Below are 230,097 nucleotides of genomic sequence, written 5' to 3'. Positions count from 1 at the left end.
GCCGCGCACTTCGCGCTTGATGAAATGGTCGGGGACTTCGTAGCGCAGCCAGTCACGGGTGCGGCCGATGATCTTGACGTGCTCGGCGCGCAGGCCGATTTCTTCTTCCAGTTCCCGGAACATCGCCTGTTCGGGGGTCTCGCCGTGCTTGATGCCGCCTTGCGGGAATTGCCAGGAGTGCTCGCGTACGCGCTTGCCCCACCACACCTCGTTATTGGCGTTGAGCAGGATGATGCCGACGTTCGGGCGGAAGCCTTCTCGATCCAGCATGGTGATCCTCAAACTTTCTGCGGCTGGAAGTCCCTTTCAGGCAGGCTCATGCGACTGCGGGCGCACGCGGAAAAACCGGTACGCCAGGCGGGTCAGGAGCAATCACATCGATGCACGGATGTCATTGAAACTAGGAGCAAATCTGCAAAGAAAGGGCGCATCAGCCAGCTAATCCTTTAAAATTGGAATGATTATAACCCTCCTCTTTTTAAAAAGAACCGACCGTCATGCGCGCCTCACGTTTTTTTATTTCCACCCTGAAAGAAGCCCCTTCCGACGCTGAAATCGTGAGCCACAAGCTGATGATGCGTGCCGGCATGATCAAGCGTCTGGGGGCTGGCATCTACACTTACATGCCCATGGGTCTGCGCGTGATCCGCAAGGTCGAGGCCATCGTGCGCGAGGAAATGAACCGCGCCGGCGCCGTCGAGCTGTTGATGCCGGTGGTGCAGCCGGCCGAGCTGTGGCAGGAAACCGGCCGCTGGAACAAGATGGGCGCCGAGTTGATGCGCGTGAAGGATCGCCATGGCCGCGACTTCGCCATCCAGCCGACTTCGGAAGAAGTGGTCACCGACGTGGCCCGTTCCGAGCTGCGCAGCTACAAGCAGTTGCCGGTGAACTTCTATCACATCCAGACCAAGTTCCGCGACGAACGCCGTCCGCGTTTCGGCCTGATGCGCGGCCGTGAATTCACGATGAAGGATGCCTACTCCTTCGACCGCGATGTCGATGGGCTGAAGAAGTCCTACCAGGCCATGTATGACGCCTACGTGCGCATCTTCACCCGCTTCGGCCTGGAGTTCCGCGCCGTGGCGGCCGACAACGGCGCCATCGGCGGTTCCGGCTCGCACGAATTCCACGTGATTGCCGCCACCGGCGAAGATGCGCTGGTCTATTGCCCGACGTCGGATTACGCCGCCAACATGGAAGCGGCCGAAGCGCTGGCCGTGGACAGCACCCGTGGCGCCGCCACCCAGGCACTGGAAAAGACGGCCACGCCGGGCAAGTCCAAGTGCGAAGCCGTTGCCGAGCTGCTGGGCCTGCCGCTGGCACGCACCGTCAAGTCGATCGTGCTGGCCGTGGACAACGAAGATCCGTCCAAGAAAGAAATCTGGCTGCTGCTGCTGCGTGGCGACCATGAACTGAACGAAGTGAAGGCCAGCAAGATCTCCGGCCTGTCCACCTACCGCTTTGCCAACGAAGCCGAGATCGTCGAATGGTTCGGCACGCCCCCGGGCTACCTTGGTCCCATCGGCACCAGGAAGCCGGTCAAGGTCGTGGCCGACCGCACCGTGGCCAACATGGCCGATTTCGTCTGCGGCGCCAACGAAGCCGATTTCCACTACACCGGCGCCAACTGGGGCCGCGACCTGCCCGAGCCGCTGGTGGCCGATATCCGCAACGTCGTCGAAGGCGATGCCTCGCCGGACGGCAAGGGTGTGCTGGCGATCCAGCGCGGCATCGAAGTGGGCCACGTGTTCCAGTTGGGTACCACCTATTCCGAAGCCATGAAGGCGACCTACCTGGACGAATCCGGCAAGCCGCAGCCGCTGGTGATGGGTTGCTACGGCATCGGCGTGACCCGTATCCTGGGCGCGGCCATCGAGCAGAACTTCGATGACCGCGGCATCATCTGGCCGACCTCGATTGCGCCCTTCGAAGTGGTACTCTGCCCGATGGGTTACGACCGCAGCGAAGCCGTCAAGACCGAGATCGACAAGCTCTATGCGCAACTGACCGAAGCCGGTGTGGACGTGGTGCTGGACGACCGTGGCGAACGCCCGGGCGCGATGTTTGCAGACTGGGAGCTGATCGGCGTGCCGCATCGCATCGTGGTCGGTGACCGTGGCCTCAAGGAAGGCAACATCGAATACCAGGGCCGCCGCGATACCGAGGCCACCCAGGTGCCGCTGGCCGATGCGCTGGCCTTCATCCAGGGCAAGCTGGCCGCCTGATTTTTCCACAGGCTGCAATGACAAAGGCGGGCGCCATGGGCGTCCGCCTTTGTTTTTGGGGCAGGGGAACCCGATCGATTACTTGGCCGGCACGATGGTCACGGTCTCGCGCAGGATGCCGCCTTCGGCCACGCTGCCGTCGACCTTGCCCTGGCCGTTGACGCGCTTCTCGCAATCAACGCGATCCGATTGCGGCAGGCCTTCACAGCGACGCATTGCGTTTTCCTTCAGCTGGGCAGCGCCCGGATCGGTCAGGTTGCCGCGTGCGGCGGCTTGCTGGGCGGCGCCGGCTTCACGCAGGCAGGTGGCGCGGTCCTCGGTGGAGGCACCGCTCTTGCAGGCGGCGATCTGCTGCTGGTATTCCGAATTGCCCGCCTTGCCGGCGGCGAACACGTGCGAGGCGCCGCCCAGGGCAGCCAGGCCGATCACGAGGGCGCAGGCCGAGCGCAGCAGCTGGTGGCGCAGGGATGCGGTGGGCGCGGTTTGATTTGGCATGGTCATTTCCTTTCTCTTGGTCATGAGCGTCCAAGCTCATCTGTGAATGGCACAGGGTAGACCCGTTTTCTGGTTTTCGGTTCTTTTATTCAGTTCTGCCAACGGTAATGTGAGCGGAAGAGTTTGTTACAAGCCTTTGCGGCCATCGGCCCACCCTGCAAAGCCGCCATGGTAGGCGGTGACAGGGCCGCCTGCCATCAGCCAAGCGCTGCAAGAGACGTCAGACAAGAGGAAAAGCGGGCCGCAGCAGGGCCGTGCGCATGAGCGCTGAAACATCCGGAAACAAAAACGCCCGCATGGCTTCTGCGGGCGTTTTTGTTTGCAAGTCGCTTGCAAACCGCGGGCGTCGATCAGCTCAGGTGAGCCGAGATCAGCTTGGTCATTTCAAACATCGTGACTTGCTTCTTGCCGCCGAAGATTGCCTTGAGCTTGTCATCGGCATCGATGTTGCGCTTGTTTTCGGCGTTCTGCAGCTTGTGCTTCTTGATGTATTCCCACACCTTCTTGGTCACCTCGGTGCGCGGCAGCGGCTTGGCGCCGACCACTTCGCCCAGGGCAGCCGATGGGGTCAGCGGCTTCATGAAGGCGGCGTTGGGAGTGCGTTTTGCTGCGGGCTTGGCAGCGGGCTTTGCTGCGGCTTTCTTGGGGGCTGCTGCCTTGGGTGCGGCTTTCGGGGCTGCCTTGGCTGCAGGCTTGGCGGCGGCCTTGGGAGCTGCCTTCGCTGCTGCCTTGGGGGCGGCGGCTTTGGCCGCTGGTTTGGCGGCTGCCTTGGCTGCCGGTTTGGCGGCGGGTTTTGCTGCTGGCTTCTTTACTGCGGCTGCTGCTTTTTTTGCTGTGGCCATCGGAAAGACTCCTCATAAGAATGAGATGAATGCGTCATTTACGCACCGCTAATAGTGGTGCTCTTTGCACGGCCATGCAAGTATTTTTTAGTGGATTTTCCAGCGAAAGCGCCAGGAAACAACGAGCCGCCCCGATCCGGCGTCAAGCCGCGCCGGTAAAGGGATCGCGGCGGATCGCCGAAGTCCGGAAAAGGGTCGCTCCGGGCAGCTCAATGTCCACGCAAAAGCGATGAAGGAAGGGCATGTTTTTACGGGTTTGAAGCGGCCGAAAACGCATCGGCTGCGAGCATGTGGAAGGGGAGAACTGCGGAGGAGGAGGAGGGCGTCCGCGGCGGCAGAGGCGCCGCCGCAAGGAGGGGATGTTCGTCGCAAAGCCAGTTCCATAAAGGCTTTGCGGCCGATGATGTCAGCGCATGCCGCCCGGCAGCATGCCCTTCATGCTGCGCATCATCTTCATCATGCCGCCGCCCTTGAGCTTCTTCATCATCGATTGCATCTGCTCGAACTGGGACAGCATGCGGTTCACTTCCTGCACCTGCACCCCGGCACCGGCGGCGATGCGGCGCTTGCGGGTAGCCTTGATCAGCTCGGGCTTGGCGCGCTCCTGCGGGGTCATGGAGTTGATGATGCCTTCCATGCGGCGCACCTGCTTTTCGGCCTGGTCCATGTTGGCGTTGCCGGCAGCGGCCTGCATCTGGGCCGGCAGCTTGTCCAGGAGGCTGGTGAGGCCGCCCATCTTCTTCATCTGCGACAGCTGCGCCTTGAAGTCATTGAGGTCGAACTTGCCGCCGCCCTTGATCTTGTGCGCCAGGTCCTGCGCGGCTTCCATGTCCACGCCCTTGCGCGCTTCTTCCACCAGGGCCAGGATGTCGCCCATGCCGAGGATGCGGTTGGCCATGCGCGAGGGATCGAAGGCTTCCAGGCCGTCGAGCTTTTCGGCCACGCCGGCGAACTTGATGGGCTTGCCGGTGATGTGGCGCACCGACAGCGCAGCGCCGCCGCGCGAATCGCCATCCAGCTTGGTGAGTACCACGCCGGTCAGCGGCAGGGCGTCGCTGAAGGCCTTGGCGGTGTTGATGGCGTCCTGGCCCAGCATGGCATCGACCACGAACAGGGTTTCGATGGGCTTGATGGCGGCATGCACGGCGCGGATTTCATCCATCATGGCCTGGTCGATACCGAGACGGCCGGCGGTGTCGACGATCAGCACTTCGTGGTGGTGCTTCTTGGCGTAATCCAGCGCAGCCAGGGCGATGTCGACCGGCTTGTCGGTCGGCTGGCTGGGGAAGAAATCGGCGCCGGCCTGGCCGGTCACGGTCTGCAACTGGCCGATGGCGGCCGGGCGGTAGACGTCGGCGGAGACGGTCAGGACCTTTTTCTTCTTGTTCTCGCGCAGGTACTTGGCGAGCTTGCCGACGGTGGTGGTTTTACCGGCGCCCTGCAGGCCGGCCATCAGGATGATTGCCGGCGGCTGGGTCGCAAAGTTCAGTTGCGAGGCTTCGGCACCGAGGTCGGCACCCATCAGGCTGGCCAGCTCGCGCTGGACCACGCCCACCAGCGCCTGGCCGGGGGTGAGCGAACCGATGACCTCTTCGCCCATGGCTTTTTCCTTCACCTTGGCGATGAACTCGCGCACGGCGGGCAGGGCCACGTCGGCCTCCAGCAGGGCCAGGCGCACTTCGCGCAGCATCTCGGCGGTATTGGATTCGGTCAGTCGCGCCTCGCCGCGCATGGTTTTGACGACTTTGGCGAGGCGTTGGGTCAGGTTGTCTAGCATGGTGATATCTGCAAATGAGTGAAGGGCCGAAGGGCCGCTGGCCTGCACAAGGGCACAAGGGCGCACAGGCGTACGCAGGAAGGGCGGCGGGCAATCCTGCATTTTAACCGATCAGCCCTGCTGCGCCCCCGGTTGGCGCGTGCGGTCCAGATGGGGATGCTACGTAAAATTAACAGCTTGTACGGCTTGCACTCTTTGTGTATACATGGGCGCTGAATTTCCAAGCGCATAGAACAATCAAGGCCTCCGCCACGCAGCAGGGGCCAACGCCATCGAGACTGCCGGGCTGCACTGCGGATTCCGGCGCGCAGTATCAACAACGATACACACAAGAGGAGAGTGGAAATGCAAAAGCCAACACAATGGATCGCCCTGGCCCTGCTGGCAAGCGCCGGTTTCTCGGCCGCCAGCCATGCGGCGGACGACGTGATCCGCCTGGGCAACCTGAAGTTCGCCCACTATGGTGCGGTGTCCTACATCAAGGAGATCGCCCCCAAGTGTGGCATCAAGGTCGATGAAAAGGTCTTCGCCAAGGGGCCGGACGTGATGCAGGGCATCCTGGCCGGTGAGCTGGATGTGGGCACGACGGCCTCCGAAGCGGCCATTTCCGGTCGCGCCAACGGTGCTCCGATCTATGTGGTAGCCGGTTTCGCCAAGGGCGGCGCCCGCCTGGTGGCGGGCAAGGATTCGGGCATCAAGTCGGTCAAGGACCTGAAGGGCAAGAAGGTGGGCGTGACCCGTGGCGGCATCCATGAAGTGCTGCTGGACGCCGAACTGGGCCAGAACGGCCTGACGGCCAAGGACGTGACCATCGTCTACCTGGCCTTTGCCGACCTGAACCAGGCTTTGCTGGGCAAGAACATCGACGCCATGATGCAGAGCGAGCCACAATCCTCGCAGGCCATCAACAAGGGTTTCGGGGTGGAAGTGATGAAGCCCTACGATACGCCCATCGGCGAACCCTACCGCACCATGGTGATGACGGAAAAGTTCTATACCGAGAAGCGCCCGCTGGCCGAGAAGTTCATGCGCTGCTTCCTGGAGGCGACCAAGACCTTCATCGACAAGCCGGACGTGGCCGAGAAGTACGTGCGCGAAGTGATCTTCAAGAACCAGATCACCAAGGAAGACTTCTATGATGCCATCGGCAATTCGCCCTATGCCTACGACATCACCGCCGAGCACATCCAGGTCACCACCGATACCATGGCCAAGTACGGCACCGGCAAGATGGCCAAGCCGCCCGTGGCCAGGGATTGGGTGAAGACCGATCTGCTGGAGCAGGCCAAGAAGAGCATGAACCTGAAGTAAGCACAGGGGGAAATCGCGCATGGCAAAGAAGAACAAGGGTAGCTTCCTGCAGGGGCTGCTGGTGCCGATCATCGTGATCGCGCTGTGGGAGGGCGCCTCGCGGGCGGGCTGGATCAATCCGCAGATCCTGCCCTCGCCCTGGGCGGTCCTGAAGAAATGGGTGGAATACGCCACGCCCCTGAAACCCTACGACCCCGAGGCCGGCAGCTGGCTGGCCTGGGCCTTCTCGGGCGAACTGGTGATGGACGCCATCGGCAGTCTCTACCGGGTGGTGGCGGGCTTCCTGATCGGCGCCGGGCTGGCGTTGCCGCTGGGCTTGCTGATGGGGTCGAGCCAGCGCATCTACGCTCTGATGAACCTGACGGTGCAGGTGATCCGCCCGATCCCGCCGATTGCCTACATCCCGCTGGCCATCCTCTGGTTCGGGCTGGGCAATCCGCCGGCGCTGTTTTTGATCTCGCTGGGCGCCTTCTTCCCGGTGCTGATGAATACCATCGCCGGGGTGCGCCAGGTCGACAGCATCTACCTGCGCGCCGCCCGCAACCTGGGGGCCAGCCAGTCCACGCTGTTCTTGCGGGTGATGCTGCCGGCCTCGGTGCCCTACATCCTCTCGGGCGTGCGCATCGGCATCGGCACGGCCTTCATCGTGGTGATCGTGGCGGAAATGATTGCAGTCAGCAATGGATTGGGTTTCCGCATCATGGAGGCGCGCGAGTATTTCTGGTCGGACAAGATCATCGCCGGCATGATCACCATCGGCCTCCTGGGCCTGGCCATCGACCTGGGCATGAGCCGCCTCAACAATTACATGCTGCGCTGGCATCGCGGGCTGGAGAACTGACATGAACCCGACCCATTGCTCTCCCCGCATCTGTATACAGAGTGTGAACAAGGTCTTCAAGACCGATGACCGCGAGGTGGTGGCCCTCAAGGACATCAATCTCGACATCCCCGACGGCCAGTTCGTCTGCCTGCTCGGTCCTTCCGGCTGTGGCAAGTCCACGCTTCTGAACGCCATCGCCGGGTTTGCGCTGCCCTCGTCCGGCCAGATCCTGACCGGCGACAAGGTGGTCAGCGAGCCGGGCCCGGACCGTGGCATGGTGTTCCAGGAATATGCGCTGTTCCCCTGGATGACGGTGGAGCAGAACGTCGCCTTCGGCCTGGAGATCAAGGGCCGACCCAAGGCCGAGATCGCCCAGCGCGTGAGCCAGCTGCTGGACAAGCTGGGCCTGATCGACTTCCGCACCCGCTTCCCCAAGGACTTGTCGGGCGGCATGCGCCAGCGCGTGGCCATTGCCCGGGTACTGGCGCTGGATTCGCCCATCCTGCTGATGGACGAACCCTTCGGTGCCCTCGATGCGCTCACCCGGCGCAACCTGCAGGATGAGCTGCTACGCATCTGGGACGAGTTCAGGAAGACCATCGTCTTCGTCACCCACAGCATCGAGGAAGCCATCTACCTGGCCGACCGCATCGTGGTCATGACCTACCGGCCCGGCACGGTCAAGCGCGACATGCTGGTGAACCTGCCGCGCCTGCGCGACCCGGCCGCGCCCGAGTTCAATGCCTTGAAGCGCGAACTGGGCCAGCTGGTGATGGAAGAGCAGCAGCGCCATCACAACGCCGAGATGAAGGCGGCCGCCGTCGACTGAGGCAGTGCGTTGTCCCTGATGCAGCACCCGGACACGGCAGGCACCCCCTGCCGTGTCGCATTTGGCGGGCCCGATTTGCCCGCCGGCTGACCCGGCGCAAGCCGGGCCGGGGCCGAGATAGTGTAAACTCGGGTGATGCAAACTTATTTTTTCATCCTGGCTGCGCTGCTCTATCTGGGCTGCGCCTTCATGCCCTCGGAGCGGCGCGTGCCGATTTCGCTGGGCATCGTCGCGGGCTGGGTGCTGCACGGTGCGGCGCTGCTGTCGGACATGTTCGCGCCGGAGGCACTGCGGGTGGGTTTTGCGGTCATGCTCTCGTCCACGCTGTGGATTTCCGTTGCGGCCTACTGGCTGGAAAATCGCAATTTCTCGCTCGACAGCATGCGCGTGCTGGTGCTGCCGGTGGCGGCCGTGGCGGTGGTGCTGCCCAGCCTCTTCCCGGGCAACATGGTGGCGCTCACCGGCAAGTCCGACTGGTTCCTGGCGCACATCGCCATCTCCATTCTGGCCTATAGCACCCTGACCATCGCCGCCTTCCATGCGGTATTGATGGTGCTGCAGGAGTCGCGCCTGCATACCCGCCCCGGTCCGGCCGCCCAGTCCAGCTGGTTCGGGCTGGCGCTGGATCGCCTGCCGGCGCTGCTGACCATGGAAAAATTGCTGTTCCGCCTGATCGCCTTCGGCTTCACCTTGCTGACGCTGACGGTGCTATCGGGCGTGGTCTTTTCCGAGCAGTTGTTCGGGACACCATTGAAGTGGGACCACAAGACGGTCTTCACCATGCTGTCCTGGCTGCTGTTCGGCCTGCTCCTGGCCGGCCGTCGCTGGCAGGGATGGCGGGGGCGGACTGCGCTGAGCTTCACGCTGGCCGGTTTCGCCATTCTTCTATTAGCTTATGTGGGCAGCCGGTTCGTGCTTGAAGTCGTGCTGCATCGGGTTTTGACATGAAATATCTGATCTGGCTGGTCGTGCTGCTGGCCGTGGTGGTGTGGTTCCAGCGCGCCAAGAAATCCATGCTGGCCGGTAGCGACCCCGCCGCCGATGGCAATGCCGAGCCCGGCATGCCGCGTCCCAAGCCCTCGCGCTTTCGCCGCCGTGGCGACAGCAACGTCGAGACCATGGTGCAGTGCGCCCATTGCGGCATCCACTTCCCGTCTTCCGAGGCGGTGGTGCATGCCTCCGGTGCGCAGTACTGCTGCGAAGAGCATCGCCGCCTCGCCTCCTTCTGAACCATGGACACTGCCTTTTCTGAGCCCGGCGCCTGGATCATCGACGGCGACGGCTGGTGCAATCACGCCCGCCGCGAACCCTCGCCCAACTGCGATGACCGTCCCGAAGGCGTGGCCGCCGAGCTGCTGGTGATCCACAACATCAGCCTGCCGCCCGGTGAATTCGGCGGGCCCTACATCGCCGACCTGTTCTGCAACCGCCTCGACTTCGACGCTCATCCCTATTTCGACCAGTTGCGTGCGCTGCGGGTGTCGGCCCACTTCCTGATCCGCCGCGATGGCGAGGTGGTGCAGTTCGTGCCAGCCCATCGGCGCGCCTGGCATGCAGGCGTTTCCAGTTTCGAAGGGCGTGAGCGCTGCAATGATTTTTCCATCGGCATCGAGCTGGAGGGGACCGACTTCGAACCCTTCACCGAGGTCCAGTATGCGACCCTGGTGCTGCTCTCCCAGGCCCTGGTAACGCGCTATGGTCTGACCGCCGTGGCCGGTCACGAGCACATCGCGCCGGTGCGCAAGACCGATCCCGGTCCCTGCTTCGACTGGGCACGCTATCACAACAAAATGGCGGAAATTGTTAACGCGGCGCAATTGCGCTTCCCTCTTGGCCTTCACAAAAGTCAAGCTTGATGAGCAGAAAAATTCTCGAAATAGCGGTTGCATCTGCCTAGGCCCGCTACTAGAATTAGTCCCAATCGTTGTTTTGATACTAGATGTAGTGCTCAGTTGAACTTGTTGTTGTAGTCGGGTCTGTATCCTCAGCAGGCCCATTCCAGGCAGTGCTTCAGAAGGTGCCAGACCCGCGAGGCAGTAACCAAGTATGACAACGCCCCCGGTTCTCCTTCTTTAAATCCGTTCCACACATCAGTTTCAAGCAGTTTTGCGTCAGCATGAATGTCCGTGCAACGGGCAGTCATTGTGGGACGCTTCCGTCGTTCGCGGGCCCCGTGCAGTTCGGAGCCCGGATGAAGTTATTAGCAACGCAGGCGGCATACCCCGGCCGTCTGCCCCATGTACCTCAGGAGGCTAAGTGCGCTCAACCCAAGAAATTTCCGTCAAATCGCCCGCCCCGTTTGGCGTCTCCGCCGAGCTGGAAGGCTCCGCTGAAGGCCAGTCCATCGTGTCCCAGACCGCAGGCCTGGGCGAATACCGCATCATCCGCCGCAATGGCGCCGTGGTCGGTTTCGAGCCCTCCAAGATTTCCATCGCCGTGACCAAGGCCTTCCTGGCCGTCAACGGTGGCCAGGGTGCGGCCTCGGCGCGCGTACGCGAAATGGTCGAGCAACTGACCACCAACGTGGTGTCGGCGCTGGTGCGCCGCCAGCCCACCGGTGGCACCTTCCATATTGAAGACATCCAGGACCAGGTCGAACTGGCCCTGATGCGTTCGGGCGAGCATGACGTGGCCCGTGCCTACGTGCTGTACCGCGCCAAGCGCATGGAAGAGCGTGCCCAGCAAGGCGCCGCCACCAAGACCGAAGTGGCCGCACCGCAACTGCACGTGACCGAAGACGGCCAGAGCCGTCCGCTGGACATCAATGAAGTGCGCTCCCTGATCGCCGCTGCCTGCGTCGGCCTGGAATCGCACGTCGATGCCGAAGCCATCCTGGCCGAAACCGTCAAGAACCTGTACGACGGCGTGCCCGTCGAAGAGCTGTACAAGTCCGCCATCCTGGCTGCCCGCGCGCTGATGGAAAAGGACCCGGCCTACAGCCAGGTGACCTCGCGCCTGCTGATGCACACCATCCGCAAGGAAGTCTTCGGCAAGGAAGTGGCGCAGGCTGACGCTCCCGCCGAGTACCTGGAATACTTCCCGCAATACGTGAAGAAGGGTATCGACGCCGAGTTGCTCGACACCAAGCTGGCCCAGTTCGACCTGGCCAAGCTGGCCGCTGCCCTCAAGCCCGAGCGCGACCTGCAGTTCGGCTACATCGGCCTGCAGACCCTGTATGACCGTTACTTCCTGCACATCGGCGGCACCCGCATCGAGATGCCCCAGGCGTTCTACATGCGCGTGGCGATGGGCCTGGCACTGAACGAAATCGACCGCGAAGCGCGCGCCATCGAGTTCTACGACCTGCTGTCGTCCTTCGACTTCATGAGCTCGACCCCGACCCTGTTCAACTCGGGTACCCAGCGTTCGCAGCTGTCCTCCTGCTACCTGACCACGGTGGCCGACGACCTCGATGGCATCTACGAAGCCATCAAGGAAAACGCCCTGCTGGCCAAGTTCGCCGGCGGCCTGGGCAACGACTGGACCCCGGTGCGCGCCCTGGGCGCCCACATCAAGGGCACCAACGGCAAGTCGCAAGGCGTGGTCCCCTTCCTGAAGGTGGTCAACGATACTGCCGTGGCGGTCAACCAGGGCGGCAAGCGCAAGGGCGCTGTCTGCGCCTACCTGGAAACCTGGCACATGGACATCGAGGAATTCCTCGAACTGCGCAAGAACACCGGCGACGACCGCCGCCGCACCCACGACATGAACACCGCGAACTGGATTCCCGACCTGTTCATGAAGCGCGTGATGGAAAAGGGCGAGTGGACCCTGTTCTCGCCCTCCGATACCCCGGACCTGCACGACAAGTTCGGCCGTGCCTTCGAAGAAGCCTACACCGCCTATGAAGCCAAGGCCGCCCGTGGCGAGCTGAAGCTCTTCAAGAAGGTGCAAGCCAACGACCTGTGGCGCAAGATGCTGTCGATGCTCTTCGAAACCGGCCACCCGTGGATCACCTTCAAGGATCCTTGCAACATCCGCTCGCCCCAGCAACACGTGGGCGTGGTCCACAGCTCCAACCTGTGCACCGAGATCACCTTGAACACCAACGAGAGCGAGATCGCGGTCTGCAACCTGGGTTCGGTGAACCTGCCGGCGCACCTGGTCAATGGCGAGCTGGACCATGCCAAGCTGCAAAAGACCATCCGCACCGCCATGCGCATGCTGGACAACGTCATCGACATCAACTACTACGCCGTCAAGAAGGCTCGTGACTCCAACCTGCGCCACCGTCCGGTGGGCATGGGCATCATGGGCTTCCAGGACTGCCTGCACATCAAGCGCGTGCCGTACGCCTCGATGGATGCCGTCGAATTCGCCGACCGCTCCATGGAAGCCGTCTGCTACTACGCCTACATGGCCTCGACCGAACTGGCTGAAGAGCGCGGCCGTTACGCGTCCTACCGCGGTTCGCTGTGGGATCGCGGCATCCTGCCGCAGGATTCCCTGAAGCTGCTGGCGCAAGAGCGCGGCGGTTACCTGGAAACCGACACCACCGAGACCCTGGACTGGGCCGCCCTGCGTGCGCGCATCGCCGAACACGGCATGCGCAACTCGAACTGCGTGGCCATTGCGCCGACGGCGACCATCTCCAACATCATCGGCGTGTCCGCCTGCATCGAGCCGACCTACCAGAACCTGTACGTGAAGTCGAACCTGTCGGGCGAATTCACCGAGATCAACGAGTACCTGGTGCGCGACCTGAAGGCCCGTGGCCTGTGGGATGAAGTCATGGTCGCCGACCTCAAGTATTTCGACGGCAGCCTGGCCAAGATCGACCGCATCCCGCAAGACCTGCGCGACATCTACGCCACCGCTTTCGAAGTGGATCCGTCCTGGCTGGTGGAAGCCGCCTCGCGTCGCCAGAAGTGGATCGACCAGGCCCAGTCGCTGAACATCTACATGGCGGGTGCTTCCGGCAAGCGCCTGGATGAGACCTACAAGCTGGCCTGGCTGCGTGGCCTCAAGACCACCTACTACCTGCGCACCATCGGTGCCACCCACACCGAGAAGTCCACCTCCCGTGCGGGTGCACTGAACGCCGTGGCCGTTGATGGCGGTGCGGGTGCGATGGCATCGGCCTCCGGTACGGCCGTGCCGGCTGCACCGATCGCGTCGGCTGCCGCTGCATCGGCTGCCTATGTGATGCCGAACCCGGGTGCTTCGATCGAAGCCGATGGTCCGGTCTGCACCATGCGTCCGGGCGATGCGGGCTTCGAAGAGTGCGAGGCCTGCCAGTAAGCAAGCAATCCGGGTGGGGCCAGGCGGCCTGCTGATGAGGATGATCAAGGTCATCCGAGATGACGGCAGCACCACTGTCCCAGTCCCACCCACCCTAGCCGGCGCATCGCGGTGAACTTCACCGGATGCGCCGTTGTCACCTGATAGACACCCGCCGCGCCACGGTCATCCGACCCGCCGGCAGCCACCGATAAAGTAAAGAGGAACCACAGATGCTTTCTTGGGATGATGAAGTCAAGCAGCCGGCCCAGGCGCCGCGCACCCCGAACCTGCAGCCGCAACTGCAACCGGCCTTCGGCCAGTCCAACGCCGCGCTGAACCCGGCGCTGATGGCCGGCAACAGCGAGCAGGTCGACACCACCCGCCGCGTCAACGCCGCCGACAAGCGCATCATCAACGGCCACACCGACGTCAACCAGCTGGTGCCCTTCAAGTACAAGTGGGCCTGGGACAAGTACCTGGCCGGCTGTGCCAACCACTGGATGCCGCAAGAGATCAACATGCAGCGCGACATCGAGCTGTGGAAGAACCCCAACGGCCTGACCGAAGATGAACGCCGTCTGGTCAAGCGCAACCTGGGCTTCTTCGTCACCGCCGACTCGCTGGCGGCCAACAACATCGTGCTGGGCACCTATCGCCACATCACCGCACCGGAGTGCCGCCAGTACCTGCTGCGCCAGGCTTTTGAAGAAGCGATCCACACCCACGCCTACCAGTACATCGTCGAGTCGCTGGGCCTGGATGAAGCCGAGATCTTCAACGCCTATCACGAGGTCGCATCGATCCGCGACAAGGACGAGTTCCTGATTCCCTTCATCGATACGCTGACCGATCCTGAGTTCAAGACCGGCACGATGGAGAATGACCAGAAGCTGTTGAAGTCCTTGATCGTCTTCGCCTGCATCATGGAAGGCCTGTTCTTCTACGTCGGCTTCACGCAGATCCTGGCACTGGGTCGCCAGAACAAGATGATGGGTGCAGCCGAGCAGTATCAATACATCCTGCGCGACGAATCGATGCACTGCAACTTCGGTATCGACCTGATCAACACCGTGAAGATGGAGAACCCGCACCTGTGGACTCCTGAATTCCGCGAAGAGATCAAATCGTTGTTTTTACGCGCGGTGGAGTTGGAATATCGTTACGCAGAGGATACAATGCCGCGAGGCGTGCTCGGGTTGAACGCACCGATGTTCAAGAGCTACCTGCGATTCATCGCAAACCGCCGCGCACAGCAAATCGGATTGGACCCGCTGTTCGCACAAGAAGAAAATCCGTTCCCGTGGATGAGCGAGATGATCGACTTGAAGAAGGAGCGCAACTTCTTTGAGACCCGCGTCATCGAATACCAAACCGGGGGCGCACTGAGTTGGGAATGATGTGCAGTCTCGAAGCTCTCTTCATCGAGACGTGATGCACAACAGGAGCCGGGTAGCTTGCAAGATGCCCGGCTGCTGAAACGGAAAAGGCCTACGCCAAATTAATGAACAGTCAGAGACCGAATCAATCTTCTCTGTTATCGCCGCTTAACCCCCTCGTGTCGGGTCAGGCGGCTTTTCCTTTGAAAAACACTGAAGTTTTTCAGGAACGCGATTCCGACGCTAGCGTTTGAACACGCTGGCGTTTTTTTTGGTGTCGCGCCTGCTCCCGTAGTCGCATCTTCCTGCGCCATTGCGCGGGCACTACCGGAGGGGCGTCGCCAAGATAGCTGAAGCGCTGCATAGGTGAGGGGATGCAGCAGTTCAGCTGGTGCCGAATTCATTAGCGCAAGCCACAGGCGGCTTGTGCCGATGAATAGCTCGCCCGCGTCATCGCGATGTCGCGTGCGGGTTGCTTATATCAAGCTTGATTTTTTCCATTCACGTGAAGAAGGAGAAACAAAATGGCAACAGCAGCAAAGAAGACCGCGGCGAAGAAGCCGGCGGCAAAGAAGGAAAAGGCGGTCGCCGCCAAGGAAACCACCAAGAAGGTAGCAGCCCCCAAGGCCGCCGCCGCCAAGAAGACCGTGGCCAAGGCCGCCGCCAAGCCGGCAGCTGCCAAGAAGGCTGCAGCGCCGAAGAAGGCCGCTGCAACCAAGGCAGCCGCTCCGAAGGCAGCAGCGAAGAAGGTTGCAGCTCCGAAGGCAGCCGCCAAGAAGGCAGCCGCTCCGAAGGCAGCAGCGAAGAAGGTTGCAGCTCCGAAGGCAGCCGCCAAGAAGACCGCAGCACCGAAGGCAGCCGCAGCGAAGAAGGTTGCAGCTCCGAAGGCAGCCGCCAAGAAGGCCGCACCGAAAGCAGCCGCAGCGAAGAAGGTTGCAGCTCCGAAGGCCGCCGCCAAGAAGACTGCAGCACCGAAGGCAGCTGCAGCGAAGAAGGTTGCAGCTCCGAAGGCAGCCGCCAAGAAGACCGCAGCTCCGAAGGCAGCCGCAGCGAAGAAGGTTGCAGCTCCGAAGGCAGCCGCCAAGAAGACTGCAGCTCCGAAGGCAGCTGCAGCGAAGAAGGTTGCAGCTCCGAAGGCCGCCGCCAAGAAGACTGCAGCTCCGAAGGCAGCTGCAGCGAAGAAGGTTGCAGCTCCCAAGGCAGCCGCCAAGAAGGTAGCAGCGCCGAAGGCCGCAGCAGCCCCCAAGGCCGCCGCTCCGAAGAAGGCCGCCGCGCCCAAGAAGGCAGCCGCCAAGCCGGCAGCAACCGCTGCTGCAGCACCGGCCGCCAAGACCGTGCTGAACCCGGCCGCTGCATGGCCGTTCCCGACCGGCGCTGGCCGTCCGTAATCCGGGCGCGCGTCTAGTCTGATCCCCTCAGACTGAAAGCCGCTGTATGGCATTGCGCCATGCAGCGGTTTTTTTATGACTGTCCGTTCTTGTCTGGCCGAAGAGATGGCCGCTGCGATCAACATGATGCCGGAAGCTCTGCTCTGGCAATCCGGCGCAATGGCACAATATGGAAGAACCCGGACATGCTCGCATGCGTTGCGCGTGCATGCTGCATGATGATGTCGCCACTGCACCTGGCGATTGCGCCCCAGCCGCTGGCACACTAGTATGTGCCCTGCCTCTCACTGATGGAGATCCCTGTGCTGCTTAGTATTTTCACGATGATCGTCAACGCCGTCGCCAGCATCCTGGCCGGTGTCATGCTGCTGCGTTTCTGGATGCAGGTGGTCCGCGTGCGTCCGCCCCAATCGGTGGGGCAGTTCGTCTACCAGCTCTCGGACTGGCTGGTGCGTCCCCTGCGCCGGGTGATGCCGGGCAGCGGCTACGACTGGGCCAGCCTGGTGGGGGCCTTCCTCATCGTGCTCTTGTCCATCGTCGCCATCCTGGGATTGCAGACCGGCTTCAACTTCAAGATCATCTTGCTGGTGGCGCTGGAGCGCTTGCTGCAGTGGATCTGCTACGGCTTCATGGCCACGCTCATCATCGAAGCCGTCTTCAGCTGGGTCAATCCGCATGCGCCGCTGGCCCCCTTCGTGCGTGCCCTGAACGACCCGCTGCTGCGCCCGCTGCGCCGTGTCATCCCGCCGCTGGGTGGCGTCGACCTGTCGCCGCTGGTGCTGCTGATCCTGCTGCAGATTGCAGTGCGGGTGATCGACGCGCTGTTCTTCACGCTCTACTGAAGACGCTGCCGGGCTTGCCCCAACGCAAAAGAGCCGGACACGTCCGGCTCTTTTGCTGTCTGCTTGGGCTTCTTCGGTCAGCGCTTCTGCCTGGCCGACCATTGCTCCAGTGCCTGCATGGTGTTCTCCACATGCTTTTCCGGATTCATGTCGGTGTATTCGTAGAGGATGGCATGGTCCGGCGTGATGACGTAGGAGGTGCGGCTGGCATAGCCGGTCACCTTCATGAACTGGGCGTCATAGGCCTTCATGATCTTCTTGTCGACGTCGGCGGCCACGGCGAACTTGCTGCGGCATTCGCTGACGGAGAACTTGTTGAGCGTCTCGATGTTGTCGCCGGACACGCCGATGACAGTCGCCCCCAGCGCTTTATAGCGATCCACTGCTTCGGCGAAGAGGTGGGCTTCGATGGTGCAGCCAGAGGTGAAGGCGGCCGGGTAGAAGTACAGCACCACCGGGCCTTTCTTGAGCGCCTCCGAGAGCGAGAAGGTCGAAACCTGTCCGCCCAGTGAACTCGGAGCAGAGAACTCGGGCGCCTGGTCGCCGGGTTTGAGTGCAGCCAGCGCAGCTTGCGAACACAGCGCCGCACCCAGCAGGACGCACGCGCCGACCGCGCGACGCAGGTGCATCGAGAGCTTGGCTGGCATGACAGAAGACGAATGGCTCGGCATGGCGAATCTCCTTGGTGGGTCCTGCTGCCGGTGCTACGCACTGCGCGACACCGGCCTGGAATGACATCAGAAGCGATAACCGAAGGCCTTGTGGAAGCGCTCTTCGATCTCTGCCTTGGAGGGCGCATGGTTCTGTGGTCCTTGCGAGGCGATCTTGATGGAACCCATCAGGCTGGCCAGGCGGCCGGTGGTTTCCCAGTCATAGCCTTCGGTCAGGCCATAGAGCATGCCGGCGCGGAAGGCATCGCCGCAGCCGGTGGGATCGGCGATCTTGTCGGCCCGCACGCAGGGGATGGCGAGGTGCTTGCCGTTGACGAAGATGTCCGCCCCCAGCTCGCCGCGCGTGACCACCAGGGCCGTGACGCGCTCGGCGATCTGCGCCAGGGTCAGGCCGGTGCGGGCCGTCAGCATCTCGGCTTCGTAATCGTTGACGGCCACGTGGGTCGCCATGTCGATGAAGTTCTTGAGGTCATTGCCATCGAACATCGGCATGCCCTGGCCCGGGTCGAAGATCAGCGGGATGTTCAGTTCTGCTGCCTGCTGCGCGTGCTGCAGCATGCCATCGCGGCCATCGGGGGCGACGATGGCGAACTTGGCCGTGCCGGCATCGGCCACCTTGTTTTCATGCGACCAGCTCATGGCGCCGGGGTGGAAAGCCGTGATCTGGTTGTTGTCGGCATCGGTGGTGATGAAGCACTGGGCCGTGAAGGAGGTCTCGATCTGGCGCACGCATTGCGTGGAGATTCCCAGCGCGGCCAGGCGCTCCATGTAGGGCGCGCTATCGAGGCCGACAGTGGCCATCACGATGGGCTCACCGCCCAGCAGCTTGAGGTTGTAGGCGATGTTGCCGGCACAGCCGCCGAACTCGCGGCGCATGGTCGGCACCAGGAAGGAGACGTTGACCTTGTGCAACTGGTCGGCCAGCAGGGCTTCAGCGAAGCGGCCCTCGTATTGCATGATGTTGTCGTAAGCGAGGGAACCGCAGATCAGTGAGCTCATGGCGTGGTCGGTACAAGTGAGTGAACGATGCCGCATTGTAGAAGAAAAGCGGCGGGGAGGCTGGATTTGGCGCAAGCAGCGCCGCGTTGCGGGGGGCAGGGCTGCTCAGGGATAGAACAGATAGATGCGATAGCCCGAGACCAATGCTTCCTTGAGCTCGAAGTTGAGCTTGACCTGCTGTTCGCTCGCGGGCGCGATGCCGCTGTCGACCTGGGCCGGATCGGCCAGATAATCGCGCGGACGGAAGACCCGGCGCACCACGGCCTTCTCGTCATCATTGTTGAGCGTGAGTTCGATATGCGGCCAGGCCTGCGCCGTGTCGCCGCGATTGCGCATCACCAGCGAGAGCGCATAGACGTTCTGGTTGGGCGGCACCACCTGCAGTTCGTTGGATTCCAGCGAGAGCCGGTCGATCTCGGTAGGCAGGCCCACGGTGCAATGGAAGGCCACGCACATGCCATTGAGCAGGGGACGCAAGGGCGGCGCGGCGGCGGCCAGGGGATTACGCCAGTAATAGAGCGATTGCAGCAGCAGCACCGGCACCATCACCCCGGCCAGCACCATCATCACCATCTTCATCACCTGGCTGATGCGCGCGCGGCGCTCGGCACGCTTGACGAAGCCGGGCTCGTCGGCGGGCTCGCCCTCGTCCTGGATTTCCCGTTCTTCCTCCGCAGCCGGCAGCGGCTCGTCGTCGATGCGAAACACCGCAGCCACCTCGGGAGGGGCGGCGATCTCATCGGCATCGATGGAAGAGCGCTGCAGCAGGGCGCCGCTGTCGGGTTCGTCTTCCGACGGGGCAGGCAAGCCGCTGGACTGGTCGGCGACGTTGATCTTGTCCACAGGTGCGGCGGGCTTGAGCGCGGCACCCAGATCGGGAATGTAGCCCGGGCTGGCGGGCGAGCGGAATACCTTGGGCTCGGCGATCACCGGAATGGCAGCGGGCGCAGCAATGGTCGGCTCGGGAGCCTGAACGTTCACCTCCGGCAGCGGTGCTGGCGCGGGGGGAGCGGAGAAAACCGGTTGAGAGGCTGGCGGCGGGATATTTCGTTCATATGCGCCTGGAGCCGGGGAAATCGGGGATGTCTGCAATGCCGGCGTCGGTGCCATGGACGGGCTGGCCATGCCGGCCTGCGCCTTGCTGCCCGGTGCGGGCTGGTAGTGGCCGTCGGCCACGCTGGGCTCGACCAGGAATTCGTTACCGTTGAAGACTTCGCGGCAATTGCCGCAGCGGACCAGTCCGCCGCGCAGTTTGAGCTGATCGCTGGCGACCCTGAAGATGGTCAGGCAGTGCGGACACTGGGTCGCCAACGCCATGGATTACTCCGGCAGGCGGCCTGCCAGGGCCACCCAGCCTTCGTGTTCGGCCCACACGGTCAGGGCGATGTAGGGTGCGTAGCTGGCGATGACTTCCTGCGCCTGGCGCTCCAGCACGCCCGAGAGCACCAGCGAACCGCCCGCGCGCACGCGGCCGGCCAGCATCGGCGCCATCAGTTGCAGGGGACCCGCCAGGATGTTGGCCACCACCACGTCGAAGCGCTCGCCTTCCGGATGGGTCTGGGCGAAGGGTTCCGGCAGGTAGTAGGTAGCGCTGCAGCCGTTGCGTTCGGTATTGTGATGCGCGGCTTCCAGCGCCTGCGGATCAATGTCCACACCGATCACCTGCGGCACGCCGATCTTGGCGGCCACCAGGGCCAGGATGCCCGAGCCGCAGCCGTAGTCCAGCAGCGTGCTGGCCTGGGTGGCATTGGTTTCCAGCCATTCCATGCACAGCCGGGTGGTCGGATGGCTGCCGGTGCCGAAGGCCAGGCCCGGGTCCAGTTCCAGCACCAGGGCGTCCGGATCGGCCGGGGCTTCGTGCCAGCTCGGCACCACCCAGATGCGCTGGCCGATGTGGATGGGCTCGAACTGGGATTGCGTCAGGCGCACCCAGTCCTGCTCTTCCACGTTGCGGGTGGCAAAGGGCAGGGCATAGTCCAGGCCGATGGCCTTGGCGGCATCCGTGACGATGGTGGCGTGGTCGGCATCCTTGCCGGCCAGCGCCACCACGCGGCTGCGATCCCAGGCGGCTTCTTCGGGCTCCATGCCGGGCTCGCCGAAGAGCGGGCGTTCGGCCTCGGTGCCTTCATCGGCATCTTCCACCGACACCGACAGGGCGCCAGCATCCATCAGGGCGTCGGACAATGCCTCCGCCTCTTCCCGCGCCACTTCGATGACGATTTCTACCCAAGCCATGCCTGTCCTTGCCTTTGCTGTTGCGTTACCGTTGATGCTGATGTGCTGCGATTACTTCTTGGGGGCCTTGTCCGCTTCCGGCGCCGTCGGGCGTTCCGACAACTTATGTTCCAGATAATGGATATTGGTTCCGCCTTCGAAGAAACGCGCATCGACCATCAGTTCGCGGTGCAGCGGGATGTTGGTCGAAATGCCTTCCACCACCATTTCCGACAGCGCGATCTGCATGCGGCGGATGGCCTGCTCGCGGGTGGCGCCATAGGAAATGACCTTGCCCACCATGGAATCATAGTTGGGCGGCACGAAGTAACCCGAATAGGCATGCGAATCCACGCGGATGCCAGGACCGCCCGGCACGTGCCAGGCCGTAATGCGGCCCGGCGAAGGGATGAACTTGAACGGATCCTCGGCGTTGATGCGGCATTCGATGGCGTGACCCTTCAGTTCGATGTCGCGCTGGCGGTAGCGCAGCTTTTCGCCGGCGGCGATGCGGATCTGTTCCTGCACGATGTCCACACCGGTGATCATTTCGGTCACCGGGTGTTCCACCTGGACGCGGGTGTTCATCTCGATGAAGTAGAACTCTTCATTTTCATACAGGAACTCGAAGGTGCCGGCGCCACGATAGTTCATCTTGCGGCAGGCTTCGGCGCAGCGTTCGCCGATCTTTTCGATGATCTTTCGCGGGATGCCCGGTGCGGGCGCTTCCTCGATCACCTTCTGGTGGCGGCGCTGCATGGAGCAGTCGCGCTCGCCCAGCCAGATGGCTTGCTTGTGCTCGTCGGCCAGGACCTGGATTTCCACGTGACGCGGATTTTCCAGGTACTTCTCCATATAGACTTCCGGATTGCCGAAGGCGGCACCCGCTTCGGTCTTGGTCATGGTCACGGCATTGATCAGCGCGGCTTCGGTATGCACCACGCGCATGCCACGGCCACCGCCGCCGCCGGCGGCCTTGATGATGACCGGATAGCCGATCTTGCGGGCGATCTGGACGATTTCCTTGGGATTGTCCGGCAGCGCACCTTCCGAACCCGGCACGCAGGGCACGCCGGCACGGATCATGGCCTGCTTGGCCGACACCTTGTCGCCCATCATGCGGATGTTTTCCGCGCGCGGGCCGATGAAGACGAAGCCGGACTGCTCCACGCGCTCGGCGAAATCGGCGTTTTCCGACAGGAAGCCGTAGCCGGGGTGGATCGCCTGGGCGTCCGTCACTTCAGCGGCGCTGATGATGGCCGGCATGTTCAGGTAGGACAGCGCCGACGGGGCCGGGCCGATACAGACCGACTCATCGGCCAGCTTCACGTACTTGGCCTCACGGTCGGCCTCGGAGTGCACGACCACGGTCTTGATACCCAGTTCGCGGCAGGCGCGCTGGATACGCAGGGCAATTTCGCCACGGTTGGCGATGAGGATTTTTTCAAACATAACAGGAATGAGGCGTCGCCAGGTTCAAGCGTTATAGGTTCCAAAGCCAGGCTGCGGGCATCTGCCGCGCGGCGGCCGTTGCGGCCGGGCCAGGGACTGCGGCGGAGTTTAACCCAGCACGAACAGCGGTTGGCCGAACTCGACGGCCTGGCCGTTTTCCACCAGGATCTGCTTGACCACGCCACCCTTGTCGGCGTCGATTTCGTTGAGCAGCTTCATGGCTTCGATGATGCACAGGGTATCGCCTTCCTTGACTTCCTTGCCCACTTCGACGAACGCCGGTGCGCCAGGCGCGGAGGAACGGTAGAAAGTGCCGACCATCGGCGACTTGACGATATGGCCTTCCGGCACGGCCGGGGCTGCCGGGGCGGCTGCAGGAGCAGCAGCGGCGGGCGCGGCGGCCACCGGAGCGGCGGCGGGCGCGTAGGCTTGCTGTTGCGGCACCATCACCACCTGGTTCTGGGCATTCGGGGAAGACTTGACGATGCGGACCTTGCTTTCGCCTTCGGTGACTTCCAGCTCTTCGATGGCCGATTCAGCAACCAGGTCGATCAGCGTCTTGAGTTTTCGTAAATCCATTTGAATCCCTCGGAATGTAGATGAGTAGTGTTGTTAACGAAGCGCCGGCGCTCTGTCGCGGCCGGCGGGTCCAGTCTGGGTCTTGCAGTACGTGAAGCGATCCGTTCGAAGCGGCGGGTCCGCCCTCAGGATTGACGCAGCCAGAAATCGACGGCTAGCGAATAGCCATCCACCCCGAAGCCGCACAGGACTGCCCGGGCGATGCCGGACAGATAGGAAAAATGCCGGAACTCCTCGCGCTGGTGCACATTGGAGATATGCAGTTCCACGAAGGGAATGGCCACCCCGGCCAGCGCATCGCGCAGGGCCACGCTGGTATGCGTCAATCCGCCCGGATTGATGATGATGCCGTCCACCCCTTCATGGCGGGCCTGATGGATGCGGTCGATCAGGGCGCCTTCATGGTTGCTCTGGAAGGCCACCAGCGACGCCCCGGCGGCGCGGGCCTGTTCTTGTGCACGCTGTTCGATATCGGCCAGCGTGGTATATCCGTAGACTTCCGGCTCCCGGGTTCCGAGCAGATTCAGGTTCGGGCCATTGAGCAGGAGAAGCTGTTTTGCCATGGAGATTAGGCTCCGTTTGACGACGATGCGCGCATTTTGCCGTCAAATGCCTTCATTTGGCAAGAAAAACTTTCTTTTCACGGATTTACGTCGGTGCAGGGGGATGTCACAGCTGGGAGAGGTCGGCGCGCAGTTCGTCGAACTTGATGCGGCCCAGGTAGACCTTCTTGACGTTGCCGTCCTTGCCCACCAGAGCGGTGAACGGGAGACCGCCCGCCTGATTGCCGAATTGCCGCAGCAAATCGGTGGCGCCGGTTCCGGCAACGAAGAGAGGATAGCGGATTTGGTACTTTTGCGCAAACTTGGCGATATTTTCCTGGCTATCGACGCCAATTCCCAGGATTTGCACCGGCGCGATCTCATTCTGCAGGGCAGTCAGCTCCGGCATTTCCTCCACGCAGGGGCCGCACCAGGTGGCCCAGAAGTTGACCACCAGGGGCTTGCCTTTATATTGGGCCAGGGATTGGGTCTGGCCGCTGGCGTCGGGCAGCGATTGCGAGAGCAGCTGGTTCAGTGCCCGGGTCTCCGCAGAGACGGGCGGGTTGGCGCGATGGCTGGCGTAGAGGCCAACACCCACGCAAAGCACCGCAACGACGGCCAACAAGATCACATTTTTTAGTTTCTTCATGAATTCTCATCCTCGGAAGTGGCATCGATCAAGCCGGCCAGCGCCGCCGCATCGCCGCGCTCGGGACGTTTGCCGGGGGCGGCCCGCAGGCTGCCGCGCAGATCGTCTTCGTCATACAGGGCCAGATGGGCCAGTTCGGGATCGGCGCCGCGCTGGGGCAGCAGGAAGCTCAGGGTTTCCACCGCCTGGCCGGTGCGGAAGTGGCTGGTTTCCCCGACCTCGAAGTTCACATGCTTGTTGAGGAGGAAAATCTCCACCTCCTTGGCGCTGGGGGAAAAGAGCTGCAGGTGGATGTCCGAATGTTCACCTGCCGTGCCATTCCACACTGCGCCGGTAATATAAGGATTGAATTGCTGCAGATCCTGCATCAGTTGCAGGGCCACCTGGCGCAGGTGCAGCAGACGCGCCGGCTGGGTGTCGGCAAAGAAGAGTTCATTGTAGAGGCGCACTTCGTCTTCGATCTGCTCGTTATCGGGCATGATCTCGCCGCGTACCTTCTGGTTTCCCAGGATCTGCTTGGCCGCCTTGCGCTTGGCCGTACCGTAGTCGGCGCCATCCTCGGCGATCATGCGGGCGGCGGCCGCAGCGATTTCGGCGCGCACTTGCTCGGTGGGGGAAGTGAATTCGAATTCTGGCATGGGCCACATGATACCCGCTGCCGGGCGTGGCTGCGCCGGACCGGCCGGTCAGCTGTTGGTCCATTTGTGCGCACGCCTGGCCAGGGTAGCGTGCGGGCTCTCGCCGAACTGCTTCTTGTAGTAGCGCATGAAGAGATAGAGATGGGTGAACCCCCAGCTCAGTGCGATGTGCTGGATGTCGGCAGGAACGGCCGGGTCCAGCAGGTCTTCCCGCACGCGTCCCAGGCGCTGGGTACGCAGGAACTCCATCGGCGTCATTTCCTTGTAGCGGCGAAAGCCCGACTGCAGCGAGCGCACGCTGATGGCGGCATGTGCGGCGATGTCGGCCAGGGTGATGGGGGCTGACAGCCTGGCCATGATGAACTCCACGGCACGTTTGATCTGGCGTGGCGCAGGCGCGCTCGGTCGGCGCATCAGGGCATGAGAATGATTGTGCGGCAGGTTGTGCAGGATCAGGAAGCAGGCCGCGTGCAAGAGGTTGGCCATGGCCAGCGGTGCATTCTGCAGCGGGGCGATCCCGCTGAGGCCTTCGGCGATGAGTTCACCCAGGGACGCCAGGGCAGCGCGCACATGCGCATCGGGCAGCAGCGACGAATGAAAGCGCAATTGCCGGTGCACCGGCGCCTCCAGCAGCTGAGACAGGTTGTGGGTCATGCAATGCATCGAAAAAAAGAACCCCAGGCCGGAGGAATTGCCTGGGCTGGCGATCTGCTGTATCTGCGCCAGATTGAGCATGATGGCGCTGCCACTGTCGCAATGGATCAGCCCCTCGGCCGTGCGCCCCTGCAGCTCGCCGCTGCGCGCAATGTAAAGGCTGTATCCCTCGGCCTCGGGGGCGCTGGGCAGGGCCCAGCCCGACCGCGTGGTGGCGCGATAGAGTCCTCCCTCGGGCAGCAGGAAGTATTCGCCTTCATAGTGGACTGCGGCGTGGGACGCGTTCGGGTTTTCGACCTTGATGCCGGTCGTGCGCAAAAAGCTGTCGGCACATTGCGGGTTGGACAGATCAACCTCGGTTCTTGAACCCAGGGCAGAAAAAGAAGTTTGTCTTTTGATACCGCTTTCAATGAGAAAAGCGCTCAGCGGCATTTTCTGTTGCATCCAGGGCATATCAAGACAGCGAGCATGTCGATTTGTATCAGAAAATGTTTAATGAATATTTAAGTTTTTCCTGTGATTCTCGCTCAAGCTCCAGAGCTTCCTTTCACGGAAACGAAGTACTCCGAAAAAATGCGCAGGAATTTTCCCGCACGCCGGAACCTTGGTGAGGAAGCGGTTAAGTTCGGTCTATCGCGTACGCAACAGACTGGTGATGGCCGTCTGACCGGACGTACTTTTTTGCGCATCCGACCATGAAAAGGAAGAGTCATGAACTGGTTTTACAATCGCAGAATTGCCACCAAGCTATTGCTGGCCTTTGCCTGCATATTGCTGTTGACGGGCGTGCTGGGCATTTTTTCCATCGTCCAGCTGCACAAGGTCAACCAGTCAGCCACTGAACTGGCCACCAACTGGCTGCCCAGCATCCGCTCCATCAATGACATGAAGGTGGCGCTTTCGCGCGTGCGTGCCAATCAAGCCCAACTTGCGCTCTACGATGGCGAGGAAAAGCAGAGCAACGCCATCATCGGCGTCATGAACAAGAACCTGGCGGCCCTGGCGGAGGCACGCAAGCAGTATGTCGGCCAGATATCCGAGCCGGGCGAGAAGGCGCTGTTTCCCAGTGTCAACGAGCGCATCGACAAATTCATTGCCCTTCACGGTGACACGCTCGCTGCCGTCCAGTCCGGCAAGGTCGATGAGGCCAAGCGGCTGCTGCTGGGGCCCGCCTTCCAGAATTACCTGGCGCTGCTCGATGAGCTCGACAAGCTGGCCCAAGTCAATCTGGATGGCAGCGTCCAGTCCACCCACAACGCCGAGAGCACCTATGACCAAGCTCAGCTATGGGTCGTCGTCATCCTGACCGGTGCCCTGCTGGCAGGTCTGGCACTGGCCTTGTTCATCGCCCGGGTGATTTCCACGCCGCTGCGTAGCGCGGGTGAGTTTGCCCATCGCATTGCCGCCGGCGACCTCACCGCCGATATCACCGCCCGATCCACCGATGAAACCGGGCAACTGACGGCCGCCCTGGCGGCCATGAACACCAGCCTGCGCCGCATCGTCGGCAAGGTCAGGAGTGGCACCGACACCATCGCCACCGCATCGGGCCAGATCTCCAGCGGCAACCTGGACCTCTCCAGCCGCACTGAAGAGCAGGCCAGTTCGCTGGAAGAAACCGCCTCGGCCATGGAAGAACTGACTTCCACCGTGCGGCAGAATGCGGAAAACGCGCGCCAGGCCAACCAATTGGCCCTGAGTGCGTCCACCATCGCCGAGGAAGGTGGCAAGGTGGTCAGCCAGGTGATCGAGACCATGGGCAGCATCGATGCCTCCTCCAAGAAGATCGTGGACATCATCAGCGTGATCGATGGCATTGCCTTCCAGACCAATATCCTGGCCCTCAATGCGGCGGTGGAAGCCGCGCGTGCCGGCGAGCAAGGGCGCGGCTTCGCCGTGGTGGCCACGGAAGTGCGCTCGCTGGCCCAGCGTTCGGCCACTGCCGCCAAGGAGATCAAGACCCTCATCGACAATTCGGTGCAGCAGGTCGGAGTAGGCAGCGGGCTGGTGCAGCAAGCCGGGGTGACCATTTCCGAGGTGGTGTCCAGCGTGCAGCGGGTCACCGATGTGATGGCCGAGATTTCGGCCGCCAGCGGTGAGCAGACCCAAGGCATCGAGCAGGTCAACCAGGCCATTACCCAGATGGATGAGGTGACCCAGCAGAATGCCGCCCTGGTGGAAGAGGCCGCTTCGGCATCGCAGTCGCTGTCGCACCAGGCCCAGCAGCTGTCGGAGCTGGTCGGGGTATTCCGCCTGCCGGGCACTGTCCTGCAGCAAGCCCCGGACCTGGAAGTCGTGGCCACTGCGGCACCCGCGTACCGGCCGCCGCGCCCTGCGGTGGCCGGCGCCCGTCCCGCCGCCGCGCCCGCCCTGGCCGTGGCGCAGGGTGGTCAGGATGAGCAATGGGAAGCCTTCTGAGGCAATCATTGCGGCCGCCGTGCCACTGGGGATAGGGAGGAGTCGCCGGCTCAGGTAAAATCTTGGGATTACACCCCAAGATTCGCTATGCATATACACATCCTCGGCATCTGCGGCACCTTCATGGGCGGCCTGGCCGTGCTGGCCAAAGAGGCCGGCCATACCGTGACCGGCTGCGACGCCAACGTCTATCCCCCCATGAGCACCCAGTTGGAAGCCCAGGGCATCACCCTGATCCAGGGCTTCGAGCCGTCCCAGGTGGAGTTGCAGCCCGATCTGTTCGTGATCGGCAACGTGGTCTCGCGCGGCAATCCGCTGATGGAAGAGATCCTCAACCGGGGCCTGCCCTACGTCTCCGGCCCGCAATGGATGGGCGAGAACATCCTGCAGGACAAGTGGGTCCTGTCGGTGGCCGGTACCCACGGCAAGACCACCACCTCGGCCATGCTGGCCTGGGTGCTGGAACATGCGGGCTACCAGCCGGGCTTCCTGATCGGCGGGGTGCCGATGAACTTCGGCATCTCGGCGCGCCTGGGCAGCGACGGCCAGGGCGGACCTTCGCCCTTCTTCGTCATCGAAGCCGACGAATACGACACCGCCTTCTTCGACAAGCGCAGCAAGTTCGTCCACTACCGTAGCCGCACCGCCATCCTGAACAACCTGGAATACGATCACGCCGACATCTTCCCCGATCTGGCTGCCATCGAGACGCAATTCCATCACCTGGTGCGCACCGTGCCCGGTATCGGCCGCGTCATCGTCAATGGCCGCGAAGCCGCGCTGGAGCGCGTGCTGGCACGCGGCTGCTGGAGCGAACGTGAAGATTTCGGCGTGGCCGCCGGCCAGCCCGGCTGGTCGCTGCAGACCCGCGAGGATGGCCGTTTCGAGGTCTTCTTCGAGGGCCACTCGCAAGGCACGGTGACCTGGGAGCTGAGCGGCGAACACAACCGCATGAACGCCCTGGCCGCCATCGCCGCCGCTCGTCACGTGGGCGTGCCGCCAGCACAGGCCATCGAGGCGCTGGGCGCCTTCCAGAGCGTCAAGCGGCGCATGGAGCTGCGCGGGACCGCCAGGGGCGTGGCCGTGTATGACGATTTTGCCCATCACCCGACGGCGATTGCCACCACCGTGGCCGGCCTGCGCAAGAAGGTCGGTGCGGCGCGCATCCTGGCCGTGCTGGAACCGCGTTCCAATACCATGAAGCTGGGCACCATGAAGGACGCCCTGCCGGGTAGCCTGGTGGAGGCCGATCTGGTCTTCGGTTTCGGCGCCCAATCCGGGCGCGACGCGCTGGGCTGGGATCTGGCCGAGGCGCTGGCCCCGCTGGGCGACAAGGCCGCCGCCTTCCACGATCTGGATGCCCTGGTGCAAGCCGTCAAGGCCGCCGCCCAGCCGGGCGACCATGTGCTGGTGATGAGCAATGGCGGCTTTGGCGGCGTGCACCAGAAGCTGCTGGACGCGCTGGCATGATCCTGTACCTGCACGGCTTTCGTTCCTCGCCGCAGTCCTTCAAGGCGCGTGTGATGGGACAGCGCATGGCCGAACTGGGTTTGCAGGACCAGTATGTCTGTCCGCAGCTGCCGGCCTCGCCGGCCGGCGCCATCGCCCTGGCCGGCTCGCTCGTGGCCGGCGTGGACCCGGCGCAGCTGACCGTGGTCGGCTCCTCCCTGGGCGGCTATTACGCCACCTGGCTGGCCGAGCACACCGGCTGCCGGGCGGTGCTGGTCAACCCGGCCGTGAAGCCGCCGCGCGACCTGGAATCCTATGTCGGCGTGACCACGCAATACCATTCCGACGAACCCTTCGAATTCAAGCGCGAGTACATCGCCGAGCTGCTGGCCCTGGCCGTGCCGGCCATCACGCGCCCGCAGCGTTATTTCCTGCTGGCCGCCACCGGCGACGAGGTGCTGGACTGGCGCGAGATGGTGGCCCATTACCCCGGCGCACGGCAGACCGTCATCGAGGGTAGTGACCACGGCATGGCCGAGTTCGCCGATCATCTGGACGAGGTGCTGGCCTTTTGTGGCGTCGACCTGCCCGGCAAGGCGGTGCGCTGATGCCGCATGCTGTACGGATGGGGCGCTGGAGGGCGCACCCGCAGGCGCTGGCCTCGCTGCTGGCCGCCGATGGCGACCTGATGCGCCGCACCCGCGCCTGGCTGTCGGACCCCGGTTCCATGACACTGAAACTCAAGAATCGGACCCAAAGCTTCAGCGTGCGCCTGCTGCGCCAGCGTCCGGGCCGCATCCTGGCCGATGAACATGAAGCCTTGTGCATATCGCCCCGTAGCCGCGTTGTTGAGCGCGATGTGATCCTGCTGGCCGACGGGCAGCCGGTGGTGTTCGGGCACACGGTCTTGTCCACCGGCTCGGTCAAGTCCGACTGGCCCTTCTTCAGCAAGCTGGGCACGACGCCCCTGGGCGCCAACTTGTTCTTTGATCCGCTGGTCGGGCGCAGCCCCATCCAGTATGCTCGGCTGGCCGCCGGCCACCCGCTGATGCAGCGGATCGCGCTGGCCCTGCCCGAGACCGAATTGCCGACCACCTTGCTGGCGCGCCGCTCCCTGTTTACCCGGCGTGGCGGCGTGCTGATGGTGACCGATGTTTTCCTGCCGGCATTGCAGGCGCTCATGCGTCCGATGCCGGCTCACGTACCGATTGAAAAGCGATAGAAGCAGATGAATTTATTGTTCGAAGAATCCGGCGATTTCAAGGCCGGCTCCATCATGACCCAGCAGGGCGAGTCCTACCAGGTCGAGATGGCCTCCGGCAAGCGCGCCAAGGTCAAGTCGCGCGATGCGCTGCTGCAATTCGCTGCCCCGGCGCCGCAGGAACTGCTGCAACAGGCGCAGGCCATCGCGCAGGAAATCGATCTGGACTTCCTCTGGGAAGTGGCCGGCGAAGAAGAATTCGGCTTCACCGACCTGGCCGCCGAGTACTTCGGCCATGCCCCGCTGCCGCCTGAGGCAGCCGGCCTGCTGCTGTGCCTGCATCATGCACCGATCTATTTCTACAAGAAGGGCCGTGGGCGCTACAAGGCCGCCCCGCAAGCCTCGCTGCAGGCTGCCCTGGCCGGACTGGAAAAGAAGAAGCAGCAACTGGCTGCGCAGGCCGTGTATGTCGAGGAGTTGAAGGCCCACAAGTTGCCCGAAGCCTTCCGCCCCATCGCGCTGCAATTGCTCTTCAAGCCGGACAAGAACGGCATCGAATTCAAGGCCCTGGATGCCGCCGCCAAGGAACTGCAGACCACCCCGCAGCGCCTGATGCTGGCCGCCGGCGGGGTGGCCTCGCCCAAGGATTTGCATTACGCGCGCTTCCTCTCCGAATTCTTCCCGCGCGGCACCGGCTTCCCGGCCATCGACATCCCGCCGGCCACGACCGATCTGCCGCTGGCCGAGGTGCAAGCCTTCTCCATCGATGACGTGACCACCACCGAAATCGATGATGCCCTGTCGGTCACCCGCCTGCCCGATGGCAAGCTGCGTGTGGGCATCCACATCGCCGCGCCGGGCCTGGCCATCAAGCGCGGCGACGCCATCGATGCGATTGCGCGTGCTCGCATGTCCACCGTCTACATGCCGGGCGAGAAGATCACCATGCTGCCCGACGACCTGGTGGCTACCTATACGCTGGATGCCGGTGCCGCCCGTCCGGCCTTGTCGCTCTATGCCACGCTGGATCCTGCCAGCTGGGAAGTGCTGGCCACCGAGACCCGTGCCGAGCTGGTGCCCATCGCCGCCAACCTGCGTCACAACGATCTCGACGAGCTGGTCACCGAGGAAGCCCTGGCCGAGAATCGCGGCGAGTATCCGCACAAGGAAGAGATCGCGCTCTTGTGGCAATGGGTGCAGTTGCTGGAGCAGGGCCGCATGGCCAAGCGCGAGAGCTTCGGCCTGCGCCCGGAACAGAACAACCGCGTCGACTTCAACTTCTATGTCGAGAACGATGTGGTGAGCATCGTGCGCCGCCGCCGTGGCGCGCCGCTGGACAAGATCGTGGCCGAGCTGATGATCTTCGCCAACAGTACCTGGGGCAAGCTCATGGCCGATCACGGCGTGCCCGGCATCTATCGCGCGCAAGGCGGCGGGGCCGGCGGCTGGGCCGCCAAGATGCAGGTGCGCATGGTCACCCACGCCGCGCCTCACCAGGGGCTGGGCGTGGATCAATATGCCTGGAGCACGTCGCCGCTGCGCCGCTACACCGACCTGGTGAACCAGTGGCAGATCCTGGCCTGCATCGAACATGGCGTGACCGCGCCGCTGGTGGCGCCTTTCAAGCCGCGCGATGCCGAGCTGTTCGCCATCGTCTCCGGCTTTGATGCGGCCTATTCGGGGTATGCCGATTTCCAGTCCACCATGGAACGCTACTGGTGCCTGCGCTGGCTGGCCCAGGAAAACGCCCGCACCGTGGAGGCGGTGGTGTTGAAGGATGAAATCCTGCGCTTAGTCGAGATTCCGCTGGTGCTGCGCATGCCGGGCCTGCCACAACTGGCGCGCGGCCTGCAGGTCAAGCTGGACCTGCTGCGCTGGGATGAAGTCGACCTGACCGTGGAGGCGCGCCTGCTGGAAGTGCCGGCCGCCGCCGCCCAGGCCCTGGCCACCGATATCGGAGAAGAGGACGAAGAGGAGTTGCTCGAAGGCATGGCCGCCATGGGCAGCGAAGAGCAGGGCGAGGAAGGCGAGGCAGAACAGGCACAGGATCAGGCCGGCGATGTGCCAGTGCCAGGTGCCCCCGATACTGCCGATGCCGGCGAAAACCCGCCCGCCCAAGCGGCCCAATGAAGCAGTGCTGGCGTAGAATTGGCGCTGTGTCTATCGTCGTCGCTTCCCGTTTGCTGTGAATCTGTTTGCCCAACACCGTCTGCTGAGCCTGGCGCTCGGAATTTCGCTGCTGGTGCATGGCCTCTTGCTGGCCGTGCACTTTGCTGCGCCCGACGCCTTCCGCTTCAAGCCGTCCGACCCGGAACTGGAAGTCATCCTGGTCAACGCCAAGCACGACAAGAAGCCGGTCAACGCCCAGGCGCTGGCGCAGGCCAATCTGGATGGCGGCGGCAACGCCGATGAGGGCCGCGCCAAGTCACCGCTGCCGGACATGCAGCACGTGGAGAGCGGCGACAGCGTCAAGGCCGCGCAGCGCAAGGTGGCCGAACTGGAACAGCAGCAGCGCAAGATGCTGGCCCAGCTGCAGGAGGCACGGCAGCACGTGGCCAGCGCCGACCTGCCAAAGCCGGCCGAGACACCGCAGCCGAACGCACGCGAGCTGACCGAAACCGCCAAGGCCATGGCGCGCATGGAAGCCGAGCTGGCCAGGGACATCGAGCAATACAACAAGCGGCCGAAGAAGACCCAGATCACGCCGAGCACCCGCGAAGTGGGTTATGCGCAGTACTTCAAGGCCTTGCAGGACAAGGTGGAAAAGGTCGGTACGCTGAACTTCCCGACCCGCGACGGCAAGAAGCTCTATGGCGAATTGCTGGTGGTGATTCCGGTGTTCCAGGATGGCAGCCTCTACGAGCGCGATGGCGGCGTAGTGGTGCGTACCAGTTCGGGCAATGCCGCACTGGACCGTGCAGCGGTGGACATCGTGCGGCGCGCGGCGCCTTTCGGCCGCTTCCCGGAGAACATGCGCACCAGCGGCAAGGATGACGTGTGGGAAGTCATCGTGACCTTCCGTTTCACCCGCGACCAGGGCGTGCAGGCACAACTGGGCGCCAGCTGACACCGGGGCGGCCCGGCCACTTACAAGAACAGATAACGAGGGAGTACCCACAACACCATGGATGAATACGTCGTCATCGGCAATCCGATTGCCCACAGCAAATCCCCCGAGATCCATGCCCAGTTTGCCGCCCAGACCGGCCAGTCATTGCACTACGATCGCCTGCTGGTACCGCTGCACGGTTTCAAGGCAGCGGTGCAGGTATTTCTGCGGCGCGGCGGACGCGGCGCCAACGTCACCGTGCCCTTCAAGCTGGAAGCCCACGCCCTGGCCGATCACCTGAGCGAGCGCGCGCGCCTGGCCGGTGCGGTCAACACGCTCAAGTTCGAGGACGGCCGCATCCTCGGCGACAACACCGATGGCGCCGGCCTGGTCACCGACATCACGGTCAATGCCGGCCAGGCCCTGGCGGGCCGTCGCATCCTGTTGCTGGGCGCCGGTGGCGCCGCGCGCGGCGCCTTGCTGCCGCTGTTGCAGCAGCAGCCGGCCGAGCTGGTGATCGTCAACCGCACCCCCTCCAAAGCTGCCGAGCTGGCCCGGCAGTTCGCCCAATACGGTCCGGTCCGCAGTGCCGGTTATGCTGATCTGGAGGGCGCGTTCGACGTCATCATCAACGCCACCTCGGCCAGCCTGTCGGATGATCTGCCACCACTGCCGGTGTCGGTCTACGGCAGCGAGACCCTGGCCTACGACATGATGTATGGCCGTCAGCCCACGGTCTTCCTGCAGAGCGCCCAGCAGCATGGCGCCAGCGTGCGCGACGGCCTGGGCATGCTGGTCGAGCAGGCCGCCGAAGCCTTCCTGCTCTGGCGCGGCGTGCGGCCGGCAACTGCGGAGGTGTTTGCCAGCCTGCGCCAGCAATTGTCGCAATGAAGCCAGCCATCCACACCTGTAGAGGACTACAGGTGTGGATGACTGCAGGTCTGCATGACGATACGATCTCGCAACGATAGAACTCTGAAACAGAACGACCACCGGCACATGAAATCGCTCCGCAAGCTGCTCTTCTGGATCATCGTCCTGCCCGTCACGCTGGTATTGCTGCTGCAGCTGTACTTCTTCGTGCAGATCTGGTGGTGGAAGGATCACAATCCCGAGTCCACCAGCTTCATGCGCCAGCAACTGTCGTTGCTGCGCGAGAAGGATCCGAATGCCCAGCTGCAATTCCGCTGGGTGCCTTACGCGCGCATCTCCAACAACCTCAAGCGTGCCATCATCGCCTCCGAGGATTCCAATTTCTCCGAGCACGACGGCATCGACTGGGACGCCCTGCAAAAGGCCTACGAAAAGAACGAGAAGAAGGGCAAGGTGGTCGCCGGCGGTTCCACCATCACCCAGCAGCTGGCCAAGAACCTGTTCCTTTCGGGCGAGCGCAGCTATCTGCGCAAGGGCCAGGAATTCATCATCACCTACATGCTGGAATTCCTGCTGGACAAGCAGCGCATCTTCGAGATCTACCTCAACGTGGTGGAGTGGGGCAATGGCGTCTTCGGCGCCGAGGCGGCCGCCCAGCATTACTATCGCAGCAGCGCCGCCGGCCTGGGCGCCGAGCAGGCGGCACGGCTGGCGGTGATGCTGCCGCGTCCGCGCTACTACGACCGCAATCGCGGCTCCGGCTACCTGGCCGCCCGCACCAGCCTGATCCTGCGCCGCATGAACGCAGCCACGCTGCCGCCTGCGCACAAGTAATCCGCTGGTCTTGCCGAGCTTGCTTTGCGCTTGCCTGGCGCAGGGCTTGAACGTACACTTGCGCACGTTTCGCGCCTGTCATCACGGGGCGCCTGCACTTCCCCCCCGCGTTCCACCCAGCGAGAACCCATGATCAATGTATTCGTGTTGCAAAACGGACGACTGAGCCAGGTCAACATCGACAGCCGGACCGACCTGGAGCAGGCCGCCCCGGTCTGGGTGGACCTGACCGAACCGAATGACGAGGAGCGCGCCTGGGTCAAGAGCATCTATGGCGTGACCCTGCCCGACGAGGATGAATTCAGCGACATCGAAGCCTCGGCCCGCTACTTCGAAGCCGAGAACGGCGACCTGCACCTGCGCACCGACTTCCTCTTCGAAGGCGACGACGATTCGTCTTCCACCATGACGGTGGCCTTCATCCTGGCCCGCAACATCCTCTTCTCGGTACACGCCGAAGACCTGCCGGTATTCCGCCTGGTGCGCATGCGCGCGCGCTCGCGGCCCGGTTCCATCGGCGACTACCGCGACGTGCTGCTCGATCTCTACGAGACCGACGCCGAATATTCGGCCGATGCACTCGAAGGCATCTACCAGAAGCTCGAAGCGGTGAGCACCAGCGTGCTGAAGAAGAGCCTGTCCGACCAGGCCGCCGCCGACGTGCTCAACACCATCGCCCACGAAGAAGACCTGAACGGCCGCATCCGCCGCAACATGATGGACACGCGCCGTGCAGTCAGCTTCCTGATGCGCGGGCGGCTGCTCAGTTCGGAGCAGTTCGAGGATGCGCGCCAGATCCTGCGCGACATCGAATCCCTGGATGGCCACACCGCCTTCCTGTTCGACAAGATCAACTTCCTGATGGATGCCACGGTCGGCTTCATCAACATCAACCAGAACAAGATCATCAAGATCTTCTCGGTGGCGTCGGTAGCCTTCTTGCCACCCACGCTGATCGCCAGCATCTATGGCATGAACTTCAAGGTCATGCCGGAACTGGATTGGGTGGTCGGTTATCCGCTGGCCATCCTGATGATGGTCGGTTCGGCCATTGCGCCGTTCTGGTATTTCCGTCGGCGCGGCTGGCTCAATTGAGCCCTGTCTGCTGACGGCGACGTCCTCATTTCTCCGACATCGCTTCCCGGGCTTCTCCGATTCCGGGCACCGGCACCGGGCGGCACACTGTGGTCATCGTCCATCGCATTCATGGAGAGGAGAACACCATGTCCGTCCGTCATCACTACATTTCGCTGGCCGTGATCAGCGCCAGCTTCGCCGGCCTGCTCATCGGCTGCGCCAGCCCGCAACAGGCACCCTATGGCGCCGCACCGACTTCGCAAAACGATGAACGCGTGGCCGCCTATTCCGGTACCGGCGTGGTCGAGGCCGTCGAAGTCACCCACAAGGAAAGCAACGGCGTGGCCGGTGCGGTCGTCGGTGGTGTGGCCGGTGGCCTGCTGGGCAACGCCGTCGGTGGCGGTACGGGCCGCGTACTGGCGACGGTGGCCGGTGCTGCCGGTGGTGCCTATGCCGGTAACCAGGTCCAGCGCAACAGCTCGGCAGGCCAGCAGGTCTACAACATCCGGGTGCGCATGAGCGATGGCTCGCTGCAGACCTTCGCGCAGGAAGACAATACCGATTTCCGTGTGGGCGATCGTGTGCGTCTCGATAACGGTCGTATCAGCCGTTACTAATTGTTTTTTTATTTTGATACCGATCCGTTCGGTATTGAAATAAAAACAAAGCCGTCCGCTTCGACACGGACGGCTTTGTCGTTTCTGTTGATCCGTTTCAGGCCGGATACAGCGCGCCCAGCACCCGCGGTCCGCGCGCTCCCGTCACTGCGGGCAGGTTGCCCGGCAGCCGCAGATCGAAGCGGCGCGCCAGCCACGCGAAGGCCAGCGCCTCCACATGCTGCGGCGCTACGCCCAGCACGGCGGTCGATTGCACGCTCGCGCGCCCCTGCAATTGTTGCTGCAGCAGCCGCATCAGGAAAGCATTCTCGGCACCGCCCCCACAGACGTAGACTTGCCGGGCCGCAGGGGCATGCGCGCCGATGGCATCGGCAATGGTGCTGGCCGTGAGCATGGCGAGGGTGGCCTGCACGTCTTGCGGCGCAAGGGGCTGGCCGGTACGCAGCAGTGCCGCCTGCAGCCAGTCGAGGTGGAACAGGTCGCGTCCGGAACTCTTGGGTGGCGGGGCACGGAAGAAGGGCTCGTCGCGCAATTGCGCCAGCAGGGCCGCATGCACCTGGCCAGAGGCGCCCCAGTCGCCATTGGCGTCATAGGCGCGTTGCTGATGCAGATGAATCCAGCCATCCATGAGCGCATTGCCGGGCCCGGTATCGAAACCGTAAGCGCCGTCTTCCCCGGCCGGCAGGATGCTGATGTTGGCGATGCCGCCGATATTGACCACCACCCGCGACTGCGTTTGCTCGCCGAAGAGGGCGCGATGGAAGGCCGGCACCAGCGGCGCACCCTGGCCGCCTGCAGCCACGTCGCGGCTGCGCAAATCAGCCACCACATCGATGCCGCACAGCTCGGCCAGCAGCGCCGGGTTGTTGGTCTGGCGCGTGAATCCCAGTTCGGGACGATGACGGATGGTTTGTCCATGCACCCCGACCATGCGCACGTGCGCGGCCGTCTTGCCCGCCTGCAGCAGCAACTGCGCCACGCAATCGGCGTAATGCACCGCCAGCGCATTGGCGGCCAGGGCTTCGCGTTCGATCTCGTTGGCGCCGGCCGACTGCAAGGCCATCAGGTCCGCGCGCAGATGCGCGGGGAAGGGGACGTAGGCCGCTGCCAGCGTAGCTGAAATGGCCTGGCCGTCGAATTGGGCCAGCACGCCATCCACGCCATCCAGACTGGTGCCGGACATCAGGCCGATATACAAATTGGAAGAATCGTTCATGGGAGGCAGGGCAGAAAAAGAAAAGGGCGGCCGCTGATTCTACAGCGGCCGCCCCCACAGGCGATACGTGACAGCAGCAGCTTACTTCGCTGCAGCCAGCTTCACATCCGGCGCACCCGGCACGCGCAGCATGGCCATACGGTGCTGCATGTCGGCGGCCACCGTGCGGAAGCGCTGCAATTGCGGACCGGTCAGCGCCTGGTTGTTGGGCACGTCCACCGACAGCGGATCGCGCGGCTGGTTGTTGACGCGGAATTCGTAATGCAGGTGCGGCCCGGTGGCCCAGCCGGTCATGCCGACGAAACCGATCACGTCGTTCTGGCTGACCTTCATGCCCTTTTTGATATTGGGCGCGAAGCGGCTCATGTGGCCGTAGGCGGTGGAGTAGCCGCTCCAGTGCTTGATGACGACGATGTTGCCATAGCCATTCTGCTGGCCCACGAAATCGACCACGCCGTCAGCGGCTGCATGGATGGGGGTGCCGGTGGGGGCTGCGAAGTCCACGCCGGTGTGCTGCTTCCACTTGCCCAGGATGGGGTGCAGGCGCATCGAGAAACCGGACGAGATACGGGTGAAGGCCAGGGGCGACTTCAGGAAGGCCTTCTTGAGCGACTTGCCATCGAAGGCATAGTAGCCGCCCCCGCCGGTCTTGCTGGCGGGGTCGCTGAACCACACGGCCTGGTAGCGGTTGCCGGCATTGTCGAATTCACCGGCCAGCACGCGCCCGGTACGCACCAGGTCGCCGTTCTGGTAGTAGGTCTCGTAGACCATGTTGAAGCGGTCGCCGCGGCGCAGGTCGGAAGCGAAGTTGATGTTGGTGGCGAACATGTCCACCAGCTGCATCGCCACCGCATCGGGGATCTGCGCGGCATCGGTGGCGGCGAAGAGCGAGGAGAAGATGATGCCGGCGCGCATTTCCACGCGGCGTTCCAGCACGGCGGGTTGGGCTTCGGCGGTCAGCTTGCCGTCGTGGCGCGAGATCACCAGGTTCTTGGGGGTGTCGCTGCCGTCGTCCAGCGTGGCGGAGAGCTTGATGAGCTCGCCGTTGTCATCGGTCTGGGCCACCACACGCTTGCCGGCGCGCAACTGCATCACCGTGCGCGCCAGGGTGTCGGACTTGATGAAGGCGGCGGCCTCGTCGTCATCCACGCCCAGGCGGTTGAGCAGGGTGGCCAGGGTGTCGCCGCTGCGGACCTTCTCTTCGTTGACGTAATACTGCGAGCGTTCTTCCAGCGCACTGATCTGCTGTTGCAGGTCGGGCAGGGCCAGTTCCTTCGAGATCGGGTTGACCGGGGCATCGCGCAGGTCAGGCTCGGCCGGCGCGAAGCCGGCGGCACCGATGGTGAAGGCGGCCAGGAAGAGGGCGCTGGCGCCGATGATGCGGGTCTTGGGCGAGGAGGCGGCGACTTTGTGGTGGCAGGACTGCAACGCGGAGAAGCACAGGGACGAGACGTGCTTGAGTTTATCTTGTGGGAACATGCAAACCGAATACGTTAAAATCTGACGTTTCCGTGGCGGATGGCGGGTACGGCTGCAATGCGGCGTTTCCTGTCCCCTTCGCCGTGTTGCGCCCGCGAAACATCGCCTACGGGTCGAGAACGTTTTCCTGCTGCTGAGCTTCTGAGGCCGCGTCCTGGCGCTGGGCAGAAAAAACGAAAGTCGGAATTATAGCAACACGATTTAGCGGTCCTGTCCTACAAAAGCCTATTTTTTAGTTATATCGATGAACGCCGATCAGTCCACCTCTCCCGCCGCTGCAGCTCCTTCCCGTTTGCCCCTCACCGACAAGGTGCAGGAGGCCCTGGCCATCACCAAGCGCGGCATCGATGAGCTGCTCATCGAAAGCGAATTTGCGCAAAAGCTGGCGCGCGCCGAGCAAAGCGGCCAGCCGCTGCGCATCAAGCTGGGCCTGGACCCGACCGCACCTGACCTGCACCTGGGCCACACGGTGGTGTTGAACAAGATGCGCCAGCTGCAGAACCTGGGCCACCAGGTGATCTTCCTGATCGGCGACTTCACCTCCATGATCGGCGACCCGTCCGGCCGCAACGCCACCCGCCCGCCGCTGTCGCGCGAGCAGATCGAGGTCAACGCCAAGACCTACTTCGCCCAGGCCAGCCTGGTGCTGGATCCGAGCAAGACCGAGATCCGCTACAACTCCGAATGGTGCGACGCCCTGGGCAGCCGCGGCATGATCCAGCTGGCCTCGCGCTACACGGTGGCGCGCATGATGGAGCGCGACGACTTCACCAAGCGCTTCAAGGAAGGCACCCCGATCTCGGTGCATGAATTCCTCTACCCGCTGATGCAGGGTTATGACTCGGTGGCCCTGAAGTCCGACCTGGAACTGGGCGGCACCGACCAGAAATTCAACCTGCTGGTGGGCCGCGAACTGCAGAAGGATTTCGGCCAGGAGCCGCAGTGCATCCTGACCATGCCGCTCCTGGAAGGCCTGGACGGGGTGGAAAAGATGTCCAAGTCCAAGGGCAATTACATCGGCATCACCGAACCGGCCAACACCATGTTCGCCAAGGTGATGAGCATTTCCGACGTGATGATGTGGCGCTACTACGAACTGCTGTCCTTCCGTTCCATTGCCGAGATCGCCGGCTTCAAGGCTGATGTCGAAGCCGGCAAGAATCCGCGTGACATCAAGGTGGCCCTGGCCCAGGAAATCGTGGCCCGCTTCCACTCGCAGCAGGCCGCCGAAGATGCGCTGGCCGACTTCGTGAACCGTTCCAAGGGCGGCATCCCGGATGACATCCCGGAAGTCTCGCTGACCGGCGCCCCGCTGGGCATCGGCCAGTTGTTGAAGCAAGCCAACCTGTGCGCCTCCACCTCGGAAGCGCTGCGCATGGTCGAGCAGGGTGGCGTGCGCATCGATGGCACCGTCATCAGCGACAAGGGTTTGAAGGTCGAGGCCGGCCAATGCGTGGTGCAGGTGGGCAAGCGCAAGTTCGCCCGCGTCACCCTGGCGTAAGCTGGAGCGCGCATGATCGCTCTCTTGCAGCGGGTCAGCCAGGCCGCCGTGGTGGTGGATGGCCAGACCCTGGGCGCCATCGGCACCGGGCTGATGGTGCTGGTCTGCGCCGAGCGCCATGACACCGTGGCCGAGGCCGATGCCTTGTTGAAGAAGCTGCTGGCCTATCGTGTCTTCGGAGACGAGGCCGGCAAGATGAATCGCAGTGTTGCCGATGTGCAAGGTGGCCTGCTGCTGATCCCGCAATTCACGCTGGCGGCCGATACCAATTCGGGCACGCGGCCGTCCTTCACCCCGGCGGCGGCGCCGGAACTGGGACGGCAATTGTTCGATCACTTCGTGGCACAGGCGCGTGCGCGCCACGGCCAGGAGCGGGTGGGAACAGGGCGCTTTGGAGCCGATATGAAGGTTTCTCTCACCAATGATGGCCCGGTGACCTTCTGGCTGCAGATCAAGCCCAAGGTGCCGGTGCCCGATATGAACGTTGCTGTATAAAACCCATCCCGGCATTGAAGCCCGGGGGCGTGGCCCCAAATGGATTCGTACTGCGTGTTGAATGTGGCCTTACTTTAGGAGGTGATATGAAATTCTGGAGCGATTCTTTCAAGGACGGTGCCAACATCCCCGGCGAATTCGCCTTTGCGGTGATGGACCCCAAGACCCATGTGGCCCTGTCTGCCAATCGCAATCCGCACTTCGCCTGGAGCGACCTGCCGGCCGGCACGAGGTCGCTGGCGCTGGTGGTGCATGATCCGGACGTGCCCTCGCGCGGCGACGACGTGAACCAGGAAGGCAAGACCGTGCCGCTGGAGCTGCCGCGTGTGGATTTCTATCACTGGACGCTGGTCGACATTGCGGCCAATGTCAGCGAAATCAAGGCCGGCCAGTTCAGCAATGGCGTGACCGCACGCGGCAAGCCGGGCCCGGCGGTGCTGGGCGACGTGATGCCGGGCGCGCGCCAGGGCATCAATGACTACACCGGCTGGTTTGCCGGCGACGGCGACATGCGCGGCGACTACTTCGGCTATGACGGTCCCTGCCCGCCGTGGAACGATGCGCTGGTGCACCGCTACATCTTTACGCTCTATGCATTGGACGTGGAACAGCTGCCGGTGGCCGGCAACCTGGAAGGCTCGGTGGTACTGACCGCGCTGCGCGACCACGTGCTGGAGCAGGCTTCGATCACCGGCCTGTACACCCTCAACCCGAACGCGGTACCGCGTAGCTGAATTCCCCGCATGACCGACATCCTGCTGATCCGACACGGCGAAACCGACTGGAACGTGGACAAGCGCCTGCAAGGGCATATCGACATCGGCCTGAACCAGGCTGGCCGGCGCCAGGTGCTGGCGCTGGGCGAGGCGCTGGCGCGGGAGGGCATCGATGCCGTCTTCGCCAGCGACCTGCAGCGCGCCCGCGATACCGCGCAGGCGGTGGCGGACGCGGCGGGTTTGTCGGTGCAGATCGACCCGGGTTTGCGCGAGCGCTGCTATGGTGCCTTCGAGGGATTGCGCCATGTGGAGATCGAGGCGCGTTATCCCGAGGCTTATCGCCAGTGGAAAGCGCGCGAACCGGACTTCCGTTATCCGGCCGGCGAGCGCATCGCCGAGACCATGCGCGAATTCTATGAACGTTCAGTAGAGGCCGTGCAGCGCGTGCTGGCGACGGGCCGCTATCGCAAGGTGGCCATCGTCACCCATGGCGGTGTGCTGGAATGCGTGCATCACTGGGCCAGCCAGAGCTCCTTCGCCCAGCCACGCACGTTCGACATCTTCAACGCCAGCGTCAACCGCCTGCACTGGGATGGCCAGCGCGCCCACATCCGCTCCTGGGGCGAGATCGGGCATCTCCAGCGGGAGACGTTGGATGAGGTGGATCGCTAGCGCCCGGCATCCCTTGCCAGGCATCAACCTGACAGGTTCACTGTCGGCCTTGGATGACGGAATTTCCTGTGCGGTGATATTTGATGTTGGCATTTGACCAACAATCAAACCTGCCCAATAAATAATCAGCCCTAAAGATGTAACCGCGCCCGATTCTTGTTGGGCGGGGCCGGGCAATCGCGCTAAAATAGCGCCCTTCCCCGAACCTCCCCCTGATCCACGTCGTGAACATTGGGCCCTATTCCCTGCGCAACAACGTGTTCGTCGCCCCCATGGCGGGTGTGACCGACCGTCCGTTCCGCCAGCTGTGCAAGCAGCTGGGGGCAGGGTATGCCGTGTCTGAAATGGCGGCGTCCGATCCGCGGCTGTGGCAGAGCGAGAAGACTTCGCGGCGCATCAACCACGATGGCGAGATGGAACCCAAGGCGGTGCAGATCGCCGGGGCCGATCCCGCCATGCTGGCCGATTGCGCGAAGTACAACGTCGAACGCGGCGCGCAGATCATCGACATCAACATGGGCTGCCCGGTCAAGAAGGTCTGCAACAGCTGGTGCGGTTCGGCCCTGCTGCAGGACGAGGAACTGGTGGCGCGCATCCTGGACGCGGTGGTGTCGGCGGTGGACGTGCCGGTGACCCTGAAATTCCGCACCGGCTGGAACCGCGCCAACAAGAATGCCCTCAAGATCGCCGCCCGCGCCGAAGCTGCCGGTATCGCCATGCTGACCCTGCATGGCCGTACCCGCGCCGACGGCTACAGCGGTGAAGCGGAATACGACACCATCGCCGCCGTCAAGGCGGCCGTGACGATCCCGGTGGTGGCCAACGGCGACATCACCACGCCCGAGAAGGCGCGCGAGGTGTTGCGCATCACCGGCGCCGATGCCGTCATGGTCGGCCGCGCCGCACAGGGGCGGCCCTGGATCTTCCGCGAGATCGACCACTTCCTGCGTACCGGTGAACATCTGCCGGCACCGCTGGTGAGCGAAGTCGAGCACCTCATGGCCGAACACCTGCAAGCCCACTACGCCTTCTATGGCGACTACCTGGGCGTGCGCACGGCGCGCAAGCACATCGGCTGGTACGTGCGCGACCTGCCGGGCGGCGAGCAGTTCCGCCGCAGCATGAACCGCATCGAAGACTGCGGCCAGCAGTTGCAGGCGGTGCGGCAATTCTTTGCCGCTCAGGCCGTGCATGGCGAACGCCTGCAATACGGACTGGCCGACGAGGTGCCGCTGGCTGCTTGAGGCAGCCTGGCAAGAGAGCAGCACGCACGGCAGAACAGGGTATCGGATGCGCTGGCCCCGGTGGCAACGGCGGGCGCAATTGATCAACAACATGGCCTCACCATGCACCATCGCGCCCAGGGGGAAAACGGCGCGTGGGACGTGCGGGTGGCGCCGACAAGAACAGAAGCAGCACAGCAATGAGCAAAGAAAGTATTGAGGATGTCGTCAAGAAGAGCCTGGAAAAATATTTCCGGGATCTGGGTGAACAACTGCCCACCAATGTCTATGACATGGTGCTGGCCACGGTCGAAAAACCGGTCTTCGAGACCGTGATGGCGCGCGCCGAGGGCAATCAGTCCCAGGCCGCCGAGATCCTCGGCATCAACCGCAACACGCTGCGCAAGAAGCTGCAGCAGCACGGCCTGCTGTAGCCTCGCGCTGCCGTGCCGGTACCGCCCTGGCGGGCGCCGGACGGTGTGCGGGTGCAGCTTCCTTCCACGGTTTTTCCGGTTTCCTTTTCCTTACCAGTCTTGCCTACCATGATCAAACAAGCACTCATTTCCGTATCCGACAAGGCAGGCGTGCTCGACTTCGCGCGCGCGCTGTCCGCCATGGGCGTCAACATCCTGTCCACCGGCGGCACCGCCAAGCTGCTGGCCGACAATGGCGTGCCGGTCACCGAAGTGGCCGACTACACCGGTTTCCCGGAAATGCTGGATGGCCGCGTGAAGACGCTGCATCCCAAGGTGCACGGCGGCATCCTCGCTCGCCGCGATTTCCCCGAGCACGTCGCCGCCCTGGAACAGCACGGCATCCCCACCATCGACATGGTGGTGGTGAACCTGTACCCGTTCCAGCAGACCGTGGCCAAGGACGAGTGCTCGCTGGAAGACGCGATCGAGAACATCGACATCGGCGGCCCGGCCATGCTGCGTTCCTCGGCCAAGAACCACAAGGACGTCATCGTCATCTGCGACCCGACCGACTATGAAGGCGTGCTGGCTGACCTGAAGTCCGGTGGCGACCTGCCCTACGAAAAGCGTTTCGCGCTGGCCAAGAAGGTCTTCGCCCACACCGCGCAATACGACGGCGCCATCACCAATTACTTCACCTCGCTGGGTGAAGACAAGCAGCACAGCACCCGCAGCGCCTATCCCGCCACCCTGAACCTGCATTTCGAGAAGGTGCAGGACATGCGCTATGGTGAAAACCCGCACCAGAGCGCCGCCTTCTACCGCGACATCAAGAAGGTCGATGGCGCCCTGGCCAATTACACCCAGTTGCAAGGCAAGGAACTGTCCTTCAACAACATCGCCGACGCCGATGCCGCCTGGGAATGCGTCAAGAGCTTCGACCCGGCCACGGAAGCTGCCTGCGTCATCATCAAGCACGCCAACCCCTGCGGCGTGGCCATCGGCGCCAACCCGCTGGAAGCCTACAGCAAGGCCCTGCAGACCGACCCGACCTCGGCCTTCGGCGGCATCATCGCCTTCAACCGCGAAGTGGACGCTGCCGCAGCCGAAGCCGTGGCCAAGCAGTTCCTGGAAGTGCTGATCGCCCCGTCCTTCACGGCCGAGGCCAAGCAGATCTTCGCGGCCAAGCAGAACGTGCGCCTGCTGGAAATCCCGCTGGGCACGGGCCTGAACGGCTATGACTTCAAGCGCGTCGGTGGTGGCCTGCTGGTGCAGTCGCCCGATGCCAAGAACGTGCTGCTGGCCGATGTGAAGGTGGTCAGCAAGAAGCAGCCGACCCAGCAGCAACTGCAGGACCTGATGTTCGCCTGGCGCGTGGCCAAGTTCGTCAAGTCCAATGCCATCGTCTTCTGCGGCAATGGCATGACCCTGGGCGTGGGCGCCGGCCAGATGAGCCGTATCGATTCGGCCCGCATCGCTTCCATCAAGGCGCAGAATGCCGGCCTGACCCTGGCCGGTTCGGCCGTGGCTTCGGATGCCTTCTTCCCGTTCCGCGATGGCCTGGACGTGGTGGTCGATGCCGGTGCGACCTGCGTCATCCATCCGGGTGGCTCCATGCGCGACCAGGAAGTCATCGATGCCGCCAATGAGCGCGATGTCGTCATGCTGCTGACCGGCACCCGTCACTTCCGTCACTGATTGCGGCTTGCTGCAAAAACGACGCCCGGCTTCATGCCGGGCGTTTTTGTTGGTGCCGCGTGCGCCGTGCCAGGCCGGTTTCAACTGTCCTCGGTGATGAATCCTTCATGCAGGGCAATTCGCGTCATGGCCGCTTCAAAACGCTGGCGCGATTCCGAGGTCAGCTGCTGCAGGTATTGATGCAATTGCGCGTCAGCCACATTGCGGTTGGCGCATTGCGCGCTGTAGCGCTCGAACTGCGACAGCTGCATCAGCAGCTCGGCCACGTGGCGCGGGCATTCGCAGGCGACCGTGGTGGACTGGTTGGCGAAGGCGATCAGTTCGTTGTCGTCCCAGCGGCGTGGTGGCAGGGTCTTGTCGGCTTCTTCCTCTGTGCGAGTCGGCAAGGACAGCGCCGCCAGGCCGCGCAGCCATTGCAGGATCACCACGTCCGGCTGCGGCGCGCGCAACAGGCTGATGCCCACCGTGGCCAGCGTCTCGCACACGGCCTCGCTGGCAAATCCATACAGCACCGCCATCGGCAGCCCGCTCAGCGCCGGCGCCGAACTCTCCAGCGCGCCCAGCCAGCCGGCATGCAATTGCGGCTCGTGCAGCAGCAGGGCATCCACTTCTTCGCGTTTCAGGGCCATGGCCGCCTGTTCGATGTTCTCGAACGGTCCCAGCAATTGCAGCGGACGGCCCAGGCGCTGCAGCAGGCCCGGCTTGTCCAGCCGCTGTGCCAGCGTGGAGCCGATGACGGCCAGGCGCCACCGGCCTTGCGCGGCTTCCGGCGGCGTGGGCCGGGCGGCATGCAGTTCGGCATGGGTGGCGGCGACCTGCTGGAGCTGATCCATGTCCAGCCCCGCCAGGCTGCCGATGGCGTGCCCCAGTTCGGTCAGCTGGCGGATCAGCGCCAGGCGCCGGACGTCCGCCTCCGAATACAGTCGCTGGCCGCTGGGCGAGAGCTTGCCCTGGGTCAGCGCATAGCGGCGCTCCCAGACACGCAGGGTGGCGACCGGCATGCGCAGCATGCGCGCTACCGCACCGGTGCGGCGCAGGGCTTCGCCAGCGGGTTTGTCGGTGGACGGAGCAGGGGAAGAGGTGGGGTTGGCAAGGCTCATGGGATTCTCCATTGAATCATGTTTGACGCAGATTATAGAGGCTAATTTGGCGTCATGAGTCAAGTGTGGCGCATTTATTCGGTACAATCTTGAGTCATGAAGCCCAGGAACCCGGCCACCGGCTATCGCGGCAACAAGGCGCACTTGCCCAGCAAGCCCTGCGCCGTGTGCGGCTTGCCCATGACCTGGCGGCGCGCCTGGGCGAAGAACTGGGCCGAGGTCCGATATTGTTCTGACGCCTGTCGCCGCAAGCGCGCCCACCCTGGCCTTTGAGGAGTCGAGCCATGTATCGCAAACATCAATTCGACCTGGTGCTGGATGCGCCTTCCCCGGAAGACGAACCCGCCGCAGCTTCTGCCGCCGCCCTGCGTCCCGTGGCACCGCTGGCGCTGCTGCCCTTGCAGCCCACCCTGGCGGCGGCCCGCGAGCGCATCGCGGCCGTGCGTCCCGGCGCGTATGCCCGCACCCGCAACAGCCTCGATGGCGCCGTCACCGGACTTTCTCCCTATCTCACGCACGGCATCGTCAGCCTGCGCGAGGTGCTGGCCGGCGTCTGCAGCCGCCATGCGCTGGAGGTACAGCACAAGTTCGTCTACGAGCTGGGCTGGCGCGCCTTCTACCGCTATGTCTGGGCCAGGCGCGGGGCGCGCATCTTCGATTCGCTGCATGCCGGTCCGTTGCCGGAGTCGGCCTATGCACGCGAACTGCCGGCCGACATCCGCGAAGGCGCCACCGGCCTGCCCGTGATCGACCAGGCCGTGCGCACCCTGTACGCTACCGGCACCCTGCACAACCACGCCCGCATGTGGCTGGCCAGCTATGTGGTGCACCTGCGCAAGGTGCATTGGCGCGCCGGGGCGGACTGGATGGTCGGGCACCTGCTGGATGGCGACCTGGCCAGCAATCACCTGAGCTGGCAGTGGGTGGCCGGTACCGGCAGCCACAAGCCCTACCTGTTCAATGCCGAGAACGTGGCCAGATATGCTCCGGCCGAGTGGCATAGCCCAGGCACGGTGGTAGATACCTCATATGAAGCTTTAGGCGAAATGGCGCTCAATCCCGACCCGGTGGCCGCCGAACCCGCCCAGCGCGCACGGGAGCGCTGCAAGGAGCCGGCGCTGCTGTCGGCACCACCTGAACATTTGGGCAGTTTGACGCCACAGGCCCAGGCCGTGGCCGGGCGCGATGTCTGGCTGGTTCATCCGTGGAGCCTGGGCGAGTTGCCTGCCGACCTGCCGGCCGATACCGTGGTGGTCGGCCTGTACCTGTCGGACTTCCATCTGCTCTGGCCCTGGGACCAGCGCCGCTGGGATTTCGTCGGCGCGCGCATGCGGGAGCTGAGCTCCTTGTGCTGGCACGGTGACGCCGCCACCGTGGGCCGCGCGTTGAAGGCTGCACGCAGCGTGCGCTGCCTGGCCGATCCGCATCTGGCGCCCTGGCTGCCGTTGTGGGCGCAGTGTGTGGCGCCAGCGGAGCTGTTCCCGGTGGTGGACAAGCCCAGCGACCTCTTCACCCAATGGTGGCGCCGCAGCACCCAGGGCCTGCAGACCGCCGCCGAGCTGCTGGCGCGCACCGAGCGCAGGGAGCGGCGTGATGGCTGATTCCGATCCGCAATCCCGGGACGAATTGACGGTGCTCTATGACGGCGCCTGCCCGCTGTGCCGCCGCGAGATCGGCCTTTACCAGCGCAGCGCGGAGGATGCGCCACTGCGCTTTTGCGACATCAGCCGCGCCGATGCGGCCCCCGCCGAGCTGCCAGCTGGCCTCACGCGCGAAAAGCTGCTGGCGCGTTTTCACGTCAGGCGGGGGGATGGCATGGTTTTCAGCGGTGCCGAAGCCTTCGTGCAACTGTGGGCCACTTTGCCGGGCTGGCGCTGGCTGGCCCGGCTGGCGCGCCTGCCGGGCATGCTGTGGCTGATGGAGCGCAGCTATCGCGGCTTCCTGCACGTGCGGCCGGCGGTGCAGCGGTGGGTGTTGTGGGTGGAGCGCCGACGCTGACATCTGCGCCGTTGCACGCGCGCCTGATCGGTTAGACTGGCGGGCATGAAAATTCTCGGTATCGACCCAGGCTTGCGCACCACCGGTTTCGGGGTCATCCACAAGCAGGGCAACACGCTGTCCTATATCGCTTCCGGCACCATCAAGACGCCGGATGGCGATCTCCCCTCGCGCCTGAAAGTCATCCTGGCCAGTGTCGGCGAAGTGGTGAAGTCCTATGCCCCCGATTGCGCCGCCATCGAAAAGGTGTTCGTCAACGTCAACCCGCAATCCACGCTGCTGCTGGGACAGGCGCGCGGCGCGGCGATCTGCGCACTGGTGGCGGCCGACCTGGCGGTGGCCGAATATACGGCCCTGCAGGTCAAGCAGGCCGTGGCCGGCCATGGACGCGCCCAGAAGGCGCAGGTGCAGGAGATGGTGGCGCGACTCTTGAAGTTGCCCGGCCTGCCGGGGACCGATGCGGCCGATGCGCTGGGCGTGGCGATCTGCCACGCGCATGGGGGAGGGGTCTTGTCCGGGCTTGGCGCGCTGGCCCCGGCACTGGCGCGCAAGGGCATCCGCATGCGCGGCGGGCGCCTGATCGGCTAGTTTTCTACTTGAACAGCGACAGCATGCGCTGCGCCAGCTTGACCACCACCAGCACCACCGCACCGGCGACCACGCCAAAGACCGCATTCAACACCGCTGGGGTGATAGCACCCAGCACCGGGCCCATCACTGCCACGGTGCCCGCAGCTTCCGCTGCCGCCTCGATGGCGTGATGGGCGAAGGACAGGCCATGCGTCAGGATGCCGCCACCCACCATGAACATGGCAATCGTGCCGATCACCGACAGGCTGCGCATCATCTTCGGTGCGGCCGCCAGCACCGCCCGGCCGATGCCGGCCTTGACCCGGCCCCAGCCGCTGTCGCCAGCATGCTGCACCAGGTACAGGCCGCCATCATCGAGCTTGACGATGCCCGCCACCACGCCGTAGACCCCGGCCGTCATGATCACGGCGATACCGGCCAGCACCGTGATCTGCTGCTGCAAGGGCGCCCCGGCGACGGTGCCCAGCGTGATGGCGATGATCTCCGCTGACAGGATGAAGTCGGTGCGCACGGCGTCCTTGATCTTTGCCTGTTCGTAGACCTGCGGGTCGATGTCGTCGGCGGCCCTGGCGGCGACTTCATGATGTTCTTCCTCGTGGGGAAGATACTGGTGGGCCAGTTTCTCGAAGCCTTCGAAGCACAGGAAGGCGCCCCCCAGCATCAGCAGCGGCGTCACCGCCCAGGGAATGAAGGCGCTGATGGCCAGCGCTGCCGGTACCAGGATGGCCTTGTTCTTCAACGAACCCTTGGCCACCGCCCAGACCACCGGCAGCTCTCGCTCGGCCCGTACGCCTGCGACCTGCTGGGCATTGAGGGCCAGGTCGTCGCCCAGCACGCCTGCGGTTTTCTTGGCTGCTACCTTGGTCATCAGGGATACGTCATCGAGCACGGTGGCGATGTCGTCAATCAATGCGAAGAAGGCGCTACCGGCCATGTTTTTCCTTTGTCTTCATCTGAGCGGGGATGCTTGGATACTGTTTATCCGAACAGTGCTGTATCATCGCGGGATTATCACAGAAGCTGCCTCCCACGCACATCCATGACGCCATGATCGGTCGCCTCTCCGGAATTCTTTTGGAAAAAATCCCTCCGAACCTGCTGGTCGACTGCCAGGGTGTCGGTTATGAAGTGGCCGTGCCGATGAGCACCTACTACAACCTGCCATCCCTGGGCGAAAAGGTCAGCTTGTTGACGCACCTGGCCATCCGCGAAGATGCCCACATCCTGTTCGGGTTTGGGACTGCCGAAGAACGCAATACGTTCAAGGAGCTGATCAAGATTTCCGGCGTGGGCGCGCGCACGGCGCTATCCATTCTCTCCGGCATGTCGGTGGCCGACCTGGCGCAGGCCGTCACCCTGCAGGAAGCCGGACGCCTGACGCGCGTGCCGGGCATCGGCAAGAAGACCGCCGAGCGCCTGTTGCTGGAATTGAAGGGCAAGCTGGGCGCCGACCTGGGCGCGGTGGCCGGTGTGGTCCACAGCGATGCCTCGGCCGATATCCTCAATGCCCTGCTGGCGCTGGGTTATTCGGACAAGGAAGCGACCCTGGCCATGAAGCAGGTGCCCAAGGACAGCACCGTCTCGGACGGCATCAAGCTGGCCCTGAAGGCGCTCTCCAAAGGCTGAGCCCGGGCAGACAAGGATTAGAGCATGAGCATCCAGACCGACGATTTCTCCGAACAGCGCATCATCTCCGCCACCCCGGCCTCGGCCAATGAGGAAGCCATCGAGCGCGCCCTGCGGCCCAAGCAGCTGGACGAATACGTCGGCCAGGAAAAGGTGCGCGCCCAGCTCGAAATCTTCATCTCGGCCGCCCGCAAGCGCGGCGAGCCGCTCGACCACACCCTGCTGTTCGGCCCGCCCGGCCTGGGCAAGACCACCATGGCCCACATCATCGCGCGCGAGATGGGCGTGAACCTGCGCCAGACTTCCGGCCCCGTGCTGGAGCGCGCCGGCGACCTGGCAGCGTTGCTGACCAATCTCGAAGCCAATGACGTGCTCTTCATCGACGAGATCCACCGCATGTCGCCCGTGGTCGAGGAAATCCTCTATCCCGCGCTGGAGGATTATCAGATCGATATCATGATCGGCGAAGGCCCGGCCGCCCGTTCAGTGCGCCTGGACCTGCAGCCCTTCACGCTGGTGGGCGCCACCACCCGCGCCGGCATGCTGACCAACCCGCTACGCGACCGCTTCGGCATCGTCGCCCGCCTGGAGTTCTATACCCCGCCCGAACTGGCGCGCATCGTCACTCGCAGCGCCGGGCTGTTGAATGCGCCCATCGTCGAGGATGGTGCCCTGGAAATCGCCCGCCGCAGCCGTGGTACGCCGCGTATCGCCAACCGCCTGCTGCGCCGCGTGCGCGACTATGCCGAGGTCAAGGGCGAGGGCCGCATCACCCGTGACATGGCCGATGCCGCGCTGGTAATGCTGGACGTGGATCCGGTCGGCTTTGACCTGATGGACCGCAAGCTCTTGGAAGCGGTGCTCTTCAAGTTCGGCGGTGGCCCGGTCGGACTGGACAACCTGGCGGCCGCCATCGGGGAAGAGCGCGACACCATCGAAGACGTGCTGGAGCCCTACCTGATCCAGCAAGGCTACCTGCAGCGCACCCCGCGCGGACGCATCGCCACCGGCGCGGCGTACCAGCACTTCGGCGTCACGGCGCCGCGCACCGGTCCCAATGGCGAGCTCTGGGGCGGGTAAGCTCGGCCATTCTCACTGGCAGCGCGACTGTTGTCAGGGACGAAAAATAGCATGACGCGCAGCGGCACAAACTGATGAAATTTCTGTCAGATCTCGTCAAAAAGCGAGTTTTTGCTTGTGCAAAAATTAATCGTCATCGACAATGGATAGCTATTCACTATCTTTCGATGTGAGCCCCATGCTAATGTCGAGCCAAGCCCTTCGTTACGCGCATCAGTTGCTGGATGCGCGCGCCCAGTCTCGCATCATCCCGCGCATTTCCGAGTCCGAACCGCTGTCGGTCGAAGACGCCTACGAAATCGCCCACAACATCCGCAACATCCGCGTCGCCCAGGGCGAGCAGCCCATCGGCCGCAAGATCGGTTTCGTGGTGCGCAAGAACTGGGAACGCTACGGCATCATCGACGATGGCCGCATCCCGACCTGGGCACCGATGTATGACGCCACGGTGCGCTTTGCCGAAGACAACCACGGCGCCCAGTCGCTGACCGGCGCGGTGCAGCCGCGCATCGAACCGGAAATCGTCTTCAAGCTCGGCAAGACCCCGGCGCCCGGCGCTTCGCTCGATGAGCTGGCCGATTGCCTGGAATGGATGGCGCATGGTTTCGAGATCGTGGTCTGTCCCTTCCCCAACTGGGAATTCACGGTGGCCGATTCGATTGCCGCCTTCGGCCTGCATGGCACCCTGATCGTGGGCGAGCCGCACGTGCTGTCCTCTGCCACCAAGCATCACCTGCCGCAGATCCTGGCCAGCGCCAGTGTCTCCCTGTCCTGCAATACCGAATCCTCCAGCGTGCTGCGCGCCGCCGGTTTCTGCAATGACGAGATGGACAGCCCCCTGCATGCGCTGTGGCACCTGCACCAGCTGCTGCAGAAGCAGACCCGCTTCCGCCAGTTGCAGGCCGGCGAGATCATCAGCACCGGCACCTGGACCGACGCCTGTCCCATCGAGCCGGGCCAGACCTGGACCACGGCTTTCTCCGGCGTGACCCTGCCGGGCCTGACGGTCTCCTTCGTCTGATGACGGCCACGCCCCGCTGATGGCCATCTGGGTGGATGCCGATGCCTGTCCGGGCGTCATCAAGGACATGCTGTTCCGGGTGGCCGACCGCACCACAATCATCGTGACGCTGGTGGCCAACCGGCCCTTGCGTACGCCACCCTCGCGCTACATCAAATCCATGGTGGTCCCGGCGGGCTTCGACGTGGCCGACAAGGAAATCGCCCGCCAGGTCGTTCCCGGCGATCTGGTCATCACCGCCGACATCCCGCTGGCCGCCGAGGTGGTGGCCAAGGGCGCGCTGGCGCTCAACCCGCGCGGCGAGCTCTATACGGCCCAGAACATCGGCCATCACCTCAGCACCCGCAATTTCATGGAAGAGTTGCGCAGCAGCGGCGTCGAGACCGGCGGTCCGGCCGCCTTCAGCGCCAGCGACGGCCGCGCCTTCGCCCGCGAACTGGACCGTTACGTGCTCAAAGCTTCACGTCCGGCCTGATCGCGCGGATATCACTGCTCCCGCAGCCAGGTCTGGGTGCGGCCCAGCATCGGCATGCCGACATAACCGCGCACATTGAGCTTTTGCCCCTCATCGATGACCGACAGCTTGCTCTTGTAGACCTTGCCATTGGCCGGATCGATGATCTGGCCGCCGTTGTACTCGTCGCCATCCTTTTTCAGGCCAGACAGGATGGTCATGCCGATGACCGGCTGGTCCTTCAGCTCGCCCTCGCACTTCTGGCAGACCGGGTTCTGGTCTTCGTCCGGCGCACGGAAGAGCTTCTCGATCTTGCCGCTCAGTTCGCCATTGTTTTCGCTGATGCGGATGAGCGCCTTGGGCTTGCCGGTGGCGTCATCAATGCTCTTCCACAGGCCCACCGGGGAGCCATCGGCCCAGGCGGCGGCACTGGTGAGCAGGGCGGCTGCCAGCAAGGACAGCGTGGCCAGACGGGAGGGGGAGGAAGTACGGGGCATGTTTGTCTCCTGTTATCAAGTCGAATGCCATAAAAAAGCACGATTGTTCTAATTTATTCGATCCAGTCTAGACAAGCCCGCCTCGCAAGGCAAGCACAAAAACAAAAGCCGCCGCCCCGTGAGGGACGACGGCTTTATGAAGAAACAGGCCGGTTTACTTCAGCTTGGCCAGCTGTTCCTTCACTTTTTCCAGCGTAGCGCTGAAGTTGGCGACGCGTTCCTTCTCCTGCGCCACCACCGCCTCGGGCGCACGGGCCACGAAGCTTTCGTTGGACAGCTTGCCGTTGGCCTTGGCGATCTCGGCGGTCAGGCGGGTGACTTCCTTGCCCAGGCGTTCACGCTCGGCAGCCACGTCGATTTCCACCTTCAGCATCAGCTTGACTTCACCAACGATGGCCACCGGTGCCGGCGACTCCGGCAGTTGCGCCACCACCGTGGTTTCCGACAGGCGCACCAAGCCTTGCAGGTAGGGCAGGAAGGATTCCACTGCCGACGCATCGGCGGCTTCCACGATCAGCGGTACGCGCAGCGACGGCGCCAGCTGCATCTCGCCGCGCAGGTTGCGGCAGGCATCGGTGTAGGCCTTGAACTGGGCGACCCAGGCTTCGGCTTCGGCATCGATCTTCTCCAGGTCCGGGCGCGGATAGGCCTGGCGCATGATGGAGTCGCCGGCCGGATCAGGCTTGCGATCGGTCAGCGGGGCCACGCTCTGCCACAGTTGTTCGGTGATGAAAGGCAGCACCGGATGGGCCAGGCGCAGCACGCTTTCCAGCACGCGCAAGAGGGTGCGGCGGGTGGCGCGCTGCTGCGCTTCATTGCCGCTCTGGATCTGGGCCTTGGCCATTTCCAGGTACCAGTCACAGTACTCGTCCCAGACGAATTTGTAGATGGCGGTGGCGATGTTGTCGAAGCGATAGTCGGCAAAGCCCTTTTCCACTTCGGCTTCGGTACGCTGCAAGAGCGACACGATCCAGCGGTCAGCCTTGGAGAACTGCAGCTTTTCCTTGTCGCAGACACCCTTGACGTGGCCATCGAAACCGCAGTCCTGGCCTTCCGTATTCATCAACACGAAGCGGGTGGCGTTCCACAGCTTGTTGCAGAAGTTGCGATAGCCTTCACAGCGGTTCAGGTCGAAGTTGATATTGCGGCCGAGGGTCGCCAGCGAGGCGAAGGTGAAGCGCAGCGCATCGGTGCCGAAGGCCGGGATGCCATCGGCGAATTCCTTGCGGGTGGCCTTCTCGATGCTGGCCGCCTGCTTGGGATTCATCAGGCCCACGGTACGTTTGGCCACCAGTTCATCCACGCCGATGCCGTCGATCAGGTCGATCGGGTCCAGCGTATTGCCCTTGGACTTGGACATCTTCTGGCCCGAGGCATCGCGCACCAGACCGTGGACGTAGACGGTATCGAAGGGCACTTTGCCGGTGAAGTGCGTGGTCATCATGACCATGCGCGCCACCCAGAAGAAGATGATGTCGAAGCCCGTCACCAGCACCGAGGAGGGCAGGAACAACTTGTAGTCCGGGGTTTCTTCCGGCCAGCCCAGGGTGGAGAAAGGCACCAGCGCCGAGGAGAACCAGGTGTCGAGCACGTCTTCATCGCGCTTGACGGCCTTGCCGCCAGCTTGTGCACGGGCTTCTTCTTCGGTGCGGGCGACATAGATGCCGCCGTCCTCGTCGTACCAGGCCGGAATCTGGTGACCCCACCACAGCTGGCGCGAGATGCACCAGTCCTGGATGTTGTTGAGCCACTGGTTGTAGGTATTGGTCCAGTTCTCGGGCACGAACTTGATCTCGCCCGAGGAGACTTTTTCCAGCGCGGTCTCGGCAATCGACTTGCCGGGGAAGAAGGTCCCTTCGGGCGCCGGCTTGCTCATGGCCACGAACCACTGGTCGGTCAGCATCGGCTCGATCACCACGCCGGTACGGTCGCCGCGCGGCACCATCAGCTTGTGCGGCTTGACCTGTTCCAGCAGGCCCAGTGCGTCCAGATCGGCCACGATCTGCTTGCGCGCCTCGAAGCGGTCCAGGCCCTGGTACTTCTCGGGCGCGTTCTCGTTGATGGTGGCCTTCAGGGTGAAGACGCTGATCATTTCCAGGTTGTGGCGTGCGCCGACCTGGTAGTCGTTGAAATCGTGCGCCGGGGTGATCTTCACGCAGCCGGTGCCGAATTCCTTGTCGACGTATTCATCCTGGATGATGGGGATCTCGCGGCCCACCAGCGGCAGCTTGATCATCTTGCCCACCAGCGCGGCGTAGCGCTCATCGGTCGGGTCCACGGCCACGGCGACGTCGCCCAGCATGGTTTCCGGACGGGTGGTGGCCACCACGATATGGCCGCTGCCATCGGCCAGCGGATACTTGATGTGCCACATGGAGCCGTCTTCTTCTTCCGACACCACTTCCAGGTCGGAGACGGCGGTGCCCAGCACCGGGTCCCAGTTCACCAGGCGCTTGCCGCGATAGATCAGGCCTTGTTCGTAGAGACGCACGAAGACTTCGGTGACGGCCTTGGACATCTTAGTGTCCATCGTGAAGTATTCACGCGCCCAGTCGGTGGAGGCGCCCATGCGGCGCATCTGGCCGGTGATGGTGGAGCCGGATTTCTCCTTCCACTCCCACACCTTCTCGACGAATTTTTCACGGCCCAGGTCGTGGCGCGAGACCTTCTGCGCATCCAGCTGGCGTTCCACCACGATCTGGGTGGCGATGCCGGCGTGGTCGGTGCCGGGGATCCAGGCGGTGTTGTAGCCGCGCATGCGGTGATAGCGCGTCAAACCGTCCATGATGGTCTGGTTGAACGCGTGACCCATGTGCAGCGTGCCGGTCACATTGGGCGGCGGCAGCTGGATGGAAAACGAGGGCTTCTCCGCGTCGGTGGTGGCGGCGAAGTAGCCGCGCTTTTCCCACTCCTCGCGCCAGAATTTCTCAATCTCGGCAGGCTCGAACGACTTGGCTAATTCCATGATTTGACGTGTGTTTTTGCGAAACCTAAGATTATAAGGGACGGATAGCACAAAGCCCCCAAAACGTCGCCGCGAGGCGGCGAAGAATTCTGGTGCCGGCGGTGTTTGCAAACGAATGCTGCTATGATCTGACCTGTCTGGTCAGATTGGAGGTATTCATGCGTACATGGCAAATACAAGAAGCCAAGGCTCAGTTTTCGGAACTGGTGCGGGATACGGAGCGCTCGGGTCCGCAGGAAATCACCTGGCACGGTCGCTCAGTAGCGGTAGTCATGTCGAAAGCAGACTATGAGCGGCTCAGCGGCGCAGATTTGACCTTGGTGGAATTTATGCGGCGTTCGCCGCTTTACGATGCAGATGATGTTGAATTCGAGCGTGATACCAGTCTGACGAGGGAGGTTGACTTTTGAGTTATCTGCTCGACACCAATGTCCTGTCGGAACTGCGTCGCCGTGAGCCCAATTCCCGGGTCGTGGAATGGTTTGCACACAGACCTCCGGCTACCTTGTACCTGAGCGTCCTCACCATGGGCGAAATACGAAAAGGTGCCGATAACAAGCCGCCGGGCCCTGCAAAGTTGCGCTTGATAGACTGGCTGGAAACTGAGTTGCCCGCCTATTTTTCCGGAAGGATCTTGCCGATTGATGTTGTCGTGGCAGACCGATGGGGGCGCATTCAGGTGGAAGCGGGGCGTCCGGTTGCAGCGGTTGACAGCCTGTTGGCGGCCACTGCACTCGTGCACGGACTGACCATGGTGACCCGCAATTGCAAAGATTTTCAGTTCCCGGGTCTGCAAGTGATCGATCCTTGGGCTGAGTAAAAATGCTGCGCTGCACACCCAGCCCATCTGAAATGAAACCTTGTTCCTCACGCCGATTGGAGTAGAATCCGGCCCACGACAAGGACTGCGCAAGCAGCCCGCGTCGCACCGCTAGGGGTCCTGGCACTGGAGCACATGCTCTGGCAGCCGGGTGAGAAATACCCTTGAACCTGATCTGGATAATGCCAGCGAAGGGAAGCAACCGGCAGCATGACGCACCCACGGCCCTGTATCACCTCCACGCCGTCCGTCCTCTTCCGCAACCTCCTTTGCTGGCTCCGAGCCAAGAGTCATCAAGCAAAGGAGCCGAAATGAATGCCAACCCGAAATTCCTGTCCGCGACGGCCACCGTCGATGAGGCAGCCGTCCAGCCTCTCCCGAATTCCCGCAAGATCTACGTGACCGGCTCGCGCCCGGATATCCGCGTGCCCATGCGCGAGATCAGCCAGGCCGACACCCCCGCCATGTTCGGTTCGGAAAAAAACCCGCCGATCTATGTCTACGACACCTCCGGCCCCTACACCGACCCGGACGTGAAGATCGACATCCGCGCCGGCCTCGCTACCCCGCGCCTGCCGTGGATCCTGGAGCGCAACGATACCGAAGAACTGCCCGGCCCCACCTCCGAATACGGCCAGCAGCGCCTGAACGACCCGGCCCTGGCCGAGCTGCGTTTCAACCTGCACCGCAAGCCGCGCCGCGCCAAGGCTGGCGCCAACGTCACCCAGATGCACTATGCGCGCCAGGGCATCATCACCCCGGAGATGGAATTCATCGCCATCCGCGAAAACCTGCGCCGCAAGGAATACCTGGAGCAGCTCAAAGCCTCCGGCCCCATGGGCAACAAGCTGGCCGACCTGATGGGCCGCCAGCATCCCGGCCAGTCCTTCGGTGCGTCGATTCCCGCCGAGATCACGCCCGAATTCGTGCGTGACGAAGTGGCACGCGGCCGCGCCATCATCCCTGCCAACATCAACCACCCGGAAGTCGAACCGATGATCATCGGCCGCAATTTCCTGGTCAAGATCAACGCCAACATCGGCAACTCGGCCGTGACGTCCTCCATCGGCGAAGAAGTGGAAAAGATGACCTGGGCCATCCGCTGGGGCGGCGATAACGTCATGGACCTGTCCACCGGCAAGAACATCCACGAAACCCGTGAATGGATCATCCGCAATTCGCCGGTACCGATTGGCACCGTGCCGATCTACCAGGCGCTGGAAAAGGTCAACGGCAAGGCCGAGGACCTGACCTGGGAAATCTTCCGCGATACCTTGATCGAGCAAGCCGAGCAGGGCGTGGACTACTTCACCATCCACGCCGGCGTGCGCCTGCAATACGTGCCGCTGACGGCCAAGCGCATGACCGGCATCGTCTCGCGCGGCGGTTCCATCATGGCCAAGTGGTGCCTGGCGCATCACCGCGAATCCTTCCTCTACGAACACTTCGAAGAGATCTGCGAAATCATGAAAGCCTATGACGTCAGCTTCAGCCTCGGCGATGGCCTGCGTCCCGGCTCGATCTACGACGCCAACGACGAAGCCCAGCTGGGCGAACTGCGTACCCTGGGTGAACTGACCCAGATCGCCTGGAAGCACGACGTGCAGGTGATGATCGAAGGCCCCGGCCACGTGCCCATGCATCTCATCAAGGAGAACATGGACCTGCAACTGGAACAGTGCCACGAAGCCCCGTTCTACACCCTCGGCCCCCTGACCACCGACATCGCCCCCGGCTACGACCACATCACCTCCGGCATTGGCGCCGCCCAGATCGGCTGGTATGGCACGGCCATGCTGTGCTACGTCACTCCCAAGGAACACCTGGGCCTGCCCAACAAGACCGACGTGAAGGACGGCATCATCACCTACAAGATCGCTGCCCACGCCGCCGACCTGGCCAAGGGTCATCCGGGCGCGCAGATCCGCGACAACGCCTTGTCCAAGGCGCGCTTCGAGTTCCGCTGGGAAGACCAGTTCAACATCGGCCTCGATCCCGACAAGGCACGCGAATTCCACGACGAGACCCTGCCCAAGGATTCGGCCAAGGTGGCGCACTTCTGCTCCATGTGCGGCCCGCACTTCTGTTCCATGAAGATCACCCAGGAAGTGCGCGACTATGCCGCCAGGGAAGGCATCTCCGAGATCGACGCCCTGAAGCAGGGCATGCAGGTCAAGTCGGTCGAGTTCGTCAAGATGGGCGCCGAGATCTACGCGAAGCAGTAAGCGCCATGCAGATCGAACTGAACGGCAAGCCTCACCCGCTGCCTGACGGCGCCACGCTGGACCAGCTCATTGCCGGCCTTTCCCTGGCTGGCAAGGCGGTGGCCGTGGCGGTCAATCGCCAGGTAGTGCCCAGTGCGCAATGGCCCTCGCGCGCACTGGCCGAGGCCGACAAGGTAGACGTGGTGCGTGCCATCGGGGGCGGATGAAAGATTGTTCCGCTGCGGCGCGCTGGGGGTTCCCGGCGCCGCATCCCGTGGCATGCACCCCTCACAGACAAGGAATCGACATGAACATGAATGACGCCCCGCTCGTCAATGACGACAAGGGCCTGACCATCGCCGGCAAGACCTATCGCTCGCGCCTTTTGGTCGGCAGCGGCAAGTACAAGGACCTCGACGAAACCCGCGCAGCGACTGTCGCCAGCGGCGCCGAGATCATCACGGTGGCGATCCGCCGCGTCAACATTGGCCAGGATCCCAATGCGCCCAGCCTGCTGGACGCAGTGCCGCCTTCCGAATTTACTATCCTCCCCAACACCGCCGGCTGCTACAACGCGGCCGATGCGGTCTACACGCTGCAACTGGCGCGCGAACTGCTGGGTGGGCACAAGCTGGTCAAGCTGGAAGTGCTGGGCGATGAGAAGACGCTCTTCCCCAACATGCCCGAAACGCTGAAGGCCGCCGAGACCCTGGTCAAGGATGGCTTCGACGTGATGGTCTATTGCAGTGACGATCCGATTCAGGCGCGCATGCTGGAAGACCTGGGCGTGGCCGCCGTCATGCCGCTGGCCTCGCTGATCGGTTCGGGCATGGGCATCCTCAATCCCTGGAATCTTTCGCTCATCATCGAACAGGCGCGCGTGCCGGTGCTGGTCGATGCCGGCGTGGGCACGGCGTCGGACGCTGCCATCGCCATGGAACTGGGCTGTGATGGCGTGCTCATGAACACCGCCATCGCCGGTGCGCGCGACCCCATTCGCATGGCACGTGCCATGAAGCTGGCGGTGGAAGCGGGCCGCGAAGCCTTCCTGGCCGGGCGCATCGCGCGCAAGTTTGCGGCGTCGCCCTCGTCGCCGATGGCCGGGCGCGTGGCATAAGCATGCAGGAAATCTATCGTTCCACGCCGCCTTGCGTGCTGGTCTTCTCCGGCTCCGACCCCAGCGGCGGGGCCGGCATGCAGGCCGACATCCCGGCCATCACGGCGCTGGGCTGTCATCCCTTGTCGGTGCCGACTGCATTGACGGTGCAGGATAACGTCAGCGTCTTCGCCGTGCATGCGCTCGATCCCGAGCTGGTGCGGCATCAGGCGCAGGTGTTGATGGATCGCTTCGACATCGCGGCGGTCAAGCTCGGCATCGCCGGCAGTCACGAGAATGCCGAGGTGATCGCCGGATTGATTCGTCAACTGCGCGCGCGTGATCCGCAATTGCCCGTGGTACTCGATCCCGTGCTGGCCAATGGCAAGGGCGACCAGCTCTCGCGCGACGATGCAGCGCGCGTGATCGAGCCGCTCTACGAACTGGCTACCGTCATCACTCCCAACCTCAACGAGGCGCGGCGTCTCTGTGGTGAGGAGGAACCGGCGCGGCAGGCCGCCCTGCTGATGGCGCGCGGCTGCGCACATGTGCTGCTCAAGGGCGGCCACGGTCCGCAGGAGCAGGACGTCATCAACCGCTGGTATGGCCAGCTGTCCCGTTCCGGGTATGCGCAAGAGGCCATCGAAAGTGCGCGCTGGCGCTGGACCCGCCTGCCCGATGAATTCCACGGCAGCGGCTGCACGCTGGCGGCGGCGCTGTCGGCCTGCCTGGCGCGGGGCCTGCCCATGCATGAGGCTATCGACCTGGCCCAGCAATACACCCAGCATGCTTTGTCGACGTCCTATGCGATTGCCCAGGGCCAGCGCATTCCCAACCGCGTGCCTGCCTTCGAACCTGTTGTTGATGCCGCGCCTGCGGCAGGAGCCTGACATGAAACCCGAGTATGCAAAGCATCTGCGTGGCCTCTACATCGTCACGCCCGATTGGGATGACCTGTCCCAATTGATGGCGGCCACCGAACTGGCGCTGCAGAACGGTGCTGCGCTGTTGCAGTATCGTCACAAGACTGCCTGCGCGCAGCAGCGACTTGCGCAGGCTTCGGCGCTGCTGGCGCTGTGCCGGCAATATGATGTGCCGCTCATCATCAACGACCACGTGGACCTGTGCCTGGAGATTGATGCCGATGGCATTCACGTCGGTGGTACCGACGCCTCCATTGCCGAGGTGCGCAAGGCCGTGGGGCCGGACCGCATCGTTGGTGCCTCGTGTTACGGCACGCTGGAACTGGCGCATGCGGCGTATCGCGATGGGGCCAGTTATGTGGCCTTCGGCGGCTTCTATCCGTCGCGCGTGAAAAAATATGATTTCCGCACCGCGCCGGAGATCATCGCCCAGTCCAAGCGCGAGATTGCCTTGCCGGTGGTGGTGATCGGCGGCATCACGCTGGAGAATGCACCGCCGCTGGTGGCGCAGGGGGCGGATATGGTGGCCGTCATCAGCAGTGTCTATCTGGTGCCGGTGGAAGAGCGCAAGACGCGGGAGCTGGCTGATCTCTATCGATGATGATGGAAATCTAAGTCTTTCCTTCAAAAAAAATGCCGTTCGATTGAACGGCATTTTTTCTTCATTCAACTGGCATCAAGCTTCCAGCAAGCTACGCAGCATCCACGCATTCTTTTCATGCAGCTGCATGCGCTGGGTCAGCAGGTCGGCGGTCGGTTCATCGGCTGCGGCATCCACGGTCGGGAAGATCGAACGCGCGGTGCGGGTCACGGCTTCCTGGCCGGCCACCAGCTGGGCGATCATTTCCTGGGCATTGGGCACGCCGTCGGCTTCGGGGATCGAAGACAGCTTGGCGAATTCCTTGTACGAACCCGGGGCCGGATAGCCCAGTGCGCGGATGCGTTCGGCGATCAGGTCCACCGCCAGCGCCAGTTCGTTGTACTGGCCTTCGAACATCAGGTGCAGGGTATTGAACATCGGACCGGTCACGTTCCAGTGGAAGTTGTGGGTCTTCAGATACAGCGTGTAGGTATCGGCCAGCAGCTTGGACAGGCCGTCGGCAATCTTCTTGCGGTCCTTGTCGTTGATGCCGATGTTGATCGAGGGGGCTGCCACATTCTTCTTTGCCATTATTCGCTCCTTAGCTGTTCGGGTTTTCGTAAGCGGGTACACAACCCCGCGATTCTATTGCAAATCGCAAACGGACAAACTGCGACCACGCAACTATTGATGAAAGAGTGAGGACGACGTTCCGTATTTCAATCGATTTTTCCGATCAATGCACAGCTATAAATCAATGGGGCCGATAGATAAAAATCTATCGGCCCCATGTTCAATCGTTTCTATCGCAAGCAGGTCAAGGCTTTGCGCCCTGCTGCGCGCTGCGATACAAGGACAGCGACAAGGCCACCCCGCCGATGGCGGCAATGGCCGCGAACAGGAACACCTGCGGATACCCGAGCTGCCCCGCGATGGCACCGGCCAGCGGCCCGGTGATGCCCAGCGACAGGTCGAGGAACACCGAATACGCCGCCAGTGCCGCACCGCGATTGGCCGGCGACACCAGGTTGACGGCTTCCACCCCCAGCGACGGGAACACCAGCGCAAAGCCGAAACCGGCCAGGCCTGCGCCTGCCAGCGCCAGTGCGGGCGTGGTGGCACTCCACAGCAGCAGCAGGCCGACGGCCTCGGTCAGGAAGCAGACCACGGCCACGCGATAGCCGCCGAAGCGCGGAATCACATTGGCAAAGAGCAGGCGCGCACCGACGAAGGCGCCGGAGAAGGCGGTCAGCGCGAAGGCCGCACCGTTCCAGTGCTGGTCGGCGTAATACAGGGTGATGAAGGTGGCGATCGAACCAAAGCCGATGGTGCCAAACGCCAGGCCCATGCCATAGGCGAAGACCTTGCGCAGCACCAGCTTGAAGGACAGCTGTTCACCCTGCACCACCGGGGTGACCGGGCCGCCGCGTGCGAGCATGTAGCCCAGCGCGGTCAGCAGCATGCCCGACAGGCCGATGACGGCGAAGCCCAGCGAGCGGTCCAGCACCACGCCCAGCGGGGCGCCGATGGCCAGTGCGGAATAGGTGGCGATGCCGCTCCAGGAAATCATCTTGGCGGTATGTTCCGAACCCACGCGGCCCACGCCCCACATGATGGCACCGGTGCCGACCAGGCTCTCGCCCAGGCCCAGCAGGAGCCGGCTGGCAAACAGCAGCACCAGCGACAGGAAGGGCAGCGGCTGCGCCAGGGCGGACAGCAGCAGCAAGCCACCGCTGGCCGAGCACAGCAACATGCCGCGCATGACGGTGTGCTTGGCGCCCATGGTATCGATCATGCGGCCGGCATTGGCGCGGCTGACGAAGGTGGCGAAGTACTGCACGCTGATCCCCAGCCCGGCGATCACCGAGCTATAGCCCAGGTCCAGGTGGATGTAACCCGGCAGCACCGCCATCGGAATACCGATGGCCAGATAGACCAGGAAGGTGAACAGCGCAGTGGAAATGATCTTCAGGGTGACCTTGGCCGGCGCCAGCGGACGCGGCGCGGCAGCAGGCACGGACGTGCCGGAAGAACTGGGACTACAGGAATCGTCGGACATGGCGGGAAAATCGGAATGTGAAGCCGGAATGCGAACCGAACCGCAGGCCGGCATGCGAGGCCGCGCGCGCAGGTGTGCACGTGAACAGCTGGGCGAATTTTACTCCCGTCACAAAAATGCTGCAGGACAGCAAAAGATTTTTGCCTGTCAATTCAGCAACTTAGTCGTTTTTGTGCGACGTAATGTTGTCACAAGGCTTCAACTCAGCGCTCGCAGCGCAGTGCCTCGACAGCCCGCTCGCGCACCGCCGGTGCATAGTCGGCGCCGAGTATTTCCGGTTCCAGCTCGGCCAGGTCGCGCTGCACGCCGGGTTCGCACCAGTGTCCGTTGAGGCGGGCCAGGGCGTTGAGCAGGTCGGGGGTGAGACGGTCCAGCACCGGGCGCACCTGCAGTGCCAGGTCAGGCGGATTGGCGAAGGGCGGGCGTTGTTCGACGCGCCACTGCCGATGCAGGTCGCGCTGCACGATCTTGCCGGCCTCGAACTGGTCCTGGAAGAAGCGGCGCGTCCAGTCCGCATTCAAGCCCAGCTTCTGCGCCCGGGCCGATACGTCATCCAGGATCACGCCTTCACGCGCCGGGTCATCGATGGGCGCATGCGAATTCCACTTGCTGCGCGCCACCGGGGCGGCCACGTCCAGGCGGGCCTTCTGCAGTGTCAGCAATTGCTCGACGTCGCTGCGCGTGGCCGGTGGCGGCGTGGCGCAGGCGCTGAGCAGCAGGGCGATGAGAGCGAGGGCGGGGAGGGCGGCAGGAGACAGGCGGCGCATGGGCGAAAGAGTCGTATGCAGAAAACGGCTGTGGATAAATCAAAGCCCCCGCAGTATAGCGCTGCGCCTGCCCGCCCGGTCATGGTATGCGCCCTTTATAATCGCGGGATGCAAAATCTTCTCCACAACCTCAACGAAGAGCAGCTCGCCGCCGTGACGCTGCCCGCGCAATCGGCGCTGATCCTGGCCGGTGCCGGTTCCGGCAAGACCCGCGTGCTGACCACCCGCATCGCCTGGCTCATCCAGACCGGGCAGGTCTCGCCCTCGGGCATCCTGGCGGTGACCTTCACCAACAAGGCCGCCAAGGAAATGACCGCGCGCCTGTCGGGCATGCTGCCCATCAATACGCGCGGCATGTGGATCGGCACCTTCCACGGCCTCTGCAACCGCCTGCTGCGCGCGCATCACAAGGATGCGGGACTGCCGCAGACCTTCCAGATCCTGGATACGCAAGACCAGCTCTCGGCCATCAAGCGCCTGTTGAAGCAGATGAACGTGGACGATGAAAAATACCCGCCGCGCAACCTGATGTACTTCATCAACAGCGCCAAGGATCAAGGCCTGCGCGCCAAGGACGTGGATGCCTACGACGACTACAACCGCAAGTTCGTCGAACTCTATGAGCTCTACGACCAGCAGTGCCAGCGCGAAGGCGTGGTCGATTTTGCCGAGCTGCTCTTGCGCACCTATGAATTGCTCTCGCGCAACCAGCCGTTGCGCGAGCACTACCAGGGCCGCTTCCGCCACATCCTGGTCGATGAGTTCCAGGACACCAACGACCTGCAATACAAGTGGTTGAAACTCATGGCCGGCCAGCACAATGCCGTCTTTGCGGTGGGTGATGATGACCAGAGCATCTACGCCTTCCGTGGCGCCAACGTGGGCAACATGCAGGCCTTCGAGCAGGAATTCCATGTCCAGAACCTGATCAAGCTGGAGCAGAACTACCGCTCGCATGGCCACATCCTGGACACCGCCAACGAACTGATCGCCAACAACAGCAAGCGCCTGGGCAAGAACCTGCGCACCGATGCCGGCCACGGCGAGCAGGTGCGTGTCTATGAAGCCACCAGCGATCTTCAGGAAGCGCAATGGATCATCGAGCAGGTCAAGGACTTGATCGCCGAAGGCTGGGCGCGTAGCGAGATCGCCATCCTCTATCGTTCCAATGCGCAGTCGCGGGTGCTGGAACATGCCTTGTTCAGTTCGGCCATTCCCTATCGCGTCTATGGTGGCCAGCGCTTCTTCGAGCGCGCCGAAATCAAGCACGCGATTGCCTATCTGCAGTTGATGGACAACCTGCACAATGATTCGGCCTTCCTGCGCGTGGTCAATTTCCCCACGCGCGGCATCGGTGCCAAGGCCATGGAATCCTTGCAGGATGCGGCACGCCAGTATGGCTGCTCGCTCTATGCGGCGGTGCCTTATGTGGCGGGCAAGGCGGGTTCGTCGCTGAACGCCTTCATCAAGCTGATCGAAGGCGCGCGCTTCGAAACCCAGCACCTGCCCTTGCCGGAAATGGTCAAGGTGGTGCTGGACCTGTCCGGTTTGATGACCCACTATCGCAACGAAAAGGAAGGCGCCGACCGCATCGAGAACCTGGAGCAATTAGTGAGTGCTGCTACGCTATTTGTCTCCGAAGAGGGCTATGGCCTGGATGCCCCGGCCTTCCTCGGACCGCAGGCGCAAGCCACGGCCGGTACGGCCATCACCACGGCCGATGGCGTGGAGGTGCTCGATGCCGATGCCCCGCTGGTGACCATCATGTCGCCGCTGTCGGCCTTCCTCTCGCATGCCTCGCTGGAGGCGGGCGACAACCAGGCCCAGGCCGGCCAGGATGCCTTGCAGCTGATGACGGTGCACTCGGCCAAGGGGCTGGAGTTCGATGCGGTCTTCATCACCGGCATGGAAGAGGGCCTGTTCCCGCACGAGAACAGCGCCAAGGAAGAGGGTGGCGTGGAAGAAGAGCGCCGCCTGATGTACGTGGCCATCACGCGGGCGAGGAAGCGTCTGTTCATGACCTTCTCGCAGACCCGCATGCTGCACGGCCAGACCCGCTACAACATGCGTTCACGCTTCTTCGACGAGATGCCGGAGCAATCCATCAAATGGCTCTCGCCCAAGATCGCCCAGCATCACTGGTTCGCCAACCCGAAGTCGGCCTGGGATGAAGTACCGGAGGCGGGCAACAACAAGATTGCCCAGAGCTTCACGCGCCAGACCGATTCCGGCTGGCGCATCGGCCAGAACGTATCGCATGCCAAGTTTGGCGAGGGTGTCATCGTCAACATCGAAGGCGGTGGCGGGGCGGCGCGGGCGCAGATCAACTTCGGCAAGTTCGGCATGAAGTTGCTGGATTTGTCGGTGGCCAAGCTGGAGAAAATCTAAGGTTTTTGCGCCGGTGTTGATCAGGGAAACGCCCCGTTGCTTTTGCAGGCAACGGGGCGTTTTTCGTTTCTGCTTCGGTTCCTGAATGGCCCATTGTCCTGGTGGCTGCGCACCCTCCAAAGCCGCGCCAGGCAAGGCATCAAAAGAAAATGTAATGAAATAAAAACAACTGTTGGGTTTTGCCGACAAGAAACCTTCTCGCGTACTGAAAAATCACCCTTCCTCGTTAACCTAAATTAACATCCTGCACCTGGCAAGCAAAATCTTGCCAACCGGCAACGACAAACAACGAATCGACGGCCGGTCATAACGACAACAAAACCCGGGGTGTTCATGAACCGTCAGCGTTACAAGCTGGTTTTCAACCGGCATCGCGGCCACCTGATGGCCGTTGCAGAAATCGCCTCCAGCATCCAGCACCCTGGCCGGTCCTCGGCCGGTGCTGCAGGGATGCCGGACCTGTTACCGTCGGCCCTGCGCTTTTCGCTGCTGTCCGTGGCGCTGGCCCTGGTCATGAACACGGTGGCGCATGCGCAGATCCTGGGCGACCGCAACGCCCCGCGCACCCAGCAGCCCACCGTGCTGGTCACGCCCAATGGCGTACCGGTGATCAACATCCAGACGCCCAGTGCAGCCGGCGTATCGCTCAACCGCTACCGGCAATTCGACGTCGGTGCCAACGGCGCCATCCTCAACAATGCCCAGGGCACCACGGCCACCCAGCTCGGTGGCTACGTGGCCGGCAATCCCTGGCTGGCCACGGGGGCGGCCAGGGTGATCGTCAACCAGGTCAATTCGGCCAACCCCAGCTACCTGCGCGGCTACCTCGAAGTGGCCGGGGCGCGGGCGCAGGTGGTGGTGGCCAATCCGGCCGGCATCACCTGCTCGGGCTGCGGCTTCATCAATGCCAGTCGCGCCACGCTTACCACGGGCGTGCCGCAACTCGTCAACGGCAATCTGGAGAGCTATCGCGTGGCCAGCGGAGCGGTCAGCATCGAGGGCAATGGCATGGATGCCAGCCGCACCGACTACGCCGAGATCATCGCGCGTGCGGTGCAGGTCAATGCCGGCCTCTGGGCGCCGGAACTGAAGGTCAGTGCGGGCCTGAACACGGTGAGTGCGGATCACGCCAGCGTGGTCCCCGGCGTGGCCCCTACCGACGCTGCACCGGCCGTGGCCATCGACGTGGCGCAACTGGGCGGCATGTATGCCGGGCACATCTACCTGACCTCCACCGAGCACGGTGTGGGCGTGCGCAATGCCGGCAGCATCGGCGCCTCGGTGGGGCAGGCCGTGGTGACCGCCGATGGCCGCCTGGAGAACAGCGGCAGCATCACGGCCAATGGCCTGCTGGCGGTGCAGACCACGGGCGGCGTCAGCAATACCGGCGAGCTGGGCAGCAACAGCGCCGCCACGCTCAACACCAGCACCGTGGACAACAGCGGCAGCATCGCCAGCGCCGGCACACTGGCCGTGCAAGCCAGCGGGGCGGTGCAGAACAACGGCAGCATCGGTGGCGAGGGTGGTGTACAGATCGCTGCGGGCAGCCTCGACAACCGCAACAACATCGGCAGCAGCACCACCCTGGCGGTGCAGGCTGCCAATGGCATCCGCAACAGCGGCACGCTGCAGGCCACGGGCGAGGCCAGCATCAACGCCGCCACCCTGGACAACAGCGGCACCTTGCGAGCGAGCCAAGGCGCATTGAACGTCGCCACCAGCGCCGGCACGAACAACAGCGGCCGCATCGAAGCCGCGCAGTCCGTCGGCCTCAAGGTGGGCAGCCTGGACAACAGCGGCGGCCTCAATGCCGGTGACCGCCTGCGCATCGACGCCGCACAGGGCGTGACCAACAGCGGCACGGTAGGCGCCAATGGCAGTGTGGAGGTGCAGGCCGCGAACCTCTCCAACCGGGGCACGCTGGCGTCCAGCCGCGATGCCGTCAGCGTGGCGGCCAGCGGGACGGTCAGCAACCAGGGCCAGGTCAGCGCGGCGCAATCGCTCACCCTGAAGGCCGCCGGCATCGACAACCACAATGGCAGCCTCAGCGGCAATGAGCTGCGCATCGACAGCCAACAGCAGGCGCTCGACAACCGCCAGGGCCAGATCAGTGCGCAGGGTGACCTGCACGTGGCCAGCGGCACCCTCGATAACGGTGGCGGCAACATCGTTGCGCAAGGCAAGCTGGACATTCGCAGCGGCGAGCTCGGCAATGACGGCGGCCTGCTGCAAGCGGGCGATGCACTGAGCATCGACGCCGGCAGCAGCACCGTGCGTAACACTCATTCCGGCAGCACGCGCGGCATCGTCGCGCAAGGGCCGCTGAGCGTTGCTGCAGGCACGCTGGTCAATCGCGGCAATGTCTCGTCCAACGGCGACATCAGCCTCAAGACCGCCAGCCTCGACAACGATGCCGGCGTGATCGGCGCCAATGGCAGCCTGGCGGTGGACAGCAATGGCACCAGCAATCGCGGCGGTGTGATGCAGGCGAAGCAGGGCATGGACATCCAGGCCGGCAGCGGCAGCGTGGACAACAGCGGCGGCCTGATGCGTTCGGATGGCACCGTCAACGTGCAGGCCGCGTCCGTGCGCAACGACAGCACCCAAGGCCAGGACCAGGGCATGGAAGGCGCCACCGTCAACATCGCGGCGGCCGACATCAGCAACCGCCAGGGTGCGCTGCGGGGCGACGCCATTGCGCTCACCGCCAGCGCTCGCATCGACAACACCGCTGGCCTCATCTCCGCCACCCACAGCGCCAGCCTGACTGACGCCAACCCCGCCAACCGCACGCTGGCCGTGGACAACAGCAACGGCACTATCATCGCCGGACAGCAGGCCAGCGTTTTAGCCTATTCCTTCACCGGCAGCGGCAAGCTCTTGAGCCAGAAAGACCTGCGCCTGGACCTGGTAGCATCGATTCTTCATACCGGCCAGATAGGGGCCAGTGGCGACATCGACCTGCGCACGGCCGGCACCTTTACCAATGCCGGCGCGGTCGGTGCGGGCGGCACGCTCATGCTGACGGCCGCCACCATCGACAACCAGGCCAGCGGCTCACTGGTGGGCAATACGGTGAGGCTCAAGGCCACCGACATCCACACCTTCATCAACCGTGGCCTGATCGATGGCGTCAACACCGTCATCGAGAGCAGCACCGTCAACAACATCGGCACCGGCCGCATCTATGGCGACAACATCGCCATCGGTGCGGACGTGTTGAACAACCAGGCCGAGACGGTGGATGGTGTCACCAGCGCGCCGGTCATTGCGGCACGCAACCGGCTCGATATTGGCGCGGGCGTCATCAACAACAGCGAGCACGCGCTGATCTACTCGGCGGGAGACATGGCCATTGGCGGGGCGCTCGATGCCAGCAAGCGCGCCACCGGCAGTGCGCGCGAGGTCAACAACAGCAGCGCGACCATCAATGCGGATGGCAATCTCACCATGGCGGCGGGGGCCATCAACAACACCAATGCGCATCTGGAGACGACGGATCAGACGGGGCCGGGCAATCGCATCGTCAACTTCCGGCTCAACGGGTCGTCGCAGTTGCTGGATTCCAAGTCGGCCTGGCTCTACAACCGGGGTTCCGGAGAAATCCTCGATGCCGCCAACTGGCGCGCCATGGGCGATGAGGACAACTATCGCCTGCTGCTGCCATCGGCCGCCTATCCGGCTGAGCGCTATGGACCGCCGTTTGATTATTCGCGTGGGGACCGTGGTGACAATGCCGTGGCGATAGCCTATACCCCGGCCTCCAGCTCGGGAGGCGGTGGTGACTCCGACCCTGTCTCCTACCCTGAGGTCATCAACTATAAGGTGGGTGACCGCATCTGGTCGGTCATGGGTGTGACGCCACCGGCAGTCGATCCTGGCCCCGGTCCTGGCGCGGAGCCTCGCCCTAGTGAGGCCTGTTACGAATCTTGCGTCACGGTGCCGGTCGATCCGGCCGTCTACGCGAAATGGAAAGCGGCCTATGACGTCTGGAAGCCCCAGCAAGATGCCTACATCGCGGCGCTCTTACAGCTCAACGACAAGATCACCGCCTTCAACAACAACGTCAATAGCCGCTCCTACCGCGAATGGACCATCTACGACGGCACCGAGCAGATCACCCGCACGGTCGTCACCAAGAGCGATCCGGGCATGATCACCTCGGGCGGCAACATGAACCTGGTGGCCGGCAGCGTCAACAATTACGCCAGCCAGGTCATTGCGGGCGGCACGCTGGCCGGCGATAGCGTCAACGGCACGGCCATCAACAACACCGGCCCGCTGGGCCGCCAGCGCGTGGTCTCGACGGGCTCGGCCAGCTACACCTACATCAAGAGCCACACCTTCAGCGCCGATGATCGCCGCTATGACGGGGCGGATTATCAGTCGCAGGACATCGTCACCAACTTCCAGCTGGACATCACCCCGACCAGCGATGCCGGACCGAATCGGCAGAATTCAGTGCGTGCTGTGGCTTCGTCGGTATCCGGTGCATCGGGTGCCACGGCGGGTGCGGCCAGTATCCGCATCGCCAATCTGGACCTGACGCTGCCCAACAATGCGCTCTACCGCATCAACGCGGGCCCGGCGCAGCGCTATCTGGTGCAGACCGATCCGCAGTTTGTGGGCACGCGCAACTGGCTGTCATCGGACTTCATGCTGAACCAACTGGGCGCCACGGCCAGCGTGCGGCAACTGGGTGATGGTTTCTACGAACAGCAACTGGTCCAGCGCCAGGTGCAGCAGATCACCGGCCAGCGGTATCTGGCCGGATACAGCAGCAATGAAGCGCAATACCAGGCCTTGATGAACGCGGGTGTGCAGGTGGCGCAAGCCAATCACTACACCGTGGGCGTGGCGCTGACCGATGCGCAGATTGCGGAACTGAAGACCGATATCGTCTGGCTGGTCAAGCAGAACGTGACGCTGGCCGATGGCAGTACGCAGGAAGTGCTGGTGCCGCAGGTCTACATCCACGCCTCGAATGTGGAAGTAACCGGCCAGGGCACGCTGATCGCGGGCAATGACGTGGCCTTCCAGACGGCGCAGGATATTGTCAACAGCGGTGGCACGATTGCTGGGCGACAGAGTGTGTCGCTGGCGGGCAATAATGTGCAGAACCTGGGTGGGCGTATCAGTGGCAGTGCGGTGACGGTGGCGGCTGCTCAGGACGTCAACAACCTGGGCGGCGCCATCGACGGTAGCAGCAGCGTCACGCTGGCGGCCGGACGCGACATCAACGTCAACAGCACCAGCGTCAACACCGCCAATGCCGTCACCAGCGGCACCAACATCAACCAGGTCGCCAGTGTCAGCGGCAAGAACATCACGATGGCCGCAGGCCGTGACGTAACAGCCAATGCGGCCGTGGTTGCAGGCACGGGCGACGTCAGCCTGGCCGCAGGCCGCAACGTAACCTTGGGTACGGTCAACGAGAACTTCCGGCAGCAGATCAGCTGGGCCAACGACAGCGGTGCCTCGAACTGGGTCGGAACGTTCACTGGACCGAATCTGGTCGACCAGTCCAACGGCGCCCACGGCATCAGCGAGAGCGGCGTAAACCGCGCCACGCTCACCGGCAGCAAGGACGTGAGCACGCAAGTCAGCGGCAACAACATCAGCATCCGCGCGGGCCAGGACGTGGTGAGCAAGGGCGCACAGGTCGTGGCCGAGGGGCAACTCAGTGCAGCGGCGGGCCGGGATGTGCGCATCGAGACGGCCAACGAATCGGGCAGCGCGCGGGATGAACACCAGCACAGTTCGGGCGGTTTGCTCACGGCCACCTCGGTCAAGACCGATGATTCCAGCAGCTACAGCCGGCAGGTGGGTAGCACCTTCTCGGGCAATACCGTGGCGGTGCAGGCGGGCAATGATGTGAACGTGACGGGCAGCGATGTGGTGTCTACCCAAGGTACGGCGGTGGTCGCGGGCAACAACGTGAACATCGCGGCCGCGACCGATACCAGCACGCAGCGCAACTTCCGTCAGGAGACCAAGAGCGGGGTGATGGGGGCGGGCTTTGGGGTGACGGTGGGTAGCCGCATGCAGAGCCAGGACGTGGATGGACAGAGCAAGACGGCGGCTGCGTCGACGGTGGGTAGCGTCGAAGGCAACGTCAGTATCGTGGCGGGGAATCGCTATACACAGGTTGGTAGCGATGTGATGGCGCCGAAGGGGGATGTCGATATTGCGGCCAAGTCGGTAGAGATCAAGGCGGCAGAACAAGCAAGCCGAACCGTCACCGAAGACAAGTTCAAGCAAAGCGGAGTGACCCTATCCGTGACCAGCCCGGTGATCTCGGCGATGCAGTCGGTAGACCAGATGGCCGACGCCGCGAGCAAGACCAAGAGTGGCCGGGCGCAGGCATTGGCGGCGGCGACGGCGGGCATGTCGGTGTATAGCGCGTTGGGAGCTGCGCAAAAAGCGTCTGCCGATGGCAGTGGCAACATCGGCATCAGCGTCATGGCGGGCAGTAGCCAGAACGGTAGCCGTAGTGAACAGAATACGGTGACGCAACGCGGCTCTACCGTTGCTTCGGGTGGCAACATGAGCATCCGCGCCACAGGCGACGGGGCCAATAGCAACATCACCATTGCGGGCAGCGATATCAATGCCAAGGGTAATCTGGCGCTGAAGGCGGACAACGATATCAGTCTGATTGCCGCGCAAAATACGGACGAACAGCATAGTGACCGGTCATCGTCTTCGTGGGGCGTCGGTTTTACTGCGCAGTTTGGGACCAAGACTCAGTTTGGTTTTACGGCCAATGCTGCGGGTAGTCGCGGCAATAGCGATGGCAAGGACGTGTCCAACGTCATGAGCCAAGTGCGTGCGGGTGGGAAGGTCAATATCGATTCGGGACGCGATACGAATCTGGTGGGCGCCACCGTGGCAGGTGAGCAGGTGGTGGCCAATGTGGGGCGTGATCTGAACATTGCCAGTGTGCAGGACACCAGCAGCTTCAAGAGCCGGGATCAGAGTATCGGGGGGAGTGCCACCATCGGGTATGGCTCGGGCGCCAGTGTCAGTGCCAGCCGTAGTCGGGTGGATGCGGACTATGCGAGTGTGGGGCAGCAATCTGGGATTACTGCGGGTAATGGCGGATTCCAGATCAACATCAAGGGCAACACAGACCTGAAGGGTGCCCAGATTGCCAGTACCGATCAGGCGGTGGAGCAGGGCAAGAACAGCCTGACCACGGGAACGCTGACCAGCAGTGATATCCAGAATCGGAGCCAATACTCGGCGGAGAGTCAGAGTGTGAGTGCTGGCACCTCACAAGGCACGCCGGGTGGCGGCATCGGTATCGGGAATGCCTCGGGTAGCGAGACGAGCGTGACGCGTAGTGGTGTTTCTGGTGGTGCTGTGAAGATCACCGATGCACAGACGCAGCAGGCGAAGACCGGCCAGAGTCCGGATCAGGCTGTTGCCTCGTTGGATACGTCTGTGCGCACTGGCAAGGACAGCAGCAATAGCTTGGCGAAGAATTGGGATGGTAATCAGCTGCGTGAGGATGTGGAGGCGCAGGCCAAGATTACACAGGCGTTTGGGCAGCAGGCTTCCAAGTTGATTGGGGACTATGCGGAAGAGCAGACGAAGAAGGCGGCTGCCTTGCGTACGCAGGCAAACGCAGCAACCGATCCAGCCGTCGCAAAGGAACTCAATGATCAGGCCAGCGCACTTGAAAGCAACTGGGGACCGGATGGGACGATGCGGGTTCTGGCACACACCATTGTGGGTGGGATGACGGGAGGTGTTGCCGGGGCGGCTGGAGCAGCAGCGGGAACCTTGACGGCGCCAAACGTAGCATCAGCCTTGAAGGAGGCGGGTGTTGATCCTGAGTTGGCGAAGGCGTTGACGGGATTGTCGAGTACCTTGGTGGGTGCGGCTGTTGGTGGGGCTGCGGGTGGGGCGGCGGCTTACAACGAGGTTGTAAATAATTATCTTAAGCACGAGGAAATTGAAGCACTTTCCAAGGCGCGCAAAGCCTGTCCTACCGGAAGCGGTAGCAGCCCTGCTTGTGGCGAAGTTCGGCGTCTGGAAGCCTTGGATAAGGAACGCGATATTGCACTAGATGCCTGTAACGGTAACACCAGTTCCGCTTGCAACGCTGTGCGCCAAGATGTGCGGCAAGCTGCTGCCGATATAATTCGGTACGGCAATGCCAGAGCCGATCTTGAAGGCTGGGCAGACAAGCAGCATACGTTGACCCAAGCGGATGGCACTATGTCTAACCTAGCTCATGCGAGCGGTGTAGTACAAGGTGTCGCGGAGGTCGCTGCCAAACTGGCCAAGAGCATCGGCACGCTACTCATCGCAGCCCAAGGCGATCAGGCCTCGCGTGAGAAAATCGAAGCTGGCGTGGTGGAGGCCTATGCCACACTGGGAAAATTGATTGATAACCCGGACCTAATCGCGCAAGCTCTCGACGGTGCGGGAGCAGTACGCCGCGAAGCCATGGCACAGGCATATGAAAAAGGCGATGCTGTCGCGCTGGGCAAGATAATGGGGGATGTGCTGGCGACGATGAGCCCTACGCCGGCGGGAACTATTGGTAAGGTTGGAACGGCATTGGAGGACGCGCTTAAAGCCGCCAAAATTGCCGAGGCTACAGCTCAAGAAATAAACATATTGAGACAGGCAACACGAACCAAAGGTAATTTCGGACTAGGTGTTGCTACAGAAGAACAGGCAAATCGTCTGGGGCAGGCATGGGTGGGTGAAGGCGCTACGTTGGCAAGCGATGGGCGCACGCTAGTTAGTTCAGATGGACTAAGACAATACAGACCACCTTCAAGAAAACCGAATAGCCCATATGCGACAACAGGGATCCAAGCAAACTTTGAGTCTAGAGATATAGCAAAAGGTGCTTGGCAAAACAATGGCCATTTAAATATTAAGAAAGATTGATATGAAAGCTAAGCTAAAAGAATTTTTTTCGTCAGATATCGATTTACGAAATTACTGGCCGGAAGATGAAAGAAATTTTGGTTTTTGGGCATCAATACTAATTGGTCCTGACGAAGAGGACGGGTCGGAAATATTCCAGTTGCTAATTTGCACACCTGATTGGATCAAATCTGAATATGGCAATAAGAGCGCGGTTTGGGGAAGGCATATGCTTATTGTTTTTGAATATGATCTTAGTGCTATAAAAAATGAAATTGAAAAATATTTAGTATCCTGTGTCGGTGGTGATTGGCACTCTCTGGCAAAAAAAGTTAGTCGCGTTGCTTCTTGGGAATTCGAAGATTATCAGTCGTAGCAAGAAAAAATTCTGGAGGATTTTTTTAAGTGAATCCAGAGTTTTGGACGACTATATAGCCTTTGCGTTTCAAGTAGGCGAGCATGATGACGCGTATCAGGCTGGCATAGAAATGTACGAGCGGTAGACCGGGAAATGGCCCGACGCAGCGCTTCCTGGTGCAGGCCGATCCGCAGTTTTTGGGCACGCGCGACTGGCTGTCATCGGGGTTCATGCTGAACCAGCTGGGCGCCACGGCTAGCGTGCGGCAACTGGGGGTGTTTTCTACGAACAGCAACTGGTCCAGCGCCAGGTGCAGCAGATCACCGGCCATCGGTCAGGAAGTGCTCTTTGACGTAAAGACAAACACATGGTTTCCTAAAAAATGAAAAAAAAAGATGATCTCTCGATTTCCTGGAATGCACCAATCATTTCTTCCCATTCCATAGCCGGAATTCCTCTCGGATTAGATGTTGATGATCTTAATGAGTTGTTGCAAATTTATCTTTTGGAGCGCGGAAATAATTTATACCAATTTTCTGAATCTCCAGTCCTAAATTTGAAAAAAATTACTAATGTGGACGGGACGGAAACTTACCTATTTAGTGTTAATCAACGGGATCTGACCAATTGGCATTTTTTCTTCGATAGTCCTGATCATGCTGGAGCTAATCCAAGAGCATTGGGAATTGTTATCCGGGAAAAAAAAGTGCATGCAGTTAAGATATGGCATTTTGAAAAACTTAGAGATGGAGAAAGACCCCAGAATATTTATCGTGGCAAAATGCCTGGAGATATTGGGTTGGGCGACTTAGTTGGGAGTTTGTTGTCTTATTCTCGCCTACATTATGATCAGGTGGAGGAATGGTTCTACACCGACCCCCAATATGGCGGTGTTGAGGTCACTGGATATGGTGACTTAACAGAATTTCCAGATCAGATAATTACTGCATTGGCGGTGATATCTTCGTCTGGATATGTGGAACGCGAAGATGATAGCTAACGTTAAGTTTCAACGGTTGAAGGCGTGACGCAACCATCGAGAATATTTAGCCATTGAGCGTAAGATAAAGATGGGTTTATTAGAGGAAGCATACTCCCAGATCGCTGGAAGGCTGAAAGCACACCTAAAAAAATCTTTGAGCTAAAGCGGCGCGGAAGGTAGTGCCACGGCAGGGGCAGCTAGCATCCGCCATCATCACCGGCAGCAATTTCCCCAGCCCCCCACAACAATCACCTCAAAACTCCCCCATCCCCCGCCGCTTCCCCTGCTTCAACCAAGCCTTGATCTGCTGCACATCCTCAAACGACGCCAACGCCGACCGCAACGCCTTGCCGTCTTCCCGCATCCAGGTCATCTCCTTGTTCAGATCGCGCACGATGCCCTTGGGTGACACGCGCGCATAGGGTGGCATGCCATAGCTCTGCTTGAAATGCTGCTCGACGTGGAATAGCTCCTGATCCAGCTCGACCAGCTGTTCCTTGAGAATCTGGTTGTAATGCTTCAAGCGCTCGGCACTGATGCCGTTCAATGCACCCTGGTCGATATGTTCCAGTTCCAGCTGGAGCTCAAGCAATCTCAACAGGTCATTCTTTTCATAGGCCTGGTTGACCTGCTGCATCAGCTGGGTCTTGCGGTCACGCTCGGCGGCGTCGGGTTCGCGGTCGGGATGCAAGGCGCTGGCCAGCTTGCGGTAGACCGCACGGATGGATTGGCTCAGTTCGGTGCGTTCAGTCTCGCGCTTGACTTCGGCCGCGCGCTGGCGCGGCGATTTCTTGCGGCTCGCGCGGCGCTCTTCGCGCGCTTGCTCGGCCGCCATCTGCTCCCGCTCCCTCTCTTCGAGCATGGCCTCCATTTTCTGCATGATCTCTTCCGGCGTCCCACTGCCAAGATCGTCACCGAGATCAATGTCCAGCATCTCTTCGATCACCTGCTTGACCTCGTTCAGTTCCGCTTCAGCTTCAAGATCATAGTCGGATGCACTGTGCTGGTTGTAGATGAGCTTGAGTTCAGGATCGTCATGCTTTCCCAACAGGCTATGCGCTATGTCGGCGATCATTTCCGAGAGCATGGCGCGCTCACCCTTGGTCACGCCTTTTTGCGACCATGCTTCATGGAGGCGTCGGACCAGCTTGCCGTTGAGCTCTTGTAACTCTCGGTCCAGCGGCAGGAATTGATCGATGTATTTCTTCTGGAACTCGGCCATGGCACTCTCCCATTCCTGCAGACCAGCACGCCGCTTGCCGATCTGCTTGATCAGGTCATTGAACTTCTTCTGTGCTTGCGAGAGGGGCGCGTCCTGTTCGGTGTCGCTGATGCTGATGGCGCGCAGATGTGGCTTCTTCATGGGGGGAGGGGACTGACTCGGAAACCAGAATTTTAACCGGGTCCGGGACCAGCCGAAGGCGCACGTTGGGGCTGGCGCCTTGCGCACTGAGCAGGCATTTGTGAAGGAACTGGCAGGGGCCTAGGCCAGATGCGGCCGGGAGGGCAGGCCTCCCGGCCGGGGTGAAGTTTTTTGTAAAATTTTGGTCATCCGCGTTGGATCATGGCTTGCACTTCCTCCCAGGTGGCGGCATAGGCACCGGCCTTGGAAGCCGCAATGGCCGCGCCAGCCGCCGCACATTGCAGGTGAACCTGGGCCGGCGCTTCCAGCTGGCGCAACTGGCTGGCGATCCAGCCGCCCATGGAGGCATCGCCGCAACCGACGGTATCGACGACCTCGACGCGATAGGCGGGCTGGTCGATCACTTGCTCGCCCTTGATCCATTGCATTCCCCTGGCACCCAGCGTGTACAGGATCTCGGCCTGCGGGGCCAGGGATTGCAGGGTGGCCAGGGCATTGCCGTCGCCGGGGAAGAGGCGCTCCAGGTCTTCATCAGACACCTTCACGTAATGCGACAGCGACAGCAACTGCTGCAACAGGATGCGATAGGACGGACTGTCCATGAGCTTGCGCCAGTTGGGATCGAAGGCGATCTTCTTGTTGCGCAGCGCCGCCTCCCGGGCGATCTGCAACAGGCGCGAGGCCAGCGGTTCGCGGGCCAGGCTGATGCAGCCGAAGTGCAGTACGCGGGCCTCGTCCATCCATCCGGGCGGCAGGCGCTGCGGGTCGAAATGCAGGTCGGCGCTGTCGTCGCCGATGAAGAAGTAATCGGGCGGCGTGGTTGAGGTCACCATGGCCAGCAGCGGCGCCTTGGCGTGCTGCTGGGTGAAGCGCATGTCCAGCCCGGCCGCTTCGGTGAGGGCGTACAGTTCTGCGCCGAAGACGTCGGTGCTGACGCTGCCGGCATAACCGGTGGGCACGCCCAGGCGGGCGGCGGCGCGCGCGACGTTCCAGCAGGCACCACCAGGAATGGCGTGCCACTGGCCGTCAGGCTGGCGGATGAAATCGGTCAGGGCTTCGCCGAAGACGACGAATGCGGCGCTCTGGGTCATGCTGGTCTCCGTGGGCTTGTCGTTGTGTGGGTAAGAAATGGATTGTCGGTTCAGTCTTGCAAGGCATGGCGTGCGCAGGTTTCATCGGTCACCAGGCCGGTCAGCCAGCCGCCGCGCAAGGCCGCGCGCACGGCCTCGGCTTTCTTGCTGCCGCCCGAGAGCGCAATCACCGGCCTCTGCGGTGCCTGCGTCAGCGGCGGCGTGGTCACGCGCGCGGCCAGCGAGGAGGGCAGCATGGCACCATCGACGTCGAAGGCGTGGCAGATCATCTCGCCCACGGCGCCCTGGCGCTGCAGGTCGGCCACTTCCTCATCGTCGATGAAACCGTCTTCGTGCATGGCTCCCTGCAAGGCGATGGTGCCGATGCCCAGGAAGGTCACATCGGCCCGTTCGGCCAGGCCGGTCACGATCTTGTAGGCGCGATGGTTGCACCATTGCTGGCGGTCGCTCTCGCTCTCGGCCACGCGCGGGGCGGGCAGCAGGTAGAAGCGCGCGCCCAGTTTTTCGGCCGCTTGCAGGGCCACGTCATAGCGGTTGGCCGAGCCGTCGGAAGCGAAGGCGCCGATCATCGAGACGATCTGGTGTTGCGGGCGTTCCAGTTCCGAGAGCCGCTCGATGGCCGCCTTGAGCGTGCGGCCCGAGCCGACGTTGACCACCAGCGGTGCTTCCGAACTGAGGTATTGCTCCATCACCTCGGCGCCGGCCACGGCCAGCATCTGCTGCACTTCCTGCGATTCGTTGGGATTGTCCGCACCGCCCGCGCCCGGCACCACCCGGCAGACTTCCAGCCCGTAACGCTCCTGCAGGCCCTGCGCCAGTTCCAGGCAGGACGAGACCGGATGCGTGATCTGCACCTTGACCAGGTTGGCATCGGCCGCATAGGCCACCATGCGCTGCGCCATCTGGCGCGAGATGCCGAGCCGCTCGGCGATTTCGTTCTGGGTGTTGCCGGCCACGTAGTACATCCACGCGGCACGCGCCGCCAGGTCCAGTTTGGATGCGCTGCTAGACATGTTCTCCTCGCCAGCCGGCCCGGCCGCACTGCGGGCGCGGGCTTGTGCTGTCCTTGATGTTGATTGCGGTGAATTCCCCGATGGGTCGCCATTTTACGGCTTGTTGACCGCTTCATTATTGCCAAGGTTGGGCAATTGCTCAATAAAAAAGCAAATGCTTGACACAAATTCGAGAATCGATGAATATTTGCCCATAAAAATAATATTTGCTCAAACGTCGTTCACGAAAACCGCCTTCCCCTGCATGTGTGCACGGGCCTCACCGGCCGCTGCCACCCAGGAAGAACGTGCAGGAGGGCACATAACATTCGGAGACCAGCATGTCCAAACTCGTGCGCACCCGTGCGTCCGGCTTCACCCGTGTTCGCTTCACCCTGGCCGCTGCGGCCGTCTCGTCGCTGTTTGCCGCCACCCTGGCGCAAGCCGAGCCGGTGACGCTGAACATCGCTTCCATCAACAATCCCGACATGATCGAACTGCAGAAGCTGGCACCGGCGTTCGAGAAGGCCAATCCCGACATCAAGCTGCGCTGGGTCACCATGGAAGAAAGCGTGCTGCGCCAGCGCCTGACCACCGACATCGCCACCAACAGCGGCCAGTTCGACCTGATGACCATCGGTGCATATGAAGCGCCGATCTGGGCCAAGAAGGGCTGGCTGGCGCCGATGAGCGGCCTGCCGGCGGATTACGATGAAGCCGACCTGATCAAGCCGGTGCGCGAGGGTCTGACGGTCGATGGCAAGCTCTATGCGCTGCCGTTCTATGCCGAAAGCTCGATGACCTACTACCGCAAGGACCTGTTCGAGCAGAAGAAGCTGACCATGCCGCAGCGCCCGACCTGGGACGAGATCGCCAAGCTGGCTGCGCAACTGCATGATCCGGCCAAGGGCGTCTATGGCATCTGCCTGCGCGGCCGTGCCGGCTGGGGCGAGAACATGGCCATCATCACCACCATGGCCAACGCCTGGGGTGGCCGCTGGTTTGATGAGCAGTGGCAGCCGCAGCTGTCTTCGCCGGAGTGGAAGAAATCGGTGGCCTTCTATGTCGACCTGATGCGCAAGTATGGTCCGCCGGGCGCCAGCTCCAACGGCTTCAATGAAAACCTGGTGCTGTTCTCCAGTGGCAAGTGCGGCATGTGGGTCGATGCGACGGTGGCGGCCGGCATGCTCTATCACGGCAAGGATTCCAAGGTGGCCGACAAGACCGCCTTCGCGCCCGCGCCGCAGCAGGTGACCGACAAGGGTTCGCACTGGTTGTGGATCTGGTCGCTGGCCGTGCCCAAGTCGTCCAAGTCGCAGGATGCGGCCAGGAAGTTTGCCGCCTGGGCCACTTCCAAGGAATACATCAACCTGGTCGCCAAGGATGCCGGCTGGGCGCTGGTGCCGCCGGGCACGCGCAATTCGACCTATGCCTCGGCCGAGTACAAGAAGGTCTCGCCCTTCTCTGACTTCGTGCTCGATGCCATCCAGACTGCCGATGCCAACAAGCCGACCCTGAAGCCCGTGCCCTATACCGGCGTGCAGTTCGCCACCATCCCCGAGTTCCAGTCCATCGGCACCGTGACCGGCCAGGCCATCGCCGGTGCGCTGGCCGGCAAGACCAGCTCGGATGCGGCCCTGGATGCCGCCCAGGCCCAGGCCGTGCGGATGATGCGCCAGGGGCGTTACATCAAGTAAGCGCTGTCGCTGTCGTTCCGCTGGCATGCATTGCGATGCATGTCCCGTGCGCGGTGTGGTCGGCATGCCTGCATGAATGCAGGCCGATACGCACCCGCGCCGTCCTCCCGGCCACCCGCAGCCTGTGCGCGGTGGCCGGACAGATATGCCGAGGCCGCCATGTCCACGCTCCACTCCACCCAGGTGTCGTCCACCTCACCGATGATGCAGAGTTCCTCCCAGCCCGCTGCACGAACGCAGCGCAACAGTGCGCCGCGCAAGGAGCGCTTCAATCCCGTCCGCCTGATGCAGACACCTTCGGTGCTGATCCTGCTGGCCTGGATGATCGTTCCGCTGGCGATGACCATCTATTTTTCGGTCAATCGCTACAACCTGATGGCACCTGACCAGACCGGTTTCGTCGGTCTGGAAAACTATGTCTTCCTGCTGCAGGATCCGGCCTTCTGGCCGTCCATCGGCAACACGGCGCTCCTGATCGGTTCGGTACTGGCCATCAGCGTGATCGGCGGCACCCTGCTGGCGGTGCTGTTCGACCAGCCTTTCCGCGGACGCGGCATTGCGCGCCTGCTGGTCATCGGCCCCTTCTTCGTGATGCCGACCGTGGCCGCGCTGATCTGGAAGAACATGATCATGCATCCGGTCTACGGCATCCTCGCCTACGTGATGCGCCACCTGGGACTGGAGCCCATCGACTGGCTGGCCGAGTATCCAATGCTGTCGGTCATCATCATTGTCGCCTGGCAGTGGATTCCGTTTGCCTTCCTGATCCTGCTGACCGCATTGCAATCGCTGGATACCGACCAGAAGGAAGCCGCGCAGCTCGATGGCGCAGGACCGGTGCGCATCTTCTTCTACATCGTGCTGCCGCACTTGAAGCGCGCCATCACGGTGGTGATCATGATCGAGACCATCTTCCTGCTATCGGTCTTCGCTGAAATCTTCACGACCACGGCAGGTGGCCCCGGCACGGCGACGACCAACCTGACCTTTCTGGTCTATTCGATTGGCCTGCAGCAGTTCGATATCGGCATCGCGTCGGCGGGCGGCATCTTTGCGGTGGTGCTGGCCAACATCGTCTCGTTCTTCCTGGTGCGCATGCTGGCCAGGAACCTCAAGGGAGTCAACGAAAAATGAGCGATCCAAAGAAAAGCCCCCTGTGGGTGGGCCTGCTGGGCTGGGCTTGCGCCATCGTGCTGTTCTTCCCCATCTTCTGGGTGGGGGTGACGGCCTTCAAGACCGAATCCCAGGCCTATACCCCTTCGCTGATCTTCCTGCCGACGCTGGATACCTTCCGCGAAGTCTTCAGCCGCAGCCATTACCTGGGCTATGTGCAGAATTCGCTGATCGTCTCGCTGGGATCGACGCTGCTCTCATTGCTGTTGGCGGTGCCGGCTGCGTACTCGATGGCCTTCTTCCCGACCGGCCGCACGCAAAAGCTGCTGCTGTGGATGCTCTCCACCAAGATGATGCCGGCCGTGGGCGTACTGATCCCCATCTATCTGCTGGCCAAGAACAGCGGCATGCTCGATACGGTAACGGGGTTGACCATCATCTATACGCTCATCAACCTGCCCATCGCGGTGTGGATGGCCTTCACCTATTTCAATGACGTGCCCAAGGAAATCCTCGAGGCGGCCCGCATCGATGGCGCCAATGCCTGGCAGGAAATGATTTATCTGCTGCTGCCCACGGCCATGCCAGGCCTGGCTTCCACCGCCTTGCTGCTGATCATCCTGTCGTGGAACGAGGCCTTCTGGAGCCTCAACCTGACCAGCGTGAATGCAGCGCCGCTGACGGTCTTCATCGCTTCGTACTCCAATCCGGAAGGCTTGTTCTGGGCCAAGCTGTCGGCCGCATCGCTGCTGGCGATTGCACCCATCATGGCGCTGGGCTGGCTGGCGCAGAAGCAGCTGGTGCGCGGCCTGACCTTCGGGGCGGTGAAGTGATGACGGCGCGGCAAGCGATCACCCATCTGGTCTGCGACTGCGACGGCGTGCTGCTCGACAGCGAGAGCATCGCCCTGCGCGTGCTGCATCGTGAATTGTTGCCGCTGCTGCCGGCCTGGAGCGGAGCCGACGATGAAGAGCAGGAGGCGCAGCGCAGCCAGGCCCTGCACACTGCCATCGCGCATCGTCTGGGCATGTACACCGACATCCTGCTGGGCGAAGTCGATATGGAATTCGAACTGGGGCTGGACGCGGCCCAGGCCGAGCGCATCCACCAGACTGTGGCACTGGCCTGCGGGGAGCAAGCGCAGCCGGTGCCGGGCATCGCCGAAGCCTTGCAGGCGATCCGCCTGCCGCGTGCGGTGGCCAGCAACAGTGACGTGCCGCGCATCGAAGCGGGTCTGCGCCGTTGCGGCCTGTATCCGCAATTCGCCGGCCGTATCTACAGCGGCCATGATGTGGCCCATCCCAAGCCGGCACCGGATGTGTATCTCGCTGCCGCCGCCGGTTTTGGTGTCGATCCGGCACGCTGCGTGGCGGTGGATGACAGCGTGACCGGCGTGCGCGCGGCGGTAGCTGCGGGCATGCACGTGCTGGGCTTCACGGGCGTGGCGCACGACCGCAAGGCGATGGCGCGCAAGCTCAAGGATGCTGGCGCGCATCGCGTCTTCGAGGACATGCAGCAGTTTCCGCAACTGGTGAGTGAATTGATCTGGCTGCGCTGAGACCGCGCGCAGTCCCCCCTACAAGAGAACCGAGGAGAATCCCATGGCAGCCGTGAGCATCAGGAACCTGGCCAAGCGTTATGACGACAACGAAGTCATGCGCGACATCAATCTGGAAATCGAGGATGGCGAATTCGTCGTCTTCGTCGGCCCCTCGGGCTGCGGCAAGTCGACCTTGCTGCGCATGATCGCGGGGTTGGAAGAGATCAGCGATGGCGATCTCGACATCGGCGCGCGCCGCATGAACGAGGTACCCGCTTCCAAGCGCGGCGTGGCCATGGTGTTCCAGTCCTATGCGCTGTATCCGCACATGAGCCTGTACGACAATATGGCTTTCGGACTGAAGATCGCCGGCAAGTCCAAGGCCGAGATCGATGCCGCCGTCCAGCATGCCGCGAAGATCCTGCACATCGATCACCTGCTCGACCGCAAGCCGCGCGCTCTCTCTGGCGGCCAGCGCCAGCGCGTGGCCATCGGCCGCGCCATCACGCGCCAGCCCAGCGTGTTCCTCTTCGACGAACCGCTGTCGAACCTGGATGCGGCGCTGCGCGTGAAGATGCGCCTGGAATTCGCCAAGCTCCATGATGACCTCAAGACCACCATGATCTACGTCACCCACGACCAGATCGAAGCCATGACCCTGGCCGACAAGATCGTGGTGCTCTCCGAGGGCCGCATCGAACAGGTCGGTTCGCCCCAGCAGCTCTATCACCATCCGGCCAATCGTTTCGTGGCCGGCTTCATCGGTTCGCCCAAGATGAACTTCATCGATGGCACCGTGGCGGCAATACAGGCTGATGGCGTGCAGGTGCAACTGCCCGGTGGCGGTCTTCAATGGGCTGCCGTTGATGGCAGTGCGCTGCAAGTCGGCCAGAAGGTCACGCTGGGCGTGCGTCCCGAACATCTCAACATCGCGCAGGGCCAGGCCGCACTGCAGGCGCGCTGCACGGCGCTGGAACTGCTGGGGGATTTCTCCTACCTGTATGCCGCCTATGAAGGCAGCGAGGAGGCGCTGATCCTGCGCGTGCCCGACAGCCTGGACCCGCCGCACGGCAGCGTCCTGCCGCTGGCCGCCGATCCGGCGCGCTGCCATCTGTTCGGTGCCGACGGCCAGGCCTTGCCGCGCCTGGCATCGAGCGTGGCGGCACAGCGCCAGCATTGATCCCTCCGCATCTTCACTTCATCGACAAGGACCAGGCATGACCCGCACCGCCACCTCCCTCGACCAGGACGCCGCCGACAGCCTGACCTGGCTGCACATCGGCGCCGGCTCTTTCCACCGCGCCCACCAGGCGGTCTACCTGAACGCGCTGCGCGAGAGCGGCGCCGACCGCCGCTGGCAACTCGCGCTGGCCAACATCCGCGCCGACATGAGCCCGCTGCTGGAGGCGCTGGCACGCCAGCAGGGCCAGTACACGCTGGAAACCGTCACCCCCCAGGGCGAGCGCAGCTACCAGCGCATCGCCGCCATCGGCCGCATCCTGCCGTGGGATGCGCAGCTCACGCAACTGATTGCCGCGGGTGCAGAAGAACGCACCCGCATCATCTCCTTCACCGTGACCGAAGGCGGCTACTACCTCGATCACCACTACCAGCTCGACACCGGCAACACCGACCTGGCCGATGACTTGCGCTGCCCCCTCGATGGCAGCGGCACGCCGCGCACCATCTACGGTGCCATCGCCGCCATCCTGCGCGCACGCAGCCAGGCCCATCCGCAAGCGGCGCTCACGCTCTTGAACTGCGACAACCTGCGCCACAACGGCGAGCGTTTCCGCGACGGCCTGCGCCAGTTCCTGACGCTGCGTGGCGAGAGCGCACTGGTGGCCTGGATGGAGGCGTACACCAGCAGCCCCAACGCCATGGTGGACCGCATCACACCCCGCCCCACACCGGCGGTTGCGGCCCGTGTGAAAGAAAAGACAGGTGTCGACGATCCCTGCGCCCTGATGGGCGAGTCCTTCATCCAATGGGTGATCGAAGACGACTTCAAGGCAGGTCGCCCGCGCCTGGAAGCCGCCGGCGTGGAGATGGTGCAATCGGTGCTGCCCTATGAAGAAGCCAAGATCCGCATCCTCAACGCCAGCCACAGCTGCATCGCCTGGGCCGGTACGCTGGCCGGGCTGCAATACATCCACGAAGGCACGCTGCGCGACGATATCCGCCAGATGGCGCACGACTACGTGACGCAGGACGTGATCCCCTGCCTCACGCCCAGCCCCATCGACCTGGCGGCCTATCGCGATACGACGCTGGCACGCTTCTCCAATCCGGCCATCCAGGATACCAACCAGCGCGTGGCCGCCGATGGCTATTCCAAGATCCCCGGCTTCATCCGTCCGACCTTGCAGGAGAGTCTCGCGGCCGGCCGCGATCCGCAGGCGACGGCCATGTTGCCGGCGCTGTTCCTGGTGTTCCTGCAGCGCTGGGCCGCTGGCCAGCTGCCTTACGAATACCAGGATGGCATCTTCGATGCTGCCGCTGCGCGCCGCATGCTGGCCGCCGATGACGTGGTGCAGGCCTTCTGCGAGGATGCCGTGCTGTGGGGCGCACTGGCCGGCGATGCGCGGCTGGTGGCGCTGGTGCGTGCAGCGTATGGGCGCGTACAGCAGTGGCTGGGGCAGGCGCGCTGAGGCTGCGTTTGTGTCCGAGGCATCATAGAATTGCCGTTCAATAACGAATAACGAGGAGCACCATGTATCTTGGGATCGACCTCGGTACGTCCGAGGTCAAGGCGGTGGTGATCGATGAAGCGGGCGCGCTGGTGGCGTTGGCCGGCAGCACGCTCAACGTCTCGCGTCCGCATCCGCGCTGGTCCGAGCAGGCGCCGGCCGACTGGTGGCAGGCCACCTGTGCGACCGTGGACAAGCTGCGCGAGCAGCTCGGCAGTGAGCGCTTGCGCAGCATCCGCGCCATCGGCCTGTCGGGCCAGATGCATGGGGCGGTGCTGCTGGATGAGCACGATGAGGTGCTGCGGCCTGCCATCCTCTGGAGTGATTCGCGCAGTGCCCCCGAATGCGCCGAGCTGGAACGACGCGCCCCACGCCTGCACGGCATCGCCGGCAACCTGGCCATGCCCGGTTTCACCGCGCCCAAGCTGATGTGGGTGGCACGCCATGAGCCGCAGCTCTTTGCGCGCATTGCCACCGTGTTGCTGCCCAAGGACTGGCTGCGCTTCATGATGACCGGGCGCAAGGTCTCCGATCCTTCGGACGCGGCCGGCACGCTGTGGCTGGATGTGGAGGGACGCAACTGGTCCGATGAATTGCTGGCCGCGTCCGGCATGCGGCGCGACCAGATGCCGACGCTGGCCGATGGCAGCGCGGTCTCCGGCACCTTGTTGCCCGAGGTGGCGCAAGCCTGGGGATTGGATGCCGACGTGATCGTGGCCGGTGGTGCAGGTGACGGCGCGGCCAGTGCGGTGGGTATCGGCGCGGTCAAGCCGGGCGATGGCTTTCTCTCGCTGGGCACGTCGGGTGTGCTGTTCGTGGTCAATGACCGCTTCCGGCCCAATCCGGGGCGGGCCATCCATGCCTTCTGCCATACCCTGCCGCAGCGCTGGCACCAGATGAGCGTGATGCTCTCGGCCGCCAGTTGCCTGCGCTGGTTCTGCCGCCTGTGTTCGGTGGATGAGAAGAGCCTGCTGGCCGAGATCGAACAACTTGATGAGCAAGCGCGCGACAATGCGCCGCTGTTCCTGCCCTATCTCTCGGGCGAGCGTACGCCGCACAATGATCCCTATGCCACCGGTGTCTTCCATGGATTGACGCCGGAACACCAGCGCGCCGCGCTGGGCTATGCGGTGCTTGAAGGCGTGGCCTTCGGCATGGTGGATGGACTGGATGCCTTGCGCGCGGCCGGCACCGACGTGGCCGAACTGTCGCTGGTCGGCGGTGGCGCGCGCAGCCCCTATTGGGCGCAGTTACTGGCTGACGCGCTGGAAGTGCGCATCGTCACCCATGTCGGCAGCGAGGCGGGTGGCGCGCTGGGTGCAGCGCGCCTGGCCTGGCTGGCCGATGGCGGCGCGGAAGCCGAGGTCTGCCGCAAACCGACCCGGCAGGCGCAGTACCAGCCCGATGCGGCGCGGCATGCGGCCTTGCAGGTGCGCTTGCAACGTTATCGGGCCATCTACGCGCCGTTTGCGCCATTGCAGGCGGAAGGCGGTTGAGCGGCTTCCTCTGCGCGTTTATTTGCGCTGGAACTTGAACACCGACACCGCCTGCAATAGGCGCATGGTCTGCTCTTCCAGGCTGGTCGCCGCTGCTGCCGCTTCTTCCACCAGCGAGGCATTCTGCTGGGTACTGGCATCCATCTGCGTGATGGCTTCGTGAACCTGGTTGATGCCGGCACTCTGCTGCTGGGTCGCCTCGTTGATCTCGCTCATGATCGACGAGACCCGCTGCACCGAGGCCACGATGTCGCGCATGGTGCTGCTGGCCTGCTCGACCTGGCGATTGCCCACTTCCACCTTGGCCACCGAGTCATCGATCAACTGCTTGATCTCCTTGGCCGCTGCCGCCGAGCGCTGTGCCAGCATGCGCACTTCCGACGCCACCACCGCAAAGCCCCGTCCCTGCTCGCCGGCGCGCGCCGCTTCCACTGCCGCGTTGAGCGCCAAGATGTTGGTCTGGAAGGCGATGCTGTCGATCAGACTGATGATGTCCACAATCTTGTTGGACGACTCGCTGATCTCGTTCATCGTCGTGCCGGTGCTGGCCACGGCGTCACCGCCACGCATGGCAATGGAGGAAGCGGTACCGGCCAGCGTATTGGCCTGGCCGGCGTGGTCGGCATTCTGGCGTACGGTGGAGGCGAGCTGGTGCATGCTCGATGCCGTTTCTTCCAGATTGGCGGCTTGCTGTTCGGTGCGGCGCGACAGGTCGGTGTTGCCGGTGGCAATTTCACGCGTGGCCTGGTTGATGGTTTCGACGTTGGAACGCACGTCGCCGATGATGGCCGTCAGGTTCACGTTCATCTGGCGCAGTGAGGCCAGCAGGCGTCCCAGCTCATCGTGGCGGCCGGTCTCGATGCGCACCGAGAGGTCACCGCCGGTGATGGCATGGGTGATGTCCAGCGCCTGCTGCAGCGGCTTGATGAGGGCCGCGCGCAGGGCGATCCACTGGACGATGGACAGCAGCGCTGCGGCTGCCGCCAGCGCACTGATCCACCATTGATGCAGCGCCACCATGCCGGCTGCCACCACGGCGATCTGGATGGCCAGCATCACGCCCATGGACAGGTTCAGCCGTGTGTTCAACTGCATGCGCCCGAGCTTGCCCAGCCAGCCTGCCAGCCCGGTGCGCACCACTTCGCCGCGATGCAGGGCGATGCCCTTGGCCTGGCCGCGCCGGATGCGCGCGTAGAGTTTGTCGGCGGCCTCCACTGCCGCGCGCTCGGGCTTGGTCCGCACCGACATGTAGCCGACCACCTGGCCGCTCTCGCGGATGGGGGTGACGTTGGCGCGTACCCAGTAATGGTCGCCGTTCTTGCTGCGGTTCTTGACCAGCCCGGTCCACGGCAGGCCATCCTTGATGGTGGCCCACATGTCGGCGAAGGCTTCGGCCGGCATGTCGGGATGGCGGATGAGGTTTTGCGGGGCGCCCAGCAATTCCTTTTCCTCGAAACCGCTGATCTCGATGAAGTAGGGATTGACGTAGGTGATGTTGCCCTTGAGATCGGTCTTGGAAACGATGGCCTTGCCATCGATGAGCAGGCGTTCCTGTCCTGTGACCGGCATGTTCATGCGCATCTGGTACTCCCTCCGCAGAGAAGCTGTGTGGTGAAGGAAAGTCCAGCTGGCGGCGGCGGGCGGACGGGCAGCGTTCGCCTCTTCCTGGCGAACGCCTTGCGCCGGGCGCGCCAGGCAGCGACAGCCTGGCGCAGGTCCTGCCTGACGGGAATCAGGCGTCAGGCGATGGGATTGTCTCCGTTGTGCGGGCTGTCGGACCCTCTGCGGGGCTTTCCGAAGACGCTAGTGTAGGTCGGATAGAACGAACAGTACATAATCACCGTCAATATTATCGAGATCGGCAGCAGAATGAAGAACACTGCCATGAAACTCCCGGTCAGCAGCGTGATGGCCAGGCTGATGACGGTCGGCACCACGATGGCGATCAGGATCCACGCGAATCCATAGACCAGGAAGGCGCCACCGGCGCGGCGCACCGTGAAGAAGCTGTAGAACAGGGCCTTCCCCAGCGACATCTGCTGCCACATGATCAACGGCGCTGCATACCAGAACGCCATCGCCGCCGGCACGTAAAGGGCGGCGGCCACCAGCATGGCGATGCGCATGCTGCCGGCGGCGCTTTCCAGTTCCTCGGTCGACAGGCCGCCGCCCATCATGGCCTTCCAGAAGGTGCCGCCATCGGCCAGCGCGGAGGCCGCTACCACCAGGGTCGCCACCAGCAGGTACAGCAGGCCCAGTTTCAGGAGCGTATTGCGTGCCGGACTGCGGAAACCCACCAGCAGCAGGTTGGGGAACACCCGTTCCCCCCGCTCGATCTGGGCGCAGGCCTGCATGAAGGACATCGAGAACAGCGGGATCAGGATCAGCGGCAGCATCTGGCCGAGCACCGGGATGATGCCCAGGGCCAGCATCAGGAACATGTAGGCCAGAAACAGCGTGGAGATCTCGGCCGGTTGCTTTCTGAACAGGGCAAAGCCCTGTTTGACCCAGGTCCAGCCGGTGTGTGCGGGGATCTTTTCCATAGCTCCAGTGGTTACAGCGCCGGGGGCGCATCCTGGATGCGCAGACGCAGGATGCGTTCGAAGTGCGTGGGATCATGCGGCGTGAGCATCTCGGCTTCGCGCGGCAGGTAGAAGTCATACAGGCGCGAGAGCCAGAAGCGCAGCGCGGCCGCGCGCAGCATGGGTTGCCAGGCGATGCGCTCGGCGTCCGAGAACGTACGCACGGCGGCATAAGCCGCCAGCATGGCGTCGCTGCGGGCGGTATCGAGTACGCCGGTGGGCAAGTCCACGCACCAGTCATTGACGGTGACGGCCAGGTCGAAGAGCCAGGTATCGACGCCGGCGAAATAGAAGTCGAAGATACCCGAGAGCTGCTCGCCCACGAACATCGCATTGTTGCGGAACAGGTCGGCATGCACCGGCCCGCGCGCCAGGGCGCGGTACTCGGCGGTGGCGGCGAAGTCCTTCTGGTACTGCACTTCGCTGGCCAGCAGCGCGCCCAGTTCGGCCGGCAGGAAAGGCAGCACGGCGGGTGTGGTTTCCAGCCACCAGGCCAGGCCGCGCAGGTTGGGCTGCAGGATCTTGAAATCCTTGGCCGCCAGGTGCATGCGCGCCAGCATGTCGCCCAGGGCGGCGCAGTGGACCGGTTGCGGATCGAGCTGGGACTGGCCTTCGAGCTTGCTGACGATGGCCGCCGGCTTGCCGTTGAGCAGGTTGACGATGGCACCCTGGTCGTTGGGCACGGGCGCCGGCACCGGAATGCCGCGCTGGGCCAGGTGGCGCATCAGTTCGAGATAGAAGGGCAACTGTTCGATATGCAGCTTTTCGAACAAGGTCAGCACGTATTCGCCGCGTTCCGTGCCGATGAAGAAGTTGCTGTTTTCGATGCCCGAGGAGATGCCCTTGATCGAGGTCGCGCGGCCGAGCGGGAATTGTGCAATCCAGTCCGAGAGTTGTTCCAGACTGACCGGTGTAAAGACTGCCATGACGAAAATGAAAAGAGGGTGCTGGCTGAGGCGCGCTGCAGGCAAGTCCTGCAGCTGCGCGAGGCGGGCGGCAGATGCGCCGCCCTTCCTGTTCCTGGACCGGCCGCCTCGGCAGCCGGGTCATGCGCGCCATCGGTTCGGGATGGCGTACCCATCACCGCGGGGTGACGGGCAAGATCACTGGATCACTTCTTGGTGGTGTCGTCGGTGCTGCCATCCTGGGGTTTCTTGACGCCCCAGTCGAATTCGCCGACCTTCCATTGGGCCGAGCTCGGCGGCGGGCTTTGTGCATCGCCCGGGGTGGAGCCGCCCAGTTGCGGGTTGGGACGGATGTAATAGGTGCTGGGACCGGACTTGACTTCGATTTCCTTGGTCTGGCCGTGGTCGCGACGTTCCTTGATGCTGTTGCCCTGGGTGCGGCTGTCTTCGCCCGGCTTGCGGATGGTCACGGCGGGCGGCTCGCCCTCTTCCAGCTTCTCCAGCTCGGGCGGCGGCGGCGCGGGCTGGGCGGTCACGCCTGCAGGCGTCTGCGCCAGGGCCAGGGGCGCGGCCAGGCCAGCCGATGCGCACAGCAGCAGCGCTGCCAGGGACTCTTTGAACCGGAGTTGGGATGGTTTCATGATCGTATGAAGAAAAAGGGAGTGTCGTTTTCTTCATTGTAGCAAACCATCAAGGGCTGGCCCTCGCGTTTCTTCATAGGAATGATCAATAAGGCAACATGCAAACGCGAGCGCGGGCGAGGTCTTTCGTCCCGTGCCGGGCGCGGGCGCTAGTCCAGCAGGGGGATGCGGGTACTGAGCCAGTCGGCCAGGGTAGGTGGCATGGGGACGACCTTGACGAAATCTTCATCTTCGCCTTCGCTGGCATCGAAGTAGGCGAAGTGATCCTTTGCATAGTCGAGCAGCAGCGGGTAGTGGCCGCCCCATTGGACGGTGAAGTAACGTACCGCGCGCCAGCGTCCCTGGTCATCGAAGATGCGCAGGCGGATGGGGGCGCGCAGTCCGGAGGCGACTCCGCTGCCGCACAGCTCGATACGCAACTGCTGTCCCCGGTATTGGCGGGTGCCGCCGTTGAGTCTCTGGGTGTACATGTCGCACTGCTGGTAGTGCGGCCGGGTGGCGGACACCACCGCGACGGCCGCGCCATAGCTCATGGCCAGCATGTAGAGCACGGTGGTGGTCTGGTAGGTCGGCCGCCAGCGCGGCTTTGCCAGGGCGATGACACGGCTGACGCCGCTGTAGAACCAGCCGAGGGTGACGGCCATGAGGCCGGTGGCCAGCCAGTAGAGGGTTTCCCGGTGTTGTTGCAGCGCCGGCCCGGTGTTGTTCAGTCCCCATTGCCGCAGCACCGTGGAGGGCAGCAACAGCATGGCGGCCCCTGCGACCATGAGCACCAGGCACAGGAACAGCACCGCGTAGAGCGTACCCAGGAGCAGCTGCGTGAAATAGGCGCGGGCGACCGGCATGGAGGTGCAAGGGCAAAATTGGGATGAATCTTCATGTATCTGCCTTGCATCATGAATTCTTGTGGGGTTGTTTCAAATCGTACGTTGGGGAGGGAAGTGAAGGTTTTTGCGATGATGGGGGGGTGGGGCTTGTGACAGCGCGGCGTGTGGTAGGGAGGCGGTGCCAGAACGCAAGCGGAATGTGAAATATCACGCATTCAGGCAGGGTCGGGCGTGGAAACCGCTTTAGATGCGAGGATGCCATGCCTACCGCAACAGAGGGATTGCCGTCCGGACGCGATCACCCCATGAGGGCGGCATGACGAGCGTCTTCTCATAGTCCGGATCGTCGACGTCGAAATATCGGATGCGATCATTTTCATACTCCAATCCATGGGGATACTGGAAATCCCAGTTCGCCTTGAAATAGCGGCTCGCGAGAAGGCGATTGTCTTCGTTGAAGACGCGCAATCTGACATTCACGTAATGACTGTCGTCCGGATCGGTGCCGCATAACTGGATGCGATATTTTTTGCCGAAGAACTCATGAACGCCTCCCTTGAGCTTCTCGCCTACGGCTTCGCAGTTTCCATAACTTGGTCCGAAAGCGGTAGCGATAATGATTGAAAATCCATAGACCATAAAGATGGTTGCCAGAAGAGAAAATGCCCGATACCAAACAATGTGAGCTGGATTTTCTGCTGGGGTGGCTCTATTGAGCATGCGATAAAAAAGAAGGGTGGCGGTCAGAAGCAAGACACCCAATAGCGAGTAGAAAAAATGAGTCACGAATTCTTCGCTTGGCCGCATGAAAAATGGGGCCGCATACCTGGCAAGAGACGGTGATGATGCAAGAAAAATTAATCCGAGAATGATCGGTGTGGCCACCAAGAAAAGAGTGATGTGAAAAATGCCTAGCAGTAGTTTCAATACATAGGTTCGCATAGTCGGCATACCACTGCGCGTAAAGTTGCTCGCAGGTCAGGCCAGCAACGGGATATGGGATATCAACCAATCGAGCAGAGTCGGGGGTATGGTCATTTTTTTCGTGTGACCATTCTGGTCACCGTGATCGAAATAAATAATTTCTCTTTCCAAATATTCCAGTTCCCGTTGCTCATTGACGTCCCAATCCAATCTGAAGTAACGAGTGGCACGTAGCGCATCGTTATCATCGAAAATGCGCAGCCTCATGTGGTCATTGGCTCCTGTTTCGTCCGGACCGGAACCACATAGCTCAATACGATAATTTCGCTCGCCGAATGCGTGCAGGCCACCATTGAGCTTGTTTGTATAAACATCGCATTTCCCGTAGAAAGGGCTGGAGATGTTGATGATGAGAATGCCTAAAACATAGAAAAGAACGAGAAGATAGATGAGGCTGAAGCGCCGATAGTATCGACGTTTCGTCGCATCCTGGCGCATCGAGAACTTCTCCATTTTCCAGAAGAAAAATGTTATCGCTATCACCAGGAGCGGGGAAAATATCGAGCGTATCAGGCTGAATTTCAAATCGTTATCGACTCCCCATAATAGAGCGCCAATTGGGTCTGTCAGCGGTCCGGGTAAGGCAAGCAAAAACGCGAAGACCAGTATCGGGACAGCAATCAGGAAGGCGAGAGTTGATGCTGTTCCGAGAAGTAGTCTGGTCACATAGATTATTAAGGTTCGCATCTGAGTTGCAGTTGAATTCGAATGGACATCTAGAAGCTGACGATTCGGTGCACGGTAAATCGTGAGCTCGGCGCAGCGGGATACGTGCGGACGGCATACCAGCTACACGTAAAGATGGCCGCAGGTTAGTCAAGCAATGGAATTCTTGCTCTCATCCAGTCCAATCTGCTTGGTGGCATATAGAGTTTTTGGAGAAGTTCGTCACTGCTGAAATCGAAATACTGGATACCGTCGGCATCGTATTTCAGGCTATTGTCCATGCTGAAGTCCCAGTCGATCCTGAAGTAGCGAATGGCTTGCAAGCTATCTGCAGAATTGAAGACTCGTAACCTGATATGGTCGTGGTTACCTGAATCATTCGGACCTGAGCTGCAAAGCTGGATGTGATAGGTTTTGCCATCGAACTGGCGAACGCCGCCATTGAGCTTTTTCGTATAGTCCTCACAATTCTTGTAGAAAGGACTGGAGATCGTGATGACGAGAATACCTAAGGTGTAGGTAAGCGCTGCAATATAGAGGAAGGTGATGCGACGATACGTTTTGCGTTTCTCCGCACGAAATCCTTTCGAAAATTTTTCCATCCTCCACAAGAAAAATGGTAACGCTATTGCCATCAGAGGAAAGAATATCCTTCGGATCATTGCGAAGCGAAAATCTGAATCTGCTCGCCACAAGAATGCTCCAATCGGGTCAGTAAGCCATCCTGGCAAAGCGAATAAGGCGGCAGTCAGTAGTAGCGGTGTGGCGATGATGAATGCAAGCGTCAACATCGTCCCTAGAAACAGTCTCGTCACATAGGTTCGGGTGGTCGGCATATCGGTTGCAGTTGAAGTTGAATGGGCTTGTCAAGTTTGACGAGCCTGGGTTTGGTATAGATCATGAAGTCGCCGCCCCGGTTGTGTTTTTCTCTCCAGGCGTTGTAATTCTTGTTGTAAATCGGGTAGTAAATGTCTTGATCCCGATATTTGCGAAATATCCCTCTGCGCGTATCGACAAGAACTTCAATGCCTCTCTCTGTCAGATAAATGGAATGAAGCTTGCTGCGGTCTTGCGGAGAGCTTCCGAAGCCGGTATTCACATTGATGCTGCTATCAAGAGGCAGAACATGTTCTCCATCGATAGCTTGGCTTATACCGCTTTCCAGGGTAATGATTGCGCCGCTCTTGTTCCAGTGACCTAGATATTGGGACTTCGAGGGGCCGTCATTGTCATTGAATGAATAATTGTCTCTGATGTAGACGAAGACATGGGTCACCTCTACGTTTGGTTTCATGCAGAAGGTCTTGGTTCTTTTCCTGTTGTCATAGCAAAAGTATTTTTCGCCGCTAACATGGGCAATTGCAACTGCTACAAAAAGGCTGAAGTGTGCCAAGGCTCCGGTAAGGTCGGTCAGGGCCACGGCCTCGCCAAGGGTCTCAGCGTCGGAAACTTCTGATAGTTGAAATTGCCATGCTGTGTGTAGCTGATGTAGGTCGGAGAGCATTGGCCGCGTATCCAGCCCCAATCTTTCTTGTCCTTTGAACTGGCTGGATAAATGTCCCGAGAGTTTGTTGCGAAGTACGGCCAAACTTTTACTGCTGTATATGTCTCTCTTCAACAGAGTGACGTAGCGCTTCCGAACCGCGCTGAACCCAAGGGTCCAGTCGAGGGTAACGCTAACATCATCAATAGGCTGCACGGATTTTGGATCATTGTTGTAGACATGCTTTTCCCGCGCAAACCAGCTCCGCGCCAGCTTGGCAGAAACAGGCCACCCCATTTTCTCCATCGCCCCCGGAATATCCTGCAGATCAAACACCGGCGGTTCCTTGCACTCTTCGAGCACCAGCCCATCCGCGCGTTCTGGCGGTTTGCTGTCGGCCTGCTTGTTGGCGGCGGCAGCATCCAGGCGTTTCTGCAAGCGCTCCTGCGCTTTGCGTGCCTTGGCTGCCTGTCTGCTTTCAGGCGGAGGTGGTGGCGGAGGCGGCAAGGGTGTTGCGCCCGGTGCCGGTCGTTCCATCGATACAGCGCTCTGCGTGGCCAGCGGTACGCACCCGCGCGCTCCGGCATAGTGCTGCCAGCGGATCGGCCGAAACGGCATCAACGAGGATTCCATCCGATAGTAAGGAAGCTTGCGCGCTGCCATGGCGATGCTCTTGTCAAAAGAAGAATCCGCCACGGTACGTTTGCATGTTTCCAGTGGTCAATGTATTGACCGTTTAACGCATCAAAATGCGCCTCAACCTCGAATAACTTCGGTGAAAAAGCGATGCGACGTCGCTTTCTTCCTGCAACTGCTCAAAAAACAAAGCGGGCGAAACGCTCTCACGTCCCGCCCGCCTGCTTGAAGACTACAACCGCAGCCGCTTACAGATACATCCCGCTCTGCCGCTCCGCTTCCTGCTGGGTCTCCGCCGGTTTGGCCTTCTCGGCGTGGAATTTCTGGATCGCCGCCAGCACTTGCGCAGGCTCGTCGATCACCTGCAGCAGGTTCACGTCCTTGGGTGAGATCATGCCGTCGTCCACCAGGCGGGTCCTGATCCAGTCCACCAGGCCGGCCCAGAATTCGCTGCCCACCAGGATCACCGGCATCATGCGCGACTTGCCGGTCTGCATGAGGGTCAGCGCTTCGGTCAGTTCATCGAGCGTGCCGAAGCCGCCCGGCAGGACCACATACGCATCGGCATACTTGACGAAGGCCACCTTGCGCGCGAAGAAATGACGGAAGGACAGCGAGATGTCCTGCCAGGAGTTGCCGTGCTGTTCGTGCGGCAGTTCGATGTTCAGGCCCACCGAAGGCGATGCGCCTTCGTAGGCGCCCTTGTTGGCAGCCTCCATGATGCCGGGCCCGCCACCGGAGATGACGGCGTAGCCCGCGTCGGAGATCAGACGGGCGATCTCCACGCATAGTTGATAATGGGGATTGTCGGGCTTGATCCGGGCAGAACCAAAGATGGAAACGGCAGGACGCAGCTCAGAGAGACGTTCGGTCGATTCGATGAATTCTGCCATAATCGTGAGTACATGCCACGACTCGCGCGCCTTCTTGGCCGTCGCGCGTTCGATGTCCCCTACCTCCCGCAGACGCGGGACATTTTTTCCTCTCTGTTCCATATGCAAAAAACCTTGTTGTTAGTTGATGGTTCCAGTTACCTCTATCGCGCATTCCATGCACTGCCCGATATGCGTAACGCGGAAGGCGCGCCCACCGGTGCGCTCTACGGCATCATCAATATGCTGCGCCGACTGCGCAACGATTATCCCGCAAGTTACGTGGCCTGTGTGTTCGATGCCAAGGGCAAGACTTTCCGTGATGATCTGTATCCCGACTACAAGGCCACCCGCAAATCCATGCCGGAAGACCTGGCATTGCAGATCGAGCCCATCCACGCCGCCGTGCGCGCACTGGGCTGGCCGATCCTGATGGTCGAAGGCATCGAAGCCGATGACGTCATCGGTACGCTCTCGGTACAAGCCACCGCCGCAGGACTCGATACCATCGTCTCCACCGGCGACAAGGACATGGCCCAACTGGTCAACGAACACGTTACCTTGGTCAACACCATGAGCAATGAAGTTCTCGATATTGCCGGCGTGACCGCAAAATTCGGCGTGCCGCCCGAGCGCATCGTCGATTACCTGAGCCTGATCGGTGACACCGTGGACAACGTGCCCGGCGTCGAAAAGTGCGGCCCCAAGACAGCCGTGAAGTGGCTCACCGCCTATGGAACGCTCGATGGCGTGATGGCCAATGCCGACAAGATCACCGGTGTGGTCGGCGAGAACTTGCGCCGTGCGCTCGACTGGCTGCCGCAAGGCCGGGTGCTGGTGACGGTCAAGACCGATTGCGATCTGTCGGCACACATGAAGTCCATCCTCGAATCGCTGACCATGCAGCCGCAGGACAAGGAGGTGCTCAAGGATCTCTTCACGCGCTACAACTTCCGCACCTGGCTGCGCGAACTCGGCGATGGCGGCGAGACGGGTGCATCGAAGGCTCCCATGGTGGGAGCGTCGGCCGCTGCCGCGCTGGAGGCGCCCGCACAAGGCGGCCTCTTCGCAGCCGCGCCCAAGGTCGAGTACGAGACCGTGCTCACCGATGCCCAGCTCGACCAGTGGATCGCGCGCATCAATGCCGCTGAACTCACCGCCGTCGATACCGAAACCACCTCGCTCGAAGCCATGCAGGCGGAGCTGGTCGGCATCTCGCTGTGCTGCGAGCCGGGCCGTGCCGCCTATATTCCGGTGGCGCACAATTATCAGGATGCACCTGAACAGCTGTCCCGCGAGCATGTGCTGGCAAAGCTGAAACCCTGGCTGGAAGACGCCAGCAAGCCCAAGCTCGGCCAGCACCTGAAATACGACAGCCACATCTTCGCCAACTATGGCGTGCGGCTGGCTGGGGTGAAGCACGACACGCTGCTGGAATCCTACGTCTTCGAATCGCACCGTCCGCATGACATGGACAGCCTGGCCGCACGCCACCTGGAACGCAAGACCATCACCTATGCCGAAGTGTGCGGCAAGGGTGCGTCCCAGATCGGCTTCAACGAAGTGGCCATCGAGCGCGCCACCGAATACGCCGCCGAAGATGCCGAGGTCACGCTGGCGCTGCACCAGGCCATGTGGCCGCAGATCGAGCATGACGAGAAGCTGCGCTTCATCTACGAGAAGATCGAAGTGCCGACCTCGGTGGTGCTGCAGAAAATCGAGCGCAATGGCGTGCTCATCGACAGCGCACGCCTGGGCCAGCAATCGCACGACCTCGGAAAGCGCATGCTGGAAATCGAACAGCAGGCCTATGACCTCGCCGGCCAGCCCTTCAACCTGAATTCACCCAAGCAGCTGGGCGAGATCCTGTTCGGCAAGCTGGAGCTGCCGGTGGTCAAGAAGACCGCTTCCGGCGCGCCCTCTACGGATGAAGAAGTGCTGCAGAAACTGGCCGAGGATTATCCGCTGCCGAAGGTGCTGCTGGATTACCGCAGCCTCTCCAAGCTCAAGTCCACTTATACCGACAAGCTGCCCAAGATGGTCAACCCGTCCACCGGCCGCGTGCATACCAACTATGCGCAGGCGGTGGCGGTGACGGGGCGCCTGTCCTCCAATGAACCCAACCTGCAGAACATCCCGATCCGCACCGCCGAAGGCCGCCGCATCCGCGAAGCCTTCGTCGCGCCGGCAGGCAGCGTGATCGTCTCGGCCGACTATTCGCAGATCGAGCTGCGCATCATGGCGCATATCTCCGAAGACGAGAACATGTTGAAGGCCTTCGCCAACAACGAGGACATTCACAAGGCCACCGCCGCCGAGATCTTCGGCATCGCGCCCGAGCAGGTCGAGTCCGAGCAGCGCCGTTATGCCAAGGTCATCAACTTCGGCCTGATCTACGGCATGAGCGCCTTCGGCCTGGCCGGCAACCTGGGCATCGAACGTGCGGCCGCGCAGATGTACATCGACAAGTACTTCATGCGCTTCTCGGGCGTGAAGCGCTACATGGATGAGACACGCCTGCAGGCCAAGGCGCGCGGCTATGTGGAAACCGTGTTCGGCCGCCGCCTGTGGCTGCCCGAGATCAATTCGCCCAACGGCCCGCGCAGACAAGGTGCCGAGCGTGCGGCGATCAATGCGCCCATGCAGGGCACCGCCGCCGACCTCATCAAGCTGGCCATGATCGCCGTGCAGGACTGGCTGGAATCGACCGGCATGCAAAGCCGCATGATCATGCAGGTGCACGATGAACTGGTGTTGGAAGTCCCGCAACAGGAGCTGGCGGCCGTGCGTGAAAAGCTGCCCGAACTGATGAAAAATGTTGCGGAGCTGAAAGTTCCCTTGCTTGCCGAGGTGGGAATCGGTGAGAATTGGGACGAGGCGCATTAACGACGAAATGTATTAATCTTCACTACCCTGACACCAGCAAGCGGGATTGCGCCGCTCGGCAGTGCAGGGGGAGTGAAGGATTAGGCAAAAATACAAGATTGACAGGCAGGCAAGCCCGCGCGGGCTCAAGCCGGCTGATGTCAGCACTGAACGACCAAGGCACAAGCAGACCGGCACCGCAACCGCAGGCAGACAAAGACGGGACGGTGCCCTGGGTGAACCCGGACGAAGACCGGGCAACCGAGGCTGAGGCAGGGAAGCAGCAGGGTAGGGGACACGCACATTCATTACTGGCCATGGCCGCTCTTGCGGTCCGTGGTGCTCGCGCTCTCCGTCTTTCCGTCCGGCCTCCGATGAACACATGGGAGGAGACGTCATGAAGTCAGCAATGAAAGTGGGCACGCGCCTGGGGCTCGGGTTTGCGTGGGTGGTCTTGCTGCTGGTGCTGGTGACCGGCTTTGGCATCTACAACATGCACCAGGTGCAGGGGCGCTTCACCCACGTGGTCGAGGTCAAGAATCCCGAGAGTGCGCTGGTCAAGGAAATGCTGGAGACGGTCGGCGAACGCTCCATCTCGCTGCGCAACCTGATGCTGCCGGCCGCGCCCGAAGACGTGGACGTCGAGGCCCAGTACATCGAAGCCCAGACCCTCAAATACAAGATGGCCGCGCAGAAGCTGCAGCAGCTCTTTGCCGGTTCCGCCGATACCAGCGAGGAAGAAAAGGCGGCCCTGCCCAAGATCCAGACGCAGGCGGCCACGGCCGAAAAGCTCATCAACGAGGCCGTCGAATTCGGCAAGCGGCGCGAAGCCTATGAACTGGCGCAATTCCTGAAGGAGCAATACCTGCCCGTGCAGAAATCCTGGCAGGTCGAATTGAAGGCCCTGGCTGCGCTGGAAGACAAGCTCAACCGCGAAGCCGCTGACAGCAGTGCCGTTGCTTACGGTCATGCGCGTTTGCTGATGCTGGTCCTCAGCGCCATCGGCGTGGTCACCGCCGTCCTCGCCGCCTTCTGGATCACGCGGCAGATCCTGCGCAAGCTGGGCGGCGAGCCCGATTACGCCGTGCAGATCGCCGGCCAGATTGCCGAGGGCGACCTGGCCGTGGTGATCGATACCCGCGCCGGTGACAAGGACAGCCTGCTTGCCGCCATGGGCGTGATGCGCGACAAGCTGGCCGCCATCGTCTCCGAAGTGCGGCGCGGCTCGGAAACCATCACCACGGCCTCTACCGAGATCGCCCGGGGCAATCTCGACCTGTCCGCGCGCACCGAGCAGCAGGCCGGTGCGCTGGAAGAAACCGCCTCCTCGATGGAGCAGCTCAATTCCACCGTCAAGCAGAATGCCGAGAACGCGCACCAGGCCAACGACCTGGCGCTGGCGGCCTCCGACGTGGCGGTGCAGGGCGGCAGCATCGTGTCGCAGGTGGTCGAGACCATGCAGTCCATCAACGCCTCCTCGCAGAAGGTGGCCGATATCGTCAGCGTGATCGATGGCATCGCCTTCCAGACCAATATCCTCGCGCTCAACGCGGCGGTCGAGGCGGCGCGTGCGGGCGAGCAGGGGCGTGGCTTTGCGGTGGTGGCCTCCGAAGTGCGTTCGCTGGCGCAGCGTTCGGCCTCGGCGGCCAAGGAAATCAAGGTGCTCATCGGCGACTCCGTGGGCAAGGTGGAAAACGGCAGCAAGCTGGTCGAACAGGCCGGCAGCACCATGACCGAGATCGTCACCAGCATCCGCCGTGTGACCGACGTGATGACCGAGATCACGCATGCCAACCGCGAGCAGAGCAGCGGCATCGAGCAGGTCAATGAAGCCATCATCCAGATCGACGACATGACGCAGCAGAATGCCGCGCTGGTCGAACAGGCCGCCGCCGCAGCCCGCCAGTTGCAGGAACAGGCGGCCGGATTGCAGCAGCTGGTGAGCGTGTTCCGCATCGATACAGCCCATGTGAGCGCGGCCTCGTCATCGCACGGCCAACCTGCGGCTCCCGAGCACGTCATCGATGTGACGCCCGCTGCGCCCGGGCTGCCGGCGGGCAGTGCGGCCCTGGCGGTACAGGGCTGAAGCACGCCCGGCGCGTTGCGCGGATTGCGGTTAGACTCCGGCAGGGGATGCGCCGGATTGCCTGCGGTGATCCCAATGAAAGCGGTCCGCACGGGCCGCTTTTTTCTGGATGCCCTCTCTTCCCGCATCACGTCCACCACAACGAGGCCAAGTGCCACCACGATGGAGAACCCGATGAACGATCTTCGCAACGATATCGACAGCCTGCTGGGCCAGAGCACCCTGTCCGGCCCGGCCGACCGCCGCACCTTCCTCAAGACCGCGCTGGGCACCGGCTTTGCCGCGGCCGTGCTGCCGGTGTGCGCGCAGACCATGATCAAGACCGATACCCAGGGCCTGAGCGCAGGCGAGGCGTCCATCGAGGTCAACGGCCAGCGCGTGCCGGCCTATCGCGCCCAGCCCGAGGGCAAGACCGGCTTGCCGGTCATGATCGTGGTGTCCGAGATCTTCGGCGTGCATGAGCACATCGCCGACATTGCGCGCCGCTTCGCCAAGCTGGGGTATCTGGCGATTGCGCCGGACTTCTTTGTGCGCCAGGGTAATCCCATGGCCTATACCTCCATTGCCGAGCTGCAGAAGGACATCATTTCCAAGGTGCCGGATGCGCAGGTGATGGGCGACATCGATGCCTGGGTGAAGTGGGCCGGCGAAAACGGTGGTGACCTGAACCGTCTCGGCATCAACGGCTTTTGCTGGGGTGGTCGCATCGTCTGGCTCTACAGTGCCTACAATCCCAAGGTCAAGGCCGGTGCTGCCTGGTATGGCCGCCTGGTGGGCGAGAAGAGCACACTGTTCCCGGTGCAGCCCATCGACATCGCGCCGGTGCTGAAGACGCCGGTCATCGGACTCTATGGCGGCAAGGACCAGGGTATCCCGGTCTCCACCGTGGAGCAGATGAAGGAAGCGCTGCAGAAGGCGGGCAACAAGTCGGAATTCCATGTTTATATGAATTCCGGCCATGCCTTCAACGCTGATTATCGCCCCAGCTATGTGGAAGCCGATGCCAAGGATGCCTGGAGCAAGGTCGTGACTTTCTTCAAGCAGCATGGCGTAGCGTGATGCGATAGTTTGGTCGAGCTTCTTGTTGGTGCGCTTCTGATACAGATCAAGGCAGGGCGCACCAAGATGTGCAACGCGATGAGGCGGGGGACGGTGATGGCCGTCCCTTTTTCATTGGCGCGTGGATAAAACACATGGGTATACCGCGTGAAAGCCAGGTAACCAGAGGCGATCCGGCCTTGGCACGCGGTTTGCTAATCAGTGGGTTGAGTAGAAGCGGCTAGCAGTAGGTAACGAAAACACTTACCTTCTTGCGGGGCATTGCTCGTGATGCCATCGGCATGCGCCGATGGTCCCTCTCTTTGGACAGGACACGAGACCATGCTGATTGCCCAAGCGCTTGCTCTTTCCTTGTTGCCGTTCTCTGCGGCATTCCCCTTGATTCATTTGCTTCGGCGCATCGCCCTGCGAGGTGCGCCATGAACGCCGTCGTTGACCGTTTCGATGGCCGTACAGCCGCCTCCACCCTGGCGCTGCGGGTGAGGGTAGTACGTCAGGCTGCCGCGGACATCCGCCTGTTCGAACTGGTATCGGCCGATGGCAATGCACTGCCGCCCTGGTCGCCGGGCGCGCATCTGCGACTGCATCTGCTGGACGGGCTGGTACGCGCCTATTCGCTCTGCAATACGCCGCAGCAGCGTGATTGCTATGTCATTGCGGTCAAGCGCGAGCCCGCTTCGCGCGGCGGTTCCGCCTTCCTGCATGAGCAGGTGGACGAGGGCACGACGCTCACGGCATCGCCGCCCGTCAATGCCTTCCCCCTGATCGCCGATACGCGCGCGCCGCTGCTGCTGGCCGCTGGCATCGGCATCACACCGCTGCATGCGATGGCGGCCGAACTGGCTGCGCAAGGCGTCCGGCATCGCCTGCATTACTTCGCACGCGGTCTGGCGCATGCGGCTTTCTTCCACGAACTGGCTGCGTGCTCGCAAGGCATGTCCCTGCATCTGGGCCTGGATGGCGCCGAGACCGGACGCGCCATTGCGGCAGCCCTGGCGGCAGTGCCGCGTTCCTCGCCGCTGTATGTCTGCGGACCTGCGCCCTTCATCGGGGCGGCACGCAGCCATGCGCAGCAGGCTGGGTGGCGCGAGGACGACATCCACTTTGAATTGTTTGCCGCGCCCGCGAAGGACGCTGCGGAGCCCGCAGCAACGGAGCCGATGCAAGAGCCTCCCTTCGAGCTGGTGCTGCAGCGTTCCGGCCTGCGCTGCGAGGTGCAGCCGGGCCAGAGCATCGTCGCAGCGGCGGCGCAGCTGGGGGTGGTGATCGGCACCTCCTGCGGCGAGGGTTTCTGCGGCAGTTGCGAAAGCACCGTGCTGGAGGGCCAGCCCTGGCATCGCGACAGCGTGCTCTCGGCGGCCGAGCGCGCCAGCGGGCGCCGCATCCTGCCGTGCGTGTCGCGCTGTGCGGGCGCCCGGCTGGTGCTGGATCTGTGATGTCGGCCAGTGTTTTGTCAGTGCAAGTTCAACCCACCTGGAGAGGAAGGCTATGAAGAAGCAATTGATGCAAAAGCGGACGTTCATGCGGCGTGTGGCAGCGGTATGGCTGGGCGCAGCCGCCCTGGCGATGACGGGCCTGGCCCACGCCGAAGACAAGGTGACGCTGCTGTCGAACTGGTATGCGCAGGCCGAGCACGGCGGCTTCTACCAGGCCGTGGCCAAGGGTATCTATAAAAAATATGGCATGGACGTGACCATCAAGATGGGCGGGCCGCAGGTCAACAACATGCAGATCCTGGTGGCCGGCCAGGCCGACTTCAGCATGGGCTATGACTTCACGGTAATGAAGGGGATCGAGCAGGGCCTGCCGCTGGTGACCGTGGGCACCTCCTTCCAGTCCGACCTGCAGGGCATGATGACCCATGAGGACGTCACCAGCCTGGGCGGCCTGAAGAACAAGACCATCCTGGTCGCCGGTTCCGGCCAGTCGAGCTGGTGGCCGTGGCTCAAAGCCAAGTACGGCTATACCGATGCGCAGTCCAAGGCCTATACCTTCAACCTGCAGCCTTTCTTTGCCGATCCCGACATCGCCCAGCAGGCCTATCCGTCGTCCGAACTGTTCCAGGCCGACAAGGCAGGCGTGAAGAGCAAGTTCTTCCTCTTCGCCAGCGAGGGTTATCCGCCGTATGGCACCACCATCGTGACCTTGCAGAAGACGGTGGCCACCAAGCCTGACCTGGTGCAGCGTTTCGTCAAGGCCACCGCCGAGGGATGGAAGAGCTACCTGGAAGATCCGGCACCGGCCAATGCCCTCATCAAGGCGGACAACAAGAACATGAGCGACGAACAGCTGGCCTATGCCGTAGGCAAACTGAAGGAGCTGAAGGTAGTCACCGGTGGCGATGCGGCCAAGATGGGCATCGGCGTGATGACCGACGAGCGCTGGAAACAGACCTATGACGTCATGGTCTCCACAGGCCTGCTCAAGGCCGGCACCGATTATCACAAGGCCTATACCACCCAGTTCGTCAAGGACATGAAGGTCATGCCCTGAGCTTGCTGATGGCCTGGAGGGCTGCCGCTGTACGCAGGCCGGGGCAGCCTTCCTTCTTCGCGTGAGGACGCCATGATTCCCTACACTCCACCGATGACCGCGCGCCGCATTCCGGTGATCGATTTTGCTGACGCGTTTTCTCCCGAGCTGGCCCGCCGCGAGGCGCTGGCGTGGGAGATCCACAAGATCTCGCGCGACGTCGGCTTCTTCTACCTCGTCAACCACGGCGTGCCGCAGGCGCTCATCGACGGGCAGTTCGACTGGGCGCGGCGTTTCTTCGCGCTGCCCCAGGCCAGCAAGGCGGCCATCGACATGCGCCATTCTCCCTCCGGCTATGGCTATGAGCGCATGGGCGCGCAGGCGCTCGATGAAGGTTCGCCGGCCGACCTGAAGGAAGGTTTCCAGTTCGGTTTCGACATCGCGCCCGATCATCCTTACGTGCAGCGCGGCCTGCTGCGCTATGGCCACAACCTGTGGCCGCAGGACTTGCCGGGATTCGAGGCACATGCGCGGCTGTATTACGAGGCAGTGCGCACGCTCTCGCATCGCCTGCTGGGCGTGATCGCGCTGTCGCTGGAGATGCCCGAGGATTTCTTCGAGCCGGTCCTGCAGACGCCCATTGCCACCCAGCGCATGCTGCACTATCCACCGCAGCCGGCCGGGGCGCAGCACAACCAGATCGGCGCGGGTGCGCATACCGACTGGGGGCTGGTCACCATTCTTGCGCAGGACGCCATAGGCGGGCTGGAGATCTGCAATGCCGATGGCGAGTGGGTGAGCGCACCGCCGATAGACGGCAGCTTCGTGGTCAACATCGGCGACCTGCTGCAGCGCTGGAGCAATGACCTGTATCACAGCAATCCGCATCGCGTCCTCAATGCCGGCAGCGCGCCGCGCTATTCACTGCCGTTCTTCCAGGATGGTGACCAGGCCGCCGTGGTGGCCTGCCTGCCCAGCTGCTGCAGCGCCGAGCGCCCGGCGCGCTATGCGCCCTGCACCATCGGTGACTACCTGGAGATGAAGGTACGCCAGACCTTCGGGGCGGTGGCGACGGCCTGAACAGATTTTCCGGCGAAGGCGACCGTGTTGGCACGCCGGCCGGACCACTGCGGACCATAGCGTTCGCAGTCCAAGCAGAAGGAGTCAACATGCTGGTCACCCAACAAAAAGTCTTGCGCAAGTTCTGGTATGCGCTCATGCCCGTCTCGCACCTCAAGGACGGTCCGCAGCCCTTTACGCTCCTGGGCGAGAAGCTGGTGGTCTGGCTCAAGGAGGATGGTTCTCCGGCCGCCCTGCAGGATCGCTGCTGCCATCGCACGGCGAAATTGTCCAAGGGTTTCGTTGAAAACGGCCACATCGTCTGTGGCTATCACGGCTGGACCTTCAACGGCGAAGGCGCTTGCGTACGCGTGCCACAGAGCGTGGATGGCAGCGTGCCATCGGGTGCCTGCGTGAAGTCGTATCGCTGCCAGGAGCGCTATGGTTACGTGTGGGTCGCGCTGGAGGAACCGCTGCGCGACATCCCGGATTTCCCCGAAGAGGGCGCGCCGGGCTATCGCCGCATTTTCCAGTTCTACGAGCGCTGGGAGACCAGTGCCCTGCGCATGATGGAAAACTCTTTCGACAATTCCCACTTCAGCTACGTGCACCGCGCCACCTTCGGCCTGTACGACCAGCCCAAGCCGGAGAAGTACGAGATCACAGAAACCGACTACGGCTTCGAAGCAGAAACCCGCGTGCCCATCAAGAACGTGCCGGCCAGCCATCGCGTGACCGGCAGCACCGCCGACACCACGGTGCGCCACATGTTCAACCGCTGGTATCTGCCCTTCGTGCGCCGCTTCGGTTGCACCTATCCGGAGAGCGGACGGCACCACATCATCTACAACTGCGCCACGCCCATCAATGATGGCGCCATCATGCTGTCGCAATGGCTGTACCGCAACGACACCGAAGAAGAGTGTTCCGAAGCCGAGCTCATTGCCTGGGATGCGCCCATCCTGGTGGAAGACCGAGACATCCTGGAAGCCACCGATCCCGATGCCTGCATCGACGTGCGCCGCCGCCAGGAATTCCACATGGCCTCGGACCGGCCAGGCCTGATCATGCGCCGCATGCTGCTGCAATTGCTGGAAGAGCACGGCGAATCCGAAGTGTTCCGCATCCACCCCGCTGCATGAACCCGCCAGGAGATTCCATGGACAGAGATGAATACGCCATGTCGCAGGCTGCGGCATGGGAACTGAGGGAGCAGGAAGGTGCGGCCGCCGGTCCGCCGCCCGTGCTGTCGGCGCAGCGGGTGGAGAAGACCTATCGCAATGGCACGCGCGCGCTCGATGAAGTCCGGCTCGATATCGGCCGGGGCGAGTTCGTCTCGCTGCTGGGGCCGTCCGGTTGCGGCAAGAGCACCTTGCTGAAGATGTTCGCCGGACTGGAAGAACCATCGCACGGCCACATCCGCTGGTGGGGCGGCAACCTGGCCACGGTCGGCACGCCCGAGCGCACCCTGGCGATGGTGTTCCAGGAAGCCACGCTCATGCCCTGGGCCACGGTGGAGCAGAATGCCCGCCTGCCGCTGGACTTGCGCCACGTGCCGCGCGCCCAGGCCGATGCGCGCGTGGCCGGGGCCTTGAAGCTGGTGGGACTGGAAAAATTCCACAAGGTGCTGCCGCGCGAACTCTCGGGCGGCATGCAGATGCGCGCGTCGATTGCGCGGGCACTGGCGACCTCGCCCAATCTGCTGCTGATGGATGAACCCTTCGGCGCCCTCGATGAATTCACCCGCAACAAGCTCGACGCCGACCTGCGCGACATCTGGAGCCGGCAGGATCTGACCGTGGTCTTCGTCACTCACAGCATCTATGAAGCGGTGTTCCTGTCCTCGCGGGTGATCGTGATGGCGGCCCGCCCGGGGCGGGTGATTGCCGATGTGGCCATTGATGCACCGGGGCCGCGTGATGACGCTTTCCGCATTTCCGCGCCCTTCATGCAATATTGCAAGACCCTTTCGGATTACCTGACGCTGGCCAACCAGCAGGGAGACGGCCATGCAGCCCAACACTAACCCGCTGGTCAATCGTCCCGGCTTCTGGCGCGTGGCCGCTCCGCTGGGCATCGGCATCGCCTTGCTGCTGACCTGGCAGATCGTCTGTACGCTGCTGGAGGTGCCCCCTTACCTGGTGCCCAGTCCCGTACTGATCGCCAAGACCCTGGTGGCCGATTGGGGCATGCTGATGGAGTCGCTGCTGGTGACCTTGAAGATCACCTTCCTGGCCTTCGCACTGGCGGTGGTATTGGGGGTGGCGATTGCCTTCGTGTTCGTGCAGAGCCGCTTCATCGAGGTCAGTCTCTTTCCGTATGCGATCATCCTGCAGGTCACGCCCATCGTGGCGATTGCTCCGCTGATCATCATCTGGGTCAAGGACACCACCGCGGCGCTCACGGTGTGTGCGACCATCATGGCGCTCTTTCCCATCATCTCCAACACCACGCTGGGATTGCGCTGCGTCAACCCGGGCCTGCTCAACCTGTTCCGGCTGAACAAGGCGACGCGCTGGCAGACCTTGTGGCGCTTGCGTATTCCCAGCGCCTTGCCTTACTTCTTCGGCGGCCTGCGCATCTCCAGCGGCCTGGCCCTGATCGGCGCGGTGGTGGCCGAGTTCGTGGCCGGTACCGGCGGTACCGGGTCGGGACTGGCTTACCAGATCCTGCAGGCGGGCTTCCAGCTCAACATCCCGCGCCTGTTTGCGGCCTTGCTGCTCATTACGCTGACCGGCATCCTGCTGTTCTGGCTGATGAGCGCGCTCTCGCGCGCCATGCTGGCCGGCTGGCACGAGAGCGAGATGGCATGACGACGTTTATCCGAGGAGCAGCATGCTCATGAACACCTTCCTGATCCGTAACCTGCAGGCCATCATGACCGGCTTGCCGGGTGCGGCCGCGCGCCATGCAGGGCCCGACATCCGCGTGGCCGACGGCGTGATTGCAGCCATCGGCCAGCTCGATGCGCTGCCCGGCGAAAGCGTGATCGATGCCAGTGATTGCGTTGCCTATCCGGCATGGGTCAATACCCATCACCATCTGTTCCAGTCACTGCTCAAGGGTGATCCGCTGGGCATCAATGCCACGCTCACACCGTGGCTGGCGGCTACACCCTATCGCTACCGTGCCCGCTTCGATGCCGGGCTGTTCCGGCTGGCCGCGCGTATCGGCATGGTCGAGCTGATGCGCTCAGGGTGCGGCACGATTGCCGATCACAACTACCTGTACTACCCCGGCATGCCTTTCGATACCTCGGAAATCCTCTTCGAGGAGGCCGGGCGGCTGGGCCTGCGTTTCGTGCTGTGCCGGGGTACGGCCACGCGCACGCGGCAGCTGGAAGCGGAATTGCCCAGCGCCTTGCGGCCGGAGACGCTCGATGGCTTTCTCGCGGATATGCAGCGTCTGGCCAGCCGCTTCCACGATCCATCGCCGGCATCGATGCGGCGCGTGGTGATGGCCCCGACCACGCCGCTCTATTCGGCCGCGCCCGACGAACTGCGCGAGATCGCCGGGGCCGCCCGTGCGATGGGCTTGCGGCTGCACAGCCATCTCTCCGAGACGGTGGGCTACCAGGACAGCGCGCACGCCATGCACGGCTGCCGGCCGGTGGAATTCTGCGAGCGCATCGGCTGGCTGGGCGCGGACGTGTGGTTTGCGCATCTGGTCAAGCTCGATGCGGAGGAAATTGCGTTGCTGGGAAGCACCGGAACGGGCATCGCCCATTGCCCGCAAAGCAACGGTCGGCTGGGCAGTGGTATCGCGCCGATCCGTGCGCTGGAGGCGGCCGGCGTGCCGGTCTCCATCGGCGTGGATGGCGCGGCCTCCAACGAGGCGGCTGACATGATCTCGGAAACCCATGCCGCCTGGCTGATGCAGCGCGCCCGGCGCGGCCAGGAAGCGGCCCCGGCGTTTCGTGGCGGCCACTTCGAAGGCGGGGCCGACGAGGCCACGGTGGAAGACGTGGTGCGCTGGGGCAGCAGCGGCGGTGCCCGCGTGCTGGGCCTGGGCGCCCTGGACGGCTTGCAGGTCGGCCAGCAGGCCGATATCGCCCTGTACCGGCTGGATGATCCGCGCTATTTCGGTTTGCATGATCCGGCGATCGGTCCGGTGGTCTCGGGTGGACGACCTTTCCTGAAGGCAATGTGGGTCGGCGGTCGCGCCGTGGTGCGCGAGGATGCCATCCCCGGCGTAGACCTGGCCGAGCTGGGGGCGCAGGCGCGGCAGGCTCTCAAGACCATGCTGGCAGGCAATTGAGGTTGGGTAAGCGTCGGTAAAGCCGGCTCCCGGGAGCCGGCTTTTTCGGGCGCTTCCCCATGAGCCACATGGGATGCCGGCCAAAACTGCTAAAATGCCGGGATGATCAAGAGACGCAATTCTCCCTTCAGTTTCTCAGCCGAGGATTTCGATGAATCCATGGATTCCTTTGGCGCTTTCGACCCGTTCCATTCCGACTCCCTCTCCCGCCAAGCGACTGCGCCCGATGACCGCCAGCGCGCCGAGGGCGGGGATGATTCCGCCGAGGAAGTCCGTCCTCCGCTGGAACTGGACCTGACCAATCATTTCCTGATCGCCATGCCGTCCATGCTGGACCCGATCTTCGGCGGCACCGTGGTCTACCTGTGCGAGCACAACCATAACGGCGCGCTGGGCGTGGTCATCAACAAGCCCACCGACATGACCATGGACGTGCTGTTCGACCGCATCAACCTCAAGCTGGAGATCCGCCCCGATACGCCCGACGCCATGCCGGAGCTGTATCGCCGTCCGGTCATGTTCGGCGGTCCGGTGCAGGTGGAGCGCGGTTTCGTGCTGCATTCGACGGCGGAAAAATATTCCTCGACCCTGCAGGTCACCGATGAGGTGGCGCTGACCACTTCCAAGGACGTGCTCGAAGCGGTGGCACACGGCAACGGCCCGCAGCGCGTGCTGGTCACGCTGGGCTGCTCGGGCTGGAGCCCGGGGCAGCTGGAAGGCGAGATCGGCCGCAATGGCTGGCTGACCGTCAAGGCCGATCCGGCCATCATTTTTGAGTTGCCGGTGGAGCAACGCTTCACGGCGGCGCTGGCCCTCTTGGGCATCGATCCGGTGATGCTCTCCGGCGACGCCGGACGGGCCTGAGGGAGCGCGGGCACTTGGACACCATCCTGGCCTTCGACTTCGGCTTGAAGCGCATCGGCGTGGCCGTGGGCAATACGGGCCTCAAGCAGGCGCAGCCGCTGGCAGTGCTTAGCGAGCCCACCAACGACGGCAAGTTCGCCGCCATCGCGCGGCTGATCGAAGAGTGGCAGCCGGCGCGCTGCGTGGTCGGCCTGCCCCTGCATCCGGACGGCGCCGAGCACGAGATGAGCGTGCGCTGCCGGCGTTTCGCCAACCAGTTGCACGGCCGCTATGGCGTCGAGGTCACGCTGGTGGATGAACGCTACAGTTCGGCGGTGATCCAGCACCAGCGCGGCGAACAGATCGACGACCAGGCCGCCGCCATCATTTTGCAGCAATACTTTGACGACGCACATTCATGAGCACAACACCTTCCCAGCTTGATGCAGAAGCGCTGTACCAGACGCTGGTGCAGCAGATCAAAGCCGGCCTGCAGGGCGCAACCGAGGTTGCGCTGGTGGGCATCCATTCAGGCGGCGCCTGGCTGGCCGAACGCCTGGCCACGGAACTGGGCCTGACGGACCGCCTGGGCTTCGTCGACGTGTCCTTCTACCGCGACGACTTTTCCGAAAAGGGACTGCGCGCCGATGTGAAACCCAGCCAGGTTCCTTTCGATGTCGAAGGCGCCACCCTCGTGCTGGTCGATGACGTGCTCTACACCGGTCGCACCACGCGTGCGGCCATCAATGAATTGTTCGACTATGGCCGTCCGGCGCGCGTGCTGCTGGCGGCGCTGGTGGACCGTGGCGGCCGCGAGCTGCCCATTGCCGCCGACTTCGTGGCGGCCACGGTCGCCCTGAGCAAACAAGAAAACCTGCAACTGCAACGCGCCGACGACGGCCGCTTCTCACTTACGGTGGTCCATGCTTAATCCCCAACTCAACAAAAACGGCGAACTGCAACACCTGCTAACCATCGAGGGCCTGCCGCGCGCTATCCTGACGCACATCCTCGATACCGCTTCGTCCTTCGTCAGCATCGGCGACCGCGAAGTCAAGAAGGTGCCGCTGATGCGCGGCAAGAGCGTCTTCAACCTGTTCTTCGAGAATTCCACGCGCACCCGCACCACCTTCGAGATTGCCTCCAAGCGTCTCTCGGCGGACGTGATCAATCTGAACATCCAGGCCTCCAGCACCAGCAAGGGCGAGTCGTTGCTGGACACCATCGACAACCTGGCGGCCATGCATGCCGACATGTTCGTGGTGCGCCATGCGCAATCGGGCGCGCCCTTCCTGATCGCCAAGCACCTGATCGATACGAAGCAGTCACACGTCCACGTGGTCAATGCCGGCGACGGCCGCCACGCGCACCCGACCCAGGGTCTGCTGGACATGTACACCATCCGCCACTACAAGAAGGACTTCACCAACCTGCGCGTGGCCATCGTGGGTGACATCCTGCACAGCCGCGTGGCGCGCTCCGACATCCATGCGCTGACCACCCTGGGCGTGCCGGAAGTGCGCGCCATCGGCCCGCGCACGCTGCTGCCCAGCGGCCTGGAGCAGATGGGCGTGCGCGTCTTCCACAACATGGAAGAGGGCCTGAAGGACGTGGACGTGATCATCATGCTGCGCCTGCAGAACGAACGCATGAGCGGCGCCTTGCTGCCCTCGGCGCAGGAGTTCTTCAAGAGCTATGGCCTGACCCCGGAACGCCTGGCCCTGGCCAAGCCGGACGCCATCGTCATGCACCCCGGCCCGATGAACCGCGGTGTGGAAATCGACTCGGCCGTGGCCGATGGCGCCCAGGCCGTGATCTTGCCGCAGGTGACCTTCGGCATTGCGGTGCGCATGGCGGTCATGAGCATCGTGGCCGGCAACTGAATCCTAGGCTGACGACGACTATCCCCGCGACGTTTTGAACGATCCGTTAAGAAGACAAGAACTGATGAAACTGCATATCAAGAACGGCCGCCTGATCGACCCGGCCAACGGCATCGACGCCCAGCAGGATGTGTATGTGGCCGCCGGCAAGATCGCCGGTGTGGGCCAGGCCCCGGCCGACTTCGTGGCCAACAAGACCATCGATGCCACCGGCCTGATCGTGGCCCCCGGCCTGGTGGACCTGTCGGCGCGCCTGCGCGAGCCCGGCTACGAGTACAAGGCCACGCTGGAATCCGAGATGCAGGCCGCCATCCAGGGCGGCGTGACCAGCCTGGTCTGCCCGCCCGATACCGATCCGGTGCTGGACGAACCCGGCCTGGTGGAAATGCTCAAGCACCGCGCCCGTTCGCTCAACCAGGCACACGTCTATCCTCTGGGTGCGCTGACCGCAGGCTTGAAGGGCAAGGCGCTGACCGAAATGGCCGAGCTGACCGAGGCCGGTTGCATCGGCTTCTCGCAAGCCGAAGAGCCGATCACCGACACCACCGTGCTGCTGTCGGCGCTGCAATACGCCAAGACCTTCAACTACACCGTCTGGCTGCGCCCGCAAGACCCGCACCTGGGCCGCTCCGGCATCGCCCACAGCGGCCCGGCCGCCTCGCGGCTGGGTTTGTCGGGCGTGCCGGTGATGTCCGAAACCATTGCGCTCTACACCCTCTTCGAACTGATGCGCGCCACCGGCGCCCGCGTCCACCTGTGCCGCATGTCCTCCGCTGCCGGGCTGGAGCTGGTGCGCCAGGCCAAGAGCGAAGGCCTGCCGGTGACCTGCGACGTGGGTGTGCACCACATCCATCTGTGCGACCTGGACATCGGTTTCTTCGATTCCAACGCCCGCCTGACGCCGCCACTGCGTTCGCAGCGTGACCGCGAAGCGATCCGCACCGCCTTGCTGGACGGCACCATCGATGCGGTCTGTTCCGACCACACCCCGGTGGATGACGACGAGAAGCTGCTGCCTTTTGGCGAAGCCTCGCCCGGTGCCACCGGCCTGGAACTGCTGCTGTCGCTGTCGCTGAAGTGGGCGCTGGAGACCGAGGGCCAGGGCAAGGAAGTGCTGTCCAAGGCGATCTCCAAGGTGACGCACCGCGCCGCCAAGGTGGCGGGCCTGAAGGCCGGTAACCTGGCCGTGGGCAACGTGGCCGACCTCTGCCTGTTCGACCCCAACACCATGTGGAAGGTGCAGGGTGCGGCGCTGGCCAGCCAGGGCAAGCACACGCCCTTCCTGGGCTACGAGCTGCCGGGCGTGGTCAAGGCCACCATCGTCTCGGGGCATATTGCCTTCGAACGTTGATGTCCGCCACAGCTTGATTCCTGCTTGATCGATGGTTGCTCTCGTGTAACCTCGACCTTGATTTTCGCTCACGTCGTTTTTTGCCGTTCACGACCCGATCACAAGCCGATACGCCATGTTCGTTTTTCGTTTGCTGCGCCTGATTGCGCATCTCTTCAAGGGCATGGCGGTGTGTGCCTTCCTGTTCCCGTTCACTTCCGAGAAGGGCAGGGAGGCGCATATCCGGCGCTGGTCGCGCAAGCTGCTGCGCATCTGCGGCATTGAGGTGCGCATCGACAGCCCGCTGCCGATTCCGCGTTCGCTGCTGGTGTCCAATCACGTGAGCTGGCTGGACATCTTCGTGGTCAATTCGCTGCAGCCCTGCCGCTTCGTGGCCAAGTCCGAGATCCGCAGCTGGCCGCTGATCGGCTGGCTGTGCGCCAAGACGGGCACCATCTTCATCTCGCGCGGCAAGGCCAGCGACGTGCGCCGCATCTTCAAGGGGCTGGTGGAAAGTATCGAGAAGGACGAGCACGTGGCCTTCTTCCCTGAAGGCACCACGGCGGCGCAAGGCACCCTGCTGCCTTTCCACGCCAACCTGTTCGAGGCTGCCATCGATGCCAAGGCGCCGGTGCAGCCGTATGCGCTGCGCTATGTGGATGCCGACGGCAAGCTGCATGCGGCGGCCGACTTCATTGGTGACATGTCCATTGCCGAGAGCATCCTCACCATCCTCAAGGCCCGCGGGATGACGGCCGAACTGAAGCAATTGTCACTCATCAGCACGGAGGGCGCGCATCGCCGCGACCTCGCGCGCACCGCGCGTGAAGTGATTGCCACCGGGCTGGGTTATTCGCTGGAGTCGCTCAGCCCGGCCGGCGCGCCTGCGGACACTGCACCTGGAACAGTGCCCGATCCTCAAGTCGCACCGCACTGAGTTTTCCGCCCCACACGCAACCGGTATCGAGGGCGATCAGCTTGGGGCGCATCACCAGTCCCAGCGTGGACCAGTGACCGAAGACCACGGTCACGTCCTCTGTACGCCGCCCAGGCACGTCAAACCAGGGCATCAATCCCTCCGGCGCTGCTGCGGCGCCTTCCTTCACGGCAAAATCCATCGTGCCATCGGCCTGGCAGAAGCGCAGGCGGGTGAAGGCATTGATGATGCAGCGCAGACGCTCGTGGCCGGCCAGGTCATCGCTCCAGCGGTCGGGCTGGTTGCCGTACATGTGGCGCAGGAAGTCGATCCACTGGTCGCTGCGCAGCATGGTTTCCACTTCGCCGGCCAGGGCCAGCGCCTGTTGCAGATCCCATTGCGGTAGCACCCCGGCGTGCACGATCAGGTGGCCCTGTTCATGGATGGCCAGCGGGCGGTGACGCAACCAGTGGATCAGTTCTTCGCGGTCGGGGGCGTTGAGGATGTCATTGAGGGTATCGTCGCGGTGAGCCGGACGGATGCCGCAGGCCACGGCCAGCAGGTGCAGGTCGTGGTTGCCCAGCACCGATTGCGCGCGGTCGCCCATCTGCATTACGGTGCGCAGGGTTTGCAGGGATTGGGGGCCGCGGTTGATGAGGTCGCCGGCCAGGATCAGCCGAGGCGAACCCTGCCTGGGCAGGGTGTCCAGCAGGGCCTGCAATGGGCCGCCGCAGCCTTGTACATCCCCAATGACATAGGTGGACATGGCGTACAGTCAGGCCGCTGCGCGTAGCATTCCCTCGAGGGTTTGCCGCAGGGAAGGGATGTCGGGTTTGCCGATGGCCGTGAAGAGTTTCTCAGGGCTGCCGCATAAGCGGGCGATCTCATTCTGGCGCGCAAAGGCGGGATTGAATCCAATCTCCAGTTGATGACCGGATAAATCTTCCAGTGTTGAAATCACCGACTTGAGGGAGTGAGAGACACCCGTACAGACGTTATAGGTTTCGCCAGGCGACGCCTTTTCCAGCAGGTCAAGATACGCACCCACCACAAACCTGACGTCGTTGAATTCGCGCTCGACATCGATGTTGCCGAGATCAATCCGGTCTGCACGCCGTGCATAGTGGCTGACCAGTTTGGGAATGACGAAGCTGGGATCCTGCCCTGGCCCGGTATAGTTGAATGGGCGCGTGAAGAACAGCGGCAGATCATTCAGGTAGTTGCGTGCCATGAGTTCCATGGCCAGCTTGCTGCACGCGTAATGATTGGCTGGTGCAGGAACCTGATCCTCGGTGATGGGCGAGTGCTCGGTGTTGCCGTAGATGTTCGCGCTGCTGGCCAGCAGTATCTTGCGTACGGCAACGCCAGGTTGCCGCAGTGCATCCAGCAGGTTGGTCGAGCCTACGACGTTGACCTTGTAGAACGCGCTTGCGTCTGCATGGCCGACGAACGCGATGGCAGCCAGATGCACCACCGCCTCCGGCAAGACCTCCCGCATCTCCGCCTTCAGCGCAGCTGCATCGGTCAGGTCTGACTGGAGATCGATTACCGTATGGCCGCGGGCACTGGCCAACACACTGAAGTGTTGGCCAGTGAATCCACGAGCGCCTGTGACCAGGATTTTCAAAACGAGAATCCTGTTGCGTTACGGCGCAGGTCGGCTTCGACCATCATCTGGCACAGCTGCTCCAGCGTTGCTGTCGCACTCCAACCCAGCTTGGCCTTGGCTTTGGACGGGTCGCCGATCAACAGATCCACTTCCGCCGGACGATAGAACTTGGGATTGATGCGCATGACGGTCTTGCCGGTGGCGGTATCGATCGCCACTTCCGATTCGGCGCTACCCTTGAACTCCAGCTGGATACCGGCGGCCTTGAATGCCATTTCCACGAAATCGCGCACGGTCTCGGTACGGTTGGTGGCCAGCACGTAGGTATCGGGCTCGTCAACCTGCAGCATCCGCCACATGCCTTCCACGTAGTCCTTGGCATAGCCCCAGTCACGCTTGGCGTCGATATTGCCCAACTCCAGGCAGTCCAGCTGGCCCAGCTTGATCTTGGCCACGGAGTCGGTGATCTTGCGCGTCACGAATTCGCGGCCGCGCAGCGGACTTTCGTGGTTGAACAAGATGCCGCTGGAGCCGAAGATATCGTAGCTTTCGCGGTAGTTGATGGTCATCCAGTGCGCATACAGCTTGGCCACGCCATAAGGGCTGCGGGGATAGAACGGGGTGTCTTCCTTTTGCGGCACAGCCTGAACCTTGCCGAACATTTCGGAGGTGGATGCCTGGTAGAAACGGATCTTGGTATTGACCAGGCGGATCGCTTCAAGCAGGTTCAACGCGCCGATCCCGGTGATATGGGCAGTGGTGGAGGGTTGTTCGAAGCTCACACCGACGAAGCTCTGCGCCGCCAGGTTGTAGATCTCATCAGGTTGCACCTTCTGCACCAGCGAGAGGGTCGAGCCCAGATCGGTCAAGTCATACTCGACCAGATGCAGATTGGGATGGGCCTGAATGCCCAGTTCGTTGATGCGCCAGAAATTGACCGAGCTGGTACGGCGGTACGTGCCGTAAACTTCGTAGCCTTTTTCCAGCAGCAGCTGGGTGAGGTAGGCGCCGTCTTGTCCGGAAATGCCGGTGATGAGTGCGGTTTTCTTAGTCATGGCTGAGTATGAAGTGAGGGAACAACCCGATGGGCGGTTGAGGGAATTGTTGGAGTACTAATTTTATATGGCGTTAAGGCTTTGACGATATTTTTCTGCGTCCCAATTCAACAAATCGCCAATCTGTTCTGCCGTTAGCGGCGCGACCTGGCTGGCATCCTTGATCCGGAGTGCCACGTCAGCATAGCAAGCCAGCATGGCATGTTGTCCGGCAGAAAAATTGTTGCGCACAAGCACGCCGCGGCCGGGGACAATGATGCATTCCGGCATCTCGCCTGACGCGGGCGGCTGCTCCCAGGGAGCATCCAATATCGTGGCATGGGCGCCAAGGAAGACTGCATGGTCGGGATACATGACCCACGCGGTGGCCGCAAGCTTCAAACAGGCGGCGTCCGTCGCCAATGCGTGGCAGCGGGCTTCTTGCGGCAGGCTGTAGCCGAGATGAGCCCATTGCGCGGCGAGGGTGTCGGGCTCTGTTGCCGGCGGGGCGGTACGTGCAGCAAGGGCGCAGCGCTTGATGACTTCCACACGCAGTGCATCGAGCTGTTCCAGCGTATCGGCCGCCACGACCAGTCCGTGATTGCCCAGCACCAGGATATTGGGCGCCTGTGCGCCTGCGATGGTTGCCGTCACGGCACGGGCCAGGTCGGGACCTGGCTTGACGTAATCGATCCAGGCCCAGTCCAGGCCGGCCAGCCGCTGCTTCAATTGTTCCTGCGCATCCTGCGTTACCGCGTGGGCGATGACCTCGACGGCATGGAAATGCACCACGAAGCGCTGAGGCAAAAGTGCGTGGAGGCAGGTCTCTATCGAAGGGCGCAGAGGTGAATCGCCGATGCGCGCCGAGCTCAGGTCGCTGGCGCCATTGGCGATCAGTTCCAGGGTACGCGAGATGGAGATGGGGACGAAGATTTCTTTGGTCTGTGCATCGGACAACCAAGTGCCGGAGGCTTTGATCCACATGGTCCCGTCCTCTTTCCACGAGGCATTGCCCCCTGCACCTTGAATCAGCATGGGGTCGGCGCCTATAGCGGCTGAGTAGGCGAACACTTCCTGGCGAATAGTCATGTTTTCGTTGGATTAATTAACGTCGATGAAAAGAACAGCGCTGTGACGGAAGCCACCGTATTTCCGATCATGCGGCAATGAGGCCGGGCGGGAATTCTTATACTTGGGATTAAGCGGGGGGCTGTCTGAGGACATTGCTTGGCAACGATAGCCGTTCAAACCGCGTGCTTTCTATGCCAACACTATCGTCTTATCGAATAGTGTAGTCAACGTCGAAGCTATTGCTTGGATCTGCCATGTAGAACCATTTACAGTCCTCTTGGACCAAGCTTATTTTAAGTAAGTAATTTGCTGGATCTTTGGGCGGCTCAATCCGGATCGGCAAGCGAATCGTCTCACCAGGTGCGAGTCGGTCACGCAATGAGGTTCGCAAGCCATCCTTTGCAACGGATCCACCGGGTACGTTAATCCATTGGTAGCTCGCTGCAATGCCTCCCTTGCCACCATACGGGAGGAAATCTTCCTCCCCCGTGTTGCTGATCTCGACCTCCAGCCATACTTGTGTGTTACCGCTCAAGCGTTGCCACCAGCTACTTCGGGGAATTTCGATCGAAACGGGTTTAATGTGTGCAGCGTAGCGCTTCAAACAAGCTGGCTGTGAGGATGCGTACTTGATCGACTCGCTCGCTATCGTGGCACTGTTCACATGCCACAAGAAGCTCAGGCCAAAGAGGATGAAGCAGGAAAAGCTGATGATTCTGGCCCAAACGCCAACCCGGCGGTATTGCAGCGCTGCCAGGAAAGGAATGACAAACAGGAATATATTCGCAGCTTTCCAATAGCCTGTTTTGTCCATCATCACCGTAGATCCGAAGCAAAAGTACAAAGCGACGATGGGCAGGAATGGAAACACAATTCCCAATTGCGTCACCCGCCCCGCCTGCAGAACTGGGTGTGCGCCGCAATGGCCACGAAGGAAGGCTACAAGGCAGCACGCCGTGGTAGTCAGTAGAGTAAGAAACAGCAGAATGCAGGCCATTTCCACGCGTGAGTTTTTATTCCATTCCCGCACACCAGTGACGGGTGCGAGCATGTACTCCAGCGATGCCTTAAACGGAAAACCCAGGATGCCGAAGGCCTGATCCGATGGGGCCAGGTTGAAGCGGATTCGAATGAATATCTGCCATGCCAAAAATGCTGCCAGGGGAACGGCCTGGTACCACTGGCGTTTGATTACTTCAGTGAAAATATTGGAAAGTGGCGTCTTCCCCGAGTCTCTTTCACGAAAGTTGAGGAGTGCCTCAGCAAGAATGAGCCCGCATGGAACCAGTATGTAGACCTCACGCGACAAGGCCGCGAATGTAATTGCTATTGTATAAAGCGTCTTTCGCTGACTCAGCAGGCAGACCAGTGCAATGATCAAAAGGCCGTCTGCAGCACCATCAGGCAGGCCGTGCAACTGAGTAATTTGCGGGCCCATGCCCAGCGCCCACAGCAGAATCCAAGAGGGATTCATGCCCCGAGAACTCAGGAATGACGCCCCCAGAAGCGTTGCCAGCGTGAGGATGACCAAGTTTGTCAAATAATAGGTCCAAGGATTGACCCAATCTTGACCACTTATTTTGGATGCGAAATAGGCAAGCAGCGGTAACCCGATACGTTGATATCGATAGGCGTCAGCGTCCACATGTTTGATGGTGTCACCCAGGGCGAGCGGGTCATTGGCAATATAAAAATAGAATTGACCGTCCCAGCCCCCCGTTTGATCATCCTTGAATAAAGGCGTAAAGCCGTGGGCGGCGACTTTGTCCGGGACGCCGAACATTTTTGCCGGCAGGAAGATATGATCGAATTTTCCATTTAAGGTACCAGAGACATAGGTCATGGTCAGCAATAGCGTGACCAGCACGAACACTATCGTGACCCCAAGCGGCCCATACCGTTTTCTCTGATACCGCACTTTCATCTTCCAGCTTGCTCGATCACCGTTTTCAGCAAAGCCCGCAACTCGGAAAATTCTCGAATCACAGCGTCCGGCTGCGTCGTACCGGTGCCGGTATCAACGCCTGCGTGCACCTTCTGCAGTGTCACTGCGCCAATGGCTTCGCGTCCACCCTGGATGTCATTGACCGGATTATCTCCAACCATCCAGATGCAGTTGCCCTTGGGCTGCATCTTTTCCAGCGCGATCTGGAAGGGGGCTGGGTGGGGTTTGTCGAAACCGGCTTCCTCGCTGGTGATGATGTAGTCGAAGTAATGATCGAGACCGAAGTAGACGATCTTGCGGAACTGGATCTGCGAGGTGAGGTCCGTGACGATGGCCGTCGGAATGCCGGCCAGTCGAACATCATCCAGCATTTCCTTGACCTCATCGAACAGGATCGCATTACTCAGGAAAGTACGCCAATAGGTCTGCTCGAAGTCCAGTGCCAGAAGTACCTGCGAGCCCAAGCCGATGATCTCCAGCATGCGCTGAAGGTACAGCAGGCGGCTGTGGGAACTGGCCGTGTGCTGCAGCCGTTCCTTGATTTCCTTTCTGGCCTGGGAAAAGGCAGCATCGAATTGAGCAGGTTCGATGGAGAAAGTGCGGATGACTTTGTCACGGACCGCCTTTGTTGCCGCCTCATGCGCCGGGTTATAGGGGTACAGCGTATTGTCGGTATCGAAAAGAATCGCGTCCGGTACCTGCTTGAATTTTTCTGGATTGAGCAACTGCATTATATGAGCCGTTTCTTTAATGCTTGGTTGATATGTGACAAACTGATGAGCTGCATGAGTCCCTGCACGCCCTCATCCCAGTGAGGTGCCGTATCGAGGAATTCCCAGATGTCCGGGAACAGAGTCTGTGCGGCCAGTGCAATGTCCTCGGAGGATGTTTCTCCTTCGATGGACAGTTCCACCTCGCTACCATCCGAACTGACTGACATGTCCACATGCAGGCCGCACACGCCCACCAGCACGCGCAACAGCGATTCCTCGTTGAGGCCATGACGCGAGCGGGCTACCAGTTTCAAGCGTAGCGGGTGGCGGCCATCTGCTTCTTCCAGCATGCGGGGGTGGATCGGCTGTAGCGACAGGACCAGATCGGCATAGGCGAGCTGGGGACGGACGAATTTTGCCGAGTCAGCCTCGCGCTTGGCCAGCGAAGACAACACCTTCTCGACGGTGTGGCCACGTTTCTTGACATCGCGCTCCAGCTTGAAGTGGCGGCGCAGACCCTCGTCGATATCCAGATAGATCGACAGGTCGTAGCATCGGCGCAGGATAGGCAGGTGCAACGCATGCAGGCCGCTGGCGATGATGATGTCATTGCTATCGATACGATGAGGATGGCTGCGCTGTCCGCTGGTGTGATCGTAGTGACGCGACTGGATCGGCTTGTCGTTGGTCAGGGCGATGAGATCCTTGGCGTACTGCTCCAGATCGTTGGCCTTGGGATTGAGATGCGTCATGACCTGCCACATGGGCTTCTTGCGATCCCACAAGTGATAGTCATCGCCAGACAGATTCACTACGGAGTGCTTGCCAAACAGCCCTTCTATGGAGGCGACCAGCGTGTCCTTGCCTGCACCTGAGTCACCCGCGATACCGATGGCGAACGGGGTGCGGCTCCGCCGGAAATACTCGTCACCAGCCACTGCCTCGCGCCAGATGCGCAATAGCAGCACCAGTCCGAGAGCGAATTGGAGGGTATGGAGGATGCCGGCCCCCTTGGCTCCAAGCAGTTGGTCGGCGTAGGCAGCAAATTGGTTGGCGATATCCATGCCGGCAATAAGGGGTCGCTGGGTCGCCAGAAAGACGCTGGCCACGTAAAGCAGGGTGAAAGTCGCCGTCAATGCCATGGCGATGCGGCCACTGATGGCCTGATAGCAGACCAGCAAGGGCATGATCCAGATGAACCAACCTGGCGATGCCGGTGTCAGCAGAACGACGAGGAAGAACGACATGCCCAGCAGCACATTGAGTAATTCGAAGCTGATGCGGCGAATGCGCCACGTCAGGTAAAGCATGAGCAGATAGGCCAATGGCAGGATGTAGATCTGGTCAGCCGTTCCTCCCATCTGAACCACCAACTGGTAGATCTTGCTCATCTCCGGATTGCTCAGCAGCATGCGCATGCCGTCCTGCGAGAAGATGAAGGGCAGACAGGTCACCATGAGCGCCGCCACCAGGCCACCGGCGTAGTCTCCCAGCAGGTGGCGCAGCGAGCGATTGCGGTGCAGGTAGACGAAGAAGAACGGGATGGCCAGTACCATGCTCAGCTTGGCCGACACTGCAGCTCCGCACAGAACGCCGGCATGGATCGGCTTGAGCTGGCGCAGGAAATAAAGCGCTAGTAACAGCAGGGCGACCGGGATCAGGTCGTTGTAGCCCAGCCAGTAGGTGGCGAAGAGGACGATGGGCGACAGCCAGTAGCCCAGCAGTACCAGTCGTGTGCCAGGCTGGAACAATTTCTGCAACGCAAACAAGAGAGTGACGTCGGCGGCCAGCAAGGTCAATCCATAAGCTGGATAGGCACCGATACCCAGTAGGTTGCATAGCCAGGTGAGCGGCAGGAAAGCCAGCCACATCACATACCCATAAGGGAACGCGGCACTAGAGCCGCCGCTTGCCATGAACGCATGCCACGGATCCATTGTGAAATGACGGGTGGTGGCTTCCAGGAAGGGAACGTACCAGATCGAGGCTGCCTGCGGCAACACGAACAGCAGCATGACCAGGCGCAGTGCGAGGCCACCCATGAACAGGGGAGAGTTCAGCAGCTTTTTCATCGGCTTTCCAGGGCTTCCCACAGGTCAGGGCGTTTGGTGCAGACGGCATCGACCTTGATACCTCGTTGCTTGAGCAGCGCATGCATCGCAGGGATTTCCTTTTCGGCCGGGCGCGCCTGCAGTTCCGGGGAAACCAAGCACAGCTTGAATCCGGCCTGCTGAAGTGCCTGCGCCTCATCGCCTTGCAAGGCTAGATGGGTAAAGCAGTCCACCCATACCCAGTCGATTTTGCCGGCCAGGGTTAGTGCCGTGGCAACCGATTCGAATTCCGAGACCCGCACGGCGCAGCGGCGTTCGCCTTGCCGGGACCACTTCACCAAGAAGGGAAAGGATTGGTCGAGGAAGAAGTAGTCCGTGATGCCGCGCTCTTGCATCAGCTTGATGAGTGCAGCTTCTAGTCCTTCTTCCTTGACGTTGAGTATCAGCGTGCCGTGGCGATAGGCGTCCAGCCAGCGCTCGAAAGATTCGCCTTCCACGAAGGGATCATGGTGAATCACCATGCGTTGGCCAAAGCTGCGGATATCGACTTCGATGCCGTATTCTGGCGGAGTGGCTTCCAGCTCGGCGATGGTATTCTTGCGGTGGGCGATCAGTTTCATGGTTTGAGCGATTTCTTGAGTTGAAGGCTGAAATCGATGGTGCGGCGGATGAATTTGCGTTTGGCAGCCCAGTTGACGTTCCAGTGTGATGTCCCGTGAGCGCGCTCGCCAAAGCGCACCGGGAAGCGCAGGACGTCGAGGCCGCTCTGTTTCGCCATGAAGTAGGCATACAGATCCAGCGAGAAATCATGCGGCGGGTTGTCCCAGGTCTGGAAGAAGCTGCGTGGAAAGATATTCGGCTGTGCGTTGATGTCCCAGAGTGCCTTGCCCAGCAGGATTGTTTCGAATGCGCTCATGCCCATAGTGAATATGACGTCAGCGAGTGGGCGTCCGTATCGGCGTCCTTTTACATAGGCTGGGCGGCCATGGGTGGCGAGCAATTCAAGGGCAACCAGTGCATCCATCGGATCGGTCTGCATGTCGGCGTGGGTCCAGCCGATGTACTCGCCCTCGGCGGCTTGCAGGCCGCTGAGAATGCCGAAACCATAACCTTGATTGACTTGAACGCGCAGGCTGCGGCAGCCGGGATATTGGGGAAGCAGTTCCTCCAGTACGCGAGGGGAGTCGTCGGTCGAACCGTTGTCGACCAAGAGCACTTCCACGCCCGGATGGGCTGCAAGCTGGCCGCAGCGTTGCAGCAGCAGAGGCAGGTTGGCTGATTCGTTGTAACAGGGGATGATCAGGGTGAGCTTCATGGGGATACCGAAGGGGCCGGACGCTTAAAGACGAAAAATTTCATACCGAGGAAATTCAGGACCGCAGAACATCCCGTGGCCAGAATGAATGCGGCACCAATGCCTAGCTGGTTTGTGCCCGCCAAGTGCAGAACGCCCGAATTGATGCAGACGTTGATGCCGAGAGTGCAGGTATAAAGCAGCACGAAGCGCGGGACGCTGCCGCCGGACTGGGTGTGGCGGAAGGTCCACAGGCGGTTGGCGACGTACGCGAAGATCGTACCGGTAAGAAAACCAATGGTCTTGGCTGTGGCGACATCAAGGACTCCACTCCAGAGCAGCAGGCGGTAGGTGCAGAAGTCGATGACGACCGTGAGCAACCCCACGAAAAGGAATATGCTCGCCTCGCGCTTGATCAAAGCTTTCGCTCCGGCAGGCTGGGTGCTGTTTTGGCATAACGCTGATCCAGCGCTGATACCTGATCTTTGGGAACATGCCCGTCAAGCTCCAGCCGGTAAGGATGACCGGCCCATTTGTGGAAGCACGACTGCCAGTATTCAAAGGTGCGCAGGTCGTCGGGCGTTCCCCAGGACATGAAGTGATTGACTTCGAAGATTCTGCAATCCAGGCCAAGCGCCAGTGCGTCGTTGATGCAGGTGTCAAGGTAGAACTCACCGTTGACGCGTGCGTCGCGTGCGATCATGTGCTCCACGCAGCGGCGGACGGTGGCACCGTCGCGGAATGTGAAGGTGCCCAATACGACCGGGTCGGTCGCCGGGGAATCAAGCGGCACTTTTACCGAGATGTTCTTGATGCGGGTGCCTTCGGTACTGATCCAGCCATACATCTGTGGATTGCGGAGAGCGTGAGAGTGACCCCGAATGGCCCAGACGACCACGTCAGTCCCCTCGTCGAACAAGGCCTTGAGCTTGCTCGCTTCATACAATGAACCATAGTCGCAGGCGCCGAAAGTAACGGGGCAGGTCTGCGGACCCGCTTCCGCTTCCAGAGCCTCCAGTCCCAGCAGTGCGGTGCAGGCCTGGCCTTCTGTAACCTTGTCGACGGTCTTGATCAATGTGTTGGCGTAGGAGGTGCTGAGGGTCTCGGATACCTCTTCGAAACCTGCCATGTCGGTGCGCAGTACGAAGGCATGACGCTCTGCGGTAGGCAGATCATCGGTTGCCTGAAGAACCATGGGTTTGCCTGATACCGGAATCAGTGGCTTGGTAAGCGTGTATCCTTCCCGCGCGAAGCGCTGGCCCAGCCCCGCCATGGGCACTACCACGGCACCTCCCAGCGGCTTGTCACGCAGGGGCCCGATCAGGCTGCGGAAGGTGGCAGCCCATCCAAGGTATTCGCTGACGTCGGCCGGGGTGCCCCATTGCATGAAGTGTTGCAGTTCATATACACCCACTGGCAACTTTCGCGCCAGTAGTGGCTTGTAGGCCAGGCTGACGTAATACTCGCCGTTCACGCTGAGGTCGCGCGCGACGGTTTCCTCGAAGGCTTCCAGCATCAACTGGCCGCTCGAGAAATAGTAGGTGCCACTGGAGGCGTACTCCTGCATGCGGTTGTCGGTGTAAGGCTGCTTTTCCTGAATGTCCAGCATCCATCCATCTGTCTCGCGCATGTAGGCGTAGTTGGTTGTGCCCAGCGTATGTGGATGGAAGCCTTTGTAGGCGGGAACGGCGCCTGCACATCCCAGTTCCTGGACCCATTGTTTGAAATGCGTCCAGTCCCAATAGCAGGTGAAATCACAATAGTTGATCACCACCGGGCTGTCCAGCTTGACCCATTCTTTTGCCAGAGTCACCGCATGAACCGGGCCGAGCTTGTGCGCCGGGATCGCAACGATCCTGCCACCAGGGCAGTAATGCTGCAAAATCTCTCGCATCCGATAGCTGGGCTCTGCCAGATGGTCTTCGTTGCAGACGAAAATGAAATCGGTCTCGCCCGGGAACATATCAATGACATGGCCAATGATCGGCTTGCCGTCGATTTCGATGAGGGGTTTGGGTACGGCATAGCCCGCCTTGCGGAAGCGTTCGCCGAAGCCGGACATCGGGATGATAATTTGCATGGATTGACTATTGCTGAATATCAGGCTGATCACGTAGACCAGCGGTAAAAACAAGCTGTTTTAGCGGAGGCTTACTGCACTGGTTGGCGTAGAGTAAGTGCCCCCTCTTGCTCTCGCATATCCCAGAAAATCAAAGCTTTAGTTGTTATTGCAGGGGCGTCATCCCGCGTCGAGACGCATTATATATTATCGTCTCATATTCTCCGCCATTTTAGAAACGCCTCTACCTAAGGCTTTTACCGTAGCGGTAAATTATTCGAAATTATCTTGAGATCCCCCCGATTGCCTCAAGGCCGGGGGAGGTGCAGCCCGGCGAAAGCCAGAACTCGTAATCAGGAAAAGACGCCGTTTTGCGTTCTGACAAGGGCGGAAGGAAATCTTGCCAAAGCAGGCTAGACGGTTTTTTCGGCGTGCCATACGTTGGGCGGCTGATGATAACGAATGGCTCAGCTTTGGCGATGGCGGCCCGGGTTGCGGGCAGTTGTGTCTGGTAGCTCAATACTCCCGTTCGATTCTGGTCGTCTGTATCAGGGCGGTGGTAGGCGATCAAGGAATCAAAGATGACCAGCGCCCCTTGTCCGCAAAACTGTCGGGCCTGCACTGCCAAGCCCGGGGATTGTTCCAGGGAGTGCAGCAGCAGTGCGCGCTTGTCAGCTTCGATACGGATATTCGCTCCCGCTTGGGGAATCCCGGCCAGCAGGGCGACGGCCATGGAGCTCGTGACGAGCCAGCGGTTCCCCCCTCTTCCAGATATCCATACCAGTGCTGAGGTACTCAAAGCCACGACGGGCACGAGCAGATACCAGCTCCATTGCAGACTCTTGGCCTCAAGCAGAAGCAGCAGCGAAAGCGAGGCGGCACACATGACGGCGGCGGGCAAGGCTACATCTGATCTGAGCATCTGACACCCGCGCAGAATGAGTGAAAGGGCCAGAAGCAGCGTCGCCGCGACCCAGCAAGGGGCACCGGGGATTAATGCCAGCAGGAATACTTGGTCCCAGCTGTAGATCGCATGCGCGTTCATGCTTTCCCACAAATGAGAGGGAGACCAGATCGCAGGCGGCGTCGGCAAAGCGAGAATGGACTTTGCGGTGACTACCACTCCGCCTGCTATCCAGCAGGCCAGCCAGGCGGCGCCTAGCAGCGCGGCCATGCAGCCGCCAAGCCTTTTCAGGGCGCCGTGACGACCACCGCGGACCACATAGACGAAGGTTGATCCCAGCAAGAACGGCAGGCAGAGCAACTTGATATAGGTAGCCAGGAAAAACCACGCCAGACTGATTTGCGCCGAGCGTGGATGGTCTGAAAACAAGGCAGCGAGGCCAAGGCAGATCAACCACAGGATCATGAATTCCGGCGAGATGATCTTGCCGTAAAAGACTAGTAGCGGCGCGAGGAAGATGGCAAGCGTCATGACCGCTGCGTGGCCGTGGCCGTATCGTGCTGATAGCGTTCGCCAGGTACACCATGCCGATAAATATTTGAATAAAAGGAAAAGGCCTACCAGCATCTTTACGGGATTGATGTCGAGCAACATGGCCAGACGCTTGCCCGCCAACATCGTGAACCAGAACGGGTGCCCGTATGGCCCCGGAAAACCTGAAGGAAGTGAGTATCGCAACGGATGGTCGAGATAGCGCTCGAAGCCCTCAAGGGCGTCGAGCGCCATGGCTTCGTCGGGGACCGCAGCGCGTAGCATGGCCAGGGAGTCACGATAGGACAGCAATAGCAGCTCAAGCAAGTACATGGCTGCCAATACAAGCGCAAACAGTACAGCGGCTTTTCTGTTAGCGGCCGTAGTGCGTCTCAACAGGTCGGCGTTTGCTGGCGTTGCTTGGCTCATTTGATCGATGCAGTTTCCGGGTGGAGGTTTGCGGTCAGTTGCAACAGCTGACCCAGGAGATTGCGGGCGCTGGTGTTCCAGCTGATCCAGGAAGTGTTTGCCTGATTGGACGCGTTTGTACCGCTGTGCTGCCGCGCGATCTGATCGTCGATCACTGCTGCCAGCGATGATGGTGCCGAGGCGTCGAAATAGCGGGCATCGTGGCGCGCGACTTCCCTGAATACCGGGATATCGCTGCAGATCACCGGTACGCCACGCAGCTGCGCTTCAACAATCGGCAACCCGAATCCCTCAGCAATCGAGGCGATTACCAGACCGCTGGTCTTGCCGTAGAGTGCAGCCAGGTCGCGGTCGCTCGCATCATTGATAAAGAAAAGACGGTCGTTGAGCTTTTCGTGCTGGCGTATCCGAGCGGTGATAGCGTCGTTTTTCCACCCGAAGGCACCAACGATGACCAGCCGGACATTGCTTCCCCGTTGCCATAATAATTCGAAGGCATCCAGTACGCATTGGTGGTTCTTGCGCGGTTCGATGGAGCCAACCATCATGAAGTAACTCTCATGCTGGCTCAATACCTTGATCACAGGATCGCGTTCGTCGAGCTCGGCGCCCAGATAGAAATGGGTGACATGCTCGGTAACGGGAAAAGGATAGCCAGATGCATTGCGCCAAGCCAGATATTCCTGCTGCACGGTTTGTGAAATGCACGCCACTGCATCCACGCGGCCCGGTACATTGGTCCACCAGCCTGTATGAGCATGGCGGGTCGTTTCTTCCACGGTCTCGGGATGTGTAAAGGGGATCAAGTCATATAAGACGGCGCAAACAACCCCACCCTGTGCCCGGAATGCATCGATTTTTTCCCACATGGCATTGTCCCAGGTTGAATCCAGCAGCAGCAATATCGCGGGTGCACCCTGCGCATCACGCGGCTGCAACTGATACGGTACCGGCAGCGGCCGCAGCTTGCGCCAAAGCGTTCGAACGCCTTGGCGCAGCCTATCGTAGAGCCCTGACCGGAGGCGGCGATGCAGCGCCTGTTCAATGCGGCGCGTCAGCGAACGTCTTGACGCGGTTGCCGGAGCATTTGCGGTCCTGCGTGGGGTATTGAGGTGTTCAGCCGATACGGCCTGAAATTGGTCATTGGTAAAGTCGACAAGGATTGTTTCCACCCCTGCTATCTCGGCGATTCCCAAGGTTTCGCGGCAGATGCTGCGTACGACACGCTGGATGCCGGTATGCACGGTCAGCCTGGAAGTGGTGCCACATTCAATGTATAGAAGGCGTCGCCCGGTGGAGTCAGCTGGTTTCATGCCGGTTTCTTGCATTTTAGATAGATCGAGATGGTATAGCTCGCCGAATTACGGAAGAACCACGAGCCAGAGATTTCGCGGTTCTTTTCCGGGTCATGATCAAACGAAATGTCGTTCGCATAGACGCTGCTGTCGAAGCGCTGGTGCAGGCACATCTTGGATGCTTGATTCGCCAGGGACAGTTTTTGTTGGTCGTAGTCCGGCACAAAGTGATACATCAGCGCGTCATAGCTGTCGGTAACCAGCATGTCCACGTCGGTGGGTACGGATGTCTTGTAATTGACCGTCAGGTGCAGAGGCAGTCCGGATGTTGCAGAGGTATAGCGTTCCGGCAGGGCGATGCTCGACTGCGGTGGCAGGCTTTCTGCAGCTTGGCGGATGGCGCGCTCGTTGGCGAAGAAGCTGGCTTCCCCATGGTTGTACACACGGGTGGCGATGAACGATATGCCGTTGACGATCGTGATGGCGCATACAGCGATGGTCACGCGGCGGCGCCAGCCGTGATGTTCAAGTGCGAGGCCTGCGAGCGCGAACACACAGAACAGGCTGAAGCCGGCGGAATAGGTCGGGTTGTAGTAGCCGGACATCCAGAATGCCACGAATCCGAACAGGGGGAATGAGAGGAAATAGCGCTGCTTCCAAGTGCGACCAAAGAACGGCAGGACGATCATCAGCGCCCACAGGCTGTTTTGCACCAGCTCGTGCGACAGCCAACCCAGACGCGATGGCCACAGCCAGCCATAGAGGTTGGGATTGTGTGCGGTGTCGTTCAGGAACTGAGGAGAGCCCTTGAAAACTAAGGCTATGAATTCCCGCAACGGCTGGCGTGGGCTGGATGGACTGTTGAGCGATGCGACCAGTGCAGGCCCAAGGGGCAGTCCTAGCCACCAGGCTCGCAGGGCGACATTAAGGACGGCGCCTCCCAGCAAGCTGGCAGCTACGGCAATAGCCATCGAACGTCTCGGCCTGACGGGCCCAAACATAAGAAGATAGCCCACGATGTAGGCACAGGCAAACCAGCTCAGACGGTGGTTCATGGGCAATAATGCGACCAGTGCAGTCAGTGGCCAGGCGCGCGCCAGTCCGATCCGTTCAGTCCGAGCTAAAGCAAAGACGGCCAGTGCAGCGCAGCACCACCAAGCGGCCTCAGGGCGTACACGCACGAAGACGAAAATCGACTGGTAGCTGCAGGCAAATACCAACCACAACAGCAGCGCGCGCGTGGCACTGACAGGACTAATTTCGGCCAAGGCCTTGAGTGCAAACATGAAGGTCAGTCCACCGAGTATGGCCGAGGCAATGCGGGCACCTGATGGACCTGCCCAGAGTTGTTGCAGCAAGCCATAGAACAGGTTGTAGAAAGCCCCCGAGTCGTTGCGCAGACTGACGGGAATGGCCTCATAGTAGATCGCCTCGTCAGGATGGAAGTCGATATGGCTTGACATCATGGCCAGGAAAATCGCGAGCAGGATGCCCAGGCATGGCGTCAGCATGTCGGGACGGTGGGATTGATTCATCGTGCACTGTTCTCCATGCAGAAGGCTGCGTAATTATTCGCGACGGTCTTGAAATGCAGTTCGGTGTCGGCCCATGCGCGACTGGCATGCTTGATCTGAATATACTGAAGGTCGCGGGTGGCCAAGGTTTTGATCAACTGCGTGAGCTGTTCGAGTTCTTCAGGCTGGTCAGGGACAATCTTCTTTACAAAAGGTGGCAGCTCCGAATACCAGGCGATATCGTTGACGATGGTTGGCGTACCTGCCTGCAGCGCACGCATGACCACCGCCGAGGTTTCCCCCATGGACGGAAAGCGCAGTGCGGTGACGAGGTCCAATTCTGAAAGCAAGCTGATGAATCTGAGGTCATCGACTCTGCCGTGCACATGGACGCGATCAGCATGGGGTGAGTTGAGCATTTGGTCTATCAGCGGGCGCGACTGAGCATTGATGCTACCTGCCAGGTGTAGCTGGAGTTTTATGTCTTGTGTCATGAGTGCGGACACCGCCTGCCATACGAGGTCAATACGCTTGTGAGGGTCAATGCCGCCCAGCATGCCAATATGGAAATCTCCGTCCGACGAGCCTCTGTGAGGAATGACCTCACGATACAGTTGCGGTATAGAGAGGCAAGGAAGGGCCGGAAAGCTTGCCTGAACCCGGTTCGCGGAGAAGCGTGAATTGGTGATCAGTCCGGTGGCGTGCTGAACTGCCTCCTCGAAGAACGGGATGTGCATGACCGCCGGCGTGTTCCATATCTGGCGACCTAAATGTGATGCTTCCGATGCCCAGCCTGCGATTCTGGGTCCGTACCACTTTGCCAGAGTCGAGCGATAGAGTGTGGGTGATCCCTTCAAATGCAGGATCCATGCCATCAGGTGATGCAAGACGAGGTCATGCAAATGAATGACGCCTGGATGGCTAGCCAGCAAAGGTAACTGGAAGATGTGGAAGCTGGAATTGTTGCCGAGTTGGTAGATCACGCTGTCGAAGTGAGCTACCGTGGTGTCGCACAGAAATTCCGGTTTCTGGAAGCTGACGCCCGGCAGTTCCTTTGGTGATGCGGCCTCTGTAACGACGGTGAGTTCGCAACCCTCCTCCAGCAGCCCCTTGGCGAGGTCGTACGCATAGTCAGCAATCCCTGTGTGCTGAGGAGGCCAGGGAGTAACCAGGCAGAGCCGTGCGGGTAATGAGAAAGCAATCTTCATGGTGACTTACTTTAGCCATCGACGTAACGCGCGCGCAATTCGCCGCAGCACGGAGGGATCGCTTGCTGCCTCACTCAGGGCCCTTTGTCCCGCGGCGGCGATGCCGCGTAGCTGCGCCTCAAGCTCCAGTACACGTTGCTCCAGTTCGTCGCGCGTGGCCAGTTGATACAACTTCGACATGCACGAGTCGAAATGAGTGAGCGTCTGCTCTAGCCCGATTTGTGGCAGGGCGTCAAAGAAACCGCTCAGCGCACGCTGGACGTTTTGCATGTTGGGACCGGTCTTTTGCGCGATCAGTACATAGTCGTAGCCGACGCCTAGCAACGCGTCCGACAGCAAAGGAACGAAGTGATCCGTACGTTCGCGGCCATTGATGAACAAGATACGGCTGGACTCAAATCCGGCGTCGCGAACGAGGAAGTCTAGCAACTTGGGCGGGATCGGCCGCATGTGTGTGGGATCGACATAAAATTCGCTTGCACCGACCAACAGATTCTGCGGGTTAGGTGTTTCCAGCATTAGTATGCCGCGCGGTTTCAATGCCTGCGCGCAGCGGCGCATGAATTGCTCAAGGTCGGACGGCGCAATATGTTCGACCACATGAAAAGCGCTGATCATGTCAACGCTGTGCTCAGGCAGGCTGTCGAGATATGATCTTGCGTCCGCATGAATCACGTTCAGGCCACGCTGCTGGCAAAGGGTGATCATTTCTGGGTCGCTGTCGACGCCAGTAGCGTTCCAGCCTTCCTGCTGCATCAGCTCCAGCCATTCCCCGCGTCCCGATCCTATGTCCAATGCCACAGGCGCTTCATTGTGCAGTGCTCGCAACGCAGTGACCAGCGGGCGATGTATTTCCAGCCGCTTTGCAATGTCTTCGCGCGAGCCCCTCATTTCATTCTCGAATTGCAAATACGACATTTGATTCATGGTGTTCTTTCGTCGACGGGGGCCTGCCCACGCAGGTGTGTCTGTAAAGGTCAAGGTTTTTCGTCCCGGCCGGTCCTCACTGACCGTGGCTGAAGAAGACTGGCTTCCCGCTTTTCTTGTTATGCACATATTCGAGCGTGTCGCTCAGCATGTTGTGGATCTCCTGCAGATCGTCACCGGCATCAAGCTTTTGGAGCTCCATTCGGTGTTGGTGACTGAGGACGGAGAGAGCCCGCCACGTTGCCCAACACAAGGGGTTTAGCATGGGAATGCGTGCGACAAATTTTCGCGCGCGTGCAAGCAGCAGCGGCGGAGAGGGCGCAGTATCGTTTTCTGCAAGGATGTCGCGCGCTTCTGGTGAAGCCAGCAGGGACATCAGCACGTCCAGGCGAGTTGCCGTGCGTGTCACAAGCAACATTTGCAAATGTCTGAATCCGGCCGGATCGGGTACTCTTCTGAAGATAAGCTGGTAGCACAGATAGATGAAGTCATCATCCAGGGGTGTCCATGCAAGTCTGAACGAGCACATGCGGTTGCGCTTGCTCAATGAATCCAGACGGTGTTCCAAATATTGCTCGCTGCGGCTCTTGCGGGTTAGTCGCTGCCCATTGAACAATGACGCAATGATCTCCCGCTGCACTTGTTCTAGCGGTGTTTCATTCTGGTGGCCGGATTCTCCGGCTGGACGTGGTGCCTGCATCATGGCTCCTCGATGGGGGTTGATTCAAAGGCGATCGGCAGTCGGCATAGTCCGGCTACCACGTCGTTTGGCGATTGGTAGATCTCGAAGATGGCAGCCTTGTCCCACCAATCGTAATTTGAGACGACATGCGATCTGGGATCGTGGGCCGCAAGGCTGATTGAATAGCTCCCCGCCCCGATCCCTAGATCAGCGATAATGAAGTTCGCCCGAATACGTGAGCCTTCACGCGTGGCATGAAGGTTTTTCTGCAGCATTTCCGTATTCGTACCCAGGATGGTGTTTCCGAACATGTCTCGGATGGATAAGCCGAGCGTGAATTCTCCTATTGCCGCCGTGCAGCGCAGGTTGACTTCGATGGACATGCTGCCGCCGGCAGTGAAAAGACGGGTGACCTTGCCGTCTTGCAGCAGGCGCAGCGACTCTATCACGACCTCTTGCGTGCCTGAGCGCATGCCACGGCCAGTGGCTGCGTCGGGCTTGGTCAATCGGTTGAGCTCGGTGCTGGCGAGCATGGCGTTGTAGTAGTCCAGCACTTCGTCGGGCGAACCCTCAAATTCGACGGTGCCGCGATTGAGCAGCAGTGCGCGGCGGCAGAGATTGCGGATGGCGCCCGGATCATGCGAGACGAACAGCAGGCTGGTTCCCTGGGCCGACATCGAACGGATGCGGTCGAAACATTTGTGCTGGAAATAGGCATCGCCCACGGAAAGCGCTTCGTCGACAATCAATATGTCCGGACGGCGGGCAGTTGCCAAGCTGAATGCCAACCGAACCTGCATGCCACTGGAATAAATACGCACTGGCTTGTCGATATAGTCGCCAATTTCGGCAAATGCCTCGATTTCCGGCATCAGCCTGTCCACATCGTCACGAGAGTAGCCCAGCAACTGTCCCGCCAGGTAGACGTTCTGGCGACCCGTAAAGTCAGGGTGAAAGCCAATTCCGAGTTCGAGCAACGGGGCGATGGAACCAACAGTGCGTATTTCTCCTTCAGTTGGACGAGTAGTGCCAGTGATCATCTTGAGCAGGGTACTCTTGCCTGCGCCATTGAGGCCGATGATGGCCAATGCGTCACCGGATTCCAGGCCGAAGTTGACATCCTTGATCACCCACCTCATTTGATGATGTTTTTTGCTGCGCGGATCCATCCATTCCAGCAATCTTGACCAGCGGTTGGGATATTGCTTGTAGGCCTTGCCCAGGCCAGTGACATTAATCGTTCCCATCAGAGTTCATCCACCATTTCGCCCGCGTGCTTGCGGAACATACGATAGCCCAGCACGCAAAACAAGAGCGCCAGCATGCTCGTCGGCAGCAGGCTGCTCCAATCTGGATACCGTCCCTCAACCAGGATGGTCTGGAATGCAACCAGCACCGAACTCATAGGATTGAGTTGCATGAACGGCCGCGACCATTGCGGGAGTATGGAGGACGGATACACGATAGGCGTAAGCCAGAACCAGAAAGTAAGGAACAGCGCGAAGAACTGACCGACGTCGCGAAAAAATACGTTGAGTACACCAAGCAGAATACCCATCCCTGCCGCCAATGCGATCATCACAGCCAGTACAGGAAAGATCGCCAGGAATACCAGTCCGGGGAAATTTCCCGAAAAGATCAAGAATAGGGTAAACAGGCCAAAGATGATGCTGAAGTTCAAGCATGCGGTGATAATCAGGGTCACTGGCAGGCAAATGCGCGGGAAACTCAGTTTTTTGAGCAGGTTGGCATTTTCGATGAACACAATGATCGCCCGGTTGACGATTTCGGTAAACAAGCCCCAGGTGAGAATGCCCGCGCATAGGTAGATGCTATAGGCGAATCCGTTCGTGGCGGCTCCGGGCAGGCGAGCATGCATGACTTGCGAGAACACGACGGTATAGACGAAGATCATTGCAACAGGGCTCAAGATGGCCCATGTGCCACCGAGTAGAGAGTTCTGGTATCTCGCTTGAAAGTCGCGTTTGACGTTGCCGAGTATGAAGCCCCGGTAATCCCATATGATTCTTAGCATGGTCGTGGATATTGTCCTGTGCGGTGATGAGGTGTACGGTACTGCGGCCGTCAAGTCAGCTCAAAGGGATGTTTATTGATATGGTATGTCAAGGCCGGTCGATGGGTTGGCGCGATAGAACCACGAACAGCCTTCCTGCACGAGACTGACGCGCAAGTGATAGCGGCTGGTCCAGAAAGGAGGCTCTACCACGATCGGCCTTGTTACCGAATCGCCGGGCTGTAGCGGCATGGTCAAGGGCGTGCGCACACCATCACGGATGACGCGGTCATTCTTGTCCAGCCATTGGTAACTCAGGTTGACCGTTCCCTTTCCCGAGTAAGGGGTGAAGGCGACATCAGACAGGTTATGCACTTCGATGTCAAAGCGCAGTGGCGCATCCGGCCGCAGCGAGGTCCAGAAGTTCTCGGGCCATATGCGTACGCCATGAGCCGAGACCAGGCTCAACTTCGCTTTCGGATGCGTGAGGCAGGCTGGCTCCGTCTGGGCCAGTTCAATGCTCGTTGGCTGCAGCAAATGCGAATAGCTGGCGCTGACGGCGATGCGCGACCAAATCATCAGCGCCATGACCGCCACGGTTGCAACACACAGCACCTTCCAGAGGGTGCTTCGGGTGGCTGCAGGTGCATACTGACCGATAGCAAACGGAAGTACGAACAGGAATATGTTGGCAGCCTTGAGGTAGCCCGTATGGTGCATCATGACGGTGGGTCCGAATGCCGAATACAAGCTGATCGTTGCCAGCATGGCCAGATTGAATGCGAGCAGTTCGGCGCCGCATGCCGAGCGGAACTGTTTTGCACGCCAACCGAGGAACACTGCTTTGACCAGCGCAACACCACTGGCGATGCACAAGGCGATATAACCGACCAACAAGACCGCTTGCACATGTGCCTCCACAGGGCGAACCAGCAAGGGGTGCTTGCCCGACAAGCTCAACATTAGGTAATGCCAAGTCGAGGCGAGCGGGACTCCCAGGATCCCTGCCGCTTGGGATGACGGGCTCACGCCAAAATGATGCGTCAAGTAAATTTGCCATATGGCTGCCAGCAATGGGGCTGGCAAGTGAGGCAGGCAGCGCCAGAGCATTGCACTCATACGGAGGGGCTGTCCGCTTTCTTGGCGTACTTTTAAGATCGACAGCAAATGCATCCCGACCATGGCGGCCGGTACCAGCACGTAGATTTCTCGAGACAGTGCGGCAAATGTGATGGCTACCGAATACATCCACAGGCGCCTTTCGAGAAGCGCCAATATGGCAAGGATGAGTAAGGCGTCGGCAGCGGCATCGGGTAGCCCGTTGAGCATGGTGATCTGCGTACCGAAGCCCAGCGCCCAAACCAAGCTGACCAGCGGGGAGATTCCCTGCTGTGAAAAATGGCGGGCGGCCATTCCGGCTGCACCCAGCACCAGCAACAGAGTGGTCAGGTAATACAGGACCGGAGATACCCAGGACTGGAAGGTCATCCGCGCGAGCAGATTGGCCAGTAGAGGCAGGCCAATGCGCTGATAACGGTAGGCAGGCGCGTCGAGATGTGCCGCTGTATCTTTGGTTGCAAAGATGTCATTGGCCATGTAGTAGTAAAACTGGCCATCCCAGCCGCTCTCATTGGGGCCGTACAGCTCAGAAAACCCATGCTGGCGCAGCTGCTCCGGTACGCCGAACATCTTGCTGGGCAGAACGTGTTGGCTGAAGTCTCCATGCAGCGTATTTGGCACGTAGATCAAAAGGACAAAAGCGCTGAACAAGGCGGTCAACGCCATCACCGCAAGCGGTCCTACACGAAGAAGAGAAGATTTCATCTGGGATGCGCCACCATTGCGTTGGCCTGAAGGCGGCACTTCCTGCAAGAGCAGGAAAGCAGCAAAGCGTTTTTGGGGAGAGAGGGCAAGAAGAGCTCTGTTTCCATCAAATGATCGGCGTGCCTGTTTTGTATGCTTGGACTTGTGCCGAGGGCGCTTGCAGAGGACTGCCGTTGATGAACCCTCAAAAAAGAGCGGCCGATTCTACCGTGGCTGGCTCCAAAGAGCAATTATGATGCCTGCCCTGTGACGGGACTGGTTCCATCGGTCCTTGTCGCTCAAAGCGCTGTAACAAATTTAAGCATTCATCTGAATTGTGAGGATTCTGAACTACAATCCCCGCTTTATATATTCACAAGCTCAGGGCATGCTGCCAACGTGTTGCTTGTTGGTAATGTGGAAAGATGATTGAAAATAATACAATAGGTTTGCGTCGCCTATTCATCTCATTAGTGAACACTATGGAATTGCTATGCGCGTTGCCTTAAATGCAACGTCACTGCTATCACCCCTGACCGGTATAGGCCAATACACTTTCCAAATTGCGCAAAGGCTGGCCGCGCGGCCTGACACAACGCTGGATCTGTTCTACGGCACTGTCTGGGACAAGCAAGTCCGGCAGGCACCGATGGCCAATATCGCTATGCTCAAGGCTGGATTCAAGCGTTTTGTGCCGTTTGCCTACGAACTCAAGCAGTTGGTTTCGCAATCGCGCTTTAGTGCCGGCGTGAAGGTGAGTGCACCGGATGTGTACCATGAACCGAATTTCATTGCGTTCAGATGTGACAAACCCTCGGTGATCACGGTCCATGACCTGTCGTGGCTCCGTTTTGCACACACGCATCCTGCCGAGCGGGTAAGGGCAATGGAGCGTTACTTCGAGCCAGGGTTGCGCCAGGCATCGATGGTACTGACCGACTCAGAGTTCGTCAGAGGCGAGGTAATTGACACATTCGGCATCGCGCCCGAGCGGATCGTCGCCGTTCCACTTGGCGTGGAAGCCATGTTTCAGCCGCGTACCGAACTGCATTGCCGACCTGTGCTGCAAGCCTTGTCGCTTCGCTACCAAGGCTATTTGCTGGCGGTCGGAACGTTGGAGCCGCGCAAGAATCTGGGCGTGGCGCTGGAAGCGTTCGCTCAGTTGCCGAGGACCACGCGTCAACGTTACCCCCTGGTGCTTGCGGGCATGAAGGGCTGGCACACCTCAGCAATGGAACGCCAGATGGCGTCGATGGTTGCTGCGGGCGAGGTTCGGCTGTTGGGCTACCTGCCGCGCGAAGACCTTGCTCGTATTACCGCCGGGGCAATTGCCATGGTTTATCCCTCGATCTACGAAGGCTTTGGGTTGCCCCCCTTGGAGGCGATGGCTTGCGGGGTACCGGCGATCGTATCGAATGTGTCATCGTTGCCCGAAGTGGTCGGTGATACTGGCTTGATGGTTGATCCGCATGACGTTAAGGGCATCGCCACCGCCATGGGCTGCATTATCGAGGATTGCGCCTTGCGGACAAGGTTGGCCGGGATGGCATTGAGCAGGAGTCGGCAGTTTTCATGGGATCGTTGCGTCGAACAGACGCTGGACGTTTATCGTCGTGCTTTGGGGTGATCTGATACGCAGGTTCAGAACGAATTGACAAGGAAATGGTTTGAATCCAGCAATACTTCACGTCTATCGTACCTATTTCCCGGATCCGCCCGGCGGGCTGCAGGAAGCCATCCGGCAGATTGCCTTGTCTACCACTGCGCTTGGTGCTCGCAATACCATTTTCACGTTATCCCCCCGGCCTCAGCCTCAAGTGCTCCAGCGTCCGGAGGCCACGGTGGTGCGCTGTCGGTCCTGGGCCGCGCCAGCATCCTGTGATCTCGGGAGTGTTGAGGCCTTTCGCGAATTTGCCGCGCGTGCCCGTCAATCGGATGTGGTGCATTACTTGTTCCCTTGGCCCTTCATGGACGTCATGCACGCTATCGCGCAGCCGGAATGTCCGGCCGTACTGACCTATATTTCCGATGTGGTGCGCCAGCGCTGGCTCAATACTGCTTACGGACCATTAATGCGGCGCACGCTCGATAGCGTGCGCTTCATTGTCGCCAACGCGCCCTCCTATGCGGCCACCAGCCCGATCTTGTCGCAGCCTGGAATTCGTGAAAAAGTACGCATTATTCCGCTGGGTATTGAAGAAAGCTCCTACTCCAAGGCGGGAGACGACCATATTCTTTCCCGATTGGGCGTAGAAGATGGTGAGCCGTATTTCCTCTTCATCGGGGTGCTGCGCTACTACAAGGGCTTGCCTTTCCTTATCGAAGCAGCGAAATCGCTCAAGGCTAAAGTGATCGTGGCTGGATCTGGACAGGAACTGGGGAGATTGCAGCAGCTTTCCGGGCAATCCGGGGCTTCCAACGTCATCTTTGCTGGACAGGTCAGTGAGGCCGAAAAGGTTGCCTTGTTGCAACGCTGTCATGCGCTCGTGTTGCCTTCGCATCTGCGATCCGAGGCCTACGGTATGGTGCTGGTGGAAGCCGCTATGTTCGGCAAGCCGATGATCTCCTGTGAAATCGGCACAGGTACCTCTTTCGTCAATGCCCATGAAGAAACCGGCCTGGTGGTAGCGCCGCAATCGCCAGCGGCGCTGCATGGCGCCATGCATGCCATGCTGAACGAAAATCAGCTGGCCGCGCGAATGGGCCACGCTGCACGACAGCGTTACGAGCGCCTGTTTTCTGGAGCAGCCCTCGGACGGGCTTATCTTGACTTGTTCAGCGAGGCTGCCAGCACGTGATACGTCCAACCCGGCTGCTACGACAAGCATTTCAGCGGCCTCAATAAAAAGCTATCATGAGTGGGCAATTTGATAATAGCGCTGCCAATATAAAATGAAACGCCTGTTCGACTTCAGTGCCGCGCTTGTTGCCTGCGGCGTATTTGCTGTACCGATGCTGATCATTGCGATCTTAATCAAGCTTACCTCCAAGGGGCCGGTGTTGTACTGGTCCGACCGGGTAGGAAAGCAAAACGAAATCTTTCGCATGCCCAAGTTTCGTACCATGAATCTGGGCACGCCTGTGATCGCCACGCATCTGTTGAACAATTCGATTTCGTATCTGACGCCTATCGGTAGTTTTCTGCGTAAGTCCAGTTTGGATGAATTGCCGCAGCTCTGGAGCGTCCTGCGGGGCGATATGTCGCTCGTCGGCCCCCGTCCTGCACTTTATAACCAAGCGGACTTGATCATGTTGCGTACCAAGATGGGCATAAGTGAACTGCAGCCGGGACTGACGGGTTGGGCACAGATCAATGGGCGCGATGAGCTCCCCATTCCTGTCAAGGTGCAGTTCGATGCGGAATATCTGCAAAAACGATCTTTCCGGTTCGATTTGCTGATCCTGTGGCGAACCGTAAGGAAGGTGCTCAGGAGCGATGGTATAACCCATTAATTGGCGGTGCTTTCCAGGCAAGTTCAATAACCCAATGAAAGACCTACAGCAATGAAACATCGCGTTCTTGAGCTGCCGCGCCTGAACAAGCAGGCCATAGCCGCCTTGGCCGATATATGCATGTCGTTTATGGCGACCTGGATTGCCTTTTCCCTGCGACTGGACACGGTGCATTGGCCGGAAGGCTACCAGTGGCACGTGTACCAGCTTGCTCCGTTGCTGATGCTGCCCATCTTTGTGCGTCTGGGACTATACCGCTCAGTGTTTCGTTATACCGGTATTGTGGCCATCGTGACCATTGCCAAGGCGGTGGCGATTTATGGGGTGGTCCTGTTTTTCCTGTTGGTCTGGTTGGCGTTGCCCGGTGTACCCCGCTCTCTTGGCGTATTGCAACCCCTGCTGGTGTTGGTGCTGGTCGGCGGTAGTCGAGCTTTTGCGCGGCTCTGGCTGAGCCGTGTCGATTCCTCTCGCAGACATTTGCGGCAGTCGCGGTTGCTGGTCTACGGTGCCGGCCAACTGGGCGCGCAAATTGCGGAAGCGATGGAGCGCCGCCACCAATTGGTGCTTTTCGGCTTTCTGGAAGACGACCCCGAGCTCTTCGGCAAGACCATCAATGGCCGGCGCGTCTATGCTGCCAGTGATGCCGCCTCCCTCATCGAGGCTTATGCGATCACGGACGTGCTGTTGGCATTACCGTCGATCAGCCGTACGCGACGCAAGGAGATCATCGAGAAGCTACGTCCTTTCCACGTGCATATCCGTTCCGTCCCGGACTTGGCCGATCTGGCCCAGGGTAAGGTTACCGTTGCCGACGAACACGAGCTGGACATCTTGGACCTGCTGGGACGTGATCCAGTGCAACCCAATCCCACATTGATCGGCCGCAATATCACCAACAAGGTGGTGCTCGTTACGGGTGCGGGGGGCAGTATCGGTAGCGAGCTGTGCAGGCAGATTCTCGATTCCGTGCCCAGCAAGCTCCTGCTGCTTGACCACAACGAGTACAACCTCTATGCCATCCACCGGGATCTGGAGCAGCGTCTGGCGCGACTGGGCGTCACTACCGAATTGGTTCCGCTGCTGGGAAGCGTGCGCAATTACGCGCGGCTGACGCACATCTTTCGCACATGGCATCCGCGCACCGTCTACCATGCGGCGGCGTACAAGCACGTTCCTCTGGTGGAACATAATCCCGTCGAAGGGATTATCAACAATGTGTTCGGCACCTACTACGTAGCAAGGGCAGCGATTGAAAATAACGTTAGCGACTATGTGTTGATCAGTACCGACAAGGCCGTGCGCCCCACCAATGTCATGGGGGCCAGCAAGCGGTTGGCGGAAATGATCCTGCAGTCGTTATCCGACACGGAGGCACCGCGGTTCCTCGACCAGCCTCGCAATGCTCCGGGTACACGCAATACCACGCGCTTTTCGATGGTGCGTTTCGGCAACGTGTTGGGCTCCTCGGGCTCGGTGGTTCCCTTGTTCCGTGAGCAGATCAAGGCTGGTGGCCCCATCACTGTGACTGATCCGGAGGTCACCCGCTATTTCATGCTGATCCCCGAAGCAGTGCAACTTGTGTTACAGGCTGGTGCGATGACCGAAGGCGGGGATGTGTTCGTGCTTGACATGGGGGATCCGGTCAAGATCAGTGACCTGGCGCGTCGGATGGTCGAGCTGTCCGGTATGACCGTTCGTGACGAGCACCGCCCGGATGGCGACATCGAAATCCAGGTGATCGGTCTGCGCCCGGGCGAAAAGCTGTATGAAGAATTGTTGATTGGCGAACAACCCCGACCGACTGCCCACCCCCGTATCATGACGGCGCACGAAGACTTCATCGCATGGGACAAGCTAAGCGCTGTGCTGGAGCAACTGCGCGCTGCATTGGAAGAGAATGACATTGATACCATCCGATCAGTGCTACACACCGCAGTGACCGGATATCAACCTGCGGCAGAGATCGTCGACTGGACTTTCATGGAACGCAAGCGTCAGTCTCTGCAGCGTTCGGAGGGAGCGCTGCGGCTCGAAGTGATCACCAAGTCCTGATTTCAACCTTCAATAAATTGTATAGGCACCCTCATGACCCAACTTTCCCAATCCATCTTCAAAGCCTACGACATCCGCGGCATCATCGACAAAACCCTGGACGACCAGGTCGCCTTCCAGATCGGCCAGGCCTTCGGTGCAGCCGCCCTGGCCAAGGGCCAGAAGAAGGTCGTGATCGGCCGTGATGGGCGCCTCTCCGGACCTTCTCTCTCGGCCGCGCTGGCCAAGGGCTTGCAGGCCGTCGGTGTGGACGTGATCGATCTGGGCATGGTCGCTACCCCCATGGTCTACTTCGGCACCCACGTGCTGGATACGCAATCGGGCATCATGGTCACCGGCAGCCACAATCCGCCGGACTACAACGGCTTCAAGATGGTGCTGGCGGGTGAAGCCATTCATGGCGAGACCATCCAGGGCCTGTACCAGGCCATCGTCAAGGGCGAATTCCCCCAGGGCGCCGGCAGCTACAGCACCCATGACATCAAGGCGGCCTACATCTCGCGCATGATTTCGGATGTGAAGCTGGCGCGTCCCTTGAAGATCGCGGTCGACTGCGGCAACGGCGTGGCCGGTGCTTTCGCTGGCGAAATCTACCGCGCCCTGGGCTGTGAAGTCACCGAGCTGTTCTGCGAAGTGGACGGCAACTTCCCCAACCACCATCCCGATCCGGCCCATCCGGAAAACCTGCAAGACCTCATCCGCTGCCTGCAGGAGACCGACAACGAACTCGGCCTGGCCTTCGACGGTGACGGCGACCGCCTGGGCCTGGTGACCAAGGACGGCCAGATCATCTATCCGGACCGCCAGCTGATGCTCTTCGCCGAAGACGTGCTGACCCGCAACCCGGGCAAGGAAATCCTTTACGACGTCAAGTGCACCCGCCACCTGGCGCCCTGGATCACCGCGCGCGGCGGCCAGCCGCTGATGTGGAAGACCGGCCACTCCCTGGTCAAGGCCAAGCTGCGCGAAACCGGCGCCCCGCTGGGCGGCGAGATGAGCGGCCACATCTTCTTCAAGGATCGCTGGTTCGGCTTCGACGACGGCCTGTATGCCGGCGTGCGCATGCTGGAACTGATGGCCCGCCAGAGTGATCCGTCGGCCGTGCTCAATGCCCTGCCGCAATCGGTGAGCACCCCGGAACTGCAGCTGAAGCTGCAGGAAGGCGAGAACTTCGCCCTCATCGGGAAGCTGCAAAGCGATGCCAAGTTCGACGGCGCCCAGGACATCATCACCATCGACGGCCTGCGTGTGGAATACGCTGACGGCTTCGGCCTGGCCCGTTCCTCCAACACCACGCCGGTAGTGGTGCTGCGCTTCGAGGCCGAGACGCCGCAGGCGCTGGAACGCATCCAGGGCGAATTCCGCAAGGTCATCCTGGCCGCCCGCCCTGATGTAACGCTGCCGTTCTAAGCAGCCGATGAGGTAAGATGCTGGCCCACCATTCAGTCAAGCCAACGTGGGTCAGCCTTGAAAATTCTTATCGTCCGTGTCTCCTCTCTGGGAGATGTCGTCCATAACATGCCGATGGTGGCGGACATCCATCGGCATTTCCCTGATGCACAGATCGATTGGGTAGTCGAAGAGGGCTACACCAGCCTGGTCGGCCTCAATCGGCACGTGCGCAAGATCATCCCCATCGCCCTGCGCCGCTGGCGCAAGACCCTGTTCTCGGCAGCCACGCGCGCCGAGATCGGCGCGTTCCGCCGGCAGTTGCGGGCCGAGCGCTATGACGTGGTGTTCGATACCCAGGGCCTGCTCAAGACCAGCGTGGTCATGCGCATGGCGCGCCTGGCGCCGCAGGGGCGCCGCATCGGCCTGGCCAATGCGACCGAAGGTTCGGGGTATGAGCCGGTATCGCGCATCTTTCACGATCAGAGCATTCCGGTTGGCATTCACACCCATGCGGTCACGCGCGCCCGATTGGTGGCGGCCGGTGCGCTGGGCTATCAGATGGAGGGCATGCCCGACTTCGCTTTGCGGCCGCCGGAGCCGGCGCGCTTTGGCTGGATGCCGGAGCAGCCTTATGTCGTTTTCTTCCACGGCACTGCGCGTGCGGCCAAGCAATGGCCGCAGGAACGCTGGGTCAGGCTGGGCCAGGCCCTGGCCGCGCGCGGCTTGCCGGTCCTGTTGCCCTGGGGGAGCGCCAGGGAGCAGGAAGCCGCCCGCCAGCTGGCCGCTGGTATTCCCGGCGCGACCGTGCTGCCGGCGCTGCCGATGATGCAGGCCGTGGCGCTGGTGCAGCAGGCGCGGCTGGTGATCGGGCTCGATACCGGGCTGACCCATATCGCCGCCGCGTATGGCAAGCCCACGGTCGAGCTCTACTGCGACTCGCCGCGCTGGAAAACCGAGGGCAATTGGTCCGACTCCATCCGCAATCTGGGCGACCTGGGTACCCCGCCTTCCGAGGAGGAGGTCTTGCGGGCCGCAGTGGACTTGCTGGACTGACCCGCACTGGTGCGGGAGCCACTTGGGCATATGTTGAAGCAGATCAAAAGCCCCGCTCAAAGCGCCAACTTTGCGTGAAGACCCGCGTGCGGTGGGCCTTCCCGGCACGATAGGGCAGGTGTTTGGGTCACACGGGCAGGGCGCTTGAGGGCATAATACGCGCCATGGAATCGCAAATTATCGAGATTGGCCTGACCGAATGGCAGGTCGACCACCCCAACCCGGAATGGATTACCGCGCTGGAAGCGGGCAAGGTGCTGTATTTCCCGCAACTGGCCTTCCAGCTGCTGGAGTCCGAGCGCAAGCTGCTGGATCCGTCCGTGCGCGCCCCCAAGTCGCGCAACATCAGCCTGGACGCGCGTGGCCATATCAAGGGCGCCGCTGGCGGGACCGAGCAGCAGTTGGCCCTGGCCGCCATGGTCGGACGCTTCCGCGAGCAGGCGCTGTCCCTGGTGCATACGTTGCTGCCCAAATACCGTGACGCTTTGCGTATCGCCCCCACCAGCTACCGTCCGATGCAGGTGGAAACGCGTTCGCAGTCCTGGCGCGCCGATGACCGGCGCATGCACGTTGATGCCTTCCCCTCGCGCCCTAATTATGGTGAGCGCATCCTGCGCGTCTTTACCAATGTGAACCCGGATGGCGTGCCGCGCGTCTGGCGGGTGGGCGAGCCCTTCGAGACCGTGGCCCGGCGTTTCCTGCCGCGCGCCAAGCCTTATGTACGCTGGCAGGCCAGCGCGCTCAAGGCGCTGCACGTGACCAAATCCTTCCGCAGTGAGTATGACCACCTCATGCTGCAATTGCATGACGGCATGAAAGGCGACATGCAATACCAGCAGGACGCCCAGCAAGTCGCCATGCCGTTCGCGGCGGGCTCGGTCTGGATCTGCTTCTCGGACCAGGCCTCGCACGCGGTCATGTCAGGCCAGTACATGATGGAACAGACCCTGCACCTCGCGCCGGAGCTGCAATACGATCCGCAGTCGAGCCCGCTGGCCATCCTCACGCGCCTGGTCGGCCATCCGCTGGTCTGAGATGCGGCTGCTGTATTCCTTCCTCTGGTGGCTGCTGCTGCCGCTGGTGCTGCTGCGCCTGTGGCGGCGCGGCCGCAAGGAGCCGGGTTACCGGGCGCACGTGGCTGAACGCCTGGGCTTTTATTCGCACGATGCGCGCCTGTCTGACCCACAGGCGCGTTTCATCTGGGTCCATGCGGTCTCGGTGGGCGAGACCCGGGCCGCCGAACCGCTCATCGACGCCTTGTTGCAGCACTATCCGCAGCATTCCATCTTGCTGACCTGCATGACAGCCACCGGCCGCGCCACCGGTGCCCAAGTGTATGGCAAGCATGGCCAGCGCGTGGTGCAAAGCTTCCTGCCCTATGACACGGGATGGATGTGTGCGCGCTTCCTGCGCCATTTCCGGCCAGCGGTGTGCGTGCTGATGGAAACCGAAGTCTGGCCCAACCTGATTGAGCAATGCCGTCGTCATCGTGTGCCGGTGATGCTGGCCAATGCACGTCTTTCCGAACGTTCGCTACGGCGCGGATTGCGCTTTGCCGCGCTGCTGCGCCCCGCGGCCGAGGCGATCGATGTGGTGGCGGCCCAGTCCGAGGCCGATGCCGAGCGCTTGCGTGCCTTTGGTGCGCGTCATGTGGAAGTGACAGGTAGTCTCAAGTTCGATGTCAAACCACCGGCCGAGATGGTCGAGCGTGGGTTGGCATGGAAGCGTGCGATCGGTGAGCGCAAGATCCTGCTTTGCGCCAGCACGCGCGAGGGCGAGGAAGCCTTGATCATGGATGCGCTGGTCGAACTGGGCCGTGCCGACTGGCTGACCGTGATCGTGCCGCGCCATCCGCAGCGCTTTGATGAGGTCGCCGCCATGGTTCGGTCGCATGGCTTGCGGATGCGCCGGCGAGCCGAACTGGGACAGGACGGCGGCTGGGATCAGGTCGATGTCGTGCTGGGTGATTCGATGGGAGAGATGTTCGCCTATTACGCGCTGTGTGACGTCGCCTTCATCGGTGGCAGTCTCTTGCCGCTGGGTGGGCAGAACCTGATCGAGGCGTTGGCGTTGGGCAAGCCCGTGCTGGTCGGGGAGCATACCTTCAACTTCCTGACCATTACCGACGATGCAATCCAGGCCGGCGCCGCCTGTCGCGTGTCCTCAGGCGGGCAGTTGTGCGTGGTCGCCGGGGAGCTGTTTGACGATGCGGCTCGTATTGCCGCCACGAGGGATGCAGCGACCCGTTTCGCCGAGGCGCACCAGGGAGCATCGCAGAAAACGGTAGGACTGCTCGCTGCTCTGCTGTTGAGAACCTGAGTTTCTCCTGCATGTTTGCCCCGGGGATCTCCATTGTTGTGGTCAACAGGAATCGTCCTGCGGGGCCTTCACCTCGCAATTGGCCACCACTTCTGAGATAATTCTCAAAAGTTGACTTCTTGCATTGTCCTGAAGCTAACACGGCTGATCCATTGCTATTGGCGTAAAACTACAGGGCCGCAAAATGATTTTTGTCACAGGGGGAGCGGGCTTTATTGGTTCCAATTTTGTGCTGGATTGGTTGCAGACCAGCAATGAACCTGTCGTCAATTTCGACAAGCTCACTTATGCCGGCAATCTTGAAAATCTCGAGAGCATTGCTGGAGACCCCCGACATGTTTTCGTGCAAGGCAACATTTGCGATCAAGAGCAGGTGGGCGCCCTGTTCCAGCAGCACCGTCCACGCGCCATCCTGCACTTCGCCGCTGAAAGCCATGTAGATCGCTCCATTCACGGTCCGGCCGAGTTCATTCGTACCAATATCAACGGTACGTTCGCGTTGCTGGAAGCCGCCCGCGCTTACTGGAACGGTCTGGCCGGGCCGGAGAAATCTGATTTCCGCTTCCTGCATGTGTCCACCGATGAAGTTTACGGCTCGCTCGCGCCCCAAGACCCGGCGTTCAGCGAGACAACTCCGTATGCACCCAACAGCCCTTATTCGGCTTCCAAGGCGGCATCGGATCATCTGGTGCGTTCCTATCACCACACCTATGGTTTGCCCACGCTGGTGACGAACTGCTCCAACAATTATGGCCCGTATCATTTCCCTGAAAAGCTGATCCCTCTTGTCATTTCCAATGCCCTGGCAGGACAGTCGTTGCCGATCTACGGTGACGGCATGCAGGTGCGCGACTGGCTCTACGTGACGGACCACTGTGCAGCCATCCGCCGTGTGCTGGAGGCGGGGCGCCCGGGTGAGAAATACAACGTAGGCGGCAATAACGAAAAGGCCAACCTGGAGGTTGTCAAGGTACTGTGCGCCTTGCTGGATGAGCTTTCTCCAAAGGCCACCGGAAAGTATTTCGATCAGGCCATCTTCGTGGCCGACCGCCCCGGTCATGATCGTCGCTATGCGATCAATGCCGCCAAGATTGCTGGTGAACTCGGATGGAGCCCCGCCGAGACCTTCGAGACCGGCATGCGCAAGACGGTTCAATGGTACCTGTCCCATCAGGATTGGGTGGCCAACGTTCGTTCGGGCCAATACCGCAAGTGGATCCAAGGCAATTACCATGGCCGTGAACAACTCGCCGGAGCACAACAATGAGCGCAGCTACGCAATGGGCAGGCACCAAGAAGGGCATCATCCTGGCGGGGGGCTCGGGTACGCGTCTTTACCCCATCACCACGGTCGTGTCCAAGCAACTGCTTCCTGTCTATGACAAGCCCATGATCTACTACCCGCTGAGCACACTGATGCTCGCGGGTATTCGCGATATCCTGATCATCTCTACACCGCAGGACCTGCCGCGTTTCCGCGACCTGTTGGGTGACGGCAGCAAATGGGGCTTGTCGCTGAGCTATGCGGAACAGCCGACTCCTGACGGCCTGGCCCAGGCTTTCATCATTGGTCGTGATTTCATCAACGGCGAGAATTCGGCGCTGATCCTGGGCGACAACATTTACCACGGTGAAGATTTCGAGCGTAACCTCAAGCATGCTGCGGCGCGCGAGAGCGGCGCCACCGTCTTCGCCTATCATGTCAACGATCCCGAGCGCTATGGTGTGGTCGAGTTCGACGCCGAGCGGCGCGCAGTGAGCATCGAAGAGAAGCCGGCGGCTCCGCGTTCCAATTATGCCGTGACCGGGCTTTACTTCTACGACAAGCAGGTGTGCGACATCGCGGCGTCGATCCGGCCTTCTGCGCGAGGCGAGCTGGAAATTACGGACGTCAATCGCGCCTACCTCGACGCAGGCACTCTCAATGTCGAGCTGATGGGCCGCGGAATGGCATGGCTTGATACGGGGACCCAGCAGTCGCTACTGGAGGCTGGCCAATACATCGCCACGCTGGAACACCGCCAGGGACTGAAGGTGGCCTGCCCGGAGGAAATCGCTTTCCGCAAGGGCTACATCGATGCAGAGATGCTTGAACGCCAGGCCGAGGTTCTCAAGAAAAATGCTTATGGACAGTACCTGTTCAGGCTGTTGCGTGGGGATATCGTCTAGCATGCCATCGGACATCAGCCATGCGGGCCCCGCTGTGGTCCGTTTTGATTTTTCCATCGCCAGTTGACGCAGCATGCAGATCCAGACTACAGACTTGCCCGGCATTGTGATCATTGAGCCCAAGGTGTTTGGCGATGATCGCGGTTTCTTCTATGAGAGCTTCAATGAGCAGCGTTTCGAGGAAGCGACTGGCCAGCGTGTGCACTTCGTGCAAGACAATCATTCGCGCTCCGCACGCAGTGTGTTGCGCGGCCTGCATTATCAGATCCAGCAGGCGCAGGGCAAGCTGGTGCGCGTCATCATGGGAGAGGTGTATGACGTCGCCGTGGATATCCGCAAGAGTTCACCCCATTTCGGCCGCTGGACCGCAGTACGGTTGTCGGCAGAAAACCGCCGCCAACTGTGGATTCCACCAGGCTTCGCGCACGGTTTCGTGGTGACCAGCGACTACGCTGAATTCCTCTACAAGACCACGGATTACTGGGCGCCTCAGCATGAGCGCTGCATTCGCTGGGATGACCCGGCGCTGGGTATCACCTGGCCGCTGGACGGTGCCCCGGCGCTGTCGCCGAAGGACGCTGCTGGCGCATTGCTGGCCGACGCCGAGGTCTTCGAATGAAGATTCTGGTGACGGGCAAGAATGGGCAGCTCGGCAGCGAGCTGGTGCATGCCTTTCGCGGCCTGGCTGAAGTCGCCGCATTTGACCGCCAGACGCTGGATCTGGCCGATACGCGGCAGTTGCGCAGCATCATCCGGGCGCAGGCTCCCGATGTGATCATCAATGCCGCTGCCTACACCGCCGTGGACCGCGCTGAAACAGATGAGGCGCTGGCCCGCGCGATCAATGCGCAGGCCCCTGCCGTCATGGCCGAAGAGGCACAAGCCCTGGGTGCGGCGCTGATTCATTATTCCACCGACTACGTATTCGACGGCGACAAGGCTGAGCCTTATCTCGAAAGTGATACCCCGGCTCCGCGCAGCGTGTATGGCAAGACCAAGCTGGAGGGCGAGCAGGCCATTGCTGCCGCGACCGGCCAGTTCTGGATCTGGCGCACCAGTTGGGTCTACGGCGTGCACGGCGGCAATTTCCTCAAGACCATGTTGCGACTTGCGCGCGAGCGGACCAGTCTGCGCGTCGTGGCCGACCAGTTCGGTGCGCCTACCTTCGCCCGTTCCATTGCCGAAGCGACCCGGGATGCGTTGATGGGAGGACGGGACGCTGGCACGCCAGCGCGGGTGGCCGACACGGCGGGCATTTACCATTTCACCGGTGGCGGCCGCACCAGTTGGCATGGTTACGCTCAATACGTCATCGAGCGCGCGGAGCAGGCCGGTTTGGCCTTGCAAGTCAAGGCGGCCGACATCGAGGCCATTGCGGCATCCGCCTATCCGGTGCCGGCGCCACGCCCGTCCAATTCCAGCCTGTCGCTGGAAAAGTTCACTCGCACTTTCGGCTTGCCCATCGCGGCGTGGCAGGATGATGTCGATCGCTGCCTGGCAGAATTGTTTGCGCAGCATCGCGCCTGAAATCATTTGCCAGCCACGCGTTCGAACGCGGCATCCAGCGTGCAGGGTGGTTCCCAGCCTAATTTGCTGCGGGTCTTGCCAATATCCACTTGCAATGACCCGCACAGCCGCTGCGCAACGGCGCGTTTGCCGAGCAGTCGCGCCGCCCATTCGATGACCTTCGCTGGCACGGGAATGAGTCTTGCAGGCCTGCCCATGGCATGAGCCATGCGGCGCAACAGCCCGGTGGTGGAGAGATCTTCGCCATCACTGACCAGGAAGACCTCGTTGGCGGCGGCGGGATGATGCAGGCACAGCGTCATCAGGTCAACCAGGTTGTCCAGTGCCACCAGGCTGCGCCGGTTGTGGGTGATCGCGCCCAGCGGCAGTGGCACCCCTTTTTCCAGCCAGCGCATCATGGCCCGGAAGTTCGCTTTCACCCCCGGCCCGTAGACCAGAACCGGCCGTATCACCACGACCTCCATTGCGCCCTCGGCCGCCAGCGCCTGCAGCGCCTGTTCGGCTTCCATTTTGGAAATCCCGTACGGATCCACCGGCGCCGGAGCATCGTCGGCCGTGAAAGGGTGGCCCGGCTCGGTCTGCTCGCCATTGACCTTGATCGAACTCAGGAAGACCAGCCGCTTTACCCCCGCGTCGCGCGCCTGCCGGGCCAGCGCCAGGGTACCCGCCACGTTGACCTGGCGAAACTGTGCCAGGGGATCGCTGGCGGTTTCCTGCATCACGTGAACGCGGGCAGCACAATGGACCACCGTATCCATCCCCGTTAGGGCCGAACGCCAATCGGTATCCGGACCCATGTCGCCGACCTGGATGGCATCCACCCCGGAAGGTAGCAAGGAGGCTGCCGATGGCGAACGCAGTGCGGCACGCAGTTGATAATCGGGGCAGGCGCTCAGGTGCTGCAGCAGGGCGCTGCCAACAAAGCCGGAGCCGCCGGTGACGAGGATACGCATTGGATGGACTTGTTCGTTGCTAGGTCGCAGAGGTCGACAATACTAACACCGGCATCCCTGCATCCGGCCCGAAAAAAGAGCGGGCCAGATCCGCGCCGGAAAAAAAAGAGCAGACCTCTCGGTCTGCTCTTTTTGCATCGGGATGAGATCAATGAAGGCAAACTGGTGTAGTGCGTGCTACTTTGCGGCCGTACTCACCGTATTCTCGTTGAGACCTCCACCCAGCGCCTTGTACAAATCAATCGCATTGTTCAACCGCAACTGCCGCGCCTGAATCAAGGACTGCTGTGCCGAGAACAGATCACGCTGCGCGTCGAGCTGATCCAGCGACGACGCAATGCCATTCTTGAAGCGCAGGTCGGTCAGGTTCCTGCGTTCCTGCTGCGCGACGAGGAAGGCTTCCTGCGCTTTCACCTGGTCGTCCAGCGCACCGCGTGCCACCAGCGCATCGGCCACCTCGCGGAAGGCCGTCTGGATGGTCTTCTCGTAGGTCACCACCGCCTGGTTCTTGCGCACTTCGGCCAGATCCAGATTGGCACTGTTGCGGCCGTAATTGAAGATCGGCAGCGACAGCGACGGACCAAAGCTCCACGCGCCCGACCCCGACTCGAACAAACCACCCAGCGTGCTGCTGGCACTGCCATAGCTGCCGGTGAGCGAAATGCTCGGGAAGAACGCCGCACGCGCCGCGCCGATGTTGGCATTGGCGGCCAGCAGGCTCTGTTCGGCCGAGCGGATGTCCGGACGATTGGTCAGCAGATCCGAAGGCAGCCCTGCCGGAATATCGGTGACGATCTTTTCATCCGACAGCAGTTGCGCCGGCGGCAGATTGCCCACCTTCTTGCCGACCAGCAGCGTCAAGGCATTCTCGGCCTGCGCGCGCTGGCGCTCCAGCTCGGCCTTGGAAACCCGGGCCGATTCCACCAGCGTCTGCGACAGGCGGTAGTCCAGCGCCGAGCTGGCACCCACGTCGAAGCTCTTCTTGGCCAGCTCGAGGTTGGCTTCGCGCGACTTGAGCGTGTCATTGGCCAGCTGCAGCTGCTCCGCATAGGAACGCTCGGAGAGATAAGCCTGCGCCACCTGGGCAATCAGGCTGATCTGCGCCGACTTCTGGGCTTCCTCGGTGGAGAGATAGGTCGCCAGCGCCGAATCCTTGAGGCTACGCACGCGGCCGAAGAAGTCCAGCTCGTAGGCCGGAACGGCCAGACCGACCTGATAGCTGTTGCTGATGTAGGGCTGGCCGGTCAGCGACTGGCTGGCCGCCGTGCGTGCGCGCGCGGCACTGCCGGTCACGTTCAGGCTGGGCAGCAGGTCCGCGCGGGTGATCTGGTACTGCGCACGCGCTTCCTCGATGTTGAGCACCGCCGTGCGCAGGTCACGGTTGTTCTCCAGGGCAGCAGCGATCAGTTGCTGCAGGCGCTGGTCCGGGAAGAACTGGCGCCAGCCCAGGTTCACGGCCTGCAGCTCGGCACGGCCCGCAGCGTCGGTCGGATAGGATGCTTCCACCGGCGCTTGCGGACGGTCATAGGTGGGAGTGAGCGAGCAGCCCCCCAATACGCCGGCCACCATCAGCGCTGCGCACAATTGCAGCAGGCGAGGCGAGCGCGGCAACGACAGATTGGTCATTGTCATTCTCCACTATCAATCTTGGGCGAGTGCTCGGCGTCAAACTTGCGTTGACGCTCGCTGCCCTTGAATACTTTGCGCACGACCACGAAGAAGATCGGCACCAGGAACACGGCCAGCACGGTAGCGGTAATCATGCCGCCCATCACGCCGGTACCGATGGCGCGCTGGCTGGCCGAACCGGCACCAGAGGCGATGGCCAGCGGCAGCACACCGAGGATGAAGGCCAGCGAGGTCATGATGATCGGACGGAAGCGCAGATGCACCGCTTCCAGCGTCGCTTCGATCAGGCCCATGCCTTGCGCCTGCAGATCCTTGGCGAACTCGATGATCAGAATCGCGTTCTTGGCCGACAGACCCACCACCGCAATCATCCCCACCTTGAAGTACACGTCGTTGGGCATGGCGCGCAGCGTCACGCCCAGCAGTGCACCGAGGATACCCAGTGGCACCACCAGCATCACCGCCAGCGGAATTGAGGTGCTTTCATACAAGGCGGCCAGCACCAGGAACACCGCGATCAGCGACAGCGCATACAGGGCAGGGGCCTGGTTGCCGGAGGTCTTTTCTTCCAGCGACTGGCCGGTCCACTCGAAACCGAAGCCCGGCGGCAGCTTGGCCACGAAGGATTCCATCTCGGCCATGGCTTCGCCGGTACTGCGTCCGGGGGCGGCACCACCGGCAATCTTCATGGCCGGATAGCCGTTGTAGCGGATCAGCTGCACCGGGCCGTTGATCCACTTGGCCGTCACGAAGGCCGAGAACGGCACCATGCCACCGTTGGAATTGCGGGCATACAAACCGGTCAGATCTTCAGGTTGCAGGCGACGGCTGGCATCGGCCTGGACGATCACGCGCTGCTGGCGGCCCAGGTTGGGGAAGTCGTTCACGTAGGACGAACCCAGCGCCGTCGACAGCACGCTGTTGATCGTGGCGAACGGCACGCCCAGCGCATTGGCCTTGTCGCGGTCGATGTCCAGTTGCAGCTGCGGTGCATCTTCCAGACCTTCCGGACGCACACCGGCCAGCACCTTGCTCTGCGCCGCCATGCCCAGGATCTGGTTGCGGGCCTGCACCAGCGCAGCGTGACCGAGGCCGGCACGGTCCTGCAGACGGAAGGTGAAGCCGGTCGCGTTACCCAGTTCCGGAATCGGCGGCGGGTTCAGCGGGAACACGATCGCATCCTTGATCCGCGAGAAGGCACCGAAGGCCTTGCCGGCAATTGCATCAGCCGACTGCGACTTGTCGCGCTCGGACCAGTCCTTCAGCGGGGTGAACACCAGCGCCGCGTTCTGGCCGTTACCGGAGAACGAGTAACCCAGCACCGCAATGGCGTGTTCCACCGCCGGATCCTTGAGGTAGTACTGCTCGATCTGCTTGACCACCTCGATGGTGCGCGCGTTGCTGGCGCCCGGCGGCAGCTGCACGTTGGTGATGATGTAGCCCTGGTCTTCGTTGGGCAGGAAGGACGCCGGCAGGCGCACGTACAGCAAGCCCACGCAGGCCACGATGACCACGTAGACGATCATGTAGCGGCCGGCCTTGGTCAGCATGCGGCCTATCAGGCCCTGGTAGCCACTGGCGGTGGTGTTGAACTTGCGGTTGAACCAGCCGAAGAAGCCCTTCTTCTCGTGGTGGTGCCCCTTTTCCACGGGTTTGAGGATGGTGGCGCACAGCGCCGGTGTGAGGGTGAAGGCCATCAGCACCGAGAACACCATGGAGGCCACCATCGACAGCGAGAACTGGCGATAGATCGCACCCACCGCACCACCGAAGAAGGCCATCGGGATGAACACCGCGATCAGCACCAGCGTGATACCGATCAACGCGCCGCTGATCTGGCCCATGGCCTTGCGGGTGGCTTCAGGCGGCGAGAGGCCTTCCTCGCTCATGATGCGTTCGACGTTTTCCACCACCACGATGGCATCGTCCACCAGGATACCGATGGCCAGCACCATGCCGAACATGGTCAGCACGTTGATCGAGAAACCGAACAGCAGCAGCGTGGCAAAGGTACCCAGCAAGGCCACCGGTACCACGATGGTGGGAATGATGGTGTAGCGGATGTTCTGCAGGAACAGGAACATCACCAGGAACACCAGCACGATGGCTTCGATCAGGGTCTTGACCACTTCCTCGATCGAGATCTTGACGAACTTGGAGGTGTCGTAGGGGATGGTGTATTTCACGCCGGCCGGGAAGTACTTGGACAGCTCTTCCATCTTCTTGTGCACGGCCGTGGCAGTGCCCAGCGCGTTGGCGGTGGGCGAGAGCTGCACGCCGATGAAGGACGAGGGCTTGCCATCCAGACGGCCGGAGGTGTCATAGCTCTGGCCACCCACTTCTACCCTTGCCACGTCGCGCAGGCGCACGGTCGAGCCATTGGCATTGGCGCGCAGCACGATGTTGCCGAACTGCTCGGGCGAGGTCAGCTGGCCGTTGACCACCACGGTGGCCGCGATCTGCTGGGTACCGGGGCTGGGCAGGGCGCCCAGGGTACCACCGGCCACCAGCGCGTTCTGCGCGGTGATGGCGTCGGTCACGTCACCGGGTGTGAGGCTCAGGCCGATCAGCTTGTTCGGATCGATCCAGATGCGCATGGCGCGTTCGGTACCGAACAGCTGTGCCTGGCCCACGCCGGGCACGCGCTTGATTTCGTTGAGGACGTTACGCGACAGATAGTCACCCAGCGCCACCGGATCGAGCTTGCCATCGGTGGAAGACAAGCCGATGAAGAGCAGAAAGTTCGAACGCGACTTGGTGACCTGCACGCCCTGTTGCGTCACGGCCGCCGGTAGGCGGGCCTCGACGCGCTTCAAGCGGTTCTGCACATCCACCGCCGCCAGGTCCGGATTGGTTTCCGGCGAGAAGGTGATGGTGATCTGCACCTGGCCGTTGGCCTGGCTTTGCGACTCGATGTATTGCAGACCATCGGCGCCGTTCATTTCCTGTTCGATCAGGCTGGTCACCGAATCGTCCAGGGTCTGCGCGGTCGCACCCGGATAGGTGGCCGTGACCACGATGGTCGGCGGCGCAATGTTGGGGTACTGGGACACCGGCAAGCCGGTGATGGCCAGCGCACCGGCCAGCATGATGAATATTGCTAGCACCCACGCAAATACGGGGCGATCAATAAAGAACTTTCCCATCTGGCAGCCTCTTAGTTAGCTTTCGGTTGGGCGCTCGCCTCGGGCTTGGCCGGCTGGCCGGTAGCCGGTGCAGAAGCGCCCGTGGGATTCCATTGGACCGGCTTGACGGTAGCGCCCGGACGGACCTTCTGCAGGCCTTCCACGATGACGCGATCGCCTTCCTTCAAGCCATCGGTGACCTGCCAGTTGTTGCCGCGCGCGCCGCCCGTCTTGACCGGACGCGCCTCGACCTTGTTCTCGGCATTGACCACCATCACCGAGGAACCGCCAGCATCACGCGTAACGGCCTGTTGCGGCACCAGCAGGGCCTGTTCGTCCACGGCCTGTTCGATCTTGGCACGCACGTAGGTACCCGGCAGCAGCAGGCGCTTGGGGTTGGGGAACTCGGCGCGCAGCGAGACCGTGCCGGTGCCTTCATCGACGCTCACGTCGGAGAACAGCAGCTTGCCCGGCTGATCGTAGGGCTGGCCGTTTTCCAGCATCAGGGTGACCTTGGCCTTGTTATCGCCCACGGTCTTCAACTGGCCGGCGGCCATGGCCTGTTGCAATCTCAGCAGGTCGGCGCTGGACTGGGTAACGTTGACGTAGACCGGATCGAGCTGCTGCACCAGCGCCAGCTGGGTCACGTCGCTCTGGCCCACCAGCGCGCCTTCGGTCACCAGCGCGCGGCCGATGCGTCCGGAGATGGGCGAGGTCACGGTGGCATAGCCCAGGTTCAGGCTGGCGGTCTGCACCGCCGCCTTGCCGGAGGCTACATCGGCCTCAGCCTGCTTCTGGGAAGCGACCGCGTTGTCGTAATCCTGCCTGGAGACGGCGTTGACTTCCACCAGCGGCTTGTAGCGCTGCACCGTCAGCGAGGTCTGCGTCAGGTTGGCCTGGGCACGCGCCAGCGTGGCTTGGGCGCTTTCCAGGCTGGCCTGGTACTGGGCCGGATCGATCTTGAAGAGCACCTGGCCTTCCTTGACCTCGCTACCTTCCTTGAAGACGCGCTTCTGGACGATGCCCGCCACCCGTGCGCGCACCTGCGCCGTGCGGAAGGCTTCCACGCGGCCCGGCAGTTCATTGGTAATGGCCACGCGCTGCGGGGCGATGGTCACCACCGAGACCTCGGCAGGCGGCATCTGGCCGCCTTGGGCGGCGGGTTTCTGACCGCAGGCGACCAGCGCGGCGGCAACGGCGACGGTCATGGTGAGGCGCGTGAAACGACTGACTGAGCTCATAGATATCTCGCACGAAAGTAAAGTTGAAGCCGCCACAGCGGCGATGAAACGAATTCGGTAAAACCGGTCACGACGATGATGCTGTGCCTGTCACCCGCAGATGGTCGGATGAGTGAATCAGGCCGCAGATTGCTGCAATGCAAGAAATCCCCCACCCGCTTCCCGGCAAGGGTGATGAATTTTTTTGCAGATGTGGAACGGCAGGGACTTGAAGCGGATGCTATTATACATACATCCATGAATGTATGTATTTCTTCTAAACATCACATTAATTTAGCAAAATTGTTCGGAATGGCGTAGCTAAATATGAGCGAAACCTTGCATTTTGGTGAAAGAGCCGCTCTGATGCCCTTCCCGCAGCATTGAACCCGAGCTCTTCCTTACGCTGCGCCCTCACCGCCGCGCTGTGGGGAAGACGAAACTGAAGCCCAGATATTGTGCCCGAATTTCACCTCATCATTCATGACCGTGGCTGCTCAAATGAAGCCTATGGCAAACTTGCGCTCGTTGCGGGCCATGTGCGTGCGCAGCAGGGGCGCGCCATGGCCGGGCTGACGGGCGCGGTCATGGTCATTTTTCCGGGAGCCTGCTGACATGGCCCGTTCGACCAAGGAAGAAGCGCTGGAAACCCGCTCCCGCATCCTCGATGCGGCCGAGCAGGTGTTCCATGAGCGCGGCGTGTCGCAAACCTCGTTGGCCGACGTGGCCAAGGCGGCCGAGGTCACGCGCGGTGCCATTTACTGGCATTTCAAGAACAAGACCGATCTGTTCGACGCCATGTGCGAACGGGTGCGCCTGCCGATGGAAGCGGTGCTGGAAGAAAACGCCAGCCCGCAGGTGGAAGACCCGCTGGGCCAGTTCCTGCGCAGCGGCGTCTATGTGCTGACCATGGCGGCGACCGATGAGCGCTGCCGGCGCGTGTTCGACATCATCTTCAACAAGTGCGAATTTGCCGACGCGCATGACCCCATCCTGATCCGCCAGCGCGAGTGCCACGTCGATGGCCTGTTGCGGCTGGAGCAGATCCTGGGCAACGCGGTGGCGCGCGGCCAGCTTCCGGCTACGCTCGATATCCGCCTGGCTTGTCTGGCCGCGCATGCCACCTTCAGCGGCTTGCTCACGGACTGGTTCTTTTCTCCCGACAGCTTTGATCTGGTCAAGGATGGCGAACGCATCCTGGCCGCCTCGCTCTACGCGCTCAAGACCGCACCTTCGCTGCAGCAGGCGCAGCCGGGCTGAGCCTCGGAAACCAGCTGGTTTTCGGGCTATATGAAAGATCAGGTAAAAATCGAGGGAAAATCAGGCAGGCCGGAGAACCCGGCCCCCGCCAGACCGGCCTGCGTCACGTGCATGACGCCCGCCGGCCCAGGGGCGATATGAAGCAACAAGCCGGAATCAATAGGTCGGCATCGAGGGATCGACCTGGTTCGCCCAGGCATGTACCCCACCGGTCAGGTTGATGACCTTGGTAAATCCCTGGCGCTCCAGGAAGGCCGCCACCTGCATGCTGCGGCCGCCGTGATGGCAGATGCAGACCACCGGCTGTTCTTCATCCAGTTCCGAGAAACGGCCGGGGATGGTGTTCATCGGGATCAGCTGGGTGCCGGCGATGTGGCAGGTCTGGTGTTCCCAGGGCTCGCGCACGTCCAGCAGCAGGGGAGTGGGGCGGTCCGGATCGTTGATCCAGGCCGCCAGTTCCGGGGCAGAGATGTGCTCCATGGTGCTTTCCTGTCTCGGCCGTCAGGCTCAGAACGTGAAGTGGGACGGCGTGAGCGCTGCATGCAGCGGCTTGGCCAGGGTTTCCACGATGTTGACGGTCTCGAAAACGTGTTCCGAGGTACGGGTGATCAGTTGCAGTTCCATCACCGGGGCCGAGCCGACGATGGCCAGCAGGCGGCCACCGATCTTGAGCTGCTTGCCGAAGGCATCCGGCAGCACCGGCAGCGAGCCGGAGATGACGATCACGTCGTATTCAGCAGCCTTGCCGTCGGCGCCGGTCCAGCCTTGGGCGCCATTGCCCAGCTGCACGTCCACGTTGGCCACGCCGTAGTCGGCCAGGTTCTGTTCGGCCAGGGCCTTCAGTTCCGGCGAGATTTCCACGGTCGTTACGTGGCGTGCCTTGTGCGCCAGCAGCGCGGCCATGTAGCCCGAACCCGCGCCGATTTCCAGCACGTATTCATGCTTCTTCACATTGGCTTCCTGCAGGATGCGCGCTTCGATCTTCGGCGCCAGCATGTTCTCGCCGCCGGGCAGCGGGATCTCGGTATCGAAGAAGGCCAGGCTGCGATAGGCGGCCGGGACGAATTCTTCACGCTTGACGACCATCAGCAGGTCCAGCACGTCTTGCGCCAGCACGTTCCAGGGGCGGATTTGCTGCTCGATCATGTTGAAGCGGGCTTGTTCGATATTCATGGCGGTGGCTCGATCTAATCTAATAGCGACGGAAAGGCAGCATTTTATCAAACACCGACGGGGTAATCAGCCCATCTGTGCGCGTAAAACGGCCCCGGTTGGGCTGGTGTTGCGGGTTTTCCTCAGTGCAATGCGAGTGGGCAGGCCGTCATCAGGCTGTCAGGCCATGGAGGCACAGGTCGATCATGTTCTCCAGGTAGGCCAGCGGATCGAGGCGGATCGCTGCGCAAGGTGCGAGCGACTGCTCCCACAGCATCAGCATGATCAGGGGTGCGACGATGACCTTCTTCATCGCTTCGGCGTCGACGCGGCGGAATTCCCCGCGCGCCATGCCGCGTTCGAGCACGCGCACGATGGTGGCATCGCCGCGCTCGGTGATTTCTTCATGGTAGAAGCGCGCCAGTTCGGGGAAGTTGCCCGATTCTGCCACCATCAGCTTGGCCAGGCCCATCAGGCCGGACTGCGAGGCCGACTGCCACCAGTGCATGATGAGGTCGCGCAGCAATTCGGCGCTGCTGCCGGCGTGGCCGTCGATACGCGCCTCGGCCTGGTCCAGCAGGGGCAGGACGTTGATGCGCACCACCGACTTGAAGAGGCTTTCCTTGCCGTCGAAGTAGAGATAGAGCGTGCCCTTGGACACGCCCGCGCGGGCGGCCACGTCTTCCAGGCGGGTGGCGGCATAGCCGCGTTCGACGAACAATTCCAGGGCCGCCGCCAGCAATTCGTGGGGGCGGTCCTGCTTGCGTCGTTCCCAACGCGGTTCTTTGGCCGATGCAGACATGAGAAACAAGATTACCGGGACGGGGCACTGTAAGTGCCAAGCCGCGCCGCCGTCAAGCGGGCAGATCAAGCGGCCAGATCAAGCACCGCGCGATGCACTACAATGCAGGCCCGCTGCTCCACCAGGAAAGTCCATGAACTGCCGAGACGCGTGCGGCGCCTGCTGCATCGCCCCTTCCATCACCAGCCCGATTCCCGGCATGCCGCAAGGCAAGCCGGCCAACGTGCCATGCGTGCAACTGGGGGATGACATGCGCTGCAAGATCTTCGGCCGGCCCGAGCGCCCGGCCTTCTGCGCCGGCCTGCAGCCGTCCCTGGAGATGTGTGGAGAGTCGCGCCCGCAAGCCATCGCCTGGCTGAACCGGCTGGAGACGCTGACCGCGCCGGGCTGCAATGCTGGCCAGCGACCGGAAGCGAACGCCTGAACGGGCGGGGAAAGCCTGTCTAGAAGGCTTCCTCGCGCCGCCGTCGGGCTTCTTCGCGGATATCCTCGATGAGCCGGCGAGTATCCACCTTTTCTTTAAGGTGGGCGGCATGGGCTTCACGGCTGATGGGAGCGATGGTCGTCAGCTCCTTCAGATCGGCAGTACTTTCTTCGTGTCGATGATGCACCGCTGCTCCTGAATCGATAGAGGGGAGGGAGGAACTCTGCCTTTGTACCACGGATCGGCGCCATTTGGCGAGTTTGGCATCAAATGAACGCTGATACGGGGCCGATGTGCCCCGTTTCGGTTCTCAGGGGAAGATTTCGGTGAGCCGCTCGCTGGGACGCACCAGCATCGTGCCCTTCGGCGCCACCACGATGGGGCGGTTGATGAGGATGGGATGCTCCAGCATCGCATCGATGAGTTGCTCATCGGTGACCGCCTCGGCATCCAGCCCCAATTCCTTGTAGAGCGCTTCCTTGGTGCGGACCACCTCGCGCACCGGCACGCCCATGGCCGCGATCAGCTGCTTCAAGGTGGCCCGGTCGGGCGGATTTTTCAGGTATTCGATGATGGTCGGCTCGACGCCGCCGTCGCGCAGTCCTTGCAGGACATTGCGCGAGGTGCCGCATTTTGGGTTGTGATAAATGGTGACGCGGGTGTCGTTGCTCATAAGACCGGGTGATGAGATGAAGAAAAAGCCATGTTAGCGCGGATTCATGACAGCAAAACGCGAGTTTTGTCACCCTGCTAAGGTAAAATCCGTTTTTGTTGCAGCGCACCGATTGCACTTTTTGCATGACGGTGTGGTCGAAAGGCCGCTTTAGGGTGACGCCAGCCCCCTCCGGCACAGCTTGCGCGCCATTGCGGCAGCCGGAGAGCCAAAAATCGGGCAAATGCTTCATGTTGGCCACCTTATTGCGGTCGGATGGATGAATAAGCCGGCTTTCCAGCGGTAAAAAGAGCAATTTCCTTCATTTCCCTTCAACCCCTCATCAAAAGCCACCCACAGCACCCGTATGGATACTCTCCTCGCGCTCAAGGCGCTCATCATGGGCATCGTCGAAGGCCTGACCGAATTCCTGCCCATTTCCTCCACCGGCCACCTGATCCTGGCCAACAGCCTGCTGCAATTCACCGGTCCCGAGTTCTCCAAGGACAAGGCCGACGTCTTCGAGATCGTCATCCAGGCCGGCGCCATCCTGGCGGTGTGCTGGGAATACCGCGTGCGCATCGCCACGGTCCTGACCGGCATGTTTACCGACCGCAAGGCCCAGCGCCTGGTGATCAACCTGATCGTGGCCTTCCTGCCGGCGGCCATCCTGGGCTTCCTGTTCAGCCGGCGCATCAAGGAAGTGCTGTTCAATCCGGTCTCGGTGGCCATTGCCTTCATCGTCGGCGGTCTCATCATCCTGTGGGTGGAGCGCCGCAACAAGGACCGCATGAACATGGCCTCGGCCCGCGTCGAAACGGTGGATGACATGACCCCGCTGGATGCCCTGAAGGTCGGCATCGCCCAGGCCTTTGCCCTGATCCCCGGCACCAGCCGCTCGGGCGCCACCATCATCGGCGGCATGATGTTCGGCCTGTCGCGCAAGGCGGCCACCGAATTCTCGTTCTTCCTGGCCATCCCGACGCTCTTTGCCGCCACCATCTACTCGCTCTACAAGGAACGCGCCCTGCTATCGGCCGCCGACGTGCCGCTCTTTACCGTGGGCACCGTGGCCGCTTTCGTTTCGGCCTTCCTGTGCGTGCGCTGGCTGCTGCGCTACATCAGCTCGCACGATTTCACCGTCTTCGCCTGGTACCGCATCGTCTTCGGCATCATCGTGCTGGTGACCGCCTATACCGGCGTGGTCGCGTGGGTGGAGTGAAGCCCCGCCGTGCCGCGTGCCTGATGCCTGTGCGTCAGGCGACTGTCAGCCAGCCTCAGGGCCGGCACGATACACTGCAGTACCCGCTGCCGGCCTCGATGCTGGTAGCGGTCAACAACATCCTTTTCGCCAACTCCCTTCAGAGCACATTCCATGGCCAACGTCTGCAGCGCCGGGCTTGATATCGGCTTTGCCTCACTGAGTTACGCACAGATCGGTTTCCTCGGCATCGTCCAGGGCATCACCGAACTGCTCCCCATTTCCTCGACTGCCCACATGCGCATCGTGCCTGCCTTCCTGGGCTGGCATGACCCGGGCTCGGCCTTTTCGGCAGCCATGCAGCTGGCCGCGCTGGCCGCCGTCATCAGCTACTTCCGGCGCGACGTGAGCGCGGTCACCGGTGGCAGCCTGGCCGCCTGGCGCCGCCGCGATTTCAACGATCCCATGTTCAAGCTGGCCGTGGCCATCATCCTGGCCACCATTCCCATCGGCATTGCCGGGCTGGCGCTGTCGCACGTCTTGAATGCCTGCGGCTCGCCGCTGCGCAGTCTGACCGTGATCGGCTGGTCCTGCATCGTCATGGCGGTCTTGCTGGCGATCTCTGAAATGGTCTGCCGCCATCGCCGCAGCGTTGACCAGATGCGCCTGCGCGATGCCTTGATCGTCGGTCTGGCCCAGGTCGGTGCGCTGATCCCGGGTGTGTCGCGTTCCGGCTCCACGCTCACGGCGGCGCTGTTCCTGAACTTCCGCCGCGAGGAAGCGGCGCGCTTTTCCTTCCTGCTGGGTTTGCCCGCCATCGCCCTGGCCGGCTTGAAGGAGCTGGCCGTGCTGCTGCATGCGCATATCCCGCTGGAAGCCTGGGGCGTGCTGCTCTTTGGCCTGGCCGTGGCGAGCGTGTCGGCCTTTGCTGCCATCTGGGGCCTGATGAAATTCCTGGAGCGTTTCTCGACATGGCCCTTCATTGCCTATCGAGCTGTGCTGGGCGTTTTCCTGCTGTTGGCGGTGTCGCGGGGCTGGCTGCAATAAAATAGCGCCTTTGCTACGCAGCAGCTTCAGGTTTTTCCATGGTCGATCTCGATTCCTTGCCTCCCGGCGCCAACCAGCAAGAACGCGCACTGCACGTGCTGGAAACGGTGTTCGGCTACTCGTCCTTCCGCGGTCACCAGGGCGAGATCGTCCAGCACGTCGCCAATGGCGGCGATGCCCTGGTGCTCATGCCCACCGGCGGCGGCAAGTCGCTGTGCTACCAGGTGCCGGCGCTATTGCGCGAGGGCACCGGCGTGGTGGTCTCGCCGCTGATTGCGTTGATGCAGGATCAGGTAGATGCGCTCGCCGAAGTTGGCGTGCGCGCGGCCTTCCTCAATTCCACCCAGAGTTTCGACGAAGCCCTGCAGATCGAACGGCGCCTGCGCCTGGGCGATCTGGACGTACTCTACGTCGCGCCGGAACGGCTGATGACGCCGCGCTGCCTGGAGCTGCTCGAATCGGCCCGCATCGCACTCTTCGCCATCGATGAAGCGCACTGCGTCTCGCAATGGGGCCATGATTTCCGTCCGGAATACATCAAGCTCTCCATCCTGCACGAGCGCTTCCCGCAGGTGCCGCGTATCGCGCTGACGGCCACCGCCGACCAGCAGACCCGCGAAGAGATCATCCATCGCCTGCAACTGGAAGATGCGCACCAGTTCGTCTCCTCCTTCGACCGTCCCAACATCCGCTACCAGATCGTGGAAAAGGCCAACGGCCGCAAGCAGTTGCTGGACTTCATCAAGAGCGAACATCCGGAAGATGCCGGCATCGTCTACTGCCTCTCGCGCAAGAAGGTCGAGGAGACCGCCGAGTTTCTGCGCGGTGAGGGCCTCAACGCGCTGGCCTATCACGCCGGCATGGACTATGCGCTGCGCACCAAGAACCAGGCGCGCTTCCTGCGCGAAGACAAGATCGTGATGGTCGCCACCATCGCCTTCGGCATGGGCATCGACAAGCCTGACGTGCGCTTCGTCTGCCACCTCGACCTGCCCAAGAGCGTGGAAGGCTACTACCAGGAAACCGGCCGCGCCGGCCGTGACGGCCTGCCCGCCGACGCCTGGATGGCCTATGGCCTGCAGGACGTGGTGCAGCAGCGCCGCATGATCGACGAATCCGAAGCCGACGAAACCTTCAAGCGCGTGCTCGGCACCAAGCTCGACGCCATGCTGTCGCTGTGCGAGACCTTGCATTGCCGGCGCGTGCACCTGCTCGACTACTTCGGCGAACACTCCAGCCCCTGCGGCAATTGCGATACCTGCCTCACGCCCCCGGAATCCTTTGATGCGACGGTCGAGGTGCAGAAGCTGCTCTCCACCGTCTATCGCGTCGAGCAGCGTTTTGCGCCGGGCCACGTGATTGAGGTATTGCGCGGCATCGATGGCGAACGCGTCAAGCAATGGCGGCATGACCAGCTTTCCGTCTTTGGTGTCGGCAGTGATCGCGGCGAGGCCGAATGGCGCGCCATCCTGCGCCAGGTGATTGCGCTGGGTTTGCTGACGGTGGATGCCGAGAACTACAGCGCCCTGAAACTCACCGAAGCCGCGCGCCCGGTGCTGCGCGGCGAACAGCAGGTGCAATTGCGCCGCTACCGCAAGCCGGAGAAGGCCAAGCGGACTTCGCAGCGTTCCGGCTTCGTCGAGACCGATCTCAATACCGAAGAACAGGCGCTCTTCGAAAAACTGCGCTGGTGGCGCATGGAAACCGCGCGCGCCCACAACGTGCCGGCCTACGTCATCTTCCACGATGCCACAATGCGCGAAATCGCCAAGGCCCGGCCGCAATCGCTGGATGACCTGCGCCACGTCACCGGCGTGGGCGAAAAGAAACTGGAGACCTACGGTGCGCAGATCATCGAGCTGATTGCCGAGATGCAGGCGGGATAGCGGGAAGAGGCGGGGAGAGGGTGGAAAATGGGTGATATGAAGTTTTCTTCATCAGCTGCCCCGTGGCCCTCAGAAAAAACGGCATGTCCTGTGAAGGAACATGCCGTTTTCATTGAATCCTGGCGGGGCGAATCGATCAGGCGCGCTTTTCGAACACCAGATCCCACACCCCATGACCCAGGCGCAGGCCACGATTTTCGAACTTGGTGGTATCGCGGTAGTCTGGACGCGGCACGTAGCCGGAGGGATCGGTGGCCGTATTCTTCAGCGTCGGCTCGGCCGACAGCACTTCCAGCATCTGGATGGCATATTCTTCCCAGTCGGTGGCGCAGTGGAGGTAGCCACCGGGCGCCAGGCGCGAGCTGATCAGTTGCACCAGCGGCGACTGGATCAGGCGGCGCTTGTTGTGGCGCGCCTTGTGCCAGGGATCGGGGAAGAACACATGCACGCCAGCCAGGGTATCGGGCGCGATCATGTTGGTCAGTACTTCGACGGCATCGTGCTGGATGATGCGCACGTTGTCGAGCTGGTCTTCGCCGATCAGCTTGAGGTAGCTGCCCACGCCGGGCGTATGGACTTCGACGCCGATGAAGTTTTTCCCCGGCATCAGGGCCGAGATCTTGGCGCTGGTTTCGCCCATGCCGAAGCCGATTTCGAGGATGGTCGGCGCCTGGCGTCCGAAGGTCGCTGCCAGATCCAGCGGCGCCTTGTCGTAAGGGACGAGGAAGCGCGGACCCAGTTCTTCCAGGGCGCGTCCCTGCGCAACCGACACGCGTCCGGCGCGGGTGACGAAACTACGGATACGGCGTTCGCTGGGATCGTAGAACAGCGGCTTGCCGGATTTGTTTTCAGACATGGATGACTCGAAGCAATTGAGGGCAGCCCGCGAGGTCGCGCCGGTCGGGGGCGGGGGGCAGGGCTGCTGGGAAGCGGTCTGGAGCGGGTGAAGGGGATCGAACCCTCGTCTTAAGCTTGGGAAGCTTCTGCTCTACCATTGAGCTACACCCGCGAGACCGCGTATTTTACGCGGTATTCATCGAAGTCGGCAATTTGAAGACTTCTTACCTAGAGGCAGTTTTGAGATGGCAGCTTCGATTACTGTGATGTAGCCAGCATGCTAGACGCACTTCAACTACCTCTGCGCTTAACCACGCAGAGAGTCTAGGCGCGAAATTAAGTAGTTGAAATTGAAGGCCAGGCTGGTGATGGAAAAATTGTTTGCGTTTCAGACGTCAGGATTGGTTAAAACATGGTAAGACGTGTTGATTCAGGGTATCACTAATCAAGTGAACCCTAGGACATGATCTGGACTTACGCATAGGAATTGATCTATTTTGGTTCGTATATTTCTGGCAGGACTTATCTGCCTCCTAACATCAAGATAGTACGTTTCAATGGTGTCATACGTGAACGGCTCCATCTTGAACAGTTTCTCGTCGGGATTGATTGATAAAGAATCGTGCATACGCTCTGCTTTTGCCTCTTAGCCTGAGTTCCAGGGGAAGGGCGGCCAACAATCCACCAGAAACGGCGGAGTAGTAGTGCAATCTGGCCGTCAGCGTCCGGATACTGTTGTAGCCAGTAGTCCGGAAGATAAAAGTCCCCAGTTCGTCAGCCTGATCGATCTGCACGTTGAGGCGCCCGTATGGCTTGCACTGACCTTGCGCGAATTCGCAGGTGTCGGGGCCCGGGCAGGGAAGATCGGCGATCCCATCCTGGGTCAGACGGCGGCATGTGGCGCCGTTACCATTGCACAGTGGCCTGCCGGCATGTCGGTCAAAGAAGCAGTAGGATGCGCGCAGATTCAGATCAGGCTGACTGAACATGACCGTGACAGGAATGGCGCGCAGCTTATTGCCGGAGGACGCTGTTCGATAGACGGCATCGAGCGGATGCGGTGCCCAGCCGTCGTGCAGCTGTATCTGGCTGGTGATCGTAAATTGATCATCCTTATCCGGTAGCTTCCGTCCGTTCTTTTCCACCACTTTGCCAATTGAAATCCGCCCGAGAACAGGCGGGGTAATGCATAGACCTTTGATCATGGGATGCTCCAAAAAAGTAAAGCCAGGCATCCGAAGATGCCTGGCGATCAGGGGAAAACAAGGAACCGGCGGCTGCCGGCTTTGAGAGAGAGATAGCTTTTGAGCAGAGTTGGGTGGTCGGCTTCCAGTCGGCTGGTATCGAGCTGAGTACTGTCTTTGCTGCGCTTCCAGGAAACGGATCCCGTCTCGAAAAGCGCCCGACTGGAGCTTCCCATCATCTGCTGGATGGTTTGCTTCAGCTGCTGCTCGATCTTGTCACGGGTGGCGATTTCTTCCCGGATGGCCTGCAGATCCGCAAAGACAGCCGACATGGCGCGGTTGTCCCGGAAATCGGCCACATCGCCATAGTCATGCGAATACAACGATCGCAAGGCACGATCCGCCGACTCCGAGCCGTCGGCGGGTGGTTGGATGTCCCTTTCGACGTAATGCCAGAACTCTCGCTCGAGCTTGATCAATCCTTCGATCAGCTCGTCATCACGGTCAATCCGGTGAATCTGGATTTCTTGCCCGCAGATCAATACGCACACATCGGCCGCTTCTTTACCGGTCACCGCCAACTGGTGCTGGACTTGACATTGCACGTATTCAGGTACACCTTCGCGCCAGATCCTGGCCCCAAACTCGCCGGCGGTCTTGCACTCCAGGATCTGGACACCAGGCGCTCCCAGAATCTCGCGATCAATGTTGGCGAGCATCCAGGCCTTGTCAGGATCGGGATGCTGAAGGACCGCGTTGATCTTGCGTACCTTGTTGCCAGTTTCGTGCGTGTAGTGAGTCGCCACAATAGGTTCCAGGAGACTGCCCCAGTAGGTTGCACTGGTACGGTCTCCCGGGTCGGATTGGGGCAACAGGTGGGCGCGGCCCGTCTTGATCATCCATAGCTCCAGCATGGATTGGTGGGGATTCAATCCGATCGCCGCAGCGGCATCCGAACTTCCGATGCCCTGACGCCGCACTGATAGCCATTCTTCTCGAGATAGATCCCGGGTTTTGACCAGTCTTAAGGCTGCACGGCCGGGACGCCTGGTCGATTGAGCATTGGGTACAGGCATAGCACTCCTTTCAGAAAAGAAAAAGCCCGGGTGCTTGACTCGGGCTTTATGTTGTTGAGATCAAGGTTCAGTTCACCAGGGCGATGGCTTGAGCCAGGGCATCATTCTTCAGATTGGCGCCTGTACCGAACCAAGCAGAGTCCAGGCGGTAGTCCGTGCTCCTTGCGCGGCGTTCATGGTCCACAAATTCGGTCACCGCATTGAGCAGACCGAATGCGGTGTTTTTGGTGGAGGACAGCTCCGCACCCCGGCCATGGCCGGCATACAGCTCCCGTACTTTCTTCATGGCGCGTTCGTTGGTGAATTTCTCCTGGGGATTGGCAAAGAGTTGAGTAATGAAGGCATCGGCCTCAATGTGTTTCAGTTTGCGTTCCGAAAGTTTCTTCATCTGGTAGACGAAGTCTTCCCACGAAGATGATGACAATCCCAGCTGTCTCTTGACTGCCTTGGGATCGAAGGTGGTGGAATGAGGTACTTTGACGGCGGCGCTTCCATCCTTGAGTGCGATGGCTAAGGTGTTGTTGCAGACAACCCGAATGCTGGTGAACTGGGCGGTTGTGGCCAACGTACCATCGCATCCGGTAGCCAGGAGTAAATAGCCGTTCATCGTGTCATTGCCCTTGATGTTGGCGGTCATGTTGGTCTTGGCAAGCGCCCACACCTTACGGCCCCCTTTGAGAACGCCCGCTGTTTCCAAGGTAAAACCATGTGCCTTGGTCAGATCACGATAGAACTCCAGCACATCGCGAGGCTGTACGACCTGGAATCGTTGCGAGACCACCGAGAGGGCGGCGCCGGTGTCAGAACGATAGAGCACTTTCTGATCGTCGAATGCGCAGTGGCCTGCGTTTTCGCCAGGCTGGAAGTAGACAGGGGACTCCTGGATATTCCATTCCATGCCGGCCTGCTTGGCCCAAACGGAGATGGGGGATCTAGCTGAGAGCTGATTGCCGAGACCGTGCCAGGGTGTGGCGTTGGCGTAGGCCATTGTTTCAATCAGGTGTGCCATGGTGATTTCCTTTCTAGAATGAAAAAAGCCCGTCGTGAGACGGGCTGTTGAGAGGGCAATGAAGGGGATTAACTGGAGAATGTGTAGTTGCAGTCGGCGCAGCGGTATGTGCGTAGAACCTTCGGAACGACGTTGTCGGTTATTGTTGATTTTGTCTTGCAACCACTTGCACTGTCGACCAATGTATCGATGCAGGATTTCGCAAATATCACCAACGGGAACCTCCGCGGGGGCGAGCCGCCGGGACCAGTTCCGATTTTTCTGGTAACTGGCGGTGCAGAGCGGCTTGGTGCAGTACCTCTTGTGACGCCGAACAAGCCGCCGATCCATTTGCCGCGGTGCTGAAAGCGTAGATTCAAGGAGTGGCAGGCAGGGCAGGCGAGACTCATGCTGTTCCTTTGTCGGTCAGGAATAGGAAGGTCAGCACGGCGTTTCCCACGATACTGAGGATGAGGATAATACGGAGATTCAACATGAATATTCCTTGGTGAGCGTTAAACGAGGAGTTGGAAGAGTTACTTTTCCAGTCTCACACAAGGAATATATATCTGAAGAATTCTAGGATGTATCGGTAAGCAATGGTGTTGGTGGAATGTCAGGAAGGGAGCTTTTCGACGAACGTGAGTGCGTCCCTGTCCGTCATCGGATGCGAAAAATAATAGCCTTGTGCAGAAGGGCACTTGAGCTGCTGCAGCACCCTAACAGAAAGCGCGGCAGCTTCTGGATGCTGTTCAGCGTGGGCGATGAACTCCTGCACAATTTATGCGGATGAGATTAATCGCCGTATATGCCCCCAGCCAAGGAAGCGCATCTGAGATCTGCCCTGCGTACGACGCGACCAGTGCACAGAGAATGCTTAACACGGTGGTGACGGGAATGGAGTTGAGCGTCGATTTGCGAACGACATCGAGCTGGTCGGCGTGGATAAGCCGTAAGAGGGAGGCATTTTGTGGTAAATAGGCCGGCTGATCAGTAGTCATAAGGCAGGGAAAGCGTGAAGCATTGTTGTGGGGGGCAGGTCGTTCGATAGATGAAAACATCGCGTCAATGCGCGTCGGACACGGCCGTTGAGGACAATGACTTTTCATCGTTCGTCGCTGACTTCGGCTGACATTTTTCTGGGCGTGAGTTGATTGACGCGGCAAGATGGCGTTTCAAGGTGATGGGGTGCACACCGAGGTGTGCAGCGACATCGGAGGGGCGCCAGTTATGGACATCAACAAATCGACGTGCCTGTGTAATCTGCGGTCCGGAGAGGCGAGGACGCCTGCCAATTCTCTTTCCTTCGGCCTTTGCGGCAGCCAGGCCGGCACGGGTGCGTTCACTAATGAGCGCCCCTTCAAACTCGGCCAGGGCGGCCATCATATGAAAAACGAGACGTCCACCCGAGGAGCTGGTATCGATGTGTTCGGTGATGGAGTGAAAAGAAATACCTCGTCGGTTCAGGCTATCGAGAATCCGAATGAGGTGAGAAAGAGAACGTCCCAAACAATCCAGTCGCCAGACGGCGAGCGTGTCACCGGGACGTAGACGTTTGAGTAATCGCAGCAAACCTGGGCGCTCAGTCGATGCACTCGAGATCCCCAAATCTTCAAGGTGAGCAGGTTTGTCTGGATCACGGCAGTTCGCCAGCTAGGGTAAGCCGTCTGCAGAGCACTCCCCAATAGATTAAGAATCATATTTCAAACAAGACCTCGTTTCACTCCGCAACTGGAATAATCTGGCGTTGCTCGTCCTCAATTGGCTTCATTCAACAACCCATGCTCCACCATCCCCCTACGCGCCTCTTGCCCCGCAAACATCGTCAAGAAAGCCCGCCCCGCCACAGCAGACCCCGAGCGCGCTCCAACCGCCCCGGCATACACGGTATAGCTTTGAATGGCAGCCGGTAACGGCCCCACCAAACGCGCCCCTTTGACCAGCAGGATTTCACTCTGCTGATGCAAGGCCAGCGCAGCGCTGCCATCCACCAGCTTCTCCGCCACCAGCCCCCCAGGCACAAGCACTTCCTTGGCATGCATCTGCGCAGCGATGCCCAACTGCTCAAACAATTTTTCCAGATAGATGCCACTCGATCCCCCCGCCTTTGGATCAATCAGCGCAACGGAGGGCGCCTCCAGCAACGCCTTCTTGAACTGCGCGACGGTAGCGATGGCGGGCAACGGCGCACCTTGCTTCACCGCCACCGAAATGCCCACGCGCGCAATCGGTCGGCTGCTGGTGAGGTTCAGATAACCATCCTTGCCCAGCCCGTTCAACACGCCATCCGGCAGCACCGCCACGTCAAAGGCCGCTCCTGAACGTACACGTTTATCCATCACGCCGCCGGTCGCATTTTCGACCGTCACATGGATACCGCTGCGCTGCTCAAAGTCCGCAGCAACGGTCCGCACGACCGGCGCAATGGCCCCGGCAGCAAATACCTTGAGCTCCTCCGCCGACGCAGGCGAGGCGATCGAGACGGACAGGGAGGCGATAGCAAAAAACGAGACACAGAACGAACGCACGGTTTCTCCAGGATATCGATGACGGCCGATGAGACAGGCGCAAGCAGAAGGGGAGGACAGCCGCGCCGATTATACGTTGCGTAGTTGTACCGCGTTGACGCCGCGCAGCCGGGGCGACAGGACCACGCCCCACCCCGAATGTAATGAAATGTATTGAGATCGCCGACCCAATACGTTTCATTACTTTTCTCGCCGTTGACGACATATTGCCGCGCCAACAGCCGGATATAGTCAAAGCTAAGAATGGGAATCATTCCCATGTTGCTACAGGCTTTCCCTCATCAGGTTCTGCAAGGAAGCATCGTGAATTTCAAGTGTCTTTTTTCCGGGCTGGCGATCGTGTCCGCCCTTGTATTGTCTGCTCACGCCTCGGCGCGCATGGTGACCGATCTGGCCGGGCGCAACGTCGAAGTCCCCGATCATCCGCAGCGCGTGCTGCTGGGCGAGGGGCGCTTCGTCTTCGCCATGGCCTTGCTGGACCGGGACAATCCGGTCCAACGTATCGTCGGCTGGCAGGGCGAACTCAAGGCCCAGGACCCTTATGCCTGGTCGCAACTGCTCCAGCGCTTCCCGCAAGCGGGGCGCGTGCCGCTGATCGGCAAGACGTCCGAGGCCAGCGTCAGTCCCGAGAAGATCGTCTCCCTGCAACCGGATCTGGCCATCTTCGGGCTCACCGGTCACGGTCCCACACCCTCCAATCCCATGCTGCGGGCATTGCATGACGCGGGCATCCCCGTCATCTTCATCGACTTCCGCGACAAGCCCATGCTGCACACCATCCCCAGCATGCAGCTGCTGGGCCAGGTACTGGACCGCCAGAAGGAAGCGCAGCAATACATCGATTTCTACCAGTCGCACCTGGCACGGGTGAAGCAGATCGTCGATCCGGTCCCCGCTGCGCAACGTCCCAAGGTCTTCGTGGAAATGCTGGCCGGCGTCTGGCCCGCCTGTTGCCACACCACAGGCAACGGCAGTTTCGGCGATATGGTGCAGGCCGCCGGCGGCCTCAATATCGCTGCGGCCACGGTGCCGGGAACGCTGGGTGACGTCAGCATGGAATATCTGCTGTCGCATCAGCCGGACGTCTACGTCGCCACCGGCAGCCGTTCCGAACCGGGCCGCGATGGTTTGCTGATCGGGCCCGGCGCAGCGGCCACACTCTCGGCGTCGAGCCTGTCGGTCCTGCTCGCGCGTGATGGCATCCGCGATCTGCAGGCGGTCAAATCGCATCACGCCTTCGGTATCTGGCACGCCTTCTACAATTCGCCCTACAACATCCTGGCCATCGAAGCGCTGACCAAATGGTTCTATCCGCAACGCGCCGCCGCACTCGACCCGGATGCCTCCAAGGATGAGTTGTATCGCCGCTTCCTGACGGTGGACGGCACCGGCACCTATTGGACCCAGCCCGCCAAATGACCTCCTCGCATCACCTGCCCCTGGAGAGCGCGGTGGCTTCCGGGTCGTCCGCCGTGATCGATCCGGTGCGCGCCTATCGCCGTGCAATCCGTCGCCGCACGATGTTCACGCTGGTCTTGCTGGCCCTCATCGCCGCGTCGCTGTTGCTGGATATTGCCACCGGTCCGGCCGGATTGTCCCTGCACGATCTGCTGCGTACCCTGTTCCATGCTGATGCCGTGCCGCCCGCCATGCGCGTGGTGGTGTGGCAGTTCCGTCTGCCCACCGCGCTGATGGCCTTGCTGGTCGGGATGTGCCTGGGGCTGGGCGGCGGCGAGATGCAGACGGTGCTGGACAATCCGCTGGCCAGTCCCTATACGCTGGGCATCTCGGCCGCTGCCGCGTTTGGTGCCGCACTGGCCATCACCTTCAACTGGCATTTCCCCTTGCTGCCACCGGGCATGACCATTTCAGCCAGTGCCTGCGTGAGCGCACTGTTGTCGGTGCTGGTGCTGGAACGGGTGGCACAGTGGCGTGGAGGTTCCACCATGGGCGTGATCCTCTTCGGCATCGCGCTGGTCTACGCCTTCCAGGCGCTGATCATGCTGCTGCAATTCGTCGCCAGCGAAGAAGCCTTGCAAGGCATCGTGTTCTGGACCATGGGCAGCCTGGCGCGTGCGAACTGGACGACCGTCACCATTCTTGCGCTGGCCTTCGTGCTGGTGGCGCCTTTCGCCCTGCGTGACGCATGGCGGCTCACTGCCGTGCGCCTCGGTGAGGACCGTGCTGCGAGTTTTGGTATCGACATGCGCCAGTTGCGGCTCATCAGCCTGCTGCGCATCAGCGTGCTGGCGGCCTTGTCCGTCTCCTTCGTCGGGACCATCGGATTCGTCGGCCTGGTGGCGCCGCACATCGCGCGCTTGCTGCTGGGCGAGGACCATCGCTATTACCTGCCGGGCAGCGCCATGGCCGGGGCTCTGATCATCTCGCTGGCTTCGGTGGCCTCCAAGTCCATCCTGCCGGGCGTGCTGATCCCGGTGGGCATCGTGACCTCGCTGGTCGGTATCCCGCTCTTCCTGGCCATCGTCGTGCGTCGCTTGCGGCAAGACTGATTTCTCCACCCTCACGGTTACTTCATCATGAACAAAGCGTTCTTATCCCTGGCCATGCTGTTTGGCATGGCCGCTGCCTTGCCCGCGCATGCGGCATCGGAAGATGCCTGTGCAGTCACCCTCCAAGGCCAGCCCGGCAAGAAGTTCTCGCTGCAGCGGATCGATGTGCCGGCCACCTGCGAGCGCTTCACCGTGCACCTGGTTCACACGGGCAAGAAGCCCAAGGAGCTGGCCGGTCACAACTGGGTCCTGGTGCGCACCGCGCAGATCGATGGCGTGATCCGCGACGGCCTGCAAGCAGGACCTGTCGCCGACTACCTGCCGCAGCACGACAGCCGCATCATCGCCGCCACGCCGATGCTGGGCGGCGGCGAGCGCGCCAGCGTGAGTTTCCCGACCGCGCGTCTGCGAGCCGGCACGGACTACACCTTCTTCTGTTCCTACCCCAGCCACTCCATGCATATGCGCGGCACGCTGGTACTGCGTCCGCAAGCACAGCCGTGAACGGTAATTCGCTCCACGTCAGCGGCCTTGCGGTCGCCTATGGTCCGCGTAAAGTGATCGATGGGCTGGATCTGCCCACCTTGACGGCGGGCTCGGTCACGGCGCTGCTGGGACCGAACGGCAGCGGCAAGTCCACGCTGCTGCGCTCCCTCGGCGGGTTGACCAGCATGCAGGCCGGCAGCATCCGCCTGGGTGAACTGGAGCTGGCGCACGCTGGCGTTGCGGCGCGCGCACAGCACGTGGTGTACATGCCGCAGACCTTGCCGCGGCCGATTCATCTGTCGGTCTTCGAATCGGTGCTGGTGGCTGCGCAGGCCCAGCAGCGCAGCCGGCCCGACGTGCGCGAGCTCGAACGTGTGCAGGCCCTGCTGCAGCACCTTGGTATCGGCCATCTGGCCCAGCACCATCTGGACGAATTGTCCGGTGGCCAGCGGCAGCTTGCGGCACTGGCGCAGGCGCTGGTGCGCCGGCCTCGGGTGTTGCTGCTGGATGAACCGCTGTCGGCACTGGACCTGAACTATCAGCATCTGGTCATGGAGTTGCTGCGGCGGGAAACGCGCCATCATGGCCTGGTCACGGTGGTGGTGCTGCACGATCTCAATACCGCCTTCCGCCACGTCGACCGGGTGTTGCTGTTGAAGCGTGGCCGCTTGTTGGGCGCAGGTTCCGCACGCGAGGTGCTCACTCCGGCAGCACTGGCCCAGGCCTATGGCGTGCAGGCCCGCGTCGAGCCCTGTTCACAAGGCTACGGCCAGGTGCAGATCGACGGCCTGCTCAGCGTGGAATGACGATGGTCACGCGCAGACCGCCGCTGGCGCGATTGGCCAGGCGGATCTCGCCACGATGCGCCTGCACCACCGTGGCGGCAATCGACAAGCCCAGGCCGAAGCCGCCCGTGCTGGCGTTGCGCGAGTCTTCCAATCGGTAGAAAGGTTCGAGTACGCGCTGTTGCAGTTCTTCGGCAATGCCGGGGCCGTCGTCGTCGACCGTGATGGTGACCTGCGTGGCACTGTCGTGGAGCTGGATGCGCGCCCGCTCACCGTAGCGCAGCGCGTTCTCCACCACGTTCTGCAGGCAGCGCCGCAGGCTGCGCGGATAGCCTTCCAGCGCCTGCGCATGGCCGCCGACGGCCACGTCGCCCCCTACCTCGGCCTGGTCGCTGCGCAGGCTTTCCACCAGGCTGTTGAGATCGATACGCTGGCGATTCTCCTGCACGTCGATGTCCTGCACGACGTTCAAGGTGGCCGAGATCATGGCGTCCATCTCGTCGAGGTCCTTGCGGAATTTTTCTTTGCGATCTTCGTCGGCCAGCATTTCAGTGCGCAGTTTCATCCGCGTGATCGGAGAGCGCAGATCATGCGAGACCGATGCCAGGAAGCGCGTTCTTTCGGCGATGTTGTCGATGATGCGCCGTTGCATGGCATTGAATGCCTGCGCTGCCGTGCGCACTTCCAGTGGTCCATCGGTGGACAGCGGCGGGCTGTGGATGTCTCTTCCCAGCTTTTCGGCGGCATGGGCCATGGCCTGCAATGGCTTCATGGCCAGCCGTACTGCCATCCACGCCACCAGTGCCACCGCAAAAATACGCAGCGCATAAATGCGGACGATGTAATCCAGCGTCGCGCTGTGCGGCACCGTGCTCATGCCGGCCTGGCCTTCCTGGATGTCGGCCTGCAGCCAGCTGCCATCCTTCAGCGCCACTTGCACCACGAAGCGGCCGTGCGGGAATTCATCGGTCAATAATGTCCGCCAGGCACCCTCCCGCGTGCCGCCCCGGTCGTCCAGTTCGGCTTGCAGCATATGCCACGGGCGCGCCCCGGCATGCTGTTGCAACACCTCCGAAAAAAGCGCCGTCACGCTTTGCCCGGCATGGCCCGCTGGTGATGCAGCAGGCGCATGATCCGGTCCGTTTTGCATCAAGGCGAGATTGAACTGGCTGCGCGACAAGGACTGCACCAGATCCGCGCGTTGCGCCGGGCTGGCCTGGTCGAGGATGTTCACCACGTCAGCCAGGTGGGTGGCTGCCAGTCGGGTCGGCATTTCCATGGCGGTGCCGTAGCGCATGTCGTACCAGATGGTGCCGGTGAGCATCTGCGCCACCAGCATGCCCGCCACGAGGATCAGCGCCAGCCGGCCGGTGAGCGACTGCGGCCACCACCGCAAGCGAAAGGGCAGAGCCGTCATGCGTCGTAGAGGACATCGGCCATCAGCATGTAACCAGTGTTGCGGACGGTGCGAATCAATGCAGGTGCGCGCGGATTGTCCGCCAGTTGCTGACGCAAGCGGCTGATGCAGACGTCGATGGTACGGTCGAAGGGCGTGGCTTCCCTGCCGTAGACGAGGTTGAGCAGATAGTCGCGTGAGAGCGCGCGCTTGGGATGATCCAGCAGGGTACGCAATACCTGATAGTCGGAACTGCCCAGCGTGATGGTCATGCCCTGCGGCGAGATCGCCTGGCGCGCCTGCGTATCCAGTTTCCAGCCGGCAAAACTGATATAGGCGATGCGGTCGCTCTCCTGCTGCTCGGGGAAGCTGCGGGCGCGCCGCAGGACGACCTTGATCCGTGTGAGCAGCTCGCGCGGATCGAAGGGTTTGGGCAGGTAATCGTCTGCGCCCATTTCCAGCCCGACGATACGGTCGATGAGCGTGCCGCGGGCGGTAAGCATGATCAGCGGCGTGTTGCGCTTCTTGCGCAGTTCGCGGCACAGCTCCAGTCCGTCTTCGCCGGGCATCATGAGGTCGAGGATGATGATGTCGACCTGTTCCTGGCCGAGGATGTGCCACATCTGCTCGCCACCCGTGGCGGTGTAGGGGCGATAGCCGGCCGATTGCAGGTATTCGGCCAGCAGCTGGCGGATTTCCGGATCGTCATCGACGATCAGTACGTGATCTGGTTTGCCCATGAGCGCGAGGTCTTGCAGGCCGTCATTCCGTTTTTCCAGCGTCGCGGAAAAGCAGAAGATCTTGATGGCGGCGGCGTGTTGCCCAAGACAAGATTCGTTCAAAAATGAGAATCATTATAGCTTGAGCTACCGGACAAGGACTCTCCGGCCTATGCGCTCCAGTGCATGAGGCGCCGTCTCAGGTCAAAGACGCGTGCCGGGCCGAAAGCCCGCCGAGGCATTCCAATCCCCAAACGCCCGCGACTTGACCCCGGCTTCGATCAGGCACTTTTTCACCAGCCTCAACACCACCAGCGCCAGCCCGAACATCACCACCAGCAATCCCGTGCGCAACAGGGCTTCGCTCCACATCGGCAGGCCCGGTGTGGGCAAGGGCAAGCGTACCGGTCCGGCCTGCGCTAGCCAGATCACCATCCCTGCCAGCCATCCCATCACCGGCACGAACGGCAACATCACCCGCCATCGCAGTACCACCGGTCCGCAGAACAGCAGCCAGTACATGAACACCGCCAGCGGCAAGAGCACGTGACGCAGCGTGCTCACCACTGCCGGTAGCAGCTCCACCCGCTGTCCTGCGGCCAGTCCCGCATCTGCCATGCCGGTCAGGACGATGCACACGAGCAAGACGGCCAGCGTTGCCGAGGTATCGGTCGGCGCGTACGAGCCGCGCTGCTCCCGCCACAGCAGTTGCGCGAAACAGCCGCCGCACAGCAGACCGGTCAGCACGGTGGTGATGGCGGCAGGCATCGGCAGCGCCCGATGCAGCAGCGCCGCCACCACCAGCGCGATGCCGGTCACGGCAATGCCGATTTCCATGGTCCATCGGATGCGCCGATGCAGCGGCAATACGTGGATGTGATCGTTCACGGTCGCTGGCCTGGCACGGAGCGGGTAGGCTGCACGTGCGCGCGACAGCACGCGCGCAAGAGGAGGAGCAAGCGAAGAGGCAAGCGGCATGGGGAAACTCCTCGGCGCCACGTGGTGGCAGTGAGTGCAGGGAGATCAATCAGGAGAGGTAGCATTAAGCAAATTTTAATGCTCGCGTCATCAAATGAAATCAGTCCGTTTGGACTGGAAAGCCCGCGGCAAGACATGCATTGCCTGCATGCATCGTGCGGGTCCTGCTGCGCCCAGTCCATTTGGACTGGTTCATTTCTGCAGGTCCTCCCTTATAATTTTTTGCCCCTTTTTTTCAGGAATGGGAACCGGGCCTCGCCCGCATTTCACCGGCCGGCATGGGGTATGCCGGTCCTCGCTTCGTCTCCTGTGGAACGCTCATCGTCTATGTTGTTGCTTACCGGAAGTACCGGATTCATCGGGGGAGCGCTGGCCGCTCGTCTCATCAAGACGCCTCGCTGGGAGCGCACGCTGTTGCTGGTCCGATCGGCCAACCGCGAAGAAGGATGCGCACGTCTTGCCGCCAACCTGCGCCTGCATGGCGTGAGCGAACAGGCCCTGCTGCGCCTGTCGCCCGGGCAGATCATCTGCGGCGACCTCACCGGTGTGGAGCGCTGGATCGATGATCCACGCCTGCTGCAGGTTACCGATGTGGTGAACTCGGCGGCACTGGCCTCCTTCGGCAGCCATCGTTCCATCTTCCCCACCAATGTCGATGGCGTGCTCAGCATGGCTCATGGCCTCAGCCGCGGCCGCAAGCTGCGGCGTTTCATACAGATCGGCACAGGGATGTCCTGCGGACGCAATGCGCCGCGTCCGGTCTCGGAAGATTACGCACCCGGTGACGACGTGGAGCACTACCTCGACTACACCGCCAGCAAGTACTAGGCCGAACAGCGCCTGCGCAACGAATTGCCGGACCTGCCGCTGGTGATCGCGCGGCCCTCCATCGTGGTCGGTCATACCGAACTGGGTTGTGCCGCCTCGGGCAGCATCTACTGGGTATTCCGGCTGGCGCGCGCCTTGCAGGCTTTCCCGTGTGAGCTGGACCAGAAGATCGACGTGATCCCGGTGGACTATTGCGCCGAGGCCCTGCACCTGCTGCTGGAAAAAGCCACCCTCAAATACTCGGCCTACAACATCTCTTCCGGACCCACGCACGCCTGCACCTTCGGCCAGATCGACGAAGCCATCAGTTTGGGAACGGGCGGCAAGAAAATGTCACGCTACCGCCAGACCCATTACGAAAGCTTCCTGCAGATGCAGGACCGCTTCAAGGATCTGATCGGTCCCTGCAACCGGCGCATCGTGCTCAAGGCGATTCGTTCGTATGGGTATTTCGCAGCCGAGGAAGTGCTCTTCGACAATGCGCGCCTGATGGAAGAAGGCATGCGGCCGCCGCAGCCGCTGACGCATTACGTGACCCTGTGCGAGCGTACCAGCAAGGATATTCTGATCGCCCAGCAGATGAAGTACGACTACAAGACCTGAGCACGACCCGACCCGAGACCCGAGACCCGACCGATCCGCCCAGGCCATTGCCTCATGCGGTCTCGTCGGGTGCATCGAGCAGGATCTCGATGCGCTCCTTGCCCCGCCCAGTGTTCTTGCGCTTGAGCCGGATCGTTCCGACTTCGGCGGTGGTGCGCGGATGAGTGCCGCCGCAGGCCATGCGGGCAAATCCTTCCACTTCCCAATAACGGCGTCCGGCCGCTTCATCGCTGAAGGCGGTGACGATGGGCAGCCCGGCCGCCACCAGTTGCTGTGCGGCGGCCTCGATGGCCGGGAACAGCGGGGCCAGGCTGGTCTGGCTGGCGAAGTCCACGCGCGCCTTGTCCACCGCGATATGCGCGCCGATACGTTCGATGCCGGGGCACATCTGATAGACCAGCTGCAAGACCATCTCGGCAGCGAAGTGCAGGCGCATCAATCGGTAGCGCCGCGCCCAGTCGATCTGCAGCGTGACAGCATCGCCGGCCTTGAGGCCATGGCCGGGTGGCAGCGTATAGAGGATGGACTGCTCGCGCTTCTCGGCCTGCAGCACGGGATGCCCGCCCAGCGTGCCGGTGTCGCTTTCCTGACCACCGGAGAAGGCAAAGAAGATGGTCTGCGCCACCTGCACCTGATCGCCCTCGACGGCGGTGATGGTGGTGTCAAGCTCGGTCTGGTAGGGGGCAGACCAGAAAATTTTTTGCGTCATGGTATTGCCTGGCGGAATCAGTGGCGCTGCAATTCGATATGCGCCATATGGGGTGAGCGCAGATTCTACGATGAAAGCGGACTTGTCCGACGCTTCGCCGCTTCACGCCGGGGCCGTGTCGAGCAGGCGTTCGATGGCCGCAATATCGACCTCATCGCGCTGCGCCGGCCGCAGCAATTCATCGGCATAGCTGCGCCACAGCCCACTCTGCAGGAAGTAGCGGAACAACTGCGCATCCAGATGCTGCTCGCGGCACATCCTGGCCATGATGCGCAGGGACTCCGACAAAGTTTTGGCGGGCTTGTAGGGACGGTCCGCCGCCGTGAGCGCTTCGAATACGTCAGCCAAGGCCATCACCCTATCTTGCAGCGGCAACTCGCTTGCGATCAGGCGACGCGGGTAGCCGCTGCCATCCATTTTCTCGTGATGATTGGCGGCCGTGTCGGGCACGCTCTTGAGTGAGTCCGGCCAGGGCAGGCGCTTCAACATCACCAGGGTTTGCACGATGTGGTTGTTGATGGCGAAGCGGTCTTCCTCGGTCAGCGTGCCGCGCCGCACGGTCAGGTTGTGCAGCTCGCCCATGTTCTGCCGGTACTGCGGCAGTTTCATGTCGAAGCCCAGGGTGTTGCGCGGGTCGCCGCGTTCGACCGGAGGGCGGTGCTCGTCCTCCCAGGCCACCTTGTGCTCGGGCCGGTCGGCCAGCAATTGTTCGGTGCAGGGCAACGTCTGTTCAGGCAAGCCGGCGCGCGTGGCCAGCAGGCGGCGCCTTTCTTCGTCGGCCAGGCCCAGGGTGTCATCGAAATGGCGCTGCCAGGTCTGCGTGGCAATCTGCTGCAGGCGGACGATGGCCTCGTCGGACATGGTCTCGCCGCCGACGTTGCATTGTGCGACGAAGGCAAAGTCTTCACGCAGCCGCTGACGCCGTTCCTCCAGCCGTGCGCGCAAGGCCTCGGCCTGGTCCGCAGGCAGCGCGGCGGGCAGTGCGCGCAGCAATTCCAGCTCGGCATCGCGCCACAGCACTTCAAAGCGCATGCGCACTTCGTGGATGCGGTTGTGGATCACTTCCAGCTTGGTGGCCTTGTCGACGATGTGCTCGGGGCTGGTGACCTTGCCGCAGTCATGCAGCAGCGCTGCCAGCTGGAATGCGTAGCGCTGGTCTTCGTTCAGGGTGAAGTCCGCGTAAGGCCCTTCACGCTCCTGCGCCAGGCTTTCCACCAGCATGATGGCCAGGTGCGGCACGCGCTCGCAATGGCCGCCGGTGTAGGGACTCTTGGCGTCGATGGCGTCGGCCATCAGGCGGATCAGGGATTCCAGCAGTGCCTTCTGCGCGGCGATCAGCTGGCGTGTTTCGATGGCCACGGCCAACATCCCCGAGAGCCGCCGCGCGAAGGCCAGGAAGCGCGGATCTTCGTGTGCACTGTCATGCGCATGCATCAGTACCAGCACCCCCTCCAGCGAGCCGTTGCGGCCGCGCAGATCCAGTTCCACGCGCAGCCGCCCATCCCCGGTCTCATGGGCCTGGTCGCTGGCGGCACCCTGTTCGTCATAGGCCATGCTCTCGGCCAGGCCGCATTGCTGGCCGTAGGCTGCCGCGCGCTGCATCTGCCGCTGCTCGCGCTGCCACAGGTAGACCGCGCCACCATCGCAGCGCGTGGCCTGCACGAATTTTTCCAGGACCTGCTGCAGCATCTCCTCGACGTGGGTCTCGGTGCTGAGGATGGCGCTGATGTCGAGGAAGGCCTCCACCGTCAGGCTGACGTGATCCACCATGTCGGTGAGCATGTTGACTTCGCGCAAGGTGCTGCGATCGCGGTTCTGGGTACGGAAGTCGAAGCGCGACATGCGTCCGGCCTGCTGCGCCAGCCGCTCCATGCTGCGGCCGATGGCGCGTCCGGCCCACCAGCCCAGCGGCAGGAAGGCCAGTACCAACAGCAAGGCCACCAGCACCATGGTCTTGCGGTTGCGGTCCAGCTGGCCCAGCAGTTCGTCGCCGGGCGCGGCGATGAGCAGCTTGAGGGCATGACCGTCGATCACGTTGAAAGGCAGCGACAGGCCCAGCCATTCACGGCCTTCCACGCTGTAGAGGGCGCTGGATTCGCCCGCCCTTGCGCGCTCGGACAACTGCGTCAGGCTCGGCACGTCCAGTTCCGCGAGTCCCCGGAAACGAAAACTCTCGCCCTCCTGTTCCAGCACGCGCGCCATGTCGCTGTAGGCGATCACCTTCTGGTGCTCGTCCACCAGCGCCAGTTCGCTATGCGGGGTCAGGCGCAGGTTGCCCAGGCTGGTCGCCAGATCGTCCAGGGTCATGTCGATGGCCACCACGGCATCGCTGTAGCGGGCGCGCTGCGAGAGGCTGATGCCGATCTGGCGCGTGGTAAAGAACACGTACGGCGCCGAGATGGCCGGTATCAGCGAGCGGTCTGCGGCGGCGTACCAGGGCCGCGTACGCGGGTCGAAGCGATAGGCCGGTTCGTCGCGCAGGGATAGCAGTTTCAGTTCGGCGTCATAGAAGCGGTATTGGCCGTGCTGTGCACCGGCGGCATCGCGCACGATGCTTTGCACCAGGAAGGCTGCGTCGGGCGGGGCTGAAAAGAAGGCGCGCTGTTCGGCTCCACGCAGCGAGCGCACCAGCAGGAAATCGCCATTGGGGTAGCCCACGTAGACCGCCGACACCAGCGGATTGGCCACCAGGTCGATGGAGAAGGCGGCGATGCGCGTGAGGCGATCATCGAGACGGCTGGCTTGCGTGATCGGATCGAAGGCCAGCTGGCGCAGCGTGGCCACGGCGGGATCGATGATGCGGCGTGAGCGCTCGGTCATGATGCGGCCGGCGTCTTCGGCCGAGCGTTCGGCCATGTCCAGCAACACCTGGCGCGCGCCCCACCAGCCCACCGACACCAGTACTGCCGCCAGCAGGATCATGCCCGCCATCACCAGTCCGGAAATGCCGAAGCGCACCGGCAGGCCCGGCACGGTGGCGTCATCATCAGAGGGGGCAAACAAAGGGCGTTCGGGAGGGGGCATTGAGCACACAGTGGCTGGGTGACATGCAACGGAACCCGCGATGCCATCGGCGCCGCCGCACCACCGGCGCACAACGGGACACGGCCTTTTTTTGTTCGAGCCAATATACCGGAATTACGTTGGCGCAGCAAAAAGCAGTCAAGGGGTGTTTCATGCCGCTGACTGCTGCTGTGCAGGCGGGCCTGTGGCGCAGTACAGGCGCGGCTTGTGCGGCGGTTGCTCACGCATCGGCGACGGAAAAACCACACATTTGCCAACAGATGCAAGCATGTTGCTACATGTGGTGTACAATACGACTTGTACTTGCATCAAGTTGTATTCTTGTTGGTTCCAATTCCGCCTGACTGTCGTTCCCTCCTCGGTCGTTCTGTTTTCTTTCCTTCGGTTTCAGTTCTTGGTTTCAAGTGCCTTCGAGGCATGTGCCTTCATTCGTCCAAACTTTCCAGAGGAAACAAACATGAGCAGTCAAACCGGCGTAGTCAAATGGTTCAACGATGCCAAGGGCTTCGGCTTCATCACTCCTGATGCCGGCGGTGCCGACGTCTTCGCGCACTTCCAGGACATCCAGTCCAACGGCTTCCGCAGCCTGTCGGAAAACCAGCGCGTGTCCTTCGACCGCGGTGTCGGCCCCAAGGGTGAAAAGGCCACCAACATCAAGGTCATCTAAGACCGCGATCTTCGCGCAAGCGAACCCGAACATCCTCGCTGACCGCGCCTGAACGCCCCCGGAATTCCATACGCTCCAGGGGCCGGGCCGGCAGACCCGCAGTCTCTTCTTGTCGGCGCGATTTTTTCGCAGACTCTCACCTGGCAGATAGCCGGGGAGGGCCGGTTCCGCAGGAGGGGAGTGCGCAGGGCGCAGCCCTGCCAGAGAACCACTTGTGGCCGTGCAGATAGCGCGGGCGGGTGGACTACGAAGGCAGTGGCGCGCGCCGATCACGGCAAGCGCCGTGGAGCAAATAGTTAATTAATCGCTCGTAGCAGCGTGACACCGGACCGCACCAACGGCGGCCCCCGGACCACAACTCGAACACCTGGATTGCGACCGCACCGGCCACATAGGCCGGGCAGGACAACTCCGCAGCACCTGGCAGATCGCCAGGGTCATGGGGTAATCCAGCGTTAATCAATGAACGGCCCACCTGGTTCCAGGTGGGCTTTTTGCGTTCTGGAAACAATATAAATAATTTCTGCGAATCAGCCGGCAATGCCGTGTTCGCCTCCTCCGAGCAACTGCAGCGCCTGCGCCACTACCGTTTCCGGGGTGATCTGGAAATGCCGGTACAGCACCTCGGCCGGCCCCGGCGCGCCAAATCCAGCCATGCCGACGAAGCCGCCGCGCGTACCCAGGTATGGGTCCCAGCCAAAGCGCAGCGCTGCTTCCACCCCCACGCGCGCCGTTCCCTTGCCCAGGACCGATGTGCGATAGTCGTTGTCCTGCTGGTCGAACAATTCCCAGCACGGCAGCGAGACCACGGCCGTGGCAATCCCGCGTGATTCCAGCATGTCCCGCGCAGCACAGGCGATGACGACCTCGGAACCGGTGGCCAGCAGCGTGACCTGGCGCGGGCCACATTGCGCCTCTTCCAGCACATAGCCTCCGCGCGCGCAGAGATTGCTGGCCTCGTAACGCTTGCGCACCGGCGGCAGGCTCTGCCGGGCGAACACCATGCTGACCGGTCCGCCTTTATGCTGCATGGCCACTTCCCAGCATTCCACCGCCTCGCTGGCGTCGGCCGGGCGCATCACCAGCATGTTGGGCATGGCGCGCAATGCGGCGAGGATTTCCACGGGCTGGTGTGTCGGTCCGTTCTTGCCGATGCCGATGGAGTCATGGCTGAACACGAACTTGACCGGCAAGCCCATCAGTGCCGCCATGCGCATGGCGGGCCGTTCGTAATCCGAAAAGGCCAGATAGGTCACGGCCAGCGGGATCACGCCGCCATGGGCGGCCATGCCGTTGGCCATCGCGCCCATGACGTGTTCGCGCACGCCGCAATGCACGTAGGCGCCGCTGCGGTCGCTGGCCGTGAAGGCCTTGAGCGACCCCTTGTGTGCGGTGGGCGCTTCCAGATCGGCACAGCCCACCATGCGTTCGGGGATCACTTCGGCCAGCAGCTGGTTGATGGCCGCCGAGATGAGAATGCCGCCCTGGGCCTGTGCAGGCTCATGCGCCTGGCGCTTGAAGGCCAGCAGCACCTCTTGCCATCCGCTGGGCAGGTCGCCCCGCATGACACGCTCGAACTCGGCGCGCTGTGCCGCCGGCAGGGCGTGCAGGCGCTGCTGCCAGGCCGTGTGTTCATCTGTGTTGCGCTGGCCGAAGCTGCGCCAGGGAGAAAGAATTTCCTGCGGGATCTCGAAGGGACCATGCCGCCATTGCAGCAGCGCGCGTGCGGCCTGGGCATCCTCGGCGTAGAGCCGCGCGCTGTGGCCGCCGCGCTGGCCTTGCACGCGGGGGATGCCACGGCCGATGATGGTGCGGCAGGCGATCATCGATGGCCGGTCTGCTGCGTGCGCGGCCTCGAGGGCGCGCGAGACGGCGTCGATGTCGTGTCCGTCCACCTCCTCCACGTGCCAGCCTGCCACGCGGAAGCGCTCGGCCACGTTCTCGCTGATGGACAGTTCGGTGGTGCCATCGTCGGTGATCTGGTTGTCGTCCCACAGCAGGGTGAGCTTGGCCAGCCGCAGGTGGCCGGCCAATGAAATCATTTCCTGGCCGATGCCTTCCTGCAGGCAGCCGTCGCCGACGAAGGCATAGGTGCGGTGGTTGACGATGCCGTCGCCAAAGCGTGCGTTCAGATAAGCCTCGGCCACGGCCATGCCGAAGGCATTGGCGATACCCTGGCCAAGCGGGCCGGTCGTCACTTCGATACCCAGGCCGGGGGCATATTCGGGATGGCCGGCGCAGTGCGAGCCGAACTCGCGGAAGTTGCGCACCTGCTCCAGCGTGATGTGTTCGTAGCCGGTGAGATAGAGCAGGCTGTAGAGCAGCATCGAGCCGTGGCCATTGGAGAGCACTACCCGGTCGCGGTCCGGCCAGGTCGGATCGGCCGCATGGAAGCGCAGATGGCGGGCATAAAGCGCGGTGGCGATCTCGGCCATGCCGAGCGGAACGCCTTGATGGCCCTCGGTGGCGCGCACGATGGCGTCGATGGACAGAAAGCGGATGGCATGCGCCAGCGGCTGCAGGGGATGTGGGTTCATGACAGCAAGACGCACTGGCCCGGGTGATAGGGGCGATGCGCCAGTCTCCGTTGTAATGGTGGAGACTTATTCTTGGCGCCCAGTGCGGGCGCCGGCAAGCGATGAAAATTCAGGCTTGCCTGAATCGGCGTCAAGTAGGCACATGCGTTGCGCTCTCCTCACGCAGCCACTGCAAGAACAGCACCACCTCCGGCCGCGACTTGTTGCGTGCCGGGCAGACTGCAAAGTGCTGTGTGATCTCCAAGGCCATGCCCTCGGCAAAGACCGGCTGCAGGCGGCCGCTGGCCAGGTGACCGGCGCCGAAGGCATCGCTCTCGAAGACCACGCCCAGGCCCTGTACGGCCGCTTCGATGCTCATCATTGCGCGGTCGAAGCGCAGCGCGATGCGTTCCGGGCGCAGGTCCGGCGCATGGCGGGCAAACCATTCCGGCCACTGCAGGAGACTGCCGCGCGACTGGATCAGCGGCGCCAGCACCAGGTCTTCCGGGGTCTCGATGCGGTGGCGTGCGAGGAAGTCGGGGCTGGCCATCGGGATGACCTTTTCCGCCAGCACCGGCTCGATCTCCAGGTCCGGCCAGTGCGGCACACCGCAGCGGATATCCAGGTCCACCTGTCCGATCTCGAAATCGGAAATCTCCGGCGAGGCCGACAGGCCAAACGCAATCTCGGGATGGCGTTGCGTGAACCGTCCGATGCGCGGCATCAGCCAGAGGCTGGCGAAGCTGGGGCTGGAATGGATCTGCAGCGCGTTCTCCACGCCATGGCGCAGATCGTCGGTGGCCGAGTTGATCGCCCCGAGCGCACCGGCCACGCGGTTGAGGTAGCTCTGGCCGGCGGGCGTGAGCTCCACGCCCTTGGTGGAGCGCTCGAACAGGCGCAGACCCAGCAGCTTTTCCAGGCGCGCCACCTGGTGGCTGATGGCCGAGGGCGTGAGGTGCAACTCGGCGGCGGCGAGGTTGAAACTCTTCCTGCGCGCGATCGCCTCGAAGGCCATCAGGGAGGTCAGTGGAGGAATCATGGTGTCTCGGTTTTTGCTCTTGTGAAGGGTTCTGCTGCGCTACAGCACGAGCCGGCGTGGGCGTGCGGCCGATTTTAGCGCATCGATGCGGCAGATGAAGCTTCGTCACTTTCCCATGACAAAGCATCACTTGTCCGCACCGGATGAAAGTTCGAAGATCAGCGCCAGAACAACAGGGAGACACATCCATCCTCGCTATCCGGCGCCGCATCTGCTCGCAGGCAGCAGCGGCGGGGTCTTCGCTGTTGCTCGTTCGCACGCCACTTTCAGGAGACCACACCATGCTGCTCAAGAACAAAGTCGCCGTCATCACCGGCGGCGCCGGCCTCAATGGCCTGGGATTTTCCACCGCCCGCCTGATGGCCGCGCAAGGCGCGCGCGTCGTCATCCTCGACCTGGAGCGGGCCGAGCCATCCACCGCCGCCGCCCGCCTGGGTGAGGGCCATCTCGGGCTGGTGGCCGACGTGACCGACAAGGCGTCCTGCGAGGCCGCAGCGCAAGCGGTGCTGCAGCAGTACGGCCGCATCGACATCCTGGTCAACAATGCCGGCATCACCCAGCCGGCCAGGTTCCTCGACATCAGCGGCAAGGACTATGACCGCATTCTCGATGTGAGCCTGCGCGGCACGCTCCATATGTCGCAGGCGGTACTGCCGGCCATGCGCACGCAGCAAAGCGGCTCCATCGTCTGCATCTCTTCGGTGTCGGCCCAGCGTGGCGGCGGCATCCTGGGCGGCCCGCATTATTCGGCCGCCAAGGCCGGCGTGCTGGGCCTGGCGCGGGCCATGGCACGGGAGTTCGGGCCGGAAGGTATCCGCGTCAATTGCGTCACGCCCGGTCTCATTTCCACCGACATCAACAAGGACATCCTCAGCGCCGAGAAAAAGGCCGAGATCGCGCAGACCATTCCTCTGGGCCGTCTGGGCGGTCCGGATGATGTCGGCGGAGTGTGCGTATTCCTGGCCAGCGACCTGTCGCAGTACTGCACCGGCATCACGCTGGACGTCAATGGCGGCATGCTGATCCATTGAGTTGTTCATGCACCGGCTGACAGGCCGGCGCCGCTTCATCGATCCAGATCATTAGAAAATCACAGGAGACAAGAGATGAAAGATGAGAATGTGCCAACGAAACCCGCTCGCCGAAAAGTATTGAAGGCAGCGGCTGTGGCGTCTGCCTTGCCGCTGTTTTCCATCCTCTCGCGGCCGGCAGGTGCCGCTGAATTTACTTATAAATTCGCTACCGGACAGGACCCGTCGCACCCGGTCAACAAGCGTGCCCAGGAAGCCATCGACCGCATCCGCAATGCCACCAACGGACGCATGGAGATCAAGCTGTTCCCGGCCAACCAGCTGGGTTCCGATACGGACCTGATGTCGCAGATCCGCAATGGCGGGGTGGAATTCTTCAACCAGGCCAATACGGTGCTCTCCACCCTGGTCCCGGCCGCCGGCATCGTCAATACCGGTTTTGCCTTCCAGGATTACGCGGCAGTGTGGAAGGCCATGGATGGTCCGCTGGGCGCCCACGTGCGTGCGCAGATCGAGAAGGTCGGCCTGCTGACCCTCTCCAAGCCTTGGGACAATGGCTTTCGCCAGATCACCACCTCCACCCGCGCGGTGAAGACGGCTGCCGATGTGAAGGGACTCAAGCTGCGTGTGCCGGCCGCACCCATGCTGACTTCCCTGTTCTCGGCGCTGGGTGCGAGCCCCACGCCGATCAACTTCAACGAAGTCTATTCGTCGCTGCAGACCAAGCTGGTCGAAGGCCAGGAAAATCCGCTGGCCATCATCAGCACCGCGCGCCTTTACGAAGTGCAGAAATTCTGCACGCTCTCCAATCACGTGTGGGATGCCTACTGGATCCTCGGCAATCGACGGGCCTTTGAAAAACTGCCCAAGGACATCCAGGAAATCGTGCGTCGCGAACTCGATCAGGCAGCTACCGACGAACGCGCCGACATCGCCAGCTTTTCCAGTCTGGCCCGCAACGAACTGGCGGGCAAGGGTTTGCAGATCGTCGATGCCGACAAGGGCTCCTTCAAACAGGCGCTGGCCCAGGCCAACTTCTACAAGGACATGCGCGCCAAGTTCGGCGAGGATGCATGGAAACTGCTGGAAGCCAGCGTGGGTGCGCTGGGCTGAAGACACCATGTGCAATGCAAGAAGGGCCGGACATCAATGTCCAGCCCTTCCTGTGTGCATCAGCGCGGTCCGCCGCCGGGGCCGCCATCTCCCCAGCCGCCGTGCTGTCCGCCACCGCCACCCGGGCCAGGCCCGCAGAACCAGGGGGCGCAGACACAGCCACCGAGCGTGGTCAGCAAAAGCGCTGCTGCCAGCAGCGTCGTCAATCGTTTCATGTTCGAACCTCAAAAATTAAACACATGCAGTGAGGCCGCATTGGACAACGACAGTTTGCTAAGCGCAGTCAGGTAATTGCAACAAAGGATGTCAGTATCGTTCCGGTTCAGTCGAAGCCGCGCACACGCTCCTTGTCCATGCGGGGCAATTCCCAGTGGAATCGGATCGCCAGCAGGCGCACCGCAAAGCCCAGCAGCAGCGAACTCAGCGTGGCGATGCGGCCATCGATGTGCCAGTACAGGAGCAGCACGTAGAGCGTGCCGGTCAGCAGCGACACGCTGGCATAGATCTCCCGGCGCAGGACCAGTGGAATTTCATTGCATAGCACGTCGCGCAGCAGGCCACCGAATACACCCGTGACCATGCCCAGCATGACCACGATGGCAGGATGGAAGTCGTCGAAGCTGCGCGCGATGTCGCAGCCGATGATGGTGAAAGCGACCAGCCCGAGCGCATCGACCACCAGGAAAGCGGACCTGAAATGATGCAGGGCACGTGCCGCCACGGCCGCCACGATGGCCGCGCAGATGGTGAAGCCCAGGTACTCCGGATGGGCCACCCAGCCCAGCGGATAGTGCCCGATCAGGACGTCGCGCACGGTACCGCCGCCCAGCGCAGCCACCGTGCCGATGAGGCAGATGCCGAAGATGTCCATGTCCTTGCGGATGCCCATGAGCGCACCAGAAATTGCTTCGGCGCAGATGGCGATGAGATAGATGGTATGCAGCAGCATGGCAGGATCCGGGCTGGCCGGTGAGTCGCGGATCCTGGATTATTGCATGGCGCGCTAGCTCGCCATGCTGCGGTACTCCGGATCAGGCCGAGGTATCGACGATGCTGCCGATGGACTTCAAGCCCGAGCTGATGCTGTCGGAGACCGAGTGGGCAGCCGAGGAGATGGCATCGACCGTGCTGTCGTAGGCGCTTTCGATATCGTCGCCTACGTCGTCGACCACATCCTTGATCGGCTGGATGAGGGTGTTGTAGAGGGTGCCGTGGGCGGAGGCGGCGGTGCTGCTGTCCGTGGTGCTTTTGCTGGTGGACGTACTGTCGCTGGAGGACGCGCTGGAACTGTCGGAAGTTTTTTTACTGGCGGCCGCAATTTTGCTGGCGGCCGCGCTGTTGCCGGTGTAGGCGCTGTTGCTGGACGAGACGGACGACACGCTCATTTGAGACTCCCTTATGATGGATATGCAGCCGGCATCCCGTCCGTCTGCACGGAGGGATGCCCACAGGAGTCATGATAGGCAAGCCAAACCAAGGTGCAAAGGTATCGCCACTCCTTCAATGCGTAAAGAAACGAAAGGCCGTGTAAAGCAGTGTTGGCGCGCACAGGGCTCGCGGTCGCCCACAGCCAGGTTCTTACTGCGCCAGGGCCAGCGTGGTGTCCTTCTGACGCAGTGCTGGCGAGGTCACGGCGGGCACGGATGTGCGGCTGGCGGCATGGCTGATCTTGAAGACTGACATCGCCTGGCTCAGCTTGATGGACTGGTTGCGCAGGTTCTCGGCGGCAGCGGCGGCCTGTTCCACCAGCGCTGCATTCTGCTGCGTGGTTTCGTCGATGGCATTGACGGCCTGGTTCAGCTGTTCGATGCCACCGCTTTGCTCATTGCTGGCCACCGTGATCTCGGCCATGGTCACCGCCATGTTTTCCACTGCGCCACCCAGGTCGCCCATGGCTTGCGCGGTCTCGCGTACCAGATGGTTGCCGCTCTCGACCTTGGCGCGCGAGTCGTCGATCAGGCCCTTGATGTCCTTGGCGGCCGAGGCCGAGCGTTGCGCCAGGGTGCGCACTTCCGCCGCCACCACCGCAAAGCCGCGTCCCTGCTCGCCCGCGCGGGCCGCTTCCACGGCGGCGTTCAGGGCCAGGATGTTGGTCTGGAAGGAAATGCCGTCGATCAGCCCAATGATGTCCACGATCTTGTGCGAGGCGGCGTCGATTTCTTCCATCGTCTTGCCCATGCGCTGTACCGAATGGCTGCCGCGCTGGGCGATGGCCGAGGCGGCTTGTGCCTGGCGATCGGCATTGGCGGCCGAGTCGGCGTTCTGGCGTACGGTGGCGGCGAACTGCTCCACGCTGGAAGCGGTTTCTTCCAGTGCCGACGCCTGCGACTCGGTACGGCTGGACAGATCCATGTTGCCGCTGGCGATTTCGCCGGTGGAGATGGTCATCGATTCCACGTTGCGGCGCACGTCGCCGATGATGGCGCGCAGGTTCACGTTCAGTTGCTGCAGGGCTTGCAGCAGCAGGCCCATGTCGCCGCTTGCGTTGGTATCGATATGCAGGTCCAGGTCGCCGCCCGCCAGGCCATGCACTGACTTGATGGCCCGCTGCAGCGGCGCCACGATGCTCGCATGCAGCAGCGCCCATGATCCCAGCAGCAAGACCGTGCCGGCGAAGGTGCCCAGCCACACCGCATAGGGGCTGCCGCCGGCCGTTTGCACGGCACTGCCCGCAACCGCGCCGCCGAGGATGAACATGAGCGTGAGCACGCTCATCATCCAGCCCAGCCGCTTGGCCACCGGCATATCGCGCAGGCCCTGCAGCCAGCCGGTCAACCCGGTGCGGGCCACCGCACCGCGATGAATGCGCAGGCCGCGCGCCTGACCACCGACGAAGCGCCGGTAGGCACTGTCGGCAGCTTGCACCTGTTCACGCGTGGGGCGGGTGCGTACCGACATGTAACCGACCGCACGGCCGTTTTCGCGCACCGGCGTGACGTTGGCCTGGACCCAGTAGTAATCGCCGTTCTTGCAGCGGTTCTTGACCAGTCCGTTCCAGGGCAGGCCTTCCTTGAGCGTGGCCCACATGTCGGCGAAGGCTTCGCGCGGCATCTCGGGATGGCGCACGATGTTCTGCGGAGCACCGATCAATTCCGCTTCGTCGAAGCCGCTGATTTCCACGAAGTAAGGATTGACGTAGGTGATGTTGCCCTGCAGGTCGGTCTTGGAGACGATGGACTTGCCATCCTCCAGCAACCGTTCGGTAGTAGTGATCGGTAGATTCGTGCGCATGGTGTTGCCCCCGTTACCTGACCGTCGCTGACATTGCGAGTCGACGGCCGTGCCGCTGTTGAAGAAAGCCACGGTGCTTTGTCCCCAAGCGCCGCAGCCCCGTTTTCAAGTCAGGCCTTGTGGGGCCTGGCGTGGAATTTCAAGTCGGTAAGGCGATTCGCGGTCTGTCCTCTATGGCGCTGCGCCGTCAGCCTGTGTCCGGCTTGATCGTCGCAACAGGGCAACCACGATGTCATGAATCTAAACGCTGGCCCGCGCTTTCAAACCTTTAAAAAGGCGGGCATTTACACGGATGAACCGGCAACAGGGGCAACATTCCTGTCGGGCAGGGCAGGGGTGCAGTGATGCGCGGAAACTGTTTCCGCGCATCATCGGCAGGGCTGGCTTACTGGCGGGGTTGTACCTGGAACAACACGCCTTGCGGTACCAGTTCTACCGAGATCAATTGGTCGGCCACCACCTCGGTCATGCGCTGGCCGGGATTGTCCAGGGCCACCGTGGTGAGGCGGGTAATCAGGGGCAGGAGCTTGTCTTCTCCGCCGGAGATGAAGCTGCGCGCGGCGCTGGCCGCACAGATCAGGAATTCGTCGCGCGCGCCGGGTACCTTCCTGGTCATCATCACGCCCACGTTGCGCAACTCGCCCTTCTTGTTGAGCGTGCCGATGAGCGTGGTCTGGGCCGGACCAACCATGGTATCGAGCACGTATTCATACTTGCCCGGATGCAGGCGCGACGGGTCCAGCATGTAAAGACGGGCCATGTGTTCGGGCTCTTCCACCTGCATGTCCTTGAGCACCTCGGCCAGGCGCTTGTTGAAGCGGTCTGCGAATTGCGCGGGTGTCACGCCCAGCGTGGTCTGCGCCGCTTCGTGGGCGGCCAGCTCATTGTCGATGTGGCGGTCACAGCCAGCGACCAGGAAGATCGTGGCCAGCATGGCGCAGGACAGAAGACGCAGCGGGAAACGTAAAGGTGTCGGCATGTTCGTCATGAATGTCGTGTCTTTCGCTACATTGTGCATCATTCCCTGTGGATACAAACTGTCGCAGATCAAGCGTGGTGCCGCGTTTGTGTGGGTTGGTGATAAAGTACCTGGCCGACAACAAGGCCCCATGATAACAATCGAATCGACGCCAAGCCCATGACAGCATCCTCCTCCGGCCATGCCCCGGCCGCTGCTCCCACCCCTTCCGATCTGCACGAACTGCGGGATCTGATCCGCCGCTTTTGCAGCGAGCGCGACTGGCAGCGTTTTCATACGCCCAAGAATCTGGCCATGGCCCTGTCGGTCGAAGTGGCCGAACTGGTGGAGCATTTCCAGTGGCTACCTACGGGCGCGGACCATGAGCTGGACGATGCGGCGCGCGAGGGCATCCGCCATGAGATGGCCGACGTGCTGGTCTACCTCATCCAGCTGGCCGACCACACGGGCGTGGACCTGCGCAGCGCCGTGCTGGAGAAAATGGAACTGAATCGCCGCAAGTATCCCGTCGGGTTGGCACGCGGCAACGCACGCAAATATGATGCGCTGTCCACGGCTGCGCCTGCGGATCAAGCCGGGGACGACATCAACAACGGCGGCAGTCCGCACTGATCCTGGCCCTATCCTTGCTTGCCATCCCCTCATGTTCGCTGCCCGGAGCCTGCCTTGACCAACTGGAATGACGGTTACGTCGTCGACATCCCCTATACCTACGGCTATTACCCCGGCATGAATCCGGCACGCCTGCCGTTGGCCTTTGCCTTCCACGGCCTGCAGGCGCCGCCCATCCACACCGCGTGCGAGCTGGGTTTCGGCCAGGGCCTGTCGACCAATTTCCATGCCGCAGCGTCCACCACGCAATGGTGGGGCAATGATTTCAATCCGCGCCAGGCGGCCTTTGCCCAGGAGCTGGCGGCGGCCAGCGGCAGCGGCGCGCAGCTGGAGGATTCCAGCTTCTCGCATTTCTGCCGGCGCGATGATCTGCCGGACTTCGATTTCATCGCCCTGCACGGCATCTGGAGCTGGGTCTCGCAGGACAATCGCGACCTCATCCTGGATTTCATCGACCGCAAACTCAAGCCGGGTGGCGTGCTGTACGTGAGCTACAACACCCAGCCGGGCTGGTCGGCCTTCATGCCGCTGCGTGACCTGCTGGTGCAGCACACGCAACTGGCCGGCAACGAGGAGCGCGGCCTGCCGACTGCGGCCCGTATCGAGGCCGCCCTGGCGTTCGCCACGCGCCTGTTCGAGACCGACCCGGTGTATGCCCAGGCCAATCCTTTCATGCGCGACCGTCTCAAGATCCTGCAGCAGCAGTCGCGCAGCTATCTCGCGCACGAATACTTCAACCGCGACTGGCATGCCGAACCCTTTGCCGAGATTCACCGGCGCTTTTCACAGGCGGGTCTGGAATTCGCCTGCCCGGCGCACTACATCGACCATCTCGACATGGCCAATCTCACCCCGGCGCAGCGCCAGTGCCTGGCCGGGATCGAAGACCCGGTGCTGTACCAGAGCACGCGCGACTTCATGGTCAACCAGACCTTCCGCCGCGATTACTGGGTCCGCGGCGGCCAGGTGCTGGACGAGCGCCAGCGCGTGCAGGCACTGGCGCTGCAAAGCCTGGTGCTGCAGACCGAGCCCGACAAGGTGTCGCTGACGATCCAGAACGTGGCCTCCGAGATCACCCTCAACCGCCTCATCTACGAACCGATCCTGCAAGCGCTTGCGGATTACCAGCCGCATACCCTGGTCGATCTGGCCGCGTCGCTGGCGCATCGCAACCTGAACCTGTCGCAGGTAATCGATTCGGCGTTGATGCTGATCGGCACCGGCCACGCGGCACCGCTTCCCCCCGAGCTCGATGCCGCCACCCAGGCGCAGATCGCACGCCGTACCTCCGACCTGAACGCGTATCTGCTGCAACGCGCAGCCCTGGTGCTGCCCGATGGCCAGGAAGGCGACGTCAGCCATCTGGTCAGTCCCCTGACCGGCGGCGGTGTGAAGGTGGATCGGGTCGAGCAGCTGTTCCTGCTGGCGCGCGAGGTCTGCGGTGACGATGTGGAGGCCTGGCCGGCACATGCCTGGCGGCATATCGCGGCCCAGGGCAAGCGGCTGGTGCGCGATGGCGTGCGCCTGGAAGACGAGGACGACAACCTGGCCGAACTGGCCACCCAGGCGCGGCTCTTCGCGCGCACCCGGCTGCCCTTGCTGCGGGCCTTGCAGGTGGCCTGAGCTTCACCGCCACCGCATTTCTGCCCGCCCTGCCGCGGGGGCGAGGATCAGGGCTGCTCGGGTCCTGGCACCAGGTACTTGGACTTGGCGCAATACATCTTGGCGTTGGTATCGTTGTAGACGATCTTGCTGCCGGCCTGCGACTGCCGCACGGGATAGGCCGAGTCGTCCTCGGGCGTGAAGCGGATGCCCAGCGCCGACTTGATGGCGTCGGTCAGCTTGACCGGCGTGGCGTTGAAGTAGGCACCGATGAAATCGGCCTGGCTGTTGCTGTCATTGACCAGGAAGTCGGTGGCCTGCACGCCCCACAGCGAGACATTGGTGGCCCTGAACCAGTAGGCCCCGCCTTCGGTCTTGTAGGGCGGCCCGAAGGCGGCCACCAGGTAATCGAAGAAGTACTTGCTGTTGAGCTGGTTCAGGCAGAGCAGGGCATTGCCGATCTCGATGCCAAAGCTGGGTTGTGGTGCAGCCTGTGCCGACGGTGCGGCGGCCACGACACTGGCCAGCGTCAGCACCAGCGCAGACAAGCGCGGGCGCAGGCAGGTGCAGAGGCGAGATGCGATGTTCAAACGAACTCCCGGAAATTGCCGTGTTGGCATGTTGTCGGTACGGCACGCAGGGCGCGCCGGGGAGTCGATTGTAGGGGGCTTTTGCGATTTTTTCCAAGCAGCAGCGCTTTTTTGCCTAGCGCTTGCCGCGCAACACCCGGTCGCCACGCGCCGAGCGGCCTTGCTGCGGTGAGTCGCCAGTAGCCAGATGGCCCAGGCCATCGAGGAAGGAGGCAATGCCGGTGCCTTTGACCAGCACGCAGGGCTTGCCCAGCTTCTTGCAGGTGCTCTTGACCAGGTGATAGGCGTTGTGGCTGATGTTGCCCGACGCGCAGATCACGATGTCAGCAGCGGCCAGCATTGGCGTGAGCCGATGCAGATTATCTTCGCGTCCGCCGTCGTGATGCAGGAAGCGCCCGGCGCGGGTCTCGATCTCGGCGCGGTAGTGATTGCGGGCGCCGGTCAGCCCGCCGACGCAGAGCACACAGCGGTCACCGAGAGACAGGGCGATGGGGTTGGCAGCAGCAGAAGCAGCAGGACGCATGGCGGGACTCGCGGGAAGTGAGTGACGGTCCCAGACTAAACGCTTGGCCACGGCTTGCGAACGAATCAATCCGCAGCAGCATATGCGGTTTGCGCTGGCCCTGGCTGGTCAGGCGCTGGTCGGCTGCGCAGGTGGTGGGGAAGGTGTGGAGGTCTGCGTACGCGCCTGGCGCTGCATGGCGCGCACGAAGTCCGGCAGGCGGCGGCCGTTGCGGTCCGGGTAATGTCCTTGCGCGCTCATCTGTTGCACCCGGTCCAGGCGGAAGGAGCGGAAGTCGTCGCGCGTTTCGCACCAGGCGGCCAGCAGCCAGGTGCCCCCGAAAAAAGCCAGCGCCAGCGGCCACACCACGCGCTGGCTGCTGCGCTGCTGCGCATCGGTGTAGTGCAGCAGCAGCTTGTGACGGCTGCCGATGGCCTGGCGGATCGCTTCGAGCCGTTCGCCCTGGCCGCAGTCGTCATGCATGGCCGGCGCAAAGAGCGGCGTGGCCTCGACGAAATCGCGTTTTTCCTTGGGCAGGGCCAGCACCACCTTGGCCAGCGCCGAGGCGGCCGAGGCGCCCAGTTGCGGACCACCCCAGGCTTGCACCATGCGCATGCCGATCACCAGCGCGTCGATTTCATCGGCGTTGAACATCAGCGGTGGCAGGTCATAGCCCGGCTTGATGCGATAGCCGACCCCGGCTTCGCCGTCGACCGGCACGCCCGAGAGCGACAGGTCGCGGATATCGCGGTAGACCGTGCGTTCCGAGACCGACAGCCATTGCGCCAGCTGGCGCGCCGTGGTGAGACGGCGGCCGCGCAGGTACTGGGTGATCTGGAACAGGCGATCGGCTCGGCGCATGGCAGGCAGACGAAAAAATGATGCGCGCCATTCTGGCACGCAACATGCCCGCCCGCCACAGACTTCGATGCTGCTGTGCAAGATGCCGGCATGGCGCTCGCCAGGCGGGCCGGCGCTCAGTGCATCGCGTGCAGGGCCAGGCGGTTGCCCTCGCTGTCGATGAACTGGGCGATGTAGCCGATATCGTTGGGCAGCTGGAAGCGTTCCATGGTGACTTCGCCGCCGGCCGCCTTCACGCGGTCCAGCACGGCCTGGATCGAAGGACCGGCATCGAGGTAGATCAGCGTACCCTGGCGCGTCGGCTCCAGCCAGCCCGGGCCAGTCAGGCAGCCGATGGACTGGCCGTCGTCGCGCACGAAGATGGCCATCGGGCCCTCCTCTGACATCTGCTCCTGGCGCAACTGGGTGGCGAAGACGGTTTCGTAGAAGCGGGTGGCGCGTTGCAGATCCTTGGTGGCGATCTCGAACCAGTTGACTTGGGTTTGCATGGTGTTCTTCCTTGTCTTGTGAGTGAAGCGTTGTCTATGCCGTGTGGCATGGAACGCATCATGCGCGAGGGCTACTGACAACGTTCTGTCAGTAGCCCTCGCACCTCGGCAAGAACAGGGAAGATTTCAGCGGGCTGCCGTAGCCGGCACACCTTCCTGCGCACTGCTCGCGCCTGCTTCCTCGCTGTCCTGGCGTGCGGCATAGCGCCGCGCCAGCACCGCACACAGCATCAGCTGCATCTGGTGGAACAGCATGATGGGCAGCAACACCACGGCCGCACCGCTACCGGCAAACAGCACCGAGGCAATGGGAATGCCCGAGGCCAGCGACTTCTTGGAACCGCAGAAGACCAGCACGATTTCATCGCCGCGTGGCATCTTCAGGGCGCGTGCGCCGAAGGTGGTCACCAGCAGCACGCTGCCCAGCAGTACCGCATTGACCAGCACCAGCAAGGCCAGCTGGCCCGGCGGGAACAGGTGCCACACGCCTTGCGCCACCGCCACGCTGAAGGCGGCATAGACCGACAGCAGGATGCCGCCGCGATCAACCACGTTGACGATGACCTTGTGGCGATTGATCCAGGCGCCGATCCACGGGCGCATCAGGTTGCCCAGCACGAAGGGCAGCAGCAGCTGCAACAGGATGCTCAGTACCTGCGACATGCCGTTGGCTTCGTGATGGCGATGCAGCAGCAGCGTCACCAAGAGCGGAGTGATGACGATACCCAGCAGGTTGGAAGCGGTCGCCCCGCAGATCGCGGCCGGCACGTTGCCGCGTGCAATGGAGGTAAAGCCGATGGACGACTGCACGGTGGAGGAGAGCGTGCAGACGAACAGCACGCCCATCCACAGCTGCGGCGTCAGCAGGTCGGGCACGGCGCTCTTGAGAGCCAGACCCAGCAGCGGGAACAGGATGAAGGTCGAGGCCAGCGTGAGCAGGTGCAGGCGCGGTTGCTTGAGGCCCGACAGGGCAGCCTCGCGCGAGAGCTTGGCGCCGTGCAGGAAGAACAGCAGCGAGATGGCTGCATTGCTGGCGATGTGCATGAAGTGCTCGAAGCTGCCAGTGGCCGGGAAGAAGGTCGCCAGCAACACGGTGCCGACGAGCAACTGGGTGAAACGATCAGGGAGGAAGCGGTTCATGGCGCGCTCTCGGAAGTAATGGAGTGGAGGGACTGTTCGGGTTTGCCCTCATGATAGGAAACCCAGCTGCCATCGGGAACCCCTTTGATCACGTTGACTGTCATCGGAAATGCCGATGATAATGTCAATATGCTCAACCCCACCTGGCTCCAGACCTTTGCCACCGCCGCCACCTCGGCCAGTTTCACCGAGGCCGGGCGGCAACTGGGGCTGACCCAATCTACCGTCAGCGACCACATCCGGCGTCTGGAAGACAGCCTGGGCCGGCGCCTGTTCGTGCGCGACACGCATTCCCTGGCGCTGACCGCCGATGGCGAGAGCCTGCTGGTGCACGCGCGCCTGATCCTGCAGGCCCATGCCCGCGCTGAAGCCCAGTTCAGCGCCCCGCGCCTGCGCGGCCGGGTGCGCTTCGGCACCTCCGACGACCTGGCCATGGGGCCACTGCCGGACATGCTGGCGGCCTTTCGCAGCCAGCATCCGGAAGTCGAACTGGAAATCACCATCGGCCTGACCAGCGACCTCTATGCCTCGCTCGACCAGGGCAAGCTGGATCTGCTGGTCGGCAAGCGCCGCGCGGGCGAATCGCGCGGGCACAGCATGTTTTCCACACCAATGCAGTGGCTCACCCGTCCGGATACTCTGGTTGACCTGACCGAACCGCTGCCGCTGATCCTCTTGCCCGAACCCAGCATCACGCGCGCGGCCACCCTGCAGGCGCTGGGCAAGTCCGGGTATCACTGGCGCATCGTCTGCACCAGCGGCAGCCACGCCGGCTGCATGGCCGCCGCGCGCGGCGGCCTGGGGCTGGCGGCCTTGCCGCAGCACCTGTCCTCACGCGACCTGGTGGTGCCGTTGAATCACGCGGCCTTGCCGCGCCTGCCGGATGTGGAATATGTGGCCCTGACGGCCCGGCGCCTGTCGCGCCCGGCCGATACGCTGTACCAGATCCTCATGGCCAGCCGCCTGAGCCGGGGCTGAACGGCGCACCGGGAGCGGGTGTCAGGCCGCCTCGACGATCAGCGCCGGCTGGTCCAGCGAACGGATGCGCCGGTCCACGAAGTAACCGCCGGCTTCCATGTAGCGCAGGTAGTGGCGCCCGCATTGCGTGCAGCGCGCGATGTTGCAGCGGTTGTAGGGATACCAGGCCGGCGCGATGGGTGCCTCGGGGGAGGCATAGCGCGTGCCCTCGGGATGGTATTCGGTAAAGGTCGGCTCGTCGTAGGGATCGGCGATCAGGGTCGCCACGTCCACCAGCTGTGTTTCCGGCAGTGACAGGGGCAGGCTTATCCAGCCACGGCTGTCGGCCGCACGGCAATTGCAGTCCTGCGTGATGGCCGCGCTCTGGGCGGCGAGGGCGCGCAATTGCGCCAGGTCCGGATGGGGAAGCAGATCTTGCATGGCTGGAGGGGGTTCAGTGCGTGGACCTGCGGCGGCCTGTGGGCAAGTCGAAGGCAAACGATATAAATGATTTATCCACAGGCCGGCAGGGAAGACGCGGGCAGCGTTACTTCTTCGGGTTGTAGCGGATATCGCCTTCGAACAGCTGTGCGATACCGCCGCTGAGGTCGGATTGCACCGGCCACACTTCATGCCCGATGCGCAGCTCGGTGCCTTCATGCACGGCCTTGGCCACGATGATGCGGGCGTCTTCGGCGGCGACCATGCCTTCCTTCATCTGGCTCACTTCTTCCAGCAGCACCTTGACCTCGTAGGCCAGCGCCTTGCGCTTGTCGCTGGTCTCGTGCAGCAGTTCCGGCGTGGCCTTCTCGGGGTTGAGCTTGTAGTAGCTCTGCTGCTTGATGGTCCGGTCCAGCTCGGCCACCTTGCGGGTGTATTCCTGTTCCTTGATGGCGATCTTCTCTTCCAGGTACGGATCCAGCCCGACCTGGATGCGCGTATGCGTAGTGGTGGGTGCGCCGATGACGTTGGCGCGGATGATGTTGGTGGCTTCCACGCGTCCGCCGATGATGTGGCCGGTACGTGGATTGCCCTTGCCCACCGTGATCTCGTTGCCGGCCAGCAGCTCGCAGTGGCGGGCGTTGCCCAGCACCAGGATGTCTTCGGCCGCTTCGATGTGGGCGCTCTCGGCAAACATCACCTGCACCGATTTCTGCGAACTGATGCGCGAGGCAATCGCCGTGGTGCCAGCCTGTGCGGTCACGCCTTCGCTGTGGCCGATCACGCCGCCCTTGACCGTGACGCTGCCGCCGGCCACGATCTCGGCCGCTTCCACGGTGCCGTTGACCACCACGTCGCCGCCCACGTTCATCTTCATGCCGGTGAGCACGTCCCCGGAGACCCGCACCGTACCTTCAAAGCTGAGGTTGCCGGTGGACAGGTCGACGTTTTCCACATCCAGTACCGGATTGACCTTCACGCCATTCTTGATGACCGTGGGCTGGCCCGGCACGATGGCCACCAGCAGGTTGGGATCTTCCTCGCTGGGCTCGGCGCCGATGCATTCCTTGGCGAAGGGTACGTCGGCAATCGGCCGCGCGGGTACCTTGCCGCCCCGGATATCGATGCCGTCCTGGCCCGGTACGGGCGGAATGCGCCGCATCAGCGGATCGCCCACCTTCACCAGCAGGATGTGGCCCATGTCGGCGTAGGAGACCACGGCATCTTCCTCGATGTCGGCCAGTTCTTCTTCCTTTTCTTCCAGCAGGCTCTCGAAACGGGCCGGCTCGGCAGGCGTGGGCATGAGGCCTTGCGCCACCACCAGCTTGTTGCAGAAGCCGGCCGACAGCGCCCCGCGCAACTGCTCATGCAGGATGCCGTAGGTGATGCCGGCCGCGCGGATGGCATTGACCACTTCCACGCTCTTGGCACGGCCGCCGTAGGGCGGCACCAGGGTCAGCGAGGCTGTCATCAGGTCATCGGCCACGTCCAGCGAGAACTCGCCATCGCGGCGCTCGGCGATGACCTGCGTGACCGGCTCCTTGGCATCCTCGGCCTTGCGCACGAAGGCGTTGAGCACCGAATCCTGGAAAAACAGTTTCGTCAGTCCATGGTCGCTCATGGCCTGTTTCAGGAAGGCCAGCGTGAGCGGCGGAAAGCCCTGCACGGGCTGCCAGGTGGCGCTCAGTTCGCCGCTGGCCCTGTCGAACGCAAACGACAGCGGTTGCGGGGTTGCTTGGTTCATGCTGTTCCTCGATGTAAGGCTGCACCGGGTCTGTCCTGGATCACTGGCGTGTCATGGCTGCAGCCAGGGGCGCAGCCCGCCAGGGACGCTGTGATGTCGTGTTGTGCAGTGGCGGTACTGCCCGTGATCCGGCGCGTTGCATGCCGCACCGGCAAAAAGCGGGCGACCGTCCCCCTGACGCAATACGGATGACATTGTAATGTGGCAAGATGATCCAGTAATTTGGTCGATAGCACAAGTTTTGCCAATTTTGGCTCTAGATTAGGCTCTTATCGTTGGTTTTATGTTAAGTACCCAAATAGAAGACTTCAAGGGGGAAGATCCCCGCGATGATGCCCTGAGTGCCGCCCGCTATCGGGCTGGCCGCACCAGTACCCTGGTGAGCATCGCGGTCAACATTGCGCTGGTGATGCTGCAGGTCACGGCCGGCGTGTTCTCCGGTTCGCAGGCGCTCATTGCCGACGGCATCCATTCGTTGTCGGATCTCATTTCCGATTTCGTGGTGCTGCTGGCGGGCCATCACAGCCGCAAGCAGGCCGACGACGATCATCAATATGGTCACCAGCGTTACGAAACGGCGGCCTCGCTCGCGCTGGGTGCGCTGCTGCTGGCGGTAGGCCTGGGCATGCTGGTCTCGGCCGCGCAGAAGATCCAGCACTATGGCCACACGCCGCCGGTGCACGTTGCTGCCTTGTGGGTTGCCTTGACAGCGCTACTGGCCAAGGAGCTGCTGTTTCGCTACATGCTGCGCATCGCCGAGCGGGTGCGCTCCAGCATGCTGGTCGCCAATGCCTGGCATGCACGGTCGGATGCCGCATCGTCTTTGGTGGTGGCGCTGGGTATCGTCGGTAGCCTGGCCGGGTTCACGTTGCTGGATCCGGTAGCGGCGGCGGTGGTGGGCTTGATGGTGGTGCGCACGGGCTGGGGATTTTTCTGGAGCGCCTTGCACGACCTGATGGACCGCGCCGTCTCGGCCGAAGAAGCACAGGCCATCCGCGCCACCATCCTGTCCACGCCCGGCGTGCAGGGCCTGCACGACCTGCGCACGCGGCGCATGGGCGACCTCACGCTGGTGGATGTGCACCTGGAAATCGACGGCGGCCTTACCGTCACCGAGGGGCATGCGATCGCCACCGATGCACGCAGGCGGGTGCTGGCGGCGCATCCAGTGCTGGATGTGATGACGCATGTGGATCCGGTGGGGCATGGTGCGGGGGCAGACTGATTTCCGATACGTCGATATGCCAAGACGTGTCGTCGATATGTAGAAGTCACGATGCATTCGGCAGCGTGTATCGTCATTCCGACGAAGACCGCACGACAACTTGTCTAGCCCGGCCGTCTTCGTTTAAAATCGCGGCTTCTCTTTGGGGAGTAGCCAGCTTCCGGGTCGTCCGGAAGAGCCCGTGTCAACATTCTCGGCAGCATCGATGCCGTGGCGCGGGTAGCCATCCAGGTAGGCGAGACCATAGACGTATCCTGCGGCCAGGCTGGGCGCGCAGGCACGTCCATGGACTTCGCCCGGCCAAGGAACCCCGTTCATGAATTTCCCCGCTCTCCTTCTCCTCGCGCTTGCGATGTCCACTGACGCCTTTGCGGCAGCCATCGGCAAGGGTGCCGCCATGCAGAAACCGCGCTTCCTGCAGGCGCTGCGCATCGGCCTCCTGTTCGGCGTGATCGAGGCCATCACTCCGCTGATCGGCTGGTTCGCCGGCTCCGTGGCGACCAAGTGGGTCTCCGAATGGGACCACTGGATTGCCTTCGTGCTGTTGCTGATACTGGGCGTGCGCATGATCCGCGAAGGTCTCAGCGACGACGATGAGGAAGAAGACGCCGGTGCCACCCCGCAAAAACAATCCGTGCTCATGCTGGCCCTGACGGCCGTGGCCACCAGCATCGACGCCATGGCCGTGGGCGTGGGCCTGGCCTTCATCGACGTCAACATCCTCGAAGCCTCCCTGCTGATCGGCCTGGCCACCACCACCATGGTCACCATCGGCGTGATGGTCGGCCGCGTGCTGGGCCATCTGATCGGCAAGCGCGCCGAGATCATCGGCGGGGTGGTGTTGATTGGCGTGGGGGCGGCGATCCTGGTTGAGCACCTCAGTCGCGCGGGCGGCTGAACTCAGTGTGACGCGGCGTGGCGCAGCGCGGTTGCGCGCGTGGCACAGTAATCGGCGGCCATCAGGCGAAAGGCCGTGACCGCCGGATTGTCCTGGTCGGGCCGCCAGGCCATGCCCATCTCGGCGCGCGGCACCTCGCCGGCCAGCGGGCGGAATTGCACCCGATCGTAATGGAAGCGCTGGGCCGAGGCCGGCAGGATGCCCACGCCCAGCCCAGCACGCACCAGCGAGAGAATGGTCGGGCTCTGGTCGATGTACTGGGTGAAATCCGGTTTGACGTCTGCCGCGCCCAGCATGGCCATGATGCGCTCGTAGAAGTACTTTCCATGCGTGGGCGAATGCATGATGAACGGCTGGCCATCGAGCTGGGTCGTGGCGATACGCTCGTATGCGGCCAGCGCATGGCCCTGGGGCATCGCCAGCACCAGCGGTTCGTCATCCACCAGTTGCAATTCCAGCGGCTGGCGCGACGGTACCGGCCGCAGGAAACCGATGTCGATGGTGTTGGCGCTGAAGGCGTCCAGTTGTGCGACTGAAATCAGCTCGAACAGCACCACGTCGATCTCGGGCAGCGTCTTGCGCGCCTGCATCAGCAGCTCCGGAATCAGCTCATAGCCGGCCGCCCCGGTGAAGCCGACCCGCACGCGCCCGGTCTTGCCCTGGCTGGCGCGCCGCACCGTGCTCTCGGCCTGTTCCGACAATTGCAGCAGGCGCGAAGCGTCGGCCAGGAAGACACGCCCTTCGGTGGTCAGGCGCACGGTGCGTCCGACCCGTTCAAACAACTGCACGCCCAGCTTGTGCTCCAGCAGATGGATCTGCCGCGACAGGGGCGGCTGGGTCATGTTCAGCAGCGCTGCCGCACGGCGGAAATTGAGTTCGGTCGCAGCGACCACGAAACAACGGACTTGAGCCAGATCGAGCATGGGGATTCGCCGGTAAGGGGAGCGTCTGCATTATAGGCATGACCTCCCCCGCGCGGCAGTGGGCGGGTTCAGGTGGTGAGGCTGCCCTCGGGACGCTGTCCGGCCAGGCCCTGGGCCAGGCTGGCCAGCACCATCTCGCCCATGGCCGTGCGCGATTCCACGGTGGCGCTGGCACGATGTGCCTGCAGCACCACCTGGTCCATCTGCAGCAAGGCTGCCGGCACATTCGGTTCGTCCACGAACACATCCAGTCCTGCGCCGGCAATCACGCCACGCTGCAGGGCATCCACCAGATCTTCTTCCACCACCAGCTTGCCGCGGGCGATGTTGATGAGAATGCCTTCACGCCCCAGCGCATCGAGCACGCCAGCATTGACGATACCCTGCGCCTTGTCGGCCGCAGCGGCCAACACCAGCACGTCGCTGTCGCGCGCCAGTTGCAGCAGTTCAGGCACAAAGCGGTAGGACAGCTCGTCCATGGCGCGCAGATCGGTATAGGCGATGGGGCAGCCGAAGGCTGCGGCGCGCTGGGCGATGGCGCGACCCACCTTGCCCATGCCGACGATGCCCACGCGCTTGCCGCTCAGGCGGCGCGACAGCGGGATGGCCGCAGGCGAAGGATGGCGTACCCAGTCGCCACGCTGCACGAAGGCATGGCCCGGGCAGATCTGGCGGCTCACCGCCAGCATCAGGCCCAGCGCCAGATCGGCCACGTCCTCGGTCAGTGCGCCGAAGGTGCCGGTGACTGGCAGGCCCTTGCTGCGCGCATGATTCAGGTCCACCGCATCGGTGCCGACCCCATTGACCGCCACCACTTTCAGGGCCGGCAGGCGATCCATGAGCGCATTGCTGATGCCGGTGTGGCCCCCGGTAATGACGCCTTCGATGACGGCGCCATGGCTTGCAATGTAGGCCTCCTTGTCGTCCTGCTCGAACAGGCGATGCATGTGGTAGAGGCTGTCCAGCTTGTCATTGATGGCCGGGACCAGGATGGGGTTGAGCTGCAGCACGTGGCGTTTCATGGGGAGACTCCTTCTCGTTCGGTGGCAATGCCGGCGCATGATGCGGGGATTCCGGCAGCGCGTCCAATCCGAAAAGGCTATCAACTGATACAGGAAATGGTGGCTGATGAGGTATCGGTATCGATTCAATCTCTACATCACCTGATAGCCAGAAAAGATTGGACGCCGTACCGGTGCACGACCATGATTGCCAGCGTCGGCCGGATCAGCGGCCGCCACGACAACAGGCCCCAGGCCACATAACGATAAACACGAGACACGTCACAAGGAGCAAGACGATGAGTCATGCCGACGCAGCCGGTCAGGCCGGCCGCCGCAGTTCCGCTGCATCCTCCGCATCTAGCCAGGCAGCGCCGCTGGCCCGGCAGAAACCGACGCGCTATCGCTGGGTAGTGATGGGCCTGATCTTCCTGATCTGGGCCATTGCCTGCGCCGACCGCGCCAATTTCGGCATCGCACTGCCGTACATGAAGAAGGAATACGGCATTTCCAACACCGAAGCCGGGCTGATCGTGAGCCTGTTTTCGTTTGCCTATGGCGTGGTGCAGATTCCGGTCGGGCTGATGTACAAACGGCTGAGCGAAAAGACCACGGGCATTCTCTTTTCGGTCTTCATGCTGCTGACCTCGCTCTTCACCGGGCTCATGGGGACGACTTCCTCGGTCTTGCTGCTGCAGCTCTACCGCGTGGGTTTGGGATTGTCCGAGGGGCCGCTGGGCATCGGCTGCACCAACGTCATCAATCGCTGGTTTCCGCCCGAGGAAAAGGGCACCGCTACCGGGCTCTGGATTGCCGCCTCCAAGCTGGGGCCGCTGATCGTACCGACGATTTGCATCATCGTCATCCAGCTCTGGGGCTGGCGCGAAATCTTTTACGTCTTCGCGGTGCCGGGCATTTTCTTGGCGATCTTGTGGTTTTTCCTGGTGACCAATTCGCCGGCCGAGAATCGATTCTGCAATGAGGCCGAACGCCGCTACATCACGCAGGACCTGCCTGCCGGGCCGGCTTCCACCGGCTCTCGTCCGACTCAGGGTGCGCAAGTGGCGCCGATGCCCTGGCTGGACGGTATCAACCGCACCCGCCGCGTGCCGCGCCTGGAAACGTTGCGCCAGGTGTTCACTTCCTGGAACGTGATCGGCGTGGCCATCGGCTATGGCTGCATGATTGGCATCAGCAACATCTTCATGTCGTGGATTCCAACCTATCTGGTCACGGTCAAGGGTTTTGCCTCGGTGAAGATGGGCTTCCTCGCCTCGGCCCCCTTCATCGGTGCGGTTGCCGGCAACATGCTGGGCGGCGTGATTTCGGACCGCCTGCTGGGCGGCCGCCGCAAGCCCATGATGCTGCTGGGCGCCCTGGGCACGGCCATGATGACGCTGATGCTGGTGGAGGCCCCTGACAGCGTGCTGTATCTGGGCGCCATGCTGATGCTCTCGGGCCTGATGCTGGGCATCGGTTTTGCCGGGTACTCGGCCTATCCCATGGGGCTGGCCACCAAGTCCACCTATCCGACGGCGTTCGGCATCGTGAATTCGCTGGGCCAGATCGGCGGCGCCTGTGCGCCCCTGGCTGTGGGCATGTTGCTGGACCGCTATGACTGGAGCAGCGTCTTCCTCTATATGGTGGGAACGTCGCTGCTGTGCCTGGTGTTGCTGTTGAGCGTGGTGGAGCCGATTACCGTGAAGAAGGCTGGCGAGGAAGCCTGAGCGCAGGGCCGGACAGGTCCGTCATTGGTACGGGCCTGTTTGCTGCCGGGGACCAGTTCGATGGCCTGGCGTTGTTCTCCAATAATATCCATTGGATATTAATAAGCATCAAATTATATATTGGACAAACACTCCCCCCAGAGGCACTCTTGTGCTCCCTTTTTCCCTAAGCAGCCCTGAGGAGACACCCATCATGCCGACCTACCGTTCCTATACCACCACCCAAGGCCGCAACATGGCCGGCGCGCGTGCGCTGTGGCGTGCCACCGGCATGAAGGATGGCGATTTCACCAAGCCCATCATTGCGGTCGTGAACTCCTTCACCCAGTTCGTGCCCGGCCACGTCCACCTGAAGGACCTGGGCCAGCTGGTGGCGCGCGAGATCGAGGCGGCCGGCGGCGTGGCCAAGGAATTCAACACCATCGCCGTGGATGACGGCATCGCCATGGGCCACGATGGCATGCTGTATTCGCTGCCCTCGCGCGACCTGATCGCCGACTCGGTGGAATACATGGTCAACGCCCACTGCGCCGACGCCATGGTCTGCATTTCCAACTGCGACAAGATCACCCCGGGCATGCTGATGGCCGCCATGCGCCTGAACATCCCCGTGGTCTTCGTCTCGGGCGGCCCGATGGAAGCCGGCAAGGTCATCAAGACCGTCAACACCGACAAGAAGGTCATCAAGCTGGACCTGGTGGACGCCATGATCCAGGCCGGCGACAAGAACATCTCGGATGCCGACGTGGCCGAAGTTGAACGCTCGGCCTGTCCGACCTGCGGTTCCTGCTCGGGCATGTTCACCGCCAACTCGATGAACTGCCTGACCGAAGTGCTGGGCCTGTCGCTGCCGGGCAATGGCACCATCGTCGCCACCCACGCCGACCGCAAGGAACTGTTCCTGCGCGCCGGCCGCCTGATCGTCGAACTGGCCAAGCGTCACTACGAACAGGACGACTACTCCATCCTGCCGCGCAACATCTGCACCAAGGAAACCTGGGAAAACGCCATGACCCTGGACGTCTCCATGGGCGGCTCCACCAACACCGTGCTGCACCTCCTGGCTGCAGCCCACGAAGCCAAGGTGGAATTCACCATGGCCGACATCGACCGCATCTCGCGCAAGGTCCCCTGCCTGTGCAAGGTCGCGCCGATGACCAACAAGTACCACATCGAAGACGTGCACCGCGCCGGCGGCATCATCTCCATCCTGGGGGAACTGGCGCGTGCAGGCCTGCTGGACACCTCGCGTCCGACCGTGCACAGCAAGACCCTGGGCGAAGCCATCGAGAAATTCGACATCCGCGTCTCCAGCGACCCGGCCGTGCACAAGCTGTTCCGCGCCGCGCCCGGTGGCGTGCCGACGCAGGTGGCGTTCTCCCAGGAAGAGCGTTACGAGGAAAGCGACCTGGACCGCGCCAACGGCTGCATCCGCGACCGCGAACACGCCTATTCGCAAGATGGCGGCCTGGCTGTCCTCTACGGCAACATCGCCGAGAAGGGTTGCATCGTCAAGACCGCAGGCGTGGATGAAAGCATCCTGAAGTTCTCCGGCACTGCGCGTGTCTTCGAGAGCCAGGACGCCGCCGTCGAAGGCATCCTGGGCGACAAGGTGAAAGCCGGCGATGTGGTCATCGTGCGCTACGAAGGCCCCAAGGGCGGCCCCGGCATGCAGGAAATGCTGTACCCGACCTCGTACATCAAGTCCAAGGGCCTGGGCAAGGCCTGCGCGCTGTTTACCGATGGCCGCTTCTCCGGCGGCTCCTCGGGCCTGGTGATCGGCCACGCCTCGCCGGAAGCGGCCGAAGGCGGTGCCATCGGCCTGGTGGAAGAGGGCGACATGATCGACATCGACATCCCCAACCGCACCATCAACCTGCGCATCTCCGGCGAGGATCTGGCCAAGCGCCGCGCCGACATGGAAGCCCGTGGTGACGCCGCCTGGCAGCCGGGCAACCGCCAGCGCGTGGTGTCGCAGGCGCTGCAGGCTTATGCTGCGCTGACTACTTCGGCGGATCGTGGCGCGGTGCGTGACCTGTCGCAATTGAAGCGCTGATCGCTACCGGCCATTCCTGGCCATCGCCTCAATGTAAAACCGCCCGGTGCAAGCCGGGCGGTTTTTTGTTGTCCTGCGTTTGCGTCGGCTTATGCCTTGATGGCCGGTCGCATGTGCGTGGACGCAAACGCCAGCCCTTCCTCGAAGGACGACAGCACCATGTCCACCTGTTCCTTCACGGTCGCAGCATCCGCTTCTTCATTGAAGAAGGAGGGGCGGATCGTCACCAGCAGTGCATGCGGCAGGTCGGTGCGCAGGTTGCGCACCACGTCCAGCCAGGCATCCAGCTTGTCGCGTTCCGGATAGACCAGAAACACGATGGAGACCAGCTGGCCCTTGCTGGTATCCGGGGGCGTTTCTTCGTTCTGGTCGAAGGTGATGCTGCGGGCATCGATACCGCTCACGCGCAGCGCATGTACCAGCAGTTCGGAGAGCAGGTCGTCGCGCTCATGACGCAGGCCGCCGCACAGCACCACCGACCCTTGCGGCACGTCCAGCGAACCCTGCCAGCGGCCCAGGCGCGCCAGTCGCAGTTCGCGCAGATGGGCGCCCACGCCACTGTTGAGCAGCGGCACCTCGCGGCGGCGGCGCAGGCTGCGCGGGGCGCCGGGGCTTTGCGTGAGCACTTCGGTCAGCTGCGATACCGAGCGCAGCAAGCGGTCCTGCTGGGCGCCTTCGATGCGGCCATGGCGCAGGTCCAGCGCAGCCAGGGCCAGGCCGGGCAGCAGGATCTGGTCGCAGTACTTGGCGAAGCTCTGCTTTTGCAGATGGGCGCGGGCGTCGCGGATGATGGCTTCGGATTCACCGGCCAGCGCGCGCTGGTAGAAGCGCTCGGCATGGCTCATGTCGGGCGCTTCGCCCAGCAGGACGGTGATCGGCTCCAGTGCGGCCACGTGGCGCCCGGCCACTACCAGGCACAGCGTCAGCGGGGTGGACAGCAGCAGGCCGATCGGCCCCCACAGCGAGCCCCAGAACAGCGCCGAGACGATCACCGCCAGCGGTGACAGACCCGAGCTGTGGCCATAGACGCGCGGCTCGATGAAGTTGGAGACGATCACTTCCAGCCCCACGTAGAACGCCAGGAAGGACAGCGCCAGCCACCAGCCCGGATCGATGGCCGCGATAAATATCGAGATCATCAGCCCGGAGGCCAGCGCGCCCAGGTAGGGCACGAAGCGCAGCACCCCGGCCAGCGTGCCCCACAGCACCGCGTGCGGCACCCCGCCGACGGCCAGCACGATGCCCATGGTCAGGCCGAACACCAGATTGACCACGAACTGCGAAAAGAAGAAACGCGAGACCCCCTCAGCCGCATCGCCCAGGGCCTGCATGGTGCGGCTCATCTCGGTCAGTCCGGCCAGGCGGATCAGGCGTTCGCGCAGGGATTCCTGTTCCAGCAGGATGAACACCAGCAGCACCAGCACGATACCGGCCTGGCCGATGGGCCCCCAGGCCAGCGCAAAGAGGCGCTTCAGCGCACCCCGCACCGACATGCGGGTATCGGCTTCGGGGCTGGCCGCCGCAGTGCTGGCAGCGGTGACGGCGTGGCTGTTCTTCTTGCCGCTGCGCGTGGTTTCCGGTACCGGTTGCGGGATCACGGCCGTCAGCTCGGCTTCCAGCCGGGCGAAGGGGCGCTCGGTCAGGGTGCGCACGCTTTCGATCTTGTCCTGGATGGCGTCGCGATACTGCGGCAAGTCGCTGGTGACGCTGACCAGCTGGAAGGTCAGCACCACCGCCAGCGCCACCAGGCAGCCACCGACCAGCAACACCGAGATCATGGCGGCGGCGGCCCGGTTCAGGCCCAGGACGTCGAGTTTCCTCACCAGCGGCAGGATGATCAGGCTGGCAATGCCGGCCACCGCCAGCGGGGCCAGGATGTCGCGGCCGAAGTAGAGCATGCCCAGCACGACAGCGGCCCCGAGCAGGGTCGTGGAGCTCAGGCGCGAGAAAGCGGAAGTCTTGACGTTTTGCATGGTGAGGATGGGATGGCGGCAGCAGGGCGGGAATGCAGCGCGAGTATAGCCGTTGCCTCTGCGCTACGCTTGCCGCGTTTTGGCGTTTTTCTTCACGACGCTAATTCAAGGCAGGCGGGAGGCAGCCGCGTGCGGGCGGGCTTAGCGGATCACTTCATATAATTCCAAAGGCAGCCCATCCGGGTCGGCGAAGAAGGTGAAACGCCGGCCCGTGTATTCATCCACGCGGATGTCTTCCACGGCCACGCCCCGGGCTTCGAGTTCGGCCTTGCTGGCGGCGACGTCGGCCACGGCGAAGGAGAGGTGGCGCAGGCCGCAGGCTTCCGGGCGCGAAGGGCGGGCTGGCGGGGCAGGGAAGGAGAACAGTTCGACCTGGCTGCCGTCGGGCAGGCCCAGGTCCAGCTTCCAGGAGTTGCGCGGCTCGCGGTAATGCTCGGCGATCACGCGCAGGCCCAGCAGGTCCACGTAGAAGGCCTTGGAGACGGCATAGTCGGAACAGATGACGGCCACGTGATGGATGCCTTGCAGTTGCATGGAAGTCTTTCAGTAAAAGGTTCAGCCGGGACGGCCCCTGGGCCCGAGCTGGGCCAGCCCGGCACAGACCGCGCGCACCTTGGCGCGCAGCCAGCGATGGGCCGGGTCCATCTCCACCCGTGGATGCCACATCAGCGAGACGACGATGGGGTCGGTCGGCACCGGCAGTTCGAACAGATGGATGCCGGCGGCGCTGCCATCCTTGCGCGGTGCGCCGGCCGTGGTCAGGAAGGAATAAGGCACCATGGCCACCAGGTCGGAGGTGCGCACCACCGCCAGCGCGCCAGGGAAACTCGGCACCACCGCCACCACCTTGCGCGTGAGGCCTCGTGCGGCCAACGCGGCATCGACCGGACTGTTGCGGTCGCCGCGCGGCGAGGCGCTCACGTGGTCGTAGGCGCAATAGCGCTCCGCACTGACGCGCCGCAAGGACGCCAGCGGATGCCCGATGCGTACCGCGCCCACGAAGCGGTCGCGGAACAGCGTCTGCAATCTCACCTCCGGTCCCATCTCGCTGGCCACGCCGATTTCCAGGTCGGCACTGCCTTCGCGCAGCGGCAAGGGGCTGCGTTCCACCTTGGGGGCAAAGCGCAGCCGCACCAGCGGCGCCTCGGCCGTGACGGCAGCGATGAGCGCGGCGCCGCAGGCTTCGATGAAACCTTCGTTGGCGCGCAAGGTGAAGTCGCGCTCCAGTCGTGCCAGGTCCAGCTCAGGCACCGAGGGACGCAAGACCGAACGCGCTTCGTGCACGACGTTGCGCACGCGCTCGCGCAGCGCCTCGGCGCAAGGCGTGAGCACCATCTGCCGCCCTGCGCGCACCAGCAAGGGATCGCCGGTGGCCAGGCGCAGCCGCGTGAGCGTGCGGCTCATGGCCGAGGCGCTCAGGCCCAGCCGGCGCGCGGCGCCAGCGACGCTGGCTTCGGCGATGAGGGCATCCAGTGCGATCAACAGGTTGAGGTCGGTGTCGGGCATGGCGGAATCCTAGCATGCGAGGACAGACATGGCGTTCAATGCAATGATCCAATGCAAGCCGTGCGTCTTCCGCCTTGTATGGTGGCTGGCTATAGTGAAGGCCTGATTCATCTTCGCAAGCGACTCCCATGGAACTCTTTTCCGACCTGCCCGGCGACGAAGGCCTGCCGGGCGCGCAGCGCCGCCGCGCCATGCTGGCCGTGATGATGGCCACCACCATGGCCGTGTTCGACGGCACCATCATCAACGTGGCGCTGCCCCAGATCAGCCTGGCCCTGCAGACTTCCGCCGCCGCCTCGGTGTGGGTGGCCAATGCCTATCTGCTGGCCACCGCCATGACGCTGGCAGCCTTTGCCGCACTGTCTTCGCGGCTGGGTTTCCGTACCCAGTTCACGGCCGGACTGGCGGTGTTTACGCTGGCCTCGCTGGGCTGCGCACTGTCGCGCTCGGTAGATGTGCTCATTGCCATGCGCGTCTTGCAGGGCCTGGGCGGGGCGGCCATGCTCAGCATTGCGCCGGCCATCCATCGCACCGTCTTCCCCAACCGCCTGCTGGGCCGCATCCTTGGTCTCAATGCCGTGCTGGTGGCGGCCAGCACCGCCATCGGCCCGGTGCTGGGCGGTACCTTGCTGGCGGCATTGGGCTGGGAGTGGATCTTCCTCATCAACGTGCCGCTGGGGGTGATCGCGGTGCTGCTGTCCTGGAGCGCCATTCCGGAAACGCGCAAACCGGCGCGCGCACCCTTCGACCTGGCCGGTGCACTGTGGTCGGCGCTGGCCATGGGTGCCCTCATCATGGCGGCGGACACCTGTGCGCGCTTTGCCGAACCCGGCCAGAGCGCCCATGCCGCGCTGCTGGCGTCGGCCTATGCGGCCGTGGCCGTGCTGGCCGCACTGGCCTTCGTGCGCGGACAGCGCCGCGTGCCTGAGCCGCTGTTGCCGCTGGACATCTTTGCCAATGCGCGTTTCTCGCTGGCCGCACTGACCTCGCTGGCTTCCTTCGTGGGCCAGGGCATCGCCTTCGTGGCCTTGCCCTTCCTGTTCCAGAATGCGTATGGCTATACCGCCTTCGAATCGGCGGCCCTCTTTACGCCTTGGCCGCTGGGCATCGTGCTGGTGGCCCCGCATGCGGGCCGCCTGGCCGACCGCCATTCTGCGGCGCTGCTGGCTAGCCTGGGGCTGGCGCTCTTTACTGTCGGGCTGGTTTTGCTGGCCTTGCTGCCCGATCACGCCCAGGCCTGGGACATTGGCTGGCGCGCACTGGTGTGCGGCATGGGCTTCGGTTTCTTCCAGAGCCCCAACAACCGCGAAATGCTCTCCAACGTCACGCGTGAACGCAGCGGCAATGCCTCGGGTGTGCTGGCCATCATGCGTACCTTCGGCCAGTGCCTGGGCGCGGCACTGCTGGGCACGGTCCTGGCGATCTACACCGCCGCTGCGGTGGCGCAAGGCCAGGTACAGATGAGCTCGGCCCAGGATGGCAATGCGATTCGAGTCGCGTTGTGGGTTGCGGCAGCGGCCACTGCACTGGCCACGGCAGTGAGTGCCAGCCGCTTGCGGCGCAAGGCGCAAGCGCCCGCCTGATCAGCTTTGGCGGGTTGCTGCAGTGAAAAATTCTGTAATTGTTGTTGTGAAGTAAAACTTAACTATACGTAACTTCGCAACTTTCTTTAAAGACAGGTTAAATCATCGCTGATCCTCGTTTTGGCCCTTTCGGCAAGCGCTTAGACTGGCCTTTGCTTGCCGGCACGCCGACTGCTGCGGATGGTCATGATGATGAAAATAGCACCCCTCCCCCTTCCGCCCTATTCAAGAAGCCAGGACTCTGCAGTCCACTCTTGCGCAAGCGCCTTCAAACTTTCCTCCAGCCGTCCAAGAGAACGGTCAGGGGATATTCATTAGGGGATCAACCATGGGTAAGTTGAAAGTCGTGACCAGGCTGGCGTTGGGTTTTGGCCTGATCCTGGTGTTTCTGCTGAGCATCTCGGCATTGGGGTTGTACGGCATGTCGCGCGTCAATGAGGCGCTCACCGACATTACCCGCGTCAATAACGCTGAAATCAAGCTGGTCAGTGCCTTGCGCAATGCCTTGAGCCAGCGCGCCATCACCATTCGCAACATCGCCTTGCTGGATGACGAGGAATCGATGCGCACTGAAGCGCAGACGCTGGCCCGCCATGAAAAATTCTACGCCGACGCCTACACCGCCCTGGAGAAGATGTTTGCCACGGAAGCCAGCACGACCGAGCGCGAACATCAGCTACTGGCTCAGGTGAAGGCGGATGAAAACGCCACTGTCCCGCTCATGACCAAGGCCTTGCAACTGGGGCGGGAGAACAAGGCGGCCGAGGCCGTCAAGGTGCTCATCAGCGAAGTGCGTCCCAAGCAACAGGCCTGGATCAAGTCGCTGACCGAGCTCTCGGAATTCGAAGACCAACTCAATGAAGAAGCCGCCGTCAGCGCGCGCAGCACCTACGAATGGCTGCGCAACCTGACGCTGACGGCCGTAGCACTGGCATTGCTGGTGGGTATCGTGGCTGCGGTGACGATCGCCCGCAGCATCCTCCGTCAACTGGGTGCGGAGCCCTCCGAAGCGCAATCCGTCGCCCGCGACATCGCCAGCGGCGACCTGACCGCCACGGTGCGTGTACGTGACGGCGATGGTTCCAGTCTGATGGCTTCCATCGAGCAGATGCGTTACCAGTTGAACGTGATCGCGTACGGCATCAAATCTGCGGCCGAGACCATTTCGGTGGCCAGCGGACAGATCGCGCAGGGCAATTTCGACCTCTCGCAACGCACCGAAGAACAGGCCGCCTCGCTGGAAGAAACCGCCGCCAGCATGGAAGAGCTGACCACCACCGTGCGCCAGAACACCGATCACGCCGCCGAAGCGCTGCGCCTGTCGGGTGGCGCCGCGCAGACCGCCAGCAGCGGCAGCGCCGCCTTTGACCGGGTGGTGTCGACGATGGACAAGATCTCGGCCAGCTCGAGCAAGATGGCCGACATCATCGGCGTGATCGAAGGCATCGCCTTCCAGACCAATATCCTGGCCTTGAATGCGGCGGTGGAAGCGGCGCGCGCCGGGGAGCAGGGGCGCGGCTTTGCGGTGGTGGCCTCGGAAGTGCGCTCACTGGCGCAGCGCAGTGCGGTGGCGTCCAAGGAGATCAAGGACCTGATCGGTGAATCGATGTCGCACGTCAGTGCGGGTTCGGAACTGGTCGCCAATGCGGGCCACCAGATGACCGAGATCGTGGCCTCGGTACAGCGTTTCGGCGAGATCATGAACAATATCGCCTCGGCCACCCAGGAGCAGGGCAGCGGTATCGAACAGATCAACACCGCCATCGTGCAGATGGATCAGGTGACCCAGCAGAATGCGGCGCTGGTGGAAGAAGCCAGTGCGGCAGCACAGTCGCTGTCACAGCAGGCCATGGGATTGCTGAAGGTGGTCTCGGTCTTCAAGATCCGCCAGGATGCCTCGACCGTGGCCAATGCCAGCCATGCGGCGGTAGCCCCGGCGAGCTTGCAGGGCGCGCCGCTGGCGGCCCTGCACTGAATCAGCCGGTCCGGCGCCGGGGCGCTCAGCCCTGGGCGCCGTCTTCCTCGTCTTCGTCCTTGGGCACGAAGACCATGCCGCTCTTGGCGTTGTAATCCATGAGACCGGCATAGCGGCCCCAGGCGATCATGGTTTCGAAGGTCTTTTCCGGATTGTCATAGGGCAGGGCGCTACCGATGTCCTTCAACACGCGCTCGGCCTCGATCTCCTCGGCCTCGCCCAGCACCGCCAGGATGATGTGGAAGATGCGCAGCTTGTAGACCTGCTCGGCAAAGATGGCGCGCTGGCCCTTGCGGTCGGCGGCCACGAAGCGGCGGCCCAGGTCGGTCAGGTAGACCTCCTGCTTGGGCGTGTCCACCAACTCCAGAATCTCGGCGGCCTTCACGGTGGCGATGGTCTCGCCGAATTCCTTGCCGATCTCGTCGGAGATGTCGTAGATGTTGTTCAGTTCCGGCTCGTCGTGCAACAGGCTCATCAGGCCCAGGATCTGGCCCACCGGGATCAGCGGGATGGATTCCATGCGCTTGCGGCCGCGCGAGATCGGCTCGCCCGGGACGTGGGTTTCCGGCGGCAGGTCGGGCAGCGAGAGGGTGGTGATGGCTTCGTGGATGATGTTGACCAGGCGCTGGAATTCCGGGCTCTTGGAGTCGCGCGGATAGGGCAGCGGATTGTCCAGCACCAGGCCCAGGCGGCCCGGACGCGGGAACACCACGACGATGCGGGTGGCCATTTCCACCGCTTCCTCGATGTTGTGGGTGACCATGAAGATCGAGGTCAGGCCGCTGTCCGGCGCGCGCCACAGGCTGATGAGTTCCTGGCGCAGGTTTTCTGCGGTCAGCACGTCCAAGGCGCTGAAGGCTTCGTCCAGGCACAGCAGCTTGGGCTTGGACACCAGCGCCCGCGCAATGCCCACGCGCTGGCGCATGCCGCCGGAGAGCTCGCGCGGATAGGCGCTGTGGTAGTTGCCCAGGCCGATCAGTTCGATGGCGCGGTCCACGGCCGCATCGCGTTCTTCACGGGTCGGGTTGTGCGACATCAGGCCCACGGCCACGTTCTGTTCCACCGTCAGCCATGGATAGAGCGCAAAGGTCTGGAATACCACCGAGGCATCGCGGTTGACGCCGTTGAGCTGTTTGCCGCCGGCCATGGTGTGGCCCGAGCTGGGTTCGACCAGGCCGGTCAGGCAGCGCAGGATGGTCGACTTGCCCGAGCCGGACTGGCCCAGCAGGGCCAGCAGTTCACCTTCATGTACGGCCAGGTCGATGTTGTCCAGCACCTTGAGCTCGTGGCCGCCGGCGGTATTGTAGGATTTGCTGACCGCGCACAGTTCGGCGACGGCAGGGCGTTGTTGCGAGGTAGTCATGGCTTGGCTCACGGTCAATCGAGGCGGAAACGGCGTTCGGCGAAGGCATACAGGCGACGCCAGACAAACTTGTTCATCAGCACGACGAACATCGACATCACGCCGATGCTGGCGATGATGAGAGGCGTGTCACCGGACTTGGTGACCGCCGAAATATAGGCACCCAGGCCGTCGGCCTTGAGCGAAACGTCGCCCCAGTTGGCCAGCTCGGCCACGATGGACGCGTTCCAGGCGCCACCGGCAGCGGTACAGGCGCCGGTCACCCAGAACGGGAAGATGGCCGGCAGGATCAGGGTCTTCCACAGATTCCAGCGCGACAGGCCATACATGCGCGCCGCTTCCTTGAGGTCATTGGGAATGGCCATGGCCCCGGCGATCACGTTGAAGAGGATGTACCACTGCGTGCCCATGGCGATCAACAGGATACTGCCCCAGTTCATGCTGACGTTGGCCGCCACGAACCAGCCCACCACCAGCGGGAAGGTCATGTTGACCGGGAAGGAGGCACCGATCTGCGCCAGCGGCTGGGCGAAGCGGGCAATGTGCGGCTTGGAGCCGATCCATACGCCCACCGGGGTCCAGATCAGGGTGGCCACCACCGTCATGGCCAGCACCCGCAGCAGCGTCAGGAAACCGAGCCAGACGATGTGGCCGAACAGGCTCCAGCTCATGGCCCCATGCAGCGCATCGATGGCCGCCACCAGTCCGCGCAGGGCTTCGAAGATCAAGAGAGCACAGATGGCGCCGGTGAGCAGGCGCTTGGTCCAGCGCTCGCGGGTGATGCGGGCCGGTGTCGGTGCGGCCGAGGTGCCGGCCGGGCGGCGGCGCGCCAGCCAGTCGCCCAGGGGCAGCCACAGTTTTTCATCGAGCCAGGTAAAGACGTAGGAGCCGCGCAGCAGGTCATAGACCCAGGAGGTGGGTGGCGAGGTCGATTCGGTCAGTTCGATCTTGAACTTGTCGGCCCAGGCCAGGAGCGGCCGCCAGACCAGCTGGTCGCTCACCAGGATCAGCGCCAGCATGGCGATGACCGCCCACAGCGCCGCCGTATGGTCGCCCTGGTCGATGGCCTGCGCCATGTAGGAGCCCAGACCGGGCAGCTTCAGGTCCTTGTTCATGACGCTGATGGCTTCGCTCTGCGCCACGAAGAACCAGCCGCCGCCGAAGGACATCATCGAGTTCCAGATCAGGCTGTGCGCCGAGGCCGGCAGCTCTACGGTACGAAAGCGCTGCCAGGCGGTCAGGCGATAGGTGGTGGCCGCTTCCTGCATGTCGGTCGGGATGGTGACCATGGAGTGATAGAAACCGAAGGCCATGTTCCACACCTGGCCGGTAAAGATGGCGAAGATGGCCGCGCATTCCACGCCCATCAGGCTACCCGGGAACAGCGCCATGAAGCCGGTCACGGTGGCCGAGAGGAAGCCCAGCACCGGTACCGATTGCAGGATGTCCAGCGCCGGCAGGATCAGGGCGCGGGCGCGGCGGCTCTTGGCGGCCAGGTAACCGGTGCCGATGGCAAAGAACAGGGAGAAGGCGAAGGCGATCCACATGCGCAAGAGCGTGCGCCCGGCGTAATAGGGGATCATGGCCGGCGAGCTGTCGACCTCCAGCTGGTCGGACGGATCGAAGTGGGCCAGCATGCCCTTGCCGAAGTGCAGGGCGCTCCACAGCAGGCCGAACAGCACCGCCAGCACCAGCGCATCGATCCAGCCGAAGCCAGGCTTGACTTCTTCATAGGCCGTCAGTTGCGGCGAGGTGGTCTTCATTTTCATGTCGGCGAGGCAGAATGGCAGTATCAGCGGTAGCGGCGGTAGTGGCTGGGCAAGCAAGGGTCAGGTGGGCAGGGACCGGTTACGCACGACCCTTCAGATCATCGGATCCGGCACCCCCATGGCCGGCGGCGCAACTGTAACAAGGAATCCTGACAGTTTGTTGACCTGGTTGCCGTAGCGTCACATTGGCTGCGTGGCTTCAAGCAACGGGGGTGGCGGCTTAACGCACGCAACGCCATTCTGGCTGACGTACCAGGAAGTCGAGCCGGATCGTATCGCCATCGCTGCGATGAGGATGAAAAAAGCCGCGCTGCTTTCACAGGGCGGCTTTGCTCACGCTGCAGAACGGGGTGTTCAGACCGGGGGCTGCAATCCTTCCTGCGGTGCCTTGCGTGGAATCAGCGTCCACATCGTCAGGCCACTGAGCAGCAGCAAGCCCGCCAGGATATAGAGCGCGATATCGATGTTGCCGGTACGCGTCTTGACCAGGCCGATCAGCCAGGGACTGACGATGCCGCTGGTGATGCCCACGCTGGAGATGAAGGCGATGCCCGGCGCGATGGTCTGGGCCGGCAGCAGCCCGGGCGGCAGTGACCAGAAGATCGGCAGGGCGGCAAAGATCAGCACCGCCGCTACCGACAGCAGGCCCAGCGAGACGGCAAAACTGGACGGATGCAGGGTCAGCGCCGCCAGCGCCAGGGCGCCACCGGTGGTGCAGGCCAGGAAGTGGCCGTGGCGCTCGTTGCGGCGGTCCGAGCGGCGCGCAATGAGGATCAGGCCGATGGCGCCGATGGCATTGGGGATCACCGTATAGAGCGAGACCTGCACCACGTCCTTGATGCCGAAGTCGCGAATCATCAACGGCATCCAGAAGTTGAGCGTCAGCGAACCGCAGGTCAGCGCAAAGTAGATGAAGGCGAACAGGTAAGTCGGGCGATGCGACAGCGCCTGCCTGAGCGCGGCCAGCGAATGGGCGCTCACCTGGTGCGTACGCAGTGCTTCCTGGCTCTGGCGTGTCTGCAGGAAGCGGCGTTCCTCTGGCGTGAGCCACCTGGCCTGGGCCGGACCATCGGCCAGCAGGAAGATCACCAGCACGCCCAGCACGACGGCCGGTGCGCCCTCGATGGCGAACATCCACTGCCAGCCATAGAGCCCCATGACGCCGGCCATGTCGCGCATGATCCAGCCCGAGACCAGTCCGCCCAGCACACCGGCCACCGCCACGCCGGCAAAGAAGATCGCCATCACCGCCGCACGGCGCCGCGCCGGGAACCAGTAGCTGAGATAGAGCACGATGCCGGGGAAGAAGCCGGCCTCGAACACCCCCAGCAGGAAGCGCAGCACGTAGAAGTGCGTGGCATCGGTGACGGCCATCATGCCCACCGAGGCCAGGCCCCACAGCACCATGATGCGCGAGAAGGTGCGGCGTGCGCCGAAGCGCGCCAGCAGCATGTTGCTGGGCACCTCGCAAAGCACGTAGCCGACATAGAAGACGGCCGCGCCCAGGCCATACATGGCGTCGCTGAAGCCGAGGTCCTGCTTCATCTGCAGTTGGGCGAAACCGATGTTGATGCGGTCCAGGAAGGAGACCACGTAGCAGATGAAGAGGAAGGGAATGATGCGCAGCCAGACCTTGCGATAGATCGCGTCTTCGGCTGCTTCGCTCAAGTCCGGTATGGACGGGGCGGCCAGCGTACCGGCGCCCGGGGATGGGGTCATCATGAATGTCTCCGTTGGGTAGGCGCCTGTGGCGGCGCTCTTGTGGATGTGGATGAAAGAGGTGGGCGGGTCAGGCCGCTTCGGCCACGGCGGCGCGGGCGCGCAGCATGGCCTCGACCAGCACCTCGTGGCCGCCGATGTGATTGCACAGCAGCAGGATCAGGCGGGCATTGACGTCCTGGCTGGCGGCATCGTCCAGGCCGCGATGCATCTCGATCAGGGCTTCATAGAAGTCGTCCGGGCGCGTCAGGTTGGGTGCGGTGTTCAGGCGCATGGTATCTCCTTGGGGAAAGGGCTTGTTTGAGTTCTGCTCAGGCAGCGTCCAGCACGGATGTGGCCAGTTCGCCCTGCGCGTGGCCGGTCGCGCGCTGCAGGGCGCCTGCCAGCGCTGCCGCGTCGACCGCGCGCCAGCCTGCGCAGAGGTGCTGGTCGGGCCGGACCAGATAGCAGGTGAAGGGCTGGCCGTCGTAGCGCTGCGCGGCCAGGCCTTCGATGTCCTGCACCTGGCGGGCGTCCGGGCCGCATGCCGCGAGCACGGCGCGGTCCTGTGCCGTGCTCGCGGTGCTGCTCACGAACAGCAGGCGTAGCGGCACGCTGCCCTGTGCCA

General features: G+C 62.2%; 202 protein-coding genes, 1 tRNA gene, 3 pseudogenes and 1 riboswitch (2 of these 207 running past the window's edge). Of the genes and pseudogenes, 104 read left to right on the top strand and 102 right to left on the bottom strand.

Features of this window, described 5'->3' with window-relative positions; all coding sequences use genetic code 11:
• Positions 1–270: the start of an RNA pyrophosphohydrolase gene (locus ACVC5H_RS23785; RefSeq protein ID WP_489620177.1), read on the bottom strand. The gene continues 321 nt to the left of window position 1, outside the view; the window shows 270 of its 591 coding nt (coding positions 1–270); the start codon lies at positions 268–270; the stop codon falls past the left edge of the window.
• A 227-nt stretch (positions 271–497) separates the two neighbouring features.
• Between ACVC5H_RS23785 and ACVC5H_RS23780 the strand changes: the two genes are divergently transcribed.
• Positions 498–2,225 (top strand): proline--tRNA ligase, encoded by a 1,728-nt coding sequence (locus ACVC5H_RS23780; RefSeq protein WP_489620176.1) that lies wholly within the window; start codon positions 498–500, stop codon positions 2,223–2,225.
• Positions 2,226–2,303: 78 nt separating this feature from the next.
• Here ACVC5H_RS23780 and ACVC5H_RS23775 read toward each other — a convergent pair whose 3' ends face one another.
• From ACVC5H_RS23775 to ffh, 3 genes are all read right to left on the bottom strand, one after another.
• Positions 2,304–2,720 carry a hypothetical protein gene (locus ACVC5H_RS23775; RefSeq protein WP_489620175.1) on the bottom strand — a complete coding sequence of 139 codons (417 nt, stop codon included), beginning with the start codon at positions 2,718–2,720 and terminating at the stop codon, positions 2,304–2,306.
• Between the two features lie 350 nt (positions 2,721–3,070).
• Positions 3,071–3,562, bottom strand: coding sequence for an SWIB/MDM2 domain-containing protein (locus tag ACVC5H_RS23770; RefSeq protein WP_489620174.1), 492 nt, complete (start codon positions 3,560–3,562; stop codon positions 3,071–3,073).
• A 406-nt stretch (positions 3,563–3,968) separates the two neighbouring features.
• On the bottom strand, positions 3,969–5,339 hold the full coding sequence (gene ffh, locus ACVC5H_RS23765) for a signal recognition particle protein (RefSeq protein ID WP_489620173.1): 1,371 nt from the start codon (positions 5,337–5,339) through the stop codon (positions 3,969–3,971).
• A 345-nt stretch (positions 5,340–5,684) separates the two neighbouring features.
• On the opposite strand from ffh, the gene ACVC5H_RS23760 reads away from it, so the two are divergent.
• The 10 genes from ACVC5H_RS23760 (at position 5,685) to ACVC5H_RS23715 (ending at position 17,131) form a co-directional block, all read left to right on the top strand.
• Entirely contained in the window at positions 5,685–6,650 is a 966-nt protein-coding gene (locus tag ACVC5H_RS23760; RefSeq protein WP_489620172.1) for an ABC transporter substrate-binding protein, read from the top strand.
• 19 nt (positions 6,651–6,669) lie between these two features.
• A complete protein-coding gene (locus ACVC5H_RS23755) occupies positions 6,670–7,491 on the top strand; it encodes an ABC transporter permease (RefSeq protein WP_489620171.1) in 822 nt (273 codons plus the stop codon).
• A gap of 1 nt (position 7,492) precedes the next feature.
• The gene (locus ACVC5H_RS23750; RefSeq protein WP_489620170.1) at positions 7,493–8,302 is read left to right on the top strand and encodes an ABC transporter ATP-binding protein; all 810 of its coding nucleotides are present in this window, start codon (positions 7,493–7,495) and stop codon (positions 8,300–8,302) included.
• Between the two features lie 135 nt (positions 8,303–8,437).
• On the top strand, positions 8,438–9,250 hold the full coding sequence (locus ACVC5H_RS23745; RefSeq protein ID WP_489620169.1) for a cytochrome C assembly family protein: 813 nt from the start codon (positions 8,438–8,440) through the stop codon (positions 9,248–9,250).
• Entirely contained in the window at positions 9,247–9,531 is a 285-nt protein-coding gene (locus tag ACVC5H_RS23740; protein ID WP_489620168.1) for a PP0621 family protein, read from the top strand. Before ACVC5H_RS23745 ends, ACVC5H_RS23740 begins: the two co-directional genes overlap by 4 nt.
• Positions 9,532–9,534: 3 nt before the next feature.
• Complete coding sequence (gene ampD, locus ACVC5H_RS23735) at positions 9,535–10,158, top strand: 1,6-anhydro-N-acetylmuramyl-L-alanine amidase AmpD (protein WP_489620167.1); 624 nt, start codon at positions 9,535–9,537, stop codon at positions 10,156–10,158.
• 400 nt (positions 10,159–10,558) lie between these two features.
• The gene (locus ACVC5H_RS23730) at positions 10,559–13,543 is read left to right on the top strand and encodes a ribonucleoside-diphosphate reductase subunit alpha (protein ID WP_489620166.1); all 2,985 of its coding nucleotides are present in this window, start codon (positions 10,559–10,561) and stop codon (positions 13,541–13,543) included.
• Between the two features lie 212 nt (positions 13,544–13,755).
• A complete protein-coding gene (locus ACVC5H_RS23725) occupies positions 13,756–14,922 on the top strand; it encodes a ribonucleotide-diphosphate reductase subunit beta (RefSeq protein ID WP_489620165.1) in 1,167 nt (388 codons plus the stop codon).
• A 503-nt stretch (positions 14,923–15,425) separates the two neighbouring features.
• On the top strand, positions 15,426–16,289 hold the full coding sequence (locus tag ACVC5H_RS23720) for a histone H1-like repetitive region-containing protein (RefSeq protein ID WP_489620164.1): 864 nt from the start codon (positions 15,426–15,428) through the stop codon (positions 16,287–16,289).
• Positions 16,290–16,591: 302 nt separating this feature from the next.
• Positions 16,592–17,131 (top strand): YggT family protein, encoded by a 540-nt coding sequence (locus ACVC5H_RS23715; RefSeq protein ID WP_489620163.1) that lies wholly within the window; start codon positions 16,592–16,594, stop codon positions 17,129–17,131.
• Positions 17,132–17,208: 77 nt separating this feature from the next.
• On the opposite strand, the gene ACVC5H_RS23710 is transcribed toward ACVC5H_RS23715, so the two are convergent.
• From ACVC5H_RS23710 to ACVC5H_RS23665, 10 genes are all read right to left on the bottom strand, one after another.
• Positions 17,209–17,802, bottom strand: coding sequence for a peroxiredoxin (locus ACVC5H_RS23710; protein WP_489620162.1), 594 nt, complete (start codon positions 17,800–17,802; stop codon positions 17,209–17,211).
• A gap of 66 nt (positions 17,803–17,868) precedes the next feature.
• The gene (locus tag ACVC5H_RS23705) at positions 17,869–18,801 is read right to left on the bottom strand and encodes a carbohydrate kinase family protein (RefSeq protein WP_489620161.1); all 933 of its coding nucleotides are present in this window, start codon (positions 18,799–18,801) and stop codon (positions 17,869–17,871) included.
• Between the two features lie 105 nt (positions 18,802–18,906).
• Entirely contained in the window at positions 18,907–20,118 is a 1,212-nt protein-coding gene (locus ACVC5H_RS23700) for a DUF3426 domain-containing protein (protein WP_489620160.1), read from the bottom strand.
• A gap of 3 nt (positions 20,119–20,121) precedes the next feature.
• Positions 20,122–21,036 (bottom strand): 50S ribosomal protein L11 methyltransferase, encoded by a 915-nt coding sequence (prmA, locus tag ACVC5H_RS23695; protein ID WP_489620159.1) that lies wholly within the window; start codon positions 21,034–21,036, stop codon positions 20,122–20,124.
• A gap of 51 nt (positions 21,037–21,087) precedes the next feature.
• Positions 21,088–22,467 carry an acetyl-CoA carboxylase biotin carboxylase subunit gene (gene accC / locus ACVC5H_RS23690; RefSeq protein ID WP_489620158.1) on the bottom strand — a complete coding sequence of 460 codons (1,380 nt, stop codon included), beginning with the start codon at positions 22,465–22,467 and terminating at the stop codon, positions 21,088–21,090.
• Between the two features lie 108 nt (positions 22,468–22,575).
• Positions 22,576–23,046, bottom strand: coding sequence for an acetyl-CoA carboxylase biotin carboxyl carrier protein (accB, locus tag ACVC5H_RS23685; RefSeq protein WP_489620157.1), 471 nt, complete (start codon positions 23,044–23,046; stop codon positions 22,576–22,578).
• A 125-nt stretch (positions 23,047–23,171) separates the two neighbouring features.
• Complete coding sequence (aroQ, locus tag ACVC5H_RS23680) at positions 23,172–23,609, bottom strand: type II 3-dehydroquinate dehydratase (protein WP_489620156.1); 438 nt, start codon at positions 23,607–23,609, stop codon at positions 23,172–23,174.
• A gap of 106 nt (positions 23,610–23,715) precedes the next feature.
• A complete protein-coding gene (locus ACVC5H_RS23675; RefSeq protein ID WP_489620155.1) occupies positions 23,716–24,237 on the bottom strand; it encodes a TlpA family protein disulfide reductase in 522 nt (173 codons plus the stop codon).
• A complete protein-coding gene (locus ACVC5H_RS23670) occupies positions 24,234–24,884 on the bottom strand; it encodes a hypothetical protein (RefSeq protein WP_489620154.1) in 651 nt (216 codons plus the stop codon). Before ACVC5H_RS23670 ends, ACVC5H_RS23675 begins: the two co-directional genes overlap by 4 nt.
• A 39-nt stretch (positions 24,885–24,923) precedes the next feature.
• The gene (locus tag ACVC5H_RS23665; RefSeq protein WP_489620153.1) at positions 24,924–25,847 is read right to left on the bottom strand and encodes a helix-turn-helix transcriptional regulator; all 924 of its coding nucleotides are present in this window, start codon (positions 25,845–25,847) and stop codon (positions 24,924–24,926) included.
• A 393-nt stretch (positions 25,848–26,240) separates the two neighbouring features.
• Here ACVC5H_RS23665 and ACVC5H_RS23660 point away from each other — a divergent pair, with 393 nt between their 5' ends.
• From ACVC5H_RS23660 to ACVC5H_RS23615, 10 genes are all read left to right on the top strand, one after another.
• Positions 26,241–27,947 (top strand): methyl-accepting chemotaxis protein, encoded by a 1,707-nt coding sequence (locus ACVC5H_RS23660; RefSeq protein WP_489620152.1) that lies wholly within the window; start codon positions 26,241–26,243, stop codon positions 27,945–27,947.
• A gap of 87 nt (positions 27,948–28,034) precedes the next feature.
• Positions 28,035–29,417: a UDP-N-acetylmuramate:L-alanyl-gamma-D-glutamyl-meso-diaminopimelate ligase gene (gene mpl, locus ACVC5H_RS23655; protein ID WP_489620151.1), complete on the top strand. Its 1,383-nt coding sequence runs from the start codon at positions 28,035–28,037 to the stop codon at positions 29,415–29,417.
• The gene (locus ACVC5H_RS23650) at positions 29,414–30,004 is read left to right on the top strand and encodes a YqiA/YcfP family alpha/beta fold hydrolase (RefSeq protein WP_489620150.1); all 591 of its coding nucleotides are present in this window, start codon (positions 29,414–29,416) and stop codon (positions 30,002–30,004) included. The genes mpl and ACVC5H_RS23650 overlap by 4 nt, the downstream gene beginning before the upstream one ends.
• Entirely contained in the window at positions 30,004–30,618 is a 615-nt protein-coding gene (locus ACVC5H_RS23645) for a chorismate--pyruvate lyase family protein (RefSeq protein WP_489620149.1), read from the top strand. Before ACVC5H_RS23650 ends, ACVC5H_RS23645 begins: the two co-directional genes overlap by 1 nt.
• A 6-nt stretch (positions 30,619–30,624) precedes the next feature.
• Positions 30,625–32,727, top strand: a complete 2,103-nt coding sequence (locus ACVC5H_RS23640) for a ribonuclease catalytic domain-containing protein (protein WP_489620148.1) — start codon at positions 30,625–30,627, stop codon at positions 32,725–32,727.
• 55 nt (positions 32,728–32,782) lie between these two features.
• Positions 32,783–33,664, top strand: a complete 882-nt coding sequence (gene tolA / locus ACVC5H_RS23635) for a cell envelope integrity protein TolA (protein WP_489620147.1) — start codon at positions 32,783–32,785, stop codon at positions 33,662–33,664.
• Between the two features lie 57 nt (positions 33,665–33,721).
• Complete coding sequence (gene aroE / locus ACVC5H_RS23630; protein ID WP_489620146.1) at positions 33,722–34,537, top strand: shikimate dehydrogenase; 816 nt, start codon at positions 33,722–33,724, stop codon at positions 34,535–34,537.
• A gap of 108 nt (positions 34,538–34,645) precedes the next feature.
• Positions 34,646–35,353, top strand: a complete 708-nt coding sequence (gene mtgA, locus ACVC5H_RS23625; protein ID WP_489620145.1) for a monofunctional biosynthetic peptidoglycan transglycosylase — start codon at positions 34,646–34,648, stop codon at positions 35,351–35,353.
• Positions 35,354–35,482: 129 nt separating this feature from the next.
• Positions 35,483–36,448, top strand: a complete 966-nt coding sequence (corA, locus tag ACVC5H_RS23620; protein WP_413458753.1) for a magnesium/cobalt transporter CorA — start codon at positions 35,483–35,485, stop codon at positions 36,446–36,448.
• A gap of 128 nt (positions 36,449–36,576) precedes the next feature.
• Positions 36,577–37,047, top strand: a complete 471-nt coding sequence (locus ACVC5H_RS23615; protein WP_489620144.1) for a glycine zipper 2TM domain-containing protein — start codon at positions 36,577–36,579, stop codon at positions 37,045–37,047.
• A gap of 97 nt (positions 37,048–37,144) precedes the next feature.
• Here ACVC5H_RS23615 and ACVC5H_RS23610 read toward each other — a convergent pair whose 3' ends face one another.
• Both ACVC5H_RS23610 and ACVC5H_RS23605 read right to left on the bottom strand, forming a co-directional pair.
• Positions 37,145–38,263, bottom strand: a complete 1,119-nt coding sequence (locus tag ACVC5H_RS23610; protein ID WP_489620143.1) for an anhydro-N-acetylmuramic acid kinase — start codon at positions 38,261–38,263, stop codon at positions 37,145–37,147.
• A gap of 81 nt (positions 38,264–38,344) precedes the next feature.
• The gene (locus ACVC5H_RS23605) at positions 38,345–39,742 is read right to left on the bottom strand and encodes a peptidoglycan DD-metalloendopeptidase family protein (protein ID WP_489620142.1); all 1,398 of its coding nucleotides are present in this window, start codon (positions 39,740–39,742) and stop codon (positions 38,345–38,347) included.
• A gap of 244 nt (positions 39,743–39,986) precedes the next feature.
• On the opposite strand from ACVC5H_RS23605, the gene tyrS reads away from it, so the two are divergent.
• From tyrS to purH, 7 genes are all read left to right on the top strand, one after another.
• The gene (tyrS, locus tag ACVC5H_RS23600; protein WP_489620141.1) at positions 39,987–41,243 is read left to right on the top strand and encodes a tyrosine--tRNA ligase; all 1,257 of its coding nucleotides are present in this window, start codon (positions 39,987–39,989) and stop codon (positions 41,241–41,243) included.
• A gap of 12 nt (positions 41,244–41,255) precedes the next feature.
• The gene (gene dtd, locus ACVC5H_RS23595) at positions 41,256–41,738 is read left to right on the top strand and encodes a D-aminoacyl-tRNA deacylase (protein ID WP_489620140.1); all 483 of its coding nucleotides are present in this window, start codon (positions 41,256–41,258) and stop codon (positions 41,736–41,738) included.
• Between the two features lie 86 nt (positions 41,739–41,824).
• On the top strand, positions 41,825–42,472 hold the full coding sequence (locus tag ACVC5H_RS23590) for a YbhB/YbcL family Raf kinase inhibitor-like protein (protein ID WP_489620139.1): 648 nt from the start codon (positions 41,825–41,827) through the stop codon (positions 42,470–42,472).
• A gap of 9 nt (positions 42,473–42,481) precedes the next feature.
• A complete protein-coding gene (locus tag ACVC5H_RS23585; protein ID WP_489620138.1) occupies positions 42,482–43,126 on the top strand; it encodes a histidine phosphatase family protein in 645 nt (214 codons plus the stop codon).
• A gap of 224 nt (positions 43,127–43,350) precedes the next feature.
• Positions 43,351–44,370: a tRNA dihydrouridine synthase DusB gene (gene dusB, locus ACVC5H_RS23580; protein WP_489620137.1), complete on the top strand. Its 1,020-nt coding sequence runs from the start codon at positions 43,351–43,353 to the stop codon at positions 44,368–44,370.
• A gap of 179 nt (positions 44,371–44,549) precedes the next feature.
• Positions 44,550–44,783 carry a Fis family transcriptional regulator gene (locus ACVC5H_RS23575; protein WP_006463627.1) on the top strand — a complete coding sequence of 78 codons (234 nt, stop codon included), beginning with the start codon at positions 44,550–44,552 and terminating at the stop codon, positions 44,781–44,783.
• Between the two features lie 108 nt (positions 44,784–44,891).
• Positions 44,892–46,463, top strand: coding sequence for a bifunctional phosphoribosylaminoimidazolecarboxamide formyltransferase/IMP cyclohydrolase (purH, locus tag ACVC5H_RS23570; protein WP_489620136.1), 1,572 nt, complete (start codon positions 44,892–44,894; stop codon positions 46,461–46,463).
• Between the two features lie 80 nt (positions 46,464–46,543).
• On the opposite strand, the gene ACVC5H_RS23565 is transcribed toward purH, so the two are convergent.
• Complete coding sequence (locus tag ACVC5H_RS23565; protein ID WP_489620135.1) at positions 46,544–47,563, bottom strand: MerR family transcriptional regulator; 1,020 nt, start codon at positions 47,561–47,563, stop codon at positions 46,544–46,546.
• 96 nt (positions 47,564–47,659) lie between these two features.
• Here ACVC5H_RS23565 and ACVC5H_RS23560 point away from each other — a divergent pair, with 96 nt between their 5' ends.
• The 4 genes from ACVC5H_RS23560 to ruvC are packed head-to-tail and all read left to right on the top strand — an operon-like array spanning position 47,660 to position 50,149.
• A complete protein-coding gene (locus ACVC5H_RS23560; RefSeq protein ID WP_489620134.1) occupies positions 47,660–47,836 on the top strand; it encodes a DUF2256 domain-containing protein in 177 nt (58 codons plus the stop codon).
• A gap of 11 nt (positions 47,837–47,847) precedes the next feature.
• Entirely contained in the window at positions 47,848–49,164 is a 1,317-nt protein-coding gene (locus tag ACVC5H_RS23555) for an FAD-binding domain-containing protein (RefSeq protein WP_489620133.1), read from the top strand.
• Positions 49,157–49,561, top strand: a complete 405-nt coding sequence (locus ACVC5H_RS23550) for a thiol-disulfide oxidoreductase DCC family protein (protein WP_489620132.1) — start codon at positions 49,157–49,159, stop codon at positions 49,559–49,561. The genes ACVC5H_RS23555 and ACVC5H_RS23550 overlap by 8 nt, the downstream gene beginning before the upstream one ends.
• A gap of 45 nt (positions 49,562–49,606) precedes the next feature.
• Complete coding sequence (gene ruvC / locus ACVC5H_RS23545; protein ID WP_489620131.1) at positions 49,607–50,149, top strand: crossover junction endodeoxyribonuclease RuvC; 543 nt, start codon at positions 49,607–49,609, stop codon at positions 50,147–50,149.
• A gap of 4 nt (positions 50,150–50,153) precedes the next feature.
• Here ruvC and ACVC5H_RS23540 read toward each other — a convergent pair whose 3' ends face one another.
• Positions 50,154–51,086 carry a DUF808 domain-containing protein gene (locus ACVC5H_RS23540; protein WP_489620130.1) on the bottom strand — a complete coding sequence of 311 codons (933 nt, stop codon included), beginning with the start codon at positions 51,084–51,086 and terminating at the stop codon, positions 50,154–50,156.
• 113 nt (positions 51,087–51,199) lie between these two features.
• Here ACVC5H_RS23540 and ruvA point away from each other — a divergent pair, with 113 nt between their 5' ends.
• From ruvA to ACVC5H_RS23520, 4 genes are all read left to right on the top strand, one after another.
• Positions 51,200–51,778, top strand: coding sequence for a Holliday junction branch migration protein RuvA (gene ruvA, locus ACVC5H_RS23535; protein WP_489620129.1), 579 nt, complete (start codon positions 51,200–51,202; stop codon positions 51,776–51,778).
• A gap of 24 nt (positions 51,779–51,802) precedes the next feature.
• Positions 51,803–52,858 carry a Holliday junction branch migration DNA helicase RuvB gene (gene ruvB, locus ACVC5H_RS23530; protein ID WP_489620128.1) on the top strand — a complete coding sequence of 352 codons (1,056 nt, stop codon included), beginning with the start codon at positions 51,803–51,805 and terminating at the stop codon, positions 52,856–52,858.
• A gap of 178 nt (positions 52,859–53,036) precedes the next feature.
• Positions 53,037–53,879 carry a 2-keto-4-pentenoate hydratase gene (locus ACVC5H_RS23525; protein ID WP_489620127.1) on the top strand — a complete coding sequence of 281 codons (843 nt, stop codon included), beginning with the start codon at positions 53,037–53,039 and terminating at the stop codon, positions 53,877–53,879.
• 19 nt (positions 53,880–53,898) lie between these two features.
• Positions 53,899–54,354 (top strand): YaiI/YqxD family protein, encoded by a 456-nt coding sequence (locus ACVC5H_RS23520; protein ID WP_489620126.1) that lies wholly within the window; start codon positions 53,899–53,901, stop codon positions 54,352–54,354.
• An 11-nt stretch (positions 54,355–54,365) separates the two neighbouring features.
• Here ACVC5H_RS23520 and ACVC5H_RS23515 read toward each other — a convergent pair whose 3' ends face one another.
• Both ACVC5H_RS23515 and ACVC5H_RS23510 read right to left on the bottom strand, forming a co-directional pair.
• The gene (locus ACVC5H_RS23515) at positions 54,366–54,830 is read right to left on the bottom strand and encodes a DUF2147 domain-containing protein (RefSeq protein ID WP_489620125.1); all 465 of its coding nucleotides are present in this window, start codon (positions 54,828–54,830) and stop codon (positions 54,366–54,368) included.
• A gap of 154 nt (positions 54,831–54,984) precedes the next feature.
• On the bottom strand, positions 54,985–57,795 hold the full coding sequence (locus ACVC5H_RS23510) for a valine--tRNA ligase (protein WP_489620124.1): 2,811 nt from the start codon (positions 57,793–57,795) through the stop codon (positions 54,985–54,987).
• Positions 57,796–57,953: 158 nt separating this feature from the next.
• On the opposite strand from ACVC5H_RS23510, the gene ACVC5H_RS23505 reads away from it, so the two are divergent.
• The 7 genes from ACVC5H_RS23505 to thiE all read left to right on the top strand — a co-directional run bounded on the left by ACVC5H_RS23505 (position 57,954) and on the right by thiE (position 63,439).
• Positions 57,954–58,205 (top strand): type II toxin-antitoxin system Phd/YefM family antitoxin, encoded by a 252-nt coding sequence (locus tag ACVC5H_RS23505; RefSeq protein ID WP_489620123.1) that lies wholly within the window; start codon positions 57,954–57,956, stop codon positions 58,203–58,205.
• Complete coding sequence (locus ACVC5H_RS23500; protein WP_489620122.1) at positions 58,202–58,615, top strand: type II toxin-antitoxin system VapC family toxin; 414 nt, start codon at positions 58,202–58,204, stop codon at positions 58,613–58,615. Before ACVC5H_RS23505 ends, ACVC5H_RS23500 begins: the two co-directional genes overlap by 4 nt.
• 103 nt (positions 58,616–58,718) lie before the next feature.
• Positions 58,719–58,829, top strand: a riboswitch (TPP riboswitch).
• 97 nt (positions 58,830–58,926) lie between these two features.
• Entirely contained in the window at positions 58,927–60,840 is a 1,914-nt protein-coding gene (gene thiC, locus ACVC5H_RS23495) for a phosphomethylpyrimidine synthase ThiC (protein WP_489620121.1), read from the top strand.
• Between the two features lie 5 nt (positions 60,841–60,845).
• Complete coding sequence (gene thiS, locus ACVC5H_RS23490) at positions 60,846–61,046, top strand: sulfur carrier protein ThiS (protein ID WP_338717746.1); 201 nt, start codon at positions 60,846–60,848, stop codon at positions 61,044–61,046.
• A gap of 80 nt (positions 61,047–61,126) precedes the next feature.
• Positions 61,127–61,936 (top strand): thiazole synthase, encoded by an 810-nt coding sequence (locus ACVC5H_RS23485; protein WP_338717747.1) that lies wholly within the window; start codon positions 61,127–61,129, stop codon positions 61,934–61,936.
• A 2-nt stretch (positions 61,937–61,938) separates the two neighbouring features.
• Positions 61,939–62,805, top strand: a complete 867-nt coding sequence (thiD, locus tag ACVC5H_RS23480; RefSeq protein WP_489620120.1) for a bifunctional hydroxymethylpyrimidine kinase/phosphomethylpyrimidine kinase — start codon at positions 61,939–61,941, stop codon at positions 62,803–62,805.
• Between the two features lies 1 nt (position 62,806).
• Entirely contained in the window at positions 62,807–63,439 is a 633-nt protein-coding gene (gene thiE, locus ACVC5H_RS23475) for a thiamine phosphate synthase (protein ID WP_489620119.1), read from the top strand.
• Positions 63,440–63,514: 75 nt separating this feature from the next.
• Here the strand turns inward: thiE and ACVC5H_RS23470 are convergent, their stop codons facing one another.
• The 3 genes from ACVC5H_RS23470 to aroQ (ACVC5H_RS23460) all read right to left on the bottom strand — a co-directional run bounded on the left by ACVC5H_RS23470 (position 63,515) and on the right by aroQ (ACVC5H_RS23460) (position 66,244).
• The gene (locus ACVC5H_RS23470; RefSeq protein ID WP_489620118.1) at positions 63,515–64,009 is read right to left on the bottom strand and encodes a Dps family protein; all 495 of its coding nucleotides are present in this window, start codon (positions 64,007–64,009) and stop codon (positions 63,515–63,517) included.
• A gap of 226 nt (positions 64,010–64,235) precedes the next feature.
• A complete protein-coding gene (locus tag ACVC5H_RS23465; RefSeq protein WP_489620117.1) occupies positions 64,236–65,477 on the bottom strand; it encodes an MFS transporter in 1,242 nt (413 codons plus the stop codon).
• Between the two features lie 203 nt (positions 65,478–65,680).
• On the bottom strand, positions 65,681–66,244 hold the full coding sequence (aroQ, locus tag ACVC5H_RS23460; protein WP_489620116.1) for a gamma subclass chorismate mutase AroQ: 564 nt from the start codon (positions 66,242–66,244) through the stop codon (positions 65,681–65,683).
• Positions 66,245–66,352: 108 nt separating this feature from the next.
• Between aroQ (ACVC5H_RS23460) and ACVC5H_RS23455 the strand changes: the two genes are divergently transcribed.
• The 3 genes from ACVC5H_RS23455 to ACVC5H_RS23445 all read left to right on the top strand — a co-directional run bounded on the left by ACVC5H_RS23455 (position 66,353) and on the right by ACVC5H_RS23445 (position 77,897).
• Positions 66,353–68,632 (top strand): UvrD-helicase domain-containing protein, encoded by a 2,280-nt coding sequence (locus ACVC5H_RS23455; protein WP_489620115.1) that lies wholly within the window; start codon positions 66,353–66,355, stop codon positions 68,630–68,632.
• Between the two features lie 333 nt (positions 68,633–68,965).
• Positions 68,966–77,542 carry a two-partner secretion domain-containing protein gene (locus ACVC5H_RS23450; protein ID WP_489620114.1) on the top strand — a complete coding sequence of 2,859 codons (8,577 nt, stop codon included), beginning with the start codon at positions 68,966–68,968 and terminating at the stop codon, positions 77,540–77,542.
• Between the two features lies 1 nt (position 77,543).
• Positions 77,544–77,897: an immunity 8 family protein gene (locus ACVC5H_RS23445; RefSeq protein WP_489620113.1), complete on the top strand. Its 354-nt coding sequence runs from the start codon at positions 77,544–77,546 to the stop codon at positions 77,895–77,897.
• Between the two features lie 25 nt (positions 77,898–77,922).
• Here the strand turns inward: ACVC5H_RS23445 and ACVC5H_RS23440 are convergent, their stop codons facing one another.
• Positions 77,923–78,210, bottom strand: a complete 288-nt coding sequence (locus ACVC5H_RS23440; protein WP_489620112.1) for a hypothetical protein — start codon at positions 78,208–78,210, stop codon at positions 77,923–77,925.
• A gap of 51 nt (positions 78,211–78,261) precedes the next feature.
• Between ACVC5H_RS23440 and ACVC5H_RS23435 the strand changes: the two genes are divergently transcribed.
• Positions 78,262–78,879, top strand: coding sequence for a hypothetical protein (locus ACVC5H_RS23435; protein ID WP_489620111.1), 618 nt, complete (start codon positions 78,262–78,264; stop codon positions 78,877–78,879).
• A 235-nt stretch (positions 78,880–79,114) separates the two neighbouring features.
• Here ACVC5H_RS23435 and ACVC5H_RS23430 read toward each other — a convergent pair whose 3' ends face one another.
• From ACVC5H_RS23430 to ACVC5H_RS23420, 3 genes are all read right to left on the bottom strand, one after another.
• Positions 79,115–80,224 carry a J domain-containing protein gene (locus ACVC5H_RS23430; RefSeq protein WP_489620110.1) on the bottom strand — a complete coding sequence of 370 codons (1,110 nt, stop codon included), beginning with the start codon at positions 80,222–80,224 and terminating at the stop codon, positions 79,115–79,117.
• A gap of 185 nt (positions 80,225–80,409) precedes the next feature.
• The gene (locus ACVC5H_RS23425; protein ID WP_489620109.1) at positions 80,410–81,315 is read right to left on the bottom strand and encodes a carbohydrate kinase family protein; all 906 of its coding nucleotides are present in this window, start codon (positions 81,313–81,315) and stop codon (positions 80,410–80,412) included.
• A gap of 50 nt (positions 81,316–81,365) precedes the next feature.
• Entirely contained in the window at positions 81,366–82,328 is a 963-nt protein-coding gene (locus ACVC5H_RS23420) for a sugar-binding transcriptional regulator (protein WP_489620108.1), read from the bottom strand.
• A gap of 320 nt (positions 82,329–82,648) precedes the next feature.
• Here ACVC5H_RS23420 and ACVC5H_RS23415 point away from each other — a divergent pair, with 320 nt between their 5' ends.
• From ACVC5H_RS23415 to xylB, 7 genes and pseudogenes are all read left to right on the top strand, one after another.
• Entirely contained in the window at positions 82,649–84,004 is a 1,356-nt protein-coding gene (locus tag ACVC5H_RS23415) for an ABC transporter substrate-binding protein (protein WP_489620107.1), read from the top strand.
• A gap of 159 nt (positions 84,005–84,163) precedes the next feature.
• Positions 84,164–85,138 (top strand): carbohydrate ABC transporter permease, encoded by a 975-nt coding sequence (locus ACVC5H_RS23410; protein ID WP_489620106.1) that lies wholly within the window; start codon positions 84,164–84,166, stop codon positions 85,136–85,138.
• 29 nt (positions 85,139–85,167) lie between these two features.
• A pseudogene (locus ACVC5H_RS23405) lies at positions 85,168–85,950 on the top strand (carbohydrate ABC transporter permease); the annotation flags it as partial.
• The gene (locus ACVC5H_RS23400; protein WP_489620105.1) at positions 85,950–86,675 is read left to right on the top strand and encodes an HAD family hydrolase; all 726 of its coding nucleotides are present in this window, start codon (positions 85,950–85,952) and stop codon (positions 86,673–86,675) included. The pseudogene ACVC5H_RS23405 and the gene ACVC5H_RS23400, both read left to right, overlap by 1 nt.
• 43 nt (positions 86,676–86,718) lie before the next feature.
• Positions 86,719–87,837, top strand: coding sequence for an ABC transporter ATP-binding protein (locus ACVC5H_RS23395; RefSeq protein ID WP_489620104.1), 1,119 nt, complete (start codon positions 86,719–86,721; stop codon positions 87,835–87,837).
• A 37-nt stretch (positions 87,838–87,874) separates the two neighbouring features.
• Complete coding sequence (gene dalD / locus ACVC5H_RS23390; RefSeq protein ID WP_489620103.1) at positions 87,875–89,308, top strand: D-arabinitol 4-dehydrogenase; 1,434 nt, start codon at positions 87,875–87,877, stop codon at positions 89,306–89,308.
• A gap of 62 nt (positions 89,309–89,370) precedes the next feature.
• On the top strand, positions 89,371–90,843 hold the full coding sequence (xylB, locus tag ACVC5H_RS23385; RefSeq protein ID WP_489620102.1) for a xylulokinase: 1,473 nt from the start codon (positions 89,371–89,373) through the stop codon (positions 90,841–90,843).
• Between the two features lie 18 nt (positions 90,844–90,861).
• Here the strand turns inward: xylB and ACVC5H_RS23380 are convergent, their stop codons facing one another.
• The 10 genes from ACVC5H_RS23380 to ACVC5H_RS23335 all read right to left on the bottom strand — a co-directional run bounded on the left by ACVC5H_RS23380 (position 90,862) and on the right by ACVC5H_RS23335 (position 100,562).
• Positions 90,862–92,424, bottom strand: a complete 1,563-nt coding sequence (locus tag ACVC5H_RS23380; RefSeq protein WP_489620101.1) for a methyl-accepting chemotaxis protein — start codon at positions 92,422–92,424, stop codon at positions 90,862–90,864.
• A 158-nt stretch (positions 92,425–92,582) separates the two neighbouring features.
• The gene (locus ACVC5H_RS23375) at positions 92,583–93,386 is read right to left on the bottom strand and encodes a BPSS1780 family membrane protein (RefSeq protein ID WP_489620100.1); all 804 of its coding nucleotides are present in this window, start codon (positions 93,384–93,386) and stop codon (positions 92,583–92,585) included.
• A gap of 11 nt (positions 93,387–93,397) precedes the next feature.
• Positions 93,398–94,351, bottom strand: a complete 954-nt coding sequence (locus ACVC5H_RS23370) for a homoserine kinase (RefSeq protein WP_489620099.1) — start codon at positions 94,349–94,351, stop codon at positions 93,398–93,400.
• Between the two features lie 185 nt (positions 94,352–94,536).
• Positions 94,537–94,971 carry a hypothetical protein gene (locus ACVC5H_RS23365; RefSeq protein WP_338717765.1) on the bottom strand — a complete coding sequence of 145 codons (435 nt, stop codon included), beginning with the start codon at positions 94,969–94,971 and terminating at the stop codon, positions 94,537–94,539.
• A 149-nt stretch (positions 94,972–95,120) separates the two neighbouring features.
• Entirely contained in the window at positions 95,121–95,816 is a 696-nt protein-coding gene (locus tag ACVC5H_RS23360; protein ID WP_489620098.1) for an Asp23/Gls24 family envelope stress response protein, read from the bottom strand.
• Between the two features lie 246 nt (positions 95,817–96,062).
• Positions 96,063–96,725, bottom strand: coding sequence for a hypothetical protein (locus ACVC5H_RS23355; RefSeq protein ID WP_489620097.1), 663 nt, complete (start codon positions 96,723–96,725; stop codon positions 96,063–96,065).
• A gap of 51 nt (positions 96,726–96,776) precedes the next feature.
• Positions 96,777–97,448, bottom strand: coding sequence for a hypothetical protein (locus tag ACVC5H_RS23350; protein ID WP_489620096.1), 672 nt, complete (start codon positions 97,446–97,448; stop codon positions 96,777–96,779).
• Positions 97,449–97,594: 146 nt separating this feature from the next.
• On the bottom strand, positions 97,595–98,284 hold the full coding sequence (locus ACVC5H_RS23345) for a hypothetical protein (protein WP_489620095.1): 690 nt from the start codon (positions 98,282–98,284) through the stop codon (positions 97,595–97,597).
• Positions 98,260–99,594 (bottom strand): DUF6402 family protein, encoded by a 1,335-nt coding sequence (locus tag ACVC5H_RS23340; protein WP_489620094.1) that lies wholly within the window; start codon positions 99,592–99,594, stop codon positions 98,260–98,262. Before ACVC5H_RS23340 ends, ACVC5H_RS23345 begins: the two co-directional genes overlap by 25 nt.
• A gap of 221 nt (positions 99,595–99,815) precedes the next feature.
• Complete coding sequence (locus ACVC5H_RS23335; protein WP_489620093.1) at positions 99,816–100,562, bottom strand: LOG family protein; 747 nt, start codon at positions 100,560–100,562, stop codon at positions 99,816–99,818.
• On the opposite strand from ACVC5H_RS23335, the gene polA reads away from it, so the two are divergent.
• The 16 genes from polA to ACVC5H_RS23255 all read left to right on the top strand — a co-directional run bounded on the left by polA (position 100,563) and on the right by ACVC5H_RS23255 (position 119,230).
• Positions 100,563–103,325, top strand: a complete 2,763-nt coding sequence (gene polA, locus ACVC5H_RS23330; protein WP_489620092.1) for a DNA polymerase I — start codon at positions 100,563–100,565, stop codon at positions 103,323–103,325.
• Positions 103,326–103,701: 376 nt separating this feature from the next.
• Complete coding sequence (locus tag ACVC5H_RS23325; RefSeq protein ID WP_489620091.1) at positions 103,702–105,390, top strand: methyl-accepting chemotaxis protein; 1,689 nt, start codon at positions 103,702–103,704, stop codon at positions 105,388–105,390.
• Between the two features lie 174 nt (positions 105,391–105,564).
• Positions 105,565–106,449, top strand: a complete 885-nt coding sequence (locus tag ACVC5H_RS23320) for a dienelactone hydrolase family protein (protein ID WP_489620090.1) — start codon at positions 105,565–105,567, stop codon at positions 106,447–106,449.
• 419 nt (positions 106,450–106,868) lie between these two features.
• The gene (locus tag ACVC5H_RS23315; RefSeq protein WP_489620089.1) at positions 106,869–107,885 is read left to right on the top strand and encodes a PDR/VanB family oxidoreductase; all 1,017 of its coding nucleotides are present in this window, start codon (positions 106,869–106,871) and stop codon (positions 107,883–107,885) included.
• Positions 107,886–107,952: 67 nt separating this feature from the next.
• Positions 107,953–108,942 carry an ABC transporter substrate-binding protein gene (locus ACVC5H_RS23310; RefSeq protein ID WP_489620088.1) on the top strand — a complete coding sequence of 330 codons (990 nt, stop codon included), beginning with the start codon at positions 107,953–107,955 and terminating at the stop codon, positions 108,940–108,942.
• Positions 108,943–109,014: 72 nt separating this feature from the next.
• The gene (locus tag ACVC5H_RS23305; protein ID WP_489620087.1) at positions 109,015–110,001 is read left to right on the top strand and encodes an isopenicillin N synthase family dioxygenase; all 987 of its coding nucleotides are present in this window, start codon (positions 109,015–109,017) and stop codon (positions 109,999–110,001) included.
• Between the two features lie 89 nt (positions 110,002–110,090).
• Complete coding sequence (locus ACVC5H_RS23300) at positions 110,091–111,122, top strand: aromatic ring-hydroxylating dioxygenase subunit alpha (RefSeq protein ID WP_489620086.1); 1,032 nt, start codon at positions 110,091–110,093, stop codon at positions 111,120–111,122.
• Between the two features lie 17 nt (positions 111,123–111,139).
• Complete coding sequence (locus tag ACVC5H_RS23295) at positions 111,140–112,006, top strand: ABC transporter ATP-binding protein (RefSeq protein ID WP_489620085.1); 867 nt, start codon at positions 111,140–111,142, stop codon at positions 112,004–112,006.
• Positions 111,990–112,793 carry an ABC transporter permease gene (locus ACVC5H_RS23290; RefSeq protein ID WP_489620084.1) on the top strand — a complete coding sequence of 268 codons (804 nt, stop codon included), beginning with the start codon at positions 111,990–111,992 and terminating at the stop codon, positions 112,791–112,793. Before ACVC5H_RS23295 ends, ACVC5H_RS23290 begins: the two co-directional genes overlap by 17 nt.
• 28 nt (positions 112,794–112,821) lie before the next feature.
• Complete coding sequence (locus tag ACVC5H_RS23285; protein WP_489622748.1) at positions 112,822–114,237, top strand: amidohydrolase family protein; 1,416 nt, start codon at positions 112,822–112,824, stop codon at positions 114,235–114,237.
• A 159-nt stretch (positions 114,238–114,396) separates the two neighbouring features.
• Positions 114,397–115,101, top strand: a complete 705-nt coding sequence (locus tag ACVC5H_RS23280) for a YqgE/AlgH family protein (RefSeq protein ID WP_489620083.1) — start codon at positions 114,397–114,399, stop codon at positions 115,099–115,101.
• A 14-nt stretch (positions 115,102–115,115) separates the two neighbouring features.
• Entirely contained in the window at positions 115,116–115,502 is a 387-nt protein-coding gene (gene ruvX, locus ACVC5H_RS23275) for a Holliday junction resolvase RuvX (protein ID WP_489620082.1), read from the top strand.
• Entirely contained in the window at positions 115,499–116,011 is a 513-nt protein-coding gene (gene pyrR / locus ACVC5H_RS23270) for a bifunctional pyr operon transcriptional regulator/uracil phosphoribosyltransferase PyrR (protein ID WP_489620081.1), read from the top strand. The genes ruvX and pyrR overlap by 4 nt, the downstream gene beginning before the upstream one ends.
• Complete coding sequence (locus tag ACVC5H_RS23265) at positions 116,004–116,963, top strand: aspartate carbamoyltransferase catalytic subunit (RefSeq protein ID WP_017454302.1); 960 nt, start codon at positions 116,004–116,006, stop codon at positions 116,961–116,963. Before pyrR ends, ACVC5H_RS23265 begins: the two co-directional genes overlap by 8 nt.
• Positions 116,964–117,027: 64 nt before the next feature.
• Positions 117,028–118,314, top strand: coding sequence for a dihydroorotase (locus ACVC5H_RS23260; RefSeq protein ID WP_489620080.1), 1,287 nt, complete (start codon positions 117,028–117,030; stop codon positions 118,312–118,314).
• Between the two features lie 115 nt (positions 118,315–118,429).
• Positions 118,430–119,230, top strand: a complete 801-nt coding sequence (locus tag ACVC5H_RS23255) for a lysophospholipid acyltransferase family protein (protein ID WP_489620079.1) — start codon at positions 118,430–118,432, stop codon at positions 119,228–119,230.
• Here ACVC5H_RS23255 and ACVC5H_RS23250 read toward each other — a convergent pair.
• From ACVC5H_RS23250 to ACVC5H_RS23155, 20 genes are all read right to left on the bottom strand, one after another.
• Entirely contained in the window at positions 119,160–119,975 is an 816-nt protein-coding gene (locus ACVC5H_RS23250; RefSeq protein WP_489620078.1) for a symmetrical bis(5'-nucleosyl)-tetraphosphatase, read from the bottom strand. The two genes, ACVC5H_RS23255 and ACVC5H_RS23250, sit on opposite strands and share 71 nt — an antisense overlap.
• Positions 119,976–119,984: 9 nt before the next feature.
• Entirely contained in the window at positions 119,985–120,836 is an 852-nt protein-coding gene (locus ACVC5H_RS23245; RefSeq protein WP_489620077.1) for a GDP-mannose 4,6-dehydratase, read from the bottom strand.
• Positions 120,833–121,873 (bottom strand): GDP-mannose 4,6-dehydratase, encoded by a 1,041-nt coding sequence (gene gmd, locus ACVC5H_RS23240; RefSeq protein ID WP_489620076.1) that lies wholly within the window; start codon positions 121,871–121,873, stop codon positions 120,833–120,835. The genes ACVC5H_RS23245 and gmd overlap by 4 nt, the downstream gene beginning before the upstream one ends.
• Before the next feature lie 63 nt (positions 121,874–121,936).
• Positions 121,937–122,941, bottom strand: a complete 1,005-nt coding sequence (locus ACVC5H_RS23235; RefSeq protein WP_489620075.1) for a class II aldolase/adducin family protein — start codon at positions 122,939–122,941, stop codon at positions 121,937–121,939.
• A 190-nt stretch (positions 122,942–123,131) separates the two neighbouring features.
• Complete coding sequence (locus tag ACVC5H_RS23230) at positions 123,132–124,790, bottom strand: hypothetical protein (protein WP_489620074.1); 1,659 nt, start codon at positions 124,788–124,790, stop codon at positions 123,132–123,134.
• Between the two features lie 53 nt (positions 124,791–124,843).
• On the bottom strand, positions 124,844–125,599 hold the full coding sequence (locus ACVC5H_RS23225; RefSeq protein ID WP_489620073.1) for an HAD family hydrolase: 756 nt from the start codon (positions 125,597–125,599) through the stop codon (positions 124,844–124,846).
• Entirely contained in the window at positions 125,599–127,653 is a 2,055-nt protein-coding gene (locus ACVC5H_RS23220) for a uridine kinase (RefSeq protein ID WP_489620072.1), read from the bottom strand. The genes ACVC5H_RS23225 and ACVC5H_RS23220 overlap by 1 nt, the downstream gene beginning before the upstream one ends.
• Positions 127,650–128,252, bottom strand: coding sequence for a phosphatidylinositol-specific phospholipase C/glycerophosphodiester phosphodiesterase family protein (locus tag ACVC5H_RS23215; RefSeq protein ID WP_489620071.1), 603 nt, complete (start codon positions 128,250–128,252; stop codon positions 127,650–127,652). The genes ACVC5H_RS23220 and ACVC5H_RS23215 overlap by 4 nt, the downstream gene beginning before the upstream one ends.
• Complete coding sequence (locus ACVC5H_RS23210) at positions 128,249–128,947, bottom strand: glycosyltransferase family 2 protein (protein WP_489620070.1); 699 nt, start codon at positions 128,945–128,947, stop codon at positions 128,249–128,251. Before ACVC5H_RS23210 ends, ACVC5H_RS23215 begins: the two co-directional genes overlap by 4 nt.
• Positions 128,944–129,345 (bottom strand): GtrA family protein, encoded by a 402-nt coding sequence (locus ACVC5H_RS23205; protein ID WP_489620069.1) that lies wholly within the window; start codon positions 129,343–129,345, stop codon positions 128,944–128,946. Before ACVC5H_RS23205 ends, ACVC5H_RS23210 begins: the two co-directional genes overlap by 4 nt.
• Positions 129,342–131,006, bottom strand: coding sequence for an NTP transferase domain-containing protein (locus ACVC5H_RS23200; protein WP_489620068.1), 1,665 nt, complete (start codon positions 131,004–131,006; stop codon positions 129,342–129,344). Before ACVC5H_RS23200 ends, ACVC5H_RS23205 begins: the two co-directional genes overlap by 4 nt.
• 262 nt (positions 131,007–131,268) lie before the next feature.
• The gene (locus tag ACVC5H_RS23195) at positions 131,269–132,849 is read right to left on the bottom strand and encodes a hypothetical protein (protein ID WP_489620067.1); all 1,581 of its coding nucleotides are present in this window, start codon (positions 132,847–132,849) and stop codon (positions 131,269–131,271) included.
• On the bottom strand, positions 132,846–134,162 hold the full coding sequence (locus ACVC5H_RS23190) for a glycosyltransferase family 4 protein (RefSeq protein WP_489620066.1): 1,317 nt from the start codon (positions 134,160–134,162) through the stop codon (positions 132,846–132,848). The genes ACVC5H_RS23195 and ACVC5H_RS23190 overlap by 4 nt, the downstream gene beginning before the upstream one ends.
• Positions 134,159–135,679, bottom strand: a complete 1,521-nt coding sequence (locus ACVC5H_RS23185; protein WP_489620065.1) for a hypothetical protein — start codon at positions 135,677–135,679, stop codon at positions 134,159–134,161. The genes ACVC5H_RS23190 and ACVC5H_RS23185 overlap by 4 nt, the downstream gene beginning before the upstream one ends.
• The gene (locus ACVC5H_RS23180; protein WP_489620064.1) at positions 135,676–136,866 is read right to left on the bottom strand and encodes a glycosyltransferase family 4 protein; all 1,191 of its coding nucleotides are present in this window, start codon (positions 136,864–136,866) and stop codon (positions 135,676–135,678) included. Before ACVC5H_RS23180 ends, ACVC5H_RS23185 begins: the two co-directional genes overlap by 4 nt.
• Before the next feature lie 6 nt (positions 136,867–136,872).
• Positions 136,873–137,793, bottom strand: a complete 921-nt coding sequence (locus ACVC5H_RS23175) for a methyltransferase domain-containing protein (protein ID WP_489620063.1) — start codon at positions 137,791–137,793, stop codon at positions 136,873–136,875.
• A 76-nt stretch (positions 137,794–137,869) separates the two neighbouring features.
• Positions 137,870–138,496: a DUF4214 domain-containing protein gene (locus tag ACVC5H_RS23170; protein ID WP_489620062.1), complete on the bottom strand. Its 627-nt coding sequence runs from the start codon at positions 138,494–138,496 to the stop codon at positions 137,870–137,872.
• A complete protein-coding gene (locus ACVC5H_RS23165; RefSeq protein ID WP_489620061.1) occupies positions 138,493–139,722 on the bottom strand; it encodes an ABC transporter ATP-binding protein in 1,230 nt (409 codons plus the stop codon). Before ACVC5H_RS23165 ends, ACVC5H_RS23170 begins: the two co-directional genes overlap by 4 nt.
• A complete protein-coding gene (locus ACVC5H_RS23160; protein ID WP_489620060.1) occupies positions 139,722–140,510 on the bottom strand; it encodes an ABC transporter permease in 789 nt (262 codons plus the stop codon). The genes ACVC5H_RS23165 and ACVC5H_RS23160 overlap by 1 nt, the downstream gene beginning before the upstream one ends.
• A 72-nt stretch (positions 140,511–140,582) precedes the next feature.
• On the bottom strand, positions 140,583–142,313 hold the full coding sequence (locus ACVC5H_RS23155; RefSeq protein ID WP_489620059.1) for a hypothetical protein: 1,731 nt from the start codon (positions 142,311–142,313) through the stop codon (positions 140,583–140,585).
• 472 nt (positions 142,314–142,785) lie between these two features.
• Between ACVC5H_RS23155 and ACVC5H_RS23150 the strand changes: the two genes are divergently transcribed.
• The 12 genes from ACVC5H_RS23150 (at position 142,786) to rfbD (ending at position 156,257) form a co-directional block, all read left to right on the top strand.
• The gene (locus tag ACVC5H_RS23150; protein WP_489620058.1) at positions 142,786–143,919 is read left to right on the top strand and encodes a glycosyltransferase family 4 protein; all 1,134 of its coding nucleotides are present in this window, start codon (positions 142,786–142,788) and stop codon (positions 143,917–143,919) included.
• 40 nt (positions 143,920–143,959) lie between these two features.
• Positions 143,960–145,090: a glycosyltransferase gene (locus tag ACVC5H_RS23145; RefSeq protein ID WP_489620057.1), complete on the top strand. Its 1,131-nt coding sequence runs from the start codon at positions 143,960–143,962 to the stop codon at positions 145,088–145,090.
• A gap of 94 nt (positions 145,091–145,184) precedes the next feature.
• Positions 145,185–145,745: a sugar transferase gene (locus tag ACVC5H_RS23140; protein ID WP_489620056.1), complete on the top strand. Its 561-nt coding sequence runs from the start codon at positions 145,185–145,187 to the stop codon at positions 145,743–145,745.
• 51 nt (positions 145,746–145,796) lie between these two features.
• Complete coding sequence (locus tag ACVC5H_RS23135; RefSeq protein WP_489620055.1) at positions 145,797–147,797, top strand: polysaccharide biosynthesis protein; 2,001 nt, start codon at positions 145,797–145,799, stop codon at positions 147,795–147,797.
• Positions 147,798–147,830: 33 nt separating this feature from the next.
• Positions 147,831–149,207, top strand: a complete 1,377-nt coding sequence (locus ACVC5H_RS23130) for a phosphomannomutase/phosphoglucomutase (RefSeq protein ID WP_489620054.1) — start codon at positions 147,831–147,833, stop codon at positions 149,205–149,207.
• Between the two features lie 57 nt (positions 149,208–149,264).
• Entirely contained in the window at positions 149,265–150,242 is a 978-nt protein-coding gene (gene waaC, locus ACVC5H_RS23125; protein WP_489620053.1) for a lipopolysaccharide heptosyltransferase I, read from the top strand.
• Between the two features lie 164 nt (positions 150,243–150,406).
• On the top strand, positions 150,407–151,276 hold the full coding sequence (gene kdoO, locus ACVC5H_RS23120) for a Kdo hydroxylase KdoO (protein ID WP_489620052.1): 870 nt from the start codon (positions 150,407–150,409) through the stop codon (positions 151,274–151,276).
• A gap of 1 nt (position 151,277) precedes the next feature.
• Positions 151,278–152,561 (top strand): lipid IV(A) 3-deoxy-D-manno-octulosonic acid transferase, encoded by a 1,284-nt coding sequence (gene waaA, locus ACVC5H_RS23115; protein ID WP_489620051.1) that lies wholly within the window; start codon positions 151,278–151,280, stop codon positions 152,559–152,561.
• A gap of 184 nt (positions 152,562–152,745) precedes the next feature.
• Positions 152,746–153,828, top strand: a complete 1,083-nt coding sequence (gene rfbB, locus ACVC5H_RS23110) for a dTDP-glucose 4,6-dehydratase (protein WP_489620050.1) — start codon at positions 152,746–152,748, stop codon at positions 153,826–153,828.
• Complete coding sequence (gene rfbA, locus ACVC5H_RS23105; protein WP_489620049.1) at positions 153,825–154,730, top strand: glucose-1-phosphate thymidylyltransferase RfbA; 906 nt, start codon at positions 153,825–153,827, stop codon at positions 154,728–154,730. The genes rfbB and rfbA overlap by 4 nt, the downstream gene beginning before the upstream one ends.
• A 73-nt stretch (positions 154,731–154,803) precedes the next feature.
• Positions 154,804–155,349 (top strand): dTDP-4-dehydrorhamnose 3,5-epimerase, encoded by a 546-nt coding sequence (rfbC, locus tag ACVC5H_RS23100; RefSeq protein ID WP_489620048.1) that lies wholly within the window; start codon positions 154,804–154,806, stop codon positions 155,347–155,349.
• Entirely contained in the window at positions 155,346–156,257 is a 912-nt protein-coding gene (gene rfbD, locus ACVC5H_RS23095) for a dTDP-4-dehydrorhamnose reductase (RefSeq protein WP_489620047.1), read from the top strand. The genes rfbC and rfbD overlap by 4 nt, the downstream gene beginning before the upstream one ends.
• A 2-nt stretch (positions 156,258–156,259) precedes the next feature.
• Here the strand turns inward: rfbD and ACVC5H_RS23090 are convergent, their stop codons facing one another.
• The 4 genes from ACVC5H_RS23090 to ACVC5H_RS23075 form a co-directional block, all read right to left on the bottom strand.
• Positions 156,260–157,210 (bottom strand): UDP-glucose 4-epimerase family protein, encoded by a 951-nt coding sequence (locus ACVC5H_RS23090; protein ID WP_489620046.1) that lies wholly within the window; start codon positions 157,208–157,210, stop codon positions 156,260–156,262.
• Positions 157,211–157,387: 177 nt separating this feature from the next.
• Entirely contained in the window at positions 157,388–158,836 is a 1,449-nt protein-coding gene (locus ACVC5H_RS23085) for an efflux transporter outer membrane subunit (RefSeq protein ID WP_489620045.1), read from the bottom strand.
• A 2-nt stretch (positions 158,837–158,838) separates the two neighbouring features.
• Positions 158,839–161,985, bottom strand: coding sequence for an efflux RND transporter permease subunit (locus tag ACVC5H_RS23080; RefSeq protein ID WP_489620044.1), 3,147 nt, complete (start codon positions 161,983–161,985; stop codon positions 158,839–158,841).
• An 11-nt stretch (positions 161,986–161,996) separates the two neighbouring features.
• Positions 161,997–163,205, bottom strand: coding sequence for an efflux RND transporter periplasmic adaptor subunit (locus ACVC5H_RS23075; RefSeq protein ID WP_489620043.1), 1,209 nt, complete (start codon positions 163,203–163,205; stop codon positions 161,997–161,999).
• A gap of 594 nt (positions 163,206–163,799) precedes the next feature.
• Here ACVC5H_RS23075 and ACVC5H_RS23070 point away from each other — a divergent pair.
• Positions 163,800–164,444, top strand: coding sequence for a TetR family transcriptional regulator (locus ACVC5H_RS23070; RefSeq protein WP_489620042.1), 645 nt, complete (start codon positions 163,800–163,802; stop codon positions 164,442–164,444).
• 156 nt (positions 164,445–164,600) lie between these two features.
• On the opposite strand, the gene ACVC5H_RS23065 is transcribed toward ACVC5H_RS23070, so the two are convergent.
• From ACVC5H_RS23065 to ACVC5H_RS23055, 3 genes are all read right to left on the bottom strand, one after another.
• Positions 164,601–164,924 carry a rhodanese-like domain-containing protein gene (locus ACVC5H_RS23065; protein ID WP_489620041.1) on the bottom strand — a complete coding sequence of 108 codons (324 nt, stop codon included), beginning with the start codon at positions 164,922–164,924 and terminating at the stop codon, positions 164,601–164,603.
• A 27-nt stretch (positions 164,925–164,951) separates the two neighbouring features.
• Positions 164,952–165,617 (bottom strand): protein-L-isoaspartate O-methyltransferase family protein, encoded by a 666-nt coding sequence (locus ACVC5H_RS23060; protein WP_489620040.1) that lies wholly within the window; start codon positions 165,615–165,617, stop codon positions 164,952–164,954.
• A 151-nt stretch (positions 165,618–165,768) separates the two neighbouring features.
• On the bottom strand, positions 165,769–166,398 hold the full coding sequence (locus ACVC5H_RS23055; RefSeq protein ID WP_489620039.1) for a TetR/AcrR family transcriptional regulator: 630 nt from the start codon (positions 166,396–166,398) through the stop codon (positions 165,769–165,771).
• 133 nt (positions 166,399–166,531) lie between these two features.
• Here ACVC5H_RS23055 and ACVC5H_RS23050 point away from each other — a divergent pair, with 133 nt between their 5' ends.
• Positions 166,532–166,822, top strand: coding sequence for a YkgJ family cysteine cluster protein (locus ACVC5H_RS23050; RefSeq protein ID WP_489620038.1), 291 nt, complete (start codon positions 166,532–166,534; stop codon positions 166,820–166,822).
• A 19-nt stretch (positions 166,823–166,841) separates the two neighbouring features.
• On the opposite strand, the gene ACVC5H_RS23045 is transcribed toward ACVC5H_RS23050, so the two are convergent.
• Both ACVC5H_RS23045 and arsC read right to left on the bottom strand, forming a co-directional pair.
• Positions 166,842–167,009, bottom strand: coding sequence for a hypothetical protein (locus ACVC5H_RS23045; RefSeq protein ID WP_008325257.1), 168 nt, complete (start codon positions 167,007–167,009; stop codon positions 166,842–166,844).
• Positions 167,010–167,132: 123 nt separating this feature from the next.
• Positions 167,133–167,495 (bottom strand): arsenate reductase (glutaredoxin), encoded by a 363-nt coding sequence (gene arsC / locus ACVC5H_RS23040; protein ID WP_489620037.1) that lies wholly within the window; start codon positions 167,493–167,495, stop codon positions 167,133–167,135.
• Positions 167,496–167,841: 346 nt separating this feature from the next.
• On the opposite strand from arsC, the gene ACVC5H_RS23035 reads away from it, so the two are divergent.
• From ACVC5H_RS23035 to recQ, 3 genes are all read left to right on the top strand, one after another.
• Complete coding sequence (locus ACVC5H_RS23035; protein ID WP_489620036.1) at positions 167,842–168,696, top strand: undecaprenyl-diphosphate phosphatase; 855 nt, start codon at positions 167,842–167,844, stop codon at positions 168,694–168,696.
• Positions 168,697–168,849: 153 nt separating this feature from the next.
• Positions 168,850–169,722 carry an undecaprenyl-diphosphate phosphatase gene (locus tag ACVC5H_RS23030; RefSeq protein ID WP_489620035.1) on the top strand — a complete coding sequence of 291 codons (873 nt, stop codon included), beginning with the start codon at positions 168,850–168,852 and terminating at the stop codon, positions 169,720–169,722.
• Between the two features lie 38 nt (positions 169,723–169,760).
• On the top strand, positions 169,761–171,608 hold the full coding sequence (gene recQ / locus ACVC5H_RS23025) for a DNA helicase RecQ (protein ID WP_489620034.1): 1,848 nt from the start codon (positions 169,761–169,763) through the stop codon (positions 171,606–171,608).
• A 136-nt stretch (positions 171,609–171,744) separates the two neighbouring features.
• Here recQ and trmB read toward each other — a convergent pair whose 3' ends face one another.
• From trmB to ACVC5H_RS22990, 7 genes and pseudogenes are all read right to left on the bottom strand, one after another.
• Complete coding sequence (gene trmB, locus ACVC5H_RS23020; protein ID WP_489620033.1) at positions 171,745–172,464, bottom strand: tRNA (guanosine(46)-N7)-methyltransferase TrmB; 720 nt, start codon at positions 172,462–172,464, stop codon at positions 171,745–171,747.
• A 79-nt stretch (positions 172,465–172,543) separates the two neighbouring features.
• A tRNA-Gly gene (locus tag ACVC5H_RS23015) sits at positions 172,544–172,617 on the bottom strand.
• Between the two features lie 463 nt (positions 172,618–173,080).
• Positions 173,081–173,650: pseudogene (locus tag ACVC5H_RS23010) on the bottom strand (recombination directionality factor); the annotation flags it as partial.
• A gap of 47 nt (positions 173,651–173,697) precedes the next feature.
• Positions 173,698–174,705, bottom strand: a complete 1,008-nt coding sequence (locus tag ACVC5H_RS23005; RefSeq protein ID WP_489620032.1) for a YqaJ viral recombinase family nuclease — start codon at positions 174,703–174,705, stop codon at positions 173,698–173,700.
• A gap of 67 nt (positions 174,706–174,772) precedes the next feature.
• Positions 174,773–175,714, bottom strand: a complete 942-nt coding sequence (locus ACVC5H_RS23000) for a DUF932 domain-containing protein (RefSeq protein WP_489620031.1) — start codon at positions 175,712–175,714, stop codon at positions 174,773–174,775.
• A 1,044-nt stretch (positions 175,715–176,758) separates the two neighbouring features.
• A complete protein-coding gene (locus ACVC5H_RS22995; RefSeq protein ID WP_489620030.1) occupies positions 176,759–177,265 on the bottom strand; it encodes a recombinase family protein in 507 nt (168 codons plus the stop codon).
• A gap of 185 nt (positions 177,266–177,450) precedes the next feature.
• Complete coding sequence (locus ACVC5H_RS22990) at positions 177,451–178,221, bottom strand: molybdate ABC transporter substrate-binding protein (RefSeq protein ID WP_489620029.1); 771 nt, start codon at positions 178,219–178,221, stop codon at positions 177,451–177,453.
• 339 nt (positions 178,222–178,560) lie between these two features.
• On the opposite strand from ACVC5H_RS22990, the gene ACVC5H_RS22985 reads away from it, so the two are divergent.
• The 4 genes from ACVC5H_RS22985 to ACVC5H_RS22970 are packed head-to-tail and all read left to right on the top strand — an operon-like array spanning position 178,561 to position 182,023.
• A complete protein-coding gene (locus tag ACVC5H_RS22985; protein WP_489620028.1) occupies positions 178,561–179,640 on the top strand; it encodes an ABC transporter substrate-binding protein in 1,080 nt (359 codons plus the stop codon).
• The gene (locus tag ACVC5H_RS22980; protein WP_489620027.1) at positions 179,637–180,731 is read left to right on the top strand and encodes a FecCD family ABC transporter permease; all 1,095 of its coding nucleotides are present in this window, start codon (positions 179,637–179,639) and stop codon (positions 180,729–180,731) included. The genes ACVC5H_RS22985 and ACVC5H_RS22980 overlap by 4 nt, the downstream gene beginning before the upstream one ends.
• Positions 180,732–180,758: 27 nt before the next feature.
• On the top strand, positions 180,759–181,235 hold the full coding sequence (gene azu / locus ACVC5H_RS22975) for an azurin (RefSeq protein WP_489620026.1): 477 nt from the start codon (positions 180,759–180,761) through the stop codon (positions 181,233–181,235).
• Positions 181,232–182,023 carry an ABC transporter ATP-binding protein gene (locus ACVC5H_RS22970; RefSeq protein ID WP_489620025.1) on the top strand — a complete coding sequence of 264 codons (792 nt, stop codon included), beginning with the start codon at positions 181,232–181,234 and terminating at the stop codon, positions 182,021–182,023. The genes azu and ACVC5H_RS22970 overlap by 4 nt, the downstream gene beginning before the upstream one ends.
• On the opposite strand, the gene ACVC5H_RS22965 is transcribed toward ACVC5H_RS22970, so the two are convergent.
• The 3 genes from ACVC5H_RS22965 to ACVC5H_RS22955 all read right to left on the bottom strand — a co-directional run bounded on the left by ACVC5H_RS22965 (position 182,010) and on the right by ACVC5H_RS22955 (position 185,005).
• Positions 182,010–183,419 (bottom strand): ATP-binding protein, encoded by a 1,410-nt coding sequence (locus ACVC5H_RS22965; RefSeq protein WP_489620024.1) that lies wholly within the window; start codon positions 183,417–183,419, stop codon positions 182,010–182,012. The two genes, ACVC5H_RS22970 and ACVC5H_RS22965, sit on opposite strands and share 14 nt — an antisense overlap.
• Positions 183,416–184,138 (bottom strand): response regulator, encoded by a 723-nt coding sequence (locus tag ACVC5H_RS22960; RefSeq protein ID WP_489620023.1) that lies wholly within the window; start codon positions 184,136–184,138, stop codon positions 183,416–183,418. The genes ACVC5H_RS22965 and ACVC5H_RS22960 overlap by 4 nt, the downstream gene beginning before the upstream one ends.
• A gap of 183 nt (positions 184,139–184,321) precedes the next feature.
• The gene (locus ACVC5H_RS22955; protein WP_489622760.1) at positions 184,322–185,005 is read right to left on the bottom strand and encodes a hypothetical protein; all 684 of its coding nucleotides are present in this window, start codon (positions 185,003–185,005) and stop codon (positions 184,322–184,324) included.
• Here ACVC5H_RS22955 and ACVC5H_RS22950 point away from each other — a divergent pair.
• Positions 184,898–186,526: pseudogene (locus ACVC5H_RS22950) on the top strand (SDR family oxidoreductase). The gene ACVC5H_RS22955 and the pseudogene ACVC5H_RS22950 overlap by 108 nt on opposite strands.
• Positions 186,527–186,578: 52 nt before the next feature.
• On the opposite strand, the gene ACVC5H_RS22945 reads toward ACVC5H_RS22950, so the two are convergent.
• Positions 186,579–187,235 carry an alanyl-tRNA editing protein gene (locus ACVC5H_RS22945; RefSeq protein ID WP_489620022.1) on the bottom strand — a complete coding sequence of 219 codons (657 nt, stop codon included), beginning with the start codon at positions 187,233–187,235 and terminating at the stop codon, positions 186,579–186,581.
• Positions 187,236–187,337: 102 nt separating this feature from the next.
• Entirely contained in the window at positions 187,338–190,259 is a 2,922-nt protein-coding gene (locus ACVC5H_RS22940; RefSeq protein ID WP_489620021.1) for an HD domain-containing phosphohydrolase, read from the bottom strand.
• Between the two features lie 457 nt (positions 190,260–190,716).
• Here ACVC5H_RS22940 and ACVC5H_RS22935 point away from each other — a divergent pair, with 457 nt between their 5' ends.
• Entirely contained in the window at positions 190,717–190,926 is a 210-nt protein-coding gene (locus tag ACVC5H_RS22935; protein ID WP_088756495.1) for a cold-shock protein, read from the top strand.
• Positions 190,927–191,456: 530 nt separating this feature from the next.
• On the opposite strand, the gene ACVC5H_RS22930 is transcribed toward ACVC5H_RS22935, so the two are convergent.
• Complete coding sequence (locus tag ACVC5H_RS22930; protein WP_489620020.1) at positions 191,457–193,463, bottom strand: transketolase family protein; 2,007 nt, start codon at positions 193,461–193,463, stop codon at positions 191,457–191,459.
• Between the two features lie 130 nt (positions 193,464–193,593).
• Positions 193,594–194,481, bottom strand: coding sequence for a LysR substrate-binding domain-containing protein (locus tag ACVC5H_RS22925; protein WP_489620019.1), 888 nt, complete (start codon positions 194,479–194,481; stop codon positions 193,594–193,596).
• Positions 194,482–194,762: 281 nt separating this feature from the next.
• Between ACVC5H_RS22925 and ACVC5H_RS22920 the strand changes: the two genes are divergently transcribed.
• Complete coding sequence (locus tag ACVC5H_RS22920) at positions 194,763–195,512, top strand: SDR family NAD(P)-dependent oxidoreductase (RefSeq protein WP_489620018.1); 750 nt, start codon at positions 194,763–194,765, stop codon at positions 195,510–195,512.
• A 75-nt stretch (positions 195,513–195,587) separates the two neighbouring features.
• The gene (locus ACVC5H_RS22915; protein WP_489620017.1) at positions 195,588–196,625 is read left to right on the top strand and encodes a TRAP transporter substrate-binding protein; all 1,038 of its coding nucleotides are present in this window, start codon (positions 195,588–195,590) and stop codon (positions 196,623–196,625) included.
• Between the two features lie 59 nt (positions 196,626–196,684).
• On the opposite strand, the gene ACVC5H_RS22910 is transcribed toward ACVC5H_RS22915, so the two are convergent.
• From ACVC5H_RS22910 to ACVC5H_RS22890, 5 genes are all read right to left on the bottom strand, one after another.
• Entirely contained in the window at positions 196,685–196,840 is a 156-nt protein-coding gene (locus tag ACVC5H_RS22910; protein ID WP_489620016.1) for a hypothetical protein, read from the bottom strand.
• A 107-nt stretch (positions 196,841–196,947) separates the two neighbouring features.
• A complete protein-coding gene (locus tag ACVC5H_RS22905) occupies positions 196,948–197,574 on the bottom strand; it encodes a trimeric intracellular cation channel family protein (RefSeq protein ID WP_489620015.1) in 627 nt (208 codons plus the stop codon).
• Between the two features lie 82 nt (positions 197,575–197,656).
• Complete coding sequence (locus ACVC5H_RS22900) at positions 197,657–198,010, bottom strand: hypothetical protein (protein WP_489620014.1); 354 nt, start codon at positions 198,008–198,010, stop codon at positions 197,657–197,659.
• A 193-nt stretch (positions 198,011–198,203) separates the two neighbouring features.
• Complete coding sequence (locus tag ACVC5H_RS22895) at positions 198,204–199,856, bottom strand: methyl-accepting chemotaxis protein (protein WP_489620013.1); 1,653 nt, start codon at positions 199,854–199,856, stop codon at positions 198,204–198,206.
• 385 nt (positions 199,857–200,241) lie between these two features.
• Positions 200,242–200,835, bottom strand: coding sequence for an attG domain containing protein (locus ACVC5H_RS22890; protein ID WP_489620012.1), 594 nt, complete (start codon positions 200,833–200,835; stop codon positions 200,242–200,244).
• 159 nt (positions 200,836–200,994) lie between these two features.
• Between ACVC5H_RS22890 and ACVC5H_RS22885 the strand changes: the two genes are divergently transcribed.
• Positions 200,995–201,447 carry a nucleotide pyrophosphohydrolase gene (locus ACVC5H_RS22885; RefSeq protein ID WP_489620011.1) on the top strand — a complete coding sequence of 151 codons (453 nt, stop codon included), beginning with the start codon at positions 200,995–200,997 and terminating at the stop codon, positions 201,445–201,447.
• Positions 201,448–201,501: 54 nt separating this feature from the next.
• A complete protein-coding gene (locus ACVC5H_RS22880; protein ID WP_489620010.1) occupies positions 201,502–203,070 on the top strand; it encodes a methyltransferase regulatory domain-containing protein in 1,569 nt (522 codons plus the stop codon).
• 47 nt (positions 203,071–203,117) lie between these two features.
• On the opposite strand, the gene ACVC5H_RS22875 is transcribed toward ACVC5H_RS22880, so the two are convergent.
• The 5 genes from ACVC5H_RS22875 to ACVC5H_RS22855 all read right to left on the bottom strand — a co-directional run bounded on the left by ACVC5H_RS22875 (position 203,118) and on the right by ACVC5H_RS22855 (position 206,630).
• A complete protein-coding gene (locus ACVC5H_RS22875; protein ID WP_489620009.1) occupies positions 203,118–203,639 on the bottom strand; it encodes a hypothetical protein in 522 nt (173 codons plus the stop codon).
• Between the two features lie 115 nt (positions 203,640–203,754).
• Positions 203,755–204,162, bottom strand: a complete 408-nt coding sequence (locus tag ACVC5H_RS22870; protein WP_489620008.1) for a DUF2325 domain-containing protein — start codon at positions 204,160–204,162, stop codon at positions 203,755–203,757.
• 108 nt (positions 204,163–204,270) lie between these two features.
• Entirely contained in the window at positions 204,271–205,002 is a 732-nt protein-coding gene (locus ACVC5H_RS22865) for a helix-turn-helix transcriptional regulator (RefSeq protein ID WP_489620007.1), read from the bottom strand.
• A 116-nt stretch (positions 205,003–205,118) separates the two neighbouring features.
• Complete coding sequence (locus tag ACVC5H_RS22860; RefSeq protein ID WP_489620006.1) at positions 205,119–205,490, bottom strand: VOC family protein; 372 nt, start codon at positions 205,488–205,490, stop codon at positions 205,119–205,121.
• Between the two features lie 126 nt (positions 205,491–205,616).
• Positions 205,617–206,630 (bottom strand): bile acid:sodium symporter family protein, encoded by a 1,014-nt coding sequence (locus ACVC5H_RS22855; RefSeq protein ID WP_489620005.1) that lies wholly within the window; start codon positions 206,628–206,630, stop codon positions 205,617–205,619.
• A gap of 129 nt (positions 206,631–206,759) precedes the next feature.
• Between ACVC5H_RS22855 and ACVC5H_RS22850 the strand changes: the two genes are divergently transcribed.
• Positions 206,760–207,608, top strand: a complete 849-nt coding sequence (locus ACVC5H_RS22850; protein ID WP_489620004.1) for a LysR family transcriptional regulator — start codon at positions 206,760–206,762, stop codon at positions 207,606–207,608.
• Between the two features lie 21 nt (positions 207,609–207,629).
• On the opposite strand, the gene ACVC5H_RS22845 is transcribed toward ACVC5H_RS22850, so the two are convergent.
• Both ACVC5H_RS22845 and ACVC5H_RS22840 read right to left on the bottom strand, forming a co-directional pair.
• Entirely contained in the window at positions 207,630–208,028 is a 399-nt protein-coding gene (locus tag ACVC5H_RS22845; protein WP_489620003.1) for a hypothetical protein, read from the bottom strand.
• 106 nt (positions 208,029–208,134) lie between these two features.
• On the bottom strand, positions 208,135–209,772 hold the full coding sequence (locus ACVC5H_RS22840) for a flagellar assembly protein A (RefSeq protein WP_489620002.1): 1,638 nt from the start codon (positions 209,770–209,772) through the stop codon (positions 208,135–208,137).
• 283 nt (positions 209,773–210,055) lie between these two features.
• Here ACVC5H_RS22840 and ACVC5H_RS22835 point away from each other — a divergent pair, with 283 nt between their 5' ends.
• Together ACVC5H_RS22835 and mntP are read left to right on the top strand one after the other, a co-directional pair.
• Positions 210,056–210,997: a cation diffusion facilitator family transporter gene (locus ACVC5H_RS22835; protein WP_489620001.1), complete on the top strand. Its 942-nt coding sequence runs from the start codon at positions 210,056–210,058 to the stop codon at positions 210,995–210,997.
• A 316-nt stretch (positions 210,998–211,313) separates the two neighbouring features.
• Entirely contained in the window at positions 211,314–211,895 is a 582-nt protein-coding gene (gene mntP / locus ACVC5H_RS22830; protein WP_489620000.1) for a manganese efflux pump MntP, read from the top strand.
• 2 nt (positions 211,896–211,897) lie between these two features.
• Here the strand turns inward: mntP and ACVC5H_RS22825 are convergent, their stop codons facing one another.
• Both ACVC5H_RS22825 and ACVC5H_RS22820 read right to left on the bottom strand, forming a co-directional pair.
• Positions 211,898–212,818 carry a LysR family transcriptional regulator gene (locus tag ACVC5H_RS22825; protein WP_489619999.1) on the bottom strand — a complete coding sequence of 307 codons (921 nt, stop codon included), beginning with the start codon at positions 212,816–212,818 and terminating at the stop codon, positions 211,898–211,900.
• A 68-nt stretch (positions 212,819–212,886) separates the two neighbouring features.
• Positions 212,887–213,840, bottom strand: coding sequence for a 2-hydroxyacid dehydrogenase (locus ACVC5H_RS22820; protein WP_489619998.1), 954 nt, complete (start codon positions 213,838–213,840; stop codon positions 212,887–212,889).
• 278 nt (positions 213,841–214,118) lie between these two features.
• Here ACVC5H_RS22820 and ACVC5H_RS22815 point away from each other — a divergent pair, with 278 nt between their 5' ends.
• Both ACVC5H_RS22815 and ilvD read left to right on the top strand, forming a co-directional pair.
• Positions 214,119–215,546, top strand: coding sequence for an MFS transporter (locus ACVC5H_RS22815; protein WP_489619997.1), 1,428 nt, complete (start codon positions 214,119–214,121; stop codon positions 215,544–215,546).
• A gap of 193 nt (positions 215,547–215,739) precedes the next feature.
• Entirely contained in the window at positions 215,740–217,602 is a 1,863-nt protein-coding gene (ilvD, locus tag ACVC5H_RS22810; RefSeq protein WP_489619996.1) for a dihydroxy-acid dehydratase, read from the top strand.
• A gap of 89 nt (positions 217,603–217,691) precedes the next feature.
• Here the strand turns inward: ilvD and ACVC5H_RS22805 are convergent, their stop codons facing one another.
• The 3 genes from ACVC5H_RS22805 to ACVC5H_RS22795 form a co-directional block, all read right to left on the bottom strand.
• Positions 217,692–219,575, bottom strand: coding sequence for an AI-2E family transporter (locus ACVC5H_RS22805; RefSeq protein WP_489619995.1), 1,884 nt, complete (start codon positions 219,573–219,575; stop codon positions 217,692–217,694).
• 141 nt (positions 219,576–219,716) lie between these two features.
• Positions 219,717–220,109 carry an SMU1112c/YaeR family gloxylase I-like metalloprotein gene (gene gloA2 / locus ACVC5H_RS22800; protein ID WP_489619994.1) on the bottom strand — a complete coding sequence of 131 codons (393 nt, stop codon included), beginning with the start codon at positions 220,107–220,109 and terminating at the stop codon, positions 219,717–219,719.
• Between the two features lie 21 nt (positions 220,110–220,130).
• A complete protein-coding gene (locus tag ACVC5H_RS22795; protein WP_489619993.1) occupies positions 220,131–221,081 on the bottom strand; it encodes a LysR family transcriptional regulator in 951 nt (316 codons plus the stop codon).
• Positions 221,082–221,209: 128 nt separating this feature from the next.
• Between ACVC5H_RS22795 and ACVC5H_RS22790 the strand changes: the two genes are divergently transcribed.
• Both ACVC5H_RS22790 and ACVC5H_RS22785 read left to right on the top strand, forming a co-directional pair.
• Positions 221,210–222,664 (top strand): MFS transporter, encoded by a 1,455-nt coding sequence (locus tag ACVC5H_RS22790; RefSeq protein ID WP_489619992.1) that lies wholly within the window; start codon positions 221,210–221,212, stop codon positions 222,662–222,664.
• A 328-nt stretch (positions 222,665–222,992) separates the two neighbouring features.
• Positions 222,993–224,639, top strand: coding sequence for a methyl-accepting chemotaxis protein (locus tag ACVC5H_RS22785; RefSeq protein ID WP_489619991.1), 1,647 nt, complete (start codon positions 222,993–222,995; stop codon positions 224,637–224,639).
• A gap of 25 nt (positions 224,640–224,664) precedes the next feature.
• On the opposite strand, the gene ACVC5H_RS22780 is transcribed toward ACVC5H_RS22785, so the two are convergent.
• The 5 genes from ACVC5H_RS22780 to ACVC5H_RS22760 form a co-directional block, all read right to left on the bottom strand.
• On the bottom strand, positions 224,665–226,002 hold the full coding sequence (locus ACVC5H_RS22780; RefSeq protein WP_489619990.1) for an ABC transporter ATP-binding protein: 1,338 nt from the start codon (positions 226,000–226,002) through the stop codon (positions 224,665–224,667).
• 14 nt (positions 226,003–226,016) lie between these two features.
• On the bottom strand, positions 226,017–227,765 hold the full coding sequence (locus ACVC5H_RS22775; protein WP_489622747.1) for an ABC transporter permease: 1,749 nt from the start codon (positions 227,763–227,765) through the stop codon (positions 226,017–226,019).
• A 360-nt stretch (positions 227,766–228,125) separates the two neighbouring features.
• The gene (locus ACVC5H_RS22770; protein ID WP_489619989.1) at positions 228,126–229,493 is read right to left on the bottom strand and encodes an MFS transporter; all 1,368 of its coding nucleotides are present in this window, start codon (positions 229,491–229,493) and stop codon (positions 228,126–228,128) included.
• 67 nt (positions 229,494–229,560) lie between these two features.
• Positions 229,561–229,764: a DUF2783 domain-containing protein gene (locus ACVC5H_RS22765; protein ID WP_489619988.1), complete on the bottom strand. Its 204-nt coding sequence runs from the start codon at positions 229,762–229,764 to the stop codon at positions 229,561–229,563.
• A gap of 37 nt (positions 229,765–229,801) precedes the next feature.
• On the bottom strand, positions 229,802–230,097 hold the 3' end of the coding sequence (locus ACVC5H_RS22760; protein WP_489619987.1) for an FAD-dependent oxidoreductase. The gene runs 1,450 nt beyond the window's last position; the window shows 296 of its 1,746 coding nt (coding positions 1,451–1,746); its start codon lies off the right edge, out of view; its stop codon occupies positions 229,802–229,804.

It is taken from the genome of Herbaspirillum sp. Her3, assembly GCF_057961275.1.
This window is presented reverse-complemented; position numbering and strand designations above follow the sequence as displayed.

Coding starts and splice junctions, on each gene's coding strand:
- gloA2 (WP_489619994.1), bottom strand. CDS start 220,109: ATGCAACTGCAAGGCATCCATCACGTGGCCGTCATCTGTTCCGACTAT.
- ACVC5H_RS23365 (WP_338717765.1), bottom strand. CDS start 94,971: ATGAAACCATCCCAACTCCGGTTCAAAGAGTCCCTGGCAGCGCTGCTG.
- ACVC5H_RS22825 (WP_489619999.1), bottom strand. CDS start 212,818: ATGCTCGATCTGGCTCAAGTCCGTTGTTTCGTGGTCGCTGCGACCGAA.
- ACVC5H_RS23555 (WP_489620133.1), top strand. CDS start 47,848: ATGTATCGCAAACATCAATTCGACCTGGTGCTGGATGCGCCTTCCCCG.
- ACVC5H_RS23260 (WP_489620080.1), top strand. CDS start 117,028: ATGAAACTGCATATCAAGAACGGCCGCCTGATCGACCCGGCCAACGGC.
- ACVC5H_RS23210 (WP_489620070.1), bottom strand. CDS start 128,947: ATGAAGCTCACCCTGATCATCCCCTGTTACAACGAATCAGCCAACCTG.
- ACVC5H_RS23465 (WP_489620117.1), bottom strand. CDS start 65,477: ATGTCCGACGATTCCTGTAGTCCCAGTTCTTCCGGCACGTCCGTGCCT.
- ACVC5H_RS23215 (WP_489620071.1), bottom strand. CDS start 128,252: ATGAAACTGATCGCCCACCGCAAGAATACCATCGCCGAGCTGGAAGCC.
- ACVC5H_RS23425 (WP_489620109.1), bottom strand. CDS start 81,315: ATGACCCAGAGCGCCGCATTCGTCGTCTTCGGCGAAGCCCTGACCGAT.
- ACVC5H_RS23150 (WP_489620058.1), top strand. CDS start 142,786: ATGCGCGTTGCCTTAAATGCAACGTCACTGCTATCACCCCTGACCGGT.
- ACVC5H_RS22890 (WP_489620012.1), bottom strand. CDS start 200,835: ATGCCGACACCTTTACGTTTCCCGCTGCGTCTTCTGTCCTGCGCCATG.
- ACVC5H_RS23415 (WP_489620107.1), top strand. CDS start 82,649: ATGTCCAAACTCGTGCGCACCCGTGCGTCCGGCTTCACCCGTGTTCGC.
- azu (WP_489620026.1), top strand. CDS start 180,759: ATGAACAAAGCGTTCTTATCCCTGGCCATGCTGTTTGGCATGGCCGCT.
- ACVC5H_RS23420 (WP_489620108.1), bottom strand. CDS start 82,328: ATGTCTAGCAGCGCATCCAAACTGGACCTGGCGGCGCGTGCCGCGTGG.
- ACVC5H_RS23170 (WP_489620062.1), bottom strand. CDS start 138,496: ATGATGCAGGCACCACGTCCAGCCGGAGAATCCGGCCACCAGAATGAA.
- ACVC5H_RS23070 (WP_489620042.1), top strand. CDS start 163,800: ATGGCCCGTTCGACCAAGGAAGAAGCGCTGGAAACCCGCTCCCGCATC.
- rfbD (WP_489620047.1), top strand. CDS start 155,346: ATGAAGATTCTGGTGACGGGCAAGAATGGGCAGCTCGGCAGCGAGCTG.
- ACVC5H_RS23135 (WP_489620055.1), top strand. CDS start 145,797: ATGAAACATCGCGTTCTTGAGCTGCCGCGCCTGAACAAGCAGGCCATA.
- ACVC5H_RS23450 (WP_489620114.1), top strand. CDS start 68,966: ATGAACCGTCAGCGTTACAAGCTGGTTTTCAACCGGCATCGCGGCCAC.
- ACVC5H_RS23410 (WP_489620106.1), top strand. CDS start 84,164: ATGTCCACGCTCCACTCCACCCAGGTGTCGTCCACCTCACCGATGATG.
- ffh (WP_489620173.1), bottom strand. CDS start 5,339: ATGCTAGACAACCTGACCCAACGCCTCGCCAAAGTCGTCAAAACCATG.
- ACVC5H_RS23005 (WP_489620032.1), bottom strand. CDS start 174,705: ATGCCTGTACCCAATGCTCAATCGACCAGGCGTCCCGGCCGTGCAGCC.
- ACVC5H_RS22935 (WP_088756495.1), top strand. CDS start 190,717: ATGAGCAGTCAAACCGGCGTAGTCAAATGGTTCAACGATGCCAAGGGC.
- ACVC5H_RS23140 (WP_489620056.1), top strand. CDS start 145,185: ATGAAACGCCTGTTCGACTTCAGTGCCGCGCTTGTTGCCTGCGGCGTA.
- ACVC5H_RS23720 (WP_489620164.1), top strand. CDS start 15,426: ATGGCAACAGCAGCAAAGAAGACCGCGGCGAAGAAGCCGGCGGCAAAG.
- ilvD (WP_489619996.1), top strand. CDS start 215,740: ATGCCGACCTACCGTTCCTATACCACCACCCAAGGCCGCAACATGGCC.
- ACVC5H_RS22850 (WP_489620004.1), top strand. CDS start 206,760: ATGCTCAACCCCACCTGGCTCCAGACCTTTGCCACCGCCGCCACCTCG.
- ACVC5H_RS23035 (WP_489620036.1), top strand. CDS start 167,842: ATGGATACTCTCCTCGCGCTCAAGGCGCTCATCATGGGCATCGTCGAA.
- ACVC5H_RS22775 (WP_489622747.1), bottom strand. CDS start 227,765: ATGAAGACCACCTCGCCGCAACTGACGGCCTATGAAGAAGTCAAGCCT.
- ACVC5H_RS23705 (WP_489620161.1), bottom strand. CDS start 18,801: ATGAGCTCACTGATCTGCGGTTCCCTCGCTTACGACAACATCATGCAA.
- ACVC5H_RS23060 (WP_489620040.1), bottom strand. CDS start 165,617: ATGAATATCGAACAAGCCCGCTTCAACATGATCGAGCAGCAAATCCGC.
- ACVC5H_RS23130 (WP_489620054.1), top strand. CDS start 147,831: ATGACCCAACTTTCCCAATCCATCTTCAAAGCCTACGACATCCGCGGC.
- ACVC5H_RS23610 (WP_489620143.1), bottom strand. CDS start 38,263: ATGAACGATTCTTCCAATTTGTATATCGGCCTGATGTCCGGCACCAGT.
- ACVC5H_RS22795 (WP_489619993.1), bottom strand. CDS start 221,081: ATGCCCGACACCGACCTCAACCTGTTGATCGCACTGGATGCCCTCATC.
- aroQ (WP_489620116.1), bottom strand. CDS start 66,244: ATGCGCCGCCTGTCTCCTGCCGCCCTCCCCGCCCTCGCTCTCATCGCC.
- ACVC5H_RS23575 (WP_006463627.1), top strand. CDS start 44,550: ATGAGCAAAGAAAGTATTGAGGATGTCGTCAAGAAGAGCCTGGAAAAA.
- ACVC5H_RS23345 (WP_489620095.1), bottom strand. CDS start 98,284: ATGCCGACCACCCGAACCTATGTGACGAGACTGTTTCTAGGGACGATG.
- ACVC5H_RS23155 (WP_489620059.1), bottom strand. CDS start 142,313: ATGAAATCTTCTCTTCTTCGTGTAGGACCGCTTGCGGTGATGGCGTTG.
- ACVC5H_RS23325 (WP_489620091.1), top strand. CDS start 103,702: ATGAAGTCAGCAATGAAAGTGGGCACGCGCCTGGGGCTCGGGTTTGCG.
- ACVC5H_RS23675 (WP_489620155.1), bottom strand. CDS start 24,237: ATGAAGAAACTAAAAAATGTGATCTTGTTGGCCGTCGTTGCGGTGCTT.
- ACVC5H_RS22930 (WP_489620020.1), bottom strand. CDS start 193,463: ATGAACCCACATCCCCTGCAGCCGCTGGCGCATGCCATCCGCTTTCTG.
- kdoO (WP_489620052.1), top strand. CDS start 150,407: ATGGAATCGCAAATTATCGAGATTGGCCTGACCGAATGGCAGGTCGAC.
- ACVC5H_RS23310 (WP_489620088.1), top strand. CDS start 107,953: ATGCAAAAGCGGACGTTCATGCGGCGTGTGGCAGCGGTATGGCTGGGC.
- ACVC5H_RS23055 (WP_489620039.1), bottom strand. CDS start 166,398: ATGTCTGCATCGGCCAAAGAACCGCGTTGGGAACGACGCAAGCAGGAC.
- tyrS (WP_489620141.1), top strand. CDS start 39,987: ATGAACGCCGATCAGTCCACCTCTCCCGCCGCTGCAGCTCCTTCCCGT.
- pyrR (WP_489620081.1), top strand. CDS start 115,499: ATGAGCACAACACCTTCCCAGCTTGATGCAGAAGCGCTGTACCAGACG.
- ACVC5H_RS23195 (WP_489620067.1), bottom strand. CDS start 132,849: ATGAGCCAAGCAACGCCAGCAAACGCCGACCTGTTGAGACGCACTACG.
- ACVC5H_RS23590 (WP_489620139.1), top strand. CDS start 41,825: ATGAAATTCTGGAGCGATTCTTTCAAGGACGGTGCCAACATCCCCGGC.
- ACVC5H_RS22885 (WP_489620011.1), top strand. CDS start 200,995: ATGACAGCATCCTCCTCCGGCCATGCCCCGGCCGCTGCTCCCACCCCT.
- ACVC5H_RS23000 (WP_489620031.1), bottom strand. CDS start 175,714: ATGGCACACCTGATTGAAACAATGGCCTACGCCAACGCCACACCCTGG.
- mntP (WP_489620000.1), top strand. CDS start 211,314: ATGAATTTCCCCGCTCTCCTTCTCCTCGCGCTTGCGATGTCCACTGAC.
- ACVC5H_RS23565 (WP_489620135.1), bottom strand. CDS start 47,563: ATGAGCCTTGCCAACCCCACCTCTTCCCCTGCTCCGTCCACCGACAAA.
- ACVC5H_RS23525 (WP_489620127.1), top strand. CDS start 53,037: ATGCTAATGTCGAGCCAAGCCCTTCGTTACGCGCATCAGTTGCTGGAT.
- ruvB (WP_489620128.1), top strand. CDS start 51,803: ATGAGCATCCAGACCGACGATTTCTCCGAACAGCGCATCATCTCCGCC.
- ACVC5H_RS22770 (WP_489619989.1), bottom strand. CDS start 229,493: ATGATGACCCCATCCCCGGGCGCCGGTACGCTGGCCGCCCCGTCCATA.
- ACVC5H_RS23585 (WP_489620138.1), top strand. CDS start 42,482: ATGACCGACATCCTGCTGATCCGACACGGCGAAACCGACTGGAACGTG.
- ampD (WP_489620167.1), top strand. CDS start 9,535: ATGGACACTGCCTTTTCTGAGCCCGGCGCCTGGATCATCGACGGCGAC.
- ACVC5H_RS23435 (WP_489620111.1), top strand. CDS start 78,262: ATGAAAAAAAAAGATGATCTCTCGATTTCCTGGAATGCACCAATCATT.
- ACVC5H_RS22765 (WP_489619988.1), bottom strand. CDS start 229,764: ATGCGCCTGAACACCGCACCCAACCTGACGCGCCCGGACGACTTCTAT.
- purH (WP_489620136.1), top strand. CDS start 44,892: ATGATCAAACAAGCACTCATTTCCGTATCCGACAAGGCAGGCGTGCTC.
- dalD (WP_489620103.1), top strand. CDS start 87,875: ATGACCCGCACCGCCACCTCCCTCGACCAGGACGCCGCCGACAGCCTG.
- ACVC5H_RS23085 (WP_489620045.1), bottom strand. CDS start 158,836: ATGACCAATCTGTCGTTGCCGCGCTCGCCTCGCCTGCTGCAATTGTGC.
- ACVC5H_RS23335 (WP_489620093.1), bottom strand. CDS start 100,562: ATGGAACAGAGAGGAAAAAATGTCCCGCGTCTGCGGGAGGTAGGGGAC.
- aroQ (WP_489620156.1), bottom strand. CDS start 23,609: ATGGCAAAACAGCTTCTCCTGCTCAATGGCCCGAACCTGAATCTGCTC.
- ACVC5H_RS22900 (WP_489620014.1), bottom strand. CDS start 198,010: ATGAGCGTGTCGTCCGTCTCGTCCAGCAACAGCGCCTACACCGGCAAC.
- ACVC5H_RS22805 (WP_489619995.1), bottom strand. CDS start 219,575: ATGCAAAACGTCAAGACTTCCGCTTTCTCGCGCCTGAGCTCCACGACC.
- ACVC5H_RS23160 (WP_489620060.1), bottom strand. CDS start 140,510: ATGCTAAGAATCATATGGGATTACCGGGGCTTCATACTCGGCAACGTC.
- ACVC5H_RS22840 (WP_489620002.1), bottom strand. CDS start 209,772: ATGAACCAAGCAACCCCGCAACCGCTGTCGTTTGCGTTCGACAGGGCC.
- ACVC5H_RS23780 (WP_489620176.1), top strand. CDS start 498: ATGCGCGCCTCACGTTTTTTTATTTCCACCCTGAAAGAAGCCCCTTCC.
- ACVC5H_RS23760 (WP_489620172.1), top strand. CDS start 5,685: ATGCAAAAGCCAACACAATGGATCGCCCTGGCCCTGCTGGCAAGCGCC.
- ACVC5H_RS23290 (WP_489620084.1), top strand. CDS start 111,990: ATGCAGCCCAACACTAACCCGCTGGTCAATCGTCCCGGCTTCTGGCGC.
- ACVC5H_RS23395 (WP_489620104.1), top strand. CDS start 86,719: ATGGCAGCCGTGAGCATCAGGAACCTGGCCAAGCGTTATGACGACAAC.
- ACVC5H_RS23295 (WP_489620085.1), top strand. CDS start 111,140: ATGGACAGAGATGAATACGCCATGTCGCAGGCTGCGGCATGGGAACTG.
- ACVC5H_RS23550 (WP_489620132.1), top strand. CDS start 49,157: ATGGCTGATTCCGATCCGCAATCCCGGGACGAATTGACGGTGCTCTAT.
- ACVC5H_RS23510 (WP_489620124.1), bottom strand. CDS start 57,795: ATGGAATTAGCCAAGTCGTTCGAGCCTGCCGAGATTGAGAAATTCTGG.
- mpl (WP_489620151.1), top strand. CDS start 28,035: ATGCATATACACATCCTCGGCATCTGCGGCACCTTCATGGGCGGCCTG.
- arsC (WP_489620037.1), bottom strand. CDS start 167,495: ATGAGCAACGACACCCGCGTCACCATTTATCACAACCCAAAATGCGGC.
- ACVC5H_RS23200 (WP_489620068.1), bottom strand. CDS start 131,006: ATGCAAATTATCATCCCGATGTCCGGCTTCGGCGAACGCTTCCGCAAG.
- ACVC5H_RS23175 (WP_489620063.1), bottom strand. CDS start 137,793: ATGAATCAAATGTCGTATTTGCAATTCGAGAATGAAATGAGGGGCTCG.
- ACVC5H_RS22940 (WP_489620021.1), bottom strand. CDS start 190,259: ATGCCCCCTCCCGAACGCCCTTTGTTTGCCCCCTCTGATGATGACGCC.
- aroE (WP_489620146.1), top strand. CDS start 33,722: ATGGATGAATACGTCGTCATCGGCAATCCGATTGCCCACAGCAAATCC.
- ACVC5H_RS23235 (WP_489620075.1), bottom strand. CDS start 122,941: ATGACTATTCGCCAGGAAGTGTTCGCCTACTCAGCCGCTATAGGCGCC.
- ACVC5H_RS23285 (WP_489622748.1), top strand. CDS start 112,822: ATGAACACCTTCCTGATCCGTAACCTGCAGGCCATCATGACCGGCTTG.
- ACVC5H_RS23030 (WP_489620035.1), top strand. CDS start 168,850: ATGGCCAACGTCTGCAGCGCCGGGCTTGATATCGGCTTTGCCTCACTG.
- ACVC5H_RS23180 (WP_489620064.1), bottom strand. CDS start 136,866: ATGAAGATTGCTTTCTCATTACCCGCACGGCTCTGCCTGGTTACTCCC.
- ACVC5H_RS23050 (WP_489620038.1), top strand. CDS start 166,532: ATGAACTGCCGAGACGCGTGCGGCGCCTGCTGCATCGCCCCTTCCATC.
- ACVC5H_RS23190 (WP_489620066.1), bottom strand. CDS start 134,162: ATGAAACCAGCTGACTCCACCGGGCGACGCCTTCTATACATTGAATGT.
- ACVC5H_RS22910 (WP_489620016.1), bottom strand. CDS start 196,840: ATGAAACGATTGACGACGCTGCTGGCAGCAGCGCTTTTGCTGACCACG.
- ACVC5H_RS22905 (WP_489620015.1), bottom strand. CDS start 197,574: ATGCTGCTGCATACCATCTATCTCATCGCCATCTGCGCCGAAGCAATT.
- ACVC5H_RS23065 (WP_489620041.1), bottom strand. CDS start 164,924: ATGGAGCACATCTCTGCCCCGGAACTGGCGGCCTGGATCAACGATCCG.
- ACVC5H_RS23540 (WP_489620130.1), bottom strand. CDS start 51,086: ATGGCCGGTAGCGCCTTCTTCGCATTGATTGACGACATCGCCACCGTG.
- ACVC5H_RS22920 (WP_489620018.1), top strand. CDS start 194,763: ATGCTGCTCAAGAACAAAGTCGCCGTCATCACCGGCGGCGCCGGCCTC.
- ACVC5H_RS23280 (WP_489620083.1), top strand. CDS start 114,397: ATGGATTCCTTTGGCGCTTTCGACCCGTTCCATTCCGACTCCCTCTCC.
- ACVC5H_RS23750 (WP_489620170.1), top strand. CDS start 7,493: ATGAACCCGACCCATTGCTCTCCCCGCATCTGTATACAGAGTGTGAAC.
- ACVC5H_RS23225 (WP_489620073.1), bottom strand. CDS start 125,599: ATGCAGTTGCTCAATCCAGAAAAATTCAAGCAGGTACCGGACGCGATT.
- ACVC5H_RS23650 (WP_489620150.1), top strand. CDS start 29,414: ATGATCCTGTACCTGCACGGCTTTCGTTCCTCGCCGCAGTCCTTCAAG.
- ACVC5H_RS23090 (WP_489620046.1), bottom strand. CDS start 157,210: ATGCGTATCCTCGTCACCGGCGGCTCCGGCTTTGTTGGCAGCGCCCTG.
- ACVC5H_RS22780 (WP_489619990.1), bottom strand. CDS start 226,002: ATGACTACCTCGCAACAACGCCCTGCCGTCGCCGAACTGTGCGCGGTC.
- ACVC5H_RS23380 (WP_489620101.1), bottom strand. CDS start 92,424: ATGCGCATGAACATGCCGGTCACAGGACAGGAACGCCTGCTCATCGAT.
- ACVC5H_RS23250 (WP_489620078.1), bottom strand. CDS start 119,975: ATGTCCACCTATGTCATTGGGGATGTACAAGGCTGCGGCGGCCCATTG.
- ACVC5H_RS23315 (WP_489620089.1), top strand. CDS start 106,869: ATGAACGCCGTCGTTGACCGTTTCGATGGCCGTACAGCCGCCTCCACC.
- ACVC5H_RS23560 (WP_489620134.1), top strand. CDS start 47,660: ATGAAGCCCAGGAACCCGGCCACCGGCTATCGCGGCAACAAGGCGCAC.
- ACVC5H_RS22785 (WP_489619991.1), top strand. CDS start 222,993: ATGGGTAAGTTGAAAGTCGTGACCAGGCTGGCGTTGGGTTTTGGCCTG.
- ACVC5H_RS23645 (WP_489620149.1), top strand. CDS start 30,004: ATGCCGCATGCTGTACGGATGGGGCGCTGGAGGGCGCACCCGCAGGCG.
- ACVC5H_RS22790 (WP_489619992.1), top strand. CDS start 221,210: ATGGAACTCTTTTCCGACCTGCCCGGCGACGAAGGCCTGCCGGGCGCG.
- ACVC5H_RS23300 (WP_489620086.1), top strand. CDS start 110,091: ATGCTGGTCACCCAACAAAAAGTCTTGCGCAAGTTCTGGTATGCGCTC.
- ACVC5H_RS23075 (WP_489620043.1), bottom strand. CDS start 163,205: ATGAGCTCAGTCAGTCGTTTCACGCGCCTCACCATGACCGTCGCCGTT.
- ACVC5H_RS23755 (WP_489620171.1), top strand. CDS start 6,670: ATGGCAAAGAAGAACAAGGGTAGCTTCCTGCAGGGGCTGCTGGTGCCG.
- polA (WP_489620092.1), top strand. CDS start 100,563: ATGCAAAAAACCTTGTTGTTAGTTGATGGTTCCAGTTACCTCTATCGC.
- ACVC5H_RS23220 (WP_489620072.1), bottom strand. CDS start 127,653: ATGAAAAAGCTGCTGAACTCTCCCCTGTTCATGGGTGGCCTCGCACTG.
- mtgA (WP_489620145.1), top strand. CDS start 34,646: ATGAAATCGCTCCGCAAGCTGCTCTTCTGGATCATCGTCCTGCCCGTC.
- thiS (WP_338717746.1), top strand. CDS start 60,846: ATGCAGATCGAACTGAACGGCAAGCCTCACCCGCTGCCTGACGGCGCC.
- ACVC5H_RS23305 (WP_489620087.1), top strand. CDS start 109,015: ATGATTCCCTACACTCCACCGATGACCGCGCGCCGCATTCCGGTGATC.
- ACVC5H_RS23360 (WP_489620098.1), bottom strand. CDS start 95,816: ATGCCGGTCGCCCGCGCCTATTTCACGCAGCTGCTCCTGGGTACGCTC.
- ACVC5H_RS23265 (WP_017454302.1), top strand. CDS start 116,004: ATGCTTAATCCCCAACTCAACAAAAACGGCGAACTGCAACACCTGCTA.
- ruvC (WP_489620131.1), top strand. CDS start 49,607: ATGAAAATTCTCGGTATCGACCCAGGCTTGCGCACCACCGGTTTCGGG.
- thiD (WP_489620120.1), top strand. CDS start 61,939: ATGCAGGAAATCTATCGTTCCACGCCGCCTTGCGTGCTGGTCTTCTCC.
- ACVC5H_RS23745 (WP_489620169.1), top strand. CDS start 8,438: ATGCAAACTTATTTTTTCATCCTGGCTGCGCTGCTCTATCTGGGCTGC.
- ACVC5H_RS22845 (WP_489620003.1), bottom strand. CDS start 208,028: ATGCAAGATCTGCTTCCCCATCCGGACCTGGCGCAATTGCGCGCCCTC.
- ACVC5H_RS23660 (WP_489620152.1), top strand. CDS start 26,241: ATGAACTGGTTTTACAATCGCAGAATTGCCACCAAGCTATTGCTGGCC.
- corA (WP_413458753.1), top strand. CDS start 35,483: ATGATCAATGTATTCGTGTTGCAAAACGGACGACTGAGCCAGGTCAAC.
- ACVC5H_RS23455 (WP_489620115.1), top strand. CDS start 66,353: ATGCAAAATCTTCTCCACAACCTCAACGAAGAGCAGCTCGCCGCCGTG.
- ACVC5H_RS23605 (WP_489620142.1), bottom strand. CDS start 39,742: ATGTTCCCACAAGATAAACTCAAGCACGTCTCGTCCCTGTGCTTCTCC.
- ACVC5H_RS23700 (WP_489620160.1), bottom strand. CDS start 20,118: ATGGCGTTGGCGACCCAGTGTCCGCACTGCCTGACCATCTTCAGGGTC.
- ruvA (WP_489620129.1), top strand. CDS start 51,200: ATGATCGGTCGCCTCTCCGGAATTCTTTTGGAAAAAATCCCTCCGAAC.
- ACVC5H_RS23775 (WP_489620175.1), bottom strand. CDS start 2,720: ATGCCAAATCAAACCGCGCCCACCGCATCCCTGCGCCACCAGCTGCTG.
- ACVC5H_RS23640 (WP_489620148.1), top strand. CDS start 30,625: ATGAATTTATTGTTCGAAGAATCCGGCGATTTCAAGGCCGGCTCCATC.
- ACVC5H_RS22855 (WP_489620005.1), bottom strand. CDS start 206,630: ATGAACCGCTTCCTCCCTGATCGTTTCACCCAGTTGCTCGTCGGCACC.
- ACVC5H_RS23255 (WP_489620079.1), top strand. CDS start 118,430: ATGTTCGTTTTTCGTTTGCTGCGCCTGATTGCGCATCTCTTCAAGGGC.
- ACVC5H_RS22960 (WP_489620023.1), bottom strand. CDS start 184,138: ATGGGCAAACCAGATCACGTACTGATCGTCGATGACGATCCGGAAATC.
- ACVC5H_RS23430 (WP_489620110.1), bottom strand. CDS start 80,224: ATGAAGAAGCCACATCTGCGCGCCATCAGCATCAGCGACACCGAACAG.
- ACVC5H_RS22865 (WP_489620007.1), bottom strand. CDS start 205,002: ATGCGCCGAGCCGATCGCCTGTTCCAGATCACCCAGTACCTGCGCGGC.
- ACVC5H_RS23340 (WP_489620094.1), bottom strand. CDS start 99,594: ATGGCAGCGCGCAAGCTTCCTTACTATCGGATGGAATCCTCGTTGATG.
- ACVC5H_RS23370 (WP_489620099.1), bottom strand. CDS start 94,351: ATGGCAGTCTTTACACCGGTCAGTCTGGAACAACTCTCGGACTGGATT.
- ACVC5H_RS23515 (WP_489620125.1), bottom strand. CDS start 54,830: ATGCCCCGTACTTCCTCCCCCTCCCGTCTGGCCACGCTGTCCTTGCTG.
- ACVC5H_RS23520 (WP_489620126.1), top strand. CDS start 53,899: ATGGCCATCTGGGTGGATGCCGATGCCTGTCCGGGCGTCATCAAGGAC.
- ACVC5H_RS23375 (WP_489620100.1), bottom strand. CDS start 93,386: ATGGAAAAGATCCCCGCACACACCGGCTGGACCTGGGTCAAACAGGGC.
- ACVC5H_RS23470 (WP_489620118.1), bottom strand. CDS start 64,009: ATGGCAAAGAAGAATGTGGCAGCCCCCTCGATCAACATCGGCATCAAC.
- rfbC (WP_489620048.1), top strand. CDS start 154,804: ATGCAGATCCAGACTACAGACTTGCCCGGCATTGTGATCATTGAGCCC.
- xylB (WP_489620102.1), top strand. CDS start 89,371: ATGTATCTTGGGATCGACCTCGGTACGTCCGAGGTCAAGGCGGTGGTG.
- ACVC5H_RS23080 (WP_489620044.1), bottom strand. CDS start 161,985: ATGGGAAAGTTCTTTATTGATCGCCCCGTATTTGCGTGGGTGCTAGCA.
- ACVC5H_RS23185 (WP_489620065.1), bottom strand. CDS start 135,679: ATGAATCAATCCCACCGTCCCGACATGCTGACGCCATGCCTGGGCATC.
- ACVC5H_RS23320 (WP_489620090.1), top strand. CDS start 105,565: ATGAACGATCTTCGCAACGATATCGACAGCCTGCTGGGCCAGAGCACC.
- thiE (WP_489620119.1), top strand. CDS start 62,807: ATGAAACCCGAGTATGCAAAGCATCTGCGTGGCCTCTACATCGTCACG.
- ACVC5H_RS23725 (WP_489620165.1), top strand. CDS start 13,756: ATGCTTTCTTGGGATGATGAAGTCAAGCAGCCGGCCCAGGCGCCGCGC.
- ACVC5H_RS22815 (WP_489619997.1), top strand. CDS start 214,119: ATGAGTCATGCCGACGCAGCCGGTCAGGCCGGCCGCCGCAGTTCCGCT.
- prmA (WP_489620159.1), bottom strand. CDS start 21,036: ATGGCTTGGGTAGAAATCGTCATCGAAGTGGCGCGGGAAGAGGCGGAG.
- ACVC5H_RS22860 (WP_489620006.1), bottom strand. CDS start 205,490: ATGCAAACCCAAGTCAACTGGTTCGAGATCGCCACCAAGGATCTGCAA.
- ACVC5H_RS22945 (WP_489620022.1), bottom strand. CDS start 187,235: ATGACGCAAAAAATTTTCTGGTCTGCCCCCTACCAGACCGAGCTTGAC.
- ACVC5H_RS23710 (WP_489620162.1), bottom strand. CDS start 17,802: ATGCCGAGCCATTCGTCTTCTGTCATGCCAGCCAAGCTCTCGATGCAC.
- dtd (WP_489620140.1), top strand. CDS start 41,256: ATGATCGCTCTCTTGCAGCGGGTCAGCCAGGCCGCCGTGGTGGTGGAT.
- recQ (WP_489620034.1), top strand. CDS start 169,761: ATGGTCGATCTCGATTCCTTGCCTCCCGGCGCCAACCAGCAAGAACGC.
- ACVC5H_RS22965 (WP_489620024.1), bottom strand. CDS start 183,419: ATGACGGCTCTGCCCTTTCGCTTGCGGTGGTGGCCGCAGTCGCTCACC.
- ACVC5H_RS23440 (WP_489620112.1), bottom strand. CDS start 78,210: ATGGCCGGTGATCTGCTGCACCTGGCGCTGGACCAGTTGCTGTTCGTA.
- rfbB (WP_489620050.1), top strand. CDS start 152,746: ATGATTTTTGTCACAGGGGGAGCGGGCTTTATTGGTTCCAATTTTGTG.
- ACVC5H_RS23670 (WP_489620154.1), bottom strand. CDS start 24,884: ATGTGGCCCATGCCAGAATTCGAATTCACTTCCCCCACCGAGCAAGTG.
- ACVC5H_RS22925 (WP_489620019.1), bottom strand. CDS start 194,481: ATGATTCCTCCACTGACCTCCCTGATGGCCTTCGAGGCGATCGCGCGC.
- ACVC5H_RS22980 (WP_489620027.1), top strand. CDS start 179,637: ATGACCTCCTCGCATCACCTGCCCCTGGAGAGCGCGGTGGCTTCCGGG.
- ACVC5H_RS23740 (WP_489620168.1), top strand. CDS start 9,247: ATGAAATATCTGATCTGGCTGGTCGTGCTGCTGGCCGTGGTGGTGTGG.
- rfbA (WP_489620049.1), top strand. CDS start 153,825: ATGAGCGCAGCTACGCAATGGGCAGGCACCAAGAAGGGCATCATCCTG.
- ACVC5H_RS22820 (WP_489619998.1), bottom strand. CDS start 213,840: ATGAAACGCCACGTGCTGCAGCTCAACCCCATCCTGGTCCCGGCCATC.
- ACVC5H_RS23505 (WP_489620123.1), top strand. CDS start 57,954: ATGCGTACATGGCAAATACAAGAAGCCAAGGCTCAGTTTTCGGAACTG.
- ACVC5H_RS23445 (WP_489620113.1), top strand. CDS start 77,544: ATGAAAGCTAAGCTAAAAGAATTTTTTTCGTCAGATATCGATTTACGA.
- accC (WP_489620158.1), bottom strand. CDS start 22,467: ATGTTTGAAAAAATCCTCATCGCCAACCGTGGCGAAATTGCCCTGCGT.
- ACVC5H_RS22835 (WP_489620001.1), top strand. CDS start 210,056: ATGTTAAGTACCCAAATAGAAGACTTCAAGGGGGAAGATCCCCGCGAT.
- accB (WP_489620157.1), bottom strand. CDS start 23,046: ATGGATTTACGAAAACTCAAGACGCTGATCGACCTGGTTGCTGAATCG.
- thiC (WP_489620121.1), top strand. CDS start 58,927: ATGAATGCCAACCCGAAATTCCTGTCCGCGACGGCCACCGTCGATGAG.
- ACVC5H_RS23400 (WP_489620105.1), top strand. CDS start 85,950: ATGACGGCGCGGCAAGCGATCACCCATCTGGTCTGCGACTGCGACGGC.
- ACVC5H_RS22915 (WP_489620017.1), top strand. CDS start 195,588: ATGAAAGATGAGAATGTGCCAACGAAACCCGCTCGCCGAAAAGTATTG.
- ACVC5H_RS23165 (WP_489620061.1), bottom strand. CDS start 139,722: ATGGGAACGATTAATGTCACTGGCCTGGGCAAGGCCTACAAGCAATAT.
- gmd (WP_489620076.1), bottom strand. CDS start 121,873: ATGACTAAGAAAACCGCACTCATCACCGGCATTTCCGGACAAGACGGC.
- waaA (WP_489620051.1), top strand. CDS start 151,278: ATGCGGCTGCTGTATTCCTTCCTCTGGTGGCTGCTGCTGCCGCTGGTG.
- ACVC5H_RS23770 (WP_489620174.1), bottom strand. CDS start 3,562: ATGGCCACAGCAAAAAAAGCAGCAGCCGCAGTAAAGAAGCCAGCAGCA.
- ACVC5H_RS23615 (WP_489620144.1), top strand. CDS start 36,577: ATGTCCGTCCGTCATCACTACATTTCGCTGGCCGTGATCAGCGCCAGC.
- ACVC5H_RS22895 (WP_489620013.1), bottom strand. CDS start 199,856: ATGCGCACGAATCTACCGATCACTACTACCGAACGGTTGCTGGAGGAT.
- trmB (WP_489620033.1), bottom strand. CDS start 172,464: ATGTCTGAAAACAAATCCGGCAAGCCGCTGTTCTACGATCCCAGCGAA.
- ACVC5H_RS23485 (WP_338717747.1), top strand. CDS start 61,127: ATGAACATGAATGACGCCCCGCTCGTCAATGACGACAAGGGCCTGACC.
- ACVC5H_RS22870 (WP_489620008.1), bottom strand. CDS start 204,162: ATGCGTCCTGCTGCTTCTGCTGCTGCCAACCCCATCGCCCTGTCTCTC.